This is a genomic window from Providencia sp. PROV269 (assembly GCF_028477785.1).
Taxonomy (GTDB): Bacteria; Pseudomonadota; Gammaproteobacteria; order Enterobacterales; family Enterobacteriaceae; genus Providencia; species Providencia rettgeri.
The window spans coordinates 1-230,686 of sequence record NZ_JAMPLV010000002.1 but is presented as its reverse complement, the minus strand read 5'-3'; the positions used below and the strand labels follow the sequence as shown (position 1 = coordinate 230,686).

The 230,686-nt window shown below is 39.7% G+C and carries 219 protein-coding genes, 8 tRNA genes, 2 pseudogenes, 1 riboswitch and 1 other annotated feature (1 of these 231 cut by a window edge); of the genes and pseudogenes, 102 read left to right on the top strand and 127 right to left on the bottom strand.

Going from position 1 to position 230,686, the window contains the following annotated elements:
- The 12 genes from pheT to fos form a co-directional block, all read right to left on the bottom strand.
- On the bottom strand, nt 1-2,356 hold the 5' portion of the coding sequence (pheT, locus tag PR683_RS02380; RefSeq protein WP_272571296.1) for a phenylalanine--tRNA ligase subunit beta. Its footprint begins 32 nt before the window's first position; only the first 2,356 of its 2,388 coding nucleotides appear in the window; it begins with the start codon at nt 2,354-2,356; the stop codon falls past the left edge of the window.
- A 14-nt stretch (nt 2,357-2,370) separates the two neighbouring features.
- Nucleotides 2,371-3,354 (bottom strand): phenylalanine--tRNA ligase subunit alpha, encoded by a 984-nt coding sequence (pheS, locus tag PR683_RS02375; RefSeq protein WP_004263717.1) that lies wholly within the window; start codon nt 3,352-3,354, stop codon nt 2,371-2,373.
- 123 nt (nt 3,355-3,477) lie between these two features.
- Nucleotides 3,478-3,607: a sequence feature (Phe leader region), on the bottom strand.
- Nucleotides 3,557-3,601, bottom strand: coding sequence for a pheST operon leader peptide PheM (gene pheM / locus PR683_RS20370; protein WP_123382177.1), 45 nt, complete (start codon nt 3,599-3,601; stop codon nt 3,557-3,559). (Overlaps the previous feature by 45 nt.)
- An 89-nt stretch (nt 3,608-3,696) precedes the next feature.
- Complete coding sequence (gene rplT / locus PR683_RS02370; RefSeq protein ID WP_004263714.1) at nt 3,697-4,053, bottom strand: 50S ribosomal protein L20; 357 nt, start codon at nt 4,051-4,053, stop codon at nt 3,697-3,699.
- Nucleotides 4,054-4,098: 45 nt separating this feature from the next.
- Nucleotides 4,099-4,296, bottom strand: coding sequence for a 50S ribosomal protein L35 (gene rpmI, locus PR683_RS02365; RefSeq protein ID WP_004263702.1), 198 nt, complete (start codon nt 4,294-4,296; stop codon nt 4,099-4,101).
- 95 nt (nt 4,297-4,391) lie between these two features.
- Nucleotides 4,392-4,931, bottom strand: coding sequence for a translation initiation factor IF-3 (gene infC / locus PR683_RS02360; RefSeq protein WP_071524539.1), 540 nt, complete (start codon nt 4,929-4,931; stop codon nt 4,392-4,394).
- A gap of 420 nt (nt 4,932-5,351) precedes the next feature.
- Complete coding sequence (gene infC / locus PR683_RS02355) at nt 5,352-5,891, bottom strand: translation initiation factor IF-3 (RefSeq protein WP_071524538.1); 540 nt, start codon at nt 5,889-5,891, stop codon at nt 5,352-5,354.
- Nucleotides 5,892-5,894: 3 nt separating this feature from the next.
- Nucleotides 5,895-7,823: a threonine--tRNA ligase gene (gene thrS, locus PR683_RS02350; RefSeq protein ID WP_004910357.1), complete on the bottom strand. Its 1,929-nt coding sequence runs from the start codon at nt 7,821-7,823 to the stop codon at nt 5,895-5,897.
- A 256-nt stretch (nt 7,824-8,079) separates the two neighbouring features.
- Entirely contained in the window at nt 8,080-8,568 is a 489-nt protein-coding gene (locus PR683_RS02345) for a hypothetical protein (RefSeq protein WP_004910356.1), read from the bottom strand.
- 177 nt (nt 8,569-8,745) lie between these two features.
- Nucleotides 8,746-9,195, bottom strand: a complete 450-nt coding sequence (locus PR683_RS02340; RefSeq protein WP_004910353.1) for a methyltransferase family protein — start codon at nt 9,193-9,195, stop codon at nt 8,746-8,748.
- Between the two features lie 102 nt (nt 9,196-9,297).
- A complete protein-coding gene (locus PR683_RS02335) occupies nt 9,298-9,696 on the bottom strand; it encodes a hypothetical protein (protein ID WP_272581651.1) in 399 nt (132 codons plus the stop codon).
- Between the two features lie 103 nt (nt 9,697-9,799).
- Nucleotides 9,800-10,213 carry a fosfomycin resistance glutathione transferase gene (gene fos, locus PR683_RS02330; RefSeq protein ID WP_109911244.1) on the bottom strand — a complete coding sequence of 138 codons (414 nt, stop codon included), beginning with the start codon at nt 10,211-10,213 and terminating at the stop codon, nt 9,800-9,802.
- A gap of 457 nt (nt 10,214-10,670) precedes the next feature.
- Between fos and PR683_RS02325 the strand changes: the two genes are divergently transcribed.
- Nucleotides 10,671-11,375 carry a MarC family NAAT transporter gene (locus PR683_RS02325; protein ID WP_004910345.1) on the top strand — a complete coding sequence of 235 codons (705 nt, stop codon included), beginning with the start codon at nt 10,671-10,673 and terminating at the stop codon, nt 11,373-11,375.
- On the opposite strand, the gene PR683_RS02320 is transcribed toward PR683_RS02325, so the two are convergent.
- Nucleotides 11,369-12,022 carry a transglycosylase SLT domain-containing protein gene (locus tag PR683_RS02320; RefSeq protein ID WP_109911243.1) on the bottom strand — a complete coding sequence of 218 codons (654 nt, stop codon included), beginning with the start codon at nt 12,020-12,022 and terminating at the stop codon, nt 11,369-11,371. The genes PR683_RS02325 and PR683_RS02320 overlap by 7 nt on opposite strands.
- A gap of 283 nt (nt 12,023-12,305) precedes the next feature.
- On the opposite strand from PR683_RS02320, the gene PR683_RS02315 reads away from it, so the two are divergent.
- The 5 genes from PR683_RS02315 to PR683_RS02295 all read left to right on the top strand — a co-directional run bounded on the left by PR683_RS02315 (nt 12,306) and on the right by PR683_RS02295 (nt 17,117).
- A complete protein-coding gene (locus tag PR683_RS02315) occupies nt 12,306-13,217 on the top strand; it encodes a metal ABC transporter substrate-binding protein (RefSeq protein WP_004910339.1) in 912 nt (303 codons plus the stop codon).
- A 1-nt stretch (nt 13,218) separates the two neighbouring features.
- On the top strand, nt 13,219-14,109 hold the full coding sequence (locus tag PR683_RS02310; RefSeq protein WP_109911242.1) for a manganese/iron ABC transporter ATP-binding protein: 891 nt from the start codon (nt 13,219-13,221) through the stop codon (nt 14,107-14,109).
- Complete coding sequence (locus PR683_RS02305) at nt 14,106-14,996, top strand: metal ABC transporter permease (protein WP_109911241.1); 891 nt, start codon at nt 14,106-14,108, stop codon at nt 14,994-14,996. Before PR683_RS02310 ends, PR683_RS02305 begins: the two co-directional genes overlap by 4 nt.
- Nucleotides 14,989-15,855, top strand: coding sequence for a metal ABC transporter permease (locus tag PR683_RS02300; protein ID WP_042851806.1), 867 nt, complete (start codon nt 14,989-14,991; stop codon nt 15,853-15,855). Before PR683_RS02305 ends, PR683_RS02300 begins: the two co-directional genes overlap by 8 nt.
- A 392-nt stretch (nt 15,856-16,247) precedes the next feature.
- Nucleotides 16,248-17,117: a fructosamine kinase family protein gene (locus tag PR683_RS02295; RefSeq protein ID WP_004910334.1), complete on the top strand. Its 870-nt coding sequence runs from the start codon at nt 16,248-16,250 to the stop codon at nt 17,115-17,117.
- Nucleotides 17,118-17,278: 161 nt separating this feature from the next.
- Here the strand turns inward: PR683_RS02295 and PR683_RS02290 are convergent, their stop codons facing one another.
- Nucleotides 17,279-17,818 carry a YniB family protein gene (locus PR683_RS02290; RefSeq protein WP_004910331.1) on the bottom strand — a complete coding sequence of 180 codons (540 nt, stop codon included), beginning with the start codon at nt 17,816-17,818 and terminating at the stop codon, nt 17,279-17,281.
- Nucleotides 17,819-18,113: 295 nt separating this feature from the next.
- Here PR683_RS02290 and hxpB point away from each other — a divergent pair, with 295 nt between their 5' ends.
- The 4 genes from hxpB (at nt 18,114) to PR683_RS02270 (ending at nt 21,757) form a co-directional block, all read left to right on the top strand.
- Nucleotides 18,114-18,779, top strand: coding sequence for a hexitol phosphatase HxpB (gene hxpB / locus PR683_RS02285; protein WP_123382036.1), 666 nt, complete (start codon nt 18,114-18,116; stop codon nt 18,777-18,779).
- Between the two features lie 192 nt (nt 18,780-18,971).
- A complete protein-coding gene (locus PR683_RS02280) occupies nt 18,972-19,547 on the top strand; it encodes a metal-dependent hydrolase (protein ID WP_109911238.1) in 576 nt (191 codons plus the stop codon).
- A gap of 181 nt (nt 19,548-19,728) precedes the next feature.
- Nucleotides 19,729-21,120, top strand: coding sequence for an L-cystine transporter (locus tag PR683_RS02275; protein WP_272581650.1), 1,392 nt, complete (start codon nt 19,729-19,731; stop codon nt 21,118-21,120).
- 247 nt (nt 21,121-21,367) lie between these two features.
- Nucleotides 21,368-21,757: a YkgJ family cysteine cluster protein gene (locus tag PR683_RS02270; RefSeq protein WP_004910319.1), complete on the top strand. Its 390-nt coding sequence runs from the start codon at nt 21,368-21,370 to the stop codon at nt 21,755-21,757.
- Between the two features lie 95 nt (nt 21,758-21,852).
- Here PR683_RS02270 and PR683_RS02265 read toward each other — a convergent pair whose 3' ends face one another.
- Nucleotides 21,853-22,857, bottom strand: a complete 1,005-nt coding sequence (locus PR683_RS02265; protein WP_164528921.1) for a luciferase-like monooxygenase — start codon at nt 22,855-22,857, stop codon at nt 21,853-21,855.
- Between the two features lie 179 nt (nt 22,858-23,036).
- On the opposite strand from PR683_RS02265, the gene PR683_RS02260 reads away from it, so the two are divergent.
- On the top strand, nt 23,037-23,432 hold the full coding sequence (locus PR683_RS02260; protein ID WP_109911236.1) for a hypothetical protein: 396 nt from the start codon (nt 23,037-23,039) through the stop codon (nt 23,430-23,432).
- Nucleotides 23,433-23,733: 301 nt separating this feature from the next.
- Nucleotides 23,734-23,922, top strand: coding sequence for a YegP family protein (locus tag PR683_RS02255; RefSeq protein WP_004263611.1), 189 nt, complete (start codon nt 23,734-23,736; stop codon nt 23,920-23,922).
- Between the two features lie 113 nt (nt 23,923-24,035).
- Here PR683_RS02255 and PR683_RS02250 read toward each other — a convergent pair whose 3' ends face one another.
- A complete protein-coding gene (locus tag PR683_RS02250) occupies nt 24,036-24,353 on the bottom strand; it encodes an AzlD domain-containing protein (RefSeq protein ID WP_004910308.1) in 318 nt (105 codons plus the stop codon).
- Between the two features lie 2 nt (nt 24,354-24,355).
- Nucleotides 24,356-25,021, bottom strand: coding sequence for an AzlC family ABC transporter permease (locus PR683_RS02245; protein WP_004910304.1), 666 nt, complete (start codon nt 25,019-25,021; stop codon nt 24,356-24,358).
- A gap of 82 nt (nt 25,022-25,103) precedes the next feature.
- Between PR683_RS02245 and PR683_RS02240 the strand changes: the two genes are divergently transcribed.
- Nucleotides 25,104-25,664 (top strand): helix-turn-helix domain-containing protein, encoded by a 561-nt coding sequence (locus PR683_RS02240; RefSeq protein ID WP_004910302.1) that lies wholly within the window; start codon nt 25,104-25,106, stop codon nt 25,662-25,664.
- 67 nt (nt 25,665-25,731) lie between these two features.
- The gene (locus PR683_RS02235) at nt 25,732-25,908 is read left to right on the top strand and encodes a DUF2526 family protein (protein ID WP_004910298.1); all 177 of its coding nucleotides are present in this window, start codon (nt 25,732-25,734) and stop codon (nt 25,906-25,908) included.
- A 127-nt stretch (nt 25,909-26,035) separates the two neighbouring features.
- Here the strand turns inward: PR683_RS02235 and PR683_RS02230 are convergent, their stop codons facing one another.
- From PR683_RS02230 to dalD, 6 genes are all read right to left on the bottom strand, one after another.
- A complete protein-coding gene (locus PR683_RS02230; protein WP_004910295.1) occupies nt 26,036-27,220 on the bottom strand; it encodes an amidohydrolase in 1,185 nt (394 codons plus the stop codon).
- A 57-nt stretch (nt 27,221-27,277) separates the two neighbouring features.
- Nucleotides 27,278-28,513 (bottom strand): Zn-dependent hydrolase, encoded by a 1,236-nt coding sequence (locus PR683_RS02225; protein ID WP_109911235.1) that lies wholly within the window; start codon nt 28,511-28,513, stop codon nt 27,278-27,280.
- Between the two features lie 5 nt (nt 28,514-28,518).
- Entirely contained in the window at nt 28,519-29,742 is a 1,224-nt protein-coding gene (locus tag PR683_RS02220; RefSeq protein WP_109911234.1) for a hypothetical protein, read from the bottom strand.
- A 640-nt stretch (nt 29,743-30,382) separates the two neighbouring features.
- Entirely contained in the window at nt 30,383-31,672 is a 1,290-nt protein-coding gene (locus PR683_RS02215) for an MFS transporter (RefSeq protein ID WP_004910288.1), read from the bottom strand.
- A 90-nt stretch (nt 31,673-31,762) separates the two neighbouring features.
- Nucleotides 31,763-33,232, bottom strand: a complete 1,470-nt coding sequence (gene xylB, locus PR683_RS02210; RefSeq protein WP_115167400.1) for a xylulokinase — start codon at nt 33,230-33,232, stop codon at nt 31,763-31,765.
- An 11-nt stretch (nt 33,233-33,243) separates the two neighbouring features.
- On the bottom strand, nt 33,244-34,632 hold the full coding sequence (dalD, locus tag PR683_RS02205) for a D-arabinitol 4-dehydrogenase (protein ID WP_272581649.1): 1,389 nt from the start codon (nt 34,630-34,632) through the stop codon (nt 33,244-33,246).
- A 177-nt stretch (nt 34,633-34,809) separates the two neighbouring features.
- Between dalD and PR683_RS02200 the strand changes: the two genes are divergently transcribed.
- Nucleotides 34,810-35,760 carry a sugar-binding transcriptional regulator gene (locus PR683_RS02200; RefSeq protein ID WP_210845024.1) on the top strand — a complete coding sequence of 317 codons (951 nt, stop codon included), beginning with the start codon at nt 34,810-34,812 and terminating at the stop codon, nt 35,758-35,760.
- Nucleotide 35,761: 1 nt separating this feature from the next.
- Here the strand turns inward: PR683_RS02200 and crcB are convergent, their stop codons facing one another.
- From crcB to PR683_RS02170, 6 genes are all read right to left on the bottom strand, one after another.
- The gene (crcB, locus tag PR683_RS02195) at nt 35,762-36,142 is read right to left on the bottom strand and encodes a fluoride efflux transporter CrcB (protein WP_004910278.1); all 381 of its coding nucleotides are present in this window, start codon (nt 36,140-36,142) and stop codon (nt 35,762-35,764) included.
- Nucleotides 36,143-36,275: 133 nt separating this feature from the next.
- Nucleotides 36,276-36,346, bottom strand: a riboswitch (Fluoride riboswitch).
- A 132-nt stretch (nt 36,347-36,478) separates the two neighbouring features.
- Nucleotides 36,479-37,441: a sugar-binding transcriptional regulator gene (locus tag PR683_RS02190; RefSeq protein ID WP_004910275.1), complete on the bottom strand. Its 963-nt coding sequence runs from the start codon at nt 37,439-37,441 to the stop codon at nt 36,479-36,481.
- Nucleotides 37,442-37,600: 159 nt separating this feature from the next.
- Nucleotides 37,601-38,254: a dihydroxyacetone kinase subunit DhaL gene (dhaL, locus tag PR683_RS02185; protein WP_109911230.1), complete on the bottom strand. Its 654-nt coding sequence runs from the start codon at nt 38,252-38,254 to the stop codon at nt 37,601-37,603.
- Nucleotides 38,255-38,264: 10 nt separating this feature from the next.
- Nucleotides 38,265-39,266 carry a dihydroxyacetone kinase subunit DhaK gene (locus tag PR683_RS02180; RefSeq protein ID WP_004910269.1) on the bottom strand — a complete coding sequence of 334 codons (1,002 nt, stop codon included), beginning with the start codon at nt 39,264-39,266 and terminating at the stop codon, nt 38,265-38,267.
- Between the two features lie 11 nt (nt 39,267-39,277).
- On the bottom strand, nt 39,278-40,549 hold the full coding sequence (locus tag PR683_RS02175) for an MFS transporter (RefSeq protein WP_109911229.1): 1,272 nt from the start codon (nt 40,547-40,549) through the stop codon (nt 39,278-39,280).
- Between the two features lie 129 nt (nt 40,550-40,678).
- The gene (locus PR683_RS02170; RefSeq protein WP_272581648.1) at nt 40,679-41,791 is read right to left on the bottom strand and encodes an MDR/zinc-dependent alcohol dehydrogenase-like family protein; all 1,113 of its coding nucleotides are present in this window, start codon (nt 41,789-41,791) and stop codon (nt 40,679-40,681) included.
- A 323-nt stretch (nt 41,792-42,114) separates the two neighbouring features.
- On the opposite strand from PR683_RS02170, the gene rpiB reads away from it, so the two are divergent.
- Nucleotides 42,115-42,567 (top strand): ribose 5-phosphate isomerase B, encoded by a 453-nt coding sequence (gene rpiB / locus PR683_RS02165; RefSeq protein WP_109911228.1) that lies wholly within the window; start codon nt 42,115-42,117, stop codon nt 42,565-42,567.
- 36 nt (nt 42,568-42,603) lie between these two features.
- Complete coding sequence (gene tkt, locus PR683_RS02160) at nt 42,604-44,613, top strand: transketolase (RefSeq protein ID WP_164528923.1); 2,010 nt, start codon at nt 42,604-42,606, stop codon at nt 44,611-44,613.
- 165 nt (nt 44,614-44,778) lie between these two features.
- Here tkt and PR683_RS02155 read toward each other — a convergent pair whose 3' ends face one another.
- Complete coding sequence (locus PR683_RS02155) at nt 44,779-45,540, bottom strand: SDR family oxidoreductase (protein WP_004910258.1); 762 nt, start codon at nt 45,538-45,540, stop codon at nt 44,779-44,781.
- Between the two features lie 467 nt (nt 45,541-46,007).
- Here PR683_RS02155 and fetA point away from each other — a divergent pair, with 467 nt between their 5' ends.
- The gene (gene fetA / locus PR683_RS02150) at nt 46,008-46,661 is read left to right on the top strand and encodes an iron efflux ABC transporter ATP-binding subunit FetA (protein WP_004910255.1); all 654 of its coding nucleotides are present in this window, start codon (nt 46,008-46,010) and stop codon (nt 46,659-46,661) included.
- A 9-nt stretch (nt 46,662-46,670) separates the two neighbouring features.
- Complete coding sequence (gene fetB / locus PR683_RS02145; RefSeq protein WP_004910254.1) at nt 46,671-47,447, top strand: iron efflux ABC transporter permease subunit FetB; 777 nt, start codon at nt 46,671-46,673, stop codon at nt 47,445-47,447.
- 51 nt (nt 47,448-47,498) lie between these two features.
- Here the strand turns inward: fetB and PR683_RS02140 are convergent, their stop codons facing one another.
- Nucleotides 47,499-48,533, bottom strand: a complete 1,035-nt coding sequence (locus tag PR683_RS02140) for a LacI family DNA-binding transcriptional regulator (RefSeq protein WP_272581647.1) — start codon at nt 48,531-48,533, stop codon at nt 47,499-47,501.
- Nucleotides 48,534-48,767: 234 nt separating this feature from the next.
- Here PR683_RS02140 and PR683_RS02135 point away from each other — a divergent pair, with 234 nt between their 5' ends.
- Nucleotides 48,768-49,496: an SDR family oxidoreductase gene (locus PR683_RS02135; protein WP_004910250.1), complete on the top strand. Its 729-nt coding sequence runs from the start codon at nt 48,768-48,770 to the stop codon at nt 49,494-49,496.
- A gap of 44 nt (nt 49,497-49,540) precedes the next feature.
- The gene (locus tag PR683_RS02130) at nt 49,541-51,169 is read left to right on the top strand and encodes an FGGY-family carbohydrate kinase (protein ID WP_123382041.1); all 1,629 of its coding nucleotides are present in this window, start codon (nt 49,541-49,543) and stop codon (nt 51,167-51,169) included.
- Between the two features lie 123 nt (nt 51,170-51,292).
- Here the strand turns inward: PR683_RS02130 and PR683_RS02125 are convergent, their stop codons facing one another.
- Nucleotides 51,293-51,682 (bottom strand): hypothetical protein, encoded by a 390-nt coding sequence (locus tag PR683_RS02125; RefSeq protein WP_004910246.1) that lies wholly within the window; start codon nt 51,680-51,682, stop codon nt 51,293-51,295.
- Nucleotides 51,683-52,738: 1,056 nt separating this feature from the next.
- On the opposite strand from PR683_RS02125, the gene PR683_RS02120 reads away from it, so the two are divergent.
- Nucleotides 52,739-53,026 carry a hypothetical protein gene (locus PR683_RS02120; protein ID WP_004910245.1) on the top strand — a complete coding sequence of 96 codons (288 nt, stop codon included), beginning with the start codon at nt 52,739-52,741 and terminating at the stop codon, nt 53,024-53,026.
- 71 nt (nt 53,027-53,097) lie between these two features.
- Here the strand turns inward: PR683_RS02120 and PR683_RS02115 are convergent, their stop codons facing one another.
- Both PR683_RS02115 and PR683_RS02110 read right to left on the bottom strand, forming a co-directional pair.
- A complete protein-coding gene (locus PR683_RS02115) occupies nt 53,098-53,991 on the bottom strand; it encodes an endonuclease/exonuclease/phosphatase family protein (RefSeq protein WP_109911225.1) in 894 nt (297 codons plus the stop codon).
- A gap of 258 nt (nt 53,992-54,249) precedes the next feature.
- Nucleotides 54,250-55,284 (bottom strand): LacI family DNA-binding transcriptional regulator, encoded by a 1,035-nt coding sequence (locus tag PR683_RS02110; RefSeq protein WP_004910239.1) that lies wholly within the window; start codon nt 55,282-55,284, stop codon nt 54,250-54,252.
- Nucleotides 55,285-55,656: 372 nt separating this feature from the next.
- Between PR683_RS02110 and PR683_RS02105 the strand changes: the two genes are divergently transcribed.
- Genes PR683_RS02105 through PR683_RS02095 form a run of 3 tightly spaced genes read left to right on the top strand, consistent with a single transcriptional unit; the run spans nt 55,657 to nt 57,680 of the window.
- Nucleotides 55,657-56,103 (top strand): PTS sugar transporter subunit IIA, encoded by a 447-nt coding sequence (locus PR683_RS02105; RefSeq protein WP_109911223.1) that lies wholly within the window; start codon nt 55,657-55,659, stop codon nt 56,101-56,103.
- A 21-nt stretch (nt 56,104-56,124) separates the two neighbouring features.
- Entirely contained in the window at nt 56,125-56,412 is a 288-nt protein-coding gene (locus PR683_RS02100) for a PTS sugar transporter subunit IIB (protein ID WP_004910231.1), read from the top strand.
- 11 nt (nt 56,413-56,423) lie between these two features.
- Nucleotides 56,424-57,680, top strand: coding sequence for a PTS ascorbate transporter subunit IIC (locus PR683_RS02095; RefSeq protein ID WP_036958647.1), 1,257 nt, complete (start codon nt 56,424-56,426; stop codon nt 57,678-57,680).
- 51 nt (nt 57,681-57,731) lie between these two features.
- Here PR683_RS02095 and PR683_RS20315 read toward each other — a convergent pair.
- Nucleotides 57,732-57,974 (bottom strand): annotated as a pseudogene (locus PR683_RS20315) (hypothetical protein); the annotation flags it as partial.
- A 258-nt stretch (nt 57,975-58,232) separates the two neighbouring features.
- On the opposite strand from PR683_RS20315, the gene PR683_RS02085 reads away from it, so the two are divergent.
- The 3 genes from PR683_RS02085 to PR683_RS02075 all read left to right on the top strand — a co-directional run bounded on the left by PR683_RS02085 (nt 58,233) and on the right by PR683_RS02075 (nt 60,995).
- Complete coding sequence (locus PR683_RS02085) at nt 58,233-58,775, top strand: RrF2 family transcriptional regulator (RefSeq protein WP_004910219.1); 543 nt, start codon at nt 58,233-58,235, stop codon at nt 58,773-58,775.
- Between the two features lie 129 nt (nt 58,776-58,904).
- On the top strand, nt 58,905-60,113 hold the full coding sequence (locus PR683_RS02080; RefSeq protein WP_109911222.1) for an NAD(P)/FAD-dependent oxidoreductase: 1,209 nt from the start codon (nt 58,905-58,907) through the stop codon (nt 60,111-60,113).
- A 261-nt stretch (nt 60,114-60,374) separates the two neighbouring features.
- Nucleotides 60,375-60,995 (top strand): ankyrin repeat domain-containing protein, encoded by a 621-nt coding sequence (locus PR683_RS02075; protein WP_231136806.1) that lies wholly within the window; start codon nt 60,375-60,377, stop codon nt 60,993-60,995.
- 229 nt (nt 60,996-61,224) lie between these two features.
- Here the strand turns inward: PR683_RS02075 and PR683_RS02070 are convergent, their stop codons facing one another.
- On the bottom strand, nt 61,225-62,169 hold the full coding sequence (locus PR683_RS02070; protein WP_004910213.1) for an SPFH domain-containing protein: 945 nt from the start codon (nt 62,167-62,169) through the stop codon (nt 61,225-61,227).
- Between the two features lie 428 nt (nt 62,170-62,597).
- Here PR683_RS02070 and PR683_RS02065 point away from each other — a divergent pair, with 428 nt between their 5' ends.
- The 5 genes from PR683_RS02065 to PR683_RS02045 all read left to right on the top strand — a co-directional run bounded on the left by PR683_RS02065 (nt 62,598) and on the right by PR683_RS02045 (nt 67,127).
- The gene (locus PR683_RS02065) at nt 62,598-63,551 is read left to right on the top strand and encodes a 2-keto-3-deoxygluconate permease 1 (RefSeq protein WP_109911221.1); all 954 of its coding nucleotides are present in this window, start codon (nt 62,598-62,600) and stop codon (nt 63,549-63,551) included.
- Between the two features lie 10 nt (nt 63,552-63,561).
- Nucleotides 63,562-64,836 carry a D-threonate kinase gene (dtnK, locus tag PR683_RS02060; RefSeq protein ID WP_196723454.1) on the top strand — a complete coding sequence of 425 codons (1,275 nt, stop codon included), beginning with the start codon at nt 63,562-63,564 and terminating at the stop codon, nt 64,834-64,836.
- Between the two features lie 16 nt (nt 64,837-64,852).
- Complete coding sequence (locus PR683_RS02055; protein WP_231136814.1) at nt 64,853-65,809, top strand: D-threonate 4-phosphate dehydrogenase; 957 nt, start codon at nt 64,853-64,855, stop codon at nt 65,807-65,809.
- A 3-nt stretch (nt 65,810-65,812) separates the two neighbouring features.
- Complete coding sequence (locus PR683_RS02050) at nt 65,813-66,589, top strand: DeoR/GlpR family DNA-binding transcription regulator (RefSeq protein WP_109911218.1); 777 nt, start codon at nt 65,813-65,815, stop codon at nt 66,587-66,589.
- A 106-nt stretch (nt 66,590-66,695) separates the two neighbouring features.
- Nucleotides 66,696-67,127: a carboxymuconolactone decarboxylase family protein gene (locus PR683_RS02045; protein ID WP_109911217.1), complete on the top strand. Its 432-nt coding sequence runs from the start codon at nt 66,696-66,698 to the stop codon at nt 67,125-67,127.
- Nucleotides 67,128-67,193: 66 nt separating this feature from the next.
- Here the strand turns inward: PR683_RS02045 and map are convergent, their stop codons facing one another.
- Both map and PR683_RS02035 read right to left on the bottom strand, forming a co-directional pair.
- On the bottom strand, nt 67,194-67,964 hold the full coding sequence (gene map / locus PR683_RS02040; RefSeq protein WP_004263445.1) for a type I methionyl aminopeptidase: 771 nt from the start codon (nt 67,962-67,964) through the stop codon (nt 67,194-67,196).
- The gene (locus PR683_RS02035) at nt 67,957-68,163 is read right to left on the bottom strand and encodes a ParD-like family protein (protein WP_004910200.1); all 207 of its coding nucleotides are present in this window, start codon (nt 68,161-68,163) and stop codon (nt 67,957-67,959) included. The genes map and PR683_RS02035 overlap by 8 nt, the downstream gene beginning before the upstream one ends.
- 326 nt (nt 68,164-68,489) lie before the next feature.
- Between PR683_RS02035 and PR683_RS02030 the strand changes: the two genes are divergently transcribed.
- Together PR683_RS02030 and PR683_RS02025 are read left to right on the top strand one after the other, a co-directional pair.
- Nucleotides 68,490-68,915 carry a universal stress protein gene (locus tag PR683_RS02030; protein ID WP_004910195.1) on the top strand — a complete coding sequence of 142 codons (426 nt, stop codon included), beginning with the start codon at nt 68,490-68,492 and terminating at the stop codon, nt 68,913-68,915.
- Between the two features lie 132 nt (nt 68,916-69,047).
- Entirely contained in the window at nt 69,048-69,479 is a 432-nt protein-coding gene (locus PR683_RS02025; protein WP_042851572.1) for a DUF5339 family protein, read from the top strand.
- 5 nt (nt 69,480-69,484) lie between these two features.
- Here the strand turns inward: PR683_RS02025 and PR683_RS02020 are convergent, their stop codons facing one another.
- The 4 genes from PR683_RS02020 to PR683_RS02005 all read right to left on the bottom strand — a co-directional run bounded on the left by PR683_RS02020 (nt 69,485) and on the right by PR683_RS02005 (nt 73,907).
- Entirely contained in the window at nt 69,485-70,258 is a 774-nt protein-coding gene (locus tag PR683_RS02020; RefSeq protein WP_109911216.1) for a nucleotidyltransferase domain-containing protein, read from the bottom strand.
- 6 nt (nt 70,259-70,264) lie between these two features.
- Nucleotides 70,265-71,470 (bottom strand): nicotinamide mononucleotide deamidase-related protein YfaY, encoded by a 1,206-nt coding sequence (locus PR683_RS02015; RefSeq protein WP_272581646.1) that lies wholly within the window; start codon nt 71,468-71,470, stop codon nt 70,265-70,267.
- Between the two features lie 797 nt (nt 71,471-72,267).
- Nucleotides 72,268-73,467, bottom strand: a complete 1,200-nt coding sequence (fabV, locus tag PR683_RS02010; protein ID WP_109911334.1) for an enoyl-ACP reductase FabV — start codon at nt 73,465-73,467, stop codon at nt 72,268-72,270.
- Nucleotides 73,468-73,592: 125 nt separating this feature from the next.
- A complete protein-coding gene (locus PR683_RS02005) occupies nt 73,593-73,907 on the bottom strand; it encodes a DUF1090 family protein (protein WP_115167415.1) in 315 nt (104 codons plus the stop codon).
- A 168-nt stretch (nt 73,908-74,075) separates the two neighbouring features.
- On the opposite strand from PR683_RS02005, the gene PR683_RS02000 reads away from it, so the two are divergent.
- Nucleotides 74,076-74,636: an SMI1/KNR4 family protein gene (locus PR683_RS02000; protein ID WP_109911213.1), complete on the top strand. Its 561-nt coding sequence runs from the start codon at nt 74,076-74,078 to the stop codon at nt 74,634-74,636.
- Between the two features lie 26 nt (nt 74,637-74,662).
- Here PR683_RS02000 and PR683_RS01995 read toward each other — a convergent pair whose 3' ends face one another.
- The 16 genes from PR683_RS01995 to PR683_RS01920 form a co-directional block, all read right to left on the bottom strand.
- Nucleotides 74,663-75,223 carry a hypothetical protein gene (locus tag PR683_RS01995; protein ID WP_117162027.1) on the bottom strand — a complete coding sequence of 187 codons (561 nt, stop codon included), beginning with the start codon at nt 75,221-75,223 and terminating at the stop codon, nt 74,663-74,665.
- Nucleotides 75,224-75,347: 124 nt separating this feature from the next.
- Nucleotides 75,348-75,500 (bottom strand): MbeCy, encoded by a 153-nt coding sequence (locus tag PR683_RS01990; RefSeq protein ID WP_272581645.1) that lies wholly within the window; start codon nt 75,498-75,500, stop codon nt 75,348-75,350.
- Nucleotides 75,501-75,772: 272 nt separating this feature from the next.
- A tRNA-Leu gene (locus PR683_RS01985) sits at nt 75,773-75,859 on the bottom strand.
- Between the two features lie 126 nt (nt 75,860-75,985).
- Nucleotides 75,986-76,072, bottom strand: a tRNA-Leu gene (locus PR683_RS01980).
- Nucleotides 76,073-76,079: 7 nt separating this feature from the next.
- Nucleotides 76,080-76,153, bottom strand: a tRNA-Cys gene (locus PR683_RS01975).
- 23 nt (nt 76,154-76,176) lie between these two features.
- Nucleotides 76,177-76,252: transfer RNA gene (locus PR683_RS01970), tRNA-Gly, on the bottom strand.
- A gap of 166 nt (nt 76,253-76,418) precedes the next feature.
- Nucleotides 76,419-76,967, bottom strand: coding sequence for a CDP-diacylglycerol--glycerol-3-phosphate 3-phosphatidyltransferase (gene pgsA, locus PR683_RS01965; RefSeq protein ID WP_004263394.1), 549 nt, complete (start codon nt 76,965-76,967; stop codon nt 76,419-76,421).
- A gap of 57 nt (nt 76,968-77,024) precedes the next feature.
- Nucleotides 77,025-78,857 carry an excinuclease ABC subunit UvrC gene (uvrC, locus tag PR683_RS01960; RefSeq protein WP_164528928.1) on the bottom strand — a complete coding sequence of 611 codons (1,833 nt, stop codon included), beginning with the start codon at nt 78,855-78,857 and terminating at the stop codon, nt 77,025-77,027.
- A complete protein-coding gene (locus PR683_RS01955) occupies nt 78,824-79,510 on the bottom strand; it encodes a LuxR C-terminal-related transcriptional regulator (protein WP_196719699.1) in 687 nt (228 codons plus the stop codon). Before PR683_RS01955 ends, uvrC begins: the two co-directional genes overlap by 34 nt.
- A gap of 196 nt (nt 79,511-79,706) precedes the next feature.
- Nucleotides 79,707-80,939 carry a peptidase T gene (pepT, locus tag PR683_RS01950; RefSeq protein WP_272581644.1) on the bottom strand — a complete coding sequence of 411 codons (1,233 nt, stop codon included), beginning with the start codon at nt 80,937-80,939 and terminating at the stop codon, nt 79,707-79,709.
- 67 nt (nt 80,940-81,006) lie between these two features.
- Nucleotides 81,007-82,560, bottom strand: a complete 1,554-nt coding sequence (locus PR683_RS01945; protein ID WP_109911208.1) for an AbgT family transporter — start codon at nt 82,558-82,560, stop codon at nt 81,007-81,009.
- Between the two features lie 295 nt (nt 82,561-82,855).
- Nucleotides 82,856-83,263: a phosphate-starvation-inducible protein PsiE gene (gene psiE, locus PR683_RS01940; RefSeq protein ID WP_371021253.1), complete on the bottom strand. Its 408-nt coding sequence runs from the start codon at nt 83,261-83,263 to the stop codon at nt 82,856-82,858.
- A 183-nt stretch (nt 83,264-83,446) separates the two neighbouring features.
- Nucleotides 83,447-83,860 (bottom strand): GFA family protein, encoded by a 414-nt coding sequence (locus tag PR683_RS01935; protein ID WP_109911206.1) that lies wholly within the window; start codon nt 83,858-83,860, stop codon nt 83,447-83,449.
- 73 nt (nt 83,861-83,933) lie between these two features.
- Nucleotides 83,934-84,203, bottom strand: a complete 270-nt coding sequence (locus tag PR683_RS01930; protein ID WP_109911205.1) for a hypothetical protein — start codon at nt 84,201-84,203, stop codon at nt 83,934-83,936.
- A 165-nt stretch (nt 84,204-84,368) separates the two neighbouring features.
- Nucleotides 84,369-85,856 carry a DUF3999 family protein gene (locus tag PR683_RS01925; protein WP_210783343.1) on the bottom strand — a complete coding sequence of 496 codons (1,488 nt, stop codon included), beginning with the start codon at nt 85,854-85,856 and terminating at the stop codon, nt 84,369-84,371.
- On the bottom strand, nt 85,853-88,717 hold the full coding sequence (locus PR683_RS01920) for a DUF2339 domain-containing protein (protein WP_272581643.1): 2,865 nt from the start codon (nt 88,715-88,717) through the stop codon (nt 85,853-85,855). Before PR683_RS01920 ends, PR683_RS01925 begins: the two co-directional genes overlap by 4 nt.
- 591 nt (nt 88,718-89,308) lie before the next feature.
- On the opposite strand from PR683_RS01920, the gene PR683_RS01915 reads away from it, so the two are divergent.
- Nucleotides 89,309-90,232 carry an AEC family transporter gene (locus PR683_RS01915; protein ID WP_004910140.1) on the top strand — a complete coding sequence of 308 codons (924 nt, stop codon included), beginning with the start codon at nt 89,309-89,311 and terminating at the stop codon, nt 90,230-90,232.
- 162 nt (nt 90,233-90,394) lie between these two features.
- Entirely contained in the window at nt 90,395-91,372 is a 978-nt protein-coding gene (gene glpX / locus PR683_RS01910) for a class II fructose-bisphosphatase (protein WP_196719069.1), read from the top strand.
- A 74-nt stretch (nt 91,373-91,446) separates the two neighbouring features.
- On the opposite strand, the gene dtpA is transcribed toward glpX, so the two are convergent.
- Nucleotides 91,447-92,913, bottom strand: a complete 1,467-nt coding sequence (gene dtpA, locus PR683_RS01905; RefSeq protein ID WP_109911202.1) for a dipeptide/tripeptide permease DtpA — start codon at nt 92,911-92,913, stop codon at nt 91,447-91,449.
- A gap of 957 nt (nt 92,914-93,870) precedes the next feature.
- Between dtpA and PR683_RS01900 the strand changes: the two genes are divergently transcribed.
- A complete protein-coding gene (locus PR683_RS01900; RefSeq protein ID WP_272581642.1) occupies nt 93,871-94,899 on the top strand; it encodes an SEL1-like repeat protein in 1,029 nt (342 codons plus the stop codon).
- Nucleotides 94,900-95,013: 114 nt separating this feature from the next.
- Here PR683_RS01900 and dpiA read toward each other — a convergent pair whose 3' ends face one another.
- Nucleotides 95,014-95,694: a two-component response regulator DpiA gene (gene dpiA / locus PR683_RS01895; RefSeq protein ID WP_164528932.1), complete on the bottom strand. Its 681-nt coding sequence runs from the start codon at nt 95,692-95,694 to the stop codon at nt 95,014-95,016.
- A gap of 1 nt (nt 95,695) precedes the next feature.
- Nucleotides 95,696-97,324 carry a sensor histidine kinase DpiB gene (dpiB, locus tag PR683_RS01890; protein WP_109911200.1) on the bottom strand — a complete coding sequence of 543 codons (1,629 nt, stop codon included), beginning with the start codon at nt 97,322-97,324 and terminating at the stop codon, nt 95,696-95,698.
- Nucleotides 97,325-97,691: 367 nt separating this feature from the next.
- Here dpiB and citC point away from each other — a divergent pair, with 367 nt between their 5' ends.
- The 8 genes from citC to PR683_RS01850 all read left to right on the top strand — a co-directional run bounded on the left by citC (nt 97,692) and on the right by PR683_RS01850 (nt 105,985).
- Nucleotides 97,692-98,768 (top strand): [citrate (pro-3S)-lyase] ligase, encoded by a 1,077-nt coding sequence (gene citC, locus PR683_RS01885; RefSeq protein WP_004910073.1) that lies wholly within the window; start codon nt 97,692-97,694, stop codon nt 98,766-98,768.
- Nucleotides 98,765-99,061, top strand: coding sequence for a citrate lyase acyl carrier protein (gene citD, locus PR683_RS01880; RefSeq protein ID WP_004910070.1), 297 nt, complete (start codon nt 98,765-98,767; stop codon nt 99,059-99,061). The genes citC and citD overlap by 4 nt, the downstream gene beginning before the upstream one ends.
- Complete coding sequence (gene citE, locus PR683_RS01875; protein WP_004910068.1) at nt 99,061-99,957, top strand: citrate (pro-3S)-lyase subunit beta; 897 nt, start codon at nt 99,061-99,063, stop codon at nt 99,955-99,957. Before citD ends, citE begins: the two co-directional genes overlap by 1 nt.
- 10 nt (nt 99,958-99,967) lie before the next feature.
- Nucleotides 99,968-101,494, top strand: a complete 1,527-nt coding sequence (citF, locus tag PR683_RS01870; RefSeq protein ID WP_004910067.1) for a citrate lyase subunit alpha — start codon at nt 99,968-99,970, stop codon at nt 101,492-101,494.
- 2 nt (nt 101,495-101,496) lie between these two features.
- Nucleotides 101,497-102,036: a citrate lyase holo-[acyl-carrier protein] synthase gene (gene citX, locus PR683_RS01865; protein WP_004910064.1), complete on the top strand. Its 540-nt coding sequence runs from the start codon at nt 101,497-101,499 to the stop codon at nt 102,034-102,036.
- On the top strand, nt 102,023-102,904 hold the full coding sequence (gene citG, locus PR683_RS01860; RefSeq protein ID WP_272581641.1) for a triphosphoribosyl-dephospho-CoA synthase CitG: 882 nt from the start codon (nt 102,023-102,025) through the stop codon (nt 102,902-102,904). The genes citX and citG overlap by 14 nt, the downstream gene beginning before the upstream one ends.
- Nucleotides 102,905-103,157: 253 nt before the next feature.
- On the top strand, nt 103,158-104,591 hold the full coding sequence (locus tag PR683_RS01855) for an anion permease (RefSeq protein WP_004910059.1): 1,434 nt from the start codon (nt 103,158-103,160) through the stop codon (nt 104,589-104,591).
- A 341-nt stretch (nt 104,592-104,932) separates the two neighbouring features.
- Nucleotides 104,933-105,985: a 4-oxalomesaconate tautomerase gene (locus PR683_RS01850; protein ID WP_109911195.1), complete on the top strand. Its 1,053-nt coding sequence runs from the start codon at nt 104,933-104,935 to the stop codon at nt 105,983-105,985.
- A gap of 46 nt (nt 105,986-106,031) precedes the next feature.
- Here PR683_RS01850 and PR683_RS01845 read toward each other — a convergent pair whose 3' ends face one another.
- The 4 genes from PR683_RS01845 to PR683_RS01830 form a co-directional block, all read right to left on the bottom strand.
- The gene (locus PR683_RS01845) at nt 106,032-107,171 is read right to left on the bottom strand and encodes an AAA family ATPase (RefSeq protein WP_123382051.1); all 1,140 of its coding nucleotides are present in this window, start codon (nt 107,169-107,171) and stop codon (nt 106,032-106,034) included.
- Nucleotides 107,168-107,878, bottom strand: a complete 711-nt coding sequence (locus PR683_RS01840; protein WP_110732277.1) for an RNA ligase family protein — start codon at nt 107,876-107,878, stop codon at nt 107,168-107,170. Before PR683_RS01840 ends, PR683_RS01845 begins: the two co-directional genes overlap by 4 nt.
- Nucleotides 107,879-108,105: 227 nt before the next feature.
- On the bottom strand, nt 108,106-108,924 hold the full coding sequence (locus tag PR683_RS01835) for a VanW family protein (RefSeq protein WP_117162038.1): 819 nt from the start codon (nt 108,922-108,924) through the stop codon (nt 108,106-108,108).
- A gap of 315 nt (nt 108,925-109,239) precedes the next feature.
- A complete protein-coding gene (locus PR683_RS01830) occupies nt 109,240-110,556 on the bottom strand; it encodes a CitMHS family transporter (protein ID WP_109911191.1) in 1,317 nt (438 codons plus the stop codon).
- Nucleotides 110,557-111,096: 540 nt separating this feature from the next.
- On the opposite strand from PR683_RS01830, the gene PR683_RS01825 reads away from it, so the two are divergent.
- The gene (locus tag PR683_RS01825; protein WP_110731861.1) at nt 111,097-112,188 is read left to right on the top strand and encodes an NADH:flavin oxidoreductase/NADH oxidase; all 1,092 of its coding nucleotides are present in this window, start codon (nt 111,097-111,099) and stop codon (nt 112,186-112,188) included.
- A gap of 58 nt (nt 112,189-112,246) precedes the next feature.
- On the opposite strand, the gene PR683_RS01820 is transcribed toward PR683_RS01825, so the two are convergent.
- The 3 genes from PR683_RS01820 to PR683_RS01810 all read right to left on the bottom strand — a co-directional run bounded on the left by PR683_RS01820 (nt 112,247) and on the right by PR683_RS01810 (nt 115,783).
- Nucleotides 112,247-112,567: a hypothetical protein gene (locus tag PR683_RS01820; RefSeq protein WP_004910043.1), complete on the bottom strand. Its 321-nt coding sequence runs from the start codon at nt 112,565-112,567 to the stop codon at nt 112,247-112,249.
- A 230-nt stretch (nt 112,568-112,797) separates the two neighbouring features.
- On the bottom strand, nt 112,798-113,670 hold the full coding sequence (locus PR683_RS01815; RefSeq protein WP_109911189.1) for a DMT family transporter: 873 nt from the start codon (nt 113,668-113,670) through the stop codon (nt 112,798-112,800).
- 640 nt (nt 113,671-114,310) lie between these two features.
- Nucleotides 114,311-115,783, bottom strand: coding sequence for an anion permease (locus PR683_RS01810; RefSeq protein ID WP_004910038.1), 1,473 nt, complete (start codon nt 115,781-115,783; stop codon nt 114,311-114,313).
- A 638-nt stretch (nt 115,784-116,421) separates the two neighbouring features.
- On the opposite strand from PR683_RS01810, the gene cutA reads away from it, so the two are divergent.
- Nucleotides 116,422-116,769, top strand: coding sequence for a divalent-cation tolerance protein CutA (cutA, locus tag PR683_RS01805; RefSeq protein ID WP_004910033.1), 348 nt, complete (start codon nt 116,422-116,424; stop codon nt 116,767-116,769).
- 352 nt (nt 116,770-117,121) lie between these two features.
- On the opposite strand, the gene PR683_RS01800 is transcribed toward cutA, so the two are convergent.
- The 4 genes from PR683_RS01800 to betI form a co-directional block, all read right to left on the bottom strand.
- Entirely contained in the window at nt 117,122-119,377 is a 2,256-nt protein-coding gene (locus PR683_RS01800) for a TonB-dependent receptor domain-containing protein (protein WP_272581640.1), read from the bottom strand.
- 368 nt (nt 119,378-119,745) lie between these two features.
- Nucleotides 119,746-121,425 (bottom strand): choline dehydrogenase, encoded by a 1,680-nt coding sequence (betA, locus tag PR683_RS01795; protein ID WP_272581639.1) that lies wholly within the window; start codon nt 121,423-121,425, stop codon nt 119,746-119,748.
- Nucleotides 121,426-121,464: 39 nt separating this feature from the next.
- The gene (gene betB / locus PR683_RS01790; protein ID WP_123382057.1) at nt 121,465-122,943 is read right to left on the bottom strand and encodes a betaine-aldehyde dehydrogenase; all 1,479 of its coding nucleotides are present in this window, start codon (nt 122,941-122,943) and stop codon (nt 121,465-121,467) included.
- A gap of 22 nt (nt 122,944-122,965) precedes the next feature.
- Entirely contained in the window at nt 122,966-123,568 is a 603-nt protein-coding gene (betI, locus tag PR683_RS01785) for a transcriptional regulator BetI (protein ID WP_042851798.1), read from the bottom strand.
- A 209-nt stretch (nt 123,569-123,777) separates the two neighbouring features.
- On the opposite strand from betI, the gene PR683_RS01780 reads away from it, so the two are divergent.
- Nucleotides 123,778-125,820 (top strand): choline transporter, encoded by a 2,043-nt coding sequence (locus PR683_RS01780; protein ID WP_109911184.1) that lies wholly within the window; start codon nt 123,778-123,780, stop codon nt 125,818-125,820.
- Nucleotides 125,821-125,872: 52 nt separating this feature from the next.
- Here the strand turns inward: PR683_RS01780 and PR683_RS01775 are convergent, their stop codons facing one another.
- A complete protein-coding gene (locus PR683_RS01775; RefSeq protein WP_004910017.1) occupies nt 125,873-126,232 on the bottom strand; it encodes a hypothetical protein in 360 nt (119 codons plus the stop codon).
- Nucleotides 126,233-126,946: 714 nt separating this feature from the next.
- Between PR683_RS01775 and PR683_RS01770 the strand changes: the two genes are divergently transcribed.
- The gene (locus PR683_RS01770; RefSeq protein ID WP_109911183.1) at nt 126,947-127,867 is read left to right on the top strand and encodes a chitinase; all 921 of its coding nucleotides are present in this window, start codon (nt 126,947-126,949) and stop codon (nt 127,865-127,867) included.
- A 19-nt stretch (nt 127,868-127,886) separates the two neighbouring features.
- Here PR683_RS01770 and kdgR read toward each other — a convergent pair whose 3' ends face one another.
- Nucleotides 127,887-128,666 carry a DNA-binding transcriptional regulator KdgR gene (gene kdgR, locus PR683_RS01765; RefSeq protein ID WP_196719705.1) on the bottom strand — a complete coding sequence of 260 codons (780 nt, stop codon included), beginning with the start codon at nt 128,664-128,666 and terminating at the stop codon, nt 127,887-127,889.
- A gap of 237 nt (nt 128,667-128,903) precedes the next feature.
- On the opposite strand from kdgR, the gene PR683_RS01760 reads away from it, so the two are divergent.
- A complete protein-coding gene (locus tag PR683_RS01760; RefSeq protein WP_272581638.1) occupies nt 128,904-129,863 on the top strand; it encodes a sugar kinase in 960 nt (319 codons plus the stop codon).
- Between the two features lie 12 nt (nt 129,864-129,875).
- A complete protein-coding gene (locus PR683_RS01755) occupies nt 129,876-130,493 on the top strand; it encodes a bifunctional 4-hydroxy-2-oxoglutarate aldolase/2-dehydro-3-deoxy-phosphogluconate aldolase (RefSeq protein WP_272581637.1) in 618 nt (205 codons plus the stop codon).
- A 227-nt stretch (nt 130,494-130,720) separates the two neighbouring features.
- Here the strand turns inward: PR683_RS01755 and PR683_RS01750 are convergent, their stop codons facing one another.
- Together PR683_RS01750 and cbpA are read right to left on the bottom strand one after the other, a co-directional pair.
- Complete coding sequence (locus PR683_RS01750) at nt 130,721-131,014, bottom strand: chaperone modulator CbpM (RefSeq protein WP_004910002.1); 294 nt, start codon at nt 131,012-131,014, stop codon at nt 130,721-130,723.
- The gene (gene cbpA / locus PR683_RS01745; protein WP_123382179.1) at nt 131,014-131,955 is read right to left on the bottom strand and encodes a curved DNA-binding protein; all 942 of its coding nucleotides are present in this window, start codon (nt 131,953-131,955) and stop codon (nt 131,014-131,016) included. Before cbpA ends, PR683_RS01750 begins: the two co-directional genes overlap by 1 nt.
- Before the next feature lie 209 nt (nt 131,956-132,164).
- On the opposite strand from cbpA, the gene PR683_RS01740 reads away from it, so the two are divergent.
- Nucleotides 132,165-132,614, top strand: coding sequence for a GNAT family N-acetyltransferase (locus PR683_RS01740; RefSeq protein WP_272581636.1), 450 nt, complete (start codon nt 132,165-132,167; stop codon nt 132,612-132,614).
- Between the two features lie 368 nt (nt 132,615-132,982).
- On the opposite strand, the gene PR683_RS01735 is transcribed toward PR683_RS01740, so the two are convergent.
- Complete coding sequence (locus PR683_RS01735; protein ID WP_109911178.1) at nt 132,983-133,696, bottom strand: RNA polymerase sigma factor FliA; 714 nt, start codon at nt 133,694-133,696, stop codon at nt 132,983-132,985.
- A gap of 449 nt (nt 133,697-134,145) precedes the next feature.
- A complete protein-coding gene (locus PR683_RS01730; protein WP_123382087.1) occupies nt 134,146-135,240 on the bottom strand; it encodes a FliC/FljB family flagellin in 1,095 nt (364 codons plus the stop codon).
- Between the two features lie 381 nt (nt 135,241-135,621).
- Between PR683_RS01730 and fliD the strand changes: the two genes are divergently transcribed.
- From fliD to fliT, 3 genes are read left to right on the top strand one after another with little or no spacing between them, the layout of a single operon-like run.
- Nucleotides 135,622-137,058, top strand: coding sequence for a flagellar filament capping protein FliD (gene fliD, locus PR683_RS01725; protein ID WP_123382088.1), 1,437 nt, complete (start codon nt 135,622-135,624; stop codon nt 137,056-137,058).
- A gap of 18 nt (nt 137,059-137,076) precedes the next feature.
- Nucleotides 137,077-137,475, top strand: a complete 399-nt coding sequence (gene fliS / locus PR683_RS01720; RefSeq protein WP_004909969.1) for a flagellar export chaperone FliS — start codon at nt 137,077-137,079, stop codon at nt 137,473-137,475.
- Nucleotides 137,465-137,854 carry a flagellar protein FliT gene (gene fliT, locus PR683_RS01715; protein WP_272581635.1) on the top strand — a complete coding sequence of 130 codons (390 nt, stop codon included), beginning with the start codon at nt 137,465-137,467 and terminating at the stop codon, nt 137,852-137,854. The genes fliS and fliT overlap by 11 nt, the downstream gene beginning before the upstream one ends.
- A 52-nt stretch (nt 137,855-137,906) precedes the next feature.
- On the opposite strand, the gene def is transcribed toward fliT, so the two are convergent.
- Nucleotides 137,907-138,416, bottom strand: coding sequence for a peptide deformylase (def, locus tag PR683_RS01710; protein ID WP_004909962.1), 510 nt, complete (start codon nt 138,414-138,416; stop codon nt 137,907-137,909).
- A 706-nt stretch (nt 138,417-139,122) separates the two neighbouring features.
- On the opposite strand from def, the gene PR683_RS01705 reads away from it, so the two are divergent.
- On the top strand, nt 139,123-140,037 hold the full coding sequence (locus tag PR683_RS01705; RefSeq protein WP_227024182.1) for a YadA C-terminal domain-containing protein: 915 nt from the start codon (nt 139,123-139,125) through the stop codon (nt 140,035-140,037).
- A gap of 134 nt (nt 140,038-140,171) precedes the next feature.
- Here PR683_RS01705 and PR683_RS01700 read toward each other — a convergent pair whose 3' ends face one another.
- Nucleotides 140,172-140,672 carry a hypothetical protein gene (locus tag PR683_RS01700; protein WP_042851567.1) on the bottom strand — a complete coding sequence of 167 codons (501 nt, stop codon included), beginning with the start codon at nt 140,670-140,672 and terminating at the stop codon, nt 140,172-140,174.
- Between the two features lie 464 nt (nt 140,673-141,136).
- Between PR683_RS01700 and PR683_RS01695 the strand changes: the two genes are divergently transcribed.
- From PR683_RS01695 to aes, 3 genes are all read left to right on the top strand, one after another.
- Nucleotides 141,137-141,604 carry a DUF1097 domain-containing protein gene (locus tag PR683_RS01695; RefSeq protein WP_004909951.1) on the top strand — a complete coding sequence of 156 codons (468 nt, stop codon included), beginning with the start codon at nt 141,137-141,139 and terminating at the stop codon, nt 141,602-141,604.
- A 551-nt stretch (nt 141,605-142,155) separates the two neighbouring features.
- A complete protein-coding gene (locus PR683_RS01690) occupies nt 142,156-142,287 on the top strand; it encodes an entericidin A/B family lipoprotein (RefSeq protein ID WP_004909948.1) in 132 nt (43 codons plus the stop codon).
- Nucleotides 142,288-142,505: 218 nt separating this feature from the next.
- On the top strand, nt 142,506-143,471 hold the full coding sequence (gene aes / locus PR683_RS01685; protein ID WP_210850296.1) for an acetyl esterase: 966 nt from the start codon (nt 142,506-142,508) through the stop codon (nt 143,469-143,471).
- Between the two features lie 92 nt (nt 143,472-143,563).
- Here aes and cspE (PR683_RS01680) read toward each other — a convergent pair whose 3' ends face one another.
- A complete protein-coding gene (gene cspE / locus PR683_RS01680) occupies nt 143,564-143,776 on the bottom strand; it encodes a transcription antiterminator/RNA stability regulator CspE (RefSeq protein ID WP_004909940.1) in 213 nt (70 codons plus the stop codon).
- A 1,143-nt stretch (nt 143,777-144,919) separates the two neighbouring features.
- Here cspE (PR683_RS01680) and uraH point away from each other — a divergent pair.
- Entirely contained in the window at nt 144,920-145,348 is a 429-nt protein-coding gene (gene uraH, locus PR683_RS01675) for a hydroxyisourate hydrolase (protein ID WP_390899809.1), read from the top strand.
- A gap of 85 nt (nt 145,349-145,433) precedes the next feature.
- Here the strand turns inward: uraH and PR683_RS01670 are convergent, their stop codons facing one another.
- The 5 genes from PR683_RS01670 to PR683_RS01655 all read right to left on the bottom strand — a co-directional run bounded on the left by PR683_RS01670 (nt 145,434) and on the right by PR683_RS01655 (nt 148,227).
- Nucleotides 145,434-145,994: a DedA family protein gene (locus PR683_RS01670; protein WP_004909929.1), complete on the bottom strand. Its 561-nt coding sequence runs from the start codon at nt 145,992-145,994 to the stop codon at nt 145,434-145,436.
- 199 nt (nt 145,995-146,193) lie between these two features.
- Nucleotides 146,194-146,460, bottom strand: a complete 267-nt coding sequence (locus tag PR683_RS01665) for a helix-turn-helix domain-containing protein (RefSeq protein WP_004909925.1) — start codon at nt 146,458-146,460, stop codon at nt 146,194-146,196.
- 727 nt (nt 146,461-147,187) lie between these two features.
- Complete coding sequence (locus PR683_RS20365) at nt 147,188-147,361, bottom strand: hypothetical protein (RefSeq protein WP_004909922.1); 174 nt, start codon at nt 147,359-147,361, stop codon at nt 147,188-147,190.
- Nucleotides 147,362-147,426: 65 nt separating this feature from the next.
- Nucleotides 147,427-147,570, bottom strand: coding sequence for a terminase small subunit (locus PR683_RS20360; protein WP_442959606.1), 144 nt, complete (start codon nt 147,568-147,570; stop codon nt 147,427-147,429).
- 141 nt (nt 147,571-147,711) lie between these two features.
- Entirely contained in the window at nt 147,712-148,227 is a 516-nt protein-coding gene (locus tag PR683_RS01655; RefSeq protein WP_004261469.1) for a lipocalin family protein, read from the bottom strand.
- 411 nt (nt 148,228-148,638) lie between these two features.
- On the opposite strand from PR683_RS01655, the gene PR683_RS01650 reads away from it, so the two are divergent.
- Nucleotides 148,639-148,758: an entericidin A/B family lipoprotein gene (locus PR683_RS01650; protein WP_071524563.1), complete on the top strand. Its 120-nt coding sequence runs from the start codon at nt 148,639-148,641 to the stop codon at nt 148,756-148,758.
- 438 nt (nt 148,759-149,196) lie between these two features.
- Here PR683_RS01650 and fliE read toward each other — a convergent pair whose 3' ends face one another.
- On the bottom strand, nt 149,197-149,508 hold the full coding sequence (gene fliE, locus PR683_RS01645; protein WP_004909916.1) for a flagellar hook-basal body complex protein FliE: 312 nt from the start codon (nt 149,506-149,508) through the stop codon (nt 149,197-149,199).
- 246 nt (nt 149,509-149,754) lie between these two features.
- Here fliE and fliF point away from each other — a divergent pair, with 246 nt between their 5' ends.
- The 13 genes from fliF (at nt 149,755) to fliR (ending at nt 160,710) form a co-directional block, all read left to right on the top strand.
- A complete protein-coding gene (gene fliF / locus PR683_RS01640; protein ID WP_272581634.1) occupies nt 149,755-151,440 on the top strand; it encodes a flagellar basal-body MS-ring/collar protein FliF in 1,686 nt (561 codons plus the stop codon).
- Nucleotides 151,437-152,429: a flagellar motor switch protein FliG gene (fliG, locus tag PR683_RS01635; protein ID WP_004909913.1), complete on the top strand. Its 993-nt coding sequence runs from the start codon at nt 151,437-151,439 to the stop codon at nt 152,427-152,429. The genes fliF and fliG overlap by 4 nt, the downstream gene beginning before the upstream one ends.
- The gene (gene fliH / locus PR683_RS01630) at nt 152,422-153,150 is read left to right on the top strand and encodes a flagellar assembly protein FliH (RefSeq protein WP_109911169.1); all 729 of its coding nucleotides are present in this window, start codon (nt 152,422-152,424) and stop codon (nt 153,148-153,150) included. Before fliG ends, fliH begins: the two co-directional genes overlap by 8 nt.
- Nucleotides 153,147-154,511 carry a flagellar protein export ATPase FliI gene (gene fliI / locus PR683_RS01625; RefSeq protein WP_004909909.1) on the top strand — a complete coding sequence of 455 codons (1,365 nt, stop codon included), beginning with the start codon at nt 153,147-153,149 and terminating at the stop codon, nt 154,509-154,511. Before fliH ends, fliI begins: the two co-directional genes overlap by 4 nt.
- A gap of 11 nt (nt 154,512-154,522) precedes the next feature.
- On the top strand, nt 154,523-154,966 hold the full coding sequence (fliJ, locus tag PR683_RS01620) for a flagellar export protein FliJ (protein WP_004909907.1): 444 nt from the start codon (nt 154,523-154,525) through the stop codon (nt 154,964-154,966).
- Entirely contained in the window at nt 154,967-156,334 is a 1,368-nt protein-coding gene (locus tag PR683_RS01615) for a flagellar hook-length control protein FliK (RefSeq protein WP_240105812.1), read from the top strand.
- 162 nt (nt 156,335-156,496) lie between these two features.
- Nucleotides 156,497-156,976 carry a flagellar basal body-associated protein FliL gene (gene fliL / locus PR683_RS01610; RefSeq protein ID WP_109911167.1) on the top strand — a complete coding sequence of 160 codons (480 nt, stop codon included), beginning with the start codon at nt 156,497-156,499 and terminating at the stop codon, nt 156,974-156,976.
- A gap of 5 nt (nt 156,977-156,981) precedes the next feature.
- Nucleotides 156,982-157,989 carry a flagellar motor switch protein FliM gene (fliM, locus tag PR683_RS01605; protein WP_004909898.1) on the top strand — a complete coding sequence of 336 codons (1,008 nt, stop codon included), beginning with the start codon at nt 156,982-156,984 and terminating at the stop codon, nt 157,987-157,989.
- Nucleotides 157,982-158,398: a flagellar motor switch protein FliN gene (fliN, locus tag PR683_RS01600; protein ID WP_004255621.1), complete on the top strand. Its 417-nt coding sequence runs from the start codon at nt 157,982-157,984 to the stop codon at nt 158,396-158,398. Before fliM ends, fliN begins: the two co-directional genes overlap by 8 nt.
- Nucleotides 158,399-158,420: 22 nt before the next feature.
- Complete coding sequence (gene fliO, locus PR683_RS01595) at nt 158,421-158,879, top strand: flagellar biosynthetic protein FliO (RefSeq protein WP_272581633.1); 459 nt, start codon at nt 158,421-158,423, stop codon at nt 158,877-158,879.
- Between the two features lie 13 nt (nt 158,880-158,892).
- Complete coding sequence (fliP, locus tag PR683_RS01590) at nt 158,893-159,636, top strand: flagellar type III secretion system pore protein FliP (RefSeq protein ID WP_004909893.1); 744 nt, start codon at nt 158,893-158,895, stop codon at nt 159,634-159,636.
- Nucleotides 159,637-159,658: 22 nt separating this feature from the next.
- The gene (gene fliQ / locus PR683_RS01585) at nt 159,659-159,928 is read left to right on the top strand and encodes a flagellar biosynthesis protein FliQ (protein ID WP_004255630.1); all 270 of its coding nucleotides are present in this window, start codon (nt 159,659-159,661) and stop codon (nt 159,926-159,928) included.
- A 2-nt stretch (nt 159,929-159,930) separates the two neighbouring features.
- Entirely contained in the window at nt 159,931-160,710 is a 780-nt protein-coding gene (gene fliR / locus PR683_RS01580; protein WP_210845042.1) for a flagellar biosynthetic protein FliR, read from the top strand.
- A gap of 892 nt (nt 160,711-161,602) precedes the next feature.
- On the opposite strand, the gene flgL is transcribed toward fliR, so the two are convergent.
- From flgL to flgB, 11 genes are all read right to left on the bottom strand, one after another.
- Complete coding sequence (gene flgL / locus PR683_RS01575) at nt 161,603-162,538, bottom strand: flagellar hook-associated protein FlgL (RefSeq protein ID WP_004909889.1); 936 nt, start codon at nt 162,536-162,538, stop codon at nt 161,603-161,605.
- A gap of 28 nt (nt 162,539-162,566) precedes the next feature.
- Nucleotides 162,567-164,210, bottom strand: coding sequence for a flagellar hook-associated protein FlgK (gene flgK, locus PR683_RS01570; protein ID WP_210837422.1), 1,644 nt, complete (start codon nt 164,208-164,210; stop codon nt 162,567-162,569).
- 141 nt (nt 164,211-164,351) lie between these two features.
- Nucleotides 164,352-165,332: a flagellar assembly peptidoglycan hydrolase FlgJ gene (flgJ, locus tag PR683_RS01565; protein ID WP_109911162.1), complete on the bottom strand. Its 981-nt coding sequence runs from the start codon at nt 165,330-165,332 to the stop codon at nt 164,352-164,354.
- Nucleotides 165,332-166,435, bottom strand: coding sequence for a flagellar basal body P-ring protein FlgI (locus PR683_RS01560; protein WP_004909881.1), 1,104 nt, complete (start codon nt 166,433-166,435; stop codon nt 165,332-165,334). Before PR683_RS01560 ends, flgJ begins: the two co-directional genes overlap by 1 nt.
- 35 nt (nt 166,436-166,470) lie before the next feature.
- Nucleotides 166,471-167,253, bottom strand: a complete 783-nt coding sequence (locus PR683_RS01555) for a flagellar basal body L-ring protein FlgH (protein ID WP_004909879.1) — start codon at nt 167,251-167,253, stop codon at nt 166,471-166,473.
- A gap of 70 nt (nt 167,254-167,323) precedes the next feature.
- Nucleotides 167,324-168,106: a flagellar basal-body rod protein FlgG gene (gene flgG, locus PR683_RS01550; protein ID WP_004909875.1), complete on the bottom strand. Its 783-nt coding sequence runs from the start codon at nt 168,104-168,106 to the stop codon at nt 167,324-167,326.
- An 18-nt stretch (nt 168,107-168,124) separates the two neighbouring features.
- Nucleotides 168,125-168,880, bottom strand: coding sequence for a flagellar basal body rod protein FlgF (locus PR683_RS01545; protein WP_109911160.1), 756 nt, complete (start codon nt 168,878-168,880; stop codon nt 168,125-168,127).
- Between the two features lie 15 nt (nt 168,881-168,895).
- Nucleotides 168,896-170,164, bottom strand: coding sequence for a flagellar hook protein FlgE (flgE, locus tag PR683_RS01540; RefSeq protein WP_004909872.1), 1,269 nt, complete (start codon nt 170,162-170,164; stop codon nt 168,896-168,898).
- A 27-nt stretch (nt 170,165-170,191) separates the two neighbouring features.
- The gene (locus PR683_RS01535; RefSeq protein WP_004909870.1) at nt 170,192-171,049 is read right to left on the bottom strand and encodes a flagellar hook assembly protein FlgD; all 858 of its coding nucleotides are present in this window, start codon (nt 171,047-171,049) and stop codon (nt 170,192-170,194) included.
- A 12-nt stretch (nt 171,050-171,061) separates the two neighbouring features.
- Complete coding sequence (gene flgC, locus PR683_RS01530) at nt 171,062-171,466, bottom strand: flagellar basal body rod protein FlgC (protein ID WP_004909868.1); 405 nt, start codon at nt 171,464-171,466, stop codon at nt 171,062-171,064.
- 5 nt (nt 171,467-171,471) lie between these two features.
- On the bottom strand, nt 171,472-171,885 hold the full coding sequence (gene flgB, locus PR683_RS01525; RefSeq protein ID WP_004255669.1) for a flagellar basal body rod protein FlgB: 414 nt from the start codon (nt 171,883-171,885) through the stop codon (nt 171,472-171,474).
- Between the two features lie 206 nt (nt 171,886-172,091).
- Here flgB and flgA point away from each other — a divergent pair, with 206 nt between their 5' ends.
- The 3 genes from flgA (at nt 172,092) to PR683_RS01510 (ending at nt 173,884) form a co-directional block, all read left to right on the top strand.
- Nucleotides 172,092-172,760, top strand: coding sequence for a flagellar basal body P-ring formation chaperone FlgA (gene flgA, locus PR683_RS01520; protein WP_164528951.1), 669 nt, complete (start codon nt 172,092-172,094; stop codon nt 172,758-172,760).
- Between the two features lie 369 nt (nt 172,761-173,129).
- Complete coding sequence (gene flgM, locus PR683_RS01515) at nt 173,130-173,432, top strand: flagellar biosynthesis anti-sigma factor FlgM (protein WP_004909864.1); 303 nt, start codon at nt 173,130-173,132, stop codon at nt 173,430-173,432.
- A gap of 11 nt (nt 173,433-173,443) precedes the next feature.
- A complete protein-coding gene (locus tag PR683_RS01510; RefSeq protein ID WP_109911332.1) occupies nt 173,444-173,884 on the top strand; it encodes a flagella synthesis protein FlgN in 441 nt (146 codons plus the stop codon).
- 174 nt (nt 173,885-174,058) lie between these two features.
- Here PR683_RS01510 and PR683_RS01505 read toward each other — a convergent pair whose 3' ends face one another.
- From PR683_RS01505 to flhB, 3 genes are all read right to left on the bottom strand, one after another.
- Entirely contained in the window at nt 174,059-174,250 is a 192-nt protein-coding gene (locus PR683_RS01505; protein ID WP_231136804.1) for a hypothetical protein, read from the bottom strand.
- 191 nt (nt 174,251-174,441) lie between these two features.
- The gene (gene flhA / locus PR683_RS01500) at nt 174,442-176,541 is read right to left on the bottom strand and encodes a flagellar biosynthesis protein FlhA (protein WP_004909858.1); all 2,100 of its coding nucleotides are present in this window, start codon (nt 176,539-176,541) and stop codon (nt 174,442-174,444) included.
- Nucleotides 176,534-177,685 (bottom strand): flagellar biosynthesis protein FlhB, encoded by a 1,152-nt coding sequence (gene flhB / locus PR683_RS01495; protein WP_109911158.1) that lies wholly within the window; start codon nt 177,683-177,685, stop codon nt 176,534-176,536. Before flhB ends, flhA begins: the two co-directional genes overlap by 8 nt.
- Nucleotides 177,686-177,968: 283 nt before the next feature.
- On the opposite strand from flhB, the gene PR683_RS01490 reads away from it, so the two are divergent.
- Nucleotides 177,969-178,109 carry a CcdB family protein gene (locus PR683_RS01490; protein WP_227024189.1) on the top strand — a complete coding sequence of 47 codons (141 nt, stop codon included), beginning with the start codon at nt 177,969-177,971 and terminating at the stop codon, nt 178,107-178,109.
- Between the two features lie 15 nt (nt 178,110-178,124).
- On the top strand, nt 178,125-178,682 hold the full coding sequence (locus PR683_RS01485) for a hypothetical protein (protein ID WP_110731848.1): 558 nt from the start codon (nt 178,125-178,127) through the stop codon (nt 178,680-178,682).
- 51 nt (nt 178,683-178,733) lie between these two features.
- Here the strand turns inward: PR683_RS01485 and PR683_RS01480 are convergent, their stop codons facing one another.
- The 13 genes from PR683_RS01480 to flhD form a co-directional block, all read right to left on the bottom strand.
- Nucleotides 178,734-179,051 carry a helix-turn-helix transcriptional regulator gene (locus PR683_RS01480; protein WP_226537853.1) on the bottom strand — a complete coding sequence of 106 codons (318 nt, stop codon included), beginning with the start codon at nt 179,049-179,051 and terminating at the stop codon, nt 178,734-178,736.
- 86 nt (nt 179,052-179,137) lie between these two features.
- Nucleotides 179,138-179,776 carry a protein phosphatase CheZ gene (locus PR683_RS01475; RefSeq protein WP_109911155.1) on the bottom strand — a complete coding sequence of 213 codons (639 nt, stop codon included), beginning with the start codon at nt 179,774-179,776 and terminating at the stop codon, nt 179,138-179,140.
- 24 nt (nt 179,777-179,800) lie between these two features.
- Nucleotides 179,801-180,193: a chemotaxis response regulator CheY gene (gene cheY, locus PR683_RS01470; protein WP_004909843.1), complete on the bottom strand. Its 393-nt coding sequence runs from the start codon at nt 180,191-180,193 to the stop codon at nt 179,801-179,803.
- Between the two features lie 41 nt (nt 180,194-180,234).
- Complete coding sequence (locus PR683_RS01465) at nt 180,235-181,302, bottom strand: protein-glutamate methylesterase/protein-glutamine glutaminase (protein ID WP_004909841.1); 1,068 nt, start codon at nt 181,300-181,302, stop codon at nt 180,235-180,237.
- Complete coding sequence (locus PR683_RS01460) at nt 181,302-182,138, bottom strand: CheR family methyltransferase (RefSeq protein ID WP_004909839.1); 837 nt, start codon at nt 182,136-182,138, stop codon at nt 181,302-181,304. The genes PR683_RS01465 and PR683_RS01460 overlap by 1 nt, the downstream gene beginning before the upstream one ends.
- A 133-nt stretch (nt 182,139-182,271) precedes the next feature.
- Nucleotides 182,272-183,840 (bottom strand): methyl-accepting chemotaxis protein, encoded by a 1,569-nt coding sequence (locus tag PR683_RS01455; RefSeq protein WP_109911154.1) that lies wholly within the window; start codon nt 183,838-183,840, stop codon nt 182,272-182,274.
- A gap of 116 nt (nt 183,841-183,956) precedes the next feature.
- Nucleotides 183,957-185,642, bottom strand: coding sequence for a methyl-accepting chemotaxis protein (locus PR683_RS01450; protein WP_109911153.1), 1,686 nt, complete (start codon nt 185,640-185,642; stop codon nt 183,957-183,959).
- 104 nt (nt 185,643-185,746) lie between these two features.
- Entirely contained in the window at nt 185,747-186,244 is a 498-nt protein-coding gene (gene cheW / locus PR683_RS01445) for a chemotaxis protein CheW (protein ID WP_004909833.1), read from the bottom strand.
- A gap of 16 nt (nt 186,245-186,260) precedes the next feature.
- Nucleotides 186,261-188,330 (bottom strand): chemotaxis protein CheA, encoded by a 2,070-nt coding sequence (gene cheA / locus PR683_RS01440; protein ID WP_272571479.1) that lies wholly within the window; start codon nt 188,328-188,330, stop codon nt 186,261-186,263.
- Nucleotides 188,331-188,433: 103 nt separating this feature from the next.
- Nucleotides 188,434-189,351 carry a flagellar motor protein MotB gene (gene motB, locus PR683_RS01435; RefSeq protein ID WP_004909832.1) on the bottom strand — a complete coding sequence of 306 codons (918 nt, stop codon included), beginning with the start codon at nt 189,349-189,351 and terminating at the stop codon, nt 188,434-188,436.
- A gap of 7 nt (nt 189,352-189,358) precedes the next feature.
- Nucleotides 189,359-190,246, bottom strand: coding sequence for a flagellar motor stator protein MotA (gene motA / locus PR683_RS01430; protein WP_004909829.1), 888 nt, complete (start codon nt 190,244-190,246; stop codon nt 189,359-189,361).
- 97 nt (nt 190,247-190,343) lie between these two features.
- Nucleotides 190,344-190,934 carry a flagellar transcriptional regulator FlhC gene (gene flhC / locus PR683_RS01425; RefSeq protein WP_004909826.1) on the bottom strand — a complete coding sequence of 197 codons (591 nt, stop codon included), beginning with the start codon at nt 190,932-190,934 and terminating at the stop codon, nt 190,344-190,346.
- Nucleotides 190,931-191,281: a flagellar transcriptional regulator FlhD gene (gene flhD, locus PR683_RS01420; RefSeq protein ID WP_004909823.1), complete on the bottom strand. Its 351-nt coding sequence runs from the start codon at nt 191,279-191,281 to the stop codon at nt 190,931-190,933. Before flhD ends, flhC begins: the two co-directional genes overlap by 4 nt.
- Nucleotides 191,282-192,928: 1,647 nt before the next feature.
- Here flhD and PR683_RS01415 point away from each other — a divergent pair.
- From PR683_RS01415 to PR683_RS01405, 3 genes and pseudogenes are all read left to right on the top strand, one after another.
- On the top strand, nt 192,929-193,381 hold the full coding sequence (locus PR683_RS01415) for a hypothetical protein (protein ID WP_004909821.1): 453 nt from the start codon (nt 192,929-192,931) through the stop codon (nt 193,379-193,381).
- A 482-nt stretch (nt 193,382-193,863) separates the two neighbouring features.
- Nucleotides 193,864-194,859: an acetyltransferase gene (locus PR683_RS01410; protein WP_258922508.1), complete on the top strand. Its 996-nt coding sequence runs from the start codon at nt 193,864-193,866 to the stop codon at nt 194,857-194,859.
- 116 nt (nt 194,860-194,975) lie between these two features.
- Nucleotides 194,976-195,170: pseudogene (locus PR683_RS01405) on the top strand (integrase); the annotation flags it as partial.
- Nucleotides 195,171-195,184: 14 nt separating this feature from the next.
- Here the strand turns inward: PR683_RS01405 and PR683_RS01400 are convergent.
- Nucleotides 195,185-195,260 (bottom strand) — tRNA-Lys (locus tag PR683_RS01400).
- 255 nt (nt 195,261-195,515) lie between these two features.
- On the opposite strand from PR683_RS01400, the gene cycA reads away from it, so the two are divergent.
- Nucleotides 195,516-196,916 carry a D-serine/D-alanine/glycine transporter gene (gene cycA, locus PR683_RS01395; RefSeq protein WP_272581632.1) on the top strand — a complete coding sequence of 467 codons (1,401 nt, stop codon included), beginning with the start codon at nt 195,516-195,518 and terminating at the stop codon, nt 196,914-196,916.
- Nucleotides 196,917-196,985: 69 nt separating this feature from the next.
- On the opposite strand, the gene putP is transcribed toward cycA, so the two are convergent.
- Entirely contained in the window at nt 196,986-198,470 is a 1,485-nt protein-coding gene (putP, locus tag PR683_RS01390) for a sodium/proline symporter PutP (RefSeq protein WP_109911098.1), read from the bottom strand.
- 498 nt (nt 198,471-198,968) lie between these two features.
- On the opposite strand from putP, the gene putA reads away from it, so the two are divergent.
- Nucleotides 198,969-202,952, top strand: a complete 3,984-nt coding sequence (gene putA, locus PR683_RS01385) for a trifunctional transcriptional regulator/proline dehydrogenase/L-glutamate gamma-semialdehyde dehydrogenase (protein WP_272571645.1) — start codon at nt 198,969-198,971, stop codon at nt 202,950-202,952.
- 219 nt (nt 202,953-203,171) lie between these two features.
- On the opposite strand, the gene fliZ is transcribed toward putA, so the two are convergent.
- Entirely contained in the window at nt 203,172-203,690 is a 519-nt protein-coding gene (gene fliZ, locus PR683_RS01380) for a flagella biosynthesis regulatory protein FliZ (protein WP_004255757.1), read from the bottom strand.
- Nucleotides 203,691-204,730: 1,040 nt separating this feature from the next.
- On the opposite strand from fliZ, the gene PR683_RS01375 reads away from it, so the two are divergent.
- A complete protein-coding gene (locus PR683_RS01375; RefSeq protein ID WP_272571644.1) occupies nt 204,731-205,042 on the top strand; it encodes a DUF5339 domain-containing protein in 312 nt (103 codons plus the stop codon).
- A 114-nt stretch (nt 205,043-205,156) separates the two neighbouring features.
- On the opposite strand, the gene mgtA is transcribed toward PR683_RS01375, so the two are convergent.
- The 4 genes from mgtA to cspE (PR683_RS01355) all read right to left on the bottom strand — a co-directional run bounded on the left by mgtA (nt 205,157) and on the right by cspE (PR683_RS01355) (nt 209,611).
- On the bottom strand, nt 205,157-207,859 hold the full coding sequence (mgtA, locus tag PR683_RS01370; RefSeq protein WP_123382096.1) for a magnesium-translocating P-type ATPase: 2,703 nt from the start codon (nt 207,857-207,859) through the stop codon (nt 205,157-205,159).
- A gap of 149 nt (nt 207,860-208,008) precedes the next feature.
- Nucleotides 208,009-208,707 carry an MgtC family protein gene (locus tag PR683_RS01365; protein ID WP_004255789.1) on the bottom strand — a complete coding sequence of 233 codons (699 nt, stop codon included), beginning with the start codon at nt 208,705-208,707 and terminating at the stop codon, nt 208,009-208,011.
- Between the two features lie 397 nt (nt 208,708-209,104).
- Nucleotides 209,105-209,296, bottom strand: a complete 192-nt coding sequence (dsrB, locus tag PR683_RS01360) for a protein DsrB (protein WP_004255792.1) — start codon at nt 209,294-209,296, stop codon at nt 209,105-209,107.
- A gap of 102 nt (nt 209,297-209,398) precedes the next feature.
- A complete protein-coding gene (gene cspE / locus PR683_RS01355) occupies nt 209,399-209,611 on the bottom strand; it encodes a transcription antiterminator/RNA stability regulator CspE (RefSeq protein ID WP_004909801.1) in 213 nt (70 codons plus the stop codon).
- Nucleotides 209,612-210,090: 479 nt separating this feature from the next.
- On the opposite strand from cspE (PR683_RS01355), the gene PR683_RS01350 reads away from it, so the two are divergent.
- The 3 genes from PR683_RS01350 to PR683_RS01340 all read left to right on the top strand — a co-directional run bounded on the left by PR683_RS01350 (nt 210,091) and on the right by PR683_RS01340 (nt 211,140).
- Complete coding sequence (locus PR683_RS01350) at nt 210,091-210,594, top strand: YlaC family protein (protein WP_004909795.1); 504 nt, start codon at nt 210,091-210,093, stop codon at nt 210,592-210,594.
- 135 nt (nt 210,595-210,729) lie between these two features.
- A tRNA-Asn gene (locus PR683_RS01345) sits at nt 210,730-210,805 on the top strand.
- 259 nt (nt 210,806-211,064) lie between these two features.
- A tRNA-Asn gene (locus PR683_RS01340) sits at nt 211,065-211,140 on the top strand.
- Nucleotides 211,141-211,253: 113 nt separating this feature from the next.
- Here the strand turns inward: PR683_RS01340 and PR683_RS01335 are convergent.
- A complete protein-coding gene (locus PR683_RS01335; protein WP_109911095.1) occupies nt 211,254-212,156 on the bottom strand; it encodes a LysR family transcriptional regulator in 903 nt (300 codons plus the stop codon).
- 153 nt (nt 212,157-212,309) lie between these two features.
- Here PR683_RS01335 and PR683_RS01330 point away from each other — a divergent pair, with 153 nt between their 5' ends.
- Together PR683_RS01330 and PR683_RS01325 are read left to right on the top strand one after the other, a co-directional pair.
- Nucleotides 212,310-213,851, top strand: coding sequence for an MFS transporter (locus PR683_RS01330; RefSeq protein WP_211888842.1), 1,542 nt, complete (start codon nt 212,310-212,312; stop codon nt 213,849-213,851).
- 23 nt (nt 213,852-213,874) lie between these two features.
- On the top strand, nt 213,875-214,933 hold the full coding sequence (locus PR683_RS01325; RefSeq protein WP_109911093.1) for an HlyD family secretion protein: 1,059 nt from the start codon (nt 213,875-213,877) through the stop codon (nt 214,931-214,933).
- Nucleotides 214,934-214,948: 15 nt separating this feature from the next.
- Here the strand turns inward: PR683_RS01325 and PR683_RS01320 are convergent, their stop codons facing one another.
- Nucleotides 214,949-215,089 (bottom strand): hypothetical protein, encoded by a 141-nt coding sequence (locus PR683_RS01320; RefSeq protein ID WP_196719714.1) that lies wholly within the window; start codon nt 215,087-215,089, stop codon nt 214,949-214,951.
- A 110-nt stretch (nt 215,090-215,199) separates the two neighbouring features.
- Here PR683_RS01320 and PR683_RS01315 point away from each other — a divergent pair, with 110 nt between their 5' ends.
- The 5 genes from PR683_RS01315 (at nt 215,200) to PR683_RS01295 (ending at nt 218,514) form a co-directional block, all read left to right on the top strand.
- On the top strand, nt 215,200-215,643 hold the full coding sequence (locus tag PR683_RS01315) for a universal stress protein (protein ID WP_109911092.1): 444 nt from the start codon (nt 215,200-215,202) through the stop codon (nt 215,641-215,643).
- A gap of 256 nt (nt 215,644-215,899) precedes the next feature.
- Nucleotides 215,900-215,975, top strand: a tRNA-Asn gene (locus tag PR683_RS01310).
- Nucleotides 215,976-216,186: 211 nt separating this feature from the next.
- Nucleotides 216,187-217,233: a dihydroorotase gene (gene pyrC, locus PR683_RS01305; protein WP_196723430.1), complete on the top strand. Its 1,047-nt coding sequence runs from the start codon at nt 216,187-216,189 to the stop codon at nt 217,231-217,233.
- Between the two features lie 223 nt (nt 217,234-217,456).
- Complete coding sequence (bssS, locus tag PR683_RS01300; protein WP_004909784.1) at nt 217,457-217,711, top strand: biofilm formation regulator BssS; 255 nt, start codon at nt 217,457-217,459, stop codon at nt 217,709-217,711.
- A 209-nt stretch (nt 217,712-217,920) separates the two neighbouring features.
- A complete protein-coding gene (locus PR683_RS01295; protein ID WP_181937011.1) occupies nt 217,921-218,514 on the top strand; it encodes a LuxR C-terminal-related transcriptional regulator in 594 nt (197 codons plus the stop codon).
- 48 nt (nt 218,515-218,562) lie between these two features.
- On the opposite strand, the gene trhO is transcribed toward PR683_RS01295, so the two are convergent.
- Nucleotides 218,563-219,609, bottom strand: a complete 1,047-nt coding sequence (gene trhO, locus PR683_RS01290) for an oxygen-dependent tRNA uridine(34) hydroxylase TrhO (RefSeq protein WP_109911091.1) — start codon at nt 219,607-219,609, stop codon at nt 218,563-218,565.
- A gap of 346 nt (nt 219,610-219,955) precedes the next feature.
- Here trhO and PR683_RS01285 point away from each other — a divergent pair, with 346 nt between their 5' ends.
- Nucleotides 219,956-220,507, top strand: a complete 552-nt coding sequence (locus PR683_RS01285) for a DUF1007 family protein (protein ID WP_231136563.1) — start codon at nt 219,956-219,958, stop codon at nt 220,505-220,507.
- Nucleotides 220,498-221,505, top strand: a complete 1,008-nt coding sequence (locus PR683_RS01280) for a nickel/cobalt transporter (protein WP_004909777.1) — start codon at nt 220,498-220,500, stop codon at nt 221,503-221,505. The genes PR683_RS01285 and PR683_RS01280 overlap by 10 nt, the downstream gene beginning before the upstream one ends.
- Before the next feature lie 168 nt (nt 221,506-221,673).
- Here PR683_RS01280 and ttrA read toward each other — a convergent pair whose 3' ends face one another.
- Genes ttrA through ttrB form a run of 3 tightly spaced genes read right to left on the bottom strand, consistent with a single transcriptional unit; the run spans nt 221,674 to nt 226,506 of the window.
- Nucleotides 221,674-224,748: a tetrathionate reductase subunit TtrA gene (gene ttrA / locus PR683_RS01275; protein WP_196723429.1), complete on the bottom strand. Its 3,075-nt coding sequence runs from the start codon at nt 224,746-224,748 to the stop codon at nt 221,674-221,676.
- On the bottom strand, nt 224,741-225,787 hold the full coding sequence (gene ttrC / locus PR683_RS01270; RefSeq protein WP_442959605.1) for a tetrathionate reductase subunit TtrC: 1,047 nt from the start codon (nt 225,785-225,787) through the stop codon (nt 224,741-224,743). Before ttrC ends, ttrA begins: the two co-directional genes overlap by 8 nt.
- Nucleotides 225,769-226,506: a tetrathionate reductase subunit TtrB gene (gene ttrB, locus PR683_RS01265; RefSeq protein WP_109911088.1), complete on the bottom strand. Its 738-nt coding sequence runs from the start codon at nt 226,504-226,506 to the stop codon at nt 225,769-225,771. Before ttrB ends, ttrC begins: the two co-directional genes overlap by 19 nt.
- Nucleotides 226,507-226,760: 254 nt before the next feature.
- On the opposite strand from ttrB, the gene ttrS reads away from it, so the two are divergent.
- From ttrS to PR683_RS01250, 3 genes are all read left to right on the top strand, one after another.
- A complete protein-coding gene (gene ttrS, locus PR683_RS01260) occupies nt 226,761-228,518 on the top strand; it encodes a tetrathionate respiration histidine kinase TtrS (RefSeq protein WP_272581630.1) in 1,758 nt (585 codons plus the stop codon).
- A gap of 126 nt (nt 228,519-228,644) precedes the next feature.
- Nucleotides 228,645-229,241: a tetrathionate respiration response regulator TtrR gene (gene ttrR, locus PR683_RS01255; protein WP_109911086.1), complete on the top strand. Its 597-nt coding sequence runs from the start codon at nt 228,645-228,647 to the stop codon at nt 229,239-229,241.
- 58 nt (nt 229,242-229,299) lie between these two features.
- Nucleotides 229,300-230,244, top strand: coding sequence for a Kdo(2)-lipid IV(A) acyltransferase (locus PR683_RS01250; protein ID WP_004909761.1), 945 nt, complete (start codon nt 229,300-229,302; stop codon nt 230,242-230,244).
- Nucleotides 230,245-230,686 lie beyond the last annotated feature (442 nt).

Genomic DNA, 230,686 nt, shown 5'->3' with positions numbered 1-230,686 from the left:
TTAACGCAGCAATACACAGATCAACGGTAGCAGTGATCTCTTCTTCTTCCATGGTACGTTGGGTATCTTGGAAGACAAGACTGATAGCAAGGCTCTTGTAGCCATCTGCTATTCCTTCACCACAGTACACATCAAATAAGTTTATGCCAACTATATGATTTATGCCAACTTTTTTACACTCTGCTAAAACTTCAGCAGCAGCCACATCTTCTGGCACGACTACAGCGATGTCACGGCGGTTCGACGGATAGCGCGAAATCGCCTTAGTTTCAGGGATGACACGTTGTGCTATCGCATCACTACGAACCTCAAACACCACCGTACGACCATTTAAATCGAGTTTGCGTTCTAATTCTGGGTGGACCACACCAATAAAGCCAATGTGTTCATTTTCCAGATAAATCCCAGCACTTTGACCTGGATGCAATGCAGGGTGTGCCTCAGATTTAAATGTAATTTGATTTAGTTTCCCAGTCAATTCAAAAACAGCTTCAAGATCACCTTTTAAGTCAAAGAAGTCAACAACTTGTTTATCTAATGACCAATGTTCTTCAAATCTATTGCCTGTGATGACCCCTGCAAGCATTGGTTCCTGACGGATCCCATATTCTGCTTGATTATCAGGAATAAAGCGCAGACCTGTCTCAAATAAACGAATTCTATTTTGTTGACGATTCTGATTATAGACAACCGTTCCTAATAAACCAGTCAACAGCGATAAACGCATCGCTGACATATCGACAGAAATCGGGTTAGGTAAAATCAATGCGTCTTGTTGTGGGTGCAGTAAAGCTTGAACTTTAGGATCAACAAAACTATATGTAATTGCTTCTTGATAACCACGGTCAACTAACATCGCTTTAATACGTTTTAAAGGTAAGTTAGCTTCTTTATGATTAGTCATGACCAGGTCGGCACGCAGTGGCACATCAGGAATACTGTTATAGCCATAAACACGCGCGACTTCTTCCACTAAATCTTCTTCGATTTGCATATCGAAGCGCCAACTTGGAGCAACAACATCCCATGTGTTAGCCGAAACCGTGACTTTACATCCTAAACGCGTCAAAATATCAGTGACTAACTCATCTTCAATAAAGTGGCCGATCAAACGGTCTAATTTATTGCGCGTCAGCTTAATATTGGCTGCTTTCGGTAAATGCTGTTCACTGGTGACATCAATGATTTCACCCACTTCACCACCGCAAATATCCACAATCAGTGAGGTTGCACGTTCAATCGCTTTAAACTGCAATTGTGGGTCAACACCGCGTTCAAAACGGTGTGAAGCATCGGTATGTAAACCGTAGTTACGTGCGCGGCCTGTAATCGATAATGGGTCAAAAAACGCACACTCTAATAAAATATTTTTGGTTTCGTTATTAACGCCTGAGTGCTCACCACCAAAAATACCCGCGATCCCGAGTGCTTTAGACTCATCAGCGATTACTAAGGTGTCTGATTTCAATGTTGCTTCGCTACCGTCAAGAAGAACCAGTTTCTCACCATCTTTAGCCATACGAGCAACAATAGCACCGTCTAAACGGTCTAGATCGTAGGCGTGTTGAGGTTGGCCCAATTCCAATAAAACGTAGTTGGTAATATCCACAACAGCGTCAATAGAACGGACTCCACCACGACGTAGCTTTTCTTTCATCCACATTGGTGTCGGTGCTGAAACATCAATATCTTTGATCACTCGCCCTAAAAAACGTGGGCACGCATTTGGCGCTTCGACTCGAATTGGGAATGTATCTTTTGTTGTCGCAGATACAGCATTAATAACTGGTTCATTTAACGCTAATTTATTAATAACTGCGACATCACGTGCAACCCCAAGAATACTTAAGCAATCTGCACGGTTAGGTGTAATGCTGATTTCAATCGCATTATCATCAAGTTTTAGATATTCACGAATATCGGTACCGATAGTAGCATCCTGCGGCAATTCAATAATTCCGCTATGATCATCGGAAATACCCAGCTCAGAATAAGAACACAGCATACCTTCAGAAGGCTCGCCACGTAATTTTGCTGCTTTAATTTTAAAATCACCGGGCAATACCGCACCCACGGTAGCAACTGCAACTTTCAAACCTTGACGGCAGTTTGGTGCACCACAGACGATATCTAATAAACGCTCACCACCCACGTTAACTTTTGTAACACGCAGTTTGTCTGCATTTGGGTGTTGACCACACTCAACCACTTCACCGACAACAACGCCGTGAAATTGGCCAGCAACCGCATCTACACCGTCAACTTCCAAACCTGCCATCGTGATTTGTTCTGATAATGCTTCACTACTGATCGCCGGGTTCACCCATTCGCGTAACCATAGTTCACTGAATTTCATGAGATAGACCCGCCTTATTTAAACTGTTTGAGGAAACGAAGATCATTTTCGAAGAATGCACGTAGGTCAGAAACACCGTAACGCAGCATTGTTAAGCGCTCCATTCCCATACCAAATGCAAAACCTGAATAGACTTCTGGGTCAATACCTACATTGCGTAATACATTTGGATGCACCATTCCGCAACCTAATACTTCTAACCACTTACCATTTTTACCCATAACGTCAACTTCTGCTGAAGGTTCTGTGAATGGGAAATAAGATGGGCGGAAACGTACTTGGACTTCTTCTTCAAAGAAGTTATTCAAGAAATCATGTAATGTGCCTTTTAGATTGGTAAAGCTGATATCTTTATCAACAATCAGGCCTTCTGTTTGATGGAACATAGGTGTATGCGTTTGGTCGTAGTCATTACGATATACACGACCTGGGGCAATGATACGAATCGGTGGTTGTTGGCCATTCATTGTACGGATTTGTACACCCGATGTTTGCGTACGCAGTAAGCGTTTTGCATCGAACCAAAAAGTATCGTGGTCCGCACGCGCGGGGTGGTGAGCAGGTATATTTAGTGCATCAAAATTATGGTAGTCATCTTCGATTTCTGGACCTGTTTCAACAGAGAAACCCAATTCGCCAAAAAACTCTTCAATTCGCTGAATTGTACGGGTGACTGGGTGTAACCCACCATTTTCCATACGACGCCCTGGTAATGACACATCAATTTTTTCTGACACTAGACGTGCATTAAGAATTTCAGCTTGCATCGCGTCCTTACGGGCGTTCAGTGCATCTTGAACCTGTACTTTAGCTTCATTTATCACAGCCCCTGCTGCTGGACGTTCCTCAGCAGGCAGATCACGCAACGTTTTCATCTGTAGTGTGAAATGGCCGCTCTTGCCTAAATATTCAACACGCACTGACTCCAACGTAGCAACATCTTGGGCCTGTTCAATGGCTGCTTTTGCCTGTGCAACCAACTCAGCGAGATGTGGCATTGTTTCCCCTTTATGACCGCTTGGTCTTTTTGCTAGTTATTCACTATATATTTTAAGCTTCACATTCTATTTGGTAATGAATGAATACTTAACTGATTTTACTGCACTTAATTTAAAACTAGAAACAAAAAAGCCTCCCTAAGGAGGCTTTAGCGTAACTTTTCATTTCTTCTTTCTATTTACGCGCAAAAGCCCCCGAAATTCAGGTGCTAAAGTAAAAAAAGAAACGAAAAATCACAAAATGCATAGAATAAATTCCTAATAACTAACTGTATCTAAAGTATTAACACAAATAGCTATAAATGAAAAGAGGAAGTTACCCTCCTCTTTTCAAGCAAACAATTAAGCTAAAGCGCCTTTCGCTTTTTCAACTAAAGCAGTGAATGCTGCTTTATCGAAAACTGCGATGTCTGCTAAGATCTTACGGTCGATTTCAATTGAAGCTTTTTTCAAGCCATTGATGAAACGGCTGTAAGACAGACCATTCTGACGAGCCGCAGCGTTGATACGTGCGATCCACAGTTGACGGAACTGACGTTTACGTTGACGGCGGTCACGGTAAGCGTATTGACCAGCTTTGATTACCGCTTGAAATGCTACGCGGTAAACACGTGAACGTGCACCATAGTAACCTTTCGCCTGCTTCAGAATTTTTTTGTGACGTGCACGTGCGATTACACCACGTTTTGCGCGAGCCATAGCTATCTCCTATCGTCTTTTATCTTAATTAACTAAATTGTTTACTTATGCGTAAGGCAGGCAAGCTACTACCAGACCCAGATCGCCCTTAGATACCATTCCTTTCGGACGTAAATGGCGTTTACGCTTAGTTGACTTTTTAGTCAGGATATGACGAAGGTTTGCATGCTTACGCTTAAAGCCACCGCCTGCAGTTTTTTTAAAGCGCTTTGCTGCGCCACGTACAGTTTTAATCTTTGGCATTTCTTTTATTTCCAACTTCGCATTGTGATTAACTACGAATTAATTAGGCGAATAACATCTATATTGCTATAAATGAATATTACTTGCAGGCCTAATTATTTCTTCTTCGGTGCTAGCACCATGATCATCTGACGCCCTTCAATTCTTGAAGGGAAAGACTCTACGGATGCCAGCTCTTCCAGATCAGCTTTGATGCGATTAAGCATTTCCAGACCAATCTGCTGGTGAGCCATTTCACGACCACGGAAACGTAGTGTAACTTTAGCTTTATCACCATCTTCCAGAAAGCGAGTCAGGTTGCGTAGTTTGACCTGATAATCACCTTCATCTGTACCAGGGCGGAATTTAATTTCCTTCACCTGAACAACTTTTTGTTTCTTTTTTTGCTCTTTTTGAGATTTGCTCTTCTCATAAAGGAATTTGCCGTAATCCATAATACGACAAACTGGCGGTTCAGCATTTGGGCTAATTTCAACTAGGTCTACACCTGCTTCTTCAGCTTTTTCAAGCGCTTCGCGTGCGCTCATGATGCCTAACTGTTCACCGTCTAAACCCGTTAAACGGACCTCTGGAACACGAATTTCATCATTAATACGATTTGGACGTGTTGTTGGGATTCTTTTTCCGCCTTTAATACTTCATTCCTCCAATTGGATAAAGAGATTTGCTTCTCTCAAGCAAATACACTCGTCACTCAATAGTTAATACCTGACGTGTGTACGATATTCTGTGTTTGTCTTCATGCGCTATGCACTGACAAAGTGATTCGACCGCGGATTTTAATGCTTATTGCCGGATTACTCAAGTAAATCTTGCAATAAATCACACTGAACTGTTTGAAAACTTGGCTATTGAGGCCAAATATTGCTTTGACGTAATTATCTTTATTCATTAATGAAGCAAATAACAAGACATAAAATACACCCGTATCTTAGCTACTATGAGATTACTTTCATCATTAATAAAAAGAAAACTCGGATAAAACAGAGAAGCAGCGCCCAAAATGAGCGCTGCTAGACTCTAGCAATTACTTCGCTATAACCATACTGGCTTAATTATTTTTTCTTTGGTGCCAATACCATGATCATCTGGCGTCCTTCAATCCTTGATGGGAATGATTCAACAGATGCCAGTTCATCCAGATCGGTTTTGATGCGGTTAAGCACTTCCAAGCCAATCTGTTGGTGAGCCATTTCGCGACCACGAAAACGCAGTGTCACTTTAGCTTTGTCACCATCTTCCAAAAAGCGAATTAGACTACGTAATTTAACTTGGTAGTCGCCTTCGTCTGTTCCTGGACGGAATTTAATTTCCTTCACTTGAACAACTTTTTGTTTTTTCTTTTGTTCTTTCTGAGATTTGCTTTTCTCATAAAGATATTTACCGTAATCCATGATACGACAAACCGGTGGTTCAGCATTTGGGCTGATTTCGACTAAGTCAACACCAGCTTCTTCTGCTTTAAAGAGGGCTTCACGCACACTCATAACACCAAGTTGCTCACCGTCTAAACCAGTGACACGGATTTCTGTTGCGCGAATTTCATCGTTAATTCGATTTGGACGCGCTGTTGGGAGTTTTTTTCCGCCTTTAATACCTTATTCCTCCATCTGATTGAGTTGACGACTGCGGATCTCTTCAAGCAGTTTTGTCATGAATTCGTTGACATCAAGGCTGCCTAAGTCTTTACCACGACGGGTACGAACAGCGACTTTACCTGATTCAACTTCTTTATCACCACATACTAACATGTAAGGGACGCGACGCAGTGTGTGCTCACGGATCTTAAAGCCGATTTTCTCGTTACGTAAGTCCGCTTTCGCACGAATGCCAACACTTTGCAGCTTGCTTACTAATTCTTGAACATAGTCTGCTTGGCTATCAGTAATGTTCATTACAACCACTTGTTGTGGTGCTAACCATGTTGGGAAAAAGCCTGCATACTCTTCTGTTAAGATACCAATGAAGCGTTCTAGTGAACCTAACACTGCACGGTGGATCATAACAGGAACGATACGTTCGTTGTTTTCACCTACATAGGAAGCTGTCAAACGACCCGGTAAGAAGAAGTCTAACTGGACAGTACCACATTGCCATGCACGGTCAAGGCAGTCATACAGTGTAAACTCAATTTTCGGGCCATAAAATGCGCCTTCACCTGGTTGGTATTCAAACTCAATACCTTTTGATTTCAGGGCGTTGGCTAAGTCTTCTTCCGCTCTGTCCCACATCTCGTCAGTACCGATACGTTTTTCAGGACGGGTTGATAGTTTTACAACAATTTTTTCGAAACCAAAAGTTGCGTAAACATCATAAATCATTTCAATACAGCTAGTGACTTCACTTAAGATTTGCTCTTCAGTACAGAAGATATGTGCGTCATCCTGAGTAAAGCCACGCACACGCATTAAGCCGTGCAATGCACCTGATGGCTCATTACGGTGACAGCTGCCAAATTCTGCCATACGCAATGGTAAGTCACGGTATGATTTCAAACCTTGGTTAAAAATTTGTACGTGACCTGGGCAGTTCATTGGTTTTACACAATATTCACGGTTTTCAGATGACGTCGTGAACATAGCGTCTTTATAGTTATCCCAGTGACCTGTTTTTTCCCATAATACGCGGTCCATCATAAATGGCCCTTTCACTTCTTGATAATTATAAGCTTTCAGTTTAGTGCGTACGAAGGTTTCCAGTTCACGGAAAATTGTCCAACCGTCATTATGCCAGAATGCCATTCCCGGCGCTTCTTCTTGCATATGGTATAAATCTAACTGTTTACCAATTTTACGGTGGTCACGTTTAGCTGCTTCTTCTAAACGTAATAAATAGGCTGCCAATTGTTTTTTATCAGCCCATGCGGTGCCGTAAATACGTTGCAGCATTTTGTTATCGCTGTTACCACGCCAGTATGCACCAGCCACTTTTTGTAGTTTAAAATGGTGGCAAAAACGCATATTCGGTACGTGTGGACCGCGACACATATCAACATATTCTTCGTGATGATATAAACCAGGGCGGTCATCTTGACTAATATTTTGATCTAATATTTCAACTTTATAGTCTTCGCCTCGAGCCACAAATGTTTCACGAGCTTCGCTCCAAGAAACACGTTTTTTCACCACATCATAATCTGTTTTGGCAAGCTCAAGCATGCGCTTTTCAAGCTTTTCCAAGTCTTCCTGGGTCAGCATGTGGTCTAAATCAACATCATAGTAAAAACCATTGTCGATAGTCGGCCCAATCGCCATTTTAGTGTTTGGCCATAATTGTTTGATTGCATGGCCTAACAGGTGAGCACAAGAGTGACGAATAATTTCGAGTCCGTCTTCATCTTTGCTCGTAATAATGGATACATTTGCATCATGTTCAATTATTTCACATGCATCAACGCGTTCGCCATTAATTCGACCCGCGATACAGGCTTTAGCTAAACCCGCTCCGATGTCTCGAGCAACATCCATCACAGAAACGGGATGGTCAAACTGACGCTGACTTCCATCAGGAAGAGTAATAACAGGCATTAAAAAATCCTTATCAGCAGTGGTGACCCACACGAAAGATCACTTGCTTGATTATTCCAAAGTTATAAATCAATACGTTACTAACGATTTCTCACTTCACTATGCAAGATATGTACACAAATATGGGAAACTTAAACGCCCTATTTCGTTACATCGTGAGCAACTCAACTGCTAATGATAACACAGACCTATTTTATGGTGATAGCGTAATACCGTGAATTGTTCTTCTTCATATGAAAAATCAACACCTTCCCGATTAAATGATGAATAAGTTATCCAATGCAGGAAATAGTTTTTCTTTTTGCTTGAAAAACACACGATACCAACGGGATCCACTAGGTGCGATTAACTCTTCACTGATTATCTTATTTTGTTGAAGAATGATAACCGATTGAATTGATTGCCATAATGAATAAACGATGTAGGACGTGGCAATTAACCCGAATAATAGTACAAAAATGTTATCTAATTTCTCTATTTGCCAAAATAAATAGACACAAAAGATAATTTGAATTAGCGCCCGAATAATAAAGGCAATACTAAAGAATGACTTCGCATGCTGTATCGTTGCAAAACAGGGATTGGACAGAGTTTGTCTTCTTTCTTGGACTGGAATACCATTCACATATACCATCCAATCAGAAACATCGCTATTTTTTAAGATTATTCCTTTTTCTTTCATTCCATGAATTTTAAATGAGACTACGACAGCCCAAACAATCCCAACGGTAAATAAATAAAGCATAAAACCACTTACCGAAAAAAAGCAAAAAATACGCTAATCACTATAAAACACGCGAGCTTACCCGAATATATCCAAAATGGCGCAACCTGATAGTTCATTATTATCCTTAATATATTTTGTATAAATTTTGTAGTATACAAAACAGATTAAATGATAAAGCGTCTCATTTCTACTAATCTATAACCAACGTCTCGTTTGCTTACTGTAATCTTCCCACTCATTTTTAAATGATGCAGATAAAAAACGCTCTTCCTGTGGGATCGTATATAAATCAGTAATCAGCCAAAATACTAGCCCTGCGACCAAAAAGTAAGAAGAGTGCGAGAAAAAAGCTAAAGCCAAGCTCATTGATGTAAAAGCTAAATACATCGGATTACGTGAAAATCGATAAGGCCCATTAGTGACTAAATGCGTTGCCTTAACCGTAGGGTTTGGTGATGTTTTATGTTTATAAAAGTAGTAAAGACTCGTCGCGACCCAACTCACACTCTCCAGCGCAACTAATATACCTAAAATTCCCATCCAACCAGAAAATGTCCAGTCTAAAAGACCTTGCCTGAAAAGAAAATAAACCGCAATGCCATTAGCCACTAACCAATTCAATAATGGCAATTTAAATATATTCATTACATTACCCTTAAGCCAACATGATGTTATTAGCATAACATATATGAATATATAAATTTGAGCGGAAGAATAGATAGAGGGGTAATATTAACTGCAAAAAGATTAGTTACTGGAACCTAATGAAAACACACTTTTTAAACCTTCTAATTTACTGTATTCCTGCTGGCAAACTAAATTTCGGACATCACTTGGCATAGAATCAATTCTGGTTTGAATATTAGCCAGTTGTTCATCTAAGCTATTCATTCCTTTTACATCAACGATATCCTGATTCACTTTAAGATAGTTAGCAAAACTTTGCAGGTTATCCTCTAAGCTATTACAAATATCATTACTGGCTAAACTCTGCGGTAAAATAGCACTGAGTGAAGTTGGTAAGACTTGAGTTATATTCGGATAAATACTTTGCTTCCACTGCTGAGGAAAAACGATTAGTACCATGGCGGCTGCCAAAACTAATAGCATAGACGCTCCGGCTAATGTCGCTATAAGTTTTTTCATTCTTTTTCCTATTACTCAAAATTAACTGAAAATAGGATATACAACTCTGCGTAAAGCTATTTTTAAAACTAAAAATCCTTTGTAAAGAAATCCATAACTCTTTTTAATAAAATTTCATTTCTTCATACGGTTTTTCTTGGCAGCTCTTTAAGCGTTGTAATAAACCGCCTACATGTAATTCTAATTTGTGGCCATCCGGATCAAGAAAATAAAAAGAATCTCCTTCACTTTTATTTTCTTTCCAGACAATGACATTCGCTTGCATTAGCCTATCAACAACGATAAGAAAGTCTTTCGCATCAACATTAAAGGCATAGTGTGTATAATCCGTTTTTTCTGGGGACAAAAATTGGCGAGTTGTATCTAATGATAAACATAACCATAAATCGCCACAGGAAATATAGGCGCCCTTTTTCCAACTCGCATGTAACTTCATACCAAGTAGTGATTGATAAAAACTAATACTTTTATCTAAGTCAGTTACCGCTAAAGTTAAATGGTTGATTCCGTTTAACATATTTTTTTACTCTTGGGTTGTCTGTTACATTGAATTCTTTTAATGAATTTACATAAATTATCAGTAAATAACATTGCAGCAGATATACTACATTCCATATCAACTTAATGACAACCTGTTACGAAATGCCCTTAACCTTTTTATCCCCCTATAAAAAGGTTTTTTTTTGCCTATAAAAATTGAATACTTTTACCACAACAACTCATCCAATTGTTATTTAACAAAAAAAACAAGTTACTCACAGTTCAAGGCCACGGTTATCCACAGTTAATGTGAACAACTCCAATTATCTACAAATTAATAATACTGACTTTTACTCATCAGTACTGTCGCAGTACTCCTACCACAAAACACCTTACTAGATATAAATGCTAACCTACAGATCTATAAGAAATTTTGCTATCATTTGGGATAAGGTGTTTTATTCACATTAATCAGGAGCTTGAATCTAACTTCCATGACAAACTTTTTTGAGCTATTTCAAGCCGTTGGTATTGGCCTGGTACTGTTACTTCCTCTTGCCAACCCTTTAACTGCAATTGCGGTCATGCTAAGCATCTCTGCTAATATGACAAAAGAACAGCGTGATCATCAATCGCTGTTGGCCTCTATTTATGTATTTGCAATCATGACAATCGCTTTTTATGCAGGCCAATTAGTCATGAACACATTTGGAATATCAATCCCAGGGCTGCGAATTGCCGGAGGATTAATTGTGGCATTTATTGGCTTTGGCATGCTATTCCCTAGTAGTGATGTAGGAGAAGACCAGACCACCAATGCGCTTGATGACCCAAATGTCCCCAAAAAACGCCAAGAATCACCGAGTATTGCCTTTGTTCCCCTTGCAATGCCAAGTACTGCGGGCCCGGGAACTATTGCGATGATCATCAGCTCCACTGCATCATTACAAGGTAATGTGAGTTTTGCTCCATGGGTCTTAAAAGTTGCCCCCGTGATTACTTTTTTTATTGCAAGTCTTATCGTTTGGATTGGTTTAAGAGGCGCAACTTCTATCATGAGGTGGCTTGGAAACAGTGGTATTGATGCTATCGCGCGGGTGATGGGGTTCTTATTAATCTGTATGGGAGTGCAGTTTGTTATCAACGGCATTGTTGAAATTGTCGCGCAACTCCCACACTTAATGAGAGAATATCAATAAGACATCGCTAGTGCATTGTAAGCATTTTTGACTTTCCACAAATAGCGTGGAGCTTGCGGTGCAGGGTGCTTTGTTTGTACATGCTGATAAAACTCTTCCGGTGATAAGCGATTAATCATCGCTATCGCCCGACCTTTATCATTATCAAACGTTCTTAATAACGCTCCAGCCCCATTCACATAAGCAACAACCGTTGCATAATATAATGTCTGAGGATGGCTTATTCCCGCAAGGTGCTGTTCCCTTAAAATACGAATATAAGCTGTACCAATATCGATATTTTTTTGTGGATCTTTTAGGTCACGAGAACTCGGCTCCCCCGATTTCCCTTGGTAACGATAGGCGTCACGTCCTGCTGTCGAAGCTTTAATCTGCATCAAACCTATTGCATTGGATTTACTGACAACTTCAGGTCTAAAGTTAGATTCGACCTCAATAATCGCTCTAATTAAAGTTTCATCAACACTGTAACGAGCCGCAGAGTCACGAATAAATTCATCAAAAGGCGTTCTTGGAAATACCGTATTTTGTGCTGTTATTGGCCCGGTAGGCTCTAACATTCGCTGTTTTGTTATAGGCCTATCTGGTTCGCTTGAACAACCTGCAAGTAGCAGTAACACAAAAGTACCGCCAATTATTTTTTTCACTGTCGAATCCTCTGCGATGAAAGCCGATGGCAGAATAACTAATCCTAAGAAAAATAAAATAATTTTTACTTAACTTTTACTTCAGGACGTGTTTTAGTCATACAAATAACCATGGGACTTAGAAGCCTATAATGACAAATAATGCTATTCCACACTTTTTATATTTATTTTTCTCAATTGATATTGATAATCATTATCAATTGAGATATAAAATATAATTGTTATAAACCTTAACAACTGTATGTTAATAAACGCTAAACCAATAATGTCAGGGTCAACTTTTATGAAGAAGAACGTATCTCGGTTATCTGCACCTTTACTAACTAGTATGTTTGCTTTGATAGCAATCATCTTTTTTAGTCAGCCTGCTTTTGCTAAAAAGTTTAAAGTCGTAACCACTTTTACTATTATTCAAGATATCGCTCAAAATGTAGCTGGAGACGCGGCAATTGTCGAGTCTATAACAAAGCCTGGAGCAGAAATTCACGGTTATCAACCGACACCTAAAGATATCATGAAAGCCTATGACGCAGATTTAATCTTATGGAATGGGATGAATTTGGAAGTGTGGTTCCAACGTTTCTTTGAAAACTTTAAAAATGTCCCTGCTGTCGTGGTCACTGAAGGTATTGAGCCAATGCCAATCCGTGAAGGTGAGTATAAAGACAACCCGAACCCACATGCATGGATGTCTCCTGCTAATGCTAAGATTTATATTGAAAATATTCGTCAAGCTCTGGTCAAATATGACCCTGAAAATGCTGAAACATATAATGCCAATGCAAAAAAATATGCGCAACAAATTGCTGAGCTTGACGCCCCTTTGCGTGAACGCTTAAATCGCATTCCTGAAAATGAACGTTGGTTAGTTTCAAGTGAAGGCGCATTTAGCTATTTAACTAATGATTACGGCTTTAAAGAAGTCTACTTATGGCCAATCAATGCGGAAGAGCAAGGCTCTCCTCAACAAGTAAAAAAGGTAATTGATACTGTCCGTAAATACAACATCCCTGTAGTATTCAGTGAAAGTACAATTTCTGACAAACCGGCTCGCCAAGTCAGTAAAGAAACAGGGGCAAAATACGGTGGCGTATTATATGTAGACTCACTTTCAACTGCTGATGGCCCAGTACCAACATATATTGACCTTTTAAATACGACTGTAGACACGATAGCGAAAGGATTTTCACAGTAATATGAATCACTCAAGTCAATTCGAACACCCGAATCTTATCGTCGATGATGCGACTGTGACATATAATAATGGTCACACCGCTATCTATGACGCAAGCTTTACTATCTCTGGTGGCTCTATTTGTGCCTTAGTTGGCGTAAATGGTAGTGGTAAGTCAACGCTATTTAAAACTATTATGGGGCTTGTCACCCCATCTTCTGGCAGTGTGACATTAAATGATCAACCGATAAAAACCGCGCTTAAAGAAAACGTGATTGCGTACGTCCCACAGACAGAAGAAGTAGATTGGAATTTTCCCGTTCTCGTTTCTGATGTCGTGATGATGGGTCGTTATGGCAAAATGGGTTTTTTTCGCATCCCTAAACAAGCAGATAAAGACGCTGTCAAAATGGCATTAGAGCGAGTTGACCTTGCAGGGCTTGAGCATCGACAAATAGGCGAGCTCTCAGGAGGCCAGAAAAAACGAGTTTTTTTAGCGCGGGCGCTCGCACAAGAAGGTAAAGTTTTACTCCTCGATGAACCCTTCACTGGGGTTGATGTTAAAACCGAAAATGCCATTATTGACCTGCTACGTAGTTTGCGTGACGAAGGCCATCTCATTCTCGTTTCAACTCATAACTTGGGCAGTGTGCCTGAGTTCTGCGACCATGTTATCTTAATCAATCGCACTGTTTTAGCGAGCGGGCCTACTGAAACGACATTTACGCAACGAAACCTGCAACAAGCTTTCGGTGGTGTATTGCGTCATATTAACCTGTCTGGTCAAGAGCTTCATGACGATGATGACCCGCGCTCTGTCACCGTCATTACCGATGATGAAAGAGCGGCTGTATTCTATGGTCATGACCATGATGCACCCGTTCGAAAAAACCAAGCTAAGGGTTCCGAATGATTGAGATGTTATTACAGCCCTTTGAATATGATTTTATGATAAAAGCCATTTGGGTCAGCGCCATTGTTGGTGCTGTCTGTGCATTCTTATCGGCGTATTTGATGTTGAAAGGCTGGTCATTGATGGGAGATGCCCTCTCCCACTCCGTTGTTCCTGGGGTGGCGGGTGCTTATGCTTTAGGTTTACCCTATGCGGCAGGCGCCTTTTTTACCGGGATCCTTGCGGCACTTGCCATGACATTAATAAAGCATCTAACTCGTTTACGTGAAGATGCTGTTATTGGCTTTATCTTTTCTACTTTTTTCGCGGCAGGTTTGTTGATTGTTTCATTGAATCCAACATCTGTTAATGTACAAAGTATTATTTTTGGTAATATTTTAGGTATTGCGGATTCTGACGTATTACAAGTAGAAATTATTATCGGCGTTTCATTTATTATCCTGTTGTGCTTATGGAAAGATTTATTAGCCGTTTTTTTCGATGAAAGCCATGCACGCTCAATAGGTTTGAATCCTCTACGCCTAAAAATTATTTTCTTCACATTATTAAGTGCGTGTACTGTTGCTGCTTTACAAACAGTTGGCGCAATCCTTGTGATTGCGATGGTCGTCACACCAGGTGCGACTGCCTATTTATTAACCGACCAATTTAAACGCTTACTCATTATTTCAGTCACGATTGGTACCGTAACCAGTGCTGTTGGTGCTTATATCAGTTATTTCCTTAATGGTGCTACAGGTGGGTTAATAGTCACCTTACAAACCATTATTTTCCTACTGGCATTTTTCTTTGCACCTAAGCACGGTATTTTTGCCTCAAAACGTAAAGCCAAACAGGAAGTCGCCCGGCTGCACCAATCACACCAACAAGGAGCATCTCATGAGTGATTTCATTGACTTACTGATGGCTCCGTTTGCATTTCCCTTTATGCAAAAAGCATTGATTACAGCCATTGTCAGCGGAACGGTATGCGCTATCCTCTCTTGCTTTTTAGTATTGAAAGGTTGGTCATTGATGGGCGATGCAATTTCCCATGCCGTTTTACCGGGGATCATTATTGCTTCTTTACTCGGTATCCCATTAGCGATAGGGGCATTTGCATCTGGCTTGTTTTGTGCTGTGGCTACAGGTTATTTAAAGGAAAATAGCCGTATAAAAGAAGATACGGTGATGGGTATCGTCTTCTCAGGCATGTTTGCTATCGGCTTGGTTATGTTTGCTAAAATAGATACCGAACAGCACCTTACGCATATTCTATTTGGTGATATTTTAGGGATAACCGATAGCGAGTTTAAACAAATATTACTATTTGCAGGGGTAACCATTGCAATTATCCTACTGAAACGTAAGGATTTCATGTTGTATTGCTTTGATCCTAACCAAGCACGAGTCATTGGCTTGCCTGTGAAGTTAATCCATTATGGCTTGCTATCGCTACTCGCTCTCACCATTGTTGCTTCATTGCAAGCAGTTGGTATTATTTTGGTGATTGCAATGCTAATTTCCCCAGGCATCATTGCTTTTGTGTTATGCCGTAGTTTTGGGAAAATGCTCATCGTCGCTATCATTGCTTCGGTAACATCGAGCGTTATTGGGACTATCCTGAGTTTTCACATCAACGCAACAACCGGACCAACTATCGTTGTTACACAGGCTGTGTATTTTGTGATTGCATTACTGTATAGCAAAATCGTATTAGCCCGCAAAAAAGGGCAAGCTAACCCACAAAGTATGCATACAGCCTGATAATTGAATGCTCTAAAAGTAAAAAGCTGAACTTACAAATTCGTAAGTTCAGCTTTTTATTAAAACAATCAATACTTACTACCAGCCTAATGTTTTAACGCATTTTCGTCGTACAACGTTAATCCCGCCCCTACTTATCCCTCATAAACTTTCATTGCTAGGCTTCTCGCTGATAATGTGAGTTCTGTAGCTACTTATTTCCAATTATTTGAACATTCTCATTTGGTTCGTCACACGTTAAATTTGAGTCACTCTCTGATTATAGTTATCAACCTGATAATTAATTAACTATTTCGTGATAGCGGCTTCTTTTTAAGCAATTATCACTGTTAATTCCTAAACTGCCGCTATAGTATTATATTAATGAAGACCAAAGCAGAGCGAGGTGAGTCATGTGGCAAGCAATGTGTCGTTTATTAAGTGAACACTTAGGTGAGGCGGAGCTACGTAACAAAGTCATTCTCTCTGGTGGTGATATTCACCATACGTTAAGAATTGACTATGGCGAACACACCGTGTTCATTAAACAAAATCGGCGTGAGTTTTTGCCTTTATTTAAACAAGAGGCTGAACAACTTGAAATGCTCGCTAAAAGCCAAACTATAACCGTTCCTAAAGTTTACGGTGTTGGCAGTAATAAGCACCATAGTTTTCTTCTGCTCGAATATTTCCCTCTAAAACCTTTCGATAACACCAATGCATGGCATTTTGGTCAACAACTAGCACGTCTACATCAATGGGAAGAGCAGCCTAGTTACGGGTTTGATTTTGATACAATGCTAAGCACAATTGTACAGCCTAATGGCTGGGAAAAGCGTTGGAATTCATTTTTTGCAGAAAAGCGTATTGGCTTACAATTACAACTCGCCTCCGAAAAAGGAATGGTATTTAGCGATATTCAGCAAATTGTCGATATTGTTAAGGACAAACTTGCAGGACATCAACCACAACCTTCTTTATTACATGGTGATTTATGGCCAGCAAACTGTGCTATCACTCAAAATATTGAAGGAGTACTGTATGACCCCGCCTGTTATTGGGGCGATAGAGAATGTGATATTGCGATGTTACCGTTATATCAAGAACTTCCGATCCAAATTATCGATGGCTACCAAAGTGTTTGGCCATTGCCAAATGGATTTTTAGATAGGCAACCAATCTATCAGTTATATTATTTACTCAATCAAGCCCATATCTTTGGTAATGAACAAAGCTACCACCAAGCACAAACAATTATTGATAACCTACTCAACGAAAAATAAGCTCCTGTTTTTTAATATTAAGTACGACGAATAGTTAATTTTCTAAATAATTCGCGTTATGAGTAGGCGGCAAGTGCAGATATCTCTGGGAGCATACATAAGTATGTGACCCGAGTAGCTAAACGCAGCCAACCCCCTCATAACGTGACGTATGACGAAAATTACCAGTTAAGGAAGCGTAGAAGAAAATACAAGCCAACCCCCAATACAATTGGCCAAAAATAAAGAAGAAAAAATTGAGAGAAAATGGTGTGACGTGGAATAGTTACCTTAGCTTCTAGTTCTTCTTTTGAGATGTCTATGCCTTTTGCTTTTTCTATAATCACGTGGTCTTCTAAGCTTTCACGGATAAACTTAATTTGTCGGTACATGCGCAAACCTGATGCACTTAATGCAAGCCCAACAAAAATAAAAATAAAAATGATGATAAAGCCGATATTGCTGCCAGAAAACCCATTAGCAACTTGAGGTACTGGTGAGTTATTCCAAAAGAAATTTAGGAAAGGCGTAGTTTGACGGGCCATTTCCGCCATTAATTTAATAAAATCATTAGCGACTGCATTGATCCCTTCACCTGCAAGCCCCTTCATGCCAGCCAGTTTAATTAAAGACGCCAATGTCGAAATTAATGCTAACAGAAAAACAACCCAACCCAGAATACGTTTGCCGATTGCGACATAATTGGCATTATGGTAATTCATTACTGCTTTTCCTCAGCGTTATTATTTTTGATAAATTTTTACAATGATTTTTCAACGCTAATCATAGCTGAAAAAAGTCATCGTCTCCAAATTTCAATTCATAATTGATAACAATATTTAGACTTTCAGACTAATCAAAATAGTATGGTTATTAATTATCATTATATTTTTACTTCATGCTGTCCGATAATTCTTCAATATTGCCCTAATACTGACCTCAAGTAATACGCTTGAAGCCTGTTTACTGATATCATTGCTCCTTCGTTAATAGATACGACATGAATGGAGTTTTGACATGTACCATAATCTTCCCATCCAATCGGTCATTTTTGATATGGATGGTTTACTGATCGACTCGGAACCTTTTTGGGCACAGGCTGAACTTGAGATTTTTTCACAATTGGGTGTCGACGTTTCAATTGCTGATACCCTGCCTGATACCTTAGGTTTACGTATTGACCATGTGGTGGAGCTTTGGTACCACGCTTCCCCTTGGCAAGGATGCAGCCAAGAAGAAGCCACACAACGCATCATTGACCGTGTTGTTGGCTTAGTTGAAGAAACTCGCCCTATTCTACCCGGTGTGCAACATGCCATGGAACTTTGCCGGTCAATGGATTTAAAAATTGCCCTGGCTTCTGCTTCTCCTTTATACATGTTGGAAAAAGTATTAAACCTTCTGGATATTCGTGATTATTTCTCTGCGGTTATTTCTGCGGCTAATTTACCCTTGAGTAAACCTCATCCTGAAGTTTATCTTAAAGCAGCAGCTGAGTTATCAACTAAACCGGTCAATTGCGCATCATTAGAAGATTCATTTAACGGTATGATTTCTGCAAAAGCGGCCAGAATGCGTTCAATTGTGGTGCCTGACAGCAAGCATTTTAATGATCCGCGCTTTGGTTTAGCCGATATCAAACTAGCCTCACTGAATGACTTAAAGGCTGAACATTTACGTTAAGAATACTTTGTGTGTCTAAGAAGTGTTCTCCCCTATCTAACTTAGGTAGGGGAATTGTGTTAATTTATAAAATCCTTTCCTTATCTGCTAATAAATAAGAGTTTTTTTACCTTTCTAGTACTATCATATTCTTTTCAAACACTTTATACTGCCAATCAACTGTATAGATAAACAGATGGTATTTTATCCACCATGACAGCTGAAGGGCATCTGCTTTTTTCCGTCGCCTCTTTAATAATGGCTCATAAACTTCAAATCACCCCAGAGATTGCTCATGGTGATTGGCTGCACATGGTTCCAGGAGCCTTATTAGGCGCATTATTGCCCGATATTGACCACCCCTCCTCAATTCCTGGTCGATTACTGCGGATTTTCTCATTACCCATTTCCAAGCTTTGTGGGCACCGTGGGTTTACTCATAGCCTAGTTGCATGGTTTCTATTGATGATTTCTTGTTATCAATGGGTACCTAAAGAATGGGCAATCCCAAATGATATTATCCAAGCCTTTTTATTGGGTTATATCAGCCATCTAGTCGCCGATATGCTCACGCCTTCGGGGGTACCGTTACTATGGCCACTCCCCCAACGTTTTTGTTTTCCCATGATCCGCGGTAAAAATAGCCAACGTGGAGAACGCTTTGTTGCCATTATTTTGACCGTTTGTGCCTGCTTATTACCCGCAGGTTACCAATTCGATTTTTATAATCACGTTGATGTGATTATAAAATACATTCATAATCAAATAGATACATACTTCCCTACATAATTTATAGTTTTGTCATATAATGTAAGTATGAATAATACTATCTTATTACTTTTTGGTATAAGAAATGTGTTTTATCAGCTGATAACATATAACCAGTTGTTTGAAGTAACTAAATCCTTATAACAAATAAGGATTAAAGGGCAAGTAACACACCTTATAAAAATATGATTTGGAGTTCGGAATGAATATTCCTCTAATTATTAATGTGCTCGGCTTTGTAGCACTACTAATACTGTTGGCAAAACTAGGGGCTAAAGGCTGGAGCCTATCTAAAAAAGTTTTAGTCGGTCTGGTTTTCGGTGTTGCCTATGGGGTAATACTGCACCTCGTGTACGGTAGTGGCCACCAAACGGTAAAAGACTCCATTCTGTGGTTTAATATTGTCGGAAATGGGTATGTGCAGCTATTACAAATGGTGATTATGCCATTGGTATTTGCTTCAATTCTAAGTGCGGTGGCAAGATTACATAAAGCCTCTTCACTGGGTAAAATTAGCCTTTTAACAATTGGCACTTTGTTATTTACCACTGCTATTGCTGCGTTAGTTGGTATTTTAATTGCCAATGTATTCGGCCTGACCGCAGAAGGTTTAGTTCAAGGTCAATCTGAAACTGCTCGCTTATCTGCAATAGAAAGCAATTATATTGGGAAAGTTTCTGACTTAACCGTACCTCAATTAATTTTATCATTTATTCCAAAAAATCCATTTGCGGATTTAACTGGAGCAAATCCAACATCGATTATTAGTGTCGTTATTTTTGCTGCCTTCCTCGGCGTTGCCGCACTACAATTGTTTAAAGATGATAAAGAGCGTGGTGAAAAAGCCTTAGCTGCAATTGATGTTATGCAAGCTTGGGCAATGAAATTAGTTCGCTTAGTAATGCGTTTAACGCCGTATGGTGTGATGGCGCTGATGATTAAAGTTGTAGCAAGTTCAAACTTACATGACATCATCAACTTAGGAACCTTTGTTATTGCCTCTTATGTTGCATTAGGCATTATGTTTGTCATACACGGTATTTTAGTTGCGACAACAGGCTTAAACCCGATTAAATTCTTTAAAAAAGCTGGGCCAGTGTTAACCTTTGCATTCACGAGTCGTTCAAGTGCAGCAAGTATTCCACTGAATATTGAAACACAAACACGTCGTTTCGGTATCCCTGAGTCCATTGCTAGTTTCTCAGCATCTTTTGGTGCAACGATTGGGCAAAATGGTTGTGCAGGTATCTACCCTGCAATGTTAGCGGTAATGGTAGCACCGACAATGGGAATCAACCCATTCGATCCACTGTGGATTGCGACATTAGTCGGTATTGTTACTATCAGTTCAGCAGGGGTTGCTGGTGTTGGTGGCGGTGCAACTTTTGCAGCGTTAATTGTACTACCCGCAATGGGCTTACCTGTCACATTAGTTGCTCTGTTAATCTCAGTTGAGCCATTAATTGATATGGGCCGTACTGCGTTGAATGTCAGTGGTTCAATGACAGCAGGTACTGTGACTAGCCAATTGATGGGTGAAACCGATAAAGCGATATTCAACCAAAATGATGACGCAGATTTAAAACACGTTTAATTTGTCATCATAGTTCAAACAAAAACCTGCCTTCTGGCAGGTTTTTTTATGGTTATCACAAATACGTCAATTTTATTAATCTTGGTGAACATTAAAAAAACCAGTTTTTTGTGCTAAATAATATTGCAATAAACTGGAATTACGTAAGATAATAAAGCCTGAGCAACGTTTTCTTGAGCTTCCTGCTTGTGTTGCGTCAACCCATTTCCTATGGGTATTTTATCAACATCATTTATGGTTTTTTAATATGACTAATAATGTCCATATCCTAAAAACTGCGTCTTCTGAAAACCCTTGTGTAAGCTGCGGTGCATGTTGTGCCTATTTTCGTGTCTCTTTTTATTGGGCTGAGGCAGAAAGTGGCGGTGGTGTTGTACCACAACATTTAACTGAGCAAATTACCCCATTTATGAGTTGTATGCATGGCACCAATCAAAAACAAAATACCCGCTGTACTGCTTTAGAGGGCACTATTGGTGAGTGTGTGTCTTGTTCGATTTATGCACAAAGACCCACACCGTGTCGTGAGTTCGAACAATCTTGGCAGGACGGTGTTTACAACGAAGCCTGCGATAGAGCGCGTGCTGCTCACGGTTTACCCCCCTTAGAGCCTCATCAACCACAAATAGCTTGCTAGCCGTCAATGACCCAGATTTTTCTGGGTTATCTCTTTTTTGCATCAAGTCTGAAAAATGCGTCCTTGCACTGGTGTTAACCGCTCAGCTATATACATTACATAATTTCGTTCATTACCTGCATCGCTAATTCAAAAGAGTGCAAACGAGCTTGATGATCAAAAATTTGGCCATTAACCATAATTTCATCCGCTTGAGTTTGCCTCAATATCGTTTCCAACCCATGGCGTACCTTGGTTTTATCCCCTACCAGTGACATCCCTAATGCTTGTTGAACACCAAATTCCTCGGCAGGTGACCAAATGTTTTCCATGCTCTCGACTGGTGCAGGAAGTTGAGAGGGTTGGCCACGACGTAGCATGACAAAGGCTTGCTGCATCGATGTAAATAAAAATTCCGCTTCACGTTGAGTCTCTGCGGCAATGATATTGATGCAAACCATTGCATACGGCTTAGGTAGTCTCTGCGATGGCTGGAAATTAGCACGATAAACATCCAACGCTTGTAATAGCAAATCAGGTGCAAAATGAGAGGCAAAAGCAAAAGGGAGCCCCATCTGCGCAGCTAACCTTGCACTGTATAAACTCGACCCTAGCAACCAAACTGGAATTTTTTCGCCAAACCCCGGTACTGGACGCACTGCTGGATCTGGGTTTATGGCATCAAACCAATTAATAATTTGCGCTACATCTTGCGGGAAATTATCGATATCCGTGTTCATATGGCGACGTAAAGCTTGCATCGTCCGTTGGTCACTTCCTGGTGCACGCCCTATGCCTAAATCGATACGTTCAGGGTAAAGTGTATTTAGCGTGCCAAATTGCTCTGCAATCACCAACGGTGAATGATTCGGTAACATGACACCACCAGAACCTAAACGTAAAGTGCGCGTATTAGCAGCAAGATAGCCGATTAATACCGAGGTGGCCGCACTTGCAATCCCTGTCATATTATGGTGTTCCGCAAGCCAATAACGATGATAACCGAGTTTTTCGGCTAGTTGGGCAATATCAAGAGAATGAGCAAAGGCCTCTTTCGCTGTCGAACCCTGAATGATTGGTGCAAGGTCGAGCAACGAAAGGGGAATTTTTTTATCTGACATACACACTCACTTTGTTAGAGTTTTGTTGAACCTAACTTACCATCCTAGACTATCCCCTTTGATGTCTCCAGCACTGAAATTTGCATTAGCACAAGTGGTCTAAAAAAGTAAATTATCGTCTACTAACCTACTGTTTTATAAAAATTATGGAATAAGCTTGAATAAAAAGTGCAGTAATTATGGAGCTTCCGTCAGGGGAGGTAAAAGCAATTGCGAGACGAAATGAATTGGTCAATGATTTGCTCATCACCAATACAGAGGAAACTGAAATGAAAAAATTAAATACAAGCTTATTAGCCTTAGCATTATTAACCGTCGGTTTTACTGCGGCAGCAAATGGTGTGAACCAAAAAATGCCTCGTCAGCACATGGGTAACCATCACAATATGGTATACAGCGTTGCAGAACAAACGACGACACCGAATGAAACTGTAAAAAAACTGGCCAATAGTGCGCCTAAAATTGAAGATGGCAAACGCTATATTGTCAAAGTTACAGTGATGGAAGTCCCTGAATTTAAACCAATGAATACCATGCCAACACCAGAACCAATTGGTGCTCCAACTGCAAAGTAACAGTTAGTATCAATGAGGATTAATGAAGTTATCGGCAAAACCTTTTATATCGATAAGTACAACCAGATAGCTGTTACAAGAAAAAGCCGATATTTTAGTCAGATAATAAAGAGTTCTATATATCCTACGATTGCCTCTGCTTCCCAGAGGCTTTTTTTTAAAAAAAGTTTATCCGAATTGAATCTTTTCCCCTAGTAATAACACCTAATAGCGACTAATCTTAATTCAAGCAGATTGTTAATATCAGCTACCTATTAACACTTTGTTTGACATCCTTTCAATAGAAAATCAGGAGCTTAACATGGGGTATTTTGAATTAAAAAAATCCACTAAAGACGTTGCTCAGCCTTACTATTTCGTTTTAAAAGCAGCAAATCATGAAGTGATTGCTAAAAGTGAAATGTATGCTTCCAAGCAATCTGCGCTAAAAGGGATTGCCTCTGTCCAAAAAAATGGCTCTTCTGAAACAATAAAAGATCTCACTGAGTAAATTTCAGTGACCCCAACTCTCTTCAAGTCGGGGTCACTTTTTTATCTGCTCTAGCTTATATAAGCTATATAAATATGCGCTATTCAGATTAACTCTAATTAGAATAACCTTATTTAGAATAACCTAAGTAACGCAGTCACAATCGCAGCTGACAAAACAATGATAATAAATGGCTTTTTAAACCACGTTAGTACCCCTGCTACCAGCACGCCTACAATTTTAGGCCAATCAGAAATCTCATCACCGGAAAATAATGTCGACGTCGCTGCCACTGAGAATAAAATGACAATGGCTGCTGCTGAAAATAACATTTTACTATTTTCAGAAAGTACCACTCGGCCGCGCAACAAAGCACCTGACGCTCGCATTAAATAAGTACCTGCCGCCAACAACAAAATACCGCTAATAATTAACCATGGGTTATTTGTCATTATTATTTCCTTATATAAATAACCAAGCTCAATAATGCCAGTAATACAGGGATCCCCGCGGGTAATACTGGTGTGGTTGCAACCGCAATAACTGCACCAATAATGGCAGTTAACCGCAGGCGTTTATCCGATAACGCAGGCAATGAAAGCGCTAAAATGATTGCAGGAAACATCGCATCCATCCCGTATATATGCGTATCACTAATAAAGCTACCCAATACCTCACCTATCACGACACCTATTGGCCAACACAATAGAATACCGATCCCACACAACCAAAAAGCTGCGCGTTTTTCTGATTCAGTTTCTTGTGCTAAACCAAATACAACACTCTCATCGTTCATAATATGGTAGCCCAGTAATGACTTCGCTCCTTTCCCCGTTAATTCGTTAGTTGCAAAACTAAAAGGGATATGTCGTGAATTGACTAACAACCCCGCAAGTGCAGCAGAAAGCGGGCTACCTCCTGCAAAAATAACACCAATAAACAAAAACTCAGACGCCCCTGCGAGCACTAAAATAGATAAAGTAAGTGGTACCCACCAATCAAAACCTTGCGAAAGCGCTAATGCGCCATAAGAAATCCCGACAATTAAGTCAGCAAAACAGACAAGAGCTATATTTTTCACTGTGCTATGATTTAATGTTGAGCTTATTGAAGTTAGCATCCCTAGACCGTTCGATATATAATACATTCGTTCATTATGTCGATAGATAGTATAAAGTGCAATCTAAATAGGAAAATTAACATTGAATCTACCTTCCCCGCCCATTGAGTTGATTTCGAAAGCCCTTAGTCGTGAAAGACAAAAAAGCGGGCTATCCCTATCAGAACTATCTCGCAAAGCCGGTATCGCTAAATCTACACTTTCTCAATTGGAATCTGGTAGCGGTAACCCAAGCATTGAAACTTTATGGGCACTTTGTGTGGCTTTAGACATTCCTTTTGCGCGATTAATTGAAGAAAAACAAGAGGCTGTCACTGTGATCCGTCATGGGGAGGCGATACCGGTCAGCGCTGAACACGCGAACTATTTGGCCTTTTTGCTCTCATCAGCCCCTGCAGATTCGCGACGTGATATTTATACTGTGGTTGCCCAGCCCGGTCGTGACCGTATTTCAGAGCCTCATATGCATGGTGTCAGCGAGCACATCATTATTATGTCCGGCAGAGCGTTAGTCGGCCCATTGGATAACCCTGTTGAGTTACAGGTTGGGGACTATATTCACTACCCCGGAGATGAGCCGCATATAATGCGAGCCTTAGAACCCAATACGATGGCAGTTATGGTGATCGATAAACAGAATTAATCACCTATCTAACCCATTAAATTTTGCGTTATGATAACTTTAGTGAATATTAATTGGAGCCTGCTTTATGTCCTACTATGATGAAATTGTTGAAAAAATAAATCAACTGATTGAAGAAAGCTCAGTTCATAATATGAATGAAATGCTAATGCAGCTATCCCATGATCAGCAAATCAACCAAGAACAACGTTTTGAACAACAACAGCGTTTAAGAGAAGCTATTTTTATTCATCACGACAAATAGCAGCCATACAATAGGCCGCTATTCGCAGTTTTAACCAATCTTAATAGGCAAAATAAATAGGCAGTAGGGCTAGTGGTAACCCCGGTATTGGCAAAATAACTAGCCCTAATAGCATTAACATACTCAATTAAAATTCCTGTTGCTGTAAATAACTCCACGCATATTGCGCATGAAGTTCAGCCCCTGTCGCCATCGTGTCTTCATCAATATTAAAGCAGCCATGATGATGCGCCCATTGAGTGTCTTTTTCGGCATTTCCTGTGCCTAACAAAGCAAAGCACCCTGGGATATTTTCAATGTAGAAGCTGAAGTCTTCACCGCCCGGTGTCGGTCTTTCATTAATCAGAGCTTGTTCACCAAAAGCTTGTGAAATCACTGACTGAGCCAGTAGCGCACTACGCTCCTCATTAATAACAGGCAATGTCCCATAGATATAATCAACATGCGCAGTCGCCCCATAAATAGCCGCTGTATGCTCTGCATAACGACGGATCGCAGCTTCGATACGGTTACGAGTTTCGATATCAAAACAACGTACCGTGCCGTCCAATACTGCATTTTCAGCGATAACATTGAAACGTGTCCCGACATCCATTTTACCTATCGTGACCACGGCTGAGTCTAAAGAAGACGTTTCACGGGAAACAATCGCTTGTAAATTCATGACAAATGCAGAAGCAACAACCGCAGCGTCAATGGTGGCCTCTGGCATAGAACCATGACCACCACGGCCTTTAAAGGTGACTTTTAGTAAATCTGCGGAAGCAAAAGAGCCTCCCACATTACAAGATACTTTTCCTGATGGTGTGGTTGTCCAAATGTGCATACCAAAAACGTTATCCACATTTTCGATTGCGCCTTGTTTGATCATGGCTAATGCGCCTTGAGCAATTTCTTCTGCGGGTTGGAAAATCAAACGCACATTACCGGCTAATTCTTCACGTACTTCATACAACGCTTTAGCTGCGGTTAATAGCATTGCCGTATGCGCATCATGGCCACAAGCATGCATTTTACCTTCAATAGTCGATTTATATTCTAATGAATCGTTCAATTCCAAAACGGGTAATGCGTCTATATCTGCACGCAGAGCAACTGTTTTACCTGGCTTACCGCCTTTAATTTCAGCAATAACACCTGTCGGTTCGGTTAATCGATACGCTATTCCAATTTTGTCTAATTCTTCTGCAATACGTTTTGTAGTACGTATTTCTTCAAACGGTAGTTCAGGGTGAGCGTGTAGATCACGACGAAAAGCAATCATTTCCGGTGTGTGTTTTTTGATTGCCGCTGTAATTGTTTTGTTGATCATTTTTCTACCTTTTTACCCTATTACACAACCAGATGATTTACCTGGTTTATTTATTAATTAGCATTCTATTAATGACTTAACAGTAGCAAACATCACATCTGCACCTCTTGCAATTTGTGCATAATCCGTCCATTCATCTGGATGATGGCTTAACCCATTACGACTTGGCACAAATATCAATCCTGTTTGAGTAATACCTGCAAAAATCATAGTGTCATGCCCTGCGCCACTGACCATTGAACGAAAACGTAAGTTTTGGTCGCTAGCATGTTGTTGCATCAGTTGATGAATATCACTATTGAGCTCCGTTGGCTGAACATATAACGGCTGAACAATATCGCTTGAAATAGCTAATGAATTGCTAACTTGCTCAGTTAACTCAATAACTTGCTCAATCACCTTGCGTAACGCAATATCATTTTTGGAACGAATATCAACGCTAAAAGTGACTTCGCTTGGGATGACATTAGCCCCATTCGGCAATACCGCTAACCGCCCCACAGTCGCCACCGTATTATCCCCCACTGCCGTTGCTAGCGCAGGGATTTGGCTAATGATTTGGCTAGCGCACACTAATGCATCGGCTCGCATATTCATCGGTGTGGTACCTGCATGGCCTGCTTTACCTGTCAATTTAATTTCTAACTGGCTGATGCCTACGATAGTTTCTACGATCCCTACATCTTCATTCGCCTGTTCTAACACTGGGCCTTGTTCGATATGTAGCTCTAAGAACGCTTTGACATTTTTAGGATTAAGAACTGCTTGCGCTGCATTGTCTGCATTGAACCCAGCTGCGGCCATGCGTGCAGCAGCACTCACGCCTTGCCTATCCTTTAACTGATATAATTCTTTCGTACCAATCAGGCCGGTTATTACACTCGAAGCCATCAAACCACGACCAAAACTGGTACCTTCTTCTTCAACCAACGCAATCACTTCTAAGGGATATTTCGGTGTTAAATTTTGTTCTCGAATACGCGCCACAACATCCAAACCGGCGACAATTCCCGCAGGACCATCAAATGCCCCACCGTGAGGGACCGAATCAAAATGTGAACCGACTATGACTGCAGGCAAATCCGGTTGCTGGCCTTCTAAGCGCCCATAAATATTGCCGATAGCATCTTCACGAACGTGTAATCCTAAGGCGCGCATTTCTTGTTTTAGATAATCACGCGCTTGTTTATCTTGTTCGCTATAGCTCATCCGCGTAGTACCCTGACCCGGCGTTGCGGTGTATTCTGCCAATTGTTCTAAATGGCGCTGAATTCTTGAAGTACTTGTTTCCATTATTTTTACCCTGCAATTGGAACAATATAAGCCACCATAATACCTGCTAATACGACAGAAACCATGGTCACAGAAATAAAGCCACCAACTAGCATTGGCCCTAACATATGGCCAGTTAATACTTGGCGTTCTTTTTCGTCTTTCGTTAACGCGTTGATCGCTTCATTAGTAATAATGTAGTCAGCTGGAAAGCCATATAACGCAGTTAGCGCAACAGCAAATGCCATTTCTTTGGTGACGCCTAATATTTTACCAACCACCCAAGATGCAAGGTACATCCCAATAACCGCTGCACTAATTAACACCACCATCGGATAAACTAGGCGTAATAACATATCGGGGGTTGCGTGGTTTAATGTATCAAAAATAAACAACATTAAGGCCATAATTGCGAACCCAAAGCCATTAGCTTTTTGTAACGGCTGTCTTTCTAAGAAACCCAATGAAGAAGCAATAACACCAAATAATAAGCACAATACAAATGGGCTAATACTGACATAAGGGGCAGCATAAGATGAGGCCAAATAAGCCAAATAGCCTACCGCAGCTAAGCGTAAGAACTTAAAATAGCTCGTGTTATAGTGATTAGGGATTTTTTTAAACATACGTGGCATTTCATCTTCAGGTACCACCGTTTTAACTTCGACCTCTTTTGCCCCGTCTACCGTTAAGGTTTCTTGCCATTGGCCATTGCGATATTTTTCTAAAACTCGGCGTCCTTCTTTTTTTAGCATCACCGCAGTTAATGGATAACCTGCAAACCCCTGCATGACGTAAATTAAAATTGCGAAAACCGAAAGATCAACAAGACCTGCCTCCGCAGCACCTTTTGACATAATTAACGAAGAAACAATACCACCAACCAACGGAGGAACTGCAACTAATACCGTATTTAAATCAAATAAGGTTATACCAACAATAAAGGTTAATAAAATGATGCCTAGAATCCCAGCTAAAGAGATAAGAATGGTTTTCCATTGGCGCAATAATTCTTTTAGCGATAATAAGGTCCCCATATTTGTAATTAACAAATACATCAAGGTAACCGCAACCACCTGAGGAATACCCGCAATACTCACAATATCTTTCGGGAAAATAGTCCAATAACCTAAAAGGAAGAGCACTGCACATACAAATACAGATGGGATCCACGCCTTAGTTCTAACGGCTATAGCATCCCCTATATATAATATCCCTACTATCAGAAACAGAGCTAACATCTGTGACATAACTTTTTCCCCGCAATTATCTTTTTTTATTAGATTATTTTTTAGTATTACAAACTATTAATTTTAATTAAGATTGGATTATAAATTTTATTTGGCGCAATAAAACACCAATATAGAGAGTATTTCGCTGCAAACACACGAATTTGCAACAAAATTCATCATAACACCGAAAATTCAGATGTATAGAGAGTAAAACCGGATTTAAACAGCTTGGAATAATGGGAAGCTATGAATTAAATAGTCAGATATAACATTGAAATGGGACAAGCACCTTAATATTCTCTAAATGCAGGTTTAGAAGTTAATATTTTATGTCATTTAAGTAATTATTTATAAACAAATCGACTATAGTTGTTTTTTTAATCTATGAAATTATATTCTATTGTCCAGCGCTGTATTTTCAATAATTATCGCAATAAGATGAAAAATCACCTTATAAATATGATTCAGATTTCTATTTATATAAAACATTCTACTTTATTTTATTTTTAAACCGTTTCTCTTTATATTACCCTTGAAAAGGACGATATCCCTTCATGTCCAATTTAGTTTGTCTCAATAATAGAGGTGAATTAAATAAAGAAAAAACCCCATAGATAATTCACTATCTACAGGGCTTGATGATATTAGGTAAAGTAAATTAATGACTGGTTTGTTGTTCAGTCGCCACCTTAGCTGGTTTTATTTTACGATTATTTTCAAAACCGGGTTGTGGCACTTTAATAAAGAATGTCAGTATCCCTGCAAAGATATACAAACCTGTATAGGCCCACACCACACCCACAATATCAAAGAAAGGCAATACTAAACTGGCAATTGCTGGTGCGGCAAAATTACTTAACCCCGCAGAAAGGTTATAAATCGAAACTGCAGCACCTTTATGATGTGGCTCAATACTTGGGAATACCGCAGTCATTGGAACAAAAGCAGCCACAAAGATACCCAATAAAATGGCAGGTATTAATGCGATGGCAAAATTATGACCAAAATAAACGGGTAAGTAGTAAAACATTAAGCTGGATATTGCCATTCCTAAACAACCAAACCATCTGACCTGGCGAACCCAACCAATATGTTCACCAACAATTCCCCAAAAAATATTCGTAAAAATAGTCACAAAGAAGAAAACGGCCCAAATCTGTAACCATTCAGAGATGGTGAACCCTAAGCGATCAACAAATAATAATGGCATGATAATCGCAAAACCAAACAATGAAATTGTGTTGATAATCCGGATCAGGCTCGCCATAAAGATATCTTTATTCGTGAATAAAATAGTCGCAGCTCGGGATAACTCGGCCATTTTATCTTTCATTGGTAAATTAACTTTAGAGCGATCAACTGGAATATGACGCAGGCTAAAATAAGCAATTGCGCCACCAATAGCGACCCAACCAATTGCCATCCATAATGTTCCCGTTTCCCCCATCATTGGGATTGAAAAGCTAGGTAAATAGCTACCAATGACACCAATTCCGACAGAATACATCGCCCAGAACCAACCGGTAGCGGCAGCAAGATGTGCTCGAGGAATGACTTGCACCAACATCATCATAAATGAATAAATAAACAATGGATAAGCTAATCCACGAATGCCGTAAAATAGTAGCATCAAGGTATAGCTTTTCATGCCCAGACCGAACGCCATAAACAATGCATGCATGACAATCCAGAGAATGAACCCGATCATCATGGCTTTTAGGGGGGTGATAATTTCAGCCACAACACCAGATGCCCACGCCGCAACAGCGGCCATTAAGCCATAGACAGTAAATACCATCGCTGATTGTGCCGGTGTAAACCCTAAATCAGTAATATGTTTTGATAGAAAAGCCATTTCAAAGCCATCACCACTCATAAAAATAGCGATAGCAATAAAACCCCAGAACAAATGCTTAGGTAGACCAAGCCAATACTGCTTCTGTTCCATTGCAGTTTCCTCATTTTAATTTTGTTATTTTAATCAATCGCGAAGAGATAGCTGTGGCGGTGATGTGTAGGGAAACACCGCCACACTCGCCTACTGTGGCAATAATTCCCTTGCTTGTTTTTGCTGTTGGTATAATAAACGGAAAACATCAAGCCGTTGATTTAACCAAGTTTGGTACTGTTTCTGCGGTAAATAGGTACTTAACACCTCTGGTTTTTGGCACACGGTTTCTGTATTACCGCCGTCCGCCAGCCATGCCAAACGAGCCGCACCTAAAGCTCCCGATGAACTCGCTGGGTGGGTCACAATTGGTATATCGATAACATCAGCAATCAGCTGCGCCCAAACAGGACTACGTGCTCCTCCCCCCGTTAAGCTACACCGACTAATTTGCGTTCCTGTTTGCGTTAAAACCTGCATGCCATCCGCCAGGGCGAAGGTCACACCTTCAATCACCGCATAACCAAGCTGAGCACGCGTTGTTTCATTTCTTAACGCAAAAAATGAGCCCATTGCGTAGGGGTCATTATGAGGCGTTCTTTCCCCTGAGAGGTAAGGCAAAAATACAGGCGCTAGCTTCTTCTGGTCATCGGTCAATTTCCCCACTTCCTCCATTAGCTGATTTTCAGTTGTAGAAAGAAGTTGGCAAAGCCACCGTAAACAGTTGGCGGCACTTAACATCACACTCATTTGGTGCCAGCGATTTGGTAATGCATGAGCAAAAGCATGGACACCCTGATGTGGTGCTGCTTGTAGTTGATTATTAACCACAAAAATAACACCAGATGTCCCCAAAGAAATCAGAGCATCGCCATCATTAATTGCGCCAACGCCCACTGCAGAGGCTGCATTGTCCCCCCCTCCACCAGCAATAATCACATCTGCACTTAAACCCCATTGCGAAGCTAAATCGGCCCGTAACACACCACTTTTTTCAGCTCCTTCAACTAAAGCCGGCATTTGTTCACGCGTTAGATTAGTTGCCGCTAATAATTCATCTGACCAATCACGCTTAGCCACATCCAGCCACAATGTGCCTGAAGCATCAGACATATCACTGATAAATTGACCGGTCATTTTCCAACGTAAATAATCTTTAGGAAGCAACACTTTGGCAACTTGTTTGAATATTTCAGGCTCATGACGTGCAACCCACAATAATTTAGGTGCTGTGAAACCTGGCATCACTAAATTAGCGCCAATCGTTAGAAACTCAGGGTGATTTTCCATGAGCCATTCACATTCCTTCGCACTGCGGGTGTCATTCCATAAAATACAGTCGCGAAGTACTTGGTGCTGGCTGTCTAATAATACCGCACCGTGCATTTGGCCCGATAAGCCAATCGCTTTTACTGCCGCCCATGCTTCTGGGGCTTTTTGGCGCAAGGTAGCGGCAACCGCATTGGTGGCTTCCCACCAACTATCTGGCGATTGCTCGGCCCACTGAGAATGTGGCCTTTGTACTGTTAATGCCATATGGCTTGAGGCAACAATTTCACCCTGAGCATTAATTAATACAGCCTTAAGTTCTGAAGTGCCTAAGTCAATTCCGAGGTACATCGCCTTTCTCCTTACAGAGGTTGTTGAGGTGACTTGAGCCAATTTTCAACTTTTTCAACGGTGTTGCTCATCAATTCGTGGAATTCGGTAGCATGAGCAAGTGAACCGAATAGCATTTCACTGGAGACAAATTGCGACAATGCATCACTACTATTCATCATTTTTTGATATAGCTCGACATCCAGCACACCATCCTGATACTCATAAGGTAATTCACCACGAGCCCAGCGCTGTAAAAACACGAAAAATAAAGCGGGTAGCACAGCCGTCGCAGCCGGAGTCTGCTGGCGCTGATAGCATTCTTGTAAAGTTGGCGTGATAAAACCCGGAATTTTTGATAAACCATCGGCAGCAACACGTTGATTAGTATCCTGAATATACGGGTTACTAAAGCGCGCGAGTACTACATCACGGTATTGTTCTAAATCAAGGGGGCTTGGTGACAATGACGGGATCACATCCTGCGTCACATAATTCCATGCCATTTGTTTGATAGCAGATTGGCGGGTGCTTTCATCAATAAAGCTCAAACCGATTAAGGTTCCTGCCCAAGCAATGCAACTGTGGCTTGCATTCAGAATACGAATTTTCGCTTCTTCCCACGGTAAAACGGACTCAACCATTTCTACATCGACATTTTCTAATGCAGGACGTCCATTAATAAAGTCATCTTCAATCACCCACTGAATGAATGCTTCTCCCATGATAGGTGCTTTATCATCCCAACCCGTTTGCTGTTTAACACGCTCAGCAACATCTGGTGTTGGGCGAGGCGTGATCCTATCAACCATAGTGTTCGGCGAACGCGTATTTTCTTTCACCCATTGGTATAGCTCAGTTTCACCTTTTAATTGTAGAAACGATAAAAAGCCGTGTCTAAACCGTTCGCCATTGTGGCGCAAATTATCACAGTTTAACAAAGTGACAGGTTCACCATGAGCCGCTAAACGTGCGCGTAAAATTTGTGTTAATGAACCGTATATTGTGCTCATTCTGCCCGTTAAATCGGCTTTAATGTCTGGCTGTTCTGCATCTAATTCATGCTGTGGGGTTAAATAATAGCCCGCCTCCGTGACCGTGAAAGCAATAACACGTGTTGCTTTATCACAGCCTTGTTCCACTAATTGGCTTAAATTCTCATCCCAATGTAATACTTTGCGCACTGAAGTAATTTTTTCATAATGACGCTCACCTTCAGGTGAGACTGTTTCAAGGGTATATTCCCCATTTTGCTTGGCTAAGTTATCAAGCAATGCATTCGCATCATTGCGAATATTCCCTAAGGCAATTGACCAACTATCATCCCCTTGTTGAATCAAACGGTGCAAATACCACGCTTGGTGAGCACGATGAAATGACCCAGCACCGATGTGCATCCACACTGATTTCTGCTTTAGCATTGTGACTCCTTAACCTAAAATTAAATAATTGCTATTTTTTTGGGCATATGCCCGTTTGTTATATTTTAGTTTCAATCTGATCACAATTACTGCGATAATGCTCACAGTATTGACTTTTGCCCTTTTAATAAACAATTGCCCAGAATTACAATAAGCGAAACCAGCAGGAGAATGTCCATGCAGAAAGAATTAAAAAAAATGGAACAAGCTGCACGTGCGGCATGGCTATATTTTGTGGCAGGCAAAACACAACAGGAAATTGCACATGAACTTGGGCTATCGAGACAAGTCGCCCAACGCCTTATTTCTCTAGCAAAAGAACAAGGTATGGTTCAGGTGCAAATCACGCACCCGATTACTGAATGTTTAAAACTCGCTAATGAAATCCAGCAAAAGTATCACCTAACACATTGCTTTGTTGTCCCGTCAGGGCAACTTGATACAGAAGCGACGCTAGATATGATTTCAGTGGCCGGTGCTGAGCTCATGGAACAATTAATCGACCCCGATAAGCCTCAAATTATTGGTATTGGTTCAGGTAGAACATTACGCAGTATTATTGATGCCCTTCCTTATCTAGAAACCTCCCAGCACCAATGTGTTTCATTAATAGGCGCTATTGCCCGTGATAGCTCAGCAACACGCTATGATATTCCATTACGTTTTGCAGAAAAATTACAATGCCGACACTATATTCTACCTGCGCCACTGTACGCCGATAGCCCAGAAGATAAAGCAATGTGGTGCCAACATCGCGTGTATAAGGAAGTCACGGAAAAAGCCCTGAATGCAGATATTACCTTTATTGGTATTGGTGAAGTCGGCAAAGGCTGTCCACTCAATTCCGAAGGTTTTGTCACAGATGAACAATTGGAAATGCTATTAGAAAAAGGGGTAGCCGCGGAGTTATTGGGGCATTTTATCCAAGCTAATGGCGAGCGACTTTCTACAACTTTGGATGACACTCACACCAGTGTACCACTGTTCCCCTCCCCGAATAAGCCTGTGATCGCATTTGCGGGTGGCGCGCACAAAACAAAAGCAATTCAAGCTGTTATGAATGGCAGTTGGGTAACAGGCTTAGTGACCGATGAAGCCACTGCACATCAATTATTAGCAAATAAATAAATTATCCCTGTGTCAGCCAGTTATGGCACAGCATACCGAGTAAGGTAAAAATCAACGCCCCAATTACGTGGATGGCGATGGTACTAATGGCGAAGCCCAATTTACCTTCTTGGATTAGCACCAGCACTTCGAGTGAAAAGGTCGAAAAGGTGGTAAATGCACCACAGAAACCCGTCACAATGAATAATTTATAGGCAGGACTAATATTTGCATTGGCAAAATACGAAATGGCAAAGCCAATGACAAAGCCACCAAGCAAATTGACCGCGACAGTGCCTAGTGGAATGTTTGGGTAAAGGTGATTGAGTCTTAAGCTAACAAACCATCTTAGCCATCCGCCAAGCACTGAACCAATCGCTATTGCAAATAATGAGGCATACATAGAAACTTCCTTTAATGTTTGGCGGGATAAATGAAAGGAAAGTCTCCCAGTTATACTCGAAGTATGACGAGTATAGATCATTTATGCCCTAAATTAGGGCACATAATACCTACGTACCCTATCTAATCAATAGGTTAACGTAGGCATCATTAGCCCTCTACGGGCGGTTTTGTAAAATGGAGGAATGCCATCTCCCATATATATTTTAAAATAATAAGGTAACTCATTAGGTTATGTAAACCCATTTTATAATAGATGGCATGAATGATTCTAATTACAGCTAGGTAACAAACAAATGAACCTAGTCAACAACGCGACAGCTTGAAGTATGACGAGCTATTGGGACATCTTCAAAATCGTCCGCACATTACTCGCACTCGTTGCGATAATATCAATCGCTCCCGTACGCAGTGCCCCCATAATGGCCATAGCCTTAGAGGATTCGGAAGCAATCGCTATTACACAAGGGATTTTCTTGAGTTCGTCTATGCTTAGGCCAATCACTCTGTCATTCATCACTGTATCAACATGCTGCCCTTGCGCATTAAAAAAATCATAACCGGCAATATCGCCAATTACCCCTTGATTTAAACTCGCATCAACAATTTCACGCGGTGTAAACCAACCTAGTTTGACCATATAGCTGTCTTCATTCATATCGCCAATACCAATTAGGGCTATATCCGCTTTACGGGCGCGATCGAGCGTTTCCTTAATGGTGCCGTTTTTCATAAATGATTGTTTTAATTCATTATTTTCAACATAGGCAGGCGCGTATAAAGTTTCACTGGTTCCACCAAATTTCTTCGCTAAGCGGCGGCTGATATGGTCCGCATTGATGGAATCTCCCGGCCGGTGGGTTCCGCCAATTCCGCAAATAAAACGGCAATCTTTTTCAGGAACTGCCCCACCGCTATCAGCCACTACCGCAACATTGCGGCCTTGGCCGACCGTGACTATCATGTTGTCTCGTAATGTTGTTGATAAATAATTAGCGACTAATGTGCCAACTTGGTAGCGTTGTTCTTCTTCATCGGGATGGTCGAGGGCAATCAACGCACGGGAAATCGGGAAGCGAGAAAGTAGCTGTTGCTCTAGCTGAGTGCTAAAAATAGGGTGATAGCGAACATTGATCTCAACAATCCCTTCTTCTTTTGCTCGCTTAAGTAAGCGCCCTACCTTAATTCGCGATATACCAAACTTATTGGCGATCTCTTCCTGAGTAATTTCATCACGATAATAAGCTATCGCAATTTCAGTCAGTAGCTCGATTTCGGAAGATGTTTGTGATCTATCCATAAGATAGTGGTTTCCTCTTTATTGGTGTTAATCGCAACAAGGATGATAAGGTTTTAGTATAGCGTTTCTAGTGGCAATTAATAAGTGAGTTATAAAAGAGAGTGGATATATAGCAATAGTTTTTGTCTATATATCCACGAAAAGAGTTATATAAAACAATTATGCATTGGTTAATGCGCTCTGTTTTTCAACACTTTGCGCTAATTGACATAATAATAAACAACAAGAAGTCGCGCCTGCATCTAACACGCCCCTTGAACGCTCACCAAGGCGGCTTGCACGGCCAATTTTAGCCACTAAATCTACCGTGGAATCACGGCCTGCAACGGCGGCGGCCTGCATCGCATCAAGCGCTTGTTTAAAGTTTTTTCCTGCTTTTGTTGCCTCTTCAAAAGCATTAACTGCGGGGATCAATGTATCCATTAAGCACTTGTCCCCCACTGTCGCGCTACTGATATCTTGCAGTTCAGATAACCCATTTTTTAACATAGCGAGGAAATCTTGTTGTGATAACGCATTTTTCCCTGAAATGCTGTCTGACATCCCCATAAAGAAGCTGCCATAAAGTGGCCCCATTGAACCACCAATGCCTTCCATCAACGCATCAGAAATTTCTTCAAACCCTTCACTGAGTGATAATTCACGGTCTGCAATTGCTTTAGCACATAAGTTGAAGCCTTTCGCCATATTGATGCCATGGTCTCCATCCCCTATTGCACCATCAATTTCGCTTAGATATTCACGGTTAGAAACAATAATGTTCACTAAATCAAGGGTAATTTCCTTACCGTTGCCCGTTGAAATAACTTGCATAGTTGTCTCCTTATTTGACCTGTGTTAAACCCAATGAATACGCAGGAACATCCATCAACGTTTTCAATTCATCATCCACTTTCATTAATGTCAGTGTTACCCCCATCATTTCTAATGAGGTAAAGTAGTTACCAACATAGTTACGAACAATACGCACACCTTTCTCACTGAGTTGTTTTTCAACCTCTGCATAGTAGATGTACAGCTCCATCACGGGAGTGGCACCTAACCCTGAAACTAATACGACAACTTCATCACCTTGCTTTGCCTGCATATCATCTAAAATTGGCGTTAACATGGTTTTTGCCATTTGCGCTGCGGATTGAATTGGCATAATTTCAATGCCTGGTTCACCATGATGACCAATACCGAGCTCCATCATCCCATCTTCAATATGAAAATTGGGATGACCCACCGCAGGTATGGTACAAGACGTTAGCCCAACACCAATAGAGTGGCAGTTATTAATCGCTTTTTGTGCCGCATTAATCACACCGTCTAAATCATAGCCTTTACTTGCTGCGGCAGAACCCACTTTCCACATAAGAATTTCACCCGCAACGCCGCGACGCTTTTCTTTTTCACTGGCAGGTGCTGAAGCGACGTCATCGGTAGCGACCACGGTTTTGACTTGCATACCCGCTTTTTCGGCTTTTTTCATCGCCATCTTAACGTTCATGTTATCGCCCGCGTAATTACCATATAAGCAAGCAACGCCTGCCCCACTGTCTGCGGCTTTGAACGCATCTAAAAATGCCCCAGCCGTTGGCGAGGAGAAAATTTCGCCAATCGCCACCGCATCTAGCATATTTTCACCTACGTAGCCTAAAAACGCAGGTTCATGACCTGAACCACCACCAGTGACAATGCCCACTTTCCCTTGTATTGGTGCTTTTGGGTATTTTAGAACCCGCGCGTTATCTGTTTGTGCAAAATATTCAGGGTGCGCTTTCAAATAGCCTTGAATTGCATCTTCAACAACAAGATCAGGTTCATTAATGATTCTGTTCATAATTCCCTCTTTTACTTATTTTCTGGTGTTAGCTGCATCTTTGCCGACTGTTCAAGTAATTCTTCCGGCACAGTAATAAATTTCATCAATATCGCACTAAATAAATAGAGCCCCGAGAAAATCCAAATCACGCCAAACGCACCTACGCTACTAATAAAGAGCCCAACAAGTGCAGGCCCGACAAACGTACTTAAACCGGCGCCTAAATTAAGGACTGACATGGCAGCACCTTTATTTTCAGGCGCTAAACTCGGCATGATGGCTGAAAGTGGTACGTATCCTGCGAGGCACGCACCAAATAAGCCAGCGGCTATCATCATCAGGGTATAACTGTGCCCAAAATAATAAGGCACGTAGTAAAACATTAAGGTACAAAGCATACAGCCGACACAACCAAACCAAATTACAATATTGCGCCAACCGATGCGGTCACTGACAACACCAAAGATCAGATTAAAAGCAATGTTCACTGTCCAAAGTGCTGCGTAGATATGTAACCACTCTGTGCGGGAAAAACCAAAGTCAGCAAGAAACATTGGCATAAAGATCACAAAACCATATGCTGCCGAGGTATTAATGGTACGAACAATGCCACCTAAACCAATTTTTGGGTTCTCAAACGCAATAGTGATCCCTTTGAATACATAGCTGAGCGATACTTTTTCTTTCGGTGCCTCTGGTGTATCTCCCGCTTTGTTGCGGTTAAGTGCAATAGCAATAAATGCCCCGATAGTGACAAAAATCAGTCCACTCCATAACGTTGCCATTTCACCTAACACTGGCAGCGCATAACTCGAATACATCACCCCTAAAACACCCAGCCCGCCGCTATAAACGAACCAGAAGATCCCGACAGCAGAGCCCAATTTTTTAATTGGTGCCTCATAGGCTACCCAAACTAAGAAGCCGTAGGCAAACATGGGATAACCAAAACCACGCAGTGCATAGGTCGGGATCATGATAGACAGGCTGTTACTCGGTAAGCCAACAGATAAGAAAATAACCGAGCCAATCACAAACATCACAAAACCAAAAATCATCACACGACGAGCGGTATAAATTTCAGCTAATACGCCGGATAACCACGCGGCCACAGCAGCAAAAAAACCATACACACTAAATAGTAATGAAGATTCTTCAATACTCATTCCACGGCTAATTATAAAAGGTGACAGCCAGCCTTGTTCTAGGCCTTCCCCCATCATAAAGATCAGGACGCCAAAATAGCCAAGTAGTAACTTTGGTGAAAACCCCGTTACTTTAGACAGTTTATTGATTATCATATTGTTGACCTCAGTGCTTATTCGCTGGGTTAGGACCTGAATAACAAGCCTTGGTAGGGTGACATTTATTCAGGTCCAATTTTTATCGTTATATTTTTAATTTCGTCTTTTTTTCAACCCACGACAGCTCTACAGGTTCGGGTCGAGAACCACTTTAATGTGCGGGTCGCCTTTCGCCATCATTGAAAAACCTTCCGCAAACTTATCTAAAGGTAAAATATCCGTCACCACGCCTTTGGTTGGGAAATCACCATTGCCAATACCTTCAATCACTAGTGGATAACAATATGGGCCAAGGTGAGAACCTAATAAATCCAGTTCTTTACGGTCACTGATAATGCTCCAGTCCACTGTCACTGGGTCTTTAAATACAGAAAACTCGACAAAAGTCCCCAATTTACGGATCATCTTCAGGCCTTGCTCAACCGATTTAGGCGCCCCCGTTGCTTCAATGTAAATGTCACAGCCATAACCTTCAGTCATCTCTTTGACAATTTTGTCGACATCATCACGTTTCGGGTTTAATACGATATCAGCACCAAATTCTTTCGCTAATTCAAGGCGTTTATCAAATAAATCCAGAACGACTAACTTACCAGCACCGGATTTTTTAATTGCCCCAATCATGCCTAGGCCTAATGTTCCTGCGCCAGAAAGCACAACGACATCTCCCAATTTGACATTGGCACGCTGCACGGCATGTAAAGAACAGGCGTAAGGTTCAATCAAAATAGCGTCTTCAATTGGCATCTCGACAGGCACATGGTAGTTGATGGCTTCTTTGGTGAATTTCATATATTGCGCCATACCGCCATTTACATTGTTTTGGAAGCCATACAAGTCATGTTTTTCACACATCCAGTATTCGCCGCGTTTACAGAAACGGCATTCCCAACAAGGTACGATTTGTTCAGAAATAACACGATCACCTAATGCAAAACCTTCCACTTTTGCCCCAAAGCCTACGACATGGCCAATAAATTCGTGCCCAGGGATCATTGGCGCCTTGATATAAGCGGGCTGTTCTGCATCTCCCCAAAAACTAGGGGCACCCTCAAAAGCTTTCACATCACCCGCACAGATGCCACAAGCCTCTACGCGAACCAAAATTTCTTCTTCACTAATTTTAGGGACATCGACAGTTTCTAAACGGTAGTCTTTTGGTGCATAAGCAACCACGGCTTTCATTTTTTCTGGAATGCCTGCGCTCATCGTTGCTTTTGAATCACAGTGTTCACACATAGTTCTATCCTCGGCGGTTTGTAAAATGAACATAAGTTCAATGAAGATACAAATTAACCATACCTTCTTTTCTTCATCCTTGCCCATAGTGAGAGTGTCAAAGTGTGATTCAGTGCAAAAATTCTCATAAAATCGCCTTAAAACGACTGTTTTTTACCTTTTTTGCAAAAAAAATTAAATTTAAAGCTGTAGATCACAGAATTCATCATCATAAAAATAAAAACATATGTTCAACTATTGATTATTTGTTCATAAGATCCTATTTTCTAAATAGTACATTTGATTGGTTTATGAACTTTTGTTCAACAATAAGGATCTCTATCATGCTATCTATTGCTATTGGCGCGGATGACGCTGCATTTGAAATGAAAGATTTGATTAAAGCTCACTTAGCAGAACTAAACATTGAAGTGACTGATTACTGTTTAAACACTGGGGTTGCAGACGAAATGTACCCTGATGTTGCCCATGCGGTTGCCACTGCGATCGTACAAGGCAAGCACCAGCGCGGTATTTTAATTTGTGGTACCGGAATTGGTATGTCCATTGTTGCCAATAAAGTCACGGGAATTCGTGCAGCACTGTGCCATGACACATACTCCGCTGAACGAGCTCAAAAAAGTAATGACGCACAAATTATTACCTTTGGTGCACGAGTAATTGGCCCTGAATTAGCAAAAAGCATTATTGATACATGGCTGGCTTCCCATTATGAAGGAGGACGTTCGGCACCAAAAGTGGCTCGAATCAGTGAGTATGAAAATGGGGAACGTTAGTTTTACTTTAGGCGCTTTTACTTTGGGAGCTTTGTAATGTCCACTCAACCACAAAATAAATTAGCCAATGCCATTCGATTTCTTTCAATAGATGCCGTACAACAAGCTAATTCAGGCCACCCCGGAGCCCCAATGGGAATGGCTGATATTGCTGAAGTTCTTTGGCGAGATTATTTACAGCACAACCCCGCGGACCCGCATTGGCCTAACCGTGACCGCTTTGTATTATCAAACGGCCATGCCTCAATGCTGCTCTATAGCTTGCTTCATTTAACAGGCTATGAGTTATCCATTGATGATTTAAAACAATTCCGACAACTCCATTCCAAAACACCGGGTCACCCCGAATTAGGCTATACCCCCGGTGTTGAAACCACAACAGGCCCGCTGGGGCAAGGCATCGCCAATGCGGTTGGTATGGCAATCGCAGAAAAAACCCTAGCAGCTACATTTAATCGCTCTGGTTTCCCCGTTGTCGACCACTATACCTACACATTTTTAGGTGATGGCTGTTTAATGGAAGGGATTTCCCATGAAGTGTGCTCATTAGCGGGAACGTTAAAACTCAATAAGCTCATTGCATTTTATGATGACAACCGCATTTCTATTGATGGTAACACGCAAGGTTGGTTTACTGATAATACAGCAAAGCGTTTTGAAGCCTATGGTTGGCATGTTATTCGCCAAGTCGATGGCCATTCTAGACCCGCAATCAAAGCGGCCATTGAACAAGCTCACCAACAAACTACGAAACCAACACTCATTATGTGTAGAACCACAATTGGTTACGGTTCTCCTAATAAAGCAGGTACAGCGGATTCTCATGGCGCGCCACTCGGACAAGATGAAATAGCTCTGACTCGCCAACAACTGGGTTGGGAGTACCCTCCTTTTGTGATCCCTGATGACATATATGAACCTTGGAATGCCCTAGAACGTGGTGCTGAGCAACAATTACGTTGGGAACAAGCATTACGAGAATACACAAAACAATACCCAGAACTCGCTGAGCAGCTAACTCAACGATTATCTAATCAACTCCCTGAAAAATTTACAGATATCATTGATAATTTTATTCAAAAATTAAATGATAACCCTGCAACGATAGCTACACGTAAAGCATCACAAAATACCTTAAATATTATTGGCCCTATTTTACCTGAGTTAATCGGGGGTTCCGCAGACTTAGCCCCAAGCAACCTTACCTATTGGTCTGGTTCACTGCCGATTAATAAACAACCTGCTGGCAACTATATTCATTATGGTGTCAGAGAATTCGGTATGACCGCCATCGCAAATGGGATTGCATTACACGGCGGTTTCCGCCCTTACACGGCAACCTTTTTGATGTTCTCGGAATATGCACAAAATGCCGTGAGAATGGCCTCATTAATGAAATTACCGCAAGTGCTTATTTATACCCATGATTCAATTGGCTTAGGTGAAGATGGCCCAACACATCAACCTGTTGAGCAACTTGTGTCACTACGTGCAACACCTAATTTGTCAGTATGGCGCCCTTGTTGCCAAGTAGAAACCGCCGTGGCTTGGAAGCAGGCTATCATTCATCAACAGAACCCAACAGCACTTGTGTTATCCCGTCAAAACCTAATACAGTATTCGCGCACTCCCGAACAGCTCACCAATATCGCTCGAGGCGGATATATTTTACGCAGTAATAGTGAAGCCCCTGAATTACTATTAATTGCGACAGGCTCTGAAGTCACGTTAGCGGTTGAAGCATGGAAACAACTGACAGAACAAGGTTTTAATGTGAATGTCATTTCGATGCCATCAACAGATACCTTCGACCAACAACCCTTAGAATACCAGCAGCGTGTTTTACCCAATCACATTCGCCATCGCATTGCGATAGAAGCCAGTATTAGTGATTACTGGCGTAAATACGTAGGAATTGATGGGTTAGTTATGGGTATGAATAGCTTTGGTGAGTCTGCTCCTGCGGACCAATTATTTAAACATTTCGGTTTCACCGTAGAAAAACTTATTACTATGTCGCTTTCATTATTAAAACCTAATGATTAATTGATATAGCAATAATTAATATCTGTTATCCTACTTTGTAATTCCCTATTACAAGCCAAATAATACCTATGTTATTTGGCTTATTTTTTATTTAAATAAAATCATGCAAAATAAAAAAGCGAATATCTAATTATACTCGCTTTTTTTATTATTGATTTAATATCATTATTGGATACTGTAGCCACCATCAATCACTAAATTATGACCTGTAATCATATCAGATGCATCGCTGGCCAAAAATAGCGCACATGCCGCAATTTCAGAAGGTTCGGCAAAGCGCCTTGCAGGGATTTTTCCTTTCATTTCATCTCCTTTTTCACCTTCCCACGCTTTTTTACCTAATTCTGTCATGACAATGGTTGGTGAAATGGCGTTAGTTTGTATGCCTTTCGGGCTCCACTCCAGTGCTAATACTTGGGTTAAACCAATAATTGCCGCTTTACTCGCACAATAGGCCGCATGCTGGTCTAAGGCAATCACCCCCGCTTGAGATGCCATATTAATAATTTTTCCTTTTCCATTATTAATCATAACATTACCCGCAGCTTGGCAAACCAAAAAAGTCCCTTTTAAGTTCACGTTCATGGTTAAGTCCCAATCGGATTCACTTAAATTTTCAGCGGGAGCCAGTGCTACAATTCCAGCACTATTGACGACAATATCTAGCCGACCATAATGCTCAATGACATGTTCTACCATCTGAGAAACCGCCGTAGAATTTGTGATATCACATTGAATACCAATTGAATTGCCTAATTTCTCTGCAGTCGTTATTACGTTATCTGACTTATCGATTAGGGCAACTTTAGCCCCTTTTTCAACATACAGTTGAGCAATCGCCAACCCAATACCTGCTGCTCCCCCGGTAATTAAAGCGACCTTACCATCAAGTGAAAAGTTGGTGTTATAGCCACTAAATTTTTTCATTTTAATTCCTTAACATCATGATGTGATATTGAATATATAGATGAAATAAATATAGTGCTGTCTTAGACAGACAGCAAAATATTAAACGAAGATTAAATTACTTGGTATTATTAATATAATATTATTGCCGATTAAGTTCTATATTATTCATGTAAAAAAAAGAGATATCTCTCAAATTAAATACCTCACTAAATTCCGAATGGGCATATGTTCAAAATAATAATCTAAATGAATATTTGTACTTTATCTTTAACTGTAAAAATCTTCTAAAAACCCCTCTATGTTGTAACTGCTCCGTAAAAATACATTTTTTCATTCCCCTATAAATTTTCGGTTAATTGGCGCATAATATTAGTTATATCTAAATTGATATTAAACAATATCAGCACTGGGTTATTGAGTAAGATATTGAAATGAATATCATTCACACTAAATACTGCACATTTAATTTATAGGTTATTGATAATATGGAAGAAAGTAACTTACTACTACAACTTAATAACATTGGGTATAGCATTGAGGAAAAAACAATTCTTGATAATGTGCAGATTAACTTACAGGCAGGTGACTTCAAACTGATTACAGGACCTTCTGGCTGCGGTAAAAGTACTTTATTAAAAATAATCGCCTCGTTAATTTCACCAACTCAAGGAACTATTCAGTTTCAAGGGAAAGATATCAATACCATCTCACCAGAAACTTATCGGCAGCAAGTTTCATACTGCACTCAAACGCCCACCTTATTTGGACAAACCGTGTATGACAACCTCGTTTTTCCCTATCAAATTCGAAAATTGCCGCTTAATAAAGAGAAAGTCATCAGTGATTTGCATCAATTTTCTCTGCATGAATCTATTTTAGATAAAGGGATCAACGAACTCTCCGGTGGAGAAAAACAGCGTATTTCTCTTATTAGAAACTTACAATTTCTTCCACAAGTCTTACTGTTAGATGAAATCACCAGTGCCCTAGATGAAGAAAACAAAATTATAGTGAATGAATTTATCCATCATTTAACGAGTGACAAAAAAATAGGCGTGTTATGGGTAACCCATGATCAAGATGAAATCGCTCATACCAATGAAGTTATTACCCTTCCTGTTCATCACAACGAATCATAGGATATCACTGTGCATCAACCAACTATTTCCAATGAATCATTAACCTTTTCTATCCTGTTAGTCCTTGTGGCTATTTTTATTAGTCATAAAGAAAAACTGTCCCTTGAAAAAGATATTATCTGGAGTACTTGCCGAGCGATTATTCAACTATTGATCGCTGGCTACATTCTAAAATATATTTTTAATGTTGATCACGAATTGCTCACGATTGCCTTGGTGATGTTTATTTGCGTCAATGCCGCCTGGAACGCTAAGAAAAGAAGCAAATATATTGATAAAATTTATGTTACCGCATTAATTGCCATTACCTCTGGTACATTTCTTACATTGTTAATCTTAATATTAACTAACGCCATCGCATTTACACCCATGCAGGTAATTCCTATCACTGGAATGATTGCAGGTAATGCCATGATTGCAGTAGGATTATGCTTTAATAACCTCGGCCAACGGTTTTCAAGCCAACAACAACAAATTCAAGAAATGTTAAGTTTAGGGGCAACCCCAAAAATTGCTTCTGCTGCTATTATTCGCGACAGTATCCGAGCATCATTAATCCCAACGGTGGATTCAGCCAAAACAGTAGGAATTGTCAGCTTACCGGGTATGATGTCTGGCCTGATTTTTGCTGGAGTTGACCCGTTACAAGCAGTTAAATACCAGATTATGGTGACTTTTATGCTGTTAGGTACCGCAAGCCTTTCAACCATACTGGCTGGGTATATGACTTATACAAAATTCTATAACCAACGCCATCAATTATTGGTTACCACACTGAATAAATAATAACCTTCCGCCGCTTATTTATCATCAACGATAAGCGGCACTTACTTAACATCACTCTTTAACCACGCCCACAGGTAATACTTCAATTAACTGTGCTTTGCTATTTTCATTATCTATCAACTTAAAAATATGATTTAGCATCGTTGGCACATCCTGTTTAACCATTTCGATGTCATTACCTAATAGTGCAACAAAAGGGTCCCAGTCAAAACAGCCTAAATGAGGTTGACGCGAACCGATATAGCCTTTTTTACCTAACCAATCAATAACCCCTTCTAATGAAATAGTTGAATTAATAAATAAACCACATTTCACTATTTTCTGTGGATCTTCATTATTCTGTTCAAAAAATCGTGAAAGTGCTTTTTCCGCTTTTTCGGGAGCATAACCGCAGGCCAAGATATTTTCTTGTGGAACTGTGATACCTTTTTCATTATGTGCATCAATAAACCCACGAATACGTTCTCGTGTATTGTGGTCATGTTCACGACCACCAATAAAAATTAAAGCTTCATGTGTTGATGTCTGAGATTTATTTTTGCTTAAAATACGTTGTGTTAAATTTTTTGCACCAAGATAGTTGTCTGAAATAACAGAAGGCGCCAACAAGCCTGGTAAGTCTAAATTCAAGGTTGAGACACCGGAAGCTTGGCAAATTTCAGTGATTTTATCCGGATTGGTTGCCCCTGTTGAAACCAACCAATCAACCTGATAAGAAATCATTGCACGTGCGGCTTCTATTTCTAATTCAGGGTCACGCCGCGTGCAGGTAATGATAGGAAATACCCCTCTTTCACGCGCCATTTCCTCAAAATGTTCGACAATAGAACCAAAATAGCGGTTGTCATACTTCGGAACTAACATACCGATTATTTTGGATTTATTACTGCGCAATAAGCTGGCTTGCTTATTGACTGCATAATTTTGTTCTTCGGCGATGCGGATCACTTTTTCAGCAAGTTGTGCGCTAATTCGCCTTTTTTGCCAATTACCATTGAGTATTGCACTCACTGCACTCGCTGAAACCCCTGCTAATTCAGCAAGGTCATAGATCGTTGTTTTCTTATTCTGTCTGATCTTTGTCACAGATTCTCATCTCCATTTTTTACTAGCTTGACACCAAAGTCGAAAAGTCGCAATACTGCTACATCGATTGAGCAATATTGAAATTGATGATGCATGAGTTGATATACTGCAAAATAAATACTATCAACCCATCGCATGTAGCCACCTATCCATCCCCGTGACTCATTGCTGTTTCATTAATTTCAGGCGCTTTTCATTCTTACATTTCGCTAAAATATCCGATTGGAGTAAATTATGGCCATTTCTATTGAAAACAAAGTCGCAGCAATTACCGGAGCTGCCTCAGGTATTGGGCTTGAATGTGCACGCACACTGATCAAAGCAGGTGCAAAAGTCGTTCTAATTGACCGCGCAGAAGAGCGATTAAACCAACTTGTTGAAGAATTAGGTGAAAATGCAATTCCATTAGTTATCGATTTAATGAAACCGGAACAAGTTGATGGAATGTTAGATGCCATTTTACAAAAAGCAGGCGGTTTAGACATTTTCCATGCTAACGCTGGTGCCTATATTGGCGGCCCCGTTGCTGAAGGTGACCCTGATGTATGGGATAAAGTTTTAAATTTAAATATTAATGCAGCTTTCCGTTGTGTTCGCGCGGTATTACCTCATTTTATTGCTCAAAAATCAGGCGATGTGTTATTCACCAGTTCAATTGCAGGTGTTGTTCCTGTGATTTGGGAACCGATTTACACCGCATCAAAATTTGCTGTTCAAGCCTTCGTCCATTCAACACGCCGTCAAGTCTCTGAGCATGGTGTGCGTGTTGGTGCGGTATTACCCGGCCCTGTGGTTACTGCCTTACTTGATGATTGGCCAAAAGAAAAAATGGAAGAAGCCTTAGCAAATGGTAGCTTAATGCAACCAATTGAAGTGGCTGAAGCGGTATTATTTATGTTAACTCGCCCACGTAATGTCACTATTCGTGACCTTGTTATTGTGCCTAACAGTGTTGATCTCTAACTTGTCATCTCGCAATTCATTGCAGTTAGCACCTTGGAGGGAAAATGAATAATTCACATGCACCATTAAAAGATAACGATAAAGTCGTTATTGGTATCGATGTTGGCACAGGCAGTGCACGCGCAGGTGTCTTTGATATGTCTGGCAATATGTTAGCGTCTGCCAAACATGATATTACACTATTTCGTGACAACGCCAATTTCGCGGAGCAATCAAGTAACGAAATTTGGGAAGCGGTTTGTTATTGTGTCAAACACGCAATGGCATCATCAAAAGCAAAACCACAACAAGTGACTGGTATTGGTTTTGATGCAACCTGTTCACTAGTTGTCATCGGAACAGATACACAACCAATTACAGTTAGCCCATCGAATGACCCTGAGCGCAATATTATTGTGTGGATGGATCACCGCGCGACAGAGCAAGCTGAACGTATTAATCAATTAAAACATCCGGTTTTAAACTATGTTGGCGGTAAAATTTCGCCTGAAATGGAAACGCCTAAGATTTTATGGCTAAAAGAAAATTTACGTCAATCCTATGATAATGCATGGCAATTTTTTGATTTAGCCGATTTTTTAACTTGGAAATCGACTAATTCTTTGGCTCGTTCAACCTGTACGGTAACCTGTAAGTGGACATATCTAGCCCATGAAAAGCGCTGGGATGCAGATTACTTTCAACAAATTGGGTTATCTGAACTCGCAGATGAAAATTTCGCGCGTATTGGGCAGCTTATTGTCGAGCCAGGAACGCCTTGTGGTGAAGGCTTGACGGAAACCGCAGCTCAGCAAATGGGCTTACTAGCAGGAACTCCTGTCGCCGCAGGTATGATAGATGCTCATGCTGGCGGTATTGGTACCGTTGGTGTTAATGGCGATGCAACCGCTAATATGGCCTACGTATTTGGTACATCTTCATGCACGATGACGACCACCAAAGAACCCGTATTTATACCCGGTGTATGGGGGCCTTATTTCAGTGCAATGGTGCCAGGTATGTGGCTAAATGAAGGTGGCCAAAGTGCGGCAGGTGCTGCAATTGACCAGTTACTTTCCTTGCACCCCGCTTCAGCACAAGCAAAACTCACTGCAAAAGAACAAGGTAAACCCTTGCCTGTTATGTTAGCGGATTTAGTATTAGAAAAAGCATCGTCACCATCGCAGTCTGTTGAGCTAGCTGAAAAAATACATGTTGTCCCTGAGTTTTTAGGAAATCGAGCACCTTTTGCTGACCCTCATGCCAGAGCCGTCATTGCTGGCTTAACCATGGATAACAGCATGGAAAATTTACTTTCTTTCTATGTTGCTGGTGTGTGTGGCATTGGCTATGGGTTACGACAAATCATTGAAGCACAAGCAAAATCCGGTGCAGTTATTGAAAATATTGTCGTCAGTGGAGGTGCTGGCCAACACCCGTTGATCCGCCAATTACTTGCGGATGCGTGCGGTGTCCCTGTGATTTCAACACAAGCCAGTGAGCCTGTTTTACTCGGTTCAGCTATCCTCGGTGCAGTTGCAGGAAAAGTCTGTGACGATGTTGCACAAGCCATGGACCAATTTAGTGCAATTGACCTCACCTACCAAGCCAATGAAGCTTATAAAGCACGCCACGATACAAGATTTACCTCTTTCTTGCATTTACAGCAATGTGCTAGAGAATTAAAAGGCTAATCACGCTAATATGACGTTGAGTCATATTTATACTAAAGAAAGCCGGCTTACGGCTTTCTTTATTTAGGATTCGTATTACCTATTGCGTTTAATTTAATAAAAGGCATACGCTATCACTCAGTTTTAAAAACAATATCTTGCCCATAACGAATCAACCATTTCTTTTGGCATTAAATCGTAATCTCCCTCAACCATAGGAATTGACAAGGATACCTTCCCTTGTTTATCACTATAGGCTTTCACAATGAATTTTTTATACCCTTCTAATCTTGCATTCTTAACCCGAAACACTTCACCACAAACGTAGCCTAAATCACCCTTATCCGCAGTTTGGCGAATAAAATTATATTTCACATTTTTAAATGAAGCGGATTCAGGGAAAGATAAATAGTCTTCAACACTACTTTTTGCCATTTTCACAAGATCAGGTGTAGGGGAATAGTTCAATGTCACCCCTAAAATAAAAGAGCCCCCAGTTAACAATAAAATTGTGAGCAACTTTATAATATTCATATTCTTAAGCTCTCATTTATTCAATAACAAGCCAATTGACCTGGATGACCTAATCACCCCGCCCAAAAATACACTTAAGTAGTTATCATTAGCCAATTGTAAGTAAATAATAATTATTTTAATAATATCCAGCCTTATCTATATAAGAATACCTTATTAGATAGCTTGTTTTTTCTAATTACTATCTCCGATAACCATCACAAACAGCGCAAATAAACACAATTAAATTTATAAAGTCTGTTCGTATTTATACTTTATTTTACACATCACATGAGTAAGTATACCAGTATTAAACTAAGAATATAAATAGTACTTGAAACATTAACTGTTTCAATTTGTATTTTTTTAACTAGAGAAGTTTCATTTACCAAAACACAGAAACAATAATAAGCCTTAATTGTTCATTATAGCTTAACAAAAATAAACCCAAATATGTAATAAAACAATTCAATTTAATAATAGCCATGTCTAAATGTTAATTAACTCACTTTGTGAGTATTTAAACTCAATATAAGCGTAAATTAAAATTAAATTATAATATATTCGTTATTTTCAAATAAGCCATCCTTGCTAGATCTCACCATTAAAAAACAAAAAATATTTAAAATTCAACTTGATATAAAAAATACATTAATTCATGCCATTTGCCATCTTAATTTTTAACCTATTGTTCATTAATCTCTTTTTTCAAACTAAATTAGCCGAGTTATCGCTTCCACCTTAAGCGCAATAACGCACAACAAATTGATTAATAAGATAAAAACAAACAAAGAGTTAATTAATGAAATGTTAATGTTATGATACCAAACAGTTAACATCAATAGTCAACCTCAAAATACATAAGAATATTTAACAATATCCATATAGTAATTTACAATTAAACTTCTCTATATATCTTCTTTTATCCAATTTTTGATATATACCACCAACCTAAATTACAGAATATTCCTAGTAAAAATTGCTTCTTTTAGCCAATACATAAAATTATCCGGCCAAATTTGACAAAATATTTTTTTTATCTCATGTAGCATTGTTTTCCAAAGAAAAGGGTAAACCATGACAAATATTCAATTACTATTACTTGCAACTAATAACATCAAAAACAACACAGAGCTAAGCCACTCTCAGGAGTCTTATGTATACCAATTTTACTATGCTAACGTCGCAGGCCATTTCGATAGCATTCAAGATTTTCTTACCGTATTTAAGCAGCAGACAGATGCAACATTAGATGCATCGCAACAATTAGCCGAACAGAGTCAGCAAATATACTCAACAGTTGAGTCTTATTTGGAAGTAGCCGAAAAACGGTATATTGAAAGGAAAAAATTGCTAGCCAATTAAGTTAGCATTTACAGTTGAAAAGGCCTACAAACTAAATGAGGCCTTTTATCGATAATTTTTCTGTTAAACTTCTATTGCTCTTGTAGCTCTAATTCAGCAATTATAGGTAGGTGGTCGCTAACACTTGACCATTGAAACTCTTTGCTATCTGTTGGGATTTCCATATTTTTCACATCCCAAACTTGGCCTTTAAATGTAAAAATATGGTCAATATCTATCGCTGGGTTTACCGCTGGCCAGCTACGGTAATCAATACCTTTAAATTCAACTGGGTTCCACATATAACGAATTTCTTGGATAGGCTGTTCATTCGCTGTTGAATTAAAATCCCCTGCTAATATTTTTATTGATGCCGCAATATTATCAAATCCCGTATCCGTATCCCCAATACTTGCATCTAAAATATGGCGAACCTGTCCAATGCGAATGGTTGGATCTTTCTGCCAATCAAGGTGCGTTCCCATCACTATAATTGGCGCATCAAAACCTGGTTTTGATATCTGGGATATTAATACAACACGTTGTTCAGCATCACCCGAAGGTAAATTAATTACTTTAGATTTATCGATTTTATATTTTGATAAAATTCCTACACCATATTCTCCACCATCAAAATCCAATGCCTTACCAAAAGCAAAATCCATCTTATTGGCTTTAGCTATTTCTTCTAACTGGTGAACTTTTTTACTGCGGGCTGTTTTATTATCAATTTCTGTTAAAACAATCACATCAGCATCTATTTTCGCAATCGCCTTATTCAATCCATCGAGATTACTGACATCTGATGCCAACTCATTTTTACCAATGTTATAGGTTGCAACTTTAATTGTCGGTTTGTTTGAAGTGTAAGCTTTATTCGGCGTTCCTCCATCCTGTACTTTTAAAACTTCAGAACCCGTCATCGATGCCATCGCACCGCAAGAAACTAAAATTGTAGTGGAAATAACTGTTTTTAGTAATTTCATTGTTTTTCCCCTGTGAATATCTAATATGACAAAATAGTGCAAGTGTTGAATAAAATTCTAGCTAAGCTGAATTCATTAACTTGCAGTTTTCATACATTAACAGAGAATAAAAAAGATGTAGTGACCAAGTCGACAATCTTATTTCGAGAGAAAAAAAAACCACCATTGTTTATACAAAATAGTGAGTTACCGCACTATTATTCACTAAGGACAAGCAAGATATTCAATAAAACGTGATTAATAACAATAAATTAAATTTTACGCACTTTGTCTTGCTTCAAATTTATACGGAAAAACAACTCCTTCTTTACGTTCAACAAAATCACAATCGACATCAGCAAGCCATTTTTGTAGTCTTTTCGCTGTTTCTCGAGCCATTTTACTGTAATCAATCCGCACGGAAGTCAGTGATGGATGAATGTGATCACAATTTGAAGAACCTTCAACACAAGCGATCGCTAACATTTTAGGTATCTGAATTAAACGTCTCTGGCACTCAAAAATGACGCCAAGCGCAATCATTTCATGGCTGCAAATCACAGCTTCAAGCTCTGGTTGGCGGGTCAACATCTCACTAATTGCCTGACGACCAAAATCCATCGTTGCAACATACGGCGTTGTAATACTTTGATCTGCACTTTGGTTATACGTCAGCATCGCTCGGTTCCAGCCACTTAATTGTTGGCTTTGCATTTTACTGTCCATTTGAGCGCCAATATAGCCTATCTTCTTATACCCTTTTTGTAACATATAGTTAGTTAAAAAATTAACCGCATCACCAACGTTACTCTTGATATTCAACGTGACTGGATGGTTCGACTCCCCTGCAACACTGACAACTGGAATATCTAAATTCTTTAGATAATTAGACACACTTTCTGAATTTATTGCCCCAAAAATAATCAATGCCGCGGGGTTACTCTGTAATAGTGTCGATAAAACTTCAGACTCTTTTTTTTGCTGGTAATCATGGCTACCAATAACAACTTGATAATTATTTTTGTTCAGCGCTTCTTGTAAAGATTGCAGAAAAACTGAACTGGCATTATCACGCAGAGACGGAATTAAAACAGCAACAGTACGGCTTTGACCAGAAGCCAAAATACCTGCCGCAGAATTAGGTATATAACCAAGTTCTTCAACCGCAGCATTAATTTTTTCACGTAATTTGTCGGATACTAATTCAGGTGTACGCAGAGCTCGAGAGACCGTCATGGACCCAACGCCTGCAAATTTTGCGACATCCTGCAACGTGACTCGCCCTGTATTTTTTCTTTTTCGTATTTTTTGCATGTAATACTTTTACTTAGCCTAAACTCATTATTAACCCTAAGGTTGTTGATCTTCAATGGACAATTTTCATTCGAATCAAGCGTGTTTTTTTTGCTTTTTTCGTGTTCTAGATTAAATGAGCTAAAAATAGCCAATATGGTTCTCTGAAATCTAAAGAAACACTAAAAATCACCAGCTCAGATTAACTTACCACAGGTTGAATTTGTTAATCAGCCGACAAGTGTACTCATTTTGTTTTTGTTCGCTATATTTTCTTAAAATGATAGCGCTATCACGAAAATGAAAGATTCAGCTAGATAGCGCTACCATAGAACACTACTATTCATTCAACCATTACAAAGATAATAATTTCACTCTACCAGGAGCAACCCGATGCTAACGACATTACTGACCCCTAACGTCATTCAAGTCGTCGACAGAGCCAGTGATTGGCAAGAAGCGATAAAAATCGCCTGTAACCCATTAATTAATAATAAACTCATTGAACCGAGATATGTTGATGCAATAATTCAATCGCACGAAAAAATCGGTCCTTATTATGTATTAGGTCCAGGAATTGCCATGCCTCACGCACGCCCTGAAGATGGCGTGAACCAATTATCCCTTGGTTTAACCGTTCTTAAACAAGGGGTTGAATTTGGTTCTGAGGGCAATGACCCAATCAAATTATTAATTGTACTCGCAGCAACCGATAGCAATAGTCATATCGGCGCCATCGCAAAATTAGCTGAACTTTTTGATAATCAAGAAGATATTGACAGCATCATGCAATCAGAAAACGTAGATGACATTCTTAAAATCATCGCTAAATATGAATAATTAGATATTAAGGTAAATATTATGAAAATTACTGTTGTTTGTGGAAATGGCTTGGGCACAAGCTTAATGATGGAAATGAGCATTAAGAATATTTTAAAAGATCTGCAAGTCAGTGCAGATGTTGACCATGTGGATTTAGGTTCCGCAAAAGGCACCGTAAGCGATATCTTTGTTGGTACAAGCGATATTGCAGAACAATTAGTTGCTCAACAAGTTGGTGGTGAAATCGTTGCTCTGGAAAATATGATTGATAAAGTTGCAATGAAAGAGCGCCTGACTGTTGCTTTACAAAAACTTGGTGCAATGTAAGCGGAGGCACTATGTCATTTTTTCGTTTTCTGATGCAGGATGTTTTATCTGAGCCAGCCATTCTTGTAGGTTTAATCGCACTTATTGGTTTGATCGCGCAGAAAAAACCAGTAACTGAATGTATTAAAGGCACCATCAAAACCATCATGGGTTTTGTGATCTTAGGTGCTGGTGCAGGCTTAGTCGTCAGCTCGCTAGGCGATTTCTCAGCCATTTTCCAACATGCCTTTGGTATTAACGGCGTTGTTCCAAATAACGAAGCTATCGTGTCTATCGCACAAAAAAGCTTCGGCCGTGAAATGGCAATGATTATGTTCTTTGCGATGCTAATCAATATCTTGATTGCTCGCTTAACACCCTGGAAATTTATTTTCCTTACAGGGCACCATACTTTATTCATGTCCATGATGATTGCGGTTATCTTAGCTACCGCAGGAATGGAAGGAACCCTATTAGTGACTGTTGGTTCATTAATTGTTGGCTTTTGTATGGTATTTTTCCCTGCAATTGCCCACCCTTATATGAAAAAAGTGACGGGTTCAGATGACGTTGCGATTGGTCATTTCTCAACGATTTCTTATGTTTTAGCTGGGTTCATTGGTAGCAAGTTCGGTAACAAAGAACATTCAACAGAAGATATGAATGTCCCGAAAAGCTTGCTGTTTTTAAGAGATACTCCTGTCGCTATCTCTTTCACCATGTTCATTATTTTTATCATTACATGCTTATTTGCCGGCGGTGATTTCGTTCGCGAAGTCAGTGGTGGCAAGAATTGGTTCATGTTCTCATTGATGCAATCCATTACATTTGCTGCCGGTGTATATATTATTCTGCAAGGTGTGCGCATGGTTATTGCAGAAATTGTTCCTGCGTTTAAAGGTATCTCTGACAAATTAGTCCCTAACGCAAAACCGGCTTTAGACTGCCCTGTTGTCTTCCCATATGCACCAAACGCGGTGTTAGTCGGTTTTTTAAGTAGTTTCGCTGCTGGTGTTTTGGGAATGTTCGTTCTGTATGCATTAAATATGACGGTGATTATTCCAGGCGTTGTACCGCATTTCTTCGTGGGTGCTGCTGCAGGTGTTTTTGGTAATGCAACAGGCGGTCGTCGTGGGGCTATCTTGGGTGCATTTGCTCAAGGATTACTAATTACCTTCCTACCTGTATTCCTATTACCTGTTCTTGGGGATATTGGTATTGCTAATACGACATTCAGTGACGCTGACTTTGGCGCAATCGGAATTTTATTAGGCATTATAGTTCGCTAAGGTAAGACTCCCCATCGCAAATTTGCGAGTGGGGAGTTGTTTGCGGTTACCCTACTTTCCCAGCCAAGCCCCATCTCTAAATAAAAACTCCTGTAGCATAATTAAATCATCCGGTGTTACGTGGATCATACCTTCTCCGGGAACATCAATTTCCGCAATCATAAATAGTGCTAACGTGGTTAATGATGGCAATATGAGTATCAACCAATTTTTCCCTTTTGTTCCGCGTATATTGTAACCAATAAGAATATTTGAACAGATAGCAAAAAAGATCAGCAAAAACCAAACCGCATTTAGATTTTCATTCAATATATCAATAAAAATTCGTTCAATCTTAAGATGAAGCGCCTCTAACTAAGGATCATACATAGAAATATGTACGACAAAGGACAGCGCTTGTAGCCCCATAGCTCTATTTATCAAATGCCATAATGCAACTTGTTGCAGCTTACATTAATAACGCGGACTAACCTTATCTTAGTTCTATTGACAATTAAAACGGAGACCTGTATTGTCCTTGTTTATAAATAGATGCTTAGGAACTTTAAATAAATGGCACACATTACTGTCAGTGTTGAATATGGTATCCATTGTCTACTTTGGTTTGTTGATAATCCCGAACGCTCTCTTAGCAGTAGAGAACTTGCAGAGTTACAAGGCATCTCTCCAAGTTTTCTAGCAAAAATTTTGCCTCGGTTAGAAAAGGCTGGGATCGTGAGTTCGAATGAGGGAATTAGAGGTGGATATCGATTGGCATTGCCTCCTGAAAAAATTACATTTCTATCTATAATTGATGCAATAGAAGGCTATAAACCTCTTTTCGAGTGCCAGGAAATACGGCGCCGTTGTGCTGTTTTCGAAGAAAATGGTCTACCACAATGGGCTATTTCTGGTACCTGCTCCGTACATAAAGTCATTCTTCAAGCTGAAAATGCAATGAGAGATGTATTAGCTAACCAAACCCTTGCTGATGTGGCGCAGCGTCTATGTCAAATCGCGCCTAATAGCTTTTATAGAGATGTAAACTCCTGGATGGATCAAAAAATTGAGGCTAGAACAGTTCGTTCAAATAAAGGAGGTCGTGGGAAAACATAACATATAATCCTATAGTCACATAAATTAACATCATTTGTATTTAATTAATAACATCTTCAATGGTGCGGTATTTTATTATTTAAAATTTGCAAATGAGCATTTAACGTTAATCTTCAATGGAATTAAATAATGACAGCTAAAATTGTTATTGCAGGATCGGGTTTTGCTGGTTTTTGGGCTGCTATTTCAGCAATGCGGGTAATTTCACAAGCTAATAAAGAAAATAGCATCAAAGTTATTTTAATTTCACCAAGGCCTAACCTCACTATACGACCGCGTTTATATGAAGCAAAGCTGGATAATATGTCCCCAGATATTTCAAAGCAGCTAGCTGCCGTCGGAGTTGAATATATTGCAGGTAAAATCCAAAATATCGATACAGATGCAAAATTATTAACCATTAATCTAGCTAATGGCAACCAAACTTCACTAGTTTATGAGCGCTTTATTCTGGCAACGGGTAGCCAATTAAACGTACCTCCTGTTCCTGGATTTGATAAGTATGGCTTTGATGTTGATTCATTAGAAGCTGCGCATCGTCTTGAAACACATTTACAAGCACTAAAGAACAAACCGGAAACTTTAGCTAGAAACACCGTTGTGGTAGTAGGTGGAGGGTTAACAGGCATAGAAAGCGCCGCGGAAATGCCAACACGCCTGAAAAAAATTCTAGGTGGATCTACAAAGAGCCGAGTATTTATAATTGACTCAGAACCCACTGTGGGAGCCGGAATGGGAGCAGACATCTCTCCTGTAATTCAACAAGCTTTAATTGAATGTGGCGTTGAATTACGCGCGGGATTACGAGTCGAAGCACTAAGCCATGATGGAGTTACTCTGTCAAACGGTGAGTACATAGAATCAAATACTGTCGTATTAGCGACAGGAGTAAAAGCAAGTTCTCTAACGGAACAGATTCGCGGTGAACGTGACGCTAGTAATAGGATTATCTCGGATAATTATTTACACGCACAAGCTGTCTCAAATGTTTTCGTCGCAGGAGATACTGTCAAAGCTCCCACTGATAATCAAGGAAATCATAATTTAATGACTTGCCAACATGCCCTAAGTTTAGGCCGTGTTGCAGGGCATAATGCAGCCGCTGAACTGTTAGGGCTTCCTCTTCATCCTTACAGTCAGCCTAAATATGTAACCTGCCTTGATTTAGGGGCTTGGGGGGCTCTTTATACCGAAGGTTGGCAGAGAGAAATACATTATATTAAAAAGGAAGGGAAAAAAATAAAACAAGAAATAAATACTAAGTGGATATACCCGCCTGAATTAGAAAAAAATGAGCTATTTGCTATCGCCGCTCCAGATTATGTCATCGTTCCTTGAGGTAAAATTTAGATTTAATATATTCAAGTAAAATAAATCGGAATAACCGCATAAAAATACAATAAGTATGATTTGTATTGCTTTGTGTCGTTTATTTTTCAATACTGATAAATAACTAAATATTAATAAGGTTTAAATATGTATATTAAAAAAATTATATTTGCTTTTTCATTACTTACTTTTGGGTCAGTATCACAAGCCCAAGTTGTTAATAATAATAACCCTTTAAAATATAGGCATTTTAAAACAGATTACGCTACGATGGTCGAACTAGCGAATAAAGAACGTTTACCTTGGAGAGTCTTCTATGAAAGTCCTAGTGAAGGCGTCAATGCCGAATGGTTTGATGCCGTAAAGCAGGGAGATTTAGACAAAGTAAAACAAATGGTTACTGAGGGGCAAGATATAGAAGCCAAAGACACCGGTAGCTTAGACCAAACGGCTCTGGGATGGGCGGCCTTTATTGGTGATGAAGCAATGGTTGATTATCTTATATCCCAAAATGCTAATCTTTGGGCAACCGATACAGGTGACGTATATAACGTACTAAAATCCGCGGTACTCGGTAATAATGTCAATGTTGTAAAAAAAGTCCATCAGCTAATGAAAGACGAAGTAGACTTGAATAATCAGCAAATTGAAAGTGATGGTGAAACATTAGTCATGGTAGCTGCAAGTAATAATAGAATGGAAACGGTTAAATACTTATTATCGCAAGGCGCAGATATTAACCGAAGTACAACGACTGATGATGTAACCATGTTTTCTTATGACCAAAGTGCATTAACTTATGCATGTAAAAATAATCTTCCAGAAATGCAAAAATTCCTTATTGATAATGGTGCACTAAATCATCGTACCGGTAAACCATCTTGTAATTGATTTATAGGAATATTGGGTAATAACAGAATTATTTTCACCAATCATGCAAATAAGTTATTTTTAGCATAACAAAAGTATTGGACGTACCCTTCTATATATTAAATAGCCTGATTCCGATTATATATCGAAATCAGGCTATACAATCAATTGACTAAAAGTGCCCAACTTTATGTGGTTACTTCAAGCTTAATAGAACAGGTTGTAAATATAGTCATTCTTTTAATGAGAATTACTGGCTATTACGCATATCCATAATCATTTTGCCATCATAGTCTGCACCAACCACAATATTAGGCACCTCACCTTTATATTTGTGAGCTTTAATTTGTTCAATCTCTAACTGTTTCCAATTGATCATTTCACGGGTAATAGTACGTTGTAATATCGCATTAGCTTCAGCTTCTTTCTGTGCAGCATACAATTTTGCATCCGCTTCTTGGCGCATCGCAAATGAACTTGCTTGTGCATTACGTTCTCTAGCGATGGCTTGTTGTTCAGCAGACTCTCTTTCCGCTTCAGCAATAACAACCTTTTTCTGAGCTAATTCACGCTCTTTTTCTGCCTCTGCTTTTGCTTGGTTAATTTGCTCTTGGCGCATTTTAGTATTAACCACTTGCTCTTGTACAACTTCAGGCAAAGTAATATCTTGGATCATAATTTCTTTTATTGTATAGCCATAAGGGGATGCATACCCTTGAATAGCATCACGAATAGATTCTTGTAATTTTCTTTGTGTATCTGCTGTATAAAGATCTTGCGCATTAGCAACATCTTTACCAAATTCCAAAATCGTTGAAATCAATTTTTGGCGTACATATTTATCTAAAGCTTCACTTTCTGTACCACCATTAATACGTAATACCGGAGCTTTAGAACCATCAAACTGAAGCATTACCGTAATATCAACAATAGATTTTAGTTTATCTTGTGAAGGTACTCTTAGCTCTTTTAGTGATACACGAATATCTTTTGTTGAGTACGTATCAAACGTTGTAAACGGGTTAATTGGAAAATGTAAACCTGCATCATAAGCAACTGGATCGACCTTTCCTAAAAATGTTCCTACCTTAACCGAACCATCTTGGACAATGGTATATGAGTTAATACCTACAAGGCCGATAACTAGTAGTAATGCAGCGCCAACAACCAATTTAATCATTGATTTAAATTGCATGAGTTAATCCCTATCAAATAATAATTATAATAAAGCGCCTATTGTCACTACTTGCTTTCTAACTACAAGTCTAATAATCCTAAATTTAAAAACACTAAATTTACTGTTTCTATCTTGGTAAAAATGTATTGCTAAGTCATTACAGATAATTTTTTTATAAAGCTAGTTTTATCCTTTTAAATTATTACTGCTTATTTTCAATCATAAAACATATGAATGATTATTTATAATCACCACCTTAATCAGTTGAGATGACGTTCACCCCATCTTAAAATCAACAAATCGTTATTTTCAACCAAAAAAAACAGCAATTTTAAGCATGTAACGCCAATTAATAATAAAGGGGATTATTGCGATCTTGATCACTGTTGTTTTTGATTGATTAAATATAATCATTGTGACTAAAATAAATCATGGCGGAGAAAACCATGCAAATAAAAAAATCGATTGAACGTATACCTGGTGGCATGATGGTTGTGCCATTAGTACTTGGTGCCCTAATCAACACCTTTGCTCCTCAAGCTCTCGAAATCGGTGGCTTTACGACATCACTATTTAAAAATGGTGCCCCTGCTCTTATTGGCGCATTCTTGCTTTGTATGGGTGCAGGAATTAGTTTCAAGGCAGCACCTCAAGCTTTATTACAAGGAGGTACAATTACCTTAACAAAATTAGTCGTTGCGATTGCTCTTGGCCTAGGAGTCGATTATCTCTTTGGAATGGAAGGGATTTTTGGTTTAACTGGTGTTGCAATTATTGCAGCAATGAGTAATTCAAATGGTGGTTTATATGCCGCTTTAGTTGGGGAGTTTGGTAATAAACGAGACGTTGGTGCTATCTCAATTTTATCTCTTAATGATGGCCCCTTCTTTACGATGATCGCGCTAGGCGCAGCTGGTATGGCAAATATCCCTTTAATGGCATTAGTTGCGGTTCTTGTTCCGTTAATTGTTGGTATGATCTTAGGAAATCTAGACCCACATATGCGCGATTTTCTAACAAAAGGTGGACCAATATTAATTCCTTTCTTCGCGTTTGCACTAGGCGCAGGGATCAACTTAGAAATGCTATTACAAGGTGGGCTCGCGGGTATTTTACTCGGTGCGCTGACTACGTTTGTTGGCGGCTGGTTTAATATTCGAGCAGACCGTCTAGTTGGAGGCTCTGGTATAGCAGGTGCTGCAGCCTCAAGTACCGCAGGAAATGCAGTGGCAACACCACTCGCTATCGCACAAGCCGACCCATCCTTAGAGGCTATCGCGCTTTCTGCGGCTCCATTGATTGCTGCATCCGTGATTACCACCGCTATTCTAACCCCTATCCTGACCTCTTGGGTTGCTAAACGTCAACAAGCAAGACAACCCCAACAAACTGAAGAGTAAGGAGTTATTTATGAAGCTATTAGTTATTGCGGATGACTTTACAGGGGCAAATGATACCGGTGTTCAATTTGCTAAAAAGCATGCGCGTACAGAGATACTTCTTGATAGTACACAAAAACATTCTTGGTTTGCTGATGTCGTTGTGCTTAATACAGAAAGTCGTGCATTAAATGCACAAGTTGCTTCAGAAAACCTACGAAATAGCCTGAAACCTTTTTTATCTCAGAAGGATAAACCTGTTATTTATAAAAAAATTGACTCAACATTTCGCGGTAATATCGGTGCAGAAATAGAGACAATTATGTCAGAAACAGGCTTAAAATTTGCTATTGTTGCCGCAGCTATTCCTGCGGCAGGACGCGTAACGTTAAATGGTGAATGCCTCGTTCATGGAAAAGCACTTGTTGAAACTGAATTTGCTTCTGACCCTAAAACACCAATAGTTTCATCACGCATCCAAACTATCGTCCATCAACAGACTACCCTGCCTGTTATTGAAGTGTATCTAGACCAAATACGTTCAGGCCAATTCGTAACATGGTTACAAGCACAAAAGCCAACGCAAGCCAGTATCATCGTCACGGATGCTGAAAATGATGAAGATCTAACCCTAATTGCTAAGGCTGTATTTTCAATAGCTCACCCTTGCCTACTCGTTGGAGCTGCGGGCTTTGCAAATGCATTGCCTGAGATTATTTTCATGGATAAAAAGCAAGGGCTACCGTTATTTATTGTCGCTGGCTCAATGAGCAGCGCAACAATTGAACAGGTAAACTATGCACAAACGCATTGTGATGCCAGTGTTATTGATGTTGATGTAACGCAAGTACTTGCAGCCACTACACAAGATAACTATATGGCTGCGCTCATCAAAGAAATTAGTCAAACATTAAACCAACAAAAACACACCATCATACGAACCAGCCGAGATGTGCAAGATAGGCATCATATTGATGACCTATGCACTACCTACGGTATGACACGTAATGAATTGGGAAAAAATATCAGCGACTTTATTAGTTTGCTGACCTTAAAAACGCTGTCTGTTTCCAGCATCGGGGGACTTTTTTTAACAGGTGGAGATATTGCGATTGCGGTTGCCAATACTTTGGGAGCAAAAGGTTATCGAATTCAATCTGAAGTAATGCCATGTATACCTTGCGGCACTTTTATTGACAGTGAAATTGATGATTTACCCGTGATCACCAAAGCGGGAGGGTTTGGTCAAATAACCACTTTATGCGAAGCCATCAAATATATTGAGGAAATTTATTGTGAAAAATAATGTTGTTGCTATTACGATGGGAGATCCTGCTGGTATTGGCCCAGAAATTATCGTCAAATCCCTTGCAGAAGGTGAACTTGCAGGAGCCTCTGCCGTTGTTATCGGTTGTGCATCAACAATGCAGCGATTAATTAAATCGAGGTTAGTTCCTCAGGTAAAAATCAATGTGATACAAAATATCAAAGAAGCTCAATTTTCAGCGGATACCATCAATATTATTGATGAACCCTTAGCCGATCCTAGCGCGCTTATTGCGGGCAAGGTCCAAGCTCAAGCTGGTGACTTAGCATTTCGTTGTATTAAACGTGCGACTGAACTAGCACTCGCAGGCGAAGTGAAAGCGATTGCTACTGCACCTTTAAATAAAGAAGCATTACACCTTGCTGGGCACAACTACCCAGGTCACACTGAACTTCTTGCCCAGCTAACCAATACCAAAGATTATGCCATGGTGCTTTATACAGAAAAATTAAAAGTCATCCATGTCACGACACATATTGCATTGCGTAAATTTTTAGATACATTAAATAGCGAGCGTATCATAACCGTGTCTCGTATCGCATCAGACTTTTTAAAACGCGTTGGTTATGAAAAACCGCGTATTGCTATCGCAGGCGTTAATCCTCATGCTGGGGAAAATGGTTTATTTGGTGATGAAGAAATCGTATATTTACAACCAGCTATAGAACAGGTAAGGTCTGAAGGTATTGATGTTTATGGCCCTTGTCCTCCAGATACTGTATTTTTACAAGCCTATCAAGGGCAATATGACATTGTCGTTGCCATGTATCACGACCAGGGTCATATTCCTTTGAAATTATTAGGTTTTTATGATGGTGTTAATATCACTGCGGGTCTTCCGTTCTTGCGCACATCAGCCGATCACGGTACCGCATTTGATATTGCTTGGACGGGTAAAGCAAATCCTGAAAGTATGGCCATCTCACTTAAACTTGCGATGAATGTAGTATAACTAATGAGCACAATGGATAGATTAGATTTAATACTTGAGTATCTTAAACAGCATAACCTCGTCACTGTTGAGGAACTAGTACAAGCACTATCCGTATCAGCGGCTACTATCCGGCGTGATCTCATTAAACTTGATGAAACTGGGGTTATCTCTCGCACACATGGCGGTGTAACCCTCAATCGTTTCATTCCTGTTCAGCCCACTACATCGGAAAAAAACCAGCGTAATCTAAGAGAAAAGCGGGCTATTGCGAAAACAGCAGCCCGTTTAATTGAACCAGGTAGCACAGTTTTACTTGACGCAGGAACAACCATGCTTGAGCTAGCGCGGGAGCTCACTCATATGCCCCTGCGTGTTATCACCTCTGACCTCCATATTGCTCTTTTTCTTTCTGAATTCAAACAAATTGAAGTCACAATTGTTGGTGGACGAATTGACGATAGTAGCCAATCTTGTATTGGTGAGCATGGGCGCGTTTTATTACGTAGTATTTATCCTGATATCGCATTCATTAGTTGTAACTCTTGGAGTTTAGAAAAAGGAATTACAACACCAACAGAAGAAAAAGCTGGGCTAAAACGTGATCTAATAACAAATGCTACACGTTCTGTTATGCTTGCTGATAGTAGTAAATACGGTAAATGGTCATTATTTCGTGTCGCTCAAATAGACGAATTCACAGATATTATTACAGACAACCAACTTCCTCTCGATATTCATCAAAAATTTATAGATTCTTGTCGTACTAATCTAATATTGGTTTCCACAAATGCCACTTAATGCTATTGAACGTGATTTCTTTATAAAATAAAGTAGCGCAACCTTCCAACCAAACCGCACCAAACATTGCATTTTATCTGACAACAAAATATGTAAGGAATCACTCATGAGTGAACTGAGATTAGCCTATTACAATTTATCACCTGAAGCTTATAAAGGGCTTATTGATTGCAAAAATGCATTGGATAAGAGCGGGTTAGATAACGAACTGATAGAACTCATCTATTTAAGAGTTTCACAAATCAATGGCTGTGCATTTTGCCTAGATATGCATGCAAATTCATTGCGTTCAAATGGCGTTAGTAACAAAAAAATTGATACTCTCGCTGGCTGGCAGGTCAGTCATCATTTTAATTCATTAGAACGCGCTGCATTAGCTTGGACAGAAGCGGTTGTTAATATAGCTACCAGTGGTACATCAGATGCTCTCTTTAATGAATTAAAACACCATTTTTCTGATGCTCAAATTTCTGATCTAACCATCGCTATTGGTTTAATGAGTGCATTTAATCGTATAGCAATAGCACTGAGACAATAGTAAAAATTTGCATAAAAAAAGCTTGTTACCATAATGGCAGCAAGCTTATAAACTCTATTTTTAACGCTATTTTTCTTCATCGCGTAGTGTTAAAACTTCATAACCATCTTTAGTAACTAATACCGTATGTTCCGATTGAGCAGATAATTTTTTATCTCGCGTTACGACTGTCCAGCCATCTTTTTTTGTTTTAATTTTCATTCCACCTTGGTTGATCATTGGCTCTATCGTAAATGTCATTCCTTCTTTTAATTCTACCCCTTTCCCTCGTACGCCATAATGAAGAACTTGCGGGTCTTCATGCATTTCACGGCCAATACCATGCCCACAATATTCACGTACAACACTATAACCTTTAGATTCCGCATAATGTTGAATAGCAGAACCAATATCACCTAACGTTGCGCCTGGTTTAACTTGCTTTATGCCTTCCCACATAGCGGCATAAGTATCTTTAACTAACTTACGTGCCAGTGGTGAAGCTTCCGGCATCACATACATTTTACTTGAATCGGCAATGAAACCATTTTTCTCTAGCGTAATATCAACATTAATAATGTCTTTTGCTTTTAAAATTTCATCTGTTTTTGGAACGCCATGGCAAACGACTTCATTTAGAGACGTGTTCAAAACATATTGGTAGCCATATTGCCCTTTACTGGCAGGCCTTGCTTGTAACTCATTAACAATATAGCTTTCAACTTTATCATTAATTTCCATCGTAGAAATACCAGGTACGATAAATGAATCCAACATCTTAAAAACACTAGCCAAAAGTCGTCCAGACTCACGCATCAGTTCAATTTCTTCTGCTGTTTTAATTGTAATATTATTCATGAACCTTTCCTTTTAATTCAATTGACTCTTTCTCTAACATTTCATTGATTAACATAGTAAATGTCTTATTCGGGTTTAATTCAGCTTGCATTCCAATTTTAATCCAAAATTCTGCCTGTGAATTAATCGACCGGGACATAACTTGGCTCGCATGGCGTAGATAATCATGCAATTCATCTGAAATTTTTACGATACCCAAAATAACCTCAACAATATGATATGTATACAAACCATGTATAGATCATATAACAGGAAGGTGATGATTCAAAGTACTCACGTTTTGTATAGCACAAAGCGCATGAAAAACAGCCTATAAATATCACCATTAAGTTTCTTAAGTTAAATCCGCCATCAAAGTATTTATTTTGTTGATCCGCTATGATGGAGCCCGAGGTATGTAATTCCTATGTGTAAATTAACATTATTTTGATTGACTCGGCCATTTACTAATTTAACAGCTCTACTCTTTATAAACTAACGACCCGATTACTGCATGAACTCAATAAATAAAAGCTGGAGAAAAATATGTATAATAAGATTTTGGTTCCGATTGATATAACAGAAAAAAGCTTAGCACATTTAGTTATGGCACATATTCAATACCTTGCTGAATATGAAAAAGCACACATTCATTTTTTAGCGATTATTCCTACTATCCCTTTCTATACCACGATGGGATTTGGTTTTGCTGAAAAAGCGGATAGTGAACAAGATAATGTAACAAGACAACTCACTGAGATTATTAAAGAATTTAATCTTTCAAGTGATAAGTACAGCGCGCAAGTTTTAATGGGAACACCAAGAGATGAGATTTTACGCGTTGCTGAAGAAATTTCTGCTGATTTAATTGTAATTGGCTCAAAGCGTCCCGGTATGTCCACATATTTTTTAGGTTCGACAGCATCAATGGTTATTCAAAATTCAAAAATTTCTGTTTTAACGGTTCGATAACCACTATCAATTATAATAACCTAGGTAACCTATTATTGGGTTACCTTGTTTTTTCGTGTTAAGCTTACATATCGACATTATTCACTCTACTAGGCTATATATTACAGGTTTATTTTTCACTCAAGGAATGTAATGAAAAGATACTTTCTCTGGATCAGTATAAGCATCAACATTATTCTTGCTATCGCCTTAATTACATCTATTACCTTGTTTTTTAACATGAAAAATCAGGTAATGACTATCGTTGAGCAAGTAAAAACAGGAAAGTATATCGAGCAGGTACAACAGCAAACCAAGCAACTGATTCCAAATACGCTAAATGAATTAAAAACCTTAGAAATTGATGGTGACTCCTGTGGCCAATTTTATCAAAAAGTTGATGAAGTTATTGAATACTTAAATAATAATCCAGAGATTATTGGGGCACAAACCTACACAGATCAACTGTCTTCAGTAAAAATGGCTATTGATAAAACTCCGACTATATTAAAAGACAAGGCCTGCAAAAAGGGTGTTTCAAGTATTAATTATATCGTTAATGCACTGCAGCCTGATGAGCTATAACGGGTTTATTTATTAATACTATTAGAGCGCTCACAATCTAACCAATTGATAAACTGGATTAATTTCCCCACGAATTGCTCATCAGCAAACGGAACAGTTCCTTGATATAAAAAATAATTTATCTCAAATTGCCGTTCAGGATAACGTTGGACTAATTTCTGTGTATATTCAGATAATGTTTCTGGCCAGTCATTGTCTTTTTTCCAACGTAAAATGTTGGTCGAACGAATGAGTTTTCTCGATGCCGCCCGATATAATAACTTTAGTTCAGCGTCATCATTACAATGATTAATTTGGTCAATATAATCATTGAGTACATTAACAAAATCACCATTAACTGCTTCTGCTATTTCCCGCGAAGGGATAAGTTGGCTAAAATATGTAGCTAAATCATGCCCATAAATGCAACGGCAATGATGCTTAATCCAATATCCCCAACTATATAAATTAGCCTCACTCATCACATCCGTAAGTATACCAATATCAAAATCAATTTTGCTTATCTCGGTGTGACTAATCGTTAGTTGTAGTTGTATTTCATTAAGTCTGGTTGTCTCAAATTGGGTAAGATCGTCACGTAATATGATGCACAGATCTAAATCTGATTGTTGAGGTTTTGCACAGCCCTTTGCAACACTGCCATAAACATATAGGCTATGGAGCTTTTCTTTTAGTATGTGACTCAGCCAGTAAATAGATTCTGTTATTACTAACTGAAATTCCGATTGAAAAGGCCTTTCCTCAAGAACAGGGATATACGCATAATCTTTTAATTTCATAACCCACTAACTCTCTAAGATAAGTGTTTCTGTTTGTACTAACCATTCATAATAGCCAATAACCTCACGACCATTTAACCAGCGAGACAGCATATCTAGTACTAACATTACACTGACTTCTTGCTTTTCTTTCTGCGAATGATTATTTGGTAAATAGTGAATTCTTTGCACATAACACTTATCTGGGGTTGATAATGCAACGTTTAGATACTGCTCCTGATATTCACCAATCACTAAACCAATAGATAAGGGGTGGTTAATCGTTATATTCTGAGCTCTTTGCGCTAGAGTTTCTAATGTTTGCTCCACATCAAGTGGTAAAATTTGACTGTCAGAAATAACGATTCCTGCTGAATCCAATGTCCAATTTAATAACCCAGCACTATATTGTTCACTAGCTATTACGTTTAATTTCTTTTCTTTTAATAACTTACCAATTTTTTGTGCTAAACTTTCAGTACCTTCAAATATCAGATTATCCCCTACTCCTTGCTTCACGAGTTGCCAATCTCTCTCCATCAATTCTTTTTGTGATGCAGGCCCCGTCAGTTTTAATTCAATAATAGGCATTGAGGAGCGGTAGCCTAAAACACAATTTTCAGGTAAAGGTAAGCTATCAAATTGCTTCGCAAGACTACTTTCACTACGACCAAAACTGGTTAGACGTAAACAAATTGGTGGCTCTGGCAATGTAAACCGTTCACGTAACCTCGGCAAAATTTGCTCATTCACCATAACTTTAAACTCTGAAGGAACCCCCGGTGTAAAAAAAATTAGACAATCATTCAAAACTAATGAAAAGCCACAAGCTGTTCCGACTGGGTTATCAATTAATTCCGCATTGGCAGGAAGTAGCGCTTGCTTACGATTTGTCTCAGGCATAACTCGCCCTCTGGCAATAAAATAGCGCTCCATAACCTCAATCCACTGTGAATGCTCAACTAATGGAACTCCCGCAGCTTTAGCCGCTGCCAAAGCACTTAAGTCATCACTTGTTGGCCCAAGCCCACCATTAACAATCAGAACATCTGCAGATAAACTACGTTCAAGGAAAGTAGCGACTAAACTATCTAAATCATCACCAACAGTTGTTCGGCTACTCAAAGGGAGACCTTGTTGAAAAAAACAGTCTGCTAACCAAGCGGCATTTGTATCAATTATTTGTCCGTGTAAAACCTCATCGCCAGTACTCAACATTTCAACAACTAACATCCATAACTCCCTTATTATGCAAATTACATTAACTTGCTAAATTACCTTATTATTAAGCTGACTAACATTAATATTTATTCAGCAAAACTGCTCTTCAAAAGTCACCTATAATCTATTAGAAACAAATAGTTTAGGATAACTATCACAATATGTGAGTCATAAAAAGGCTATAGTTTTATATGCAATTGAATCCATTATTTTTTATCGTAATAATAGAGGCTACATTTTCAAGCTAAAACTAATTAAGTCTATCGCACTACTTTCTTTATTTTTATTTCCGGATGTCAACTTGGGGGCTCTACAAATTCCAATTCAAACTCAGATTCAAAATTTGGGGAATTAAATGAGTTAAAAACGATAGAGTTTCCTTCCACAGAAACACCTAAAGATCTTGCTGAAGGCGCATTTGAAACTGAGTACGATAATGGCCAGCCAAAATTCAAAACTTGGGTATCTAAAGGATGTCTGGATAAATACATCAAAACCTACTATGAGAATGGCCGTATCGATATCGAATTAACCGCGCTATAAGGCACCATTTAAAATCTACCATAACACTCCAAGTAAAAACCAAGCATTACTGGTACTTTTAAAAATGGAGAACTTGTTGGCACAGTAACTGAATTTGATGAAAATGGAGCGATTATTTCTAAAACACTGATCCGTGATGGTGAGGCCATCGTAGTAGAATAATTTAATGAACAAAATAAAGCAGAAGCATATGATTTACAAGATAGCTAAAAAAGAAACCCGCAATTAGCGGGTTTCTAAGATATTAACAATCAAGGACAAAGCGACTAAATCAGCTCTTTTACTTCAAAATTCACTTCACCGCTAAGGTCAGCATCATAATCAACACCGTTTAGACCGAAGCCAAACAAACGGAGAAACTCAGCTTTATAACCTTGGTAATCTGTTAGCTCATTGATGTTATTATCATTCAACTGCTGCCAAATTTCACGACATGTATTTTGAACATCATCACGCAATTCCCAATCATCTAAACGTAGACGATGCTTTTCATCGGTATCTGGCACTGCGTCATTGAATAATTTAGTGGCAAATAAGCGTTGAATTTGTTCAATACAACCTTCATGGATCCCTTTCTCTTTCATGATTTTAAAGACAATAGAGATATATAAAGGCATTACAGGAATTGCAGAAGAGGCTTGTGTTACGACAGATTTTAATACAGCAACATACGCTGCCCCACCCTTAGCTTGCAATTTTTGGTTAATTGCATGAGCCGCACGGTCTAAATCTTCTTTTGCTTTACCTAATGTACCATGCCAATAAATTGGCCATGTTAAATCTGTACCAATATAAGAATAAGCCACAGATTGTGCATTATCAGCTAAAACACCTGCTTCATCTAATGCATTCATCCACAGTTCCCAATCTTGGCCGCCCATGACTTTTACTGTATCTGCAATTTCTTGTTCATTTGCGGGCTCAACAACGGCTTCAATTAGCACATCTTTGTTGGTATCCAGAGCAACAGATTTGTACGGTTCGCCAATAGGTTTCAAGGCCGAACGTACGATTTCACCTGTTTCAGGCATTTTACGCACAGGTGAGGCCAGTGAATAAACTACTAAATCAATTTGGCCTAAATCTTGTTTAATTAAATCAATAACGGTTTGACGGCATTCATCAGAAAAAGCATCACCATTAATGCTTTTCGCATACAAGCCTTCTTCTTTCGCTGCTTTGTCAAAACCTGCAGAATTGTACCAGCCCGCAGAGCCTGTTTTACCTTCACTGCCTGGCTTTTCAAAAAATACACCGATGGTAGCCGCACCGCTGCCAAATGCAGCATTGATACGAGAGGCCAGGCCATAACCGGTAGATGCACCAATAACTAAAACTTTCTTAGGGCCATTTTTCAGTTCACCACGTGATTTCACGTAGGCAATTTGCTCACGCACATTGGCTTCACAGCCTGCCGGATGAGCTGTAGTGCAGATAAAACCACGAATTTTAGGTTTGATAATCATAGTCATTTTTTCTTGGTAGCTAACAATCAGGGTCTAATATACCTGATATTATCCATTTACTTAAGACAGAGTGAAAATAAATAGGGAGAACAGACCAGTTTATGGCTTATTTTCTCATTAATTATCTATTTTAAATCGTTAAGCGCTTCAATAACACGACGTAATGAATCTAATTCCCGCTCAAGGCTAGTTTCTTTTCCTCTAGAATAATGGTCATATATTCTAGTAGCGCCAGAGTGGCTATCATAACACTTATTACTAATTTTATGGATTTTCTTCCTGATTTTGGACACTTTGTTTTTATTACCATGGTATGAAGCGTGACGCAGTTGCTGCTCTAAACTCATGAGCGTTTTTCCGCAATCATAGTATTTTGAGCCTGCTTGCGAAGAAAATGGGATAAATAGCGCCAAGAGAGCGACTAATAACGTTTTTCTCATGATAATTTCCTGATATAACTCATAAAATAATTTCTACTAGTCCAACATTTATGAGTATTTTCATCTACGAGATTTATCTTAGTTAAATAATCATCGCACTTATGTATAAAATATTGAAAGATAGGTGTTCTTGAAACATACACTGTTGAGATGAAGGAATTTATAATCATGTCCCCAGATCAATTCCATGACCGCATGTGGGAAATACTGCAAGATATTAACAAAAATGAATTTCATGCTGTTGCAGCTAAACCTCCTACGGATAAAGCAATTGCCAATTTAGCTACATCCACAGGAATAGCATTACCCAAAGATTTTTTAGCCTTTTCGCAAAAAACTAATGCACTTTGCATCATGGCCCGAGAAGAATTATGGCCTGAAGCTAAATTATTCGATGTTGGCCCAGCGTGGACATTTCATCGAGGTTTAGTCATTTTAGGAATCGAAGCAGAAGATCTTCCTGAATGGGCTAATATACAAAATGCCTATGAAAGTTTAGTTGAACTTTATGAGCTAACCGATGTTTTGCCACTATTAAAAATCATGGGTGACGGTAACCATTATTGGGGCGTAAAACAGGATGGAACTTTTGTTGAAGTTTTCGATGGTGAAGCCACCACTCTCGAATGCAGCTTTATCGACACTTATGCGACAGAAATTAAAGAACTCATCCAGCGGCAAAAAGATATGTGCGAGCTGATAACTAAACGAAATAAAAAACAACATTAGCGTGTGTCAAATAACTTGATAGCCGCTTATTGCGGTTTAGTTGGTATTAAATTATGGATAACCATAACTGAGTAAACAATATCTTTTTTATCGTGAATTTTGCGAAAATGGGCATTACTAACAATACCAACCATAATCTGCATGCCATTTTTTTCATAAACTCGCTTAAATGGCGTTGTTTCGTCATCAGATATTTTATCTAAGAAATAAATATCCCGTTTATAACGCTCGATTGTTTGCTTTGGCAAACCATATGCTTCAAACATTTTCTGGTTAATCGCATCATACTCGGCCAAAATGACTGATTGGTCGCGGCTATCTTTTCCTTGAGAAGAAACTAACATTAATGTATTTTTTTCCCGAGAAAACATCAATAAAAACAGTTTATTTGCTATTTGAGGAGAGTTTTCTGATGAACATAAAGCACCTCCCTCTTCAAATTCAGTGCATTGTAATCCTTTTAAATTCAATTTTTTTATATCAACGGGGGTTTGCCCCCATTTGAACCCATAGGGGGCATCCAATTTTTTCGTTGTACAACCAGAAGCAAACACCAGTATTAACGTAAACAAAATCCCTTTATTCATCACTTCTCAAATTCCAATTAAGTCATCTAATTTGATACTACCAAAAACGAATAATTAATCAAAAATTAACTTTTCTATCATTACATTAAATGACTCAATTGATTTCTGCGTAGTTAAGGCCATCTTATTCTTCTTTACTCTCCTGCTTTTTAGCCTTTGCCATAGCAATTTCTTTCAGCCAATCCGCTAATAAAGGTTTTGTTTTTACTGTGTCTAGTAGTGCTCGTTCGTGTTTCGTTAATCGTACAACAACAACTTCAGTTTTCATGTTAGACATAGCTCGATCCTCTTCAAGAATCAAAATAGTGCCACAAAACATCAACAGAACGGTCTGACTTACGGTTTTTTACACGAATTACGCGTTAGCTGACACAACAAAGCAACTTTTGCGCTCTTATAAAAATAATTCATTGAATATAAAGAAGAAATATAACTAACAAACCGATATTAGTTGAGTAGATACAACGAATTTAAAGAGGATTAGATACAAAAAAACCACCTATAGGTGGTTAATTGTTAATTTCAAATCATCACTGATTGAAATTGAGATGGTGCCCAGGGCGGGACTTGAACCCGCACAGCCTAAAGGCCGAGGGATTTTAAATCCCTTGTGTCTACCGATTTCACCACCTGGGCCAAATTGTCTTTCTCACAAACTTGGATAAATTATTAATTTACCCAACTAACCATATATTCAATAACGATGCATAGTGGTTAGCTAACTTAAAATAAAACACTTAATGGTGTTTAATTACTTTAAGATGGTGCCCAGGGCGGGACTTGAACCCGCACAGCCTAAAGGCCGAGGGATTTTAAATCCCTTGTGTCTACCGATTTCACCACCTGGGCTAAATTTTGGAGGCGCGTCCCGGAGTCGAACCGAGCTACACGGATTTGCAATCCGGTGCATAACCGCTTTGCTAACGCGCCTTATCCGAATTTCTTTCGAAATTTGGAGCGGGAAACGAGACTCGAACTCGCGACCCCGACCTTGGCAAGGTCGTGCTCTACCAACTGAGCTATTCCCGCATAAAGCTTCACTTTTCAGCTTATGCTTTTCAAACTGGCTGATTTACTTATTTATTTTCGTAAACCATGTTGCCGTTCGATGCGTTGCATTCTACTGATTTCACCTATCGAGTCAATACAATTATTGAAATAATTGGATCGTTCGCTGTTTTTTCAATCATTTCGATCACGCTTCGCTCAAATCGCCCCATGCAGCCTTTAAATATTGGAACATTGACCAAAATGTTAAGATAGCAGCCACATACATAAGTGCAATTGAAAGGTTTTCAATTAATGGTGTTGGGCGCCACAATAAACCGACTAATGACATCATTTGAGCTGTTGTTTTAAATTTCCCGATCCAAGAAACAGCCACACTGCTACGTTTACCTATCTCTGCCATCCATTCACGTAAAGATGAAATAATGATTTCACGTGCAATCATAGTTGCCGCAGGTAAAGTCACATACCAAACATCATAACTTTCTGTGACTAACACTAACGCCGTTGCAACCATGACTTTATCAGCAACTGGATCTAAAAAAGCACCAAACTTTGTGGTTTGCTTCCACAATCTGGCTAAAAAACCATCAAACCAATCAGTTACCGCTGCGATAACAAAAATAAGCGCACATGCAAACGGCCCCCAAGTAACAGGGAGATAAAAGGCTAATACAAAAAACGGTATTAGGATGACGCGAAATAATGTCAACCACGTTGGTATGTTTAATTTCATCACGCTCACTAACTTTTTGACCAAGTTGGATATTATGAATATGTTGCCCTAAGACACTCACTGTTTCAATGCATTATAAATCTTTTCTGCAAGGGCGTATGAGATCGAGGGCACTTTTGCGATTTCTTCTATACTTGCATTACGTAAAGGCTGTAATCCGCCCATATATTTTAGCAACATCTGCCGACGTTTTGGCCCAACCCCTTCAATAGATTCTAATGCGCTAGTACTTTTGACCTTTGCTCGTCGTTGTCGATGCCCTGTAATCGCATGATTATGCGACTCATCTCGGATATGCTGGATCACATGCAACGCCGGAGAATCTGGTGGTAATGAAAAACCTTCACCTTCAGGTTTTAAAAATAACGTTTCAAGCCCCGCTTTACGGTCGCTTCCCTTAGCTACACCAATTAGCAATGGGTGTTTTTTATCCCAATCGACCTCAAGTGAATTAAATACATCCCTTGCCTGCCCTAGTTGGCCTTTACCACCATCAATAAAGATGATGTCAGGCACTTTGCTTTCATCAATATGTTTACCATAACGACGCGTTAAGACTTGATGCATCGCCGCATAATCATCCCCCGGAGTGATCCCTGTAATATTATAGCGCCGATACTCTGATTTAACTGGCCCTGATTTATCAAATACAACGCAAGAGGCGACGGTTTGCTCCCCCATCGTATGTGAAATATCAAAGCACTCCATGCGGTTAATATTTTCTAAATTAACGACTTTTGCTAGTGCTGCCATGCGTTGTTGTACCGTCGAGTGTTGCGCTAATTTTGTAGAAAGCGCAATTGATGCATTCGTTCTCGCTAATTTTAAGTAACGAGCCCTCACACCACGCGGCTGGCTTTGAATATTAATTTTACGTCCGGCTATCTCAGAAAGAGACTCCGCTAATAATTCTTTTTCTGTTAATGCAAAATCTAATAATATTTCACCCGGTAGCGTTCTATTTTCGCTGCCTTGTAAATAAAACTGACCTAAGAAGGTTTGCACCACTTCCTCAAGCTGAGTATCTGCTGGAATTTTAGGAAAATAGCTACGGCTGCCAAGGACTTTCCCTTGACGAATAAAAAGTACATGCACGCAAGCAAGGCCAGACTCAAAAGAAACGCCAATAACGTCTAGGTCATCGCTGTCCCCAGATACATACTGCTCTTCCGTAACAGCCCTTACCGCTTGAATTTGATCTCTAAAACGTGCGGCATCTTCAAAGCGTAGTTCTAAACTTGCCTTTTCCATACGCTCAACGAGACCCGCCAAAACTTGTTTATCTTTTCCGGTTAAAAATAAACGGACATATTCAACTTGTTGATTATAGTCTTCATCGGAAACCAAGCCTTTAACACAAGGACCTAAGCAACGGCCAATTTGATATTGCAGACAAGGCCTTGAGCGATTTCGATACATGCTATCTTCACATTGACGTATCGGAAATAACTTCTGCATTAACGCCAGTGTTTCTCTCACCGCATAAGAACTGGGAAAAGGGCCAAAGTACTCACCTTTCGCATGTTTCGCCCCTCGATGCATCGAAATTCTAGGATGTTTTTCACTGCTCAAAAATAGGTAAGGATAAGATTTATCATCACGCAGCAATACGTTATAACGTGGTTGATACAACTTAATATAGTTGTGTTCAAGTAATAGTGCTTCTGTTTCAGTATGAGTCACCGTCACATCAATAGAGGCGATTTGCTTAACCAACTGCTCTGTTTTACGACTTCCCACATTTTCACGAAAATAACTGGATAAGCGTTTTTTAAGATCCTTTGCTTTCCCTACATATATGACCGTTTCCCCAGCGTCATACATACGGTATACACCAGGTTGATTAGTGACTGTTTTTAAGAAAGCTTTCGGCTCGAACTGTTCTGACACTCGGATAAACCCTGTTTTGCTGTAATTAAACCATAACTGATGGCTATATGAGTTAATTCTACATCACTACAGATATTAAGTTTACTAAACATTCGATATCGATAGGTATTTACTGTTTTAGGGCTTAAGGAAAGCGACTCTGCCACCCGTTTGATAGGTATCCCTTGAGTAATCATTAACATGATTTCCAATTCACGCCCTGATAATAAATCATATATATCTTGTTGATTGCTATAGATTAACCGCTGGAGAGCAAGGTCTTGCGCGATATCCGGAGAGATAATTCGCCGTTTAACACTCACAATCTGGATAGCTTCAATGAGCTCTTCTTCTGTCACATTGATACTTAATAAACCAAAAATACCGATATCTAGTGCTTTTAAAAAAAATGACGGATTATTTCTGACATTGTATATAATGATCCCAACATCCGGTTGAGTTCTGCGCAGTGTCTGGACTGTTTTTAGTGAATCATAACGGAAGCTATCACTACTGATTAAAATCATATTTGCTTTCTGGCATCTATTCCATGTAATCGCATGTTCCACAGCTGGAAAAGAAGCAACAACCTTATAGCGTATATGACGTGAAAAAACTGCCTCAAAACCACGAATTGCAATATTATTATCGTCAATTATTATAATATTAATCAATTAATTCCCCTATTGGATTTTAAAATTAATTGTGAAAATAATAAATGAATAAATAAAAAAGTCATATACACTTTTTAATTTATCTTTGTTTTATTAAAAATAATATTAAATTATAATTTAGGTGAATGACTCATGGAAATTAATAATTAAAGACCACCTTATTAAGTGGTCTTATTATTAAGAGTTAACTGATGCGTTATTTTTTTCCAACTAAACGACAAATAGTTTCTGATACTAGGTAGCTTTTCTCAAAAGAACTGATTGGTAAAAATTCAAAGCATGAGTGGAAATTAAGTGCGCCAGTAAAATAATTTGGGGTTAAGACGCCTCTTGCTGATAAAGCTGAACCATCCGTACCACCACGCATCGGGATCACTTTAGGCTCAACCTTTTGAATTTTCAATGCATCGAAAATTAAATCAATCACTGTACGATCATCACCTAACGAGTCACTAATATTGCTATACACATCTACAATGCTGCATTCAATTTTTGCTCTTGGATGACGTGCTTTTATTAATTCAATAGCTTGTTCTATAAAACGTTTTCGAGCTGCAAAACTATGGCGGTCAAAATCACGGATCGCCATTTTAATTTTAGCATTATCAGGGTTTGCGATTAAATCTGTGACATAAAAATAGCCTTCGCGATGTTCTGTGTGCTCTGGGGTATCAAAACGGTCAAAACAGCCAATAAAATCATGCGCAACCCGAATAGGGTTCAATAATACATTCTTAGCTGACATGGGATGTGCGGTAATACCTTTAATTGAAACTTCGATAGAAGCTGCATTAAACGTTTCATACACAACCTCACCAAGCGCACAGCAGTCAATAGTATAAGCAAAATCAACATTAAAGCGGGTTAAATCCATAATTTTAGAACCGCGTAGACCAATTTCTTCATCAGGTACAAACGCAACGTAGATATCCCCACAATCAAAATCGGCATATTGCAGTTTATGCATTAATTCCATAACAACCGTTACAGCGGCTTTATTATCAGCACCCAGTACGCTGGTTCCATCACTAAAAATAATATCTTCACCAATATAAGGTGCAGCTTCAGGGTGCTCGGCAGTCTTAAACCAAATGTTTTCTTTTTCATTTAAACATAAATCCTGGCCTTCATACCTCAAAGTTTGAGGCTTAATGATGGGAGATAACCCAACATCGACAGTATCTAAATGAGTCACAAAACCTATTTTTGGCGCTGAAGGCTTATTTCCTGGACGCATTGCATATAAGATGGCATGGTCATCAATATAAACATTTTTCAGACCATAGTTTTCAAGCTCTTGAGCTAATAATTTTGCTAGTTCACGTTGCCCTTCTGTACTTGGAACAACTATGCTTGCTGCGTCACTTTGGCTTTCAATAGCGAGATAGCGGTAAAAACGCTGCTCTAATTGTTTACCTAATTCGTTCATTTCATATTCCTTGCATTGACTATATTTACCCTATCTACTTACTTAATAGATAAGGTATTGGCCCTACTTACTGTGCAGGATGCCATGTGTAACCGCTGTCGAAACCAATTGGGATATCAAAAGCCCAGAACAAATATAATGTTGAAGTCAAAATAATTAATAACCCAACAGTAAACGGGATCATCATTGAGCACAATGTTCCTATTCCTGCATTTTTATAGTATTTTTGACAATACATCAGGATTAACGGATAAAACGGAAACATCGGTGTGCTCACGTTCATTGCTGAGTCACTGACACGAAATGCCGCTTGTGTTAACTCAGGTGAAATTCCCACTGCCATTAGCATCGGTACCAATACTGGCGCCATGATTGCCCATTTTGATGTCGCTGAAGTAATCATGATATTTAAAATAGCGGTTAATAGAATGACGCCAAAAACAGTCATTCCAGATGGCATATCAAGTGTACGTAATAACTCAGCTCCTGAAAGTGCTAATAATGTGCCTAAATTAGAATGTTGAAATGAATATAAAAATTGGGCAGCAAAAAAAGCAAAAACAATAAATGGGATAAGTGACTTAGTAATATTTTCCATTGCCTTAACAACATCTTTTGTTGACGTAAAAGATTTCGTCATATAACCATAAACAATGCCTGGCAAAGCAAAGAAAATAAACAGTAAAGGCACAACGATTTGCATAATAGGTGCTTTAGGGCTAGTTAAGCTGCCATCAGGCCCGCGTAATGGAGAATTCTCTGGCCATAACAATGCAAATAATCCGATACCTAACGCAATTAGCACTAAACCTGAAATACGAAAAGCACGATTCTCAGTGGCCGTAATTTTACCTAAATCTTTTTCAGAATCAGTATCCACTTCGTTTGAATTGATCGGACAATTTTTATTTAACCATGGTTCAACAATCTTTTCAGTGATAAACCAACACGTGAAAATAACCCCAAATGTACCACCCAAACTAAAAAAATAGTTACATAAAACATTTACGCTATAACCTGGCGCTAGCATTTGTGCGGCATCTTGCGTAAAACTTTGCATTATTGGGTCAATAATTGACGGCGTATAACTTGCAGTAAATCCCCCCGCTAAACCTGCAAATGCAGCAGCAATCCCAGCTAATGGATGACGACCACTCGCATAAAACATCATCGCTGCCACTGGCATTAAAATCACATAGGCAGAGTCTGAAGCAATATGAGAAACAATCCCGACAAACACCACGGTAGGCGTTAACATTCTAGGAGAAATAAACGACAACATTTTTTTCAATGCAGTATTAATAAAACCACTGCTTTCAGCAATACCAATACCTAACGTTGCCACTATCGTTATACCGAGAGGAGGGAAATTAATGAAGTTTTTAACTGCCGCAGTAATAAATAATATTATTTCCTCATACTGAAACATATTAACTATAGCAATTTTTTCTTTTGAAATAGGATGGTAATAACTAAAATCTACGAAAGAAAGTAGATAAGATAAAAACCAACATATAATCAGGGCATAAACAAACAGCATAGTCACATCAGGCATAACATTACCAATGCGCTCAACACGGTTTAAGAACCCTTTTTTCTTGGGAAGTGTTTTAGTTGTCATATTTACAAGCTACTTATGTTATTAGAATAGAAACTTTATAACAGTAAATAACCTATATATAAAAGTAAAATACTTTTGTGATTAGTTTTAACAGGATAAACCAGTTGCAAATTAAAACATTAGAATTATTTATATTAATTTTATATTTCAAATATGCTATATCTTAAATTTTATAAACTTATAGGTTTAGATGTAGAATATATCACTTAAGTGTTTGGCTTCGTGGTTACGCATACAAAAAAAGGAATAATAATTACACCTTTTTTTGTATGCAAGTAAATTACACTAATGTATGTTATTCACGCTTTAATTTTTCAGTATTTGCAATATAAAGTGCTACAACAAGAACCAAAATCGCCCCTGCATGTAACAGAGTTGTCATTGGGTCACTATGGTCAACAATAATTAAGCGAATAATTGCGGTAATACCTATATATATAAAATACCTTAGTGGAAAGTGATAGCCCGACATAAAATACTTTATTATCAAAGCAATAAACTCAAAATACAGAAAATAAATGACAATACCTTCTAGTAACTCATAAGCCGTTGCTCCTTTTGAGCTACCAAACATTAATGAAGCCATTGTCACTGTTTCTTTAGCTAAGAAGAATACAAGTACAGCAGCGAGTGCTATCAAGCCTATATTTAATATCCATTGCAGTACCCACGCGATATTACTCGCATGACGCATTCCTTTCATACTGTTCATTTTTTATCCCTCTGAACAACTTCTAAGTCTATTTATTACCTTAATTGTAAAACAAATTTAAGTCGTTCGCATGACAAATAAGAACTTAATTTAACCAATAAAATCAAAAAATACAGTCTGAATAGCTACTGCCGAATTGCCTATTTCTTGCTATTAATACTATAACTAGAAACTTTAGTCAGATGATGGGGACATCATTTCCATAATATCCTTCTCTGTCAACATAGGTGTTTTTTCTACAAAGTTATAATACTTAGGCTTGCTATCGATGTAAATTTGCATACTCATTTGCGCATCTTGGCTCTCTTTAAATAAAGCGGCTGATGCATAATATGTTGAAGGTGAAAGTAAATGATAAAAAAGGTGTGAACCACAATTTTTACAAAATGCACGTTCTCCCCATTGAGATGACGCAAAAATTGTCACAGCTTCTTGCCCCTCAATTATTAAATCGTTACCACAATCAACACTAAAACCTGGGCCGCCATTCCATTTTTGGCACATTCCGCAATGGCATACACTGACATGACTAATATCTTTTGTAGTTGTGATTTTTACAGAACCACACAAACATTGGCCTTGATGCATAGAATCCCCTTTATTTTGATCGTAGATTTATAATCTCAATATGAACATGTCCGCAGAAAAGTTAAGTGATGATTTACCTTTCATCTATTCTGAATTGTCGCCCGCTAAAACGTTTATCGTTAACAATACTGCGCAGCTGTGAACTATCAAATTCTTTCGTTTCCCGTTCAAATTCAATATCTGCATCATTTCCATCTGTGTTTTGTAGTACATATTCATACGTCACTTTATTATGCATTGCAATTTCTGTTAATACCGTATTACTCGTAGCTTGGGCAGCTATTGAAAAACCAGTCAAAATAACAACCATAATAAATATACGAGCCAGTAATGTTTTTTTCATCATCATCTCCTATTCTGTTAGAACTGTTTTAGCGCAAATCCCCGTCAGAAAAAACAGACTACAAGTAAGAGTTATCATGATTAAGTAAAGAGATGTCAAAACTGTCAACGACGTAAATTAATACCAAATAGGGAACCATTCCCTATTTGGTTAATAAAAATCTAGTTATAGCTCTTCATTATTTGTTTTATCTGAAGAGTTAACTTCTCTTAATAAATACCAGCAAAAATACCCTAATACTAATATTCCAATAAATAACAATACCCATAAGGTAATTGTCAGCCAGTTAAAATTATCATCAACTGCGTCTGTTGCAGTTAACCTATCTACACCACCCAATTCAATGACTGTATTATCAAGAAAAAGCTGAGGGTAATTCGTCATTAGTTCATCAATGCTATCTGGTTTCCCTATCAGCTGGCTTGTGGTCAATTTATCAAAGCTTGCTTGTTTATTCCCCCAAACAAGCAAATACGGAGCGGGACCTTGTAAATTAAAAATAAGGTTATAAGCATCTCGTTTCCCCGTTAGCCTTGGTGGTTGGTCCTCCCAACTGCCTTTGAGTGCAGAAATTCTTACTTTACCTACCATTTCGCCATAAAGTGTAGTGCTCGGATTACTAACTAATTCACCATCTATTATTTGATTATATGCAACAATATTAGTGAGTAATTTCCAACTTTCACCTCTATCAGATGAATACTCTATTTTTAGTGGGATCACGCGATTTGATTGCTGCAATTGTATTTGTAATTCACTTAATGGCTGAGCTCTTGGCAATTGATATATAACATGGTCTTTTGAAACTCCATCATTGGTCATTTCAAAATGGAATAATTCCTGGCGATAAGTTGAATTAAGTATACTAGAAGTAGCATTTACTTTTAATAAGTCAGGGATAACAATATCAGGGCCACTGACAATCACAGCCATAAGATAAGGTGCATTCAATGCCTTTGAATTACCATTTAATAATTCAATATTATTACTTGCAATAGTTTCAGAATTTAACTTCAAATTCATAATTGGCTGGTTTGTTGCTATATTTAGCCAGTTTTCTTTGTCATCACTGGAAAAAACAAATACCTTTGCCTGCCATTCATTCTCACTTTTAGCCCAGTCTAATGTCAGGTTTTTAATTGGCGTATCTTTGGTTTGACTTTGATTTCTCGTTAATAAATAAGCCTGATAAGCAACATTGTCTTTTACCTGCATACTAGGCAACTCAATTCTATCTACCTTGCCTGGAATAGATTCAACTAATAGATGTTGCCTTTCTCTACGCACATCATCATGAGAATTAACGCTATCAACCTGCGTCACTAAACGTTGTGGCGTAAAAGTCACCTTCTCATTAGAAATGGACTTTTCCGTATCAGAAAATAAGACTGAAGGAATTTCATTACCCGTACCGTTAAAGACGCGAACATCTTGCAAGGTCTTGGGGTACGCTGAATTAATGTATGCATTTACAGGGAGCTCTAACCAATAAAAAGGAGTCGATGTATCGAGTACATTTATTTCTGAGCCTTGATAAAAGCTATAAGGTGTAGCCTCTTCTACTGTCTGCGCATTTAAGTAACTTGAAAACAATAATGACAAAGAGAAGACTGCAAAAAACCTTCTTAGCCCGGTATTTTTTATTAAACTCATGATTGTTTCTCCTGTTCGACTTTCCCTTTTGTTTCTTTTGGTGGTAATGGTGAAAAATACCCAACAATTAAAATTAATAATGCAACGCCAATAAATGAAATTGCGCGAGAAATACCACCCTGCCCATAAATATCAATTAAGAATAACTTGGCAATAACACAAGCAAAAATACCGGCTCCCATAAACCACCAAATACGATTTTTCTTAATAGCGGCAATAGTGATACAGGCTAGTGCAGCCAATGCCCAACTGATAGAAAGCACAGTTTGCAATAAGCGCGAATCATAAAGAGTATCATAGTTCCAATTTAGCTCAGCGAAATCTGCTATTGCACGAATTAAGATACCGTTAAACCAATAAGCAGAAAGTGCAATTATAGCCACTAATAAACTACGTAGAATCCAAAAATTAGCCACTGTCATGTTGCGTATTTTTTGAGTGAAACCTTTACGTATTAAAATTAGAGTCGCAATACTAAATAACCCAGCTTCATCTAATGGGTTGATTAACGGCACATAACTCCAAAAGGTCAATTTGCCATCTTCTAAATTCGCATAGCAAGATAATACAATTAACCCCACTGTCACAGGGAGCATTGCATACCAGTAAATTAACCCATTACGTTTCATTGGTGGCATTCTATTTTGTTGTAGCCAATAAAGAACAATCACGGTTAGCGTTATCGCCATGACATAAATAAAATACCCCACTTCGTGCATTCCCCATGGCAAAATGGAGACAAACCAATTCACCTGAGTACCAATAAATGCAAGAATTAGCCATAAATTAGCGCTATGAAGTACTCTTTGCATCCAGCGATCACGAAGTTTATACGCATGAATAACAAATAAAACAGAACTACCCAATACAACTGGCCATATAAGAGAACCTTCGCCACGCCCCATCGGGTTTTGGTCATTTAAGAAATCTAAACCAAGATAATAATATCCCGCAATCCATAGGATGGATTGGCAAAGTAGCAATGGCACCCAATTTATATGGATAGCATATAAACGCCAGAACCAAACAGAAATAACGACCAAAACTAAAATAATAAAGCCTTCAGATTCACGGCTCCATGATAAAATATCCGTAAATAAGGGGAGCCAGCAAAACCAAGTCACCAAGCCAATAATTAAGAAACCGTAGCTAAATAAAGTAAAGTTGCTGTCTTCATGACGACGAGTATGGAAAAGCCCTCCGGCCATAAAACATGCGATTAATAGCACTGGCACCATATAAGTACTACTGCGACTCCAATATAAATAAGGATAATCACTTAATAAGGTTATTGCACTAATAACAATCAATAAAGAGCCAATAGCCGCCATTTTTTTCTGGTTTTGCTGTAAACCGAACCAAAGAATTAACAGCCCTTCTAATGACCAAATAATGGAAGTCCACTCAAATGTTAACGCTAGTGGAATAGCTAAAGTAATAAAACCAGCACCAATAATAATATTCGCTAATGCCATATTTTTGCCAGCAGATTTATAGCGCTTATGTACTTGTGATCCAGTAATCAGATATAACAAACCAACAATCAGTGAAATAAAGGCTGGTAATAGACCTTCCCCTTGTGAAATAAAGAATTGAAGGGCAATACTAATAAAAGGTGGAACAAACAGAAGTGTATTATCAACAATCAGTTGCTTGCTATGTTCAAAACGCAGTGAAAACAGTTGAGTTAAGGCATTAAATACAACTAAATTAGCGATGATAAAGAGTTGGCAAGATAAATAATAGCCTGGTTGGTAATTTTCTAATCCCCATAAAATGGCAACACTATAAGTCATCACCATACCAACTAAATTTAAAGGGCGCCAAGCTTGCCACACACTAATAACCAAAATACCAATGGACAGCATCAGGTAATAAGAGAACAAGACAACATGACTTCCACCGCCAGTAGAAAGCAATACCGGTGCTAAATACCCACCTATTGATGCTAAAACGGCTAAACTAATAGTTCGCTGCAATAATGCCAAAGCAATACTTGCTGCACAAATAAGTAACATAAACGCGAATGCCATTCCATATGGCACCATCGTATATAATTTAAAGGCAGCAAAAATAGTGATATACAAGCAGCCTATCGCCCCTCCTTGTAAAATCAACCCAAATAATACCTTTTTATTTCGTAACCACCAGCCAACCCCTAGTAAGGCTAAGCACCCTACTGCACTGAAAATTAACCGCATTTGCGGTGAAATAATTTCATTTTGCACGCTGTAATTCAGTAAATATGCCACACCTAGGAATAACAGCAGGATACCTATTTTCGCAACCGGGTTTCCTTTAAATAGCCAACTAAAGAAATAGCTGAATATTGATTTATCGTGACTAACCGAATGCTGATTGTTTTGATTTGTATTAGACTTATTACGATTAAATCGATTTGGGTCAATTTGCTGTACTAGCGTGTTATCAAACCTATTTGGATTGGTATTTTCATGAGTAGATTGCTCCCTCATCGGAGCTGAATTCACATTATCAGATAAACCATGTTCTTTTTCAGCTTGCTGGTAAGCAACATGGCTCATCGAGGCAAGCTCTTGAGTTGCTCCCTGTTCGTTGTCTAATTTAACGTCCGCACTAGAAGAGAATTCATTTCCCTCTTGCTCTACAGGCGCATCCTGTATTTCATTTAAAACTGGTTGAGGAGATGCCACACCATCAACGGATATACTCTGCGTATATTTTGCTTTTGAAAGCAAAGTCTCTAATGAGGAAACCTTCTGATTTAACAGCGAAATTTGGTACTGCAACCGACCTGTTCGATTGATGGCAATGATAGCAAGAATCGGAGCTAGCACTAGCAGAAAAACTAATACGAGTCCTACTAGTATCCAAGTATCCACAAATAGGTTTCCTCATAATAAAATTCACAATTGAGAATCTGGAAAATAATGACCACGATTACTGCTAGTGTAAATAGCATTGATCCCCTTGCCAACTAAATGTAATAAACTGTTACAAAATAATTCGTTACATGCTGCTTTTAGGTATACCTTAGACAAAAAAGAAGCGATATTTCCCTTCTTTTATGTATGACTTATTAATACTCCCATTAGTTATTTTAGTAACTAAGAAAACCCTTAATCATCATTTAATGATAATTTCATTCATAAAGAATAGGTAACTGATATAACTATCTATTCTTAATGTTCCTTTTTAGATGCTCAAAAAATTAGTCATTAAAATTTTATTAGTACAATTTTTTTTATTATGTTATCTATATAATAGCTTTATCTGCAAACATTACTCTAATACTTATTATCCTTAAATGACTAAAGTCATTTATAATTATGTTAATTAGTTTCTTAATTAAGCACTGATAAAAACATAAATGTTTTAATTTAAATAAAGTTAACACACGGGAAAATGTTAACTGTCATTCCACAGATTTTTTATTCGACAAAGCCTATCGCATAATATCGGGAGAATTTTTAATGTTAACTCACATTATACTTGCTGCTTTAGGGCCCATTGTTCTTGGATTAGCCGTCGGTTGGCTATCGGGTAAATATGGGTTTATCAAAAGAGAGTATTCCCAAGCCTTTGCTGACTTTGTAGTTAAAATAGCATTACCATTTGCATTATTTCTAGCTGCTGCACAGGCTCCACCCTCGGTATTGCTCAATATTGACTACTTATTAGCATTAGCCGTAGGACTAATTGCAACATACGTGATTGGTTTTATTTTTGGTAAGTTTATTTTTCGTCACAATAAGAAAGATGCTGCAATGCAAGCATTGTCGGTGTCTTTTCCTGATATGGCCTACTGTGGGCCACCTGTCTTACTCGCAACTGTCGGGTCATCAGGCTTAATCGCTATGGTATTAGGCAACCTTATTTATACTGTCATTATTATCCCATTTACTCTCTTAATGATCAGTGGCTCACAACAAGGGCATAGTGTCTTTAAATCTGTTGGGAAAGCCATTGCCCAGCCCTTAGTTTTTCTTCCTATTCTAGGGGCATTATTGGCTATTTTTGGTGTTAAATTACCTGAAATATTACAAAACTCAGTTAATGAATTAGGTAAAACAGCAGGCGGAGTCGCTTTATTCTTCCTTGGATTGCTCCTTTCAGGAATCAAACTGACAATAAGTAAGGAAATTATATTTAACGTCTTTATAAAAAACTTTGTTCAAGCCGCTCTTATTTTAGGGACTGGGCTCGCTTTAGGATTACAAGATGATTTACTTAAAGCCGCGTTTATCATTGGTGTATTACCCACCGCGACCGCTGTTCCTGCATTAGCAATTAGTAATCAGGCCTATACGGAAACCTCTGCTGGAACCGTGTTATTAAGTACACTTGCTGCCTTAATTTCGATTATTGGCGGTATCACTATCGTCGAAATGCTTTAGCTTTCAAATTAATGGTAGCCTAAACATAGGCTGCCATTTCATTGCGGCACTAAATTCTCTGTTGCTTTTATCACCTATAATTTGCCAGACAGATCACAAAAAACGTATCATAGAGATAAGTACTTTTCTTTTATACACCTAGGATACGAACAAAAAATGAAAATTAGTGATGAGTTAGCTTCCGCTATCGCTTCCGTTACTGAAGTCGCTGCTGTAGCTGCCTTCGATTGGGTAGGTAAACAAGATAAAAATGCCGCAGATAAAGCCGCTGTTGAAGCAATGAGAAATCGCCTAAATGAAATTGATTTTCATGGCAAAATTGTCATTGGTGAAGGTGAAATCGACGATGCTCCCATGCTATATATTGGCGAGCAAGTTGGCAAACAATCCGGGTCTGTTGGGTTAGATATCGCAGTAGATCCTATTGATGGAACACGTATGGTGGCTTGTAATGAAAAAAATGCCATTGCCGTACTTGCTGCCGCGCCAACGGGAACACTGCTTCAAGCACCTGATATGTATATGGAAAAACTTGTTGTTGGTGCCGCAGCGAAAGGAGCTGTTCACCTAGCAAATCCCCTAGAAAAAAATTTAGAATTTCTTTCCTCCTCACTGAATAAACCCATTTCAAATCTTTCAATCGCAGTGCTTGATAAACCTCGCCATCAACATATTATTAAAACTATCCGTAATTTTGGTGCGAATGTGATTACCATCCCTGATGGTGATGTACTCGCCTCATTACTTACCATTCTTCCGGAGCATCCCATTGATATGATGTATGGGACTGGTGGTGCTCCTGAAGGCATTATCAGTGCAGCCATCGCACGCGCTTTAGGCGGTGATATGCAAGCAAGGCTAATTTCTCGAGATAAAGCCAAAGGTGATAGCGAAGAAAACAAACAGCTCGCGGCACAAGAAATTTTGCGCTGTCAGCAAATGGGGTTAGAAATTGGTGAGGTGTTATCTTTAGACCAGATGGTGAGTACTTCTGATGTCATATTTGCCGCCACAGCTATCACACCAACAATCTTGATGGATGGTGTATCAATAGATGCTTACAGCCGTATTTCAAATACCATTTTGGTTAATGGCCGTGACCGTTCGCTAAAACTGATTAATAATCGCTATTTTAATTAATGCAACAATACAGTATGTCATATATATCAAAAGGGCTTTTCAGCCCTTTTGATTACAACTATTTAAGATGAAAATTAACGCTCAAGAGTCATACGATTTAACATCGGAGCAGTTAAAACCATCAAAATTGCCATCACACCAGTCACTAAACCAATCTTCAGGAATACGTCACTGTACACAGCTAAAGATTCAACTTTACTAGTAAGTTCACCTTCTGGTGCCGCTGCCATTGAGGCAACATACCCTGCGATAAATGCTGCTGCTGAGTTAGTCAGGAACCACGCGCCCATAATAAAGCCCATTAAACGCTGTGGAACTAACTGAGCTACCATCGCAAGGCCAAGACCTGAGATCATCAGCTCACCAATACTTTGGAAGCCATAGCAGATAACTAGCCATTGAACAGAAACAATCCCAGCTTCATTTGCAAATTTCGCACCTAATGGCAAAACTAAGAATGCCGCGGAACATAGCAACATACCAATAGCAAATTTATGTGGCATCGGTAAGTTGTCGCCCATTTTATTATAAATTGCAGCTAAAATTGGGCTTCCAATCATGATCCATAATGGATTCAGAGCTTGGTATTGTGCAGGCTCAATAGAAAAACCAAAAACTTCATGCTCTACGTTATGTAATGCAAAGAAGTTTAGCGATGTAGGCATTTGGCTATAAAGAACAAAGAATACAATCGCTTCAAGCATTAGAATCAATGCAACAATCATGCGGCGACGCGCCGTACCTTTCAGTGCTAATGTTTCTTTGATAAAGATAACTAAAATACCCAAAGAAATAATCGCTAATGCTGTACGAGCAATACCGAGGTTATGCAATAGCCATGTTGAAATCGCAATGAGTGCAACAACACCAGCGACAGTTGCGACCAACCTTGAGATCACGACAGGAGCGAAGTCAGGCTTTGAGCCATGTTGAGAAACCCATTTTTTACACATATAGAAGTTAATCAATGTGATAATCAGGCCTACAACACTAAGAGAGAACGCAACATCCCAGCCATAATGTTTTGCTAACCATGGTGTTGCAATCATTGAGAAGAATGAGCCGATATTCACGGACATATAGTACATGGTGAATGCACCGTCCAAACGAGGGTCGTCTTTTTCATAGCAGGTTGATAACAGTGATGATGGGTTTGCTTTAAACAAACCATTACCAACTGCAATAGTCGCTAAGCCAACATACACCATCGACACGTCATGCCCTGAGAAAGCAACAAATGCGTACCCCGCAATCAGTGTTATCGTTCCAAGAACAATAACACGTTTTGTTCCGAGAACTTTATCCCCTAACCAACCACCTACCGCAACAAAACCATAAACTAATGCTGCAAACGCCGAGAAAAGTGTAATTGATTCTGTTTCTGACATACCCAGCACTTGGCTTAGGTATATTGGAAGGATCCCTTGAAGACCGTAGTAACCAAAACGTTCCCAGAGTTCGATAGAAAAAATAAGATAGAATGAGCGAGGTTGCTTAAACGCGTTAAGACTGACTTCCTCTTTGTTATTTGTTGTGGACACAAGTTACCTCTAGTACAACCTGTACATATGCAAAAAAACCACGGAACGCTCTATGCGCTCTCGCATTGTTATGATCTCAAGAATTCAAAGTTGAAAAGATTCACTTTTGGTAGGAGGAGTATCATTCCCTGACCTCAAAACAAACAAAACTGTGTGTAGACTTGTTTATGGATCTCAAACATAAATTCAATGAGTTAAAGCACATTTGATTATTTATTCAACATTAATTGGCAGATAACCCGCCCAGAACCCAATAATCAATTAAGCCATATACGTTATTTATGCACCAAAATTAAAGAATTAGCTAGTATTAATTACTGCTTGAATTGAATTTAATCGTGATTTACTTCAATTTTTTACAAAATCACCAAATTATTATCGATTACTAATTAGTCATTTGTTTATTAAATGTTAAGAACATTATTCTATAGTGAAACTATAACACCCTGTTTATAACTCTATGATTTATTGCTTTAAACGTTATGGGAAACTAAAAATATCCATAACAAATGAACACTTTTTTCTTTTATGATCTTTTATGATAAGAAAGGATTTAGAGAGTCGCAGCTAAAGAGACATTCAAACTGGAATTTTGGATAAAAAAAAGCCCAGTTAAAAACTGGGCATAATGCATTCTACTCAAGGATCTTTTTGCTAAATTCAAACTATCACTACGTAGGTGCATTATTACATTACTTCGTGTAAAGAAATGAATGATGAGGGTAAATATATGAATGTTTACGCAAGCAAACAGTATATAGATACTACTAAGACACAGTATCACTGAAAAAAGTTCATCTTTTTTTAAATTATTTATGTATTTTTTGCTCTATGCGCTAATAGCAACAATTAACCATCTGATTTAGTAGAATTAATATAAAATGGCCTTCATATCATTGCAGGAACTTATCTAACAAGATAACGTAGCCGTTAAGAGCTTAGTCCAAAGGATGTCATGTGAAAAAAGTATTTTTACTGTTTTTTATCTTTATTAACGTATTTTTCTCTCCTGCCTTTGCAGAAGAAGCGACGCCACTAATTAATGAAAAAACGCTGATTGCACTTGCGGAACAGGGCCAAGCCGAAGCTCAGTTTAATTTAGGTATGTTTTATCAGTCTCACCATCAGTTTGACCAAGCTTTACATTGGTATCTTCTCTCTGCTAATCAAGGCTTTACAAAAGCACAAATTAACCTTGGTTTGATGTACCAACAAGGTGCCGGGGTTAAGTTAGATGAGAAACAAATGCTGCACTGGATGAGCAGAGCAGCCGAAAATGGTGATCCTATTGGCCAAATGAATATGGCCGAATATACCTTATACGGCCTTGATAATTTATTAGAGAAAAACCCAGAAAAAGCAGAACAGTGGCTAGAAAAAGCGGCCGAACAACATTTCCAACCTGCTATGCTCACCCTCGCCTATTGGTATGAAGAGGGAAAAGCTGTTACAAAAGACCCGCAAAAAGCCCAAAAAATATATCTTGCTCTTGCTGAAAAAAACCATCCTCAAGCACTCTATTTATTGGGTTATCAGGCTGCTGTAGGCATGTATGATAAGGTGAACTACCCTCTTGCCTTTCAATATTTTACCCGTGCCGCAGAATTGGGCTTTTCCCCCGCCCAAAATAGCTTAGGTATGCTGTACCTAACCGGGCAAGGCACCCCAAAAGATACCCAATCAGCCATAAAATGGCTAACCCAAGCCGCTGAACAAGGTGAAGTTTCGGCTCAATTTAATGTTGCGCTTATCTATGCACGCGGTGATGGTATCAAGGCTAACCAAGCAAAAGCGTGTCACTGGTTTATAAAAGCCGCTCAGCAAAATAGTGTCGATGCGCAATATGCAGCAGGAGCTTGCTACCAATATGGTATGGGTGTTGAAGCCGATGATAAAAAAGCCCTACGCTGGTATCAACTCGCAGCCGCCAAAGGCCATGAGCGGGCTGAAAAGAAAGTGTTAATTTTAGAAAACCAGCAACAATAAACTCTATTTTTCCAACTTACTGTTGTACCACTAATATAAGTAAGATAAAGAAAATCTGCATTGTTTATAGCCAATGCAGAGCTTCTATAGGCATATACTTATTAGTTCAGACACTCACAATTTAGCGCGATAAATTCGCTGCGGTCGGCCAACTTTGCCATACTCAATTTCGGCTTCAATTTTATCCTTCGCTAAACAATACTCCAAATAACGCCTTGCAGTGGTCCGACTGAGTTTGATGGCTTCAGCAATACTTTCTGCCGTATATTGCACATCAGGTTCAGTGAACAAAGCGAGTATTTTTTCAAGTGTAATAATATCAATGCCTGTTGGAAGTTCTTCCTTTGATTCCCCTCGCGCATAGGTATTGAACATATCATCAATTTTACTTTGGTTGGTTTTGCTATTGTCCTGTACAACAGATTTACGTTGAATATACCTATCCAATGTTTGGCCTAAACGCTCATAGGCAATTGGTTTCACTAAATAGTCAAAAACGCCTAAACGAATAGCTTCAGAAACCGTATCCATATCACTTGCAGCCGTAGTGAATACAATATCTGCATTATTCCTTTCTTGTATTAACTCATGGACCAGATCAATCCCTTTACCATCTGGTAAATAGTTGTCTAATAAAATCAGGTCTGGTTTCATGTATTCAATCATTTTTCTCGCTTCAGCAAGGTTACCTGCAAGCCACACTTTCTCACATGCGGGATAGGCTTTTATATACTCACTGTGCATTTCAGCAAGTAGTAACTCATCTTCCACAATGAGGATTTTTATCTTAATCATTTTATATCTTCACTTTCGGAATAAAAATTGAAAATACTGTACCATGCGGTTGATTTTCTTCAATAATAACCGCACCATTACAGCGTTTAACATAAGACGCAACAAGATATAACCCGATACCATGGCCATCTGTCACATCGGTTTTCGTTGTCACACCGCGCTCGAACCATTTATCTTGCATTTCTGATGGGAAACCACACCCCTGATCCGCGACTTCAATGACAATCTCCTTCCCTTCATCAGAAAGGTATAATTCCACTTGTTTATTACCCTGATTATTTTTCAAACTTGCTTCAAATGCATTATCAAGTAAATTTCCCAATATGGCACAAAATTCCGTACTATTTAACGAATCAGGTAATTCATGCAACTGACTACCGGCAGTAAATTTTAATTGTAGCCCTAATTCTTTGGCTCGATGGTGCTTACCAAATAGTAAACCTGCAACCTGCTTATCAAAAAACTGCCCACGGAGTGTATCAATTAATTGCTGCTGAGATTCTGATTCCCCTTTAATCAAAGCCAACGCTTGGTCATATTCTTTCATTTGCAATAACCCACTTAATGTTGACATCCAATTAAGATGTTCGTGCCGTAAAGTGCGTAAATTTTCAATATATTGACGAACTTGAGTCAACTGAGAGTTTAACGATTCAATATCGTTTTGACTACGAAAGCTAATAACCGCCCCCACCAGATGCTCACCATCACGAATCGCAACCCGGTTTGCAATCACATTTAAACCATTAAACTCGCCAATCACATCATGCTTAGTTGTTTCAAGGTCGGTAATAAAAAAATCAGCTGGCGATATATGCTCTGACACAAATGTTCCTGTTAACTGGCCCAATGGCTTACTTAGGGATAACATTTTTCTCGCATTTGAGTTGATATTGATAATTTGCCCTTGTGTATTTACCGCAATCACACCTTCAAAAACGGCTTCAAATATTCCTTTTTGTACTAACACCAGTTGAGTAATCTCTTCAGGTTCCATTCCCAACATTTGTTTTTGAATTAAACGTGAAAACCCCCAAGATAAAAACAGCAAAATAATCAATATTCCTAAAAAGGTAGCACCTGTTTGCACAAACAATTCACTGCGTGACGTATCAATTTTGTTGGATAAGTAACCAATAGAAACAACGCCAATCACTTTACCTTGTTCATCAAAAATAGGGGTCTTGGCTCTAACAGCATTTCCCATCGAGCCTTCGCCATTAATGAAATAGCTTTCCCCTTTCTCTAAGGCGCCTGGTTTGTTCCACTGCATTTCAAAACCAATTTTTTGGCTATTTGGGTGATATAACCGAATTGATTTTTCATCACCGATAACTACATAATCATAGTTGGAATCTTGGTTTAGTTTGTCAGCAATAACCTTCAGTCTCGGAATATCTCTATTCTTTACTGATTGCACCACACCATCAATAGAAGCAATCAGCTTTGCTTGGCTCATCGCTAACGATTGAATGTTTGCAATCAATCGATTTTCAGCCGTATCCGTGAAATATTTGCCCAACCCGAACGTTAAAAAAACAGAAACAATCAATAACAGAAAAAAAACTCGTACTGAAAATGAAACTGAATTTACTTTTTTCAATGAAGAGAATGCATATTCTTTTTTCATGTTATATCTCGTTACTGGCTGAAAAGTAAAAAATTTGTTAATTCAAAAAAGGTAGGATAACCGATAAATCGGATTCAAGCCAAAGGTATAATACACATATTAATAATTAAACACATTAAAACCAAGCAATAAAAAACATATCCAATAATTAAAAACTTTAAAACCATTAAACAAATACAATCTCATTTAAGAAACATGAAATAGGTCAAATATATTAAATACAGTATCTTTAATATAAATATCAGAGAGGATAATTAAATAAGAATTTATATTTACTTTTATAAGAATAACCAAAAATATTTATTTAATTAACTTTAACATTAGCAACATTTTAAAAACATCTCTAAATGAGATGCAGGATACTATTATGTTCGAAAACATAACGTTTAACCAAGTAAAACGTCATGAGAACAGGAAACTTGCTGAAATAACTCAGTTTTTAAAGGAAAACGATTTAGAGCTTGATTCAAGCATTGACGTTTTTATTACAATCTCACGCAATGAAAAATTAATTGCGTGCGGAGGCTTAGCAAAAAATGTTATTAAATGCGTTGCTATTAGTGATGATGCTCGAGGTGAAGGCCTTGCATTAAAATTAGCAACAGAACTGGTTAATCTTGCTTACGAAAATAATACAACGCATTTATTTATTTATACTAAATTTCAAAATGAAAGCTTATTCCAACAATGTGGCTTCCATACTATTGCCACCGTTCCTGATATTATGGTGTTGATGGAAAACAGTTGCTGTTATCTAAAACGTTATATCGAAAGTTTAAAAGCACAACGTAAGGAAGGAAAAAAAATTGGCGCAATCGTCATGAATGCCAATCCCTTCACCCTTGGCCATCGCTATTTAATAGAACAAGCCGCGAAGGCCTGTGACTGGCTACACCTATTTGTTGTCAAAGAAGATACCTCTCGTTTCCCTTATAAAATTAGATTAAATTTAATCGAAGCTGGGACTAAAGGAATAGAAAATCTCACTATCCACAAAGGCTCCGAGTATATTATTTCTCGCGCGACTTTTCCTTGTTACTTTATTAAAGACAAAACGGTTGCCAATAACTGTTATACCGAAATAGACATTAAGATATTTCGTCAATATATCGCCCCTGCTCTGGGGATAACCCATCGATTCGTAGGCTCGGAACCATTTTGCCAAGTCACCAACCAATATAACCAAGACATGCGCTTTTGGTTAAAAACCGATGCTATGAATTTTCCACCTATAGAACTCGTTGAATTTCCGCGAACAATCATCAATGGAACGGCAGTTTCTGCCTCACAAGTTAGACGATTGCTCGCTAAAAAAGATCTTGCGGCGATTAAGCCGATTGTACCTGAGGCAACCTATCAATATTTACAAGAGATGGTCGCCAATCAAGTCGCATCCGCTCAAAGCCACACCGAAAGTTCTGAATTAGCCATAGGTGAAATATGAAGATAAAACACGCAGCAGTAGCTGGCACACTTGAATCAAGTGATGTCATGGTTCGTATCGAACCGCTAGAAGACACTCAAGAGGTCTCAATACAAATTACCAGTAGTGTTGAAAAGCAGTTTGGGGATGCTATCGCAAAAATCGTACAAGAAATGATTCAGCAGCATGATATTCAAGGAGCACAAATCATTGTAGATGATAAAGGTGCACTGGAATGCGTACTTAAAGCGCGTTTAGAAGCCTTATTGGCTCGCGCCTGTGATATCGACTATCTGCCTTGGGAGGATAAATAATGACTCCAGAACAAAAATCACGTACACGCAGAAGTATGTTATTTGTGCCCGGTTCCAATGCAGCCATGTTAAGCAATTCCTTTATTTATAAAGCGGATGCTTTAATGTTCGACCTTGAGGACTCTGTAACTTTACGCGAAAAAGACACGGCTCGTCGCTTGGTTTACCATGCATTACAGCACCCGCTTTATCAAGATATTGAAACCATTGTGCGGGTCAATGCATTAGATTCCGCCTTTGGTGTTGCTGACCTTGAGGCCGTTGTTCGTGGTGGTGCAAATATTGTCCGCCTTCCTAAAACAGATACTGCGCAAGATGTTATTGATATTGAAAGTGAAATCTTACGTATAGAAAAAAGTTGTGGCCGCGAAGAAGGTAGCACGGGTTTGCTCGCCGCTATCGAATCTCCAATGGGCATCACTCAAGCAGTCAATATTGCTCATTCATCACCAAGACTTATAGGCATCGCATTAGGTGCCGAGGACTATGTCCGCAATTTGCGCACCGAGCGGTCTCCAGACGGCGTAGAACTCCTCTATGCTCGGTGCGCCATTTTACAAGCCGCTCGTTCAGCCGGTATTCAAGCGTTTGATACCGTATATTCTGATGCGAATAATGAAGAAGGTTTCCTACGCGAAGCCGCTCACATTAAACAGCTCGGCTTTGATGGCAAATCATTAATTAACCCAAGACAAATTGAGTTACTTCATAATTTATATGCACCAACTCAAAAAGAAGTCGACCATGCACAGCGTGTTGTTGAAGCCGCTGATGCCGCAGCCCTTGAAGGTAAAGGTGTGGTTTCATTGAACGGAAAAATGGTCGATGGCCCAGTTATTGACAGAGCTCGCCTCGTGTTATCACGAGCAGCATTATCAGGAATTCGGGAAGAGTGAGGCAATAAAAATGACAAATAATACTCAGCGCCAGGCTCGCGTATCAGCCTACTTACAACCAAATACTGACGATGTACTACGTGAATTTAAAGATATCGGCAAAGTACAACAACAGGTACAAAAGCCGAGAAATCGCAAATTATGTGATGACTTACAAGTCGCGATCCGTCGTTCTGGTCTTAAAGACGGTATGACTATTTCTTTCCATCACGCCTTTCGCGGTGGAGATCTTACGGTCAATATGGTGATGCAAGTCATTGCTGAAATGGGTTTTCGCAACTTAACACTTGCATCAAGCTCATTAAGTGCTTGCCATTCACCACTTGTTGAACATATTCGTCATGGTGTTATCCGCAAAATTTATACCTCTGGTATCCGAGGCCCACTCGCTGAAGCTATTTCACGTGGTGAATTAGAAGAACCTGTACAAATTCATTCGCATGGTGGAAGAGCCAATCTAATTCATAGCGGTGAGCTAGTTATTGATGTGGCGTTTATTGGGGTTCCTTCTTGTGATGAATACGGCAATGCCAATGGCTACACTGGCAGTGCGAGTTGCGGTTCTTTAGGTTATGCCAAAATTGATGCTGAGACCGCGAAAAAAGTGGTGATGCTCACTGAAGAGATATTAGATTACCCCCATAACCCATCCAGTATTAAGCAAGATGAAGTCGATTACATCGTCAAAGTTAAACGGGTGGGTGATGCCGATAAAATTGGGGCTGATGCGACACGTATGACGTCGAACCCTCGTGAACTTCTGATTGCTCGTACTGCAGCTGATGTTATCGAAAAATCGGGTTACTTTAAAGATGGTTTTTCATTACAAACCGGTACGGGCGGTGCTTCTCTTGCCGTCACTCGCTTCCTTGAAGACAAAATGAGACGCCATAATATTCAGGCTGGCTTCGCACTTGGCGGCATTACCTCAACTATCGTTGATTTACATGAAAAAGGATTAATTCGTAAATTATTGGATGTCCAAAGTTTTGATAAAGCGGCAGCAGAATCACTTGCTCGCAACCCGAATCATATTGAAATCAGTGCTAACCAATATGCGTGCTTTGATTCAAAAGGTGCTTCCGTTGATATGCTTGATGTGGTTGTGCTCAGCGCGTTAGAAATCGATACTCGCTTTAATGTCAATGTGTTAACGGGTTCTGATGGCATTATTCGTGGTGCATCTGGTGGCCATAGTGACACAGCTGTTGCATCAAAATTATCTATCATTGTTGCACCACTGGTACGTGGCCGTATTCCAACATTAGTGGATGAAGTGCTCACGTGTGTTACACCTGGTTCCAGTGTCGATATTCTTGTCACTGACCATGGAATTACAGTTAACCCTGCTCGTCCTGAATTAAAACAGCAACTTGAAAGCCAAGGTATTAAAACCGTTTCAATGAACTGGTTACGAGAACGAGCACAATTATTAACTGGTACTCCTAACCCAATTGAATTTACAGATAAAGCTGTTGCGGTTGTTCGTTATCGTGATGGCTCAGTCATTGATGTTGTTCATCAAGTGAAGGAGTAAATATGTTTTACCCACTGCCTGATACTCAAGAGCAATTTGATATTTCTTTACCTGAACTGTTGGATAGCCGAGATGCCCGTCAGGCTCGCCAACAAGCGTGGATTGGTCTCCATCAGGTAACCTTGATTTCATTTACTGTCGTTTTTCCTGGAGCTGTCAAAGACAACTCTCTTGTTAGACATGTGTTTAATCAGGGCCTAAATGCGCTTAAACAAATTGCTTCATGCGGGCAGTGGGTGTTTTTATCACAACAATCTTGGGCATTAAAAACGGGGCCGGAATGCTTGGTTGCCGTTGACGGAGATGCTATCGAGATTAAAAAAGCGTTAATTCGCATGGAAGAATCGTCTGCTGTTGGTCGGTTATGGGATTTTGATGTGTTTGATGCCAAGGGGCAGCAATATTCACGTAGTCAATTAAATCTGCCACCAAGACAATGCCTAATTTGTGAAAATGAAGCGAAAATTTGTGCTCGTCAGCGGACACATTCATTGGTTGAGATACTTAATCGTATCGAGGAGTTAGCGCATGCAACCCATTAAACAACTCAGCCATATAAATGATAAATTAACCCACTATTACAGCCAATTAGCATGGCAAGCGATGTTAGCTGAAGTAAACTTAACCCCTAAACCTGGGTTAGTGGATAAACATAATACCGGTGCCCATAAAGATATGGCACTGACAGATTTTCATTTAAGTGCCAATGCCATCGCGACACATTTTCCACGATTTTTGCAGGCCGGTGCTCAACACAAAAATTGTCCTGTAGAGCAACTATTACCCCACATTCGTCCTATCGGAATGGATTGTGAAAGGTCGATGTTTCGTGCAACAAAAGGGGTTAATACCCATAAAGGCAGTATTTTTTCCTTGGGTTTAGTCTTAACCGCAATAGGCCGTTTGATTGCACAACAACAATGTGTCTCACCTGAAAATGTCAGCTTATTGGTTGCTAGTATGTGTAAGGGAATTACCAATGAACTTAAACAAAAAACCGAAAACCCTACTGCTGGCCATCGCTTATATCAGAGACATGGGTTAACAGGTGCAAGAGGTGAAGCTGAGGGCGGTTATTCGTTAGTAATCAAACATTCACTTCCTTATTATTTGCAGCAACTTGCTAAAGGCAAACTCGCCGATATCGCTCTACTTGATACTTTAATTTTACTCATGAGCCTGAATGATGATACGAATATTGTCAATCGTGGTGGTATCAAGAGTTTAACGTGGATCAAGCAACGTGCAAAACAGCTATTAACTGCTGGTATAAATACTCATGATGACTTAGTTAAGGTTAAACATTTCGATAGTGAATGTATTCAGCTAAATGTGAGTCCAGGGGGAAGTGCGGATTTATTAATTCTAACTTGGTTTTTTGCTCGATTACCCAATCAATCCTTTATTTAACATTACGTATTTTTTAACATTAATAAAACAGGAATAATTTAAAAATAAAACAATTTAACCAAATAAAAACCAATTAATTATTTAACTAAATTATATACCTTAGAGTGAATTATTAATGAAAATTAAAATCATTATATTTCATTCAAGATACAGCCATATTAAAAATTATCATTTTAACAAATTCCTAATATTAAAGTTCATTCAATTTAATATTAAATAAATTTAATATTGATTTAATCAAGGAAATTGGCTTATGCAAAAAGAAAAAATATGGAAGCTATTCGTGTTAATAGCCATTCCAATTATTATTGCGTTAATACCTACACCAACGGGGCTACCACATATTGCGTGGTTGTTATTCGGTCTTTATCTTGCCGCTATTGTCGGTTTGGTACTTAAACCATATTCAGAGCCTGTTATTTTATTAGCCACTATTGCTGCAAGTGCAGTAATTATTGGAGTAACAGGTACTAAAGATGTCAAAGCAAGTGAAGTTTTAAGTGGATATGCATCCGGTACGACATGGCTTGTATTTGCTGCATTTACTCTGAGCGCTGCCTTTGTTATTACTGGTTTAGGTAAACGTCTTTCTTATATCTTGATTGGTAAGTTAGGTGGTACAACGTTAGGACTCGGTTATGTAACCGCAATCCTTGATTTAATTATCGCGCCAGCGACGCCTTCTAATACCGCACGTGCAGGAGGGATTGTTTTCCCAATCATCAATAGTGTCGCCGTTGCTTTAGGGTCTGATCCAGAAAAAAGTCCACGTAAAGCAGGCCATTATCTCCTCGTCAACGTTTATATGGTGACTAAAACCACCAGCTATATGTTCTTGACCGCAATGGCGCCAAATGCACTCGCCCTTGCCATGATGAGTGACATTATGGGAATCCATTTAAGTTGGGGTGGATGGGCACTTGCAGCCTCTGTACCGGGTTTAATCATGCTGATTTTGACACCGTTAATGATCTACAAACTGTATCCACCTGAGTTGAAAAAGGTGAATAACAAAGAGATCGCGGCCAAAGGCCTGGAAGACTTAGGCCCAATGACTATGCGTGAAAAATTGCTGGGAATTGTCTTCATTATCGCGCTGTGTGGCTGGATTTTCTCTGACCTTATCGGTGTCAGCGCTTCTAGCGTCGCGATTGCGGTCATGGCATTAACCCTGATCCTAGGTGTTGTAACTTGGGATGACGTACTGAAGAATAAAGGCGGCTGGAATACCCTGATTTGGTACGGTGGTATCATCAGTATGTCTGGTGTTCTCACAAAAGCAGGCTTCTTCAAGTGGCTCGCCGATACCATGAGTCAATATCTCTCCTTCGGTGACCAAGCGATGCTAGCTTTCTTTGTCATCATGTTCATCAGTGTTGCCATTCGCTACTTATTTGCCTCTGGTGGTGCGTATGTTGCAGCCATGGTTCCGGTATTTGCCACTGTCGGTATGGTTGCAGGGGCTCCTCCGATGTTACTCGCTCTAGGTTTGCTGTTCTCGAATGCTTACGGCGGAAGCGTAACTCACTATGGCGGCGCCGCAGCACCTATCGTATTCGGTGCGGGTTATAATGATATCCGTTCTTGGTGGATCATTGGCGGGTTAGTGGCCTTCATTAGCTTATTCGTTCACATGACTATCGGTTTAGGTTGGTGGGAGATCTTGATTAGCATGGGGCTGATTTAATGCGCTCTATTCTAATCTCTCATTAAATTATTCCATGGGGCGCAATGCAAATTGTGCCCTAAACCCAAATATAACGGTAATTCACGCTAATCCTCTAAATAGTTCGGGTTGTAACAAGGCGGCAAAACAAAGGCATCCCATGGAGCATACAAAAGTATGTGACTTGGGTAACTGAGCGTAGCCAACACCGCCACTGCGGGAAGCTGAACGGGTTTACCCTAAATAGTTCACGTTGTGGCAAGGCGGCAAGTGAAGGCATCCATGGAGCATACAAAAGTATGTGACTTGGGTGACTGAGCGTAGCCAAAACAGGCACAGCGTGAAATATAACGGGTAAACAGATGAAAAAAATTCCTTGTACCTTAATGCGTGGCGGCACCTCGAAAGGCGTATTCCTTTTAGCAGACTCCCTTCCTAAAGACATAAAACAACGGGATGAGCTGATCCTAGCGATTATGGGGTCTGGTCATGCTTTGCAAATTGATGGCATTGGTGGTGGCAGCCCACAAACCAGTAAAGTCGCTATTATTAGCCCTTCAACTCACAGTGATGCTGATATTGATTATTTATTTGCTCAGGTTTCTATTACTGAGCGCATTGTTGATACGGCACCAAATTGTGGCAATATTCTTTGTGCCGTAGGTTCTTTTGCTATTGAAAAAGGCTTGGTGCCCATCACAGGAGAAACAACGACTGTGAGGATCCGTAATGTCAATACAAACACCTTCGTCAACTCTACTGTACAAACGCCTGATGGCCATGTCGATTATGATGGTGACACCGAAATTGCGAGTGTACCCGGTCATGCCGCGCCTGTTGCACTGACATTTTTAAATGCTTGTGGAACTAAAACAGGAAAATTGCTCCCGACTGGCCATGCAATTGACACCATTGAAGGTATTGATGTTAGTTGTATTGATATGGCGATGCCTGTGGTGTTAATTGATGCCCCTCAGCTTAACAAAACTGGTTATGAAACCGCGGAACAGCTTGAAGCCGATGCCGAATTTATGCAAAAGCTCGAAGCTATTCGTATACAAGCAGGCGCAGTGATGGGACTTGGTGATGTTAGCAAAAAAGTTATTCCTAAACCTATATTGATTTCACCTGCCATTCACGGTGGAACAATTAATGTCCGTTATTTTATGCCACATAAATGCCATGGCGCACTTGCCGTGACTGGTGCTATCGCCATTGCGACAAGTACTATTGTTCCTAATAGTATTACTCAGCAATATATTCACTCTGTTGATATGAATAATATTTCCATTGAACATTTAAGTGGAAAATTTGACGTATCGTTAAACCAGCAAGGCAATTCACCGGAAGGGATTCAGGCATCAATTATTCGTACAGCGAGAAAACTCTTCGAGGGCGATGTGTACGTTCCTTAAAACTAATATCACGTCCTGCCTCTAGCTAAGAGGCAGGCGATTAATTTTACTTTTCTGCAAGTAACGGTTCAAAATTACCGTCAATATAATAGGAAACCTGATGGGCTTCATCTGGCGTTGGTAATTCTAACTTCCCTGCCATTTTTTCCATAACCAGCTCTGGAACCGCATATTTACGCTGTTGATTTTGTTGTCGCCACTGTTTAAATGGCACTTCCAAATAAACTAAATGAACTTTGGCTTGGTAGCGTTCAAATAAACTGATCATACTGGCACGTAGCGAAGCACTTAATGAGGTCGCATTCCATATAAAATCCGTTTTCGTTCGCAAAAAAACCTTAGCCTGTTCTTTCGCTTGCTGCGCCACCCAGCCTTGGGCATTTTTATCTGCTGGGTTAATTTTATGTTCTCGGCGAATATCATCTAAACATACCACCGGAGTTCGTGGGTAAAACTGTTTGATAAAATGGTCTTTTCCCATCCCCGGCAAACCACATAGCATAACGACTTCACTCCCAGTTTCTTCAAAAGGTTGATAATCTGTAGTACCTTTTTGGTGATGAAAATAATGGAAACGCCCAGCTTGCGAAGCAAATGATTTAGGTTGGTCCCAACAACCCTGCTCACGACAGAACAACTCAAATAGTTCGATTCTGACCAACAATTCCGCTTTATCTTCACACGTACGCCCTATCGCATCGGCTTTCGCTAGCATACACAATAAAGACATTTCAACGCGCAACGAGGCGGCAAATAACGTGCGTTCAGGATCTGGCTTTTCCATTAACCAAAGCGGTAAACCATGAAATCGAACTAAAGCTGCAATTTGTTCACGAATAGCAAAAGGAGTTTCTATTTGTCGAAATAATATATTGCGTACCGATAACTCGCCTTTTTTGGCATGTCCAGGCGAATGAATTCGCCCTTCTTCATCTTCTTTTGTTGTAGTGCGTTTTTCGACGTCATGTAGCAACGCTGCCGCCCAAACGATTTGTTGTTTAAGTTCTGGAAGCTGTTGATATTCAGGTAACCCCTCCAAAGCCGCTAACACCATTTGAGTGTGAATAGCCACATTGCCTTCCGCATGGTGCAAACGGTCTTGCTGCACATATTGCATATCACGCACAAAATCGAACTCTCTTTCAAGCTGTGCCCAATCACGATATTGGGTTAATTGCCAACTCATGGTTGTTCTCCTTGTAATTCAAAGGCCAGCTTGGCTCGCTGCCAATGCCGCTTCCAGTGGATATCCGTTTTGACATGGTTTTTACGCACATATTTAAAAACATGTGCCATAAAATCATCCACATGAAACCCTTGGCTATCACGGCTCACAATCCCTTCCATGCTACAGGCTTTCCCTGTGTGAGTATCACGCGCAATAAATTGGCTATCTAATGATGCAGCAGTAATTAATAAACTTGCATATTCTTGCTTGTCCATATGTTTACTGAGTGATAAATCTAATTGGGGGACAGTTGGAAAATCAAATAAAGCCGCATAAAATTGCACCTCTTCCCAACTAAGCCAATACTCCCCTTGCCTAACAGCAAACACATAGAAATAATCTTCAATATGTTGATATTCAATGGAATGTATTGCGTAAAGGTTTTCACCGAATAGTTCAATATCCCCTAAATCGTCTTTAATCAACTGCCAACGTTGGCGAATTTGCTGGCTCCATGCCGATTGAGTTGGAGCCCCATGAGAGCGCGCAAAAACCCCATAACGGTTTAAGCAATTATTTTCACCGTCCAGTTTTTCTGTGTGAACCAGTTTGTCTATATTTTGGATGTGCGACCACCAATCGCGATTAATGCGATCATCACTAGTCGTACCAGGGGAGAACGGATAGTGATACGTTCTACCATACTTTCTTGATTGCATATTCATCATGCTTTCTCTAAAGAAATAGAAATAACCACAAATCTTTTTGCTAGATTTGCGTCTTTAATTGTTGAGAAATCAAGTGTAGGTATTACATATCTATTCCGAGTAACGGCCTCATTTTTACTTAGCTAAGGGTCAAAATTAGCGAAATTGAAGGAAAACAGTTGAATTTTAGTCTAATTGTCAAGAAAAAGGCTATCAAGTTATTCCTAATCTCATTGCTAGCGATATTATTCAACCGCTATCTGGCTTTCATCTAAGGAATATTTCACTATCACCTTATTACGATACAAACAATTATCCTGCAAAGTACTAGGTTCTTGTCCTTTAGTTGTCACTTTTTGCCAAATTTCGTTATGCCGGTATATAACTCCATTTTCTCGGGTAAACTTATGGTTTTTCTCATAAATATGGTATTTATGTTCACGTGAGGTACAACTCAATAATTCCCCTTCGAGTTGATGCTCAGCGATATTAAATACCAATTGAAAAGCACTTTGTGTCGGATTATAGAAAACCAAATCGATATAATTATAAAAGATTGCCGCCCCTGAACCAAAAGGCAATACACGACCTTCATCTGGAAATGGGTCAAAACTATGATTAGCGCGCTCAACCACTTGCAATGGAGAATGCAATACCATCCAATGAATTAAATTACTTAGTTGGCAAATTCCCCCGCCAATCCCTGAACGAGCTTCACCAAATGAAAGTTCCATACCTTCAAGAAAACCTCTGCGCGAAGTCGGTTTTCCTACGAGCCGACAAAATGAAAAATATTCTCCTGGGTAAATAATAACCCCATTCATCGCTTCGGCAGCAATACGCAAGTTCGTTACTTTGTTGTATTGCAAACGTAGGTCTGATTCACCTAATTTACGGATCAGCTTAGATGTATGCTTGTTGTAGCGATACTCAAGGCGTTCACTGGATTTTGACTTCGCATAATGCTTGGCAGAACATACCCAATGCAATCTTCGAACTAAGCGCTTTTGAGTCACGCGCAGCCAATAGAGAATAGGATGATAGGAAGAAAGTGGCCTACGCATAACAAACCTTATTGATATAATTAACCAATAAATCATGTCATAGCCATTCGTATTACGACATAGTAACTATCTGATAGTTAATACGTGATAGTTGAATAGCTAAAAAATAATCAAACCCTAGTTACCTATCACTAGAATTTACTTTTGAAGCCAAAAACGCGGTGGCAAGCAAGATGGAGATGGTTTGATATAAGGATTTAAGAAGAGATAATTTGCTCTAAGGATTTCATGTCACAGCTAGGCCGCAAAAAAGTAAATCCCTAGGAGCATACACAAGTATGTGACTAGGGTTTACTTTTGAAGCCAACGAGCAAATTAATACAAGCCGAGTAGCGCCCCAACTGCTAACAAAAAGAAACTAAACAACCAAATCCAACCAAATGAATAGCGTAAGTGACGGCCCATATCAATTCCAGCCAAACCCATTGCTAACCAAGCTGCTGGTGAAAATGGGCTCACGAAGGTTCCCGCGTTGTTACCTATCGCCATGGCGTAAACAACGGAAGATGGGTCAACACCAACTGTGGCTGCAATTTGTTGAATTATTGGTAATAAAGCAAAATAGTAAGCATCTGTACTCGTAAAAATATCCATCGGTACACCTAAAATACCGACAAAAATATGGACTTTAGAAACCCATTCTGTTGGTAAAATAGCCGTTAAGTCTGTTGCAATTGACTCAAGCATCCCACCTTCAGATAAAATACCTAAGAATGCTCCCGCTGCTAATATTATGGCCACCATTCCCAACGCTTGCGGTGCATGGGCTGCCAAAATTTTCATTTGGTCCCTAGGGTTAGGGAAGTTAACCATTAAAGCAATGGAAAGTGCGATCATAAAAACATAAGGCGCTGATAATAATCCGAATGCTAAACAGATAACAGATGCGATGATTAACCCACCATTGATAAGTGGTTTTTTGGGTTTCTGAACTGTATCGCTTATATCTGCAGTGTCATCACTAACAGGTAGTAAAGAATCCATTTCATATGGCGTAGTGCCTTTCAAACTTGCCGCTGCAATACGTCTTTTCTCACGTAATCCCATCAGAATAGCAAATACCACTGCGCCAGCCATGCCAATTAATTGTACAGGGATCAAATGTTGCCATAGAGTCGAGGCGTCAATTCCAGTGACAGCCGAAGCTCGACCTAATGGGCCACCCCAAGGTACCATATTCATGACCCCCATACTGGCGCACATCAGCAATAACATTAAATAAGGGCTCATCCCTAGTTGGCGGTATAAAGGTAATAAGGCAGGAATAATAATTAAGAATGTCGCAGCGCCTGACCCATCTAAATGGACAACCCCCGCAATTAACGTTGTCATAATACAAACAATAATAATATTTCCACGCGTCATTTTAACCATAAAACGAATCAACGGATCAAAAATGTGCAGGTCTTTCATTAAGCTAAAAAATAAAATCGCAAATAAAAACATCGCAGCGACTTTTGACACTTTATTAATACCACTTTCAAAGAATACTGAAATTTCAGCAACAGAGTAACCAGCAAATAAAGCACCAATAAAGGGGATACAAGACATTGCGATAATTGGGCTAACTTTCCCCATCATCAATAATGTTACTATCGATAAAATGATTAAAATACCAATAATTGTCAGCACATCTACTTCCTTCTTAGAATTATATTTTTCAGGTGAACACAAAATTTAGCTTGGCTCGCATTAGCTTAACAAGCTTGTTTCTTATATAAACCATTGAATATAACCGCAAGGAATATTTTATATTTTTGCTTCACAAACAATGCATTAATTATTATTTAAATTATCATTTAAAATAAAAAAATAGCTTTATTCTCTATTAGAACCATTAAAACCATAAGCATAAATTAACGCCACTCTAAGTTGGTGGTAATTAATTTTATTTATAAGTTACAGAATTATAACAATCAAAAAATAATAGTTATTATTATATTTTATTTTTTATCTCATTTTTTTATATTTTTTCCCTCTTTTTTCATTATGTTGCTAGGGAAATATACTTTTTATGGTTTTGATCAAATATGCAAAATTTTACTTGATTTTCTATCAACGATCCGTCTAAAAATAAAATTTCCCCGTAAAACCACACCATCTCACAAAAAAAACTTGGCTAACCGAGTATAATATTAGAATAATTTAAGTTTGCTAATAAGGAATGTTTCAATGAGCCGCCTTTTTTCACCTGTATCAATAGGCCAAGTTTCTCTGAAAAATCGAATTATTGTTCCCCCTATGTGCCAATACTCCGCAGAAAATGGCATGCCAACAGCATGGCATAAAGCCCACTATATGAACCTTGCTTTATCTGGTGCCTCTTTAGTTATTGTAGAAGCTAGCGCTGTTGTTCCTGAAGGGCGTATTACCTACAAAGATCTTGGTTTATGGAATGATGAACAAATGGCTGCAATGCAACAAATGCTCAACGATATCAGGCAGTTTTCAGATGCACGCTTAGGGGTACAAATCGCTCATGCAGGCAGGAAAGCATCAACTGATTTACCTTGGTTGGGAGGTAAAAGTATCCAGCCCACACAACCTAATGGTTGGCAAACTGTTGCACCATCTGCGCTCGCTTTTGGTGATAATGCGGTACCACATGCATTAACCATTGAAGAAATTTTACAGCTAAAACAACAGTTTATTGATGCAGCTATTCGTGCTGAAAAAGCAGGTTTTGACGTTATTGAGATCCATGCCGCTCATGGATATTTACTGCATGAGTTCTTATCACCAGTATCAAACTTACGACAAGATGAATATGGTGGATGCTTTAAGGGGCGTACTCGATTACTTATCAATATTTTCCATGAAATGAGAAAAGCGATTAACCCTAATATTGCAATTGGCGTGCGGATCTCTGCAACAGACTGGCTTGAATCGGGTTGGAATACACCTGAATCTATTGAGCTTACTGAATTACTAGAGGATTTGGGTTGCGACTACATTCACGTTTCGTCAGGTGGGCTATCACCAGAGCAACAAATACCATTGAGCCCAAATTACCAAGTCCCTTTAGCCCAAGCTATTCATGAAAATACCATGATGCCTGTCATTGCTGTAGGTCTTATCACTGAACCTTTACAAGCTGAAGCTATTATTGCAACCCACCAAGCAGATTTGGTGGCTATTGGCAGAGGGATCCTATTTGAGCCACGTTGGCCTTGGCGAGCAGCGAGCGAATTGAATGAACAGATAGATGTTGCGCCACAATACTTGCGCAGTGCTCCACATCAATTTAAACATTTATTTAAATAAAAATAATAAACTCGCAGCTATTGTTGATTGATAATAAATAGCTGCGAGTAATAAACAATTAACGCGCGTTAGTCGAACACTGTTGAACAAATTCAATCATGGTTTTTTGGAATTCAGGTTCTGCAGTACCTGATTTTTCTAATTCCGCATCCATACGTTTAAACTCAGCTAAACCATATTTTTCAATTGTTTTATCGTAGGCACAACCACAAATTGCACTGACCGCATTTGCCGTTTCACCTTGCGGGTTTCCTGATGCAACAACACAGGTATTCACAAAATTCTCTTTGTACTCCGCAATTTCTGATTTTTCATCAGAACATGCAGACAACACAACCATCGCTCCCGCCATACCTAATATTAATGCTAATTTTTTCATTTTATGCCCATTTCCTATTCAGCTTTAACTAAGGTGATAATAATAAACCGCTATTATTCCTAGTTCACGCTATTTTGGATATATCGTTTATATTTTCAATACCATTAATCTTAATACGCAAAATAAGACGCTCTTATTAAGATTAATATCCCTATCACTGACTATTCATAACAATCATAGCTGTTTTCTGGTAAAAAAGCTGTATTAACCCATTTTTTATTATGTATATTCTACCTTGGCAATGAATTAGAACAGCGCCATCGATAGTAGAATAATGATGATAAAATTAGCACACAACCCACAATTTGGATAAAAGGCATTCTTTCATGGTACCAAATCGCCGCGACAAAAACGGTCATCACGGGTTCAAGGATCATAATAATTGCCGCATTTCCTGCTGTGGTATTTTTTTGACCAATAAGCTGTAACACAAAGCGCAAACTCGTTGCTATCACCACACTAGCAATAAACCACATCATGGTAGGCGTTGTCATGCTGCTCGGCCATTCTTCTAAAAAGAATGACAAGACTAGCCCTGTCATTCCTGTACAAGCAAGTTGAATGGCCGTTAACGGTAAAAGAGGAATTGTTCGGGTATATAAACTGGTATAACAAAAATAGATAGCTTGGACAATTGCCGCGCCAAGAAACCACAGTTGACTTGCTTTAAATTCAAGCTGAGCCTTAAATAGGGTTAAGCATGCCAGCCCTAATACCGCAACAGGGAGTGCTTCCCAGAAATAACGGACAGGTTTATTTTTTAAAATGACCCATGCAACTAACGGAACAAATAACATAGCGAGGCTCATAATAAAAGCCCCTTCGCCAATTGAGTCTGTTATTGCCACCGCGTGGATCCAGAGCGCCATATTTAATGACATCCAACCGCCTGTCATTAATATTTTTGGTAATTGCTTCAGCGTTATTCTATTTTTTTTCCCTCGGCAAAAAGGGGCTAAAATGATAGCAGCTAGTAAAAAACGGCTACCAAGAAAGGCAAATATTGGCATTCCCTGCACAGCTTCTCGGGAAAATACCCATCCCCAAGCTGCAATTATCGTGGTAAGCACCAAGAAAAATTCTGCCTTCCTTTGTGAATACATGTGTTCCTCTGAATGAATTAACTGACTCGCAGCTACATCATACTGGCTTTTGCATGTAAACCAATCACATTTATGGCCTTTATCTCCGACTTCTCTAAATAAAAAATATCTCGCCCAAAAATAATAAATGTAACCTTAAATCAAGAGCCATTTCCTCTTAATAAAGAGGATTTTTCTCTTAAGCTACCTTTTTCCTTATTAAATAGATTAAATCTCATTTCAAATAGGATAAAAGAGGAAGTTTGCATAAAATCTCATCAATTTTTCTTCTTGTATGACCTGAGATAATTAAGACAGGCGAACAGTGTCAATCTTACCGATTGAAGTTTCATCTTCAACTTAATGGAAGGTCATAGCATGGTTATTCAAAAAACATTACCGATAGATAACGATACAATCAAAAAGGTAAAGGCGGCGATCAATAAAAGAAAGTATGCACATGCCAACGAAATAAGTCTGTTATGGCAACACGCATTAAAATCATCATCAGTCTGTAGTTGGGGGAAAGTGATGTTGATTTCTATAATAGGTGGCCTTGTTGTCACAATAGCCACTTCTTTGTAGCAAGGGATATTAAAAAGAAGAAATCGAGCCGATAGCCCGATTTCTATTGGTTGTTTTTAATAACTAATTCAGCTAATTACCAATAACCTAAGAATTTCCACCAAACGCTACCAATGAAGAACCAAATGGCTAAGTTAACCACACTCATGACAAAACCAGTTTTCCACCATTCAGCAAGAGTGGCATAACCTGACCCAAAGATAATCGGGGCTGTTCCTGTACCATAATGTGTTAATGACATCATTAGTGATGATGAGAATGCTAACGTTAAGGCCAATAACATTGGTGGAGCACCAAGCGCTAAACCCGCGGAGAAAAATGCCGCATACATTGCCGTAATATGCGCCGTTGTACTCGCGAAGAAATAATGGGAATACACATAAATTAAAACAAGAATTAACATTCCCCATACCCAGCTAATGCCCATTCCATCAATGGTTGCACCAACTGTTAATGACATCCATTTAATGAGACCGAGTTTTCCTAAGAAACTCGCCATCATCACTAAAGCGGAGAACCAGACAACCGTATCCCAAGCCCCTTTGTTTTTTAGCACGTCATCCCAATTAATGACCCCTGTCGCTAATAGAATACTCAACCCAATAAAGGCAGCAGTGGTAGCATTAACACTATATGCAGGCCCAAAAATCATTGCAGGTACACCGGCCCACATCAAAAGTAATAACCCAAAAACACCAAGCGTTATTTTTTCAGGCAATGAAACTGGGCCTAATTGCTGCAAACGTTCTTTGGCGAAATTTGGTGCATCCGGTGTTGAGGTAATTTCTGGTTTATACATAAAATAGATAACCAAGGGCATTAATATTAATGACACGATGGCTGGAACAAATGCGGCAATAGCCCACATCCCCCAAGTTAATTCATTTTCTTGGCTAGTCTCGCTAATTATCAAGCTAACAATTAATGGATTGGGGGCTGTCGCCGTAATAAACATTGCGGAAGTAATCGGGTTAATATTGTAGTTAACGAGTGATAAGTAGCGCCCTATTTTACCTGCGGTTCCATCTTCGGCCTTTGACCCAAAACTATCTGAAATCGAGCGCATAATTGGGTGAATAATTCCCCCACCTCGCGCAGTATTACTTGGTGTGACAGGAGCCAAAATTGTTTCTGCTATTGCCAATGAATAAGCAATACCCAATGTTTTTTTACCAAATAAAGAAATGACATAATAACCTATCCTCGCCCCTAAACCTGTTTTATTCAAGCTCATGGAAACCATGATAGAAATACCAATTAACCAGATTAGGTCATTGGAAAAACCACTTAAGGCATCCGCAATTGCCCCTTTGGTTGATTCAGGATTAGTGACTCCTGTAGCTGCAACTAATGAAATTGCGACAATAGAAACACCCCCTATCGGTAAAGCTTTACCAATAATGGCAGCGATTGTGCCGACAAATAATGCCAAAAGGTGCCACGCATTTGGATTAACACCTTCAGGAACAGGAATTAAAAACCAAATAATTAATGTTATTGCGACTGCGATTAGAGTTGGAACAGGTTTTAAAGGTGTCAGTTTATTCATAAGGTTATCCATACACGTTTAAAGATGGAAATACAGAGTAATTTCAGTTATATATTCTAATTTTATCTTTAGATTAACAATATATAGCTCAAAAACCTTGATATTTATCAGTACGTAGATTTTTTTATGATAAAAACTCAAACTAATTTGTAACAATACGTAATATATTATTTCAGCAATTAATCTTCTGATATATCTTGCACACAAAAACAAGCTTATTCTTACATTAATAAGAGTAAGAATAAAACTGGGCTTATTATTTGCTTTTTTACTAGGCTAACAGCACATAAACTCGCATTTTTCTTCTAATCAATTTTTTTCTTAATATACTAAAATTTCAATTATTTTTATAGAGCGTCATCAATTTATGATTGCTGAATCGAATTAATAAAATAAAATCAAGAAATATTCTAAATTGTGTTGAATATATAAAAAATTATAATAATGATAACAACTGATTAAAAAACGCACACTTTACTATTGAACCCATACTCTCTGCTTAATTTATATTAGTTATTATCTAATCTGATAATGCTAAAAAACACTTATAGTGATTATCCTTTGTTCTCATACTCTTTTTATCACTAATCTAATATGAGTAACAAAGCCCATCTAAATATGACTAATAAGGAAATAAAATGTCTACTGATAACATTTACACCACAAATGCTCAACGCCCATGTATTGTGTTATGTACGACCAATAGCCATGAAAGTGCAATTAAAATAACTCAACATTTGTTAGCTAATCGTTTAGCTGCATGTATTTCTCTACTCCCAGAAATAACATCAGTTTATCTATGGCATGGTAATATCACACAAGATAAGGAGATCTTACTATTGATCAAAACGACTCAAGGAAATCAACTCAATTTATTTAATGAGATAAAAAAAATACACCCATATGAAACCCCAGAACTCATTCGCTTAGACCCAAGCCAAATTGAAGATAATTATCTACAATGGCTGATTAACTCTGTTAAATAATAGATGTTCATCTAAATTGAATAACTAAAACGCTATAAATTGTGAGCTAATGTCGTTTTTGTATAAATTAATTCAACTGGTCGGCTATGGTTTACCGTAAATTAATGTTATATAAATAGGCTCGCTTTATATTTATTTTCCCTCCTTAAATATTTGGAGGTTTTTTTTGTCTAAAATTGACTAGTGCATATTCCTTAAACCCGAAGAAAAAAGTCATAAAAAGCGCAACTAATAAACAACACCGCACACTATTTTATTTAAATTATCATAAAAATTAATCTATTAAAGCCATATAATGAATTCTATATTACCTTAGGCTAATATAAACCTAAGGTAATAATCACGAAATTAACTAAAATGTTGCTTCGACGCCAAGTCTAAACGTTCTTCCTGGGATAGGCATATAAATCACAGTTCCTGGGTCAAATGCATAGCGATTAGTGAGGTTATCAATGTTAAAATTCACATGAATATTTTTCGAAACATGATATTTGCCTAACAAATCGAATGTAGTGGTTGAATATAGCTTAGTTACTGGGGCCGCAGCGGTTCCCACTAGCCACTCATGAGGGTAGTCTTTGCCTGAGTTATAACGAACTCGCAAACCTGTTTGTAGTTTTTGATCAAACATTTTCACCCCAACAATACCGGTCACAACCTTTTTCGGTGGAATACGTGAAGGCGATAACCCCCAAGCAAACCCAACTGAATTACATGCCGTTGGAAGGCGACCTAACTCCATTTCGTCTCGTGAACATAACTCAGAATTGTTATAAAATGTCGCATCGAAGGAACCAAATGCATAATTAGAATCGTATTTCAGTTCGATTTCATAACCTGCGAGCTTGAAACTATCGTAGTTTTTCATCACGATATAAGGGTGATATACGCCCGTTGGGTTCACTCCTTGAGAGAGATAGCCCTTTATATCATTATTAAAATAAGCCACACGTAATTTAGCATTATCTTCATCAAATATAAGGTTTTCTTTTTCTACATTCATTCCAACTTCAAATGATTTAGCATGTTCTGGTTTTAATGGAACATCAGGAGAATAAGAGTAGGTTTGCCCTGATGCTGTGGTCTCGAATAAACTCGGTTCTCTATAGCTATCAGAATATTTGGTATAAATATCAAATTCGTCAGTCACATGAAAACGTAGCTCACCCATTAAATCATTTTTCGGACCGTAGCTAATACTTTTACCTAAAACATGGTCATCAACATCAAAAGCGTGAATACGCCACCCGACTAAAGTACTCACCCATTCCCCTTTGTATGCCATATTGGTAAAGGCTGATTTATTCGTTCCTTTAGCATTACGCGTTACAGGATCTAACTCCTCACCGGGTATGGTTCCTTCTGGCGTCCAAATCGGTTGATAGGTTTTAGTCAATGGCTTTGATTTTTGTTGCATATATTCCACACCATAAGTGATATCGATAGGATAATCTGCAAACTCAGACGTATTTTCTAAGTTAAAGCCCATTCGTTCATCGGTATAGCGATGCTGATATTGATTACCGTAGTGCGCGGTAACATCATCCGTTGTGCCATTACGTTGTTTAAATTTACCTTTTGTCCACCAAAGGCCTAAATTCATGTCTACCCATAATGAATCGGGTTTATAAGAATAGTTTAAAGAGGCAGTATCAATATCTGCGCTACCTAATGACCACTGCGGCATTTTCCCATCGAATTGGTACCAATACGCCGCTAAAACCTCGCCTGCTTTTTGTTCATGATGTCGGTAATTTAATTCAATACTTGAGTATGGGTTAAGATAAATATTAGTTTTTAATAATGTTGACTGACTTTCATAGCTGGTATTAACGACTTCTTGCCCATGTTTAATAGGAGCATCTGTATTTGCGTATTTATGATAACCATTTTTACCGGCAAAGAAGTTCCCTTGTTTTCTATCACTATGAGCCAACAAAATGTCAAATTTATCATTTCGATATGCAACCCCAGTCGTGATAGAGCCATTATTAAAATGTGAATTCTTAACACCGTTTGAAACACGATACCCAGACTCGCCTTTTTCATCTGAAGCGATAGTCGGGCGTCGGTTATTATTGTAAATATTCCCCTTAAATAAGAAACCAAATTGGTCACCTTGAGGAATAATACTATTTGCTGATAATGTTTTTAATTTAACCGTACCTCCGATGGCTCCTCCTGAGAATTTACTCATCGAAGCCCCTTTTTCGATCTCAATTGTATCGATTAAATCCATATCCACATAAGTTCTATCTGTACTTCCTTGGTAACCACGCCAAGTGTTGGTTGATTGCAAACTGCCATCAATGATAATGGGGACTCGACCATTACCTTGTAAGCCTCGAATACCGATATCCAGTGCACCCGCTTCATTTCGTGCATTATTAACTTGCAATGAAGTTTCATTGGCAAATATATCTGAATTGGTCGTTCCTCTTACGGTAGAAATATCATTGGCGTCTATTTGCTTACTATTTGACTTTATTTTGCTGGCTGTGACGAGAAGTTTATCTTTTTGAGTTGTGGTATTGGTTTGATTCGCTAATGCTGTGCTTGAAGAACATATAATAATTAAGCTAATTATGTTTTTATTTTGAAATATCATTTAAGTAATGCCTTCATTAATTAATGATGATTAGATAGACGTGAAGAAATAGCGTATAAAAGATGTGAGGATACATTTTTTATACTTTTCCATTTATGCATTTAAAGTAAATTTAAGTGCTATGCCATAGATGTAACTAGTTCGAAAAACCTTATTTATTGAATGGTTACGTACTCATTTCCCTTGTGAATATTATTAAGCCTTGGAATATACACCAATGATAATAATGATCAAGATCATAATGAATATCATTTGCATTATCATTAATATTATTGGTGTTAATTGACTTACCTTTATTCTTTAATCACATAAAAAAAGCGACTGATATGAATATCAATCGCTTTGTATTTAAAAATTGCGTGAATAAACTAATCTCGTAATGGCTGTTTTCTCACTGGCCTATCACCTGCAACATAATAATCTGCATCACTTGTGGGTAATGGAGGACGGTTTCGAATTTTATCGGCAATTTTCTCCGCGATCATGATGGTCGTTGCATTTAAATTCCCCGTAATAATCAACGGCATAATCGATGCATCGATAACCCGTAAATTTTCAATACCGTGAACTCGCCCTGCACCATCAACTACCGCCATATCATCATGACCCATTTTACAGGTTCCGCATGGGTGAAAAGCGGTTTCTGCTCTCTCGCGGACAAATGCGTCTAGCTCTTCATCCGTACTAATCTGTTTTCCAGGGCTTATTTCCTCTCCGCGATATGGGTCAAGTGCAGGTTGAGCCATAATTTCACGGGTAATACGAATAGCAGCACGGAACTCTTCCCAATCCTGTTCCGATGACATGTAATTAAACAAAATGCTCGGATGTTGCCTTGGGTCTAAAGATTTTAAGCGAACACGACCTCGACTAGGCGAGCGCATTGAGCCCACATGAGCTTGAAAACCATGCTGATTGACTGCATTACTACCATTGTAGTTAATCGCCACAGGCAAAAAGTGGAATTGAATATTTGGCCATGCAAATTTTTCACTGGTACGAATAAATCCACCAGCTTCAAATTGGTTACTTGCTCCAATTCCAGTACCTTTAAATAGCCATTCGGCACCGATTTTGGGCTGATTAATCCATTTTAATGCAGGATATAATGAAACAGGCTGTTTGCATTCATACTGCAAATACATTTCAAGGTGATCTTGCAGGTTTTGCCCAACACCGGGTAAGACATGGACAGGCGAAATATTAAATTCATCTAAAACATCTTCAGGCCCCACGCCAGAGCGCTGCAGGATTTGCGGTGACGCAATCGCCCCCGCGCACAATAATACTTCTTTACGGGCTTTCACCACCGTAGGTGCCGTGCTCTGGCCTTGGTAATACTTCACACCAACCGCTTTTTTCCCTTCAAACTCAATGGTATCTGTTGTCGCATGTGTCACAATGGTGATATTTCTTCGCCCTTTCGCTTGGTCCAAATACCCTCTTGCGGTGCTAGCACGTCGCCCTTGTGGTGTGACTGTGCGATCCATCGGACCAAAACCTTCCTGTTGAACCCCATTTAAATCATCTGTTTTTGGATAGCCCGCTTGTACACCAGCTTCCACCATCGCATGGAATAACACATTATTGCCATTCTTCGGTGTGGTCACACTAACGGGACCATCTCCACCGTGGTAATCATTAGGGCCAATATCACGCGTTTCCGCTTTCCTAAAATAAGGTAAACAATCGAGGTAACGCCAGTCTTCTAACCCTGGTGCCTCTGCCCAACCGTCAAAGTCTAGAGCATTCCCTCGGATGTAACACATCCCATTAATCAATGATGAGCCACCAAGCCCCTTTCCACGTCCACACTCCATGCGGCGGTTATTCATATGCGGTTCAGGGTCAGTTTCATAAGCCCAATTATAACGTCGCCCTTGTAATGGGTACGCTAATGCCGCTGGCATTTGTGTGCGAAAGTCGAACCGATAATCCGGTCCACCTGCTTCAAGGAGCAGCACAGTAACATCAGGATCTTCTGTCAGGCGGGTAGCAAGAACGTTACCGGCTGAACCAGCACCGATAATAATATAGTCATAGACCATTGTTATCTCCTCTGTTTCAGTCAAATTAAAATGATGTGATTAAAATACGGATGAAAACTCCCCGAGTTCTACTTGGATAGATTTGATTTGCGTGTAATTTTGTAGCGTCATAATGCCATTTTCACGACCAACGCCGGAATGCTTATATCCGCCCACAGGCATTTGAGCAGGTGATTCACCCCATGTATTAATCCAGCAAATTCCTGCTTCTAATTGATGGATAACCCGATGTGCACGCGTTAAATCTTGTGTCACGACCCCAGCTGCAAGCCCATATACGCTATTGTTTGCACGAGCAATCACTTCATCTTCTGATTGATAACTCAAAATACTCATGACAGGACCAAAAATTTCTTCCTGCGTGATCTGCATTTCATCATGGCAATCGGTGAATACCGTTGGTGCAACATACGCACCTTGCGCAAAATCACCTTCCATTAAGCGTTCACCACCACACAATAGTTTCGCGCCTTGCTGTTTACCTAACGCAATATAACGCAATACATTTTCCATATGAGCAAAGCTGACTAATGGCCCAAAGTTAGTATTTTCGTCAACAGGTGAACCTATGTTAATCCGAGCTACACGCTCAATGATCTTGTCTTCAAACTGCGATTTAAGCGATTCAGGAACAAAAACCCTTGTTCCATTGGTACACACTTGGCCTGAACTATAAAAATTCGCCATCATGGCAATATCCGCGGCTTTATCTAAGTCTGCATCATCAAAAATAATGAGAGGTGATTTACCACCTAGTTCCATCGTCACCTCTTTTAATGAAGAGGCTGACGCATTCGCCATCACTTTTTTACCCGTTGCGATCCCCCCTGTGAATGAAACTTTGGCAATATCAGGGTTCTCTGTTAACCATTGGCCCACTTCACCGCCTTGCCCGGTCACCACGTTAAATACTCCTGCAGGCACGCCCGCTTCCGTATAGATTTCAGCTAACTTTAAGGCCGTTAACGAAGTGACTTCACTGGGTTTGAATACCATAGCATTACCAGCTGCCAGAGCAGGTGCAGATTTCCATAACGCGATTTGGATGGGGTAATTCCATGCGCCAATCCCTGCCACCACTCCTAGCGGTTCACGACGAGTATAGGCAAACGCGCTATCACGCAGAGGGATCTGCTGCCCTTCTAACATAGGGATTAACCCTGCATAATATTCAAGGACATCCGCTCCTGTAACGATATCTACATAACGAGTTTCAGAAAGTGGTTTCCCCGTATCAAGCGTTTCGAGGTAAGCCAGTTCGTCGTTACGTTCCCGTAAGATATCCACCGCACGGCGTAAAATACGTGAACGTTCTATTGCGGTCATTGCCGCCCATACTTTCTGGCCTTGTTTGGCGCTTTCTACCGCCCATTGGATATCTTCAAGCGTTGCAGACTGCAAATGCGCGATAGTTTCACCATTTGCAGGGTTGACTGCAGGAAATTGCCCGCATTCAGGTTGTGAACTGTCGACATAGCCACCATGAATATAAAGCTTATGTATCGGTGGATGTTGCATATTATCTCCTCTGAATTGGTCATTAGGTTCCGATAACCTCTGCACGTTTCAGTTGCATATCGATATACTCGTTGGTGATCTTGAGTGCATCCTTGACAGGAAATTGCTCATTACTCAAAGCACTCCGTAACCATAAGCCATCAATTAAAGCAGCTAGTCCCTTCGCAGCCATCCGCGCATCCGCTTTGCTTAACACTCGCCCAAACTCATAACTTAAATTTGAATACAAACGCCGGTCATTGACCTGCTGTAAACGGTTTAAATTTGGTTGATGCATACTGCTAGCCCAGAAGGCTAACCATGTTTTCATCGCCGCCTCACTGGTTTGCGTTGGGTCGAAGTTACCTTCAACAATCGCTTGAATGCGTAATTTTGGCTCCGCCCCAGCTAACATGCGTAGGCGTATTGCTACCGCAAACCCCAATTGATATTGAATATGGCGCATAGTGGCTTCAAGTAAGCCATTTTTATCACGAAAATAATGACTAATAATTCCTGTAGAAACCCCGGCTTTACGGGCAATTAACACAAAACTGGCTTCCTGCATTCCAACTTCATTAATCACTGCCAACGTGGCTTGGATTAACTGCTGTTTACGTATCGACTGCATTCCTATCTTCGGCATGGTATTTGAACCTAAAAAATACATTGATCCCTTGTATTAAACGTTTTTTTAATTGAATGTTCAATCAATATTAACTATTGTTTACAACAATTTGTTCACAATTAGCATAAAGGAGAGGATAACGAAAATCAAATCTTAGCTGATAAATCAATTAATTAGCTTAGAAAGTAATTTTAACCTGTTAAATAAATAAAAATGTGGAACTACCAATGACAACTCAAAATAGTCCAAAAAATAAGCAGAAGGATAAATTGAATTCTGTGGTTTTTTTTACTTCCGCCGGCCTTATTCTGGCGTTTTCTTTTTTCACCATCTTGATGACCGAAACAGCAAATCAGTGGATCGTTGCTGCCCTTGGGTGGGTATCCAAAACCTTTGGTTGGTATTACTTGTTAGCAGCGACGCTGTATATTGTTTTCGTCATTTTCGTTGCCACTTCGCGCTTTGGTAATATCAAGCTCGGCCCCGAGCAATCTAAACCTGAATTTAGCGTACTAAGTTGGTCTGCGATGCTATTCGCCGCAGGAATTGGTATCGATTTAATGTTTTTCTCTGTCGCTGAGCCGGTCACTCAATACATGCTGCCGCCAACGGGTGAAGGCGAAACCTTAGAAGCAGCTCGTCAGGCGATGGTGTGGACCCTGTTCCACTATGGCCTAACGGGCTGGTCTATGTATGCCTTAATGGGGATTGCACTGGGTTATTTCAGTTATCGTTATAACTTGCCGTTAACCATTCGCTCCGCACTTTATCCTATTTTTGGCAAACGGATTGACGGCCCGATTGGCCATACCGTGGATATTGCTGCAGTACTAGGGACGATTTTCGGTATCGCAACAACTCTGGGGATCGGTGTTGTTCAGTTAAATTATGGACTCAAAGTATTATTCGATTTACCCCAAGGGCTTCCCGTGCAAAGTGGATTGATTCTGCTGTCGGTGATTATGGCTGTGATCTCCGCTACATCAGGGGTAAATAAAGGTATTCGCGTGTTATCAGAGCTCAATGTGCTTTTGGCACTTGGCTTGATTTTATTTATCTTATTTGTCGGAGATACCGAGTTCTTACTTAATGCCTTAGTACTGAATGTGGGGGACTATGTCAATCGCTTTATGGGGATGACTCTCAACAGCTTTGCCTTTGATCGCCCAACCGATTGGATGAATAGCTGGACGCTGTTTTTCTGGGCTTGGTGGGTCGCATGGTCGCCATTTGTTGGCTTATTCCTCGCGCGTATATCTCGCGGTCGAACGATTAGACAATTTGTGATTGGCACTTTAATTATTCCGTTTGTTTTCACACTATTGTGGTTATCTATTTTTGGTAATAGTGCATTGTATGAAATCATTCACGGTAATAGCGAACTTGCTAAAACCGTGCTCGACGCACCCGAAAAAGGCTTCTATTCACTACTTGAGCTTTACCCCGGCTTTGGCCTAACCGCTTCCGTCGCCACAATTACTGGGTTGTTGTTCTATGTCACCTCAGCGGACTCCGGTTCTTTGGTGTTAGGCAATTTCACCTCAAAACTCAGTGATATTAACAACGATGCGCCCAATTGGTTGCGGATTTTTTGGTCTGTCGCGATTGGTTTACTCACCTTAGGGATGTTAATGACAGATGGCGTCGCTGCGTTACAAAATACGACAGTGATCATGGGTTTACCATTCAGTTTTGTTATCTTCTTTATTATGGCTGGGCTATATAAGTCATTAAAAGTTGAGGACTTTAGACGAGTTAGTTCGTTAAATACCAATGCGCCAGCACCACTGTATGGCAATGGAACACTCAATTGGAAACAGCGTTTGGGACGAGTGATGAATTTCCCTGGAACAACGTATACCCAGCGAATGCTTGATTTAGTCTGTATTCCAGCCATGCAAGAAGTGGCAAAAGAGCTCAGTTTAAGGGGAGCAAAAGTGGAATTTAACACCTTACCACCGATTGCTGATGAGCGATTAGACCATTTAGAGTTAACGGTCGACCTTGGCGAAGAACAAAGCTTTATTTACCAAGTATGGCCTCAGCGCTATTCGGTTCCTGGTTTTACCTATCGCGCACGTTCAGGAAAATCCCATTATTACCGCTTAGAAACTTTCTTATGGGAAGGCTCGCAAGGGAATGATTTAATGGATTACACTAAAGAACAAGTGATCAGTGATATTCTCGACCAATATGAAAAACATATGAATTTCATCCATTTAAGCCGTGAAGCTCCCGGTGCAACCTTAACATTCCCTGAATCTGTATAATATGAACTCTAAGGGGGCTATGCTCCCTTAGAGCCAACACATAAACCAATAATTAATAAGGACGACCTGCTTGCTCCAGCATTTTTTTCATTTGCTCGCGGTCATTCATCCAAGCCATTGAATTAGGGCACCCTGCTCCCGTCGGGTTAACATCACACACATTAAAACGCTGTGGAAACGCGTTTTCATCTGCATTTCGCTGTTCTAACAACGCTTGATAACTTTGTTCTTCTTGAGAAAGTTTCTTTTTGGGATCAAAGACAAACTTTTGTTGTGCCTGTAATTCTTTAATTCCTTGGTAGTCTTTATCAAACTCGCGATCAGCGGGTGACTTTTCTTTAAATGTAAAGTCGCTGGCAAAGCCATAAGAAGTGAAACAAAGAAAAATAATAACAATAATCTTTTTAAACATATCAATTTCCTGCTGTGTCCATAAGCGAATATTATATGTCAGCAGCAACACTGAATGTTGAATAATAATAAGTGAAATTTATAAAAACCTTAATATTCAAATAAGTAATTTACATGAGTTATTAAATCAATTGATTGATACATCGTTGTTATTGACTTATCTGAATACTAAGGGTGTTTTTTCACCAACCATCCCCCACATTAACCCATTAATTTCTGTTACTTTTCAACCTTGTTATCCTCTTCAATTTTGTCCAAGTATATAAGCTCAACTTCAAAACAAATCAGAATAATTAATTAGTTCCATTATGGGTTTATTTTAAATCTGTTGGTTGTTTTTATGGCAATGCGAAGATGAAATATTAATCTCAAAAAGGGTGTTTACACAGCATATGATGATGCAAATGGCAATCTAAGCGTCTCTGCTAATTGGGGGAATACAAATTTGAAAGAAGGCAAAGCGCCAGCTCCTAGATAAAAAGTGGAGGTAGGCGAATAAGCAAATATCAGTATATGATCCGGCTTTCTGAACGCAGTCGACAGCGAATCACTTCCATTTCCATGCTCATAACCGACCTATAACCTATTAGGTTACTAATAATTTTTGTTCTTGTTACAGAGTCAATTTTCTATAAAAGTGACCTTGTCCTATCAATTACACCGTAGAGCATAGGCTAAAATTTCCTTTTATAAATTAATAAACTAAGGGTATACAATGCATAAAACTTATTTTGGTCCTTATATGGATGTCAGTGTTGATGCAACTTGGAATGATTGGCAAAATTACCCAAATGGCAGGCCTAATGCAAAATATAGCCAAGCCGCTATTAAGTATGGGGTAGATATACTGTCTCTTGGTTTTTTAACCGCCACATTAGATAAAAAAGCAGCATGGTCAGCCCAGCCATCCATGCCAATTAGCTGGGCTAAACCTTTGTGTGATGAACTGATTGCTGGCGGTGTTAAAGTTGCTGTTTCATTTGGGGGAGCTGCTAACCAAGATGTTTCATTGGTACAAACACAAGAACAACTCATCAACACCTACCAAGAAGCCATTGATACACTCAATGCCTCACATATTGATTTAGATTTCGAGAATGGTCTGTACGATGCTGATAATGCATTTTATGCCTTAAAAGTCATTGTAGATAATAATCCACAAATCACCCTCAGCTTAACCTTGCCGACTATGCCAACAGGGCTAACCAGCACAGGCTTAGCACTCGTGAAAAAATCGGTTGATGCGGGTTTAATGATGAAGGTTAATGGGATGGCAATGGACTACTACGACCCGAATATCACGAGCCTTGGGGATGCAGCAGTAAAAGCCGCCAATAGCATCAAAAACCAACTAAAACCGCTATATCCAGGGATAGACGATAACGAACTATATAATTATGTACAAATTACACCCATGATTGGTCTCAATGATGACCTCACCATGTTTAACTTTAATGATGTCAATATTCTCGCTGAATTTGCTAAAAATAATGGCCTTAACTTGGTGTCAATGTGGAGCTTAACCCGTGACCGCCCGGGAAATAAACCTTTCCCAGAGGCCATAAGCTCTGGCAACCCAGAACAAACCTATGAATTTGAATATACCGATTTATTTACTCAACAACTTAATTCATAAATAGCCCATATCACCAATATTATGGATATTGGTGATAACCCATTTTCTGTGAAATATTACGCCCGGCTGTTTTCAGTAATTCGACATAATCGCCAATGCGTTGTTCATCAAAACGAATAGTTGGGAATGAAATCGATAACCCTGCAATCACATGGCCAAACCTGTCATACACTGGTACTGCAATGCAGCGCAGGCCTAACTCCTGCTCTTCTCGGTCCTGCGCATAATGGCACTCACGAACTGTGGCTAATTCCGCCAGCAAGTCCTCTAAGGTTAAAATCGTCGTTGCTGTTTTTTGGCTAAAGGTTTCATCTTTCAATGCTAGACGAATCGTTTGTTCATCTTGCCAAGCGAGTAAAATCTTACCGATTGCAGTGCAATATAATGGGTTACGACGCCCAACTCGTGAATACATACGCAAATTATAACTCGAGTCGATTTTATGAATATAAATAATGGCGTCTTCATCTAATGCACCCAAATGCACCGCTTCATTCGTCAGTTGGCCTATATGGCGCATTTCCTTATCTGCAATTTCGATTAAATCAACATACTCGAGGGATTTCGCACCTAATTCGAAGAGCTTCAAGGTCAGTGAATACTTATCTGCCTCACCTTCTTGTTCGACATACCCCAACTGCTTCATCGTTTGCAAAAAACGAAATGTAGTGGCTTTTGACATCAACAAACGTTGGGACAATTCAGATACGCCAATCTCCTTTTGCTCTCCAAGGGCACTAAGAATACTAAATACCTTTACTACCGCTGACACGGCATCCGTTTGTGTTGTCTTATCCATTACCTTTCAATCATCCTATAAATTGCATCCTATAAATTGATAGCAATATTATACCCCAAATTAACGAAACTAACTGATATCACCTAAGTTTGAGTAGCATAATTGTCTCTTCATACAAAAACAAGAACGATGATTCGATATTTTTAAAACGTCGTTTCATTTTTATTGAAATTGGCAATGAAATGCGCTTTAATAGCACTATCAAGTCAGCAATAGTTTACTAATTCGGTGGTGAAAATGAGTGCATATCCGCAAGTTGCCGTTATTGGCGAATGCATGGTTGAGTTGCAAAAATCGGGTGAGCTTTATAAACAAACGTTTGGTGGGGATACGCTAAATACCACACTATACCTGTCTCGTTTAACCAAAGATCACAGTGTGATAACCCGTTACATCACCGGTTTAGGCAAAGACCCATTCAGCCAACAAATGCTAAACAGTTGGCAACAAGAAGGCATCAATACTGAAGAAGTGTTTATTTCAGACAAACATTTGCCCGGGATGTATTTGATCGAAACCGCTGCTGATGGCGAGCGCCGTTTTTTCTATTGGCGAGATAATGCCGCGGCAAAATTTTGGCTTGATGCAGTGTGCCTTGATCAAAACAGCAAAGCCCACACACAGCAAATTCTAAATTCACAACAATTTATCTATTTAAGTGGCATCAGCCTAGCCATTTTGCCTGACGCTTCACGTCAGTTACTATTTGAAATGTTACAACAAGCTAAGCAGAATGGCGCCAAAATTGTATTTGATAATAACTATCGCCCAGCACTTTGGCCATCGAAACAAGCCGCTCAACAAGCATACCAGCAAATTCTCACGTTAACCGAGATCGCTTTTCTGACCTTTGATGACGAACAACTGCTTTACGGTGATATTGATGAAACCGATGCAATTGCCCGTACCCAACAATATGGCGTGAATGAGATTGTGATTAAGCGCGGTGCCGATGCCTGTTTTGTGGTTATTGATAACGAACGCATTGAAGTTCCTGCCAATAAAATAAGCCATGTGGTTGATACCACTGCCGCAGGGGATTCTTTCAGTGCCGGCTACCTTGCTTGCCGTATTTTAGGTGGCAGCCCATGCGAAGCGGCAAAAACAGGTCATTTACTGGCTGGAACCGTCATCCAACACCGGGGAGCGATTATTCCATCCGAAGCTATGCCAACCACTGCTTTAGAAACATGTTAAGAGGCTTTAACCATGAATCAATTACTTGAAAGAATTAAGAAACTCAATGTTGTTCCTGTTATCACCATTAATAATGCAGAGCATGGTGCGCCATTAGCAAAAGCCTTAGTGGATAATGGCCTGCCATGTGCAGAGGTCACCTTCCGCACCCCGGCCGCGGTACAAGCGATTAAAAATATGCGTGCTGCCTACCCTGAATTACTGATTGCTGCAGGTACCGTATTAACCACAGAGCAAGTTGACCAAGCCATTGAAGCGGGTGTGGATTTTATCGTCAGCCCGGGCTTTAACCCCAAAATTGTCGCCTATTGCCAACAAAAGAACGTGATTATTATTCCTGGTGTGAATAATCCAAGTTTAGTAGAACAAGCCCTTGAATTTAATCTCACCACGTTGAAATTCTTTCCAGCCGAAGCCTCTGGCGGGGTTGCCATGCTCAAAGCACTCAGCGCCGTTTACCCGGTTAAATTTATGCCAACTGGCGGTATTGGTGTGAAAAATATTAAAGAATACACAGCACTACCTTCTGTATTAGTGTGCGGCGGTTCATGGATGGTGCCCAATGACCTTATTGATAGTGAGAACTGGCAAGAGCTTGGTAAGTTAATTGCTGAAGCTGCAACCATTTAATTAACAATAAAAAATCTCGTTGTCGTTATTACGCCCTTACTGGATGGTAAGGGCTTTTTTGTTGTTCGTGTTCATTAAAATATTATTTAATTATTAGCTTTATCAAATTAATCAAAAAATATAATACAATTTACTAATAATTTAGATTTTAGATGTAATTATAACCACCACAAACCCAATTTTAGTTATTAAGGCTCGTGGTGGTGAACAATTAAACTATTAGCTAACTAACCAATAAAACGTTTTAGTTGTAGCCGCAGCATCTCATTTTCACGCTGAAGCCGCTCATTTTGCTCCATCAAGCTCATTGCCATTGCAATTCCCGGCCAGTCAATTTCGAGCTCATGGTAAAGTCGCACTGCCCTTCTCACGATGATCACTGCGTGATCATCAAATAACCATTCATTAGCAGTTTCAATGGGTTGAACTATCCCAAGGCCGACAATTTCCCGTAATTCCTCTTCCGCAATACCCGTGTGAATACAGAAATCAATAACGGTTAATGATGTGAACTGTTCCATTATTTGCCTCCCCAATTTTTACGTGGGTCAAAACTCTGCTGAGTCTCCGCCAATTTCTGCCACAGCGCATCCGCTTCTGCATTACTGCTATTTGGCATCACGATTTTTATAATCGCATACAAATCCCCTGCTGTACCTTTATGTTTCAGTCCTTTACCTTTAATACGTAATTTTTGTCCGGCTTGGCTATTAGCAGGAACAGTGATCACAATTGGGTCTTTTAATGTTGGAATGGTGACTTTAGTTCCGAGGGCTGCCTCCCATGGAGCAAGCGGCACGACCACTTCTAAATCATGGCCTTTGATATCAAATAATGGGTGTGGTGCAATGCGGATGGTTATCCACAAATCGCCATTTTCACCGCCATTTTCCCCCGCAGTGCCTTGCCCTTTTAAACGGATGCGTTGCCCGTCAATCACGCCTGCTGGGATAGTGACATTAAGTGTTTTGGGAACTTCATTTTCGATAAAACCAAAAGCGTTATAGACCGGTAGGTTATAACTGATGGTACGCTTATGCGACTCTTGGCTTTCTTCAAGGAAAATAGCCAATTCAACTTCTAAATCCTGCCCACGATGACTGCGCGCCTGTCTTGTGCTGCCACCCCGTGCTCGTTGAGAAAACATCGATGAAAAAATGTCATCAAAGCCGCCTGCATCAAACCCTTGCTGGGAATAGGTATGGCTCTGTTGGCCTTGGTTAGCTTGGTTAAAATAAGGGTCATTCCTGTGTTCCCACATTTCATCGTATTCTGCGCGTTTTTCTTTGTCACCAAGTACCGCCCATGCCTCTGCAATTTCTTTAAAGCGCGCTTCGGCATCCGGTTCTTTACTAACGTCAGGATGATATTTTCGCGCTAAACGGCGATACGCAGTCTTAATGGTTTTTAAATCATCAGTGCGTTTAACACCCATGATGCTGTAATAATCCTTTAGTTCCATAGTCATATCTCGTTCACTTGTCTGTTGAATAGAATTCTTATGGTATTTACCCAGTTGGGCTAAACATCACAACTACCTTGAATTTAACTTAGGACATTTACGCAGTAATTGGAATAGCTAGGCTATGATAAAATTCCACAAAAAACAGGAAATTTACGTTATTTCAGGCTAAACCTATAAGAGTATCGTTTGATTACAAAGGGAACTCTATGGATGCTATTGCCAGTCGCCTGAACTATAAAGTCAATTTTGCCATCTCTATTGAGGATTTTATTCGGTTAATTCGCCAGTCTCCATTTAAGGAAATGGTGCCAACCGATAATCTTACTCAATTAGATGCGATGCTGAATAATGCGGATTTATTGGTTAGTGCATGGGATGGCGAACAAGTCGTCGGATTTGTCCGCACAGTAACAGATTTTAGTTCTTGTTGTTATATCTGCGAACTGGCCGTTGATGCGCATTATCAAAAACACGGCATCGACCGCCAATTAATGCGCCTCGCCGCTGAAGAGCTCCCCGCCGACTGCCAGATTTTATTTTTTTCCATCGACAGTAACCTCACCGAATATTTAAAACTGGGCTTCACCCAATCCCCAAGAGCGTGGCACACCACGGCAGAGAACTATTTGGCTAGATCGACAGAACTGGATGAATAATAGAAAGTAACATCGTTAAAAGCGTAGAAATATAGTAGAAAAAACAAATTTAAATGAGCTTTAAAATACCCCTCTGCGTATGCTCTAAATAATTCGTATTGTGGGTAGGAAGCCGGAGCAGACATAAGTCTAGAAAGCAGCGATGTGCTTGAAGTATAAAAAACTTAAATATCAACAGCCTAACCAATTCATCCTATAATAGAAAAAACAAATTTAAATAAGTTTTAAAAGTACTCAATACTGATGCTCTAAATAATTCGTGCTACAGCTAGGCGGCAAGCTAGTTTAGCCCTAGGAGCATACACAAGTATGTGACTAGGGTGAACTAGTGAAGCCAACAACGCTGTGGTGCGAAGTATGACGAGCATCTATCTGAGGCGGCCGCGGAGACGCTTAATAGCCTGACTATGCAGCTGACTCACCCTTGACTCCCCGACATCCAACACCGCCCCAATCTCTTTAAGATTCAGCTCTTCTTGGTAATACAGTGTCAGCACCATTTTTTCGCGTTCTGGTAACTGATTGATTGCCGCCGCGATTTGGTCACGTAGGCTAGAATCCAGCAACAAACTCAGCGGGTTACCGCCATCATCTTCATCCATTTGCGGTTCACAGCTTTCCCCGTGAATTTCATGCCACTCATCGTAGGAAAACAGTTGGCTATTATTGGTGTCTAGTAGCGCTTGGCGATACTCCGCAAGGTCGATATCCAACGCTTTGGCGATTTCCGGCTCGGTGGCGCTGCGCCCTAACGATTGCTCCAGCACACCAATGGCTTTGGTCATTTCTCGTGCTTGGCGGCGCACACTGCGCGGCACCCAGTCACGGCTACGCAATTCATCTAACATCGAACCACGAATTCGCTGCACTGCATACGTGGCAAACGATGCCCCTTGGGTAACATCGAAACGTTCCAATGCATGCAGTAAACCAATGCCCCCCGCTTGAATTAAGTCGTCGATATCAACACTGGCGGGTAGTCTGACTTGCAGTTTCAGGGCTTCATGGCGTATTAGAGGGTAATAACGCTCCCATAGGCTATTTTTATTAATCACACCTTCGGCAGTATACAAATCACTCACAACCTGAATCACCCTTCAAGCTTTATAAAAGGTATTCATTATCTGTGTTGGTTTTGAATTCAATCCGTAGAGTAAGGCACTAAATGTGGCTTTATTTGCCTTATCCTAAATAGGTCAAATTTGAATAATTACCAGGTTAATGATTGTTTTAACACAACTTTCAGGGGATTTTACTGGCAATACAAGTGGGAGTGGTTGGTTTGTTAAAACCACTTTTTGAACCATTTTTAGCTTTTGGTGTTTTGGCTTTAAAAATATGTTTCTTTAGCCTATATAGTTCGTGCTATAGCTAGACGGCAAATAAGTTTATACCGATGAGCGTACATAAGTACGTGATTCGGATGAACTTATGAAGCCAACAACGCTATGGTGCGAAATATGACGGCTAATATGACGGGCAAAGAAAAGGCCAGCAATGCTGGCCTTCAATATCATCAACCAATCACGAATTAACGTAACAGGCTTAAAACACCTTGTGGAACTTGGTTAGCTTGTGCCAACACAGCAGTACCTGCTTGTTGCAGAATTTGACCACGGCTCATGTTAGAAACTTCTGTTGCGAAGTCAGCATCTTGAATACGGCTACGTGCTGCGCTCAGGTTGTTAACAGAGTTGTTCAGGTTGTTGATGGTAGATTGGAAACGGTTTTGGATCGCACCTAATTTAGAACGGCTTTCATCAACTTTATTAATTGCATCATCTAAAGTTTTCAGAGCATCAGCTTTAACTTCTAACCCAGCTTTACCGTCAGTAGCTTTAAATTCACCCTCTTCAGCATCGATAACTGCTTTATTAGCATCTGCCCCGGTACCTACTTTTAATGTCGCAACCACTTCGGTACCATCATCTTTCGTTACAACAAATTTGTTTGCAACGTCTGCACCATCTTCTTGATATTTAGTGACCGCTGTGATACCCGCACCGAAGCCAGTTGCACCTGCAATCGCAGCATCAGCAACTGTTGCATCTATTGCGTCACCTTTAGAAGTAGCTGTGCCCGCAACTTTCGCATCAAATAATTTTTCTTTTTCAACTTCTAAAACTTTAGTATCAATTTTATCTAATTTAAAATTGATAACTTCATTATCATTAGTACCCACTTGGATACTCATATCTGTTTTTTCACCACTCAGAACTTTAACACCGTTAAACTGCGTTTCTTTAGAGATACGATCGATTTCTTTTAAACGTTCATCAACCTCATTCTGAATCGAAGTGATATCTGAATTAGAGTTAGTGCCATTTTTCGCTTGAACCGTTAACTCACGAATACGTTGTAAGTTATCATTGATTTCGTTCAATGCACCTTCAGTGGTTTGTGCGATAGAGATACCATCGTTAGCGTTACGAGCTGCCTGAGTTAAACCTTTAACGTTTGAAGTAAAACGGTTAGCAATCGCTTGGCCTGCCGCATCGTCTTTAGCGCTGTTGATACGTGAGCCAGAAGATAAACGCTCAATTGCAGAACCTAATACGCCTTGTGAACGGTTTAAGTTGTTCTGAGTTGTCAGAGACAGAATGTTAGTGTTGATAACTTGTGCCATGATGTGATCCTTATTATTCAAATTAATGCGTTAAGCCAAAATGCTTAACTTGATGAATTTCGTCAGCAACTAGGTTATCGGCTACAAAAAAGTCCCCTTTAGGCTTTTTGATGAAAATTTTTATCTATAAGGTTAGAAATGGCTTTACCGCCCGCTTTTAATGCCATTATTTTTTAACACTTTCGTTTTTAACACACTCATTTATCTTTATTAACTTTCTTATTATTTAATTTCAATAGCGATAATTAACTACTTTTCTCTTATCAGCTCCCGCCATCACTCTTTTTCAGAATAGTCTAAAATTTTGCTCCGTTTTGCCGATAAGACTCTAAATAGATTTTATTACAGGTTTTATGTCACAGACATAGCGTAGGAGAAAATATGGCAGGAATATCCACTCTCGGTATCGGGGCAAACTTAGATTTAAATGTGCAAATGGACCAAATTGAGGCAATGGAGCGTCGCCGCCTTGACCCATTAACCACACAGAAAGCCAGCTATGACGCGCAAATTAGCGCCTATGGCAAAATGCAATCATCATTAGAAAAACTGAAAAAAGCCGCTGAGGACTTAAAAAAATACGGCGATATCAGTACCACCAAAGTCACTGGTGAATATAAAGCCTTTGACGTAAAAACCGATGGTAAAGCAGTCGCCGGTGTGCACGATGTGTTAGTGACGCAACTTGCTAAAGCACAAACTATCGCCACTAAAGGCCATTCTGACAACAAGCAACTCTTAGGCAGTAATGCTAAAGAACGTACCATCACGATCACTCAGCCTTCACAAAAAGAAGAAAAAGATAAGATTGTTATTAAACTTGATGACCAAAGTACATCTTTAATCGAGCTCGCTGATGCAATTAATAAAACAGATAAAGGTGTTACCGCATCTGTTATTAAAGACCGAGATAATCAATACCACCTTGTCGTAACCTCAAAAAAAGAAGGTACTGACAACCGCATTAGCATTAATGTGGAGGGTGACGATGAACTGGCTAAAATACTAAATGTGGAATCTGATGTTGATAAAGACGGAAAAATTATCATCAAAGATGAGAAAACTAGCGGTATGGAGCAAAAGGTTGCCCCTCAAAATGCACAGTTAACTATTGATGGATTCGAACTTGAGTCGCAAACCAATGAAGCCAAAGATTTGTTCCCTGGTTTAACACTGACACTAAAAAAAGAAAGCGAAGACAATAAAGCTGACCATTTAATGGTTTCTGAAGATATCGAGCCCGCTAAAGATAAAATTAAAGCATGGGTAGATGCCTATAATGAATTCCAAACGTTAGCGAAAGAACTGACAAAATACACACCAAATGAAAGTGGAACAACTCCTAATAAAACCAACGGCCCGCTCATTGGAGATTCCACGTTACGAGTTATTCAAAGTACGATGCGTACTCAAGTCCGTGCTCCACAAAATAGTGGTGAAATCGACACGCTGAATAAAATGGGGATCAAACAGAAAACAGATGGAACCTTAGAAATTGACAATAAGGTTCTGGATAAAGCGCTTAAAGAAAACCCATCAAGCGTCAAAGTATTTTTTGCAGGTGACGGCAAAGAAACCGGTTTTGGGACTGAAAACTTTAACTTTTTAAAGGGTACTTTAGATACAAAAGATGGTTCACTACACAACGCCACCGATGGTATCCAAAAGAAAAAGAAAAGTTTAGATAAACGTATTGAGCAGACCAATAAACAAATCGAAAACACCATGGACATGTACCGTCGTCAATTCCAAAACCTCGATAAAATGATGAGCTCACTCAATAGCACTACGAATTCTTTAGGCCGATTATTAGGCTAACACTTTTAGGTTAAAAACATGTATCAACGACACGCACAGCAAGCTTACCAACAGGTTGATTTAGAGAGTGAAATCACCAACGCGACCCCATACCAACTGATCCAAATCTTGTTTAAAGGGGCCCTTAGTGCCCTGAAACGCGGTGAGATTTTTATGCAGCAAGGTAAGGTGGCAGAAAAAGGTAAAGAAATCTCAAAAGCTATCGACATCATTGACACTGGGTTAAAGCAGTCGTTAAATTATGAAGCTGGCGGCGAACTTGCAGAAAATTTAGCAAGTTTGTATGAGTACATGACAATGCAGTTACTTCGCGCCAACCTCGAAAACAACGTGGCTTATGTCCAAGAAGTTTATCAGTTACTCTCCGATATCGCCTCTGCGTGGCAACAAATCGGTGCAAATGTGGATGAAAGATAATCAGGTGGACAATAAAAATCCTATCGATTTACATGAAATATACCATAATGTCTTAGTATTAAGTGAAAATTTAGTTGCCTTAGCGCAATCCGGGGAATGGGAGACATTGGTCTCCCGAGAGACAGAATATGTCCTTGCGGTGGAAAACCTCACCAAGTTAACGCAAGCGTTCGAAGAACAGCAGCCAATAACTGAAGAGTTTATTCAGTTATTGCATAAAATTATTGAAAATGAACGCATTACTAAAGAATATTTACAACAGCATTTAAACTTTTTAAGCAAAGAAATTAAGCAATTAGACCAAAAACGGGTATTAAATAACAGCTATGGCCAATTTGATGAGCCGGATACCCCGTTAGTCGTTCGCCCGATGGAATAATTTGAGTGTCAGGCCGACAGACCTGACACGCCTTTTATCTTCAACTCTCAGCCTATTGCTGCTGTTTTAAACGTTGCTGCTTTTTCAGCTTTTTCAACAGCATATTGCGTTTTAGCGGCGATAAGTGATCGAGGAACACTTTACCGTGTAAATGGTCGATTTCATGTTGCATGACAATCGCTAAGAACTCGTCGCTGTCTACTTCAAACGCTTTACCGTGCCTATCGAACGCTTTCACTTTAACGCGCAGGAAGCGGTCTACATCGGCGTAGATTTCGGGTACTGACAGGCACCCTTCTTGATAACTGGTTTCCCCTTCACTTTCGACGATTTCAGGGTTAACAAATACCATCGGCTCATCACGGTTTTCTGAAATATCAATCACCATAATGGATTTAGTTTCCGCAATTTGCGTGGCAGCGAGACCAATACCGTTATCGGTGCTGTACATGGTATCTAACAAATCGTCGATCAAGGTTTGTACCGCAGCGAAATCCGTCACTGGGCTGCATTTAATACGCAGTCGTTCATCTGGAATTTCAATAATTTCTCTTACTGCCATAATTTAAACCCTATAAATTCGATTACTTTCATTCAAATATCAATCATTCAAACTATTTTAAGCAACAGTGACGCATACAATAGCCGCTAACTGCCGCCACAACTCTGCCTGTGAAGTATGAAGAACAGATAAAATATTATCGTCTTTCTATTTCACCAACAACATGCAAAAAATGGCATTGTTAATCAGAAAACAAAATTTATTTTAAACATCAATAAATTAACGCCTGCCTATTTAGACTGCCCCTTCATGGAACATAAGCCACATAAAATTTTACAGAAAAATAACACGTTATTTGGAAAAAAACATCTAAAACAGGAAAAATGGTGACCCTTTGTAGGCTCTTCACTGTTTTTGCTTTTACCCACTGATGGCATCTATTCGCTTGTGGCTATTTTTTCGCTTTTAGTTTTTATTAATATTGAGAATATATTTAGGCCACATTAAAGTTACTATCAATTTAAATTAAATTTTCAAAATAAGCACTATCAACTATAATTCCATCAAATAAAAGTATCTAGTTAATATAAAAAATATATATCACTGTATTTATTTCACTCAAACACGGATATCCCGAATAAATATCATTTTAAAAATCGATTTTACCCACCAAATAAATATCTTTATTATAAACGAATAAAGGAAAATAAATTTATCTTTCATTCTTCTTTTAGATAATAATTTTAAATAATACGGAAATTAACAAATGAAAAAGAAAATATCATCCCGTCTTTTGTCAGCTCTATTACTTAGCGGTGTGTCTTGCAATGTAATAGCCAACACTTCATTTTCAAGTCCTCCACCATCCTTAAGCAGTGTCAACGCGCAAGGTATCAGCACTAATGTTAAAAAAATTAGTGATATCAGTGGAAAAATCGACCATATCAACACTACAATTAACCAAATGGACTCACGTTTTAATAGCGACGTTGACACATTAAAACAAAATAATAGTAAACTTAAATCAGAAACTATAGATATACGAAATGATTTAAAAGCATTGAATGATGAAATCGTTAGTTTTGAACAAATATATTCTCAAGATATTTTTCAGGAAATAAAAAACAACAATGATTTAATTAATAGTAAAATCACATCAATACAACAAGGCAGAGAAAAAGAGCACCATGCACTTGACTCAAAATTAAAAGATGTCGAATTACATTTGCAAGGAGCACTAACTGGTGTCAATGCGGCTGACCAAATCACCAACCAATTAAATACCAATATGCAAAATCTAGATAACAAAGTGATTGGAAATACCTCGTCAATTAAGACCCTAAAAAGTGACACGTCGAAAACGCAAAAAGCTAATGAACTCAAATTCACCAGCTTAGAAAATAAAGTTGATCATGGGCTCCATCAGCTTGATAGGAAAATAGATAAACGTGCTCAAGAAGCGAATTCCGGTATTGCGTCTGTCGCAGCAATGAGCAATATTCCTTACGCAACAAATACTCGTTTTAGCGCAGGGATTGGTGCAGGTAATTACAAAAATGGCTCAGCGATCGCTGCCGGTGCTCAATATCAACTAAAAGAAAACATCAACCTACGCAGTTCTGTATCTTGGAATAATTCAGATGCTGCGGTTATTGGAGCGGGTGTCGCCTTCGGGTGGTAATTCTTCAACCTATATTGTTCTTATCATTTTTATAAATTATTTATAAGCCTTAACCAATAGTACCAATGATATATTGGTACTATTTATATTCGCCACGCAAATTAATATCAACATTAACTGGCTTTAAATTAAGCTTAATCTTGGCTGTAAGTGATAATGGCAATTGGTGTAGGGTTAATGGTAACCCAAAGATTAGACATGCCACTACGAGTTTGAGATGACTCACTCACTTTGTGACAGCTAGTCTCTGATTGGCATTTAGTGAGAATGTCACTAGCGACTTGTGAGCTAAACCCTTGCTTTGTCAAATAGCCCATTTCATTTTCTAGCTTCTGTTGGAAGTCCAAAAAATCCGGTTTTGGCGAGGCATAATCCTCAACCCCAACTAGTGTGGTAGCCACTTGAATGAGCGTACCACCATCAAAAGTGAGTTGGTTTTCATAGCTCCAATCATTAAATGGCTTTTGCTGCCCAAAAGTACAAACTGTTTTACTACCACTTGCTTGGCATTTCCCCGCCTTAATAAAACTGATGCTATCAATGCTTTGCCCCCAATTTAAGCCAAATGGTGCAGTCGATGTGCTATCACACCCTACCAATAACAGTGCAGTAGCACCAGCTATCATCCATTTCATACCCTTACCTCACAAGTCAATTTTCTTCATGCTACAGCGAGGAGTCGCTAAATTAAAGTAAAAAAGCCATCAACTATTCACACACTCAAAATTAATCTTTAAATTATACATTATTTATTTAACGTTAAATTTACAGATAATTATTTATTATCAATAAGATAAAATTAAAACATATAAATTATCGGATACTCATTGCCAGATTTACCTTAGCTCTATACAATGCTTTTCTTTACACGGCCCCAGAGTCACTGCAATTACAAATAACTATCCTATTATTAGTCAGTTACCCCTCTAGCCATACCTAAAACTCCCTAGATGGTGTTCGAATAAAAGATAGCTGAATCGTTAAAGCTTAACTCTAGAATAAATTGGCTTTGCAGCTAATGGGCTTAGTAACCAAGCGATAGGCCATAGCATTCATCGTCCGTATTATTAACAAACAACCATAACGTAAAGTGCATATTGTGAAATTACTATTTTGTCTTTCTTTAACAACCGCCATTCTTTCTGGTATATGGGCTTGGGTTGCTGATAGTTTAGGGCTAATCGGCTGGGCAGGCTTTTTAGGCTGTACAGCCTATTTTGCTTATCCTAAAGATGGGATAAAAGGTCTGGGTATTACCGCATTAACCGTCTGTAGTGGTGTGGTTTGGGGCTTAGTGATCCTGCACAGCGGTGACTACCTGAAGCAGTTACCTCACTTTGTAGGATACTTCGTTACTGGTATTGTTGCCTTTTTGATGTGTATACAAGCTAAAAAACAGTGGCTTTCTTATATACCCGGCACGTTTGTCGGCACCTGTACTATTTTTGCGGCAGAAGGTGTTTGGTTGGTCACTATTCAATCACTATTAATTGGTGTGCTATTTGGTTTCGCAATGAAAAAAAGTGGGCTTTGGTTATTTGAAAAGTTCTCACTGGGTAAAAACTAAAAAAAACCGCCTATATGGCGGTTTAAATAAATCAATGAAACCAAGGGAATTTCAAACAGATTCGATATTACATTAAAATTCTCTTACGACAATATATAACATTTTGATTTAACTTGTGATTAATTAAAAAATCGACTAAGTATTATTACATAAGCTCACAAATATAATAACGATGAATTTGTTAACAAAATGATAAAATTCCATCATGGAATATCCATTTAGATTAATAAAGTTTATGTAACTGGTCTAATACCAGTCGCATTCATGTTTACTAACATAAGGATATAGTGGAATTCGGATTTTTCTGTATCTTTCTTTTCTCTAAAATAGTTAAAACTATTTATCATTTATTGCTATAATTCTCTTTTTATTTATTAACTTATAGCCTTATGCTTCATTAAAATGAAAAATCAAAGCATAATAAACTGATAATTTTTATATTATCAAATCGCAACATACGTCAGCTCAAAAAACACTCATTTATCCTTCTGCTATACTTATACGTGAAATATCTTATAACCCGTAAGTGAGTTTAACCAAAGGAAGAAGATATGATTAAAAAAATTTGTTTTTTGGCCTGTTCATTAGCTGTCGTATTCTCTTTAAGCGCATGCAACACCACTCAGGGTGTTGGTGAAGACATAGAAGCCGGTGGAGAAGCCATACAAAGAGCTGCTAAATAATTGTTAACTGACATCATCGTTAAATATTAACTTTCCCACCTAAAACTCTCATATATTTCAAACGGTGATGATCTCACCGTTTGAGATATAAATTAAAATACCTATAAATTCTCAAGCCTTATAATTTAAAAATACAGAACCTTTTAATATTGGTTAGCAGGATCACAACTTAATTATGCCCCCCTTTTACAATGGAAACATCTAGCTAGGAGAGCATAATGAACAAAAAAAATAAAATTAATGTGTTAGACCTTATTTCACCTGAGATGCAATCTGTAATGCGATTTTATGCAGAAAATCCATCTCCAGCACCTCTTGACGCCACTTATAATGGTATGCGACAAGCGTATATTGAAGATAGAAAATATTGGAATTCAGAAGCGCCAACGATGCACTCCATTCACGATATTCAAGTTCCAACTAAATATGGCAATATTTTGACGCGTATATTTCAGCCGATTGAATCCCCATCAGCCACCTTGTTTTATCTCCATGGCGGTGGGTTTATTTTAGGTAATTTACAGACCCACGAACGTATTATGCACTTACTGGCACTATATTCGGGCTGTACAGTTATTGGAGTTGATTATTCGTTATCCCCTGAAGCACGCTACCCTCAAGCAATTGAGGAAATATCCATGGTTTATCAGTACTATCAGCAAAATGCTGAACAATATAATATCAATATGCAACAAACTGGCTTTGCCGGTGACTCAGCTGGCGCGATGTTATCTCTTGCTTCTGTACTTTGGTTACGTGATAACGTGATAGAATGTACCAATATAAAAGCTGTTTTATTGTGGTATGGGCTGTATGGTTTGCAGGATTCAATAAGCCGACGGCTATATGGTGGAGAATGGGATGGGTTACAAAAACAAGATTTAGAAGATTATGATAATGCCTATCTTGGTGAAGCTGGCGATAGAGAGGCGCCATATTATTGCTTATTCAATAATGATTTAACCTACGGTATTCCACCTTGTTATATTGCCAGTGCTGAGTTTGACCCACTATTAGATGATAGTTTGGCTTTATTCCGAACGCTAGATGCCAATGATATACCTTGTGAATATAAAATGTACCCAGGAACTTTGCACGCCTTCTTACATTATTCACGCATGATGCAAATATCAGACGAGGCGATTCGTGATGGTGCTAATTATTTTATCAAACAACTTTTATAATATTAACTCTGTATTTATTGAAAATAGCAGGCTATAAAACGAAAAAACCTCGCATTTAGCGAGGTTTTTGAATGCTTAGCGATTCGTTATCGTTATTTAGCGATAACGTTAGCTGCTGCTGGGCCTTTAGCACCATTTTCGATGCTGAATGAAACTTGTTGGCCTTCTGCTAATGATTTGAAGTTATCACTTTGAATTGCAGAAAAGTGAACAAATACATCTTTGCTGCCGTCTGCAGGAGTGATAAAACCAAAACCTTTATCATCGTTAAACCATTTTACTGTACCAGTCATTGTATTAGACATAGAATTTCCTTTAATTTTTTAAAATTGCCATAAGGCATGTTGCGGTTTGTTCTTGTGGTACTTATGGGAATTAATTAGAAGGAATTCGCAATGAAGTGGTATCTGAGATAGCGCTTAATGGTGAACATCTTAAAACTGACTAACATAAATAGGCCTGTACTTCCAAACCAGTGAGCATATTAAGCCACACTTAGAACCAAATGGCAAATTTTATTTTCGCGTCGATTTTATAAACAAATAGTTTGCTGTTCATCTTAATCTTAACCCAAAAGTTCTTACGTCCTCGGGTTTAGTATCTATCAAAAACGCCGTAATCCGGTCTTTCACCTCTCATCACAGCTCGCTGTTGCTCATGTACAGCCTCTCTATCAGCTCTTTTTTGTTCAGATGAACGGGCGTCTTTATGTGGCTTAGGCCAGGTTGACTTATTGGGCTCAAAAGAAGGTGTAAATGTACAACCTGTCACTAAAAAGAGGCAAAAAAGCGAAGAGATTAATTTCATAATGATCTACTTGGGTAATTATTGACAATAGAAAAACCTAGCAAAATTAAATATCGATAACAACCTTAAATATCCTATGTGAATGTTGAAAACATTAAGGATTGGCGGCTTAATCCTATTTAAATGAATAATAGGTAATAGAAACGACTATAAAAAAGTATCAATCAACTGACTGATTTATTCCATAATATAAAAAGCAGCCATTTATAGCGGCCTCGCCATACTAGATGTCTATATATTTACATTATAATCATCGAATTCTTTAATTATCTCATCAGCTATCTGCTCAAAAAAACTACTTATATTTATATTAAGGATCCTTAGTACTGATACCAACATATGGTATCAATTTTATTAACACCTCGTACATCGCGATACAATTATTGATCACTTTTACAGCCGCTCAATCTTGCAAACTCACTTGCGGTATATCCAGCATTGCGCCTTAATATTTTAATTTTCTTTCCTATTAATGTTGACACAGTGCTTTCAGTCTTCATACAAAGACTCCAGTCGAAATCGATAAACTTACTATTTTTAATCTATCTACCATTAACTAATGTAATGAAGTTTAGATTAAAAAAATGTAATCAAACTGTAAGGCTAACCATTAGCCTCCATTGATAAAGTATCCTCAATATATCAATAGAGGATATCTAAATGAAAAAAAACTACTTTTAGTATTCATTCCTTTTATTTTAACTCCAGCAACTTCAATAGCGTCAAATAATATTTTAAGTGTTCATATTCTTAATCAGCAAACAGGGAAGCCAGCCCCTAATGTTGAGGTTACATTAGAGAAAAAACAGGGAAACAATTGGGTACTCATAAACACAGAAAAAACAAGTAATGATGGCAGAATTAAATCTATCTTACCTGACAGCCCTGAGAAGCCTTCTATAGGAGACTATAGAGTGATTTTTAAAACTGGTGAGTATTTTAAGCAACAAGGTAAACACAGTTTTTTCCCTGAAATCCCCGTTGAATTTCAAATAGATAATTTAGATGAACATTACCATATCCCCTTGCTTTTAAGCCAATATGGTTATTCAACATATAGAGGGAATTAACTCTTTTCAGCTTATAAACCAATGCAGTATTAATCAGGTATTGATACTGCATTCGCATAATATAATTACAAGTAACTATCTCGTATTATTTCCGCATTTTTTGCAATAGATGTTTTCTCCAAAAAATTAGCAATAACAAAAATATACCTACAGCTATTAGCATACTTATTGAAAAATGAGTTGGTAGTGAAAGAACTAGTTTACTAATAAAATATCCTGCAGAAACTATCAAAGCTCCCCAAATTGCGCCACCGATAATATTTAATATAAAAAATTTAAATGGACTTACATCACTAGCACCGATAATAATAGGTCCTATTGTCCTTAACCCATAAGCAAAGCGAATACCTATAACAACCCAATTCTCATTTTTTTGAATATATTCTTGCGCATATACTATTTTATCTTTTTGACTATGTAGTTTGGGTAAAATTTGTGCTCCAAAATAACGGCCTATAAAAAACAATACATTATCACTAACAATCCCACCTAAAGAGGCGGCTATAACTACTTGAGGGTAAGAAAGTAATTGATTATGTGCTGCTATGCCCGATAAGAAAGCTACTGTTTCTCCCTCAATCATGGAACCCAGAAACACAGCTAAGTATCCATATTCAATTATCCAGTGAGATAGAGCCTCCGACATATTATGATTGACCTTTATTATGACGTTTAACAATAGCTATAAATATCATGTAATTAATTCAATTGCGAGAATTAAATAAATACACTATATACTAGTATAGTAATCACTTTATCGCTCCTCCCTATATAGTAAAAACCAACCGTTTACAGTTGGTTTTTGCTATATAACTCAAGCGAAAGCAAGTTTCATCGAAATAAACTTAGTTTATATCTCCGCTACATGCAATTATAGTTTTATACTCATCCAAATTACTAAAAAAACTTTCAATATCAACATTCAATACCTTTAATATAGCTACTGTCTCCGCTATTCCTATCTTATCAATTTCATATTCATAACGATATAGTTGCTGCTCACTCTCTATTCCCGCCATTCTAGATAGCTCGAATACTGATAACCTAGCTTTTATCCTTAATTGACGAAGACTGCAAGCAATATGATTAGAAATCGAATTTTGGTTATCCATTAAATATCTCCTATTATTAATTAGTATTTACATAAAAAGCCTTGAAGGTAGTGACCTGTTTTATGGACTAATTAATAATATATGGAAACATTTAATTTATATCGTATGCTGTAAGTATTAAAAATTTCATTACTAAATTTCTGACTCTACCTTTTGCATACTCTTTAGCCTGTTTATTTAGTAAGTAATTGAATACCAAAATTGGAAAACTCACATAATTAGATAATGTTCTAAATATACCAACCACTCAAGCTGACACATGAGTTTTTTCCTTACGGTGATTGATTAAATCCATTTTCACAAACTTTAAATTCATCACTCAATTTCCCCCAGTTTTCAGGTGCGCCACTACCTTCATAAGTCCATAATGAATTAGCTTGCGATGAAAAAGTGAAAGCAGCCAAAATACATAATATTATCTTATTGTAATATATGTGATAATAACTCGAGTTATTAATTTGAGTTTCAAAACTACACTTTGATTCACACAAATAGCATTAGGATTCACCCCATTAATTCAGCAAAAAGCACTCCTTATCAAAAACAAACCATACAACACTCTGTTATAATCAAAATACCACCCAAAAGTTAACCTAAATCTCCAAATCCATTTCCACTTCGTCCGCTAATTGCTCTGCTTCTAGCTTAGCGAGTCTCTCAGCTTTTCCGTTCAATTTGCTCTTTAAATGCCTGAATTTTGACATTCTTACCTAAGAGCTCATGATTTTTAATCTTTATCAGGCCATTTGATTTTCATGAGAATAGTTTCTTTGGTGCTCTCATCGTAGTCACGGATTGTCGTAGAGATATCAAAACCTGATAATGTTGTCCGCCATGATTTAGGCCAACTGCTTATTGGTTTTAGCTTCCCACCATCATTGACAATATCTGATACATCCATTTGGTCAATTTCGACAAAGCGGTTAAAAACATAATCAGCATTTATTTCGACACGTTCATTCCTATTTAATTTAAGTCTTTAATTCTATTTTGAATGTTAACATTTATTAACAGTCGGCTTGATTTTACGTTTGCAGTTTTATCGCTGTATCCTGCACGAATAGCCTCCTGTGTAGTTTTTAAATCGCTGAGGTACTCGCGACAAAACATTTCTTATCTGTCGGTAAGCGCCATATTATGCCTATAACTTTGCTTAAGAGGATATAGGTAATAATGTCAAATAAGAAACCCGCACTTGGCGGGTCATATATTTCACTTGTTAAACTTCTCATTTTTAATAAAGAATAGGTTCTACTGGAATATCAATATTCTTTGCCTATCAAAACCATGGTTACTTGCAAAACTAAGGTATTCATTTAATAACTCTGGTGGCATAGTTGGAGTACGCGATAGTACCCATAGATAATCTTTATTAGGTCCAACAACTAATGAATACTGATAGTTATCATCTAGCTTAATAATATTATAGCCGCCGTAAAAGGGCCCAAAGAATGAAACCTTTAAAGCCCCAGTATCCGAGGATTCAACAAAGTAAGCTTTCCCTATACTCTCTTTCCATTTTTTGCTTTCAGAATTCCATCCTCTATTCACTACTTTTACACCTCCGTCATCACGAAGAGAATAGTTAGCAGAGACTTTACTTAATCCTTTTTCAAATCGATTATCTATTCTCGCTACTTCATGCCATTCGCCAAGGTAACGTGATAAATCAAACTTCTCAACAGGTGATATATCTTTTGGCACTTTAACGCTACATCCGTTAAGTAGAAGCATACTTAAAAACATAAAAATTGACTTCACTCGCATGGTAACTCCGTTGAATATTTCTCGATGAGATACTATCCTACAAAAAACTTGTGGCGTTACCTAACCAATTAGGTAAGGCTATTGATGATAATAACAAAAGAAAACCAAATAATAAGTATTGAAAAACATAAAGCATACGGATAAATAGCTCTTTTAATATCATAGAGTATACCCTTTATTGCTAATGTAGATTGATCACCCAAAATAAGTACTAACACTTAAAATATAGCAGCTCATTTTCATTTGTCAGGTATCACTAACAATACTAATTCCACAAAAATATGAGGGTTTAATCCTAACCTTACTGCAGTATACAGCTAAAAATAGTCATCGACTTGTTCTGCTATAATTAAAGATGACCTTTTGTAATTTATAACTTTAAACTTGAAAGGAAGATAATATGTTAAAAAAATCAATTTCCTCATTTGCTCATTAGTTGTTGCTTTCACATTAACTGCCTGTAATACCACTAAAGGTGTTGGTGAAGATATAGAAGCAGGAGGAGAAGCAATACAAAGAGCGGCCCAATAAACATTAATGCTCTTATTTCAAATGCTAGAGGGTATATTTATTTTGAATCCTCTAGTATTCCTTATTCATTTAACGAGACTCTAATTTGTATTTTATTTTCTGTATTGCTTACACTTTATTCATGTAAATCCTTTATAAAGAGTCTATGCTGATAGTGTACTCTAACCTATTGTATCAGTTTATTTTTCCTTGATATTTGGGGCTTTTCTTTGCTTTTCAGTTTTTCTATAAATAAAAGCCATCAGCTATTAACTGAAGGCCTAAGAAACTACAAAAAAATCAGATTTTAATAATGCCACTTTTAAAGTGGAACCATGTTTTTCTCACATTCCTGCCGAATTTGCTCAAGCGCAGTTTCCCACGCCCATGTTTTCTAACACACGTTAATATACGGCCATCACTATCAACGACTTGACCTTATTCAAATAGATAAACCAATCACACTGGCATTGACATAATTTCTTGATACGCCGCCACCAGCTTATTACGCACTTGAATACCCATTTGTAAACTTAAACTGGCTTTTTGCATATCGACCATTACATCATTCAAGGAAATATCTTGCTTTCCTAACGTGAAATTTTCAATTTGCTTGGCAGAATCATTACGTGTTTTATTAATTTGATTTACAGAAGCAACCAGATGGTCAGCAAATCCAACTGGCTCTATTGCTGGTTTTATTGGGTTAGTGGCTTGGGTTGCCACGACATTTAATTGTGAAATAACCCCTTCAATGGCTTGAACTGTCATTCGATTCTCTTCTTATTAATTATTGTGAATTTTTCACTAACCTATATTGGCCAGCTTACCCTATCACACCCTTTTTAACTTGAAGCCGATAAATAACACCAATTTTATAGGCTGATTCCGTCATTAGATTCCCGCAAGACAAGAAATAATAGCAAAGTGAAAAAGTGACGTTACGAAGAGGGAAATAACATTGTTTCACCAAAAGTATTTTCATCCGTCTAGTAGTCTGCCAAGCAGGGAATATTTATGAGTGCCGCATCTAAAGACACGGGGGAGGCCAAAAAGGGTTTTGCCTCTATAGTTGAAAGGATTAAAGCTGATCCTAAAATACCGTTAATGATTGCGGCGGCTGCGGCTGTTTCAATTATTGTCGCCCTTCTCCTCTGGTTACGCAGCCCTGACTACCGTGTACTTCTTAGCAATTTAAGTGCTAAAGATGGTGGCGATATTGTTGGCCAGCTAACTCAGATGAATGTGCCATATCAAATTGCTGATAATGGTAGCGCTATTTTAGTTCCTGCAGATAAAGTGCATGAATTACGTTTAAAGCTCGCTCAATCAGGTTTACCTAAAGGTGGCAATACGGGGTTTGAATTATTAGATAAAGAACAATTTGGTATTAGCCAATTTAGTGAACAAATCAACTACCAACGTGCGCTAGAGGGTGAACTCTCTCGAACTATTGAATCATTAAGCCCAGTACAAAGTGCTCGGGTGCATTTAGCGATCCCTAAACCGACCTTATTTGTGCGTGAGCAAAAGTTACCAACAGCTTCGGTGACGGTCGGTTTATTACCAGGAAGAATGCTCGATGAGGGGCAAATTAACGCCATTGTGCATATGGTATCCAGCAGTGTCACAGGATTAACTGCAAGCAATGTCATTATTGTTGACCAAGCGGGCCGTTTACTGACCAATAATGATAATAGCCAGCAGTCGGTTAATAGTGCGCAAATAAAAATGACCAAAGAGATGGAGTCGCATCTCAAACAGCGTATTGAAGATATTTTGTCCCCTCTCGTGGGGCGCGCCAATATCCATGCACAGGTTACCGCGCAAATGGATTTCTCTAAAGTGGAGCAAACTTCAGAGGAATATAAGCCTAACCAAACGCCAGATAGCGCTGCTATTCGTTCCCGCCAAAATAGCCAAAGTATGCAAAATAACAATGGTGGAACAGGTGGAGTACCAGGAGCGCTTTCAAATCAACCCGTTAGTGCACCAAATGCACCAATTGAAACCAATAAAGACAATAAAGACGGCACTCAAACAGCAAATAACCGTAATAGTGTCTCAAACTCACAAAGCGATGAAACTACGAATTACGAGGTAGATCGCAAAATTAGCCATACCCAACGGCAAATTGGTGTCGTTGATAGGCTCTCGGTCGCAGTTATTGTTAATTACCATTCACAAGATGGCGAAAATGGTCCAGAAATGAAGCCATTGCCGCCAGAAATGCTGCAACAAATTGAAGCATTGACACGCGAAGCCATGGGTTTTTCCACTGCACGAGGTGATTCCCTCAACATTACTAATTCATTGTTTACCAATGAGACGCCTGTTGAGGAAGTACCATCGTTACTGGAAAGCCCACAATTTATTGCTCAGCTTCTGGATTACGGAAAAATACTGCTTATTGCCATTATTGCTTGGTTTATGTGGCGTTTTGGTATCAAACCACAATGGGTTAAATACCGTAAGACACAGCAAGCTCAAGCCGATGCTGAAGTTTTCGTTGCAACACAAATGAAAACCCCTCTCGTGGTTGATGAAGTGATTGATGAAGATATGGATGAGCAAACGCGTCGTCGTCTAACTCGTCAACGTGTTAGCGCAGAAATCCAAAGCCAACGCATACGTGAAATGGCAGAAAAAGACCCACAAATCGTGGCAATGGTTATCCGTCAGTGGTTAGGAAAATCCCAATGAGTTTAAGTGGAACAGAAAAAAGTGCCGTCATGTTAATGACACTCGGTGAAGATCAGGCTGCTGAAGTGTTTAAGCACCTGAACCCTAAAGAAGTTCAGCAATTGAGTATGGCGGTGTCAAACATGCGCCAAATCTCAAATAACGAACTGGCGGAAGTGTTAACAGAATTTGAAGAGTCCGCAATTCAATTTGCGGCACTTAATATTAACACTAACGATTACCTGCGTTCTGTATTGATAAAGGCTCTGGGCGAAGAACGTGCTGCGAGCCTGCTGGAAGATATCTTTGAAAAACAAGAGACTACCTCAGGGATCGAAAGCCTCAACTATATGGAACCACAAACCGTTGCCGATATTATTCGCGATGAACATCCACAAATTATCGCCACCATTTTGGTTCATTTAAAACGCAACCTTGCAGCAGATGTACTTGAATTATTCGAAGAGCGCCAACGCAACGATATTATGTTACGTATCGCCACCTTTGGTGGTGTACAACCTGCGGCATTAGCGGAATTGACTGAGGTATTGAACAATTTACTGGATGGTCAAAACCTCAAGCGCAGCAAAATGGGTGGCGTAAGAACTGCGGCAGAAATCATCAACTTGATGAAAAGCCAGCAAGAAGAAAGCGTTATCGATGCAATGCGTGATTACGATGGTGAACTGGCTCAACGAATTATTGATGAAATGTTCCTATTCGAAAACCTTATCGAAGTGGACAATCGCAGCATTCAACGTATTTTGCAGGATGTTTCGACAGACTCGCTGGTTATTGCCCTCAAAGGCAGCAACCAAGCTCTACGCGACCACTTCCTCAACAATATGGCCGCTCGTGCAGCGGAAATCGTACGCGACGATTTGGAATCTCGCTCTCCTGTACGTATGTCTCAAGTGGAAAACGAACAAAAAGCCATTTTGCTTATCGTTCGTCGTTTAGTCGAAAAAGGCGAAATCGCTATAGGTGGTGGAGACGACGTGTATGTCTAAGTCAACAATTCCAAATGACCAATGGCAACCTTGGCAGCTTCGTGAGCTTAATCAATGGGATCTCAACTCAGGCATTCCTGCATTAAGCGATGTTCCTGAACCTGACGCCCCCAAAGTCCCATGCCTTGAGCCGAAAGAAGTGTTAGAGCAAATTAACTTGCTCGATAACATAAAAGAAGATGCGCAGCGCACCGGCTACCAACAAGGGCATGAAAAAGGCCAGCAAGAAGGTTATCAAGCTGGCTTTGAACAAGGCTTGCGTGCTGGAGAAGAGCAAGGCCGTGAGCAAGCGCTCGCTATGCAACAACCCGTAATTGAAACATGGCAAAAATTGCTGTCTGAGTTCAATTATTCACTCGATACCTTTGATACGGTGGTGACCACTAAGCTGTTGCAGATAGCGTTGACCGCCGCTAAGCAAGTCTTAGGCCAATCTACCGTCTGTGATGGTACGGCATTACTGGAAGAGATCAGTCATTTACTCCAGCAAAAACCAATTTTTGCTGGGCAACCTGAGCTGCACGTCAATCCAAATCATTTTGAATTAATCGAGCAGCATCTCGGTTCCCTACTCAACTTGAATGGCTGGCGCTTAGTGGCTGACCCTAAACTGCATATCGGTGGTTGCCGAGTCGTCGCAGAAGACGGTGAAATTGATATGACTGTGGCGACACGCTGGCAAGAATTGTGCCGTTTATATGCACCGGAGAGCTTTTCATGACGGCACGATTGGGACGCTGGATTGCCTCACTGGACGATTTAGAATCGCGGATGAAAGGGATCCCGATGGTGCGTCGTTATGGCCGCCTCACAAAAATCACTGGCTTAGTGATGGAAGCCGAAGGTATTAAAATGCCTTTAGGGGCAACCTGCTTTATTGAGCGCTCTATTAATGGCGGCTCGGACGAAGTGGTATGTGAAGTCGTCGGTTTTAACGGCCCAAGAATGCTATTAATGCCCCTTGCTGACCTTGAAGGAATTGCACCAGGTGCACGTGTTTATGCGCAATCAACTGGCGATGACGGGCAAACTAGCCGCCTATTACCCATTGGTAATGAATTATTAGGTAGAGTACTTGATGCGCAAGGTAATCCATTAGACGGAAAAGGTCCATTGGAGGTAAAAACCCGCGCTCCGTTAATCACTCCACCAATTAACCCATTGGAACGAACGCCTATTAGCAGTGTATTGGATGTTGGAGTTCGTGCAATCAATGCGTTATTAACGGTTGGTCGAGGTCAGCGCATGGGGCTATTTGCAGGCTCTGGTGTGGGGAAAAGCGTGTTACTTGGCATGATGGCTCGCTTTACACAAGCCGATATTATCGTAGTCGGGTTGATTGGTGAACGTGGCCGTGAAGTTAAAGATTTTATTGAAAATATTTTAGGGGCTGATGGCTTAAAACGTGCCGTTGTCGTTGCTGCGCCAGCCGATGTGTCCCCTTTATTGCGCATGCAAGGCGCCTCTTATGCCACTCGTATCGCTGAGTATTTTCGCGATAAAGGTTTAAGTGTGCTGTTGATTATGGATTCACTCACCCGCTACAGCATGGCACAACGGGAAATTGCTTTAGCCGTAGGTGAACCACCAGCAACGAAAGGCTATCCACCTTCTGTATTTGCCAAATTACCGGCATTAGTTGAACGTGCAGGAAATGGGAAAAATGGTGGGTCAATTACCGCTTTCTATACCGTTTTAACGGAAGGGGATGACCAACAAGACCCAATTGCTGACTCGGCTCGCGCTATTTTGGATGGCCACATTGTTCTTTCACGTTCACTGGCAGAGTCAGGGCACTACCCTGCGATTGATGTCGAGGCATCCATCAGCCGAGCAATGACGGAGCTCATTCCTAAAGAGCATTACCGAAAAATTCAACGTTTCAAGCAGTTAACGTCTAGTTATCAACGCAACCGAGATTTAATTAACGTCGGTGCGTATGCCATGGGCAGTGACCCCATGTTGGATACAGCAATTCAATATTACCCACGGATGTCGAAGTTCTTGCAGCAAGATATTGATGAGCGATGTGATTATCAAACCGCATGCGAACAGTTGACTCAAGTGGTTCCCAACGAATAACGAGGGGATAAATGGCCAAAAATAATGCCTTAACAACATTACTCACCTTAGCTGTTGAAGCCTCGGAAGAAGCGGCGAAAGTGTTAGCTCAAGTACGCCAAACGCATACACAAATGGCGCAGCAGCTGAGTATGTTGGAAAACTATCAATCCGAATATCGTCAAAAACTCAACCAAACCTTGCATACAGGCATGGAATCGGATAAGTGGCAGAATTATCAGCAATTTTTGGTCACATTGGAGCTGACCATCGAGCAGCAGCAACAGCAACTGAATTTATGGGAGCAACGCGTTAACGAAGCTAATCGTCACTGGCAAGAAAAACAACAACGTGTCAATGCGTTCGATACATTAATTCAACGCGCTGAACATACTGAATACCAACGTCAAAACCGCTTAGAACAAAAGCAAATGGATGAGTTTGCTCAACGAGCGACTTTACGGAGACCTCAATAAATGGACATCAACGCCCTGAATATGCCAGCTTCGTCATCGACAAAAAATGGCAATCTACCACAAAATGAATCGCGCGCTGATGAAAATCAAGCCCCTGCTCTTCCCTTTCAAGCCATGCTTGATAGCCAGCAACCTATTGAAAAACAAAACGTTACTAATCAACCTGTTAATGAAGAAGCTCTTAATAAAGACATTGTCGACAACAAATTGGCAATAGCGGGTAAAGAAACGATAGAGCAAACCCAAGCTGGACAAAAAACGGCTGAAAGTGCCATAGAACAGCTCAATTTTAGCCGTAACTTACGGGCAGATAGTGTACAAACTGCCCTTAATACTGACTTATTGACAGGTAAAGACGCCAACGAGCAAGCATGGTTAAATAGCTTGAAACAGTCATTAGCAGGCCAAGTACAAACCGCGGCGAATACTACAATCCGAACTGAAGCTCATCCAGCTTTAGGGGCATTTAGTCAAAAAATGCAACATCTAACGGATAATGCGAATGGCATCATTAATCAAGATGATGGCAAGCATCTTGAGGGTTCACAGCTACAGTTGGCAGGCGAAGAAGACAGCCCAAAGCTTGGGGTATTTATTAAGAATGAAAAAGAAGAACGTCGTGACCAATCTCTTTTTCCCCTTGATAACCCAAAAGATATACGTGGCAAAAATTTAACTACCGATTTTATGGCATTGAATAAAAAAGTGAGTGATAAAGAACCCGTATTAAACCTACAAAATGTTTCAAGCGATACCCTAAACCAAACCACAAAAGGTGCGTTTACCTTACAAACTGAAACTGGTGCTTTTACTACCACATCGTCACAACCTACAACAACTGCGCCGATTAGCATGATGCCAACTACATCAACGGCCCAAGCGGCAACGATGAATGCACCAACCTCTACACCAACTCTGCATTTAGCCAGCCAATTAGGCAGCGAAGCATGGCAGCAGCAATTAAGCCAACATATGCTGTTTTTCTCTCGCCAAGGGGTTTCTCAAGCGCAAATTCGTTTGCATCCTGAAGAGTTAGGTTCACTAAATGTGCATTTACGTATCGAAGATAACCAAGCGGTGATGCATTTTGTGTCACCACATAGCCATGTACGTGCCGCCATGGAGTCGATGATGCCAGTGCTACGCAGTGCATTACAAGAAAGTGGTATTCATCTCGCTCAGGGCTCTGTTGGCCAAGATAACTTGAACCACCAGTCTGATAGCTCGCAGCAAAATACCCACCAACACGATGGACAAATTCAAGCCACACATCCATCCGTGGGGGCTGTCGGTATCAGCGAAGCGAATGCCACTGTTACACCAATAACAACGGCATCACGACAAGGTGGAATTAACACTTTTGCATAATAAATAAACAAATTGCGGTAATTTCCTAGCTAAAGCGCCGAGTTACCGCCTTTTTGTTTCGTTTTTCACTCCTTTAACTCTTGGCAACCAAGCCATAATGCTAGAGATCATAACGTAAAAACCCATTTGGGTTTAGCATCCAAGAAACAGGAATTCAGCTAAATGTCGTCGAGCAAAAAATCAAAAAGTTCCAATAAAGGGTTGCTTATTCTACTTACCCTTATCGCCCTTGCTGGTGCAGGGTTTGGGGGTTATACCTGGTGGACGACACAACAAGGCACACAAACGGCGAATGAGGAAGAAAAGCGTCCGAACATGCCACAACCTATTTTTATGGAATTAGAGCCATTTACCGTCAATTTAACCGGTGCTGCCGATGCGCCGGATCGTGTGCTTTATATCCATGTGACCTTGCGACTGGCGAATGAAAAATCGCGTAAACAACTTCATGAATACCTCCCTGAAGTACGTAGCCGTATGTTACTGCTGCTTTCAGAGCAAAAAGCAAAAAATATCGAGACGCATGAAGGTAAGTTGCAGTTAATGAAAGATATCAAGCAAACCCTTACCCCTACCCTGATCCCGGGGGATACCGATCAGGATATTTCTGATGTGTTATTTACTACTTTTATTCTGCGGTAATATTCATGAGCGATAATATTTTATCTCAGGCCGAAATTGATGCGCTGCTTAATGATGATACGCCATCAAGCAGTACGCCTGTGCCAGAGACTCAAGGGAAAGATAATGTTCGCCCTTACGACCCGAACACTCAACGTCGGGTTATTCGTGAGCGAATGCAGTCTCTCGAAATCATCAATGAACGTTTTGCTCGCCAGTTCCGTATGGGTTTGTTCAATATGCTACGCCGCAGCCCAGACATTACAGTAGGCGGAATTAAAATTGAACCTTATCATGAGTTTGCGCGTAATTTACCGGTACCAACCAACCTCAACTTAATTCATATGCCTCCGTTACGCGGTACGGCATTGTTTACCTTTGAACCCGCACTAGTTTATATCGCTGTCGACAACCTATTTGGTGGAGATGGTCGCTTCCCTGTACGGCAAGAAGGTAAAGAGTTTACCAATACTGAACAACGCATTATCAATCGCATGCTCAAATTAGCTTTAGGGGCTTATCGCGATGCTTGGAAACCAATTGCTGATATTGAAGTGGAATATGTACGTTCTGAAATCCAAGTCAAATTCACCAATATCACTACCTCTCCTAATGACATTGTGGTGACCACTCCGTTTTTAGTGGAGATAGGCAATACTGTTGGTGAATTCAGTATATGTATTCCAATTGCCATGATCGAGCCATTGCGTGAGCGCTTGATTAACCCACCAATGGAGCAAGGTCACCAAGAAAATGAAACTTGGGTAACCAATCTTGTTACCCAAGTAAAACGCTCTGAACTTGAATTGGTTGCCAACTTTGTTGACATTCCAATGCGAATTTCTCGCTTACTGCAACTGCAAAAAGGGGATGTGATCCCAATTGAGAAACCTGACCGCCTCATCGTTAATGTTGATGGTGTTCCCGTATTAACCAGTCAATACGGTACTCAAAATGGCCAGTATGCATTGCGTGTAGAACATTTGATTAACCCTGTATTAAACACTCTAGATGAGGAAAGTACCAATGAGTGAGGCGAAGAACTCTCCTGATGCATCAACCAATCACGATAGTGAAGACCTATGGGCTGAAGCGCTGGAACAGCAAAAAAAAGCGGAATCCGCCTCAGCTGGTGCACAGGCTTTCGACAACTTTGATGGACAAAACCCGCTAAATCAGCTGTCCGATATCGATATGATCATGGACATCCCAGTGCGTCTTTCTGTTGAATTGGGTCGCACTAAAATGACCATTAAAAAGTTACTGAGCTTATCCCAGGGTTCAGTGGTTTCTCTGGATGGCTTAGCGGGTGAGCCGCTGGATATTTTAATCAATGGCTATTTAATTGCACAAGGTGAAGTGGTCGTGGTTTCAGACAATTACGGTATTCGTATCACTGATATCATCACGCCTTCTGAACGTATGCGCCGTTTAAGCCGTTAATTAACAACGTGAGTCGCTAATAATGGCAATATCCAATCAAACTGAGCAGGCACCGACATCTGTGCCTTTTTTATCAACAACCGTTTCCTCGAGTGAACCTAATGCGCCGGCTATTGACCATAATGATAGCTTAACGCAGATATCCGGTACTTTAGGGGGGATCATTTTATTGATATTAGCAGGGGCTTGGTTGGTGAAAAAATTAGGATTTGCGCCAAAAAAAATGGGCAATGAGCAACTCATAAAAGTCAAAAGCCGCTGCTCATTAGGAAATAAAGAATGCATTGTGGTGGTTGAGGTGAATAATGAGTGCTTAGTATTAGGTGTTACCACACAAAATATCAGCCTGTTACACCAATACTCATCAGAACCTGAAAGCACAACGGGATTGCCAGTTGAACCGCTCACATTTCAGTCTTTATTAAAGAAAAAACAAGAGGCTGCAAAATTTGCAGCTTCAGTGACATCTATGCATAAGTAATCGGAAGCACTCAATGTTACCTCTAAAATCTCTTTTCACGATTACTGCGCTCTTGTTTTTACTGCCGAATTCAGCTTCTGCGGCACTACCTGCCGTTATTAGCCATTCTCTAGCAGATGGGGGACAAACTTGGTCTTTACCCGTTCAAACTCTATTATTTTTAACCTTATTAGGCTTTATTCCTGCCTTATTGTTAATGATGACCAGTTTTACTCGCATCATTATTGTTTTAGGTTTATTACGTAACGCTCTCGGAACGCCCTCCGCGCCTCCGAATCAAGTCTTACTAGGCTTGGCGCTATTTTTGACCTTTTTTGTGATGTCACCCGTTGCTGACCAAGTTTACCGCGAAGCCTACCAGCCGTTTAGCGAAGATAAAATTAGCCTCGAAACCGCTTTAGAGAAAGGCACTGCACCATTAAGAACCTTCATGCTAGGGCAAACGCGAGAATCCGACTTGGCCCTGTTTGCAAGGATAGCTAAAGTCGGTGAAATTCAAGAAGCGAAAGATGTTCCGTTACGTATTTTAGTGCCCGCTTTTATTACCAGCGAACTAAAAACTGCATTCCAAATTGGCTTTACCATTTTTATTCCATTTTTAATCATCGACTTAGTGGTTGCCAGTGTTTTAATGGCATTAGGGATGATGATGGTTCCACCTGCAACAGTTTCCTTGCCATTTAAATTAATGTTGTTTGTTTTGGTTGATGGCTGGCAATTATTACTTGGCTCATTATCGCAAAGCTTTTTTAATTAGGATTATTTTACTCGGAGTAGTTATGACACCTGAATCAGTGATGGCGATGGGAACTGAGGCGATGAAAATCGCACTGATGCTAGCGGCTCCCTTGTTATTAGCCGCTTTAGCCGCAGGTTTAATTATCAGCTTACTGCAAGCCGCCACACAAGTGAATGAAATGACGCTATCTTTTATCCCTAAAATTTTATCGGTCATTTCTGTGATTATTATTGCAGGGCCCTGGATGCTAAATTTGCTTACCGATTATATGCGGTCATTGTTGAGCAATTTACCGTTTATTATTGGCTAACAATGCTAACCATTACCAGCGAAACACTCACATTGTGGCTAAGCCAAGGTTTTTACCCTTTCATACGCCTTTTGGCGCTGCTTGGTACAGCGCCCTTTTTTAATGAAAAACAGTCAGTTACCAAAGTTCGCGTTGCATTGGCTTTTTTTGTCGTCTTGATTGTTTCCCCACAACTTCCTGTCGTAAATATTCCCCTATTTTCTGCCATGGGGCTATGGGTTATCGCGCAGCAAATGGTGATTGGTATTGCGATGGGACTCACAATGCAAATGGCATTTGCTGCCGTGCGCCATGCGGGAGAAGTGATTGGTTTGCAAATGGGGTTATCGTTCGCCACCTTTTTTGACCCGACCGGTGGACCTAATATGCCGATTTTAGGGCGCATATTTAACGTCATCACCATTTTATTGTTTCTCGCTTTCGATGGGCACCTGTGGCTTATTTATATTGTGGTCAATTCATTTGAACTTATCCCAATTCAAACCGCACCATTAAATCGCGATGGTTTTTGGGTGTTTGTTCAATTTGCTAACACTATATTTATTAATGGGTTAATGCTAGCACTGCCGTTCATTACACTATTTCTCATTCTTAACCTTGCTCTCGGTATTCTAAACCGAATGACCCCACAGCTATCCGTGTTTGTGGTAGGTTTCCCCCTTACATTAACCATCGGTATCAGTATGTTAGGGTTGATTATTTCTATACTTCCCCGCTACACGGAACGGCTTATCCACCAAGCATTTGAGCAGCTATCATTGATGTTTAATTTGTTTGTTTGAGAATAGATAATTAATCAATTAATTAATGATTAATGATTAATTGATTATCAAAGTAATTTTTCGAATTTGATAATTAAAGTAGCCCAAGAAAAACTGATTTAATTTCCTATTTGTAGTCTATATTAAAAGCAACTAGTATAGTTGTAAATATTACCTATTATTTGATACATTTCTAAACTATCTAATGACAGTCTCAGTAAATACCCAATACTAAACCTAACTAAAATTTAGGTATAAAATTAATTTATTTTCGCAAGTAAATTTATATGCCAGTGTCGCTCTGAACATGTCACAATAGCCATTCTCTCACATCATTGACTTCTCATTAATATTTTAATAAGTGTCATTATATTTTGTGTATTGTTTCATTTCTTTAATGAATGTATTTAAATATTGTAATTTATTTATATTTTCATAAAGAGGAAATCAGATGAATGATGTAATGGTAGTTACCCCACATAGTAGTTTCCGTGATAATTTGATATACGATGGAATCGCTCCCACAGCACATGGTAATATTTCGTTAAGTGATGCTGCTAATGTATATTGCATGAAACTCACCCAACCAGTTATTAATATTAGTTACAGTAGAATTTGAGAACACATTTAGCCATATTGCAGCTAAAGGAATAGCTCCTAATAAAACAATAATAGTGAAAACCCATTTAGTATTTACCTTAAAAACTCGCATAAATCTCCTATATCACAAAACACTCAAATGAGAATAATACATATTATCATTTAATTATTAAAGTTTATTGCGTAATAAGACATTAATTCAAATTTTTTACATCAAATCTATAACATATTGTCTAACATAGCATTTTTAAAGCTCAAAAAAACCGCGCTTGGATCACTCCAAAGCGCGGTGAGTAAAAATAATATTAAATAATTAACGGCTGCCGAAAAGTGACATGCTGTTTAAGTCTTTAAAAATACTTTGTGAAGCTTCAAACATCGCTTTTTCTTTATAATAATCTGTAGTGGTGCCAGTCCAGTTGGTTTCTAACAACTCACTTTTACGGGCTGCATTTTGAATAGAGCGCGTGTCAGCTAAAAAGTCTAATTTATCAATTTCCTGTAGCTGTAGACCTTGCTTAGCTTCAATGTTGGAAATTTGATCTAATGCGGACTTGATGGCACTGTTCGCTTCACCCAACTCTGCTTGCGCTTGGTCTAAATCTGCTTGTGGTGCTCCTTGCAATGGTTTTTTCAGTGATTCGATACCCGTGTTCAACGCTTTAAAAATATTGACCACACCATTACTGTCTGTATCAAACACTTGCGCACCGGTGAAATAGGTTGTCATCTCACGGTCACTCGCCACATTCTGCATAATGGCTTTATCACCACCGTGATAGAGCACCTCACCACTAGCATCAATTTCAAATGGCGGTTTATCTGATTTAAAACCCGCAAAAATATACCGACCATTTCCATCTGTCGAGTTACCTAACGCCACTAATTGCTCTTTTAAACCCGTTAGCTGTTCAGCCAAAGTATTGCGGTCTTTATCGCTTAAAGCACCTTGGTTTGATGCCTGAATAATCGTGGTATCGATTTGCGTCGTCACATCCGTCATCTGAGTCAAAATACTCATTTGCAATGTCATTCCCGTTTTCGCAAATCCACGGCTTGCTACATATTGTTGGTTACGGTTTTCTGACTGATTAATCCGCACCGCTTGCGAAGATGCTTGCGGGTCATCAGAAGGCTTGCTTACACGCTTACCAGAAGCTAATTGGCTCCCTGCATCCATCCAACGCGCTTGCGCACTATTCATGTCTTGCAAGCGTTGGTGATAAATCATATTGGTACTTAAACGCATCGCTAAATCCTTATCCTATCGCTAATATTTAGAATGCACGCATCAATGCGTTAAATAAATCATCCACCGTTTTTAGCACTTGCGCATTGGCATTGAAAAACTGTTGGATTTTCTGCATCTGAATACTTTCTTCATTCATATTCACGCCCGAGATAGCTTGTTCTTGCTCATAGAAGCTCTCGGTCATCTTGTTCTGTGTTTCTGAATCAATTTGCGCTTGTTTGGTTTTACTACCCACATCATTAACTAACGTTGCATAGAAATCGGAAAACGTAGAACTACCATCAATCAGTTTTTCGTCTTGTAATTTAACCAGTTCTTTAATGTTTTCATTGTCACCAGGGCCACTGTCTTTGCTTCCCGCTGCCGCAAAATCGGATGCATTGCTGACCAAGGTCTGCATACCGTTGATCACACCACTCACTGGCTTCACCAGAAATGAGTCACCTTTTGACATACCCGTACTATTGCTGATTTTGATTTCTAAACCATCAAATTTCAGTGTCCCTGCCGTATTTGAATCCACAGGTACTTTGGTACCTTCTGGTAAACGTGTGACATTCCATTCACTGCCGTCAAAACGCATCTCGTAGTTATTGCCTGTGACTTTAGACACATCGCTATAACTGAGATCAAAGTCCGCTTTGCCACTATTATGGGTGTTGCTAACGACAGTTCCTTTACCAAGTTCAAAGAAGTCTTTGCCCGTGTTGCCGTTGGCATCATAACCTTTGCTATGTACTTCATTGAATTTAGTCGCGAAAACTAATGCTAACTTATTGAGTTTTTGATAAGCCGGGTCCATGACTTCTTGGCGAGAACGCAAAATACCACTGAGTTCCCCACCACGAAATGATTCGTCAGGAATTTCGCGGACTTGGCCATTAGCTCCAACAAAGCCAATACTAAAACGGCTATCATCTTTAGAAGACGGAACCGCTTCCAGACGATTAGCTTTCTCCCCCGTGACTAGTGGTAACCCATTGGCAAAGGTCACATTATAGTTACCGTTTTGCTCAATAACCTTCACTCCAATTAATGAGTTAATTTCATTGACTAAACGGTCACGCACGTCTAATAAATCGTTTGGCTCTGAACCACTTACTGAACGGATCCGTGAAATTTGCTGGTTTAAGCCGGCAATTTTTTCAGCGTAGATATTGATGTCTTTTACTTTATTTTCTATCTGATGATTGGTATCGCGTTCCATTTCCTGCAGACGACGATCCGCTTCTTTAAACTGGCTTAGTAGTGCATTTGAATTGCCTAAAAAAACGTCAATCAACGTTTTGTCACTTGCATCACTGCTAGCTGCATCTAACGCGGTGAAAAAGCTACCAATATTGCTTGAGATATCTTCAATATCATTAGTAAGCAAATCATCAACTTTATTACAATTCTTAACGTACGCCTCATAGTCGCCACTACGTGCGCGGGATTGGCTGTACTGCGCATTGATAAATTCATCAAACTCACGGCGAACATGGCTGAAATAAGTGCCGTTACCAAAATAGCCATTAGGTGTCATCGTACCGGGATTCTCCCCGAAAACAGCACTTTGGCGGTGATAGTAACCCACACCAGCGTTGGCTAAGTTGTTAGAAATAACACTTAACCCGCCTTGTGCAGCGTTCACACCACTGAGCGCATTATTCATTACATTGTTCAGCATAAGCTTTTCCTGTTCTGGGTGCTTATCGCCACCATTGGCTGACACAATGAAAGCGATAGCAACTCAAATTATTTAGAGCATATTTGGTTATCGGAAATTCAGCGTAATTGTTTAGTCCAAACTCCCAATAATTCCGTATTTTTAGAAGATATCGTTCAAATCTATGGTATATGCCTGTACAGCCCTTGAAGCAGAATGACTACCTATTGGTTGATGACCACGTATTTGATTAATCAAAGTAATCAGTTTGTCCGAATAACTCGGGTCTGTGGCATATCCTGCTTGATGTAAACGGCGTGCAGCAATCTCTGGTGTCGGCGCTTTTTTGACGTCTTTATAACGCGGGTTTTCTGTCAATAGATTGATATAATCCGCAATCGCCTCTTCATAAGAGCCATAAACGCGGAAATCATCACGTATTTTGATGGTTTTGCCGTTAATCACTTCTGTTGTCATAATATTCGTAACAGGCCCTTGCCAGTTTTTTCCCGCTTTGATCCCAAATAAGTTATGACTGGTTTTTCCATCTGACTTCAGAATTTCTCGCTGACCCCAACCACTTTCTAATGCCGCCTGTGCTAATACCAGAAAATGTGAAATACCGCTGTCTTGGCTCGCGGCTTTTGCGGGGCCAATTAATCGGCTAATAAAATTGCTACTGTTAAGCGATAATGCTTTGATTTTTTGGAATGGTGCCGATAGTGCATCGCCCATTGGCGCAAAGTGTCGCATCATTTGTTCCATATTAAATGGTGGTAATGATTGTGCTGTTTTTTCATCTAACGCTAGTAAGCTGTTGGATGTTGGCTCGCTTGAAGTATGTTGGTCTCGAGTGAGCTGTTGGTACATCATTTCCCCGAAACCTAAACCTTTTTGCGAAAGATCTTGGGCGATTTGCTGGTCATACATACTGGTCAGCATACGAGTTTGGTCGCTGGAAAATAAGCCATCTTGCGGGAGTGCGTCACGCATACTTTTTAGCATCAATTGAACGAATGTTGCCTCAAGTTGCTGCGTGACATGGCGCAGCCCTTGCTCCGAATTTTTATTCAGTTCACCTTTTAACTGCCCCAGTGACTGTAAATCAAATGCGGCACCTTGCAATAGCTGCATGTCACTCATTAGATGATCTCCAGTTTCGCGCGTAAACAACCTGCGCTTTCCATCGCTTGTAATATCGACATCAAATCGTTTGGTGTTGCACCGAGTGTATTCAGTGCTTGAATAACTTGGTTTAATTGCACACTTGCATTGACTTTTTGCAGCGCCCCACCTTGATCACGCACCCCAACATTGGTATTACGAGTCACTACGGTTTGCCCTCCCGCAAATGGGGTATCCGGTTGGCTAACTTGAGTTTGTCTTTCTACCGTAACCGCTAAACTGCCGTGTGCAACAGCACAGCTATCTAAAGTGACACTGCGGTTAATCACCACAGATCCCGTACGTGAATTGAGAATGACTTTCGCCTCAGCCACTGGCGCACGTACATTCAGTTCCTGTACCCGGGCTAAAAAACGCACTTGGTCACGGTTATTGGCAGGCACCAGTAGTTGTACCGTTCTTGAATCTAACGCCGATGCAGTCCCCATACCGCCCATACGGTTAATTGCATCAGCAATATCTTGTGCCAATGTGAAGCTATCTTCGTTTAATTGCAGGTTAATCGCACCGTTTTGCCCGAAACTGCTCGGTAATTCGCGCTCAATAGTCGCTCCACCTGTAATACGGCCACCATTGAGTTGATTAACCTTAATACTACTCCCACCGCCACTGGCACCCGCACCACCCACTAAGATGTTACCCTGAGCCATTGCATAAATTTGCCCATCTACCCCTTTTAGGGGGGTCATCAGCAGCGTACCACCACGTAAGCTTTTCGCGTTACCCATTGAGGAAACAACAATATCTACGGACTGCCCAGTACGTGCAAAAGGCGGCAATTTCGCGGTGACCATGACCGCTGCCACATTCTTTAATTGCATATTGGTACCCGGCGGAACCGTAATCCCCATTTGTGACAGCATGTTATTCAAGCTTTGTGTGGTAAACGGCGTTTGCATGGTTTGGTCACCTGTCCCATCCAGACCAACGACTAAACCATAGCCAATCAACGCGTTATCTCGTACACCTTGTACGGTAGTTAAATCTTTAATACGCTCACTGTATGCTGAAAAAGCGAAGCAAAAAAATAGTGATAGCAAAATTAATACTTTGTTTTTCATTGAATTATCTCGGCTGTTTTCTCGCTAATGTTTAATTAATAAGGCGAAACATTTAAGAAAAAGCGTTGTAGCCATCCCATGTTTTGCGATTCGTTAATATAGCCGTCGCCCACATATTCAATACGTGCATCAGCGACTTGTGTCGAACTCACATGATTGTCTGAACCAATTGTGCGTGGGTTAACCACTCCCGAGAAACGAATCGACTCAGTACCTTGGTTTATCGCGATACGTTTCTCACCAACCACATGTAAGTTACCGTTCGCCAATAATTGATCTACTGTGACAGTAATGGTGCCTTTAAAGGTGTTGTTGGCATTGGCACCGCCTTTGCCGCTAAAGTCACTGTTACCTTTAATATCTAATTCTGTGTTTTTACCGCCAATCCACCCTTGCATGAAACCCGGTAAGATCGCAGCTAAGAAACCTGTTTTCCCACTACGATTCGCATTCGCAGAGGAATTTTTGCTCGCACTTACGTTTTCTTGCAAATTAATAGTTAAAATATCGCCAACATTACGAGGGCGCCTGTCTTCAAACAACGGTTGATAACCATAATAAGCGGGTTGCGCGCTTTGAAATATCGAGCCATTGGGGGCAGGTGCTGTCGGTGCTGTTGGAATTGCAGTGGTTTGTGTGTCCACTAATGGACGCGATTTGATTTGTGCACAACCGCTGGTAACTAAGACCAAAATGGCAAGTAACCCTGCCTGTTTAGGCGCTATGAAATGCGTTAGCAACGCTGTTTTTTGCTGTTGAGAAATCGTGCCGCTTTCAATCATCATGTTACTCTTTTGCTGCTGTGTACGTTTTATCATCACGAAGAGATCCCTCTCATTGATAACTCATCACTATCGCAATGAGTTATTTTTACGTATTTTTTACCAATTACAATTGCGTTAAGCGCTGTAACATTTGGTCAGAAGCGGATACCGCCTTACTGTTGATTTCATAAGCACGTTGAGTTTGGATCATGTTGACCAACTCTTCTGCCACGTTAACGTTAGAGGTTTCTAACATATGTTGATAAAGTAAACCGGCGCCGTTAGTACCTGGTGCGCTCTCATTTGGTGCACCAGAACTGGCCGTTTCCATATACAGGTTTTCACCCATACTTTCCAAACCGGCGTCATTGATGAAGGTGGTTAATGTTATTTGGCCAATTTGCTGTGGTTGGTTATCGCCATATACAGTGATAGTCACGGTACCATCGCGCGCAATTGACAAGCTATTCGCGTTATCGGGGATCATAATCGCAGGAACGATTTGATAACCACTTGAGGTCACTAACTGGCCATCTTGGTTTGGCTGTAATGCCCCATCACGAGTATAAGCATCTGTACCATCCGGCATTTGCACATGTAAAAAACCTTGCCCTCTGATAGCGATATCGTTGGTATTTCCCGTTTTATTTAATGCGCCTTGCGCATGAATACGCATTGTGGCAACAGGGCGTGAACCTGTACCCATTTGTAAACCAGATGGTAACGAAGTTTGTTCTGAACTCATGGCACCCGGCTGGCGAATATTTTGGTACATTAAATCTTCAAAAACAGCACGTTGGCGCTTAAAACCATTCGTACTAACGTTGGCTAAGTTATTGGAAATAACATCAAGGTTAGTTTGTTGAGCATCAAGCCCTGTTTTGGCAATCCATAATGAGCGGATCATAATAATTCCTTTGTGAAATTAGCTAACAGCGAGCAGTTGGTTCGCCCGTTGTGCATTTTCATCAGCACTGCGGACAACTTTCATTTGCATTTCAAAGTGCCTTGCATTAGCAATCATAGAAACCATCGCTTCCGCGGCATTGACATTACTGCCTTCAATGACTCCCGCGGTGACAATTCCTCGTTCACTTTGTGGCAAAGCATTGCCATTTGCCGCTTGCCCTTGTGGTGATAAATGGAACAAACCATCTTCGCCACGTATCAAGTCTTGCGGTTGCGCTTCAACCACTTTCAAACGCCCGATTTGCCCTAACATCGTTGGCGGGTCAGTGGCTAAAAGTGCGGTAACTGTCCCGTCTGCACCAATGGTTAATTCTGCATTTGGCGGAACGTTAATCGGCCCACCATCACCTTGTAAGCGGCGCTCGCCAATGACAAGTTCACCTTCGCTAGACACTTGGATGTTGCCGTTACGGGTATAAGCCTCTGTGCCATCGGCTAACTCAACAGCTAAAAAATGCTTATCGTTTAACGCAACATCGGTTTGTTTACCCGTATAATTGAGTGGCCCTTGGCTCATATCAGCACCAGGAGTCGATGCCACCACCAGCGTTCTGGTTTGCTCGCTGTCACCATTTATTGGAACGGCACGCATTGCGGACAATTGCGCTTTAAAGCCTGCAGTTGACACATTGGCAATGTTATTTGAAACAATCGCTTGGTTTTCCAGCGCATGACGCGCTCCCCCCATCGCGGTATAAATGACGTGATCCATGGCCACCCTCTTGTTTTATCGTAAGTTAACCAGCGTCTGTAACATCTGATCTTGTGTTTTTATGGTTTGCGCGTTTGATTGGTAATTACGCTGCATCACAATCATGCTGATTAACTCTTGGCTCATATCGACGTTAGAAGATTCCAATGCACCACTGGTTAATTTACCAAACTGGCCGACACCCGGAACACCGTCCATTGGGTTACCAGAGGCATTAGAAGAGGCCCAAACGTTGCCACCTTGGGATACCAGACCATTTGGGTTTGCGAACGCAGATAACGCCACTTGGCCAACCACACGTTTTTGTTGGTTAGAATAGTTAGCGGTAATCAAACCGTTATCTTCAATTTTAAAGGTGGTGTATTCACCAGCAGGATAACCATTCACATCAATCGCACTGACGGAAGATTCGCTGACTTTTTGTTGACGAGTTTTCCCTAAATCAACTTTTAAGGTGCCATCATTTGCACCATTTAGCCCTTTGTATGCAAAATCAAACGTTGTTTCTATTGGCGTTACAACAGGGTCATCACCTGGATTCGGGCCCGGTGTTACCGTTTCTGTCACCAATTTTCCGTTACCATCAAATGACATATCCCCCAGCTTAGTTGCTGCTGTGTCATTCGCATCTTTAGCGTAAGCCGTCCACTTGTTGTCCGCTGTTTTTACAAAATAAACAGAGATTTCATGCGTGTTACCTTGGCTATCATACGCCGTCATGGTTGTACTGAAATTATAAGTCGCGGAATCATCAGGGTTATCAACATCGAAAGCTTTATCTTTGATTTTGTCTTCTGAATTCAAATTAATGGTTAATTTCGCTAACTCCGATGCTTTTGCATCCATCATATCCGTTGGGATATTCAAGCCCTCAGGTACACCACCACTTTGAATGGTAACATTGCCTTTTTCGTCGACACTCGCAGGGTAACCTGTGACCACCATACCTTGGTTATTCACTAGGTTACCGCTTTTATCCCGTAAGAATTGGCCATCTCGGCTGTAATAAGTATCACCGTTTTGGTCTTGTACACGGAAAAAGCCATTTCCGGAGATAGCAACATCTGTCGCTCTATCCGTACGCGTGATTGGGCCATCTTTAAAATTTTGTGTCACCGCGGCCACATTAACACCGAGACCAACACCTGAACCTGCAAACATATCTGCAAATGAGGTTGTCGCTCCTTTAAAACCATTTGTTGCGGAGTTGGCAATATTATTACCAATTGAATCAAGCCCCGCTGAGGCTGCATTTAAGCCACTGACTGCTTGTGAAAAAGACATATTTTCTCCATGAGTATTGGGGGTAAATTAAGAAGATGGATAAACCTTGAAAATGCTGCTCAGCGGGACACTTTGCCCAATGCCAACATCAAGTAATGGTGCGTCAGCCCCTGGAGTCACACCGTTAACACGGGTATACCCCAGTTTGGTGACTTCGATTTCAGCCCCCGAACTGACGGCTTTCACATCAAAGTAATATTTTCCTGTTGTATCTGTGACTAAGTTTCCGTTGTTATCACGACCATCCCACGCCATATCATAGATATCGGGTTTAACTTCCGTATCATAGGTAATGGTTCGCACAACCATTCGGTTTTTATCACGAATAGTAATTTCAACTTTGTCTGCCAATTTCGGTAAAAAGAAACCAAACGGCGAAGAAATATATTCAGATTGCGGCTCTTCAGCGCCCTCTTCACCTTCAATGGCATCTTTGTTACTCAATCCAAACATTGAAGGGCTATTTGGGCTGATGCCTTCATCAGGAAGCGGGTTTGATGGCTTAGTCACATTGCTGTCTTCACCTGTGCTCTCTTTCTTGAGCGGCGCTAAGATGATTTCATTGCGCGGAATAAGCACACCCTTACCAACCAGCTGAGTGGCTTGTAATGACTGACCTGAACCAATTTGTTGGGAAATACCACTCACGCTATCGCTGAGTTTATTCATGCTTTCAAGCGTGGCAATTTGCGCCAATTGGCTGGTTAAGTCCGTGTTTTCCATTGGCTTGGTTGGGTCTTGGTTTTGCATTTGCGTGACAATCATTTTTAAAAAAGTGTCACGCATATCGTCACTTTGACTTTTCTTTGGCACATTACTCGCAGCTGGCTCAGGGCCAGCGGTTGTATTATCCAAAGGGTCGTACATTGTGGCTGCAATTCCCATGAAAACGCTCCCTTACTGGCCTATTGTGAGTGTCTTTTGCAGCAAGGTTTTTGCTGTATTCATCACTTCTAAATTGGCTTGATAGCTACGGGAAGCTGAAATGGTGTTGATCATTTCACCGACCATGTCGACATTTGGCATTTGCACATAGCCTTTTTCATTCGCTGACGGGTGGCCGGGCTTATATTCCATACGAGGTGGCGTAGGGTCTTCTATCAACTCGCTCACACGTACACCACCTACTTCATGGCGCCCTTGTGGTGCCATTTGAAAAACCACTTGTTTTGCACGGTATGGTTGGCCATCAGGCCCTGCTATACTTTCTGCATTGGCCATATTGCTCGCACTGACATTCAAGCGTTGAGATTGCGCGGTCAATGCTGATGCAGAGATATCAAAAATACTCAGTAAAGCCATGAAGATTACCCTTGCTGTAAGACAGCCAACATACTTTTGACGCGGCTATTGATGAATGTAAGGTCGGCCTGATATTTCAGGGTGTTATCTGCGAATTGGCTACGTTCAATGTCCATATCTACCGTATTACCATCCATTGAGGTTTGGTAAGGAACTCGATATTTCAGGTCAATATTGGGGGCTTTGCCTCCTCGCCCTTCGATATGCCCTTTCGAAGTGACAGCAAGAGTCACACCTTTTCCCCCTACCACACCTTTATCCATGGCTTGTTGAAGTTGACGATTAAAGTCAATATCACGTGCTTGGTAGCCGGGTGTATCGGCATTAGCAATGTTTGAAGCTAATACGGTCTGCCTTGCTTCGCGTATTGACAAAGCCTGTTGCTGGAAAGCAAACGTGGCGTTTAATTTATCAATCATAGTGGCCCCCAATGGAGATAACGCGATCCCTGATTTGAACGTTCGCGAGTAAAAATTAAAATTCGACCTGCATATCTTAGCGGCCTACGAAAAATTCTAATGGCGAGATAAAGGCAAAATAATTGACCTATTTGGCTCATTCGTTATTTCAGAGCTGCGTAAACTGCAATCGTGAAAAAGTTTGCTTGCTGGGGGAGATAAAAGGGATGTATTACGCTAAAAAATTGCCATTATACTTGGTAATCAGCTTATTAGGGCTTACTCCAACGCTTTCTCAAGCGTCGTTACCTCAAGACATCAACCAATACTTTCGACAAATTCATGGGAAAGGCAAGCAAGTTTCAATTGAGATTAAAACACCGATTGAGCGTTGGCCGACTTGTGAAAACCCCCAGCTCAACCCCCCAGTTGGTGGGCGCAATATGGGTAATGTTTCCCTACCGATACAGTGTGGTAAGAAAAAGCAGTTTATTCAGCTTACCGTGAATGTGACAGGTCAGTATTACGTGGCAACACGTAATATAAATAGAGGGGAATCCATACAATTTGTCGATATCGGTACCAAGAAGGGCTTATTACATAAACTCCCCACAGGTGCAAGCACCGATAAAATCGCGCTACGTGGTGCGATAGCCCTGCGTAATATTCCTGCCGGGCAAACATTCACAAAATCAATGACAAGACAGCCTTGGGCAATAAAAGCGGGACAAACGGTATTTGTGTTCGCCAATGGTGATAATTTTTCAGTGAAATATGAAGGTCGTGCCATTAATAATGCCACTGCCGGCCAAAATACCCGAGTACGCTTGTTAAATGGGCAAGTGGTGAATGGGGAAGCGTTAGAAAATGGCAGTGTCCAAGTGGTATTGAGGTAAAGATAACCCCATTGATACGCTAAATAATTCGAGTTGCAGCTAGGCGACAAGTGAAGATAGACCGATGAACATACATGAGTCTATGATTCGGCTAGCTGAGTGCAGTCAACAACGCTGCAACTTGCAGTAATACGAGTATATACTCTAAATAATTCGAGTTGCAGCTAGGCGACAAGTGAAGATAGACCGATGAGCATACATGAGTATGTGATTCGGCTAGCTGAGTGCAGTCAACAACGCTGCAACTTCAAGTATGACGAGTATAGCTGGTGAATGATGCAATATTTTGTAACACTATAGACACTAAAGATTCATCAATATAAGCCGATAACTGACATATGACAAAAATCGGGAATAGGAAAATACATTATGGCTATTGAGCAAACATCTGCAATTTCTGCGCTGACTCAGGTGACAAACCGCGACCCACAAGATGCGGCTGCCCCGATGCGCGACAAAAAAGTGTCCAGCAATGAAGTCGTTCAAGAGAGTTCTTTTGCGCCAAGTGAGTTACAAAAAAAATTATTGCAACCTCAAGCTAGCGATATTAACAGTGCTAAAGTTGAGCAAATCAAACAAGCTATCAAAGATGGCACCTTAAAAATGGACGCTGAAAAAATTGCCGATGGCATTTTACGTGATGCCCATGAATGCATGTTATCAATGAAATAAAAATAGCCATCATGACTGACGAATTACTGATATTACTCGAGCAACAACTCTCTCACTTGCAATCATTACAGATAGTAATGAAAAATGAAGAGTTATTATTAGGTTATCACCGTGTACCACCTTCGCCTTTTCAAGAAACCACTGAACAAAAACGGTTTCTGGTTGCCGCAATTGGTCATGGTGAAACAAACCGCTTGGCATTAGAAGCACAAGCGGAGGTTAGTGCACCTTATGAGAACAATGACGCACTAGCTGGGGTATGGGAAGCCATTAAAACCTTAACCACCAACCTAAAAGAGCTGAATTATCGTAATCACCAGATGCTGCAATTGCATATTGAGCTAAATGCTCAGCGCCTAAACTTTGTGAAAAAGCATAATAACCAGTCTACTTATGGTGCTGATGGCTTAGAGTCAAAGCGCCCTATATTAGGTAAGAAAATTTCAATTTAAGGTTGTTTTGTATTTTTAAACTAAAAAGGATTACCCTTTCATGTACTAGATAATAAACACTTTTTCATCAATTAGTTTGAGTAGCCTTAATGCTGCACCATTTGGTTTAATCTCCCCTCTTTCCCATTTAGAAACACTTTCCTTGGTCATATTTAATATCGAAGCGAGAGAAGATTAAGAAATATTATTTTGCTCACAAATACGTTTAATGTCTTCTCCTGTCATAGACTTAGGGTTGGTGAATTTTTTCTTAAGCTCTTGTGTTTTTATCCGCGCCTCGATACGGCAAGCCGCGGTGCCATCAGCACCACCAATTGCTTTCATTTCTTGAGCAAATTTCAGTAACTCATTTATTTTATTATTCATAATGAATCCCCACCAACAGGTTAGCTTCAACTCACTATAATTTTTACTATAGTAAAAATTATCATGGTTAAGGAAGAAAATATGCTAATTAAGCAAAGTCTTGGAATAAAAAAAGAGGAAAATTACCGTATCCTATTGGCAATTTTCCTCTTTTTAATACTGTAGCTAAATGGCAAATAATACCGATAGAATTAACTGCCGCTGATCATTGACGTCATTCTGATCTTACGGTGGTCAGTCATTTCTAAATTCGACATGACCACTAGCTGTGGCAGGCTGCGCCGCAAGAAACGCGACAAAATTAGGCGTAAGCCATGGTTAACTAATAATACCGTTGGGGCTCCCATCGCCTCTTGGTGTGCCACGGCTTGCTCTGCTTGGGTTTGAATAAACTGCGCCAAGTTTGGCTCTAAACCACCGCCATTTTTAGCGGCTTGCAGTAAGATCTGTTCAAGACTAGCTTCTAAACCAATAACTTGAATTTCTTCTGCATTACCAAACCATTGCTGGGTGATAGCCCGACCTAACGCAATTCTCACTTGTGACGTCAGGTAATCCGTATCTTTATTCTCACCATTTTCCCCCGCCATTTCAGCTAAGGTTTCAATGATGGTACGCATATCGCGGATTACCACATCTTCCATTAATAAATTTTGTAGTACACGGTGCAAAATGGTTAACGAAATGGTATCTGGGATCAGGTCATCTGCCAATTTTGGCATCTCTTTTTTCACACGATCATACAACATTTGTGCTTCTTGGCGGCCAAATAAGGTGCTGGAGTTTTGCAACAAAATTTGATTAAAATGAGTTGCCACTGCGGTACTCGCAGATACCACGGTATACCCTTGTATTTGCGCTTGCTCACGTAAATCATCATCAATCCAGATTGCAGGTAAACCAAATGCAGGCTCTTTGGTGACGTCGCCTTGTAACGACCCGGCGGCATTACCTGGGTCAATAGCCAGGCTACGACCAGGCTGTGCTTCTCCCCGCCCAACTTCTGCACCTTTGATCAGAATTCGATATTCACAGGGGGAAAGCGCCAAGTTATCGCAAATATGTACGACAGGTGGTAAATACCCCACTTCTTGAGCAAATTTCTTACGTAAACCACGCAGTCGCCCTAATAATTCACCTTGCTGGTCATTATCAACTAAGGGAATCAACCGATACCCCACTTCCATCGCCAACAAATCTTCTAGTTGCACGTCATCCCACGTGGCTTCAACCACTTTATTTGCTTCTTGGAAATGCTGCGATTGGCTATTATCTCCCGTGGCACTTTCGGGTTGTTGCGATTTACGCACTAAATACCAACCAAGGGCAGCCAGTGCAGCAGTAAATAGCAAAAAAACAAAGTTAGGCATACCCGGAATCAAACCGATTAGGCCTAAAACGCCTGCGCTCAACCACATCACTCGCGGGTTATTAAATAGCTGGGTGACCATCTGCTCACCCACATCTTCATCGGTTGCCACTCGAGTGACAATAACCCCAGCAGCCGTTGAAATAATCAAAGCAGGAATTTGCGCCACAAGGCCATCACCGATGGTCAGCAAGGTATACGCACTTGTCGCCTCACCCAATGACATATTGTGTTGACCAACACCGATAATTAACCCCCCCACCACGTTGATCACCATAATCATGATCCCCGCAATCGCATCCCCACGCACGAACTTACTCGCACCATCCATTGAACCGTAAAAATCCGCTTCTTGAGTCACTTCCGCACGGCGTTTTTTCGCTTCATCATCCGTAATGATACCTGCGTTCAAGTCGGCATCGATGGCCATCTGTTTACCCGGCATACCATCTAACACAAAGCGAGCGCCCACTTCCGCAATACGCCCTGCTCCCTTAGTGATAACCATAAAGTTAATCAGTACAAGAATAATGAACACCACAATACCGATGGCAAAGTTACCGCCCACCAAAAAGTGACCAAAAGCTTCGACAACTCGTCCAGCTGCATCTGGCCCTGTATGGCCATCTAACAAAATAATTCGCGTTGAGGCGATATTCAAAGAAAGGCGCAATAAGGTTGCAAATAGCAAAATGGTTGGAAATGCAGCAAAGTCTAATGTGCGCTTAGTGAACATCGCCACTAATAGCACCATAATAGAAAGTGCAATATTGAAGGTAAACAGTAAATCCAATAAAAATGCCGGCAATGGCAGTACCATCATCGACAAAATCAATAAGATAAGAACCGGTCCAGCAAGTATTTGCCACTGCGTTCCCTGTAAATTTTTAGGCAATTTTAATAATGAAGCCAAATTAGCCATCGCGATTGTTATCTCCAGCAAAGTCCAGCGTCGGTGGCACTGGCAAATTTTTCGGTTTTTTTGGTCTGAGTCCACCTTCACGACGCCAGCGGCGCAATTGGTAAACCCATGCTAAAACTTCTGCAACCGCCGCATATAAGGCAACAGGAATGCTTTGGCCTATCTCCGCATGGCGATATAGCGCACGAGCAAGCGGCGGTGCTTCTAACTGTAATATTCGGTGCTCTTCACCAATTTCCTTGATGCGCTGAGCCAATACGCCCGCACCTTTCGCTAATACTTTTGGCGCCCCCATTTTTTTGTCGTCATATTTAAGGGCAACCGCATAGTGTGTCGGGTTAGTGACGATGACGTCCGCACTTGGGACATCCGCCATCATTCGGTTACGCGCAATCGCACGCTGTTGTTGGCGAATTTTGGCTTTAATCTGCGGGTCACCCTCTTGCTGCTTGAATTCATCTTTAATTTCCTGACGACTCATGCGCAATTTTTTTAAATGGGAGCGAAACTGATAGAAAACATCAAAAGCCACCATCGGGATCAGCAAAAACACAATTAAATACCCGGCAAAAATGACTTTCTGTAGTGCATTACTTAGCGCCGTAACCGGTGATTCCATCACTAAATGCAGTAATGATGGCCAACTTTGCCAAAGAAAAATAAACGCCCCTAAACCCACAAATAAGGATTTTAAAATTGCTTTAAATAACTCAGATAACGCATTCATCGAAAAAATACGCTTTAGCCCTTTGATTGGATTTAACTTTTTCAAATCAAATTTAATCAACTTGCTATTAAAAACGAGCCCACCCACTAACGATGACGCAGAAATCCCCACCAAAGCTAACCCACCAATCACGGGTAATAAGGCAAATAAAGCCTCACTGACAACACGTCCTAAATAGCTGATCATCAAGCCTGTGTTTTGTAAGTAATGACCATCAAAAATAAAACCCTGACGAGCTATTTGCCGCAGTTGTGCCGCCAAATGTCCGCCACTTAACCATAGCAAGCTCACGCCAGCTAACATCATCATTAGCGAACTCAATTCTTTTGAACGAACGATTTGCCCATCATCTTTGGCTTTTTGCTTTTTATGGGGGGTGGGCTCTTCTGTTTTTTCTACATCACTCTCGTCGGACACCGTGATTCCAAAATTTAATGAAAATACGAGTTATCGCTATAGCATGACAGAGTGTAAAAAAATCAATGGTGGAAAATAGACGTAGTTCAAGGGGGTTATTTGGCTATTGAGCAATAAGCATGCTTAATTACACATGCCTGAACACGTGTAATTAAGGAGATACCATGAGTACAATGGCTCAACGCATGAAAAAAACGCCAGTGTCACTATCGCGCCTGAACTTTATGAGCAAGCAAGGCTTGTTAAAAAAACATTACCTGTACGCCTAAGTCCACAATTATCAATCAACGGGCAGGTTTTCATTTTAATGACTCATCAAATGGCTTGCGTCCCTCATTCATTATTAGGGAAAAAAATCGTTGACTTAAGTTGCCAACGAGACACCATTAAGCACGCAATCGACTTACTTATTAATGGCTTTTAACAATAAAGGGTTATTATGGATACTTGCCACCTTGTTGCCCCAGATATTTCCTTAGAAGATGCCCCCAAACATGCCCAGCGCATGCTTGACTGGCTAAAAGAACAAGGCATTATTGACCCACATTTCCAAGGCGTTGAATATGGTGAAGTCATTTATCGCCCTACACCCGCTCACAAAGAACCCATTTTGTACGTCATTAATGATGAAATCGTCCCAACCCAACTCCCGGAAGATATGCTAAAAAATTACCTGTCTATCGTAACTGAACACACGGTTTTTCACGCAGGTGGCAATGGCCTCGGTATTTACTGCCCACAATGTGCCAGTGAACAAAGCGAACAGAGCCATGCATGGAGCGATACGGTATCTGATTGGTATGAGGGAAAACCAGAAAACCTCGCTTGTTTTTGTTGCGATTTTCATGGTCCACTTAATGCGTGGCAATTTGATCCGCAATGGGCATTCGGTAATTTAGGTTTTAGTTTTCATAATTGGGATGTCCGCGATGATTTTATTGAGCTATTTGCACAAATACTTGGCAGTAAGATCATCGCAGTCTATCAACATGATTAGCGATTAAATACTCACCTGAATACATATAGATTTACTTATACACTATATAATTCAGGGCTTAGAAGGAAAATCCAAGGTAAGGCGCAAGCCAACCGCTTCCGCATATTTTAATAATGTGCCTAATTTCGGGTCGAATTGCGCTTTTTCCAAACGCGACACGTTTTGCTTTTGAGTTTGCATTTTTTCTGCAATTTGCATCTGGGTTAAGTTATTGGCTAAACGCGCTTTTTTAAGTTGATTGATTAACGCTTGCCTCATTTGTAATTCTGAAGAGCACTCATCAACATCCCCGTTATTTTCTTGAACGATATCAGCTTGTTCTTTTTGTTCTTTAATCACGAAAGTAGAAATTAAATCGTTATTTATCATTGCAATCCCTTCCTTGTAACGCAAGTACAATAAAACTACCCTAATCCTATGTAATTAGAGTAGTTTAATTAAAATCTTGTTAGCAATTAGAAACCTAACTCATCAAGTAAATCATCAACCTGAGACTGTGATGCCATGACATTAACGCCTTCTTTATTGATTTGCGGGCCATTGAGCAAACTTTCGTTTTGCGTTTTCGCACGCATTTCAGGTGGCGTATTTTCCATTAATAATGCGAGCAGTTGTTTTTCAGCTTCTTCAACCACTTCCATCATTTTTTTGATGACTTGTCCTGTTAAATCTTGGAAATCTTGTGCCATCATGATTTCCAACAACTCTGCTTTAGTCGTTTCGCTGTCTTGGATCACCTGTCCTAAAAAGGCTTCTGTTGACTCACGCAATTGTGCAGGAACCGCATCTTCGGCAGTTTCTTGCCACTGCTGTTGCAGCACCTGCGCATTTTTATTCATTTCCACTTGCAGTGGTTTGATGACATCAATGCCATTTAAGGTTTTTTCTGCCGCTTGCGCCGTCATTTGTGCGATATAACGCAGCCTGTCTTTTCCGTCTGGAATACTCGCCACGGCTTGTTGAACGCTTTTTTCTAGGCCCAATTCGCGCATACTTTCACGCAGGGTTCTCATTAGCGTACCAATGCGTGTAATGACTTGTTTTAAATCATCATTACCATTGCGAATACCTTCCATACCCACTTGTTCAGTCATGAAAATCTCCTTTGGCACGCACTGTTATTGCAGACCCATTTTTTCGAATACTTTATTCAATTTTTCTTCTAAAATAGCGGCAGTGAACGGCTTAACTACGTAACCACTCGCACCCGCTTGTGCAGCCGCAATAATATTTTCTTTTTTCGCTTCAGCCGTCACCATCAAAACTGGGATGTGCTTTAATGCATCATCACCGCGAATAGTTTTGAGCAGTTCTAAACCATCCATATTTGGCATATTCCAATCGGCAACCACAAAATCGATGCTGCCTGCACGAATTTTCTCTAAGGCATCAACACCGTCTTCCGCTTCTTCTATTTTATTAAATCCGAGCTCTTTTAATAAGTTACGGACGATGCGGCGCATAGTAGAAAAATCATCAACAACCAAAAAACTGAGATCTTTAGCGGCCATAACCACTCCTTCAAAATACAATTGTGAATTCCTGCCCCGGGTTAAACCGTGACAGAAGAAAGTCTTGCTAAAACACTTGGGGCAATCTTGAGAATATCTTGCACTTCATCCGCAGCTCCCATTTCAATCGCAGCACGCGGCATACCAAATACCACACAACTACTTTCGTTTTGTGCGTAAGTGATTGCCCCCTGCTTACGTAAATTTAATAGTCCTTTCGCTCCATCCATCCCCATTCCCGTCAATAAAATACCAATGCATTTTCGCCCAACACATTGAGCTACTGAATCGAACAACACATCAACAGAAGGACGGTGCCGGTTAACAGGTTCGCTTTGCTGTAAAATGACTTGAAATCCCTTGCCTTTATCGGCAATCAACATATGCGAATCGCCTGGTGCGATATATGCATGGCCTTTTTGTAATAGCTCGTTGTGTTCAGCTTCTTTTACGGTCAATACACACAGCTTATTTAAGCGATCAGCAAAAGAACGCGTAAAACCCGCAGGCATATGCTGAGTGATCACGACAGGTGGGCATTCATGAGGTAACATTTCCAGAAATTGACGTATCGCCTCTGTTCCACCTGTCGATGCGCCAACCGCAATCACACGGCTGTTACAAACATAGGGAGAGAGCGCTTTGGCTTGAGAAACTGGCTCACTGACCTTTTTGTCCGGACGAGCAAAACGGCTGCGCTGAGTAATTTTTGACATAGCTGCTGCGCGAATTTTTTCACCAATAATATCGCGATAACTCATCATGGTTTCACGAATACCAATTTGCGGTTTCGTGACAAAATCCACAGCACCTAATTCCAGCGCCTTTAATGTCACTTCAGAACCTTTCGACGTTAATGTTGAAACCATGACCACAGGCATTGGGTGTAAGCGCATTAATTTCTCTAAGAAATCAATACCATCCATTCGTGGCATTTCCACATCTAACGTAATCACATCCGGCTCATATTGCTTGATTAAATCACGAGCAACATAAGGGTCTGGTGCGGTATCAACCACTATCATGTCATCATGGCTATTAATAATTTCGCGCATTAATTGGCGCATCAGTGCTGAGTCATCCACACATAGCACTTTAATTTTTTTCATTACCCCCTCCTCGCCGCTTGCAAGCTGTAGACGGTTTGCCCTTTAATAACGAAACTTTGTGATAACTGCGATAAATTTTCAGAATGCCCAATAAATAACAAACCATCTGGCTTAAGCAATGGAGCAAAACGCTCCAGCATTTTTATCTGCATCTCTTTATCAAAATAAATCATGACGTTACGACAAAAAATCGCATCAAATCGATGTTGCATTTGCCAATCATGGTCACTCAAATTTAAATAACGAAATTCAATCATTTGGCGTAATGCTGGCTTGACTCGCGCATAGCCATCAAACTCGCCAACGCCTTTCATAAAATAGCGTTGTCTCTGTAATGCCGTTAAAGACTTCAGCTCTTCTATGCGATACACGCCTTGTTTCGCTTTTTCTAGCACTTCCGTGTCAATGTCACTGGCAATGACTTTGGCATTAATTGCGTTTGGCCCAAGCACATCACTCAATGTCATGGCTATCGAATATGGCTCTTCTCCTGTTGAAGATGCAGCGCACCAAATATTAATCGCGCTATTTTTACGTGTGCGAACAAAGTCTGCTAGCGTCACAAAGTGGTGCGGTTCACGAAAAAATGCGGTTAAATTTGTCGTCAGAGCATTCACGAAAGCTTGCCATTCTGCATGGTGAGGCTCACGCTCTAACATCCGTAAATAATCGGAAAAATTGTCGATATTACAATCACGCAACCGCTTTAACAGCCGGTTATAGACCATATTTTTTTTATTCATGGTGAGGACAATGCCTGATTTTTTATGAATAAATCGACAAACCCGACCAAACTCATCATCAGTCAGTGGTTCTACCTGTGGTACAAAAAGCATCGTACTTGTCGTCCTATTCAATAAAAACCCAGAGGCAGCCAGTTATTTGGCTGCCTTTTAGGATGGATAACCTAAGAAAAAATAACCAGTTACGATTATCCACCGAAAACTCAAAAACGAGTTTTCACAACACTTAACGCCGATTACGATTTAATTGACTTTCAGGTAATTCAAAGAATGCAACCGTATCAACTAAGTTGTTCGCTTGATCTTCTAGCGCTGCCGTCGCACTGGTCGATTGCTCAACTAACGCCGCATTTTGTTGTGTGACTAAGTCCATTTGGCTTACTGCTGTTGCGACTTGCTCAATACCACGGCTTTGCTCATTGGATGCAGAGGCAATATTACCCATTAATTCAGTAACTTGGTTAACTGCAGCAACCAATTCACTCATAGTTGCTCCTGCTTCATTAACTAATTGAGAACCTTGGCTGACTCTGCCAACAGATTCATCAATCAAGGTTTTAATTTCTTTTGCCGCTTCCGCACTACGCTGAGCTAATGCTCTAACCTCACCAGCAACCACAGAGAAACCGCGCCCCTGTTCACCCGCTCGAGCAGCTTCAACAGCAGCATTCAATGCTAAAATATTGGTTTGGAAGGCGATGCCATCAATCACACTAATAATGGCACTGATTTTTTGTGAGCTATTGGAAATGGAAGTCATGGTGTCAATCACGTCTTCGGTGATCTCTCCGCCTTTCGTTGCGGTTTTCGATGCGCTAACAGCAAGTTCACTGGCTTGGCGCGCGTTATCCGCATTCTGCTTAACCGTAGCGGTTAACTCTTCCATACTGGCTGCGGTTTCTTCAAGTGATGCCGCTTGCTGTTCAGTACGTGAAGATAAATTATTATTTCCTAACGCGATTTCACGGATACCAGTGTACATTTGGTCCGTATTTGAACGTAGCGCTGTTACTGAAGTCGCTAGAGACTCCTGCATGTCTTTTAACTTACCAAACACCTCACCAATTTCATCACGGGTAGTGACTTCAATTTTCTGATTGAGTTTACCATCAGCCACTAATGCAAAGTGCTCTCCCATACTTTTCAATGGGTTAATCACTTTACGTTTCATCCAGTAGTTAACAAAAACAATAACGGCAAGGATAATAACAATCACTGAAGCGAATGAACTCCACGCAAACGTGTTATACATTCTTGCTGCTGCAAGAGATTCATCATTTTCAGCATTCAGTAATTCAAGGTATTCCTCGACAACTTGCTCCAACTGATCCTGGTTTTCTTGGGCAGGAAGTTCAATATAGGCTGCAATATCTTTATTATCTAAATGTGTTTTTAATGCTTTGAGTGTCAATACAAAGGCTTGATACCGAGCCTCAAGAGCGGCGAGATTTTCTTTCTCACTCAAAAGAGGCTGGTTTTTAAACGTGGTGTAATCTTTCTCAGCTTCTTCGAGTAATTTATCAAAAGTTACTCTCGTTTCTTCAATCAACGGTTCGTTACCACCCACTTTATGCAGCAAAGCAATTTGCGTTAAGCTGTTGCGTGCTTGCATTAGGTGTTTACTGGTTTCTTCAAGCATCGCTCGCTTATCAGACCCCAAATCAATACGCTCTAAAGATTTTAATTCACTTACAACAATCCCGACAGAAACCCCGCTAGACACAATCTGCATCCCACAAAATAAAATGAGAAGTAGATACAAACTCACCGAAATTCGGATATTTTTACCAAACATAGAAATCCCCACTTGTGCCAGCTAAGAGAACTGAACCTCTGAAACATTGCCTTGTTTTCTAATGCACAGAAACGCTGCAAAACCAAAGCCTTGCAGCGAAAGACTGAGCTTAACCGTTAGAAAGTTTCCCAATTGTCATCATCTTTATGTTCTTTCGATGACAGTTTTGTCAGATCCGGCGTTTTAACGATATTTGAAACCGTTCTTGCTGCCGGCTGAATATTGCGTATTTCGCTTTGTTTTAATGGTGGTAAACGGAAGATGGAAATCAATTGCGACAGTTTTGCCACTTGTTCTTCCAATACATTGGCTGCAACCGCAGACTGCTCAACCAGCGACGCATTTTGCTGTGTAACCTTATCCATTTCTGCAACAGCGATGCTGACCTGTGCAATTCCTTTACTTTGCTCGTCTGATGCAGTTGCAATGTGCGTCATAATGTCAGTGACACGTGTGACAGACTCGACAATCTTGGTCATTGTTTCGCCCGCATCTTCTGCTTGGCGAGCGCCTGTCCCAGTTCTTGACACTGAATCTTCAATTAACGTTTTAATCTCTTTAGCCGCATCAGCACTGCGTTGTGCTAAATTACGCACTTCATCAGCCACCACAGCAAAACCACGACCATGCTCACCTGCTCGTGCCGCTTCAACCGCTGCGTTTAGCGCTAAGATGTTGGTTTGGAAGGCGATGCTATCGATAACCGCAGTAATATCAGAGATTTTCTGTGAGCTATCGGCAATGTTCAGCATGGTACTGACCACATTCGATACCACTTTGCCACCCTCTTTTGCTATCACTGAAGCTTGGTTTGCAAATTCACTCGCTTGGTGGGCGTATTCCGTATTTTGTTTTACGGTTGCAGTCAGCTCACTCATACTGGCTGAGGTTTCTTCTAAGCAAGCAACTTGCTGCTCAGTTCGTGCAGATAAGTCATTGTTACCTGCTGCAATTTCGGTTGTACCTTGGTAAATAGTTTCGCTACCATCTAGCACACCACGAACGGTATTAATCAATTCCTGCTGCATATGTTGAACACCATTGGCCAACTCACCAATTTCATTCTTGGCAATTGTTGTCACATTCGGTGTTAAATCGCCTGAAGCAAAGACTTTAATACGCTCAATTAAGATACCGAGTGGTTCAATAATGCCTTTACGAACATAGCGATAACTAAAGAAGCCAATTAAGGCGAGTAAGATAAATAGCGTCACCAACATATATAAAGATTGGCGATAGTTATTATCTGCGTTAACGACTTCGGCTTGAAAATCTGCTGAGATATCCGCAAAATAAGCGTTAAATTGCTCTTCAAATTTTACTTGGTGCCCTGAGGTTCTGTGTGCATAAAAGCCTTCAAGGTCACCTTTTTCAGCGAATTCACCTAGCTTGATTAACGCATCACGATAGGTTTCATAGGTGCTAAATAGTTTTTCAAATTTGGCCTTATCATAATCCGAACTTTGCATCAGCTTGTTATAACGTGCATAGGCATCATCCGCTGATTTAAAGTTACGTTTAGCGGCTTTAATCAAATCTTCTGTCGTTGCATCGTCTTGAATTTTACGACCTTCAAGTAAATAGGCATTGATAGAGCGGTTTAAGTTAGCTCGAGCTTGTAACAAATTGACCCAGCTTTCCGTTAATACTTGTCTTTGGCGTTGTAATGAATTCAAATAACTGATGCTGTCGCTGTTATCGCCCAGTTTGGTAAACATCAACCCACTGGATACCAGTTGCAGCAAAATAAAGATAAAAATGACGGACAAAAGTCCCGATACGATTTTAATTCGACTGTACATGACGTTTTACTAACATAATTTTGTTGTATTTTGGATATCGGTCATCCAACCAAAAACTTTAGTTAATGACTTATTATTATTTGAACAATTGTTGGGGCTGAGAATTACTCAGCCATGCTGTCAATCAGCGCCATTTCATCGCTTGTTAATAATTTTTCGATATCGACTAAAATCAACATACGGTCGTTTAATGTTCCGAGCCCTGTCAGATATTGTGTTGATAATGTCACGGCAAAATCAGGTGGCGGTGCAATTTGTTCTTCATTCAAGACCAGTACATCCGAAACTCCATCGACGACAATACCAACGACGCGATCTTTTAAATTCACTACGATAACGACCGTGTTATCGTTATACACCACGTTTTCATGGGAGAATTTCACCCGTAAATCAATAATCGGAATGATGACCCCACGTAAGTTAGTCACTCCTTTGATAAAATCAGGGGTATTCGCGATACGAGTCACTTGTTCGTAACCACGAATTTCCTGCACTTTTAAGATCTCAATGCCATACTCTTCTTCACCCAAGGTAAAAATGAGGTAGCCTTCGCCGTTTTTTTCTTCTTCGTGTTTATTTAAATCATCATCTAACATAGACATGGTGTATGGCCTCTATTTAGTGCACGACAGGTTGAGAAACCTGCTGTTTCTTTTTAATCAAAATGCTGTTATTCATTTTTTGTAGTTCAGCCACATCTAAAATCAATGCAACAGAACCATCACCCATAATCGTTGCTGCGGAAATACCGGGGATCTTGCGATAATTACTTTCAATGTTTTTCACCACCACTTGCTGCTGCCCAACTAATTTGTCGACCAACAATGCAAAACGATGACCTGCATTCTGAATAATCAGCACAATACTGTTATCTAAATTTCGTTCGGCTTCTTCGATGGAAAATACGTGGTGTAATTCAACAAGCGGTAGATATTCACCTCGCACAAGCAGCATTTTTTCCTCTCCAGCCAAGCGATAAATATCCTCTTGTCGAGGCTGCAACGTGCTGATAATTGCACTCAATGGCACGATAAAGACATCTTCCGCTACTTTCACCGACATCCCATCCAAAATAGCTAAAGTGAGCGGTAATAAGATGCGGATAATGGTGCCTTTGCCTTCGGTAAAACCGATTTGAATACGACCGCCCATGTCTTGGATATTTCTTTTCACCACATCCATTCCAACACCGCGTCCCGAAACGTCTGTCACTACCTCTGCGGTTGAAAATCCTGGAGCCATAATCAGCATCGCAACTTCATCATTGCTCATACCATCATGCACGTTCATGCCTTGTGACTTCGCTTTTGCCAAAATACGTTCACGGTTTAGCCCTGCGCCATCATCACGAACTTCAATGCAAATATTGCCACTTTGATGTGCTGCCGCTAAGGTCAATGTGCCAGCTTCTGGCTTACCATTTGCCACGCGAACTTCTGGCTTTTCAATCCCATGGTCGAGGCTATTACGAACAAGGTGATTCAGGGGATCGACGATGCGCTCAATCAAGCTTTTATCGAGTTCAGTTGAACTTCCTTCCACTTTCAGCTCGATTTTTTTACCTAATTTCGATGCTATATCCCGTACCATGCGTGGGAAACGACTAAATACGTAATCCATTGGCATCATGCGAATTGACATAACGGATTCTTGCAAGGCGCGAGAATTACGCTCCAACTGTACGATTGAGCTTAATAAATCACTGTATTCATTTTGATCGACATGCTGACTATGTTGGGTCAGCATTGATTGAATAATGACCAACTCCCCGACTAAGTTGATCAACTGGTCAACTTTCTCTACAGCCACACGAATACTGCTCGAATCCCCTTTCGGTTTAGCGATTGCAGGTTTTTTCGATGTATTTGCAGGCGCAGCTACCGCTGGTGAAACAGTTACAGGTTTTGCCTCTTTCTCCGGCTCAGGAATCTTAATTTCGATTGTACCATCGGAGCCATCCGTGATGACTTCTTCAGGAGATAAGGCGAGGCAATCCGCAAATGATACGACTTGGTGAGCAATCTGTGATTCATCCACCACAAAACATAATACGCCACTAATATCATCAATATCAGTGTTTGTACCAAGCCATGCTTGCAAACTATTTGCTGTTTTTTCAGTATGATACAAGTGCCCAAATAAACTGAGCTCATCTGCCAGTAAATCAACTTCATTTTCTTTGAGCTGATTTAACGAGATCATAAAGTAGTGTGAATATTCACCTTGCTCTGCGGGAGCTTCTTCAACAACCGCAACATCAACTTTAGTCTTAGGTAACGCAGCCGTTGTTTCAGTGACCTCTTCTGCTCTATTTTCAACCCGGCTAAGCACCTCACAAATGCGCTTAAAGGTCTCTTCATCCGGCAAAGAATCATTTTTATAGGCATCTAACTGTGATGCCATGACATCCTTAGCATCAAGAAAAACATCAATAATGTCAGGTGTGAGTGTTAATTCATCATGACGCGCCTTATCTAAAAGGTTTTCCAATGTGTGAGTCGTATTCTGCAACTGAGTGAAACCAAAGGTTGCAGCCCCTCCTTTTATTGAATGGGCACTGCGGAAGATGGCATTTAGCTGCTCGCTATCCGGGTCAAAAGGATCAAGCTCAAGTAAATGTTGTTCCATATCCCTGAGCAACTCATCAGCTTCATCGAAAAATGTTTGATAAAACTCGGTAATATCCATGGTTTTTATCCAATTTCGCTTAAGTTTCACTTAACGCTGACTGCCGGACATTCCGGCAGGCAACTAAACATGTTATGTAATAAATTCAAATAACAGCAATTCATCACGGTATTTTCACCGCAGCGACAACACCCACGGACGTTTCTGGTGTGGGCTTTTGCGGTTTATTCAGCACATCATTGATCGGCTTTGCGCCATCATATTCACGGAGGATCTGCTTTGTTTCTTCATCATTTAAAACAATGATACTTATCCGGCGGTTGATCGGAGCAAAGCCATCATCTTTGTCTAAATGAATAGCTGATGCCATTCCAACCACGCGTAAGACTTTATTTTCATCCATTCCACCGCGAATCAATTCACGGCGTGAAGCATTCGCGCGATCAGATGAAAGCTCCCAGTTGCTGTAATTGGCTCCGTTGGCATAAGCGAGGTCATCAGTATGACCGGAGATACTAATTCGATTGGGAACATCATTAAGAAGTGGTGCTATTGCTCGCAAAATATCACGCATATACGGTTCAACCATTGCCGAACCAACTTTAAACATTGGGCGATTTTCACTATCTACAATTTGAATTCGCAGCCCATCGTTGATCATATCAATCAGTAAATGTGGTTTTAACTCATTCAAACGTGGGTCTTTTAAAATGGCCTGCTCAAGTGACTCTTTTAATTTTTCAAAACGATAGTTTGCATTTCCATCAATAATATTATTAGGTTCTGGCATCACATCCCCATCACGGAAAATAGGGTCTTTACCACCACCAGGAATAGGGTTTGTGGCATCTCCACTTTTACTTCCTGGGTTGATAGCTGTACTTAAGGGAGTACGAAAATACTCGGCAATTTGAGTTAATTCTTGAGGACTTGAAATTGAGATTAGCCACATCACTAAAAAAAATGCCATCATCGCCGTCATAAAATCGGCATAAGCAATTTTCCATGAACCGCCATGCCCGTTTTGCTGATGCGAACTGCGTTTTTTAACCCGAATAACATGCGGTGTATTGGCTGCCATCCGTTAGTTACTCCTCAGTTGTTTCTTGTGAGCGAGCACCAACTTTCACTTCTCGAACTTTATCTTCAAGTTCAACAAATGAAGGCCTATCTGCACTGAATAACACCTTGCGGCCAAATTCCACTGCAATTTGAGGGGCATAGCCTTGCAATGCTGAAAGGAAAGTCACTTTAATGCATTCCATCATTTTCAATTGCTCACTACTGCGTAGTCTTATTAGTGCAGCCAAAGGTAAAATGAAGCCATAAGCCACTAAAATACCTAGAAATGTTCCCACCATAGCATGAGCAATTAAAGCACCCAATTCACCAGCAGGACGATCCGCTGAGCCCAAGGCATTTACGACACCCAAAACGGCCGCAACGATCCCAAATGCAGGCATAGAGTCACCGACCATATTTAACCCCGAAGCCGGTACTTCATTTTCTTGGCGAAAAGTTTCTAATTCTTCGTCCATTAATGCTTCAATTTCATGGCTTTGTAAGTTACTGCTTACCATCAAACGTAAGTAGTCCACGATGAACATCATGGTGGATTCGTCTTTTAAAATACGGGGATACTGGGAAAAAATTTCACTTTCACTTGGGTTATCAATATCTTTTTCAAGTGCAAGTAACCCTTGCTGGCGTGATTTATTAAGTAATTGAAATAACAACGCCATTAAGTCCATTGACATTGTTTTATTGTAAGAGGAACGACGAAAGAGTTTTGGTAATACTTTACACAAGGCGACGATGGATTTGCCACTGTTACCAACAACAAAGGCACCTAAACCTGCACCTAAAATAATAACAAATTCAGCAGGTTGATAAAGCGCACCCAAATGGCCACCGACCATTAAGTATCCGCCTATAACCGCAACTGTAACAATGATATACCCGATGAGTATTAACACAATATTCCCTTTCACTCCGTTGGTTAACAGATGGCAGTCAAAGGGAATATTAGGAGTGACAGGCAAAAACCTTTGCCTGTTAACCAAATCAATCCAATTACATTACCGCTTTAGTAATGCCATCCTGTCGATATACCGTAATATCGGCTAGATGCTCGGAAAGTTTACGTTTTTTTATTGCACGTGATGGCGGTTGGCATAAACTACAAGTAAAGCTATTTTCAGGAATATGTGCGTAAGTAATAAAAGAACCATGGCAACAGCTACATTGTGAACTTTGTAACATGCCACTTTCCACAAAACGGACTAATGTCCAAGCGCGTGTTAAAGCTAACAAAGGCTCCTCACCAGGTTCTGGAATGCACTGTTCAAGGTATAACCTGTAGGCTTTTAATATGGCATCCACACCACGACATTGACCACTTTTAAGTAAAAATTGATAAGCATTATAGAACATGGATGAATGAATATTCTGTTCCCACGTCATAAACCAATCTGTAGAAAAAGGTAGCATGCCTTTTGGTGGTGGGCAGCCTCTTAGCTCTTTATATAAACGAACTAAACGACCACGACTAATTTGAGTTTCACTTTCTAACATTTGAAGGCGAGCGCCTAAAGAGATTAGTTCCATGGCTAATCGAATATCATTCGCTTCTTGGACTATACTTTTTTCAGCTGCGGTACTCATCTTTTTCTCGCTATTTCTGTGTCGCCCTCATTATGCGTTTGCAATAATCGGGTCGAAAGTAAGATACCTGTATGAATTTGTTGCAATTCATCAACTCTTGAATCACGGGTTAGCTTTTCAATTGTGTCACTATTATCAAATCTAAACTGGCAGATTAGCTGGTTTGTCTCTGCTAATTTGACTAATTGAGGGAGTGTAAGGTCTGCTAAAGTAGTTGCCATTGCATCAGAGATACCTAAACGAAACATCGCAGAGGCTTTCTCTTGGGAGATGAGTTTTTGGGCTAATAGCAAATATGAGAGGTTAATATCGTATATATGCTTCAGAAAATCTGTCGTCGAGCTCATTTTTTTTCCTTTCCGAAAATTATCAACATCTGTGCGATCTGTGTGCAAAAAGAACAAATATAAATTTGAAAGTATTGTGTAATCAAATTATTAAATTTAAAAAGTAATTAAATTGGGTAAATACAATTCCATTAATTTTCCCATGTCATCCATTCAAAAGTACCCAATTTGGAGTATAAACACACAAATTTCCAAACTTAAATTAAAGATATTTCCTGAATACCTACAACAATAAAGAATGACTAAAAAATTAGCGGTTCCCGTAAAAATCAGAAATGGCTGATGTCATTATTAGTCGCTAATTATTATGCACCACTAAATTAACTATTCAAGGTACTTATGTTTCTTTTTATACCAATGGGATGATTACCCCTTAATTCATTAAATAATCTTCATTATCTCTTTATCTTCTATTACTTTATCCTAAATATCCACAACATTTTTAGTCACCTTAAGCAAAATGGCAGGATTTTAATCAAAGCATTCACTCTTTACATGTGATTACCAAGCAAAAAAAACCAAGCACAACATCAAAAACAACATATTGATCCAAATCAATTTTTAGTATTAAGAAACTGAGTTACCCATGTCTGTAATAAGCCGTTATCGGCACTATTGGAATAAAACTTAATCATTAATTTTCAATAAGTTTAATCTACATTACAACCATCGTTCAAAATTATTCAATCGTAGTTATCATACAAACTCTCACTATATTGTCATACATATTAAGTATCCGCCCTCAATTCTCATTAGATTAATTAAACAATGATTATAATGTCATCATCTCGTAATATTAATAAAATTAATAAAATTTAAATAAATTACCAATAATAAAAAACTATTTAGCTTAAATACTTTTACTGGTTATTTTTGTTTTTTTAATATTTTAAGTAATCACTTTGTTATTAATTCATTAAAGTAATTTTTTTTGATTAATTAATATTTGTTTTTTTATATAAAGTAGCTGAGATTTCATTTTTTTTAATAAAAAGATCAACCTACGTTAACCAATCACTTTTGTGTTAAGGGTGAAAAATGAAGGTTTCAATTAAGAACATTCCATTTTCTATATATTTTTCATATCACTTTTAAAACATTCGATTGGCACTTAAAATAAAAACGACTAAGCGTATTATTACATGTCTTCATGCTTATCCGTTCTAGCTGTTTTCACGCAATGACAACAAATTTGATTAACCAAGGTTATAGTAACCTTTGATTACTATATACTTTTATTTTAACAAAATACCCTAATCATCATCCTAACTTAAGTAAAATTGCTTAATCCAATAATGAAGGAATAGAAAAAAATGACTTTTAGTTAAAATAATTCAGTGAGAAGCTTGCTTATAAAACAAACAAATTTATTGTGCTTTTTATGAGCAAAAATATTCTCCAATTTGCGACAGTCTTCACACTTGTTTTCTTTGTTTCTCAATAATTTCCGAATAAAACGATACTCTCATTGATATATTTATGTTAAGAAGATCACATTAATATTGCTTACAATGCTCTCTAAGTCGTATGTAGGATCAATATAGACAAAATGATGAAAAAATGACAAGGCCAGTGAAGTGATAAACTTGTTTTCCTCATGCACCAATGCAACACTGAGCACACTAAAATATAATTTTAAGGAAAAGCATGTTCAATTATCAAGCAACTGTAGACTTCATTGAGGAAGAAAACGTATATGAAATCAACTTTAGTGATTTTTCTGGGCTACAGGGCGTTAGCTATTGTAAAGAAGATGTTGAGTTAGAAGCCCAAGAAATTTTGCTCGCTTCTTTTGCTGAACTAATTGAACTCAGAAAACCTATTCCATTAGCAACACAAACAAAAAGTGAAGCAACCTTTACTGTTTATTTACCCATAATCTGCTGCTTAAAAATTGCCTTGCATAACGCGATTCTCAATTCTGCAACACAACGCATCGACCTCGCTCGCAGGCTGAACATCAATGCACAACAGATAGAACGCTTACTCGATATTCATTACGCATCTAAAATTGAACTTTTAGAGCAGGCTTTATATATATTAGGCGTTGAAGCTTCAATTACAATCACCCAAAAATTGGTTGATAACAGCATGAACTGATCATCATTGATAAGAATAGCGCCGAAATAGCCTGAAACACCTTTATTTACCTATACTGATTGTTAGGCGTTGATGAAATGGCAGAGACTTGAGTTAATTTTATTTTCCTCATGTCTCAAACCCTGTAATTGCAATCACTTCTTAGGTACATTCCATATTAAAAAATAGTCTCTTTAAATTGTTCGCAATTCAACCAAATCATACTTTTCCACCCCAATACAGATTCCTTGGGGTGTCTATCACGTTTCATGTCTTAAGCATCTGTGATTTTTATCGTACTCTTAAATGATGAATAAAGGATATTGTAGCCTTATATCCGGTTACTAAATCATGAGTTAACTCGAATTAAGAGTAACATTTAACTTAATAAGACTCATCAATATTTGACGTATTACCTTCCCTTTCATAATCCCTAAAATAATTTATTTTAAATAAAAATCTCAATGAGGTACAATAAGTGAGTTTTTATATAGGGTATATGTATGAAAAATGAAAATCACTTAATCTCGAATATAAAAGATAATAACCAACCATACTGGCCTACACTAAAGCTTATATTGAGTTCATTAATTGTTTTTGATTTTTATTTAAATTTAGTTGATAAAAACAAATATGCGTTGCTTATTAATACTTTTGAATTAACATTAATCCCTATGTTTGTATTTATAGTTGCATTTATAACAAAAAATACGACATGGAAAGAGTTACAATCTCATCTTCTTCCTGCTGTTATCATTTATTTTACGTTCCAAACAATCGATATGATCCCACTTTATTTCACCGGTGAGTTAACTTTAAGAACCTATTTACTTTCTCCTCAATACGGAGTTTGGTTTTTCTTAGCAACGCCTATCTGGCAAGCTATTTTTTTATTATTACCGAAAAGCTTTAAATTAAATAAATTCTACCTCTCTATAATTTTAACATTATCATTGATAATTTCTTATATAACAAAAACTTACCTTATGCCATTTTCTAGTTTCTTCTCAATTATTCTATATTTTCCATTTTTTGTCATCGCTTATTTTATTAATAATAAAAGTATATCTTCGTTAAGAAAAAAACCTACCATGGTAATTTTTTGTATTACAATTTCAGCTATTTTATTCCTTCATTATCGAGATGCTTTCTTAAGTGAAATGCTCAGCGGTATCAACTCCTATTTATTCTTCAACGAATTTATTATTCATATTTTAAATTTTTCTATAAGTCTAGTGTTAGGTTCAAGCATTATTTACTTTGCCTTATCAACTGATAAATATGCGAAAACATCAAACAATGCTTTAGGTGTTTATTTAATCCACCCAATTATTTGTTTTATTATATTACAAACATTAGTTTTTTTAGGTATAGAGCTTAATTTATTATTAATAATAACATTTACTCTACTAACCATTTGTATAGCACTTTTATTAGCATCAATTCCAATTATTCATTGGTTTATAGATCCTATTTTTTACTCTAATAAATTGAAATAATTAGGTAAAAGCCTAACTCATAAACAATCAATGCTATTTGAATACTAATTAAAAAAGATAAAAAATCACCTCAGCAGGTTAGTTTGAAACGCTGTTTAAATTCCTTGCAATCCTAGTTAGTTCAATCCGGCGTCCCGCTGTCTGATCTTCAAGAAATGGGCGGCTAGGAAAGTATTGAGATAGTTCTGCGATATGCTCACTGAGCCCCAGATCACTTAGCCAAACATGCTAAGCAAATTGATGCAATATTTAATGCTTGCGTCCCAAATACGTCCCATACAGTCAGTATAGGTTCCGCAGCATGCTCATAACTCATTGAAAATCTTGGTGGGTTGTGGGGGGCTCGAACCCCCGACCTAATGATTAAGAGTCACCTACTCTGCCAACTGAGCTAACAACCCGATACAAATTATTTAACGCCTAACAATTGCTACAGTCAATATGATTCTGCTATTTTTATTATCTAAGTTAATTTAAAGTTACGAATGTAAAATTTAAGAAAACTATCGCTTGAATAAACATCACTTCGTTTCTAACAAGATAACTTTTCCTTACTCTAATTGAGATTTGTGTCACAATATTTCACGCAAACATAACCACAAAATTATAAAAAAGACTGTGGCTAATTATCACAAACCACTACGGACATCTTTAGTATGGAAGAAAATGCGAATTCACTATCAACACAACCCAACGCTGATCGTAATCAGCTAAAACGTAGTCTTAGTAACCGCCATATACAACTTATTGCTATTGGTGGCGCAATTGGTACAGGCTTATTTATGGGTTCTGGTAAAACCATTTCACTTGCGGGCCCATCAATTATCTTTGTGTATATGATAATCGGCTTTGTGCTATTTTTTGTGATGCGCGCAATGGGTGAACTGCTACTTTCTAATCTGGACTACAAATCATTCAGTGATTTTTCTGCTGACCTTATCGGCCCATGGGCAGGTTTTTTTGTCGGTTGGACATACTGGTTTTGCTGGGTTATCACAGGTATTGCCGATATCATTGCCATAACAGCCTATGTGAGCTTTTGGGTTCCTGATTTTCCTGAATGGGTAACCTCATTTATCTGCGTAGTCACCTTATTAACACTCAACCTGGTTTCTGTCAGGCTTTTCGGTGAGCTCGAATTTTGGTTCGCTATGATAAAGATTGTTGCCATAGTGGCTCTCATTGCAGTAGGTGGCACACTAATTGCCATGAATTTTCAATCCCCTGCGGGTCATACGGCATCTTTAAGCAACATCTGGAATGATGGTGGAATGTTTCCGATGGGGATCAGCGGCTTCTTTGCTGGCTTCCAAATTGCTATTTTTGCGTTTGTTGGGATTGAATTAGTCGGAACGGCAGCCGCTGAAACACGCGATCCAGAAAAATCTTTACCGAAAGCTATCAACGCGATACCTATCCGGATCATTGCATTCTATGTGTTATCTTTAATTGTGATTATGGCAGTTAGCCCATGGCGAACCATATTGGCCGATAAAAGCCCATTTGTAGAAATGTTTGTCCTGATAAGCTTACCTGCAGCAGCAAGTATTGTTAACTTTGTCGTTTTAACTTCTGCAGCTTCTTCTGCAAATAGTGGTGTATTTTCCACCAGTCGAATGCTTTTTGGGCTTTCAAAAGAAGGGGATGCACCAAAACAGTTCAGCCAATTATCGAAAAAAGCCGTACCCGCTACTGGGTTGATTTTTACCTGTATCTGCCTCAGTTTTGGTATTGTTCTGATCTATTTTATTCCTGATATCATGCATGCATTCACACTAGTCACAACCGTGTCTGCAATTCTTTTCATGTTTATTTGGAGCATGATTTTATATAGCTATTTAAATTTCCGTAAAAAGCGACCTGAGATGCACAAAGCATCCCATTATAAAATGCCTGCGGGTATTGTGATGTCGTGGTTAAGCCTCGCCTTTTTTGCCTTTATGGTTGTTTTATTGGCATTTCAGCACGATACAAGACAAGCCTTAATAGCAACACCAGTTTGGTTTATTTTGCTCTTCATTGGTTACCAATTCGCTAAGCGCAAAAAGAACCATTAATGAAAAATAAGCAAAAAGGCCGAATAACAGTATTGTTACTCGGCCTTTTTAGTTTATAAACTCGCTCGATTAACTTGCTTTATATTCTGCCTCGGCTTCATCAAAACGAGCCTGCGCAGCTGCACTTGGTGCTTTAGTTATCAAGCTGACAACAACAATCGCGATTGTTGCTAATAAGAAACCTGGGATGATCTCGTACAAATCAAACCATTTGTATTTTATCCAAACGAGTACTGTCACTGCACCAACTAACATTCCTGCGAGTGCGCCCGTACGCGTCATTCGTTTCCACATTACAGAGATTAAAACAACAGGACCAAACGCTGCACCGAAACCAGCCCATGCATTACTCACTAATGCCAAAACTTTATTATTTGGATCACGAGCAATGTAAATGGCAATTGCAGCGACTAACAACACCATAAAACGCCCGACCCATACTAACTCTTTTTGGCTAGCACTCTTACGAATAAAAGGCTTATACAAGTCTTCCGTTAGCGCACTCGCACAAACTAATAATTGGCAACTTAACGTACTCATTACCGCGGCTAGTATGGCTGATAATAAAATACCAGCGATCCATGGGTTAAACAAAATCCCCGTTAACTCCATGAATATACGCTCATTATTTTGCATGACCGAACCCGCTAAAGCCGGATTATTTTCAAAATAAGCGATACCAAAGAAACCAACCGCAATCGTTCCACCTAGGCATAATACCATCCATGTCATACTAATACGTCGAGCAGAACGAATAGTACGAGCAGAGTCTGCTGCCATAAAACGCGCTAAAATGTGAGGTTGCCCAAAATAGCCTAATCCCCAACCTAATAATGACAGAATTGCGATGATATTCATGTCTTTAAACATATCAAGATATTCAGGATTCTTAGCTTTGATCACTTCAATAGAGGTATCAATTCCCCCTAAAGAAAGGATCACAACAATAGGTGTAAGAATCAATGCGAAGATCATTAATGAAGCTTGAACAGTATCGGTCCAACTCACGGCTAAAAAGCCACCTAGAAAAGTGTAAGCAATCGTCGCGAGTGCACCTAACCACATCGCCTTCTCATAGCTCATATTAAATGTGCTTTCAAATAACAAGCCACCTGCGACCACACCTGACGCACAATAAATCGTAAAGAAAACTAAAATAACAACAGCAGAAATAATACGTAAAATCTTACTGTTATCCTCAAAACGGCTAGTAAAGTAGTCCGGTAATGTTAACGCATTATTATTTTTTTCTGTTTGGACACGTAAACGCCCAGCAACAAATAACCAGTTAAGATATGCACCGAGACTCAAACCGATAGCAATCCAACTTTCAGAAATCCCGGCCAAGAAAATCGCACCTGGTAACCCCATGAGTAACCAACCGCTCATATCTGAGGCACCAGCAGACAATGCAGTTACAACACTGCCTAAACTTCTCCCACCCAGAATATAGTCGTCAAAGTTTTTCGTTGAGCGATAGGCCATATAACCAATTAATAACATGCCAGTAATGTATACGACGAACATAATGATCATCGGAGTGCTTACAGTCATCCTGTTTTCTCCATTGAGTAGCTTTAAAATTATTAGTTATCTTTATAAGTGACCGCTGATAACTTGTAACTTCATGGTGTTGCACTTTATTGCACATATTTAATTTATCTGCGCAAACACCAAATAGGTTGTGATTGTTTGTGTTGCACTAACTTAATATCTTAACTGCCACATCCTAGACAGAGTCGTATTAAATTAACAAGAAATTAACTATTTTTTATTGCATAAATAGAATCCATATCACAAATGTTAAAATTTAAACTTAAATTCACAATCAGATGTTTAATCGTCTCATCTAAAGATGATAAATATAACTACATGTAAAATATAATAAATAAATGAATGCCAATTTAATTGAAATTATTAGAACTCAAAAAACTCGATATGTTTCACATTTCTTTCAGAAATCACACGTAACAATGTTGCACAAAGTTGCAACATTAAGATAATGTGGTGTAACTTTTTGATTAAAATGACTCGTGACCTAGAGGAATTAAGATGAGTAGCACTACAACTATGGGTGTGAGACTTGATGAAGCAACTCGTGAACGCATTAAAAATGCCGCTCAGCGTCTTGACCGCACATCACATTGGCTTATCAAACAAGCTATTTATAATTACCTAGAACAACTCGATAATGGCCAAGCCTTTCCAGAGCTCTCACCGGGTATCGATGTAAAAGAAAATCAAACTTCTGATGAAGACACCACCGTTGAATCTAACTATCAACCATTCTTAGATTTCGCAGAGCACATTTTACCACAATCTGTAAAACGCTCTGCAATTACTTCTGCTTACCGAATTCCTGAAACACAAGCCGTGCCAATGTTGTTACAGCAAGCACAGCTCCCTACAGAACAAGCTGAAGCCGCTCATAAATTAGCTTATTCAATAGCTGAAAAACTACGCAATCAAAAAAATGGCATCGGCCGCTCAGGTTTAGTTCAAGGTCTACTCCAAGAATTTTCACTTTCATCTCAAGAAGGTGTCGCATTAATGTGTCTCGCAGAGGCCTTACTGCGTATTCCTGATAAAGCAACTCGAGATGCGCTCATCCGCGATAAAATTAGCAATGGGAATTGGCAATCACACCTTGGCCAAAGTAGCTCAATGTTTGTCAATGCCGCGACTTGGGGTCTGCTATTTACGGGTAAGCTAGTTTCTACGCATAATGAAGCTAAACTCTCAACCTCACTTAATCGCATCATTAGTAAAAGTGGTGAACCGCTGGTACGCAAAGGCGTTGATATGGCGATGCGCCTTATGGGAGAGCAATTTGTTACTGGCGAAACTATTTCCCAAGCGCTCGCTAACGCACGAAAACTCGAAGATAAAGGCTTCCGCTATTCCTACGACATGCTGGGCGAAGCCGCATTAACGGAAAAAGATGCACAAGATTACATGGTGTCTTACCAACAAGCTATCCACGCGATTGGTAAAGCATCAAATGGCCGCGGTATTTATGAAGGCCCTGGTATTTCAATTAAGCTATCAGCATTACATCCACGTTATAGCCGTGCACAATACTCTCGCGTAATGGAAGAGCTTTATCCACGCCTGTTATCCCTAGTATTACAAGCGCATCAATACGATATAGGGATTAATATTGACGCAGAAGAAGCCGACCGCTTAGAAATCTCTTTAGATTTACTAGAAAAACTCTGTTTTGAACCACAACTCGCGGGGTGGAATGGGATTGGCTTTGTTATCCAGGCCTATCAAAAACGCTGCCCATTTGTGATTGACTCAATCATAAATTTAGCTGAACGCAGCCAACGTCGTTTAATGATCCGTCTGGTAAAAGGGGCTTATTGGGACAGTGAAATCAAGCGCGCGCAAATGGATGGGCTAGAAGGTTACCCAGTTTATACGCGTAAAGTGTATACTGACGTTTCTTACATTGCCTGTGCACGAAAACTGTTGTCGGTTCCCAATTTAATTTACCCGCAGTTTGCAACGCACAACGCACATACTCTCTCTGCTATCTACCAAATTGCAGGTCAAAACTACTACCCAGGCCAATATGAATTCCAATGTCTACATGGAATGGGTGAACCACTTTATGAACAGGTGGTTGGTAAAGTCGCTGATGGCAAACTAAACCGCCCTTGCCGTATTTATGCACCTGTCGGTACTCACGAAACACTACTTGCCTATCTGGTGCGTCGATTATTAGAAAATGGTGCAAATACTTCATTTGTAAACCGTATTGCTGATGCCACTATTCCGCTAGATGAATTAGTTGCTGACCCAGTTAAAGATGTCTTAGAACTGTCTAAAACTGAAGGTCAAATTGGCTTACCGCATCCAAAAATTCCGTTACCACGTGATTTATACGGCCAAGAACGAGTAAATTCGATGGGGCTTGACCTATCAAACGAACATCGACTCGCTTCTTTATCAAGTGCCCTACTGAGTGCGGGTATGCAGCAAAAAATAGCAGAACCGCTGTTAGGGGGCAATTTCCAAGCTTCGCAAACGTTACCTGAAGCAACACCAATTATAAACCCTGCCTGTAATAAAGATATTGTTGGCCATGTTCGTGAAACAACAGAGCAAGAAGCTGAACATGCATTAAATACCGCTAACGATGCGGGTACTATCTGGTTCGCAACTCCGCCTTCTGAACGAGCAGCTATCTTATTACGAGCCGCTGACCTTATGGAGCAACAGTTACAGCCACTATTAGATATTTTAGTTCGTGAAGCGGGTAAGACCTACAACAATGCAATTGCGGAAGTTAGAGAAGCGGTAGATTTTCTTAATTACTATGCAACTCAAGTCAAGAATGATTTTGATAACAATACGCACCGTCCTTTAGGGCCTGTGGTCTGTATTAGTCCATGGAACTTCCCGTTAGCAATATTTTCAGGCCAAATTGCAGCTGCTCTCGCGGCAGGAAATACCGTACTCGCGAAGCCGGCAGAACAAACACCATTAATCGGTGCTATTGCGGTTTCCATTTTGCATCAAGCGGGTATTCCACGCGATGTACTGCAATTTTTACCGGGTAAAGGTGAAACGATTGGTGCCCAACTCGTTGGTGATAGCCGTGTTCGTGGAGTCATGTTTACGGGGTCAACTGAAGTTGCAGGATTACTTCAACGTAATATCGCTGGACGCTTAGATGCACAGGGCCGACCAACCCCGCTGATTGCAGAAACGGGCGGATTAAATGCAATGATCGTTGATTCTTCTGCATTAACAGAACAGGTTGTCATTGATGTTGTCGCATCTGCATTTGATAGCGCAGGTCAGCGTTGTTCAGCACTGCGCATTCTATGCATCCAAGAAGATGTCGCAGATAGAACGATTCGTATGTTAAAAGGCGCAATGGAAGAGTGCCGCATGGGGAATCCAGAACATTTATCAACCGATATTGGCCCGGTGATTGACCGTGAAGCAAAAGAAAATATCGATCAACATATTCAAAAAATGCGTAGCAAAGGGAAAGTCGTCTTCCAAGCCGCATTTGAAAATCATGATGATCAACAAGAACAAATGGAAGGAACCTATGTTAAGCCGACATTGATAGAACTTGATGATGTTAGTGAGCTGAAAAAAGAGATCTTTGGCCCTGTTCTGCACGTTGTACGTTTTAAACGAGATGAGCTAGAAGCACTCGTTGAACAAATTAACGCTGCGGGTTATGGGCTGACACTTGGTGTTCACACTCGTATCGATGAAACTATCAACCAAGTTGTTTCAAAAGCTAAAGTAGGTAATCTGTACGTAAACCGAAATATGGTTGGTGCCGTTGTTGGTGTGCAACCTTTTGGTGGTGAAGGTTTATCTGGAACTGGGCCTAAAGCAGGCGGGCCACTATACCTCTATCGTTTATTAAGCGAACGCCCAGATAACGCGGTTTCAAACACTTTAGAGAGACAAGATAGCCATTTACCGATGGATGCCAGTGCCCGAACCGTATTACTCGAGCCATTTGAAGCACTTACTCAATGGTCTGAAAAACAAAATTCGGTTATTTCCCCCTCCGTTATTGAGCTATTTACACGCCATAGTCAGACAGGAACCACTCGTGTGTTGCCCGGTCCAACGGGAGAAAGGAATACCTATACCTTGCGCCCACGTGGTTTGATTTTATGCCTTAGCGATAATGAACAAGATTGTTTAACTCAGTTAACAGCGGTGCTTTCTGCGGGTTGTCAGGTGTTATGGCCAGATAGCGAACTTCATCAGAAGCTATTTAAGTCACTACCTGAAAAAGTGAGAAAAACCATATCGCTAACTAAAAACTGGATAGAATCTAAAGAGCCAATCGAAGGGGTTATTTACCATGGTGACAGCGATCAGTTAAAAGAGGTTTGTGCAGCGGTTGCACAACGTAAAGGGCCTATTATTTCAGTACAAGGCTTTGAACGAGGTGAAACTAATCTGCTGACTGAACGCTTACTTCATGAGCGTTCATTGAGTGTCAATACCGCGGCTGCAGGTGGTAATGCTAGCTTAATGACGATCGGGTAATAAACAAAAGGCCTGACCTCGCAGTTTATGAGGATCAGGCCATACATCACAATGTGTTTATTTAAAAATACACTTATCTCATAAGAATAACAGTCGCGGTTCCTATCAGATAAGTGCTATCTCATATATTTACTGCTAGAAACATAAAAGGTGCCCACGAGGACACCATTGTTTAAAAACAACAATGAAAATAACGATGCTTATTTTCAGTATGTCATTCTAATTATTGCACTTTTCAGATTCCCAGAATAAATATTGTTCATATTTACGTAATGCAATATTGTAATTGCTAAATGCAGAGTCTGTCATTTTTTCACTTAACTCTTCTTGAACTTTACTTGCAGTAAATTCTTTCATAGAAAAATTAGAAGAAGATAACAGCTCATCTAAACGTCGTAAACGAACAACATATTCACGAACAGTACTATGGCTCATCTCAGTCTGTAAGAATAAATACTGTTTAAATGACATAATATCAAAATAATCAGTATTACTATTGCAATAAATTTCACTACAAAAACGACAAAGTGCAGTAAATTTATCTTGCAGCTCCCCCCAGGTACCTTCATCAACCAATTCAGTCATATCAGCGATAGCTTCTTTATTTAAGATGTCATCGTTGAAAACTAAAGAGATGCGATCAAGGGTCTTGTGACAATGTGCACAATGAGTTTGGCTGTGTTTAAAATCTTTGATGTAACGACTCAGAGGCCGTTTCTTTACAATAGAAGCAGACATAATGGTAAAGCCCTGTGTGTAAGTCTAAATATAAAATTGTAACCAAATAAATCAGGTTACATACATTGTATGCCCATAGCATTAATATATTATTTGCTATGTTGCATTGCGATATGGTGAACCCATATCATATATTCTTACTTTACCTTTAGAGAACTAATCATTCTAAAAATGTACAGTAAGAAAAGGTATCGCCCTTTGTTAAAAACATTCTAACCCGTCTCTCGCTCTTTGGCGAATTTCTACGGTGAATCAATTTTGGTATGAATTTGAGTTAGCGTCAACAAAATTAACTTAATTGTCGTTAACCCTGTACACCTATCATTAACCATAAGTTAAGCGATATTTACTTATTAGTTCGCTTAAAAACAAAGACTTTACCTGATAATTTCATCTTCGTACAAAGAAAATTTAATTTAAAAATCAAACTTATACTGATACAAAGGTTTTCTTCTTAAATTTGTGAAGTAGCTCACTTTTCACATCTATAATTGCATCTTAAATGAACAGCCATTAATTCTATAAATATTTCATAGTAAAAATTTATCATTCAACCGTAAATATTTTGTTACAAATAAACGATTTTTTAATAATTTTAATTGTGTATAAAAAAATGTTATAACAATATTTCAAAATCTTATATAGGTAAATTCACGCATAACGCATTATTCTATCTTGCGAGTTGAAACATAATTATCGTCAAAAAATATGTTTATTAAAATTAGACAACCATTTTTCCTTCTCCTAATAAACCTTTAACTTCTTATCTCAAGCTTCAATCACTTCATCCGTCTATTAATCACCCTAGATAAGCGTAAAATAGTCAAAGGCATCCCATAACAACATGATAAAAAACAATTTAGTTATAGTTACAAAATTATGTAATGTAAACATCCTGAAATGAAATATGATAGCCTAATTAAATTGAAACTTAATTAATTAGCTAAGATATTATTTTAGGATTTGTCACGTTTGATATTAAAAACATCTCTTATATACTCAATTTGCTATATAAATAAATAATTTTAATAAGGTTGATTATGAAAAAGTTGATTTTAGCTTGTGGTATGGGTTTATTGGCACTGACAATCACTGCTTGTTCGGAAGAAGAGCAAAAAGGCGAAGTTGCTGGTGCAACTGAAACTTGTAACGCTTACTTCGCTGAAGTTGATAGCTTAATTGCTAAAGCTTCAGAAAACCCGCAAGCAAAAACTCAGTTAGATGCAATGAAAGGTCAGCTGGAAGAAGGTAAAAAACAAGTTGCTGCACTGCCTAAGGATCAGCAAGATAAAGCTTGCCAACAAGGTATTGATGCAATGAAACAGATGAAAGCTGCTTTAGGCCTGCAATAAGCCCTATTCTTCTTTATTCTGTAGATCAACAAGAGCCACACTGGTGGCTCTTTTTATTGCGCACAGAAAAGAAGAACCATCCTTGGTTTTTCTTTTTCCTGACTTAACAATATATTATAGCCATGTGCCAAAACGTTTAATATAAAACTGCTTCATCAGTTGAGCGACAACACAATAGCTCACTAATGTCAGAGCTAGCCATGGGAAATATTCTATTGGCAACGGTTGTAATCCTATCATTTCACCAAATGAAGAAAATGGAATATATAGCCCGAGAGCCATAATTAACCCTGTCGTTAACATAACAGGTAGCGCAGCTGTGCTTTGTATAAAGGGTATTTTTTGTGTTCTTAACATATGAACAACTAGCGTCTGAGAGAGTAATCCTTCCACAAACCAACCGGATTGGAACAACGCTTCATGAGCAACACTATTTGCTTGGAACACGTACCACATTAGCGCAAAAGTCGTGATATCAAAAATAGATGACGTTGGCCCAATCCAAAGCATAAAGCGGCCAATATTTTTTGCATCCCATTTACGAGGTCGTTTTAAAAACTCTTTATCCATTTTATCCCAGGGTAATGCAAGCTGGGAAATATCATACAGCAAGTTTTGAACGAGCAAATGAATGGCTAACATCGGTAGGAAGGGAATAAATGCACTGGCAATTAATACAGAAAATACGTTACCGAAGTTAGAGCTCGCTGTCATATTTAAGTATTTAATAATATTGCCGAAAGTTTCACGTCCTTTAATCACCCCCTGCTCTAATACCATTAAATCTTTTTCAAGTAAGATAATATCCGCAGATTCCTTAGCAATGTCCGTCCCTGTATCAACTGAAATTCCCACATCAGCATCACGTAATGCCGGTGCATCGTTAATCCCATCACCAAGAAAGCCAACTGTATGCCCATTTGCTTGTAACCGCTTTAAAATACGGGATTTTTGCAAAGGTGTTAATTTACAAAAAACTGAAACCTGCTCAACTTTCTGACCGAGCTCTTCGTCCGTCAAAGCCTCAATTTCCAGACCAGTCATGATTTCACTGATATTTAGACCAACATCACGACAAATTTTTTCGGTAATAATCGCATTATCACCCGTCAACACCTTCACCGTAACACCATTTTCACGTAGCGCTGCAATGGCTGAAATTGCGCTTTCTTTTGCTGGGTCAAGAAAAGTTAAAATGCCTTGTAGTTCTAACTGATGCTCAGCTTGAGTTGAAAGCGGTAAGCTGGCTTCAGCATCATTCAAACGGCGAGTTGCGAGTAGTAATACACGAAATCCTTGTCTGTTATAGTCACTCACTAGCTCAGTAATTGTTGCTCTTGCTTCGTTATCAAGTAAATGAAGCTCACCATCTTGTTGATAGCTTTGGCAAACAGCTAACATTTCCTCAGCGGCGCCTTTACAAATAAGTAGGGCTTCGCCTTCTGGTGTTCGTACTGTCACTGACAATTTACGCCGAATAAAATCAAAGGGTAATTCATCAATTTTTTGAAATCCTTTTAGCTTCTCAACTTCACTGTTCCCTCTACCACGACGAATAATTGCCTGATCCATCATGTTCTTAGCGCCACTTTGATGGAAGCTATTTAGCCAAGCCAGTTGCAAGATTTTACTATTTTTCTGCCCATTACTGTCTAAATAATGTTCTAAAATAATACGATCTTGCGTTAAAGTTCCCGTTTTATCGGTACACAGCACATCCATTGCACCAAAGTTTTGGATAGCATTTAATCTTTTGACAATCACCTTGTGTTTTGACATGGCAATTGCACCTTTGGCTAAATTGGAGCTAACAATCATCGGTAACATTTCGGGTGTTAACCCCACAGCAACCGCCAGTGAGAATAATGTTGCTTCGAACCAATCACCTTTTGTAAACCCATTGATAAGTAAGACAATTGGTACCATGACTAACATAAAACGAATCAATAACCAACTTACGCTATTCACACCACGATCAAATGATGTTTGCGCACGGCTCCCCACAATGGATTTAGCCAACGAGCCTAAATAGGTTTTTCCGCCGGTTGCCACCACAATTCCACGTGCTGTACCGCTGGTAACATTGGTTCCCATTAAACAAATATTTGAAATCTCTAATAATTCATTTTCTGTTGGCGATACGGGATCTAAACTTTTGGCTGAAACGTCACCCAATGTGTCATATTTTTCAACGGGTATAGACTCCCCTGTTAGAATCGCTTGGCTGATAAACAAATCTCTTGATTCGACTAGCTTTAAATCAGCAGGAACCATATCTCCTGCGGATAACAACACAATATCCCCAGGTACTAAGCATTTAATCGGCACCTCTTTTCGAACTGAACGTCCCGTTTTATTGTCGCGACGAAATACCGTAGCTGTCGTTCGAACTAAAGATTTCAATGCTTCCGCAGCTTTATTGGTACGATATTCTTGCCAAAAACGCAAAAATCCACTCAGTAAAACCATAGTGACAATAATAATCACCCCGGTTAAGTCTGTTTCTTCACCTTGACGTTCGGGAATAACATAATCCGTAAAAAAACTAACAACTGCTAATATAATCAGTACGAATATAAATGGATTTTTAAAGGAAGTGAGTAGTTGCTTCCATGCTGGAGGGGCTTTTTCATGAGCAACTTCATTCTCACCTTCAGTCACTAGGCGGTCCATCGCCTCATTCTCAGATAAGCCTAATAGATTTGTTTGATATTCATTGAGCACTTGCTCAATATTTTTACTCGCTTGTTCGCCAACAATATATTTTTGGCGTGCAGCCGCTTTGACGCTTTTACGCGGTTCTCTTATTTCAGTCATAACGTTGTCTCGAATACAACACTCGTGATTTTAACGCTATCCAACTGAAATAAAATTAGTTTATTATCAGTTAGATAGCTCCAGCTTACGACTCCATGACGGAGGGTGGTCGTCCATTTCAGCTCCTATAGTGAGTTAATTTAAAGTCATCAGGCAGGTAGCTCTGATGCGACTTTCCAATTGATAGCACTAACACTTTGCTCAAGACTTATTCTGCATACCAATGCTTCAATTTCCTTTTGCTCGGCGGGTGTTGCAAGGAATTCAGCACACACTTCCAGCTGTTCAGGCTTTAATGTGTCGGCACTACTTAACGATTGCAATCGAATATGAAGCCCGTTAATTGCTTGTAAAATAAGTGTTCTTACTAAAATTTCATCCGTTTGATGGCACATTACACGGATCTTATAGCGCTGTTCTACATCAAGCGCTTGCTGCTGTGGTTGTTTATTAATTCGTGAAGCTGCTTCTCTTAATAAAATGTTGGCGCATAAAATTAATAACGTCGCCATCAATGCTAAAGAGTACTGCCCTAATCCACATAAAACACCGATCCCCGCAGAACACCAAAGCGTTGCCGCAGTATTTAGACCTCGAATGTTCATGCCTTCACGCATAATCACACCCGCCCCGAGGAAACCAATTCCAGACACCACTTGGGCAGCAATACGCCCAGGGCTATCAGGAGATGTTGTTACAGAACTTAAAATAAACACCGCAGCACCTGTTGCAACCAGTGCATTGGTTCTCAAGCCCGCCATTCGTTGACGCCACTGGCGCTCAGCACCGATTAATGCACCAAAACACATAGCAGACAGTAAATTTAAAATATCAGGGGAAAAAAGCATGATAATCCCTCCAAAAATAACTTGGATAATGATTTATATGCCTAATAAAAAGCATATAGCCATATATTTTGAGTAAAATAAATTACTCAAAAACCATTAGCTATTGCCTGGAGGAAATAGAGAATAAATATAGACCAACATGATACACACTCAATACAGCTATAATATGCTATCTAATTAAATACAATTATAAGGGAGTAGTATGATGAGGAAACATCAGACACCGCCCGCCATTGTGGCAAGCAGTGAAAAGAAAAGATGATTACTGGCTTGCCATTAAATTAAGTTTTTATTCCAACTCTGACTGTCCAAGTAATAATCCCCTAAGTAAAAGATGGAAGGAGTATAAGTGGGGAAAATTATTAAGTAAAGAACAAAGTGTTCATTAACTTGAAACTTATCTTTCAATTGGTGTAACAAAAATCCCTTCATCACCCTCTTTTTCATTAAAAAACCAAATACCTTCCGGGTAATCTGGTAATGCGATTAAGTACATTACCCCTTCATTGAAGGGCTCAATAAGTAAAATAGTGCCTTCACGACGCTCTTCCCCGTCTGTTTTTACATAAACACGGTCATTAATATTCATAACAGTCTTTTCCAACAAAATATATTAACCATAAATGTAGCGCATACGAAAAAGCCCGTCATTAAAAATGACGGGCTTTAGAAAATCAGTTAAGCAATTAGCTTAGATAGCAGTTACGTTAGCAGCTGCTGGGCCTTTTGCACCGTTTTCAATGGTGAATTCAACTTGCTGACCTTCAGCCAGAGTTTTGAAACCATTGCCCTGAATGGCAGAGAAGTGGACGAAAACGTCTTTGCTACCATCAGCTGGAGTGATGAAACCGAAGCCTTTAGACTCGTTGAACCACTTAACTTGACCTTTCATTTTGTCGGACATTTGACTTTTCCTATATAACATCAAAAAAACTTGCCTTTTGGCATATACGGGCCAGAGTCAACTATTTAATCAGGGAAACACCAAGATGCAGCGTCACGGTCAAAGGCTATCTGTGATAACTTTCTTCTTTAGAACACACTAACTCAGTAATCATACATCAAATAGGACTGCTAAACAGGCCGACACTCATTAACTCATGACTTAAAGATAATAGCAACTATTTTATACGGGCAAACTTCAAAAATATGTCGTTTTTTCGATTGCGTCACTTTTATCGACTATAACGTTAACAAAAATGCTGCATTTAGTTGATAGTTTAAAGAAAACTTTAATTTAAAAAGCCAACAACCCAATAAATGTCAGTAAGAATTATCTGATACGATGACAATCTGTGTAAATATTTTTTTTAACTGATATATAACAATCTCAACGGCTCGTGATACCCTCCTAGTATAGATATCTGACAGAGAGTTATACACATGGATATTATCAAACAAATACTCGTCGAAGACTTGGATGCCATCAATAAACGTGAAAACCGAGATGGGAAACCTTACTTTAATAGCCAGTTTCTCGCCAACCACCCTTATTTATGTGTTGGCATGGTTGCGGCTTATGTCCCCCTAGCCATTATTCTTTGGTATGCCCCTTATTTTGGCCCTTATTGGGCTCTGGGTATCACTATTCTCTTTATTATACTAGCAAGTGTGCTACTTTTTGACATTAAACCTGTCTATCATTTTGAAGATATTGGTGTGTTAGATTTACGCGTTTGTTATAACGGAGAATGGTTTGTCACTGAACCCGTTTCTGATAATGCGATAAGTAAAATCATTGATTCACAAGATGTTAGCTCTGCAATAAAGCAAGAAATATCGCGTTTAATTGCATTAAAAGGAATGATATCGTTTTATGATATCTATCATGTTGCTTATCCTGAAGTTTCTACGCAATTACCTGGTACACTTGCAGCTCAAAATTAATTCAATATCAATTAACTAGAGCAAAACTTCGTCAGAATGTGCAGTGAATGAGCAGTTAGATATTTTTTCTGTTTTTATGATTGACAGCCTGAGATGATGTCGTTAATATTCGCCTCGTTCTCAGGAACAAGCAATTCCTCCATAGTTCAGTCGGTAGAACGGCGGACTGTTAATCCGTATGTCGCTGGTTCAAGTCCAGCTGGAGGAGCCAAATTTAAAAAAAGCCCGCTTAATGCGGGCTTTTTGCTATCTGTTTGTTATGTTCTGCTACTCATGAATTATTCACCTCTATTATCAGTTCCCTCTGCATCTCCTATAAGCCGCATACTATAGACAACGACACCACTTATTGGAGTAGATAATCATCAAATCGATTACTTAACACTCACTTGGCTATTTTTTTCGTTTTTATGCTTTACAACGGTGAACAGGATGGGTAATATGCGCCTCGTTCTCAGGAACAAAGCAATTCCTCCATAGTTCAGTCGGTAGAACGGCGGACTGTTAATCCGTATGTCGCTGGTTCAAGTCCAGCTGGAGGAGCCAAATTTAAAAAGCCCGCTTAATGCGGGCTTTTTGCTATCTTTCTGAAAGTTACCCTTCTGAATATTCAGCTACTAACTAAGCAACCGCAAAGACCCGCACCATAGAATGAATAGCTACTCTTTCTCCAGAAAAAATTGTTTAATTGTCTGGCGTAACCATTGATGCGCAGGATCTCTATCCAACCTTGGATGCCATGCTTGCACGATAAATATAGATTCCAATTCCAAAGGGAGTTCAATTTCAATTAACGGCAAATTAACACTCTTTACCCCTTGCAGTACATGGCGAGGGAGCGGCAAAATATAATCAGAGTTCATCGTTAGCATCATAGCTGAATGAAAGCTAGGCAAAGTCAACGCAACATTACGCTCTAATTGAAGGTCACGTAACGCGTCATCAATTGGTCCCAATGTACGCCCCCGCCGCGATACGCTAATATGCGGGTAATGCGTTAAACTCTCAGGTGTCACTTGTCCAATAATCGGATGCCCTGGGCGAACCAACGCCTGAAAAGTACTAGTAAATAAGCTCTGAGCCTTAATTTCAGGGTGCCAATCTCGAGAAGAACCAATAACCAAATCGACTTTACCGCTACGCAAAGAATCATCTTCAGTATCACTTTCTGCGATAAAAATTAAGCTACTTTGGGGAGCTAATTCCCTGAGTTTTTCTAACAACCCACCACCTAAGGCGCCAATAAAAATATCATTCGCCCGAATAACAAATGTTCTTTCTAATGTTTTTGGATTGAATAATTCATCAGGATTAATTAACGCTTCTGCTTGAGCAATAATATGGCTAAGTTGTTCTTTTAATTCTAATGCTCTGGGAGTTGGTACTAATTTACGCCCTGCCCTGACTAAAATGGGATCATTAAATTGCTCACGAATTCGCCCTAGAATTCGGCTCATAGCAGGAGCACTCAGGTTCATTTTTTCGGCGGCTCCTCCTACACTTCCTTCCTCCAATAATAAATTCAACGCATAAATCAAATTGAAGTCGATTTTTTGTGGCATTTTTCCTCCTCGCCCCTTTGCAGCCCTCCTCATTAGTGGATTGCGTTTCATGCAATAATTTAATTACATCATTTCATTTTAAACAATTAAATAAAGTTTAGATACTACTACTAAAAAATGACAGAGCAAATTTTTAAATGGCAGGAGTTTGAAATGGTTGATGCGTCTATCATACAACCTAAAAAAAACAAATGGATAGCCAGTGCGAGTGAAATTAATGGCCGCACATGGATGGGTCTATTTGGTGTTTTTTTAGCAGTAATGGCGAGTGGCGTGGGAGAAAACGCCAGTAAATTCGCCCTAGGCGATATTCAGGGGGCAATGGCATTAAATATTGATACTGGCAGTTGGTTAATCACCTGTTATGTAACTGGTTTTGTAATTGGTTCAGGATTTACTCCTTGCTTTTGGCCAACATTCTCACTACGTCGTGTTGCGCTCGTTATGTGTTCTATTTATCTGATTGGAGGATTAATTACACCATGGCTAGGAGATCATTATGCTCTTCTATTAACAATACGTAGTTTACAAGGCTTTGCGGGCGGGGCTCTCCCGCCTATGTTAATGACGGTAGTGCTGCGCTTTATGCCTCCGCTTATTAAAGTATTAGGTTTAGGAGCTTATGGCTGGGTTTCTGCATGGAGTGCTACTTTTGGTGCCACTGCGGCCGCGTTTGCCTTCCACTGGGGGTGGAGTGGGTATTTTTATTGGAACTTACCACTAATGGCGATAGCCACCATCTGCATTGGCTTTGGTTTGCCACAAGACCCTTTACGCTTAGAACGACTGAAACAGTTTAACTGGCGAGGTTTACTTCTGGGGGGAAGTGCACTTGCTATGCTCACCGTAGGTATTTCTCAAGGAGAACGCCTTGATTGGCTAAATTCATCACTAATTTATGTTTTATTGATTGGTGGATTTGGTTTATTAGCCCTGTTTTTAATAAACGAGTGGTATCACCCATTACCCTTTTTCAATTTACAGTTACTTGGCAAACGGAACCTCTCATTTTCATTAATCACCCTTGGTGGTGTGCTGTTGATTATGGTTTCTTTGGTGAATATTACCTCTGGCTACTTATCGGCTATTCAAGGGTATCGCTTAGAACAAACCTCCGACATGATGCTATGGGTATCACTCCCACAACTCATCACGCTCCCTATCATAGCCATTATTTGTAATACCCCTAAAGTTGATTGCCGTTGGGTGCTCGCCATTAGCTTACTTTTGATGGCAGCCGCTTGTGTCCTCGCATCACAACTGACCCCAGATTGGAATGGCGACAACTTTAGAATGATTTCTCTCTTACAAGCTGTTGCACAACCCATGGCCGTGATTCCGCTATTGATGATGGCAACGGGCGGATTATTGCCTACCGATGGCCCTTTTGCTGCTGCTTGGTTTAATGCAGTTAAAGGGTTTGCAGCAACGGCTGCAGGGGGAGCAATTGCCCTGTTAACTCGCCAACGAGGCGATTTTCATTCGGGCGTCATTGCTGACAGCTACGGCAGTACTTATCGCGATACGGCGACAAATTCTATCGGTGAACTCACAAAACTCTCCTCAAGCCAAGGACATGTTTTAGCTAGCTCTGACCTATATCTATTGGTTTCTGGTTTAGCACTGTTATTAACTGGGCTGATTTTAGTGATGCCAACTCGTATTTACCCACCGCGGTCTGTTGCCGCAGCTTAGTTATTGATTATCAGGAAATTAGAATGAGTAAGATCAAATTAAAAATTAATAAAAATGTCGCTCTGGCTATCATCGCTATTGTTGTTTTGATGGGAGGATTATTAATTAATAAATTCGCCATTAAAAAAAATGCTCAAAACACCAATGATGCTTATATCCGAGCGGATATTTCACGTATATCACCACAGATTTCAGGTGTGGTGACCGAAGTCCTTGTGCAAGATAACCAATGGGTTAAAGAAGGTGAATTATTAGCAGTCATTGATCCCAGAGAATTTACAGTTGCACTTTCTCAGGCTGCTGCACAAGAGCAATCTGCTCGCGCACGGCAAGATGATGCAAAAGCCAATTTAACGCGTCAACAGGCCTTAATCGCTGCGGCAGAAGCCCAACTGCAATCTGCAAAAGCAGAACTCCAATTTGCGTACCAAGAAAAAACTCGCTACCACAAAATGGCAAATACTGGCGCAGGCTCACAACAAGCGGCACAACAAGCAACTACACGAGTGCAAACCATGACGGCAAGTGTTGCACAAGCCGAAGCATCATTAAAAGCAGCCAAAAATATGTTGCAAGTTTTAGAAGCCAAACAGGCTGATAGCAATGCTGAATTGACATTAGCTCAAGCCAAAAAAGCAATGGCTGAACTTAACCTCTCTTACACCCGCATTACTGCCCCAATTGGTGGGGTAATTGGTAAAAAAAGTTTGCGCGTCGGTGAGTTTGTTAAGCCAGGCGATGCTTTAATGGCTATTGTTCCCCAAAATAAGCTCTACATCATCGCGAATTATCAAGAAACTCAATTGGAAAATATTACTCATGGCCAAGTCGTTGATATTAGTATCGACACCTTCCCAGGGCAAATATTAAAAGGCTATGTCGATAGTATTGCTCCCGCGTCTGGCGTAAGTTTCTCACCCGTTGCCCCGGAAAATGCGACGGGTAATTTTACTAAAATTGTACAGCGCATACCTGTAAAAATTGTTTTTGATAGCAACACCGAGCATGCCCAGATGATGAATGCGCTGCGTGTGGGTATGTCTGCAGATGTCACCATTAATACACTCGATGGGAGCCGCTGATGAACAAAACTGTGATCACACTGGTTTTGTTAAAAACTTATCAGCTACTAAGCCATTGGGCAAGATTTCACTCCACTGTAAGCCACACTCCCAGACAACTGGGTAGCCACGCAAAACACAGCGACTTTGCCCACCGAATGGTGGGTTATTTTTCATTTATCGATCAACGTATGATCCCCAAAAACCTTTCCATTTTACAAAAAGTATTGGAAAAAAGGGGAGCTAACTTTAAAGGCGCTATTTAGTTCGCCTATCAGGAACTAATCATGATTAATAATGTGTTGTTAGCCGTCGACAGCTTTGAGAATAGCAGTAATGCACTTAGTTTTATGCAGCGTATGACTGGCTGTGTCAGCAATGTGATTGTATTGACTGTTGTCGATAATACCTTTGCACTAAGCCGCACTGGGTTAAGTAAAGATAGCGATGAGTGGGATGAATACCCTGCCGCGCAAAAAGAAGAAGCTTTGGCACAAAAACAATTAAAAGAGGTCACCAGCGCCTTAAATAGCATGGGGTTTAAAGCCCAAGGACTACTCGCTGCAGGTACCCCTATCGATACCATCCCCAAAAAAATGGAAAAATATAACTGCGAATTATTAATTATTTCTCATCGCCATCTTTCTTCACTTGGACGCTGGCTTAATACCTCAGTGACTCGTAGTTTACTCGACGATATCGCCCAACCAGTTCTCGTTATTCCGCTGTAGATAATTTCTGTAAGTTACATTCATCAATTAGTGGTTAACTGCAGTTAACCACTAAATTTGAAATAATATACCGCCCATCGACTTAAGTTTGTTACCGTCTTTTTGTTTGTGTATGGTCTTGATTAATCACCATTACCTAATTTTCGATCAAACTTCCAACAGTTCGCACAGATAACAGGCAAACAAACATATTTTTCGCTATTCTCCTTTGACAATACAGTAAGAGAAAGCTAATATCCTCTGCGTACCAAGGAGTTCCTCCATAGTTCAGTCGGTAGAACGGCGGACTGTTAATCCGTATGTCGCTGGTTCGAGTCCAGCTGGAGGAGCCAAAATTTAGAGAAACCTGCTTAAGGAAACTTAAGCAGGTTTTTTGCTATTGCATGCCTGAATAAGTTAGCTATTTACGTCATTTACATAATCTACCTTTGAAATAAGCTATAATCGCGATTTCTCATAGCTATTTTTTCACTTTACCTTTATCATTCTATTCCGGCTTGAGCACTCGCTCATCATTCACTCTTCCCCTATGGAGCCGGTTTAATGACAACTGTAACTACCCTAACGATCCGCCGCCCTGATGATTGGCATGTTCATTTTCGCGATGATGATATGTTAAAAACGGTCGTTCCCTATACCAGTGAATTCTTTGGCCGCGCGATTGTCATGCCGAATTTAGTGCCACCAGTCACAACAATTGAAGCCGCAAAAGCTTACCGCGAGCGTATTCTAAAAGCGGTTCCACAAGGACATCAATTTACCCCTTTAATGACCTGCTACCTTACTGATAGCACAGATCCTGCTGAAGTCGTTCGCGGCTTTAACGAGGGGGTATTTACTGCCTGTAAACTCTACCCGGCCAATGCAACAACTAACTCTAGCCATGGCGTATCCGATATTAAAAAGATTTACCCCGTATTAGCTGCAATGGAACAAGCAGGAATGCCACTGCTTATCCATGGTGAAGTCACCGCAAGTCATATCGATATTTTTGACCGAGAAGCCTTATTTATTGAGCAAGTTATGTTGCCACTACGGGCACAGTTTCCAAAACTAAAAGTCGTTTTTGAACACATCACCACCAAAGAAGCGGCTCAATATGTCCAAGAAGCGAATGAATTTACAGCTGCAACTTTAACACCTCAACATTTGATGTTTAATCGTAACCATATGTTAGTTGGTGGTATAAGACCGCATTTATTTTGCTTACCTATTTTGAAGCGTAATGTGCACCAAGAAGCATTACGTACAGCGGTTGCTTCAGGTTGTGACCGTTTCTTCCTTGGTACCGACACCGCACCACATATACAATCACGTAAAGAATCTTCCTGTGGTTGTGCTGGGGTCTTTAATGCTCCCACCGCATTAGCGGCTTACGCAAGTGTTTTTGAAGAGCTCGGTGCCTTGGCGCATTTCGAAGCTTTTTGTTCCCTAAATGGCCCTAAATTCTATAACTTACCTGTGAATGAAGGGACAATTACGCTAACTAAAGAACAAAATATAATTTGTGAATCCATTGACTGCTGTAATGATAAATTAGTTCCTTTCTTAGCAGGGCAAGATGCACGCTGGACAGTCTCTCTGAGTTAGTCGTTTACACGCCGATGGGAAGTTCAAAATACTTCCCATTCTATTTTTACAATGCTTGTTATTCGTTTTATGCATTTTCTGCCATATAGACAAAAAAAATGTTTTATTTGCTTTCTTATTGGCGAAATCTCCTTATACTAAAAGTGGACTCATCACGAGGTCATTGCTCTTAGTCAGTTATAGATATTTATTATTTATCACGATGTTTGATTAGGAGGTTTATATGAATAAAAAAAATGATGTCATTCAAACCCACCCAGTAGTTGGCTGGGACATCAGTACAGTCGATGATTACGACGCTATGATGTTGCGTTTGCACTACCTCCCCGAGCAAGATAAACACACAGGTGACGCTATTGTGGATAAAACCATGTGGCTAACGACTGATGTGGCTAAACAACTCATTCATATTCTTCAAGCAGGTGTAGACAAGATAGAATCTGGGGAATATGTTGAGCTTGGTTTTAAAACACACTAGGGAAATAAATGGATATTAGGGTCACTAATATCCATTTAATTTATTCATTCATACAGGTAATTATATATTTTTATATAATTACCTTATTAATTAATTACTAATTCGTAATTTAAAATAAGAACACTATTTATTGTTTTTATTAATCCTTGGTTGACTTCACTATCAGTTCCAATTTATTGTAAGGCATCTTCTTGAACAAGGATGTTCCAATGCGAATATTAGTTATTGATGAATGTTATTATACACGTCTTGGCATTACAGAATATTTATCCAAAAATAAAAAACTCGAATTTATTAGTACAGGATGCATAAAAGAAGCCATTGGTTTTATAAATATAAACACACCAAGCATTATACTGGTGAATTTAACGTATTATTGTAATTACTCTAATTACTGTCCTACGCTACAGCAATTATTAAGCAATACCAATAATACACGGTTTTATATTTATATTAATGCCCCGTACCCACAGACAAACAATCCATTGTTATTAAAGGATAATTATTTCATTCTATCAAAAGATATTATTATTCAAACTCTTGATAAGGTTATTCGTGACTATGAACAAATAGAGAAAATTACTAAGCTTGCTAATAATATTGAGTCATCTATTTTCACAATTAAAGAACAAAATATTATTAACAATTGGATGAATGAAACACCTAATCATATTATTTCTCGAAAACTAGGAATTAGCAATAGCACTGTTTACTCACAAAAAAGGCATATTACCTCTAAAGTTTTCGTCAAAAACAGAATAGAGTTATTTTTTATATATAATGTGTTTAAATATTTATATTAAAAAAAAGCCCTAATTGCAGGGCTTTCTTATTATAGATAACATTAATGACTAGTTGTCTTTATTTAATAACCCATCGGATAAACGGTGACGTGATTTATTAAAGATTTTATTACTGACCTCACGGCCTGCACGGCGTGCGCGTTGCTCTTGCTCAGGAAGTTTCATTTCTTCTGTGCAAGACGAACTGCAGCAGCCTTCATACTTTTCTGCACAACTAGGGCATTGGATAAACAATAAGTGGCAGCCATCGTTACGGCAATTGGTATGTGCATCACAAGGCGCGCCACATTGGTGGCATTGTGCTAATGTGTCCTCTGTAATGCGCTCACCCATGCGGTTGTCAAAAACAAAGTTTTTCCCTTTAAACCGTAAAGGTAGGCCCTGCTCCTTCGCCTTACGTGCGTATTCAATAATCCCACCTTCAACATGGTAGACATTTTTAAAACCATTATGCAGCATATAAGCACTGGCTTTTTCACAACGGATCCCACCAGTACAATACATCACAACATTTTTGTCTTTTTGCTCTTGCAGCATTTCAACCGCCATTGGCAGTTGCTCTCTAAATGTATCTGATGGTATTTCAATCGCATTATCAAAACGCCCCACTTCATACTCATAATGATTTCGCATATCAACGAAAACAGTATTTGGGTCATCAATCATCTCATTCACTTCGTGAGCTTTTAGATATTGCCCCGTATTTGCTGGGTTAAATGTTTCGTCATCAATACCATCAGCCACTACACGCTCACGGACTTTCATACGCAGCACCCAAAATGATTTACCGTCATCATCAATCGCAATATTTAAACGTAGGTTTTCTAATGCGGGATCTGTTGCATAAATGAGTTCGCGTAATGCGCTCACATTGGATTCAGGCACACTGATTTGTGCATTAATACCTTCTTTGGCAATATAAACGCGCCCAAAAACACTCAATGCTTTAAATTGTTGGTACCATTGATTACGAAATTCGTTTGGGTCTTGGATATTAAAATACTTGTAAAAAGAGATAGTGGTGCGCGGCTCGACCTCAGCCAACATGCGCTCTTTTAAGATTTTATTTGAAATTTGGTTATGTAACACTGGCATGGTGTTCTCTTTTCCTTTGTAACTAGTTAATATTTAAAGCTTAAAATCATGTGGTGTTCACGAAATGTCCACATCTGATTATTATCAAATATTATCGCTGTTATTTTGTTAATAAAAAACCCTTTATTTGAAAGGTTATTGTGATAGAAGTATTAACGACTCGTTTTAAGTTGATTTTTAAATCATTCCGAAATATTTTTCTTTTTAGTTTGCAGTTCGTTATGTTATAACATTTGTTTGATAAGCCAATTTAGCTGACTGAATGATGCGATTTTTTCCTTTCTATTTTTTATTTCTGTTCATAGTTGCTCCACTAGTAGCGGCACACCCTCACAGTTTTATTGAGATGCAAATTTCCCTTGAAAATAAACAAGATAAATACACAGGGATTAGCTATGTTTGGAAAATGGACCCCATGACATCAGCGGATATCGCCTATGAATTAAAAGGCATTAAACCGGATGATCCTCGTTGGAAACAGCAAGAAGCTATTATTATGGCAAATGTGTTGGTGCAAGATTATTTCACTGATTTTTATTATCAGGGGAAGAAAGTGAGCTTTAAACGAATTCCAGATAGCTACCATTTAGAAAAAGATGGCTTTTCTTTAGTTTTCTTCTTTACCGCTTCATTTATGCAACCCCTGCCTATAGCAGGTTCCCATGTGGAAATTCAAACTTATGACCCAACTTTCTATGTCAGTATGACTTACCAAAATAAACAACAAATTAACCTACCGTTGGATATTGCTGCAAATTGCCAGATGGAATTACAAGAAGCAAATGTGACCGATTCAATGCGCGCCTACGCTTTCTCTTTAGACAAAAGTGATAATCCAGAAGAGGATTTAGCACTTGGCAAACAGTTTGCACAACGGGTTGATATACAATGTCCATAATGCCTTTACGTACGCAAAAATTAATAATTACTGCGCTGTTTGTAGGACTTATTACCTATGTCACTTGGCAGCTATACATTCACTGGGGATCATGGCTACAACTTAGCCTAGCTTGGCAAAAACAGTTAAACCAAGGGTTATCTTACTTATTGCAAGAAACCACCTCTCGCCCATGGTATGCAGGTGGGTTACTGGTGATTGCCAGCTTTGCTTATGGTTTTTTGCATGCCCTTGGACCGGGTCATGGCAAATTAATTATTACCACCTATATTGCCACCCAAGCGACTCATTTAAAGCAGAGTGTTATCATTAGCTTACTAGCATCACTCTTACAAGGGCTTGTTGCGATTACTTTAGTTTCCTTAGTATTGATCCTATTCCAACTCTCTACTAAACATCTCAACCAAGCCAGTTTATATGCAGAACAAATCAGTTATCTATTTGTTATTTTACTGGGTAGCTATTTATGTCTCAGCGCATTACGTCGTGGCTGGTTAATCCGCAAATCAAAATACTTAACCCCACTCACGATAAAAAGCATTCAGCCATTGAATTCTTCAACGAAAGCAATAATTAAAACAAAAGCCCATAGCCACTCGGACAGCTGTGGTTGTGGCCACCAACACGTTATCCAGTCTCATCAATTGCAATCCAGTTTTAAAAGTAAACTATTGATTATTCTATCAATGGGGATTCGTCCTTGTTCTGGAGCAATTCTCGTATTGCTGTTTTCTTATGTGATAGAAGTATATACATGGGGAGTTATCGCTGCCTTAGCAATGGCAATGGGTACTGCATTAACCATTTGTTTAATTGCCATTTTTGTTCATTTAATGCGTGATAATGCGGTTCGCGTATCACAATTAAAAGGAAAGTCATTTTCCCCTTATTGGGCAATCTCACTAAAAATTTTGGCAGGTATTTTATTTATTTTGATGGGTGTTTTGATGCTTCAAAGCATCGGTTTGGAACAATCGGTTTCCCCACTGTTGCGATAAACCATTAAAAAAGGGAGGGCTCCCCCTCCCAGGCATTTGCCGAAGTCACGGTGTGGTAGCACACCGTTTTATGCGCAATGTCAACTGCTTACTACTTATTGCCAACAACCAGATGGTTAATAATAAAGCTATGCAGGTCCCCATCACTAACCATCCTTACTACTTCGTTTAACCAATTAACTCAATGCGAGCAGGTAATCCTTGGCGTACCGATGCCCCCGAAACCCAGTCTAACCACGTGTTGGCGACTTCACGTGTTGGGTCAGCAAACCCAAGGTCATTTAAGTTAATTCCTGAACCATTTGCCTCATTCATTGGCATTGGTTGGCCATCCAGATAATGCTGTTTCGCCCCCATTTCGGTGTGCCCATAACCATGCTCAATCGCAAGTACCCCAGGCATTACACCATCAAGAACACTCACTTGGGCTTCAGCATGGCCACCCGGTGTGGTGATCCGGATCCAATCGCCATGTTTGACACCCATTTTTGCTGCATCATCGGGATGCAAAGCAACAAGATTCGTTGGTTTCACATGGCGTAGACGTTCAATGACTGTCGTTGAACTGCTCATGACATGGGATTTAAATGACATCAGTTTCAACGGCCACTCTTGTTCTGGGAATACCGTATTCACATCATCGCCATTTGCCATACGTGGTGGATAGTAAGTTGGGCAACCACTATAACGCTCACCCGTTATGGCATGTCGATTGATTGCCACCGTTGGATTCCAAATTTGTAAGCCTTTTTTCCATTGAGGTCCTGTTGCATCGCCATCCCAGGCTTTTTCATACGGAGCAAAACGGCCTCCTCTTGTGAAAATATAGGCAACACGGCGAACTTCTTCTGGTTTTAACGTACGCGTAATCGCTGGTAAAATGCGCTCCACGCCACTGATTTGGATATCTTCTGTTGCGGCTTCAGGAACTGGTTTTTCCCCTAGCCATGCCATATTTGCAGCAACTCTTAAGTAATAGTCTTCAGCTGTATTGAGTGAATGCATGTTGCCATCCATATCTTCAATCACGTTATCACCAAAGCCCGGTAAATTAAGTTCTTTTGCTACAGCGATACAAAAACTCTCCATCGAAACTGGCTGGCCATCTGCTGTTTTAGCCGTGCGTGACTCAACAATCGGCCAACGTGCCGTACTGGCTTTGACCTGCACACCAGACCATGGTGCACTGAACCCCCAACTTTCGAAATTATGGGTATCCGGCACAATGTAATCTGCCAATGCCGTGGTTTCATTCATAAAGGCATCAATACCTATAATCAGCGGCAAGTGTTTAGGGTCCTTCAGTTTTTCTTCCATCACCTGACGAATACCTGCGATACCATATACAGGGTTAGTCATATTGGTGATCCACGCTTTCAGTGCATAAGGATACCCCATCAAGGCGGATGCTAACTGTTCTGTTAGTTGACCTTTGGCAAACGGGTACCAAGGGGCTTTTGCGGGATATGGGTTCTCACCTGCTGCCTGACGCGCTTTGAATTCATCTGATTTTTCATACACTTCATTGCTACGTGATAACACCACACCTTTAGGTTTCACTTTACCTTTATAGCTGGCAATTTTGTAACGTGGCCCATCGTTTTCTCCGTTGAATTTACCACCACCAACAGAAACACCGCCTTTCAAGTTTAAGTTACCAATCAATGCGTTAAGCATGATAACTGACCATGCAGTGTAGAAACCATTACCGCCCATCATACCGCCATGGGAAATAACTGCGGCTTTTCTATCATAAGACGTTAATGCTTTACCCAGTGATTCAATGGTTTTTACTGGGACATGACAGCGCTGGCTATATTCTTCCAAAGTCATGCGATTTGCGGCTTCTTTAAGACACTGGAAGCTGGATTTAACCGTCACTTCACTGCCATCGTGCAAAGTCACTTGGCGTGTCACAAACAATTCAGCAGTTGGAACTTCGTTTGCCAGTTTTAATTCGCCAGAGGCATCTTGTACTAAATAGGCTTTCTCATCGTCACCTTCTCCTGTGATATAAGAAGAAATTAACAATTTGCCAGCTAATGGGTGGTTATCATCCGTAATGACTAAATGTGTTGAGTTAGTCCAGCTTTTCTCCCCCATCGCTTCCATGGATTTTTCACTTGGCACACTGAGGTATTTGGCATTGTAACGCTCATTTTCAATGATCCAACGGATCATCCCCATCACTAACGCAGCGTCAGTACCCGGCTGTACTGGGACCCAGTGGCCGTGGTCATTTGCTAAAGTCGTTGTTAATGGTAATGCAGGCGAAACCACCACATAGTTAAATGAATCACGTAAACGCGCAGTCGCCAATTGACGGCCTTGGCGCTTAAATGGGTTACCTGATTGCGCAGGCGATGTGCCTAAGAACAGTGCGAAACGAACATTATCCCAATCGGGTTTGACGTGGGCGTTTTTGTCCAAATCATCCATCAATGCACCGGAACCGGCACGATAAGCCAATCCACAATACGAACCGTGAGCTCCAAAGTTTTTACTACCAAAGGCATTTTGTGCAAAGCGACGGATAAAACCATCACGGCCGTCGTCACCTGCATTGGTCACTAATAATTGGTTGGCTTTTGGTCCCAGTTTTGGTTGGGATGGGTCTAAAGGCGTTTCTAAGTCACGGATCGCCCGTAAGCCATCCACATGCCCTTCACCAAATAAATCGCCCCCTTCAACCACTTCTTTTATTAATTGTTCAAAACTGATGCGCTCCCATTTACCTTCCCCGCGTTTGCCAACACGTTTCATCGGTTCGAGAATACGCAATGGGCTTGTTAAGCCTTCCATTAACGTCGCACCTCGAGCACAGGCAGTCGAACGGTGTTCAAGGCCTGATTCCCCACTCATTTTGTTAAATGCCGTTTTCAGCGGCATGCCATACGGAAAATGCTCTTCATGAGATAGTGGATGATAAGGGTTCCCCGCAATACGCAATACTTCATTTTTCGCTGTATCAACGCGAGCACGAATACCACACTGAGTCCAACAACCAAAACATTGCGTCATCGCAACCACTTGTTCTGGGTTTTCTTGCCAACCTTTCAGTGCCTGTCCTTCAGGACGTAAAGAGTTACCATTGAGCCTATCAAGAGTGACTTTACCTGACGTACCATTAACCAGACCATCGACTGCACGTTTGGCCACATCACGGTAGCTTGCACCAAATAATGCGATACCACCGACAACCAAACCACCTTTAAGCCATTGACGTCTTGAGAATTTAGCCATGTTGCACTCTCCTCGCAAACCAGCGAACACCTTCACGAACAATAATTGTTAATGCAATCCATAAACCGAATGTACCGACAATTGCCAGTAATCCGTCTGTTCCCAATGGGAAATGGTATGGGTTAGCGATAATGTTATATTTTGGTACCGCTTGAACTTCCATCAGGAAAATCCAACGTATCGTCCAAGCAAAAGCCATTGAAATTAAAGCGAGAACAGTGATATATGCAACCGAGCGATTCGCTTTTAAATTACTGACGGACATCGCAAAAGTGATTACCCACAATGCACAAACTCCCATCAACATCCACCACCCAGGGCTTGCTGTATCTAACTGTTGACGTACTGCAATACCTGAGGTGGTATCACCTGAGAGCCATAGCGCAAAACAAACGGCGAACAGCAATAATGTCACAACTTGGAAGCGTGCTAAGCGGTTTTGATATTGAGGTTCACGGCGTGCTCCTAAGTTAATCAATGCAGGTAATACTTGTAGCGCACTGAGGAACATCAATACTGGTATCCACCAGCTATACCAAATTGGGCGAGCATTTAATACTGAGGCTTCACGGCCGGTATATAACAATAATCCTATCGCTGAAAGTGCAGCCAACAACGCCACCCAACGTGTTGCTTTAAACTCTTTTTTCCAAATCAGTTTCACCACTAATGCGACAAAATATAAACCAATAAATGTAGTGAATAATGGCAGTAACACAGACCCCCACCACATCCAAGACCATATTGTTGGATGCGCGTAGAAATGCCATACCCTTGCGGTTTGGTGTAAATCTGCGGTTAATGCTAATGGAGCGGTAATACCCATCGTGATAGCAATAAATACTGCAATCATCTCTAAGCGACTGTTTTCAGGTTTATTTCTCCAATGAAGATAACAAGCGTACAGTACCGCGCAAGCAGCAATTCCTATGAAGAAGAAATATTGTACCGCCCAAGGAAGCCAAAAGAATTCTTGTGGCTGAGCCATGACTTCTAAAATATAAGTTACTTGGCCATTCATCAGAACACCTCCTGCCATAATGCGGGCTGCCCTTTGCCTTGTAGCGGCTGCACGAATGCGTCATCTAAACCGATATAGAAAACTTGAGGTAATGTGCCATTTTCCGGTTTGAGGACTTTGATTTCAGCTTCGTGCTCTGTCAGCATTTTACGAATAGTACTGTTCGGGTCTTTTAAATCCCCAATAATGCGTGCGCCCCCCACACAAGATTCAACACAAGCTGGCAATAACCCCACTTCTAAGCGATGAGCGCAAAATGTGCATTTATCGGCGGTTTGCGTAGAGTGGTTGATAAAGCGAGCATCGTATGGGCACGCTTGTACGCAGTAAGCACAACCAACACAGCGTTCGTTATCAACGACAACAATGCCGTCTTCACGTTGGAAAGTCGCTTGAACTGGACATACCGGTACACAAGGAGGGTTATCACAGTGGTTACATAGGCGAGGTAATAATACGTTGGTAAAACCTTCTTCGCCCTTCACTGCAACTTGATATTGATTCACTGTCGTTCTAAATTGGCCTTGTGGGGTTTGGTTTTCAACCGAGCAGCTTACTGTGCAAGATTGGCAACCAATACAACGGCGTAAATCAATCAACATTCCATAACGTTTTTCTGGGTTGCCTTCTCGGCGTGTCGGGGAAAAACTGAGCCCAGCTTCTGCGATAGGAATTAACGAAGCTCCCGCAGTCACCGCCCCAATTTGTTGTAGAAATTTTCGTTTACTCAGATCCATAATTGGCTCCAGTACTGACATTGCTAATGCGAAAATAAAAGTTATTAATCAATATGTTATTTGTATTACATGCGTTATTGACAATGGGTACAGTCTCGTTAAGATAACCCGTGGAATTGTTATTTCTCTTTAAACCAAATGAGTTATCTTGATAAAACGTGTAGTGCCATTGTAAGAAGTGTGGAGCCGCCGCCCTATTGTGGTTTACCACATACCCGTAGCTAAATTGATCTAACGCAACGAATAACTCAAATATGTTAAAAAAATCGCCTAGGCCGTTGTATCACATACTATTAATCATGCTACTGACGTGGTCTTTGCCTGCAATTTCGGCACAATGGACTATCGGAGTATTAGCCTTGCGTGGACCGAGTTCCACCCAATCTCATTGGCAACCACTTATTGACACACTCAATGAGTCTATTCCTGGGGAACGTTTTACGTTACAACCACTCAATTTAGATGAAATGAAAGAAGCAATTTCCAACCGTAAGATTGATTTTTTACTGACGAATCCTGCCCAATTTATTCAGTTAGATAACCGCTATCATTTACGTTGGTTGCTCTCCCTTCGTTCTGATGTGGAGCCCAACAGCACGACGCGTAATGTTATTGGCAGCTTAATATTAGTTCGCAAAGACAGTGATATATCAGAAGTTAAAAACCTAATTGGCAAAAAAGTCGGCGCTATCTCGCCAGATGCTTTTGGTGGCTATTTATTAGGTTACAAAGTGTTAAGGGATATGGGCTACGATGCGGCTAAAGACTTTAAGATGCAATTTTTAGGCTTTCCTGCTGATGCATTATTATATGCACTGCGTGATGATTCATTATCTGCGGCAATTGTTCCTGTCTGTTTATTAGAAAATATGCATAGCGAAGGGCTGATTGATAAAACACAATTTCGTCCACTAATTCAACATCCAAGCTCTCTCTCTTGTTTAACTAGCACAGAACTGTATCCAAACTGGTCTTTTGCTGCCTTAAGTGAAGTGCCGGATAATTTAGTCGACAAAGTCACCAAGACATTATTATCAACCGATAAAGCCGCCATGCGTTGGGGAGCTCCGGCCTCGGTGACTCAAGTTGAAACCTTGCTCAGGGACGTTAACCAACACCCGCAACAACGTCAAATCTGGCAAGATATCGTCAGTTGGACCATTCAAAACCAAATCACTCTTAGCCTTGTCGCGTTATTTTTTGTGTTACTTGGCATTAATCATGTTTGGATTGCCTTTTTGGTTAGACGCCGTAGCCGCCAATTAGAAGAAGCGCATAACCGCTTACGAGAACAAGAAGCCAATTTACAAAAGGCACAGCGGTTAAATATTTTGGGGGAAATGGCTTCTGGATTTGCTCATGAATTGAATCAACCCCTGTCTGCAATCCGCCACTATGCCCAAGGGTGTATTCTACGCCTGACTAAAGAGTCTGAAAGCCACCCATTAATTAACGCATTAACAAAAATCGATGACCAAGCTCAACGTGGAGCCGATATCATTCGTAATTTACGCCTCTGGGCGGGTAAACCAAGTCTTGACCCGGCAGTCACCTTGAGCCAACAATCAGTTAAACAGGCCATTAATCATATTTGGCAATTATTGCGTGCAGACCAACACTACCCCGATGCAAAGTTAATTTTACCTGAAACGCCTGACATCTCCCTGATGTTGCCTGATACGTTACTTGAGCAATTACTTTCCAATTTAATCAGCAACAGTTTACAAGCGGGGGCAACCCTACTGCATTTCGAGTTTCATTTTTCACAGCAGCATTTTTTACTTGTCTTGCAGGACAATGCCGGAGGTATGCCTGCGGGTCAATTAGAGCAAGGTATCACACCATTTACTACGACTAAAAAAGAAGGTTTAGGGTTAGGTTTAGTGATTTGCCAGCGTTTGATCCAAAGCCAAGGTGGCGATATTCGTATCGAAAATAACCTGAGTGATGATGGATTACATGGCCTAATGGTCACTCTCATTTTCAATTATCACAATAAAATCGTGGATTGAGCATGTTTTGCCACGTAATTGATAACATTCACATTAACTATATGTGACAATGGCTTTATTACGATAATCAATGCTCATTACATAAAGCACCCTATTTTGTCACCCTCTACACGACGAGGTATATGTATGCCAGTGATCCATCTCGTGGATGATGACCCCGATGTGACGGATGCCTGCCAATTCTTACTAGAAACATTGGGCTATAGCGTTACCGTTTGGAATGACAGTGAAGCATTTATCCAAAATGCGGCATTACACCAAGAAGGTGTGGTGTTATTGGATATGCGCATGCCTAAATTAGACGGGCGACAAGTTCACCAATACCTGAGGGAACAACACAGCACATTAGCCGTGATCTTTTTGTCTGGCCATGGGGATATCCCGATGGCGGTAGAACAAGTGAAACTGGGTGCCGTTGATTTTCTACAAAAACCCATTGATAGCCAACAGCTTGCTAAGACCTTAGAGCAAGCTCGCTCACAAACCACGAAAGCCACTGAAGGGTATTTAATTAAACAGCGCTATGAAACGCTCACGCCTCGTGAAAAAGATATCTGTGGCTATGTGTTGCAAGGCTTAATTAACCGTGAAATTGCTGAGGCAGCCTGTGTTTCTGTGCGCACCGTTGAAGTTCATCGGTCTCGTGTCATGGAGAAAATGGCTGTTCGCAACTTAGCTGAGTTAATGAGCACCATGCAGGCAGTTAACGCTTTAAACGAATAATTTGATATAGTTTAATCATGCCTTTTTATTAATTTATGACTAATATATTCGGATAATAATGATACTAGCTCCAAAATTTCAAAAACGGTTCCTCCATCCTCGTTACTGGCTAACTTGGCTAGGTATTGGCGTATTATATCTTCTTGTTTTATTGCCTTATCCTGTCATTTATTGGATGGGAACTCGTTTAGGTTTGTTTTCCAAGCGCTTTTTGAAAAAGCGGGTGAAAGTCGCAGAACGAAATTTGCAATTATGCTTTCCAGAGATGAGTGAGCAGGAACGGCAGCGTTGCATAGACAAAAACTTTGAATCTGTCGGCATGGGCTTATTTGAAACGGGTATGGCTTGGTTTTGGCCTGATTGGCGCGTTCGTCGCTGGGTCAAAGTCATTGGGGAAGAAAATGCCGTTGCAGCCCGCCAAACTGGCAGAGGGATTATCGCGCTCGGCGTTCATTTTCTAACCTTGGAAATAGGTGCGCGTGCCTTTGGTATGTTAAACCCGGGTATTGGTGTGTATCGCGCCAATGATAATGACCTGCTTGATTGGTTACAAACCCGTGGGCGGTTACGTTCCAATAAATATATGTTGGATCGCAAAGATATGAAAGGCATGGTACGCGACTTAAAAAATGGGGAAATTTTATGGTATGCCCCCGACCATGATTACGGCCCACGCAATAGTACATTTGCACCTTTATTCGCTGTAGAAAATGCAGCGACAACCAATGGTTCACAAATTATTTTACGCCTGGCTTCCCCTTTAGTGGTGCCTTTTACCCCAAGGCGTTTACCTAACGGTAAAGGTTATGAATTGATCATTCAACCTGCCATTGATGATTTCCCAATTGAAGATAATGTGGCTACCGCAACCATGATGAACCAAATTATCGAAAAAGAAATCCTCAGGGCGCCAGAACAATATATGTGGCTACACCGCCGTTTTAAAACACGCCCTGAAGGGGAACCTTCGTTATACGGGGATTTAGACAAAATCCATCATTAATGATTAACGTAATCAGATAAATTATGGCGTGATTTTTCAACTATTTTTTATGATGCTTTTCTTGCTGTTTTTTATACTGTTTTCTCTAAATATGGCGTGATTTTTCAACTGCTTTTTATGATGTTTTTCTTGCTATTTTTTATGCTGTTTTCTCTAAATATGGCGTGATTTTTCAACTGTTTTTTATGATGCTTTTCTTGCTGTTTTTTATACTGTTCTCTCTATATGGCGTGATTTTTCAACTATTTTTTATGATGTTTTTCTTGCTGTTTTTTATACTGTTCTCTCTATATGACGTGATTTTTCAACTGTTTTTTATGATGCTTTTCTTGTTGTTTTTCATACTGTTTTCCCTAAATAGTCGGGTCTACAGCTAGGCGGCAAAATGAAGATATCCCGAGGAGCATACATAAGTATGTGACTCGGGTAGCTGAATGAAGCT

Excerpts from the sequence above, each read along its gene's own strand:
- PR683_RS02325 (WP_004910345.1), top strand. The coding sequence starts at position 10,671 with ATGACAAACTTTTTTGAGCTATTTCAAGCCGTTGGTATTGGCCTGGTA.
- PR683_RS02155 (WP_004910258.1), bottom strand. The coding sequence starts at position 45,540 with ATGAAAAAATTTAGTGGCTATAACACCAACTTTTCACTTGATGGTAAG.
- PR683_RS01535 (WP_004909870.1), bottom strand. The coding sequence starts at position 171,049 with ATGGGAATTGCAGCCACAATGTACGACCCTTTGGATAATACAACCGCT.
- fliD (WP_123382088.1), top strand. The coding sequence starts at position 135,622 with ATGGCAGGAATATCCACTCTCGGTATCGGGGCAAACTTAGATTTAAAT.
- PR683_RS02315 (WP_004910339.1), top strand. The coding sequence starts at position 12,306 with ATGAAGAAGAACGTATCTCGGTTATCTGCACCTTTACTAACTAGTATG.
- flgA (WP_164528951.1), top strand. The coding sequence starts at position 172,092 with ATGTATTACGCTAAAAAATTGCCATTATACTTGGTAATCAGCTTATTA.
- PR683_RS01945 (WP_109911208.1), bottom strand. The coding sequence starts at position 82,560 with ATGACAACTAAAACACTTCCCAAGAAAAAAGGGTTCTTAAACCGTGTT.
- betI (WP_042851798.1), bottom strand. The coding sequence starts at position 123,568 with ATGCCGAAGATAGGAATGCAGTCGATACGTAAACAGCAGTTAATCCAA.
- fliI (WP_004909909.1), top strand. The coding sequence starts at position 153,147 with ATGACGGCACGATTGGGACGCTGGATTGCCTCACTGGACGATTTAGAA.
- PR683_RS02255 (WP_004263611.1), top strand. The coding sequence starts at position 23,734 with ATGGGGTATTTTGAATTAAAAAAATCCACTAAAGACGTTGCTCAGCCT.
- PR683_RS02300 (WP_042851806.1), top strand. The coding sequence starts at position 14,989 with ATGAGTGATTTCATTGACTTACTGATGGCTCCGTTTGCATTTCCCTTT.
- PR683_RS02220 (WP_109911234.1), bottom strand. The coding sequence starts at position 29,742 with ATGTCACAGATGTTAGCTCTGTTTCTGATAGTAGGGATATTATATATA.
- PR683_RS01755 (WP_272581637.1), top strand. The coding sequence starts at position 129,876 with ATGAATCAATTACTTGAAAGAATTAAGAAACTCAATGTTGTTCCTGTT.
- psiE (WP_371021253.1), bottom strand. The coding sequence starts at position 83,263 with ATGAAAGGAATGCGTCATGCGAGTAATATCGCGTGGGTACTGCAATGG.
- PR683_RS01335 (WP_109911095.1), bottom strand. The coding sequence starts at position 212,156 with ATGCCACAAAAAATCGACTTCAATTTGATTTATGCGTTGAATTTATTA.
- dpiA (WP_164528932.1), bottom strand. The coding sequence starts at position 95,694 with ATGATTAAGATAAAAATCCTCATTGTGGAAGATGAGTTACTACTTGCT.
- PR683_RS02270 (WP_004910319.1), top strand. The coding sequence starts at position 21,368 with ATGACTAATAATGTCCATATCCTAAAAACTGCGTCTTCTGAAAACCCT.
- PR683_RS02080 (WP_109911222.1), top strand. The coding sequence starts at position 58,905 with ATGACAGCTAAAATTGTTATTGCAGGATCGGGTTTTGCTGGTTTTTGG.
- PR683_RS02345 (WP_004910356.1), bottom strand. The coding sequence starts at position 8,568 with ATGCTTTATTTATTTACCGTTGGGATTGTTTGGGCTGTCGTAGTCTCA.
- fliZ (WP_004255757.1), bottom strand. The coding sequence starts at position 203,690 with ATGTCTGCTTCTATTGTAAAGAAACGGCCTCTGAGTCGTTACATCAAA.
- PR683_RS01350 (WP_004909795.1), top strand. The coding sequence starts at position 210,091 with ATGGATATTATCAAACAAATACTCGTCGAAGACTTGGATGCCATCAAT.
- PR683_RS01930 (WP_109911205.1), bottom strand. The coding sequence starts at position 84,203 with ATGAAAAAAACATTACTGGCTCGTATATTTATTATGGTTGTTATTTTG.
- PR683_RS01415 (WP_004909821.1), top strand. The coding sequence starts at position 192,929 with ATGTTCAATTATCAAGCAACTGTAGACTTCATTGAGGAAGAAAACGTA.
- PR683_RS02075 (WP_231136806.1), top strand. The coding sequence starts at position 60,375 with ATGGTCGAACTAGCGAATAAAGAACGTTTACCTTGGAGAGTCTTCTAT.
- ttrB (WP_109911088.1), bottom strand. The coding sequence starts at position 226,506 with ATGGATCTGAGTAAACGAAAATTTCTACAACAAATTGGGGCGGTGACT.
- PR683_RS01250 (WP_004909761.1), top strand. The coding sequence starts at position 229,300 with ATGATACTAGCTCCAAAATTTCAAAAACGGTTCCTCCATCCTCGTTAC.
- PR683_RS01925 (WP_210783343.1), bottom strand. The coding sequence starts at position 85,856 with ATGAGTTTAATAAAAAATACCGGGCTAAGAAGGTTTTTTGCAGTCTTC.
- betB (WP_123382057.1), bottom strand. The coding sequence starts at position 122,943 with ATGCAACATCCACCGATACATAAGCTTTATATTCATGGTGGCTATGTC.
- pepT (WP_272581644.1), bottom strand. The coding sequence starts at position 80,939 with ATGAACGAATTAGGTAAACAATTAGAGCAGCGTTTTTACCGCTATCTC.
- crcB (WP_004910278.1), bottom strand. The coding sequence starts at position 36,142 with ATGTATGCCTCATTATTTGCAATAGCGATTGGTTCAGTGCTTGGCGGA.
- cheW (WP_004909833.1), bottom strand. The coding sequence starts at position 186,244 with ATGTCTATGTTAGATGATGATTTAAATAAACACGAAGAAGAAAAAAAC.
- fliP (WP_004909893.1), top strand. The coding sequence starts at position 158,893 with ATGTTACCTCTAAAATCTCTTTTCACGATTACTGCGCTCTTGTTTTTA.
- fliQ (WP_004255630.1), top strand. The coding sequence starts at position 159,659 with ATGACACCTGAATCAGTGATGGCGATGGGAACTGAGGCGATGAAAATC.
- tkt (WP_164528923.1), top strand. The coding sequence starts at position 42,604 with ATGTCCACTCAACCACAAAATAAATTAGCCAATGCCATTCGATTTCTT.
- PR683_RS01690 (WP_004909948.1), top strand. The coding sequence starts at position 142,156 with ATGATTAAAAAAATTTGTTTTTTGGCCTGTTCATTAGCTGTCGTATTC.
- PR683_RS02130 (WP_123382041.1), top strand. The coding sequence starts at position 49,541 with ATGAATAATTCACATGCACCATTAAAAGATAACGATAAAGTCGTTATT.
- PR683_RS01455 (WP_109911154.1), bottom strand. The coding sequence starts at position 183,840 with ATGTTTGGTAAAAATATCCGAATTTCGGTGAGTTTGTATCTACTTCTC.
- PR683_RS02020 (WP_109911216.1), bottom strand. The coding sequence starts at position 70,258 with ATGAAATTAAAAGATTATGCGTATATCCCTGTTCTTGAGGAAAGGCCT.
- flgC (WP_004909868.1), bottom strand. The coding sequence starts at position 171,466 with ATGGCTTTACTGAGTATTTTTGATATCTCTGCATCAGCATTGACCGCG.
- PR683_RS02265 (WP_164528921.1), bottom strand. The coding sequence starts at position 22,857 with ATGTCAGATAAAAAAATTCCCCTTTCGTTGCTCGACCTTGCACCAATC.
- putP (WP_109911098.1), bottom strand. The coding sequence starts at position 198,470 with ATGACTGTAAGCACTCCGATGATCATTATGTTCGTCGTATACATTACT.
- dalD (WP_272581649.1), bottom strand. The coding sequence starts at position 34,632 with ATGCTAAAGCAGAAATCAGTGTGGATGCACATCGGTGCTGGGTCATTT.
- kdgR (WP_196719705.1), bottom strand. The coding sequence starts at position 128,666 with ATGGATAAGACAACACAAACGGATGCCGTGTCAGCGGTAGTAAAGGTA.
- PR683_RS01935 (WP_109911206.1), bottom strand. The coding sequence starts at position 83,860 with ATGCATCAAGGCCAATGTTTGTGTGGTTCTGTAAAAATCACAACTACA.
- PR683_RS01740 (WP_272581636.1), top strand. The coding sequence starts at position 132,165 with ATGGATGCTATTGCCAGTCGCCTGAACTATAAAGTCAATTTTGCCATC.
- PR683_RS02115 (WP_109911225.1), bottom strand. The coding sequence starts at position 53,991 with ATGAAATTACTAAAAACAGTTATTTCCACTACAATTTTAGTTTCTTGC.
- PR683_RS02200 (WP_210845024.1), top strand. The coding sequence starts at position 34,810 with ATGCAGAAAGAATTAAAAAAAATGGAACAAGCTGCACGTGCGGCATGG.
- fliM (WP_004909898.1), top strand. The coding sequence starts at position 156,982 with ATGAGCGATAATATTTTATCTCAGGCCGAAATTGATGCGCTGCTTAAT.
- PR683_RS01485 (WP_110731848.1), top strand. The coding sequence starts at position 178,125 with ATGGATACTTGCCACCTTGTTGCCCCAGATATTTCCTTAGAAGATGCC.
- PR683_RS02015 (WP_272581646.1), bottom strand. The coding sequence starts at position 71,470 with ATGTTAGTTGTTGAAATGTTGAGTACTGGCGATGAGGTTTTACACGGA.
- trhO (WP_109911091.1), bottom strand. The coding sequence starts at position 219,609 with ATGCCAGTGTTACATAACCAAATTTCAAATAAAATCTTAAAAGAGCGC.
- PR683_RS01365 (WP_004255789.1), bottom strand. The coding sequence starts at position 208,707 with ATGCTTTTTTCCCCTGATATTTTAAATTTACTGTCTGCTATGTGTTTT.
- citF (WP_004910067.1), top strand. The coding sequence starts at position 99,968 with ATGACAAATAATACTCAGCGCCAGGCTCGCGTATCAGCCTACTTACAA.
- dsrB (WP_004255792.1), bottom strand. The coding sequence starts at position 209,296 with ATGAATATTAATGACCGTGTTTATGTAAAAACAGACGGGGAAGAGCGT.
- flhA (WP_004909858.1), bottom strand. The coding sequence starts at position 176,541 with ATGGCTAATTTGGCTTCATTATTAAAATTGCCTAAAAATTTACAGGGA.
- PR683_RS01320 (WP_196719714.1), bottom strand. The coding sequence starts at position 215,089 with ATGAAAAATAACCCACCATTCGGTGGGCAAAGTCGCTGTGTTTTGCGT.
- fliG (WP_004909913.1), top strand. The coding sequence starts at position 151,437 with ATGAGTTTAAGTGGAACAGAAAAAAGTGCCGTCATGTTAATGACACTC.
- PR683_RS01655 (WP_004261469.1), bottom strand. The coding sequence starts at position 148,227 with ATGCGAGTGAAGTCAATTTTTATGTTTTTAAGTATGCTTCTACTTAAC.
- PR683_RS02310 (WP_109911242.1), top strand. The coding sequence starts at position 13,219 with ATGAATCACTCAAGTCAATTCGAACACCCGAATCTTATCGTCGATGAT.
- PR683_RS02120 (WP_004910245.1), top strand. The coding sequence starts at position 52,739 with ATGACAAATATTCAATTACTATTACTTGCAACTAATAACATCAAAAAC.
- fetA (WP_004910255.1), top strand. The coding sequence starts at position 46,008 with ATGGAAGAAAGTAACTTACTACTACAACTTAATAACATTGGGTATAGC.
- fliL (WP_109911167.1), top strand. The coding sequence starts at position 156,497 with ATGTCGTCGAGCAAAAAATCAAAAAGTTCCAATAAAGGGTTGCTTATT.
- cspE (WP_004909801.1), bottom strand. The coding sequence starts at position 209,611 with ATGTCCGACAAAATGAAAGGTCAAGTTAAGTGGTTCAACGAGTCTAAA.
- PR683_RS01780 (WP_109911184.1), top strand. The coding sequence starts at position 123,778 with ATGACAACTCAAAATAGTCCAAAAAATAAGCAGAAGGATAAATTGAAT.
- map (WP_004263445.1), bottom strand. The coding sequence starts at position 67,964 with ATGAATAATATTACAATTAAAACAGCAGAAGAAATTGAACTGATGCGT.
- ttrS (WP_272581630.1), top strand. The coding sequence starts at position 226,761 with ATGTTAAAAAAATCGCCTAGGCCGTTGTATCACATACTATTAATCATG.
- fliH (WP_109911169.1), top strand. The coding sequence starts at position 152,422 with ATGTCTAAGTCAACAATTCCAAATGACCAATGGCAACCTTGGCAGCTT.
- flgG (WP_004909875.1), bottom strand. The coding sequence starts at position 168,106 with ATGATCCGCTCATTATGGATTGCCAAAACAGGGCTTGATGCTCAACAA.
- dtnK (WP_196723454.1), top strand. The coding sequence starts at position 63,562 with ATGAAGCTATTAGTTATTGCGGATGACTTTACAGGGGCAAATGATACC.
- citG (WP_272581641.1), top strand. The coding sequence starts at position 102,023 with ATGCAACCCATTAAACAACTCAGCCATATAAATGATAAATTAACCCAC.
- PR683_RS02290 (WP_004910331.1), bottom strand. The coding sequence starts at position 17,818 with ATGAATTACCATAATGCCAATTATGTCGCAATCGGCAAACGTATTCTG.
- flgJ (WP_109911162.1), bottom strand. The coding sequence starts at position 165,332 with ATGAGTGACATGCAGCTATTGCAAGGTGCCGCATTTGATTTACAGTCA.
- fliF (WP_272581634.1), top strand. The coding sequence starts at position 149,755 with ATGAGTGCCGCATCTAAAGACACGGGGGAGGCCAAAAAGGGTTTTGCC.
- PR683_RS01810 (WP_004910038.1), bottom strand. The coding sequence starts at position 115,783 with ATGAATAAACTGACACCTTTAAAACCTGTTCCAACTCTAATCGCAGTC.
- PR683_RS01855 (WP_004910059.1), top strand. The coding sequence starts at position 103,158 with ATGCAAAAAGAAAAAATATGGAAGCTATTCGTGTTAATAGCCATTCCA.
- PR683_RS02215 (WP_004910288.1), bottom strand. The coding sequence starts at position 31,672 with ATGGAACAGAAGCAGTATTGGCTTGGTCTACCTAAGCATTTGTTCTGG.
- betA (WP_272581639.1), bottom strand. The coding sequence starts at position 121,425 with ATGGTCTATGACTATATTATTATCGGTGCTGGTTCAGCCGGTAACGTT.
- PR683_RS02235 (WP_004910298.1), top strand. The coding sequence starts at position 25,732 with ATGTCCTACTATGATGAAATTGTTGAAAAAATAAATCAACTGATTGAA.
- ttrC (WP_442959605.1), bottom strand. The coding sequence starts at position 225,787 with ATGGCAGGAGGTGTTCTGATGAATGGCCAAGTAACTTATATTTTAGAA.
- rpmI (WP_004263702.1), bottom strand. The coding sequence starts at position 4,296 with ATGCCAAAGATTAAAACTGTACGTGGCGCAGCAAAGCGCTTTAAAAAA.
- mgtA (WP_123382096.1), bottom strand. The coding sequence starts at position 207,859 with ATGACTGAAATAAGAGAACCGCGTAAAAGCGTCAAAGCGGCTGCACGC.
- PR683_RS01670 (WP_004909929.1), bottom strand. The coding sequence starts at position 145,994 with ATGTCGGAGGCTCTATCTCACTGGATAATTGAATATGGATACTTAGCT.
- PR683_RS01375 (WP_272571644.1), top strand. The coding sequence starts at position 204,731 with ATGAAAAAGTTGATTTTAGCTTGTGGTATGGGTTTATTGGCACTGACA.
- PR683_RS01770 (WP_109911183.1), top strand. The coding sequence starts at position 126,947 with ATGCATAAAACTTATTTTGGTCCTTATATGGATGTCAGTGTTGATGCA.
- PR683_RS20360 (WP_442959606.1), bottom strand. The coding sequence starts at position 147,570 with ATGTTTTGTCGCGAGTACCTCAGCGATTTAAAAACTACACAGGAGGCT.
- PR683_RS02100 (WP_004910231.1), top strand. The coding sequence starts at position 56,125 with ATGAAAATTACTGTTGTTTGTGGAAATGGCTTGGGCACAAGCTTAATG.
- flhD (WP_004909823.1), bottom strand. The coding sequence starts at position 191,281 with ATGAGCTCGACGACAGATTTTCTGAAGCATATATACGATATTAACCTC.
- PR683_RS02065 (WP_109911221.1), top strand. The coding sequence starts at position 62,598 with ATGCAAATAAAAAAATCGATTGAACGTATACCTGGTGGCATGATGGTT.
- xylB (WP_115167400.1), bottom strand. The coding sequence starts at position 33,232 with ATGTACCTCGGAATTGACTTAGGCACTTCAGAACTTAAGGCTGTATTA.
- PR683_RS01280 (WP_004909777.1), top strand. The coding sequence starts at position 220,498 with ATGTCCATAATGCCTTTACGTACGCAAAAATTAATAATTACTGCGCTG.
- PR683_RS02175 (WP_109911229.1), bottom strand. The coding sequence starts at position 40,549 with ATGATAATCAATAAACTGTCTAAAGTAACGGGGTTTTCACCAAAGTTA.
- PR683_RS01815 (WP_109911189.1), bottom strand. The coding sequence starts at position 113,670 with ATGTATTCACAAAGGAAGGCAGAATTTTTCTTGGTGCTTACCACGATA.
- PR683_RS02335 (WP_272581651.1), bottom strand. The coding sequence starts at position 9,696 with ATGAAAAAACTTATAGCGACATTAGCCGGAGCGTCTATGCTATTAGTT.
- PR683_RS01295 (WP_181937011.1), top strand. The coding sequence starts at position 217,921 with ATGCGAATATTAGTTATTGATGAATGTTATTATACACGTCTTGGCATT.
- ttrR (WP_109911086.1), top strand. The coding sequence starts at position 228,645 with ATGCCAGTGATCCATCTCGTGGATGATGACCCCGATGTGACGGATGCC.
- cheY (WP_004909843.1), bottom strand. The coding sequence starts at position 180,193 with ATGGCCGCTAAAGATCTCAGTTTTTTGGTTGTTGATGATTTTTCTACT.
- cutA (WP_004910033.1), top strand. The coding sequence starts at position 116,422 with ATGTCTACTGATAACATTTACACCACAAATGCTCAACGCCCATGTATT.
- PR683_RS02295 (WP_004910334.1), top strand. The coding sequence starts at position 16,248 with ATGTGGCAAGCAATGTGTCGTTTATTAAGTGAACACTTAGGTGAGGCG.
- PR683_RS01750 (WP_004910002.1), bottom strand. The coding sequence starts at position 131,014 with ATGGAACAGTTCACATCATTAACCGTTATTGATTTCTGTATTCACACG.
- flgB (WP_004255669.1), bottom strand. The coding sequence starts at position 171,885 with ATGATTGATAAATTAAACGCCACGTTTGCTTTCCAGCAACAGGCTTTG.
- cheA (WP_272571479.1), bottom strand. The coding sequence starts at position 188,330 with ATGGATATTACCGAGTTTTATCAAACATTTTTCGATGAAGCTGATGAG.
- PR683_RS01475 (WP_109911155.1), bottom strand. The coding sequence starts at position 179,776 with ATGACTGAACAAGTGGGTATGGAAGGTATTCGCAATGGTAATGATGAT.
- PR683_RS01560 (WP_004909881.1), bottom strand. The coding sequence starts at position 166,435 with ATGAAAAACAAAGTATTAATTTTGCTATCACTATTTTTTTGCTTCGCT.
- PR683_RS02055 (WP_231136814.1), top strand. The coding sequence starts at position 64,853 with ATGGGAGATCCTGCTGGTATTGGCCCAGAAATTATCGTCAAATCCCTT.
- fliJ (WP_004909907.1), top strand. The coding sequence starts at position 154,523 with ATGGCCAAAAATAATGCCTTAACAACATTACTCACCTTAGCTGTTGAA.
- citE (WP_004910068.1), top strand. The coding sequence starts at position 99,061 with ATGACTCCAGAACAAAAATCACGTACACGCAGAAGTATGTTATTTGTG.
- citC (WP_004910073.1), top strand. The coding sequence starts at position 97,692 with ATGTTCGAAAACATAACGTTTAACCAAGTAAAACGTCATGAGAACAGG.
- PR683_RS02180 (WP_004910269.1), bottom strand. The coding sequence starts at position 39,266 with ATGAACAGAATCATTAATGAACCTGATCTTGTTGTTGAAGATGCAATT.
- PR683_RS01505 (WP_231136804.1), bottom strand. The coding sequence starts at position 174,250 with ATGAATAATAAAATAAATGAGTTACTGAAATTTGCTCAAGAAATGAAA.
- cbpA (WP_123382179.1), bottom strand. The coding sequence starts at position 131,955 with ATGGAACTAAAGGATTATTACAGCATCATGGGTGTTAAACGCACTGAT.
- PR683_RS01700 (WP_042851567.1), bottom strand. The coding sequence starts at position 140,672 with ATGAAATGGATGATAGCTGGTGCTACTGCACTGTTATTGGTAGGGTGT.
- flhC (WP_004909826.1), bottom strand. The coding sequence starts at position 190,934 with ATGAGTACCGCAGCTGAAAAAAGTATAGTCCAAGAAGCGAATGATATT.
- PR683_RS01325 (WP_109911093.1), top strand. The coding sequence starts at position 213,875 with ATGAGTAAGATCAAATTAAAAATTAATAAAAATGTCGCTCTGGCTATC.
- fos (WP_109911244.1), bottom strand. The coding sequence starts at position 10,213 with ATGTTAAACGGAATCAACCATTTAACTTTAGCGGTAACTGACTTAGAT.
- PR683_RS02135 (WP_004910250.1), top strand. The coding sequence starts at position 48,768 with ATGGCCATTTCTATTGAAAACAAAGTCGCAGCAATTACCGGAGCTGCC.
- flgL (WP_004909889.1), bottom strand. The coding sequence starts at position 162,538 with ATGCGTTTAAGTACCAATATGATTTATCACCAACGCTTGCAAGACATG.
- PR683_RS01760 (WP_272581638.1), top strand. The coding sequence starts at position 128,904 with ATGAGTGCATATCCGCAAGTTGCCGTTATTGGCGAATGCATGGTTGAG.
- PR683_RS02230 (WP_004910295.1), bottom strand. The coding sequence starts at position 27,220 with ATGATCAACAAAACAATTACAGCGGCAATCAAAAAACACACACCGGAA.
- PR683_RS02050 (WP_109911218.1), top strand. The coding sequence starts at position 65,813 with ATGAGCACAATGGATAGATTAGATTTAATACTTGAGTATCTTAAACAG.
- PR683_RS01705 (WP_227024182.1), top strand. The coding sequence starts at position 139,123 with ATGAAAAAGAAAATATCATCCCGTCTTTTGTCAGCTCTATTACTTAGC.
- PR683_RS01330 (WP_211888842.1), top strand. The coding sequence starts at position 212,310 with ATGGTTGATGCGTCTATCATACAACCTAAAAAAAACAAATGGATAGCC.
- ttrA (WP_196723429.1), bottom strand. The coding sequence starts at position 224,748 with ATGGCTAAATTCTCAAGACGTCAATGGCTTAAAGGTGGTTTGGTTGTC.
- PR683_RS02225 (WP_109911235.1), bottom strand. The coding sequence starts at position 28,513 with ATGGAAACAAGTACTTCAAGAATTCAGCGCCATTTAGAACAATTGGCA.
- thrS (WP_004910357.1), bottom strand. The coding sequence starts at position 7,823 with ATGCCTGTTATTACTCTTCCTGATGGAAGTCAGCGTCAGTTTGACCAT.
- rpiB (WP_109911228.1), top strand. The coding sequence starts at position 42,115 with ATGCTATCTATTGCTATTGGCGCGGATGACGCTGCATTTGAAATGAAA.
- PR683_RS02250 (WP_004910308.1), bottom strand. The coding sequence starts at position 24,353 with ATGACAAATAACCCATGGTTAATTATTAGCGGTATTTTGTTGTTGGCG.
- PR683_RS02305 (WP_109911241.1), top strand. The coding sequence starts at position 14,106 with ATGATTGAGATGTTATTACAGCCCTTTGAATATGATTTTATGATAAAA.
- PR683_RS01545 (WP_109911160.1), bottom strand. The coding sequence starts at position 168,880 with ATGGATCACGTCATTTATACCGCGATGGGGGGAGCGCGTCATGCGCTG.
- PR683_RS02190 (WP_004910275.1), bottom strand. The coding sequence starts at position 37,441 with ATGGATAGATCACAAACATCTTCCGAAATCGAGCTACTGACTGAAATT.
- PR683_RS01835 (WP_117162038.1), bottom strand. The coding sequence starts at position 108,924 with ATGCGTAGGCCACTTTCTTCCTATCATCCTATTCTCTATTGGCTGCGC.
- PR683_RS02070 (WP_004910213.1), bottom strand. The coding sequence starts at position 62,169 with ATGCAATTTAAATCAATGATTAAATTGGTTGTTGGCGCTGCATTACTA.
- PR683_RS20365 (WP_004909922.1), bottom strand. The coding sequence starts at position 147,361 with ATGGATGTATCAGATATTGTCAATGATGGTGGGAAGCTAAAACCAATA.
- PR683_RS02125 (WP_004910246.1), bottom strand. The coding sequence starts at position 51,682 with ATGAATATTATAAAGTTGCTCACAATTTTATTGTTAACTGGGGGCTCT.
- fliR (WP_210845042.1), top strand. The coding sequence starts at position 159,931 with ATGCTAACCATTACCAGCGAAACACTCACATTGTGGCTAAGCCAAGGT.
- PR683_RS01915 (WP_004910140.1), top strand. The coding sequence starts at position 89,309 with ATGTTAACTCACATTATACTTGCTGCTTTAGGGCCCATTGTTCTTGGA.
- PR683_RS01510 (WP_109911332.1), top strand. The coding sequence starts at position 173,444 with ATGACTGACGAATTACTGATATTACTCGAGCAACAACTCTCTCACTTG.
- PR683_RS01555 (WP_004909879.1), bottom strand. The coding sequence starts at position 167,253 with ATGATAAAACGTACACAGCAGCAAAAGAGTAACATGATGATTGAAAGC.
- PR683_RS02340 (WP_004910353.1), bottom strand. The coding sequence starts at position 9,195 with ATGAATATATTTAAATTGCCATTATTGAATTGGTTAGTGGCTAATGGC.
- PR683_RS01465 (WP_004909841.1), bottom strand. The coding sequence starts at position 181,302 with ATGAAAAAAATTAAAGTGCTATGTGTGGATGACTCAGCACTGATGCGC.
- dhaL (WP_109911230.1), bottom strand. The coding sequence starts at position 38,254 with ATGCAAGTTATTTCAACGGGCAACGGTAAGGAAATTACCCTTGATTTA.
- dpiB (WP_109911200.1), bottom strand. The coding sequence starts at position 97,324 with ATGAAAAAAGAATATGCATTCTCTTCATTGAAAAAAGTAAATTCAGTT.
- citD (WP_004910070.1), top strand. The coding sequence starts at position 98,765 with ATGAAGATAAAACACGCAGCAGTAGCTGGCACACTTGAATCAAGTGAT.
- PR683_RS02025 (WP_042851572.1), top strand. The coding sequence starts at position 69,048 with ATGAAAAGATACTTTCTCTGGATCAGTATAAGCATCAACATTATTCTT.
- PR683_RS01450 (WP_109911153.1), bottom strand. The coding sequence starts at position 185,642 with ATGTACAGTCGAATTAAAATCGTATCGGGACTTTTGTCCGTCATTTTT.
- PR683_RS02000 (WP_109911213.1), top strand. The coding sequence starts at position 74,076 with ATGTCCCCAGATCAATTCCATGACCGCATGTGGGAAATACTGCAAGAT.
- PR683_RS02245 (WP_004910304.1), bottom strand. The coding sequence starts at position 25,021 with ATGCTAACTTCAATAAGCTCAACATTAAATCATAGCACAGTGAAAAAT.
- flgE (WP_004909872.1), bottom strand. The coding sequence starts at position 170,164 with ATGTCTTTTTCACAAGCAGTCAGTGGCTTAAATGCAGCCTCAGCGGGG.
- PR683_RS01990 (WP_272581645.1), bottom strand. The coding sequence starts at position 75,500 with ATGTCTAACATGAAAACTGAAGTTGTTGTTGTACGATTAACGAAACAC.
- PR683_RS01820 (WP_004910043.1), bottom strand. The coding sequence starts at position 112,567 with ATGAAAAAATTAGCATTAATATTAGGTATGGCGGGAGCGATGGTTGTG.
- PR683_RS01775 (WP_004910017.1), bottom strand. The coding sequence starts at position 126,232 with ATGTTTAAAAAGATTATTGTTATTATTTTTCTTTGTTTCACTTCTTAT.
- PR683_RS02110 (WP_004910239.1), bottom strand. The coding sequence starts at position 55,284 with ATGCAAAAAATACGAAAAAGAAAAAATACAGGGCGAGTCACGTTGCAG.
- PR683_RS01840 (WP_110732277.1), bottom strand. The coding sequence starts at position 107,878 with ATGAATATGCAATCAAGAAAGTATGGTAGAACGTATCACTATCCGTTC.
- PR683_RS01615 (WP_240105812.1), top strand. The coding sequence starts at position 154,967 with ATGGACATCAACGCCCTGAATATGCCAGCTTCGTCATCGACAAAAAAT.
- bssS (WP_004909784.1), top strand. The coding sequence starts at position 217,457 with ATGAATAAAAAAAATGATGTCATTCAAACCCACCCAGTAGTTGGCTGG.
- aes (WP_210850296.1), top strand. The coding sequence starts at position 142,506 with ATGAACAAAAAAAATAAAATTAATGTGTTAGACCTTATTTCACCTGAG.
- PR683_RS01285 (WP_231136563.1), top strand. The coding sequence starts at position 219,956 with ATGCAAATTTCCCTTGAAAATAAACAAGATAAATACACAGGGATTAGC.
- PR683_RS02170 (WP_272581648.1), bottom strand. The coding sequence starts at position 41,791 with ATGTGTGAACACTGTGATTCAAAAGCAACGATGAGCGCAGGCATTCCA.
- def (WP_004909962.1), bottom strand. The coding sequence starts at position 138,416 with ATGGCAGTAAGAGAAATTATTGAAATTCCAGATGAACGACTGCGTATT.
- PR683_RS01730 (WP_123382087.1), bottom strand. The coding sequence starts at position 135,240 with ATGGCACAAGTTATCAACACTAACATTCTGTCTCTGACAACTCAGAAC.
- fliN (WP_004255621.1), top strand. The coding sequence starts at position 157,982 with ATGAGTGAGGCGAAGAACTCTCCTGATGCATCAACCAATCACGATAGT.
- PR683_RS01665 (WP_004909925.1), bottom strand. The coding sequence starts at position 146,460 with ATGGATAACCAAAATTCGATTTCTAATCATATTGCTTGCAGTCTTCGT.
- pgsA (WP_004263394.1), bottom strand. The coding sequence starts at position 76,967 with ATGAAATTAAACATACCAACGTGGTTGACATTATTTCGCGTCATCCTA.
- citX (WP_004910064.1), top strand. The coding sequence starts at position 101,497 with ATGTTTTACCCACTGCCTGATACTCAAGAGCAATTTGATATTTCTTTA.
- PR683_RS02030 (WP_004910195.1), top strand. The coding sequence starts at position 68,490 with ATGTATAATAAGATTTTGGTTCCGATTGATATAACAGAAAAAAGCTTA.
- fliS (WP_004909969.1), top strand. The coding sequence starts at position 137,077 with ATGTATCAACGACACGCACAGCAAGCTTACCAACAGGTTGATTTAGAG.
- PR683_RS02260 (WP_109911236.1), top strand. The coding sequence starts at position 23,037 with ATGGAGCTTCCGTCAGGGGAGGTAAAAGCAATTGCGAGACGAAATGAA.
- PR683_RS01995 (WP_117162027.1), bottom strand. The coding sequence starts at position 75,223 with ATGAATAAAGGGATTTTGTTTACGTTAATACTGGTGTTTGCTTCTGGT.
- cycA (WP_272581632.1), top strand. The coding sequence starts at position 195,516 with ATGGAAGAAAATGCGAATTCACTATCAACACAACCCAACGCTGATCGT.
- PR683_RS02280 (WP_109911238.1), top strand. The coding sequence starts at position 18,972 with ATGACAGCTGAAGGGCATCTGCTTTTTTCCGTCGCCTCTTTAATAATG.
- PR683_RS02045 (WP_109911217.1), top strand. The coding sequence starts at position 66,696 with ATGAGTGAACTGAGATTAGCCTATTACAATTTATCACCTGAAGCTTAT.
- pyrC (WP_196723430.1), top strand. The coding sequence starts at position 216,187 with ATGACAACTGTAACTACCCTAACGATCCGCCGCCCTGATGATTGGCAT.
- PR683_RS01410 (WP_258922508.1), top strand. The coding sequence starts at position 193,864 with ATGAAAAATGAAAATCACTTAATCTCGAATATAAAAGATAATAACCAA.
- flgM (WP_004909864.1), top strand. The coding sequence starts at position 173,130 with ATGGCTATTGAGCAAACATCTGCAATTTCTGCGCTGACTCAGGTGACA.
- PR683_RS02085 (WP_004910219.1), top strand. The coding sequence starts at position 58,233 with ATGGCACACATTACTGTCAGTGTTGAATATGGTATCCATTGTCTACTT.
- motB (WP_004909832.1), bottom strand. The coding sequence starts at position 189,351 with ATGGCAGCCAATACACCGCATGTTATTCGGGTTAAAAAACGCAGTTCG.
- cspE (WP_004909940.1), bottom strand. The coding sequence starts at position 143,776 with ATGTCTAATACAATGACTGGTACAGTAAAATGGTTTAACGATGATAAA.
- pheS (WP_004263717.1), bottom strand. The coding sequence starts at position 3,354 with ATGCCACATCTCGCTGAGTTGGTTGCACAGGCAAAAGCAGCCATTGAA.
- PR683_RS01315 (WP_109911092.1), top strand. The coding sequence starts at position 215,200 with ATGATTAATAATGTGTTGTTAGCCGTCGACAGCTTTGAGAATAGCAGT.
- PR683_RS01825 (WP_110731861.1), top strand. The coding sequence starts at position 111,097 with ATGAGCCGCCTTTTTTCACCTGTATCAATAGGCCAAGTTTCTCTGAAA.
- fliE (WP_004909916.1), bottom strand. The coding sequence starts at position 149,508 with ATGACAGTTCAAGCCATTGAAGGGGTTATTTCACAATTAAATGTCGTG.
- rplT (WP_004263714.1), bottom strand. The coding sequence starts at position 4,053 with ATGGCTCGCGCAAAACGTGGTGTAATCGCACGTGCACGTCACAAAAAA.
- PR683_RS02105 (WP_109911223.1), top strand. The coding sequence starts at position 55,657 with ATGCTAACGACATTACTGACCCCTAACGTCATTCAAGTCGTCGACAGA.
- PR683_RS01850 (WP_109911195.1), top strand. The coding sequence starts at position 104,933 with ATGAAAAAAATTCCTTGTACCTTAATGCGTGGCGGCACCTCGAAAGGC.
- PR683_RS02005 (WP_115167415.1), bottom strand. The coding sequence starts at position 73,907 with ATGAGAAAAACGTTATTAGTCGCTCTCTTGGCGCTATTTATCCCATTT.
- PR683_RS02275 (WP_272581650.1), top strand. The coding sequence starts at position 19,729 with ATGAATATTCCTCTAATTATTAATGTGCTCGGCTTTGTAGCACTACTA.
- hxpB (WP_123382036.1), top strand. The coding sequence starts at position 18,114 with ATGTACCATAATCTTCCCATCCAATCGGTCATTTTTGATATGGATGGT.
- PR683_RS01800 (WP_272581640.1), bottom strand. The coding sequence starts at position 119,377 with ATGATATTTCAAAATAAAAACATAATTAGCTTAATTATTATATGTTCT.
- flgK (WP_210837422.1), bottom strand. The coding sequence starts at position 164,210 with ATGCTGAACAATGTAATGAATAATGCGCTCAGTGGTGTGAACGCTGCA.
- PR683_RS01460 (WP_004909839.1), bottom strand. The coding sequence starts at position 182,138 with ATGCTTTTTGTACCACAGGTAGAACCACTGACTGATGATGAGTTTGGT.
- fliO (WP_272581633.1), top strand. The coding sequence starts at position 158,421 with ATGGCAATATCCAATCAAACTGAGCAGGCACCGACATCTGTGCCTTTT.
- PR683_RS01845 (WP_123382051.1), bottom strand. The coding sequence starts at position 107,171 with ATGAGTTGGCAATTAACCCAATATCGTGATTGGGCACAGCTTGAAAGA.
- PR683_RS02095 (WP_036958647.1), top strand. The coding sequence starts at position 56,424 with ATGTCATTTTTTCGTTTTCTGATGCAGGATGTTTTATCTGAGCCAGCC.
- fabV (WP_109911334.1), bottom strand. The coding sequence starts at position 73,467 with ATGATTATCAAACCTAAAATTCGTGGTTTTATCTGCACTACAGCTCAT.
- fliT (WP_272581635.1), top strand. The coding sequence starts at position 137,465 with ATGAAAGATAATCAGGTGGACAATAAAAATCCTATCGATTTACATGAA.
- PR683_RS01480 (WP_226537853.1), bottom strand. The coding sequence starts at position 179,051 with ATGATAAATAACGATTTAATTTCTACTTTCGTGATTAAAGAACAAAAA.
- putA (WP_272571645.1), top strand. The coding sequence starts at position 198,969 with ATGAGTAGCACTACAACTATGGGTGTGAGACTTGATGAAGCAACTCGT.